The organism is [Mycobacterium] manitobense, assembly GCF_025821665.1.
Taxonomy (GTDB): domain Bacteria; phylum Actinomycetota; class Actinomycetes; order Mycobacteriales; family Mycobacteriaceae; genus Mycobacterium; species Mycobacterium arseniciresistens.
On the sequence record NZ_JACKSJ010000062.1, the window covers coordinates 1 to 227,085 of the forward strand.

A 227,085-nucleotide genomic window follows, 5' to 3' on the forward strand; every position below is an offset into this window, starting at 1 on the left:
CCGCCGCGTGGCGGGCCGAGCCCGGCGCCGAGCCGGTGGTGCTGCGGTGCGGGCTGGACCGCCCCGCCGAGTTCGTCGTCGGGGCACCGCTGCAGATGGTGGACGCCGTGGCATGGTTCCGGGTGGGCGAGGCGCGGGCGGGCGAAGCAGGGGTGGGCGAGGCAGACGCGGGCGGCGGACAGTCGGGCGACGGCACGCGCAGCACCTGGTACGCCGTCGACCGACCCGTCTACGTCGCGCTGACCCTGCCCGCCGGTTCGGGGCCGACGCCGATCCAGCTGATGTCGGCGACGATCACCGAGACCCTCCCCGCGCGCCCGGCCGATCCCGCGCCGGTCGGTTAGCGCAGGCCGGTACCCCTGGCCAGCGCGGTGTCCACCATCGCCGCCAGCAGCGTCGGATAGTCGACCCCGCTGGCCGCCCACATCCGCGGGTACATCGAGATGGTGGTGAAGCCGGGCATCGTGTTGATCTCGTTGACCACCGGGCCGTCGTCGGTGAGGAAGAAGTCGACGCGGGCCAGTCCCTGGCAGTCCACGGCGGTGAAGGCGCGGATCGCCAGCTGGCGTATCTCATCGGCGATCTCGTCGTCGACCTTGGCCGGCACGTCCAGTTCGGCGCCGTCCTCGAGGTACTTGGTGGCGAAGTCGTAGAACCCGTCCTCGCGGCCACGCACCCCGGCGACCCGGATCTCACCGACCGTGCTGGCCTCGACCCGCCCGTCGGGCAGTTCGAGCACACCGCACTCCAGTTCGCGGCCGGGCACCGCGGCCTCGACGATCACCTTCGGGTCGTGGCGGCGGGCGAGTTCGATCGCCGCGGGCAGGTCGTCCCAGGCCGCGACCCGGCTGACGCCGATCGACGATCCACCGCGGGCGGGTTTGACGAACACCGGCAGCCCGAGCCGCTCGCGCTCCTCGAGTTCGAGCGTCGACCGGCGTGCCCGCAGCACGACGTGGTCGCCGACCGGCAGGCCGTCGGCGATCAGCAGCTTCTTGGTGAACTCCTTGTCCATCCCCGCCGCACTGGCCAGCACGCCGGCCCCGACGTAGGGCACCCCGGCGAGTTCGAGCAGGCCCTGGATGGTGCCGTCCTCGCCGTAGGGCCCGTGCAGGACCGGGAACACCACATCGACCGAGGCCAGGATCTCGCCCGCGGCGCCCTGGCTCAGCGACACCAGCTGACCACTGCGCTCCGGTGCGGCGGGCAGCGCCAGCTCGATGCCCGACGCGCCGCTCACCTCGGGCAGCCGGCCGTCGGTGATCGCCAGCGTCTCCGGGCGGCCGTCGGTGAGGACCCACGAGCCCGCCGGGGTGATGCCGACGGCGACGACCTCGAACCGCTCCGGATCGAGGTTGCGCAGGATGCTGCCCGCGGAAACGCAGGAGATGGCGTGCTCGGAACTGCGGCCGCCGTAGACGACGGCGACGCGCGTGCGGCCGGCGGAGCCGGGCTGGTTGCGAGCAGTCACAACCTGCAGAGGCTACCGTCCCGCCCGCTCACCGCACGATCCGATTACCTGACCAGGGCTTTCACCGCAGCGCGCGGTCGATGTCCGCGATGAGGTCGTCGGTGTCCTCGATGCCGAGCGAGATCCGGGCGAACCCGTCGGCGACGGGGTCTCCCCAGCGGGCCCGCCGGTCCACCGAGGAGTGGATGCCGCCGAAACTGGTCGCGCCCACCAGCAGGTCGCTGCGCTGCACGAGGCGGTGGACGGCGGCGGCGTCGGCCAGTTCCGCCGACACCACACCGCCGAAGCGCCGCATCTGGCGTGCCGCGACCTCGTGCGACGGATCCTCGGGCAGCCCCGGGTAACGCACCATGCGCACCGCCGGATGGGTGCGCAGCAGCATGGCCAGCGCCTGGGCGTTCTGGCACTGCCGCTCGAAGCGCAGGCCGACGGTGCCGAGGCTGCGCAGCAGCAGCCACGCCTCGAACGCGCCGAGCACCGCGCCCGCGAGCAGGCGGTCGCGTTCGATGGCGGCCATCAGCTCCGGGTGGCTGCCTGCGACGTATCCCGCGAGCAGGTCGTGGTGGCCCGACAGCGCCTTGGTGGCGCTCGCCACCACCAGGTCGGCGCCCAGCGAGAGCGGTTGCTGGCCGAGCGGGGTGGCGGTGGTGTTGTCGACGACCAGGGTGGTCCCGCGGCGGCGGCACAGCGTCGCCAACCGGTGCAGATCGGCGACGTCGAGCGTCGGGTTGGCCGGTGTCTCGGCCAGCACGATGTCGGCGCCCGCGGCCGCCTCGCACATCTGCGCGCAGGTCGCCTCGATCACCGAGATACCGCGCGGCGCAAGATGTTCGGTGGCATACCGGCGCACCTGGTAGTAGCCGTCGGCGGGTACCACCAGCGTGCTGCCGGGCGTGGCCAGCACCCGGAGCGCGGTGGTGATCGCCGCCATCCCCGATGAGAATGCCAGCGCGCGGGTGGCGCCTTCGAGCGTGGCGAGCGCCGACTCCACGAGGCGCCACGTCGGATTCGACCGGCGGCCGTAGCTGTCCAGCGTGTCGTCTTCGTCAGCCGGGATGTGATAGGCCGCAGCGGGAATGGGCGGCGGCGCCACGGGTGCGCCCGGAACCGGTTCGGCGCCCGCGGCTTTCACGCTGCGGGTGGAGTCACCGTAGCCGCCGTCCATCGCCGTCACTCCGGCTTGGTGCTGCGGCCGAGCAGCAGCGCCACCGCTTCGTCGACGCTGAGCCCCCGGTGGCACACCCGGTGCACGGCGTCGGTGAGCGGCATCTCGACGTCGTAGCTCGAGGCCAGCGAGAGCACCGACTCGCACGAGGTGACGCCCTCGGCGACGTGACCGCCCGCCGCCTCCAGCGCGGACTCCATGGTGCCGCCCCGGCCCAGCCGCTCGCCGAACGTGCGGTTGCGCGAGTGCGGTGAGGTGCAGGTGGCGACGAGGTCGCCGACGCCGGCGAGCCCGGCCAGCGTGGCGGGCTGGGCGCCCAGCGCGATGCCCAGCCGCATGATCTCGGCCAGGCCGCGGGTGATGATCGCGGCCACGGTGTTCTCGCCGAGCCCCACACCGGCGGCCATCCCGGTGGCCAACGCGATGACGTTCTTGCAGGCCCCGCCGACTTCGGCGCCGATCACGTCGCTGTTGGTGTACGGACGGAAGTAGCCGGTGGCCAGCGCGCGCTGCAGCGTCACCGCCCGGCCGGAGTCGTTGCAGGCGACGACGGTGGCAGCGGGCTGCTCGGCGGCGATCTCGCTGGCCAGGTTCGGCCCGGTGACCACCGCCACCCGCCCGGCGTCGGCTCCGGTGACGGCGATGATCACCTGGCTCATCCGCATCAGGGTGTCGAGTTCGATGCCCTTGGCCAGGCTGACCAGCGTCGCGTCGTCGCCGATCAGCCCCTTCCACTGCTGCAGGTTCTCCCGCAGCCGCTGCGAGGGCACCGCCAGCAGCACGGTGCAGGCGCTGGCGAGCGCCTCCGCCGGGTCGGCGGTCGCCCGGATGGTGCCCGGCAACTCGGTCTCGCCGAGATAGGAGGTGTTGCGGTGGGTGGCGTTGATCTCGGCGGCGAGTTCGGGCCTGCGGGCCCACAGCGCGACGTCGTTGCCCGCGTCCGCCAGGACTCTCGCCAGGGCTGTTCCCCACGCACCGGCACCCATCACCGCCGCCTTCACCACCGCTTCACCCTAGCGCGGGCCGGTGGGCGTACCCGCTTTCGGCGTGGCCGGGCATCTGCGAACACGCCTGGCAGGATGGCGATCATGAGCGGCTCACGAACCGCGGCGGATGCCGACGTCGCGGTGGTGATCGCCGTGAAGCGGCTTGCGGCGGCGAAGACCCGGCTGGCCTCGGCGTTCCCGCCGGCCGGCCGGGAGAGCGTGGTGCTGGCGATGTTGACGGACACCATCGCGGCCGCGCTGCGGGTGGCAGCGGTCACCGTGGTCACCCCTGACACCGCCGCCGCCGATGCTGTGCGGTCGCTCGGCGCGAACGTGATCGACGACCCGACGCCCGCCGGGCACCCCGACCCGCTCAACAACGCGATCGCGGTCGCCGAAGCGGAGCTGCGCGCCGGCCATTCGAACATCGTTGTGCTGCAAGGCGATCTGCCGGCACTGCGATCGCAGGAGCTGGCCGAGGCGATCACCGCGGCGCGCGACCACCCCCGCAGCTTCGTGGGTGACCGGCACGGCACGGGCACCGCCGCCCTCTTCGGGTTCGGTGTCCCCCTCGATCCGCGACTGGGAGCCGATTCCGCTCGGCGCCATCGCGATTCCGGCGCGGTGGAGCTGACGGGCGGGTGGCCGGGCCTGCGGTGCGACATCGACACCCCCGACGATCTGGCGGCCGCACGGTTGCTCGGCGTCGGTCCGGCGACCACCCGCGTGCTGCCACCGACCAGGTGAACAGGCGGCGAGCAATGTAGGTCCGCGGTGGCCGCACGAACCGCGGATGAGGAATGATTGGCCAGATGACCGAAGCCGAGGCCCAGACACGAACGGAAGACGCCGAGCGGGTGCCGGTCGACACCGCCCCGGAGGCCCAGGCATCAGCCGCGGCGCCGGATGCGCCGCCCGCGGCGACGTCGCCCGTCGCCGACCCTGCCCAGCCTGCCGCCCTCCCCGAGGACCGCTATCTCAACCGTGAGCTGAGCTGGCTCGACTTCAACGCCAGGGTGCTGGCGCTGGCCGCGGACCCGTCGCTGCCGCTGCTGGAACGCGCCAAGTTCCTGGCGATCTTCGCCTCGAACCTCGACGAGTTCTACATGGTGCGCGTCGCCGGCCTCAAGCGTCGCGATGAGATGGGCCTGTCGGTTCGGTCGGCGGACGGCCTCTCCCCGCGTGAGCAGTTGCGGCGCATCGGCGAGCGCACGCAGCAGATCGCCAGCAGGCATTCGAAGGTCTTCATGGACGAGGTGCGCCCCGCTCTCGCCGAGCGGGGCATCGTCATCGTGACGTGGAGCGAACTCGACGACTACGAACGCGACAGGCTGTCGACCTACTTCCACGAGCAGGTGTTCCCGGTCCTCACGCCGCTCGCGGTCGACCCGGCACACCCGTTCCCCTTCGTGAGTGGGCTGAGCCTGAACCTGGCGATCACCGTCAAGCTTCCCGACGACGGGACCCAGCACTTCGCGCGAATCAAGGTGCCCGACAACGTAGACCGCTTCGTGGAGCTGCGGGCGCGCGACGATGACGGCGGCGGTGTCCGATTCCTTCCGATGGAGGAACTGATCTCGGCGTTCCTCGACGTCCTGTTCCCCGGCCTGGAGATCGTGGAGCACCACGCCTTCCGGATCACGCGCAACGCCGACTTCGAGGTCGAGGAGGACCGCGACGAGGATCTGCTGCAGGCCCTCGAACGCGAGTTGGCCCGCCGCCGGTTCGGGTCGCCCGTGCGTCTGGAGATAGCCGGCGACATGACCGAGAACATGCTCGAGTTGTTGCTGCGCGAACTCGACGTTCATCCCGGTGACGTCATCGAAGTGCCGGGTCTGCTCGACCTGTCCGCGCTGTGGCAGGTGTACGGCGTCGACAGGCCCGAGCTGAAGGATCCCCCATTCGTCCCCGCCACTCCGCCGGCGTTCGGCGAACGCGAGACTCCCAAGAGCATCTTCTCCACGCTGCGCGACGGCGACGTCCTGGTGCACCACCCGTACGACTCGTTCTCGACCACGGTGCAGCGCTTCATCGAGCAGGCCGCCGCCGACCCGAATGTGTTGGCGATCAAGCAGACCCTGTATCGGACCTCGGGCGACTCGCCGATCGTCAGCGCGCTCATCGACGCCGCAGAGGCCGGTAAGCAGGTCGTCGCGCTCGTCGAGATCAAGGCGCGCTTCGACGAGCAGGCCAACATCAAGTGGGCTCGCGCACTGGAACAGGCGGGCGTGCACGTCGTCTACGGGTTGATCGGGCTCAAGACGCACTGCAAAACGTGTCTGGTCGTGCGCCGCGAGGGGTCGACGATCCGGCGCTACTGCCACATCGGGACCGGCAACTACAACCCGAAGACCTCTCGCCTCTACGAGGACGTCGGCCTGCTCACGGCCGCTCCCGACATCGGTGCCGACCTCACCGACCTGTTCAACTCGCTGACCGGCTACTCCCGCAAGGTGTCCTACCGCAACCTGTTGGTGGCGCCCAACGGCGTGCGCCGCGGCATCATCGAGCGCATCGAGCGGGAGGTGGCCGCGGCCCGTGAGGGCGCCGACGCGCGAATCCGGCTGAAGGCCAACGCCCTGGTCGACGAACAGGTCATCGACGCGCTGTACCGGGCATCGCAGGCCGGCGTGCGGGTGGAAGTGGTGGTGCGCGGCATCTGCGCGCTGCGGCCGGGTGCGGCGGGATTCTCCGACAACATCGTGGTGCGTTCGATTCTCGGCCGGTTCCTCGAGCACTCCCGGATCATCCACTTCAAGGCCATCGACGAATTCTGGATCGGCAGCGCCGACATGATGCACCGCAACCTCGACCGCCGGGTGGAGGTGATGGCGCAGGTGAAGGATCCTCGATTGGCCGCACAGCTCAACGACACGTTCGAGTCGGCGATGGATCCGTCCACCCGGTGCTGGGAGTTGGGCACCGACGGGCGCTGGACGGCCTCGCCGCAGGAAGGCCGCACGGTACGCGACCATCAGGTGTCGCTGATGGAACGTCACCGGCACCCGTGATCCTCGCCCACCGTCTCGGCCGTACCTCCCCGAACCGACTGCAGGAGTTGAGGTGAGTACCAAGAGCCCCAAGGGCAAGGCGGTGCTGGCCGCCGGTGCGGTGTTGTGGCGCACCGAAGGCGACGACCCGCAGCCACTGGTCGCGGTCATCCACCGCCCGCGCTACGACGACTGGTCACTGCCGAAGGGCAAGGTCGACCCGGGTGAGACCGAACCGGTCACCGCGGTGCGGGAGATTCTGGAGGAGACGGGCTGCGGCGCGCACCTCGGCCGCCGGCTGACCACGGTGAGCTACCCGGTGGACCAGGGCGTCAAGAAGGTCAGGTACTGGGCCGCCCGCCGCATCGACGGCGAATTCGCCCCCAACGACGAAGTCGACCAGCTGATCTGGCTGCCGGTGGGCGACGCGATGAAACGGGTGGGCTATCCGCACGACCGGAAGGTCCTGCGGCGGTTCGCGAAACTGCCTGCCGACACCCAGACCGTGCTGGTCGTCCGGCACGGCTCGGCAGGCGACAAGAAGCGTTACCGGGGCGACGACGACAAGCGTCCACTGGACAAACGCGGGCGCGCACAGGCCGAGTCGCTCGTCGGCCAGTTGCTCGCATTCGGTGCGGACGAACTGTTCGCCGCGGCCCGCACCCGGTGCCTGCAGACGCTGGAGCCGCTGGCCCAGGAACTGGGCACCACGGTGACCAGTGAACCGGAGCTCACCGAAGAGGCCTACTCCGATGACAAGAAGGCGGCCCGCCGCCGGATCCTCGACATCGTCGCGAAGGCCGGGGAGAGCGGTGCCACTCCGGTGATCTGCTCGCAGGGCAAGGTCATCCCCCACCTCGTCGACTGGTGGTGCGAGCAGGACGGGGTGCGGCCGGACAAGTCACGCAACCGCAAGGGCAGCACGTGGGTGATGTCGCTGTCCGGTGGCCGGCTCGTGTCGGCGGACCACATCGGCAGCCCTCTGGCCGTCAGCGGCTGAGAACGCCCGCACGACGCTCCACAGCAGGAAACGCCGCGGGTCGGTTCGACCCGCGGCGCCTCCGTGTCGTTTCCGGCTGGAATCTACTTGCGGCCCTTCTTGGCCGGCGCCTTCTTGGCAGCCGACTTCTTGGCGGGCGCCTTGGTGGCGGCCTTCTTGGCGGCCGGTGCCTTCTTGGCCGGCGCCTTGGTGGCGGCCTTCTTGGCGGCGGGTGCCTTCTTGGCCGGGGTGGTCTTCTTCGCGGCCGTCGACTTCGCCGGCGCCTTCTTGGCAGCGGTGGTCTTCTTCGCCGCCGTCGACTTCGCCGGCGCCTTGGTGGCGGTGGTCTTCTTCGCCGCGGTGGACTTCGCGGGCGCCTTCTTGGCTGCGGTCTTGGTGGCGGCCTTGCGGGCCGGCGCCTTCTTGGCGGCCCCGCGCTTGGCGGGCGCTGCCGTCACGCCGCGCTTGACGGCAGGGCCGTCCGCCGGGAGACGCTGCGCGCCAGACACAACCGCCTTGAACTGAGCACCCGGGCGGAATGCCGGCACCGAGGTGGGCTTCACCTTCACCGTCTCGCCGGTGCGCGGGTTGCGCGCGACACGGGCGGCGCGGCGGCGCTGTTCGAACACGCCGAAGCCGGTGATGGTCACGCTGTCGCCCTTGTGCACTGCGCGCACGATGGTGTCGACGACGTTCTCGACCGCGGCGGTGGCCTGCCTACGGTCGGTGCCCATTTTGTTGGTCAGTACGTCGATGAGCTCCGCTTTGTTCATTCAAATCCTCCGAGACCAGTGGTCCTCCTTGGACCGACTAGTGGACACGGTAAACCCTTTGACCACTGATTTCCAAGAGCCACGCGCAATTTCAATCGTCGCTGGCAAATAATTCGGCAATCCGGTTGCCGCGCACGGGCTCCTGCCGGAGGCTCGGAGAACCCCTTCCAGGGCGGCGAATTCGGCCCGCCGCGGGGCCGCGATCAGGCCGGCAGGGTCTTCGGTTTCCAGTTCGGCCTGTGCTGCTCATAGGACTCGATCTCGTCGAGTTTCTGCAGCGTAAGGCCTATATCGTCGAGTCCGGAAAGCAGTCGCCAGGCGGTGTAGTCGTCAATTCTGAACGGCACCACAACCGTTCCGGCGGTCACCGTTCGATCTTGAAGGTCCACACCGATTTCCAGCCCGGGATTCTGCTCGATCAGCTTCCACAGCAGTTCCACATCGTCTTGCGCGACTTCGGCGGCCAGCAGTCCCGCCTTGCCCGCATTTCCGCGGAAGATATCGGCGAACCTAGACGAGATAACCACCCGGAACCCGTAGTCCATGAGCGCCCAGACCGCGTGCTCGCGCGATGACCCGGTGCCGAAATCCGGTCCCGCCACCAATACGGAACCCCGGTCGAACGGCACCAGATTGAGAACGAACGAGGGGTCGTTGCGCCAGGCGGCGAACAATCCGTCCTCGAATCCCGTTCGGGTGACCCGCTTCAAATACACCGCCGGGATGATCTGGTCGGTGTCGACGTTGGACCGGCGCAGCGGTACGCCGATCCCGGTATGGGCGGTGAAGGCTTCCATCAGTGGGCTCCTCGGTCGGTCAGATCGGCGGGAGAGGACAGCGTGCCGCGCACGGCGGTGGCCGCGGCGACGGCGGGTGAGACGAGGTGGGTCCGACCGCCCTTGCCCTGCCTGCCCTCGAAATTGCGGTTCGAGGTCGACGCGCAACGCTGCCCCGGTGAGAGTTGATCGGGGTTCATGCCAAGACACATCGAGCACCCGGCCTGCCGCCACTCCGCGCCGGCGGCGGTGAAGATCGCGTCCAGGCCCTCGGATTCGGCCTGCGCCTTCACCCGCATGGACCCGGGCACGATCAACATCCGCACCCCTTCGGCGACCGAGCGGCGGTTCAGCACGTCGGCGACCACCCGCAGATCCTCGATGCGGCCGTTGGTGCACGAGCCGACGAACACGGTGTCGACCGCGACGTCTCGCATCGCGGTGCCCGGGCGAAGGTCCATGTAGGTCAACGCCTTCTCCGCGGCCTGGCGCTCGCCCTCGTCGACGATCAGCTCGGGATCGGGCACCGCATCGGCCAGCGGGATGCCCTGCCCGGGGTTGGTGCCCCACGTCACGAACGGGCTCAGGGCCGCCGCGTCGATGTGCACCTCGGTGTCGAATTCGGCGCCGGGATCGGTGCGCAACTGGCTCCACGCCGCGACCGCGGCATCCCAGTCGGCGCCCTTGGGGGCGTGCGGCCGCCCACGCAGGAACTCGAAGGTGGTCTCGTCCGGCCCCACCATGCCGGCCCGGGCACCGGCCTCGATGCTCATGTTGCAGATGGTCATCCGGCCCTCCATCGACAACGCCTCGATGGCGCTGCCCCGGTATTCGATGACGTGACCCTGTCCGCCGCCGGTGCCGATCTTCGCGATCACCGCGAGGATGACGTCCTTCGCGCTCACTCCCGGCGGCAGTTCGCCGTCGACGTTCACCGCCATCGTCTTGAACGGGCGCAGGGGCAGCGTCTGGGTGGCCATCACGTGCTCGACCTCGGATGTGCCTATTCCCATGGCCAGCGCGCCGAACGCGCCGTGCGTCGAGGTGTGGCTGTCGCCGCAGACCACCGTCATCCCCGGCTGCGTCAGGCCGAGCTGCGGGCCGATGATGTGCACGATGCCCTGTTCGGCATCGCCCATCGGGTGCAGCCGGATGCCGAATTCCGCGCAGTTGCGCCGCAATGTCTCCACCTGGGTGCGTGACACCGGATCGGCGATCGGCTTGTCGATGTCGATCGTCGGGACGTTGTGGTCCTCGGTGGCGATGGTGAGATCGGGCCGGCGCACCGGGCGTCCGGCCAGCCGGAGGCCGTCGAACGCCTGCGGGCTGGTGACCTCGTGGACCAGGTGGAGGTCGATGTAGATCAGGTCGGGTTCCCCGTCGCCGCGGGCGACGACGTGGTCGGCCCAGACCTTCTCTGCCATGGTCCTGGGCTTCTGCGAGTTGGCCATCACATCTCGATTCGCGTCGTGACGCCCGCACCCTGATCGTGACACCGTGGGCTGGTTTCTCAACATGCGGGACGCTAGTATCTCTCTGTGAGACAGGATAGCGGTATCGGCGTGCTGGACAAAGCCGTGGGCGTACTCCATTCGGTGGCCGAGTCACCATGCGGGCTCGCGGAACTGTGCGACCGCACCGGGCTGCCGCGCGCGACGGCGCACCGCCTCGCGGCCGGTCTCGAGGTGCACCGGCTGCTCGCCCGCGACGCCGACGGCCGCTGGCGACTCGGCCCCGCGCTCACCGAACTGGCCGGGCACGTCAACGACCCGCTGTTGGCCGCCGGTGCGGTGGTGTTGCCGCGGCTGCGCGAGATCACCGGTGAGAGTGTGCAGTTGTACCGGCGGGAAGGCACCGCACGGATCTGCGTGGCGGCACTGGAGCCGCCTGCGGGCCTGCGTGACACGGTTCCGGTGGGCACCCGGCTGTCGATGACCGCGGGCTCGGGCGCCAAGGTGCTGCTGGCTTATGCCGACGCGGCGACCCAGCACGCCGTGCTGCCGGAGGCGAAGTTCACCGACCGCGCCCTGGCCGAGGTGCGCAGGCGGGGCTGGGCGCAGAGTGCGGCCGAGCGCGAACCGGGGGTGGCGAGCGTGTCCGCCCCGGTGCGCGATGGCCGCGGCGCAGTGGTGGCCGCGGTGTCGGTGTCGGGACCCATCGACCGGATGGGCCGCCGCCCCGGTGCACGCTGGGCCGCCGATCTGGTGGCGGCGGCGGAGGCCCTCACCCGCCGGCTGTGACGAGGGTCGCAGTCGCGCCCGGGAGAACGAGAAACGCCCGCCTCGAGCGAGGCGGGCGATCGATTTCTGGTACCCCCGATGGGATTCGAACCCACGCTACCGCCGTGAGAGGGCGGCGTCCTAGGCCGCTAGACGACGGGGGCTAGAACAAATTCCGGAGAGCCAGCATAGCTCAGGCGACATGCCTGACCTAATCTCCGGGTGCAGCTGGGGTACCAGGACTCGAACCTAGAATGGCGGTACCAGAAACCGCTGTGTTGCCAATTACACCATACCCCATGGGCTACTCGTCACCGCAGGTCACGAGCGCTTTTCGGCCCTACCGGCAGCGGCTCGTCGCCACCGCCCGTGTTTGTGGGCCGACAGGCAGACTACCAAAGATTTCGCGACGACTTTTCACGCCTGGGGTGTCTCGGCCGCCGCGCGCTGCCGGCCGGCGCGCAACCGCCGCAGGCTGCGGTCACGGCCGAGCAGTTCCAGCGACTCGAACAGCGGGGGGCTGATGGTCGCACCGGTGATCGCCACCCGGATCGGGCCGAACGCCTTACGCGGCTTGAGCTCGAGGCCGTCGATCAGCGCCGCCTTCAGCGCCTCTTCGATCGCCGTCGTCGTCCACTCCTCGACACCCTCCAGGGCGGTCGCCGCGGCGTCGAGCACGGCCACCGCCTCCGAGCGCAGTTCCTTGGCCGCGGACTTCTCGTCGAGCGCAAACGCAGAGTCGTCGAGGAACTTCAACAGCTCCCATGCGTCGCCGAGCACGACGATGCGCGTCTGGACCAGCCGGGCGGCCTCGGCGAACTGCCGCTCGTCGAGGCCGGTGTCGTGACCGTGGGTGGAGAAGAAGTCGCGCAGCCGGACGGTGAACTCGTCCTCGCTGAGCAACCGGAGGTGCTCGGCGTTGAGGGCGTCGGCCTTCTTCTGGTCGAAGCGCGCCGGATTGGAGTTGACGTCGGCGACGTCGAACGCGGCCACCATCTCGTCGAGGCTGAACACGTCGTGGTCGTCGGCGATCCCCCACCCCAGGAGCGCCAGGTAGTTGAGCAGGCCCTCCGGGATGAAGCCCCGCTCCCGGTGCAGGAACAGGTTCGACTGCGGATCCCGCTTGGACAGCTTCTTGTTGCCGTCACCGAGAACGCTCGGCAGATGTCCGAATTCGGGCACCCGCTCGGCCACGCCGATCCGGATCAGCGCCTCGTACAAGGCGATCTGGCGCGGCGTCGAGGACATGATGTCCTCGCCGCGCAGCACATGGGTGATCTTCATCAACGCGTCGTCGACCGGATTGACCAAGGTGTACAACGGATCGCCGCTGGCGCGGGTGAGCGCGAAATCCGGAACGGAGCCCGCAGGGAAGGTCGTCTCGCCGCGCACGAGATCGCGCCACGTGAGGTCGTGGTCGGGCATCTTGAGCCGGATCACCGGCCTGCGCCCGTCGGCGAGGTAGGCCGCCCGCTGCTCGTCGGTGAGTTCGCGATCGAAGTTGTCGTAGCCCAGCTTCGGATTGCGCCCGGCAGCTACGTGCCGGGCCTCGACCTCCTCGGGAGTCGAGAACGCCTCGTAGGCCTCGCCGGCCGCGAGCAGACGGTCCACCACGTCGCGGTGGATGTCGCGGCGCTGCGACTGCCGGTAGGGCGCGTACGGCCCGCCGATGTCGGGACCCTCGTCGTAGTCGAGCCCCAGCCAGGACAGCGCGTCCAGCAGGGCCAGATAGCTCTCCTCGCTGTCGCGTTCGGCGTCGGTGTCCTCGAGACGGAAGACGAATGCGCCCCCGGTGTGGCGGGCGTAGGCCCAGTTGAACAGGGCGGTGCGGATGAGGCCGACGTGCGGCGTTCCCGTCGGCGAGGGGCAGAACCGGACCCGGACCGTCATCACTTGCCCTTCCGCACAACGGGATTGGTCAGCGTGCCGATGCCCTCCACCGTGATGCTGACGGTGTCGCCGTCCTCCAGCGGGCCGACCCCCTCCGGCGTGCCGGTGAGGATGACGTCACCCGGCAGCAGGGTCATCACCGCCGACACCCACTCGATGATGGCCCCGATGTCGTGGATCATCAGCGACGTCCGGCTGTGCTGGCGCAACTGCCCGTTGACCTCGGTGCGCAGATCCAGGTCGGTGGGGTCGAGGTCGGTGACGATCCACGGCCCGAGCGGGCAGAAGGTGTCATGGCCCTTCGCGCGCGTCCACTGGCCATCCTGCTTCTGCTGATCCCGGGCTGACACGTCGTTGGCGATCGTGTAGCCGAGGATGTTCTCGGCGGCGCGGGCGGCCGGGACGTCCTTGCACGGCCGGCCGATCACCACCGCCAGTTCCCCTTCGTGATGTACCGGATTGGCGCCGGCCGGCAGCTGGATCGGGACGCGCGGACCGATGATCGACGTGTTCGGCTTGAGGAAGATGATCGGATCCGGGAAGTCGCCGCCGCCCATCTCCTCGATGTGGGCGGCGTAGTTCTTGCCCATGCATACCACCTTGCTGGCCAGGATCGGCGCCAGCAGGCGGACGTCGGCCAGCGGCCAGGACCGCCCGGTGAACGTCGGAGTGCCGAACGGATGTTCGGCGATCTCCTTGGCGACGGCCGTCGGATCGTCGGGAGGGCCTTCGACACTGACGAAGGCGACACCGTCTGGGCTGGCGATTCGACCGAGGCGCATCAGCACAGCCTAGTGGCCGCCGGGCGGCGACCGACGGCGGACTCCCCGCCGACGGCGTCCCATACTCTGAGACAGAAGTTCTGCAGCGTGAGACACGTGTGCCACCATGTCCGCATGGCCACGGCGGCGATCGGCACCCTGCGACGCTGGTCGATGCTGGCCATCGCGCTCACCGCTACGTTGTGCGCCAACGTGTTCATCAACGGGGCGGCGTTCCTCATCCCCACCCTGCACTCCGACCGCGGACTCGACCTGGCGGTGGCCGGCCTGCTCTCGTCCATGCCGAGCTTCGGGATGGTGGTCACGCTGATCGCCTGGGGCTATGTGGTCGACCGGGTCGGCGAGCGGTTCGTGCTCACCGTCGGTTCGGCGCTGACCGCGGCCGCCGCCTTCGCCGCGGCAGCCGCCGACTCCCTGATCCTGGTGGGCGCACTGCTGTTCCTCGGCGGCATGGCCGCTGCGAGCAGCAATTCGGCCAGCGGCCGGCTGGTGGTGGGCTGGTTCCCCCCGCAGCAGCGCGGGATGGTGATGGGCATCCGGCAGACCGCCACGCCACTGGGCGTCGGGCTCGGCGCGCTGGTCATCCCACGGCTGGCCGAGTCGCACGGTGTGGGGACCGCGCTGTTGTTCCCCGCGGTGGTGTGTGCGGTCGCAGCGGTGATCTGCGTGGCGGGCGTGCTGGATCCGCCGCGGCCGCCGCGCGCGGAGGCGCCGGCCGCGGATCTGGCCAACCCGTACCGGGGCGCGGCCGTGCTGTGGCGGATCCACGCCGTCTCGGTGCTGCTGGTGGTGCCACAGGCGGTGGTGTGGACCTTCACCCTGGTGTGGCTGATGACCGATCGCGGATGGTCGGCGGTGTCGGCCGGGACACTCGTGACCGTCGCCCAACTCCTCGGTGCGGGTGGACGTGTCGCCGCCGGCTACTGGTCCGACAGGGTGCGTCACCGGCTCCGGCCGATCCGGTCCATCGCACTGGCCGCCGCCGCCACCATGGCGCTGCTCGCGCTGACCGATGCGCTCGGCTCACCGATCAGCGTCGCGCTGATGGTGGCGGCGTCGGTGATCACCGTCTCCGACAACGGGCTGGCCTTCACCGCGATCGCCGAGATCGCAGGCCCCTTCTGGAGCGGCCGCGCCCTCGGCGCGCAGAACACCAGCCAGCACCTGGCGTCCGCGGCCGCTGCGCCGTTGTTCGGCGGGCTGATCGGAATCGCCGGCTATCCGGCGGCGTTCGCGGTGTGCGCCGTGCTGCCGCTCATCGCCCTGCCCCTGGTTCCCGTCGACATCGAGACCACGTCGGACACCTGATCGACGACCCAGCGTCGAATCCGTTGCGCCGCAACCCCCACCTTGACATCGTGAACGTTTCCGGCGGAACCGCATTCGCCGCCCTGATGCAGCGGCAGCAGCGCTAGAGGTTCGCCGCGATCCGGTCGCCGATCTGGGTGGTGGACAACTTCTCGTCACCACGGGTGGCGAGGTGCTGCTCGACCGCACGGTCGACGCGTGCCGCCGCGGCGTCCTCGCCGATGTGGGACAACAGCAGCGCCACCGACATGACGGCCGCCGTCGGGTCGGCGATGCCCTGCCCCGCGATGTCCGGCGCGCTGCCGTGCACCGGTTCGAACATCGACGGATTGGTGCGCGTGGCGTCGATGTTGCCGCTGGCCGCCAGGCCGATCCCACCGGAGACGGCGGCCGCGAGGTCGGTGATGATGTCGCCGAACAGGTTGTCGGTGACGATCACGTCGAACCGGCCCGGATCGGTCACCATGTGGATGGTGGCGGCGTCGATGTGCTGATAGGCGGTCTCGACATCGGGGAACTCGCGACCGACCTCGGCGACCGTGCGCGCCCACAGGGTGCCCGCATACGTCAGGACGTTCGTCTTGTGCACCAGCGTCAGGTGCTTGCGCCGCTTGGCCGCTCGCGCGAACGCGTCGCGCACCACTCGTTCGACACCGAACGCGGTGTTCAGGCTGACCTCGGTGGCGACCTCGTGCGGGGTCCCGACGCGGATCGCGCCGCCGGTGCCGGTGTACGGCCCCTCGGTTCCTTCGCGCACCACCACGAAGTCGATCGCCGGGTCGCCGGCCAGCGGGCTGGTGACGCCCGGCAGCAGCCGGGACGGCCGCAGGTTGACGTGGTGGTCGAGCTGGAAGCGCAGTGTCAGCAGTAGCCCGCGTTCCAGCACGCCGCTGGGCACCGACGGATCACCGATCGCACCGAGCAGGATCGCGTCGTGGCCGCGCAACTCGTCGACCACACCGTCGGGCAGCGTCTCCCCCGTGGCGTGATAGCGCCGCGCGCCGAGGTCGTACTCGGTGCGCTCGACGCCCGGCAGCACGACGTCGAGCACCTTGAGTGCCTCGGCGATGACCTCGGGTCCGATGCCGTCGCCGGCGATCACGGCGAGCTTCACGACAGGTCGACCAGTTCCAGCGTCGATGCGTTGACGTCGCGGCCGATGCCGGCCAGCACGTCGTCGGGAACCTGCCGGTCGAGCCGCAACATGATGGTCGCGCCGTCGCCGTCGGCGTCCTGGGAGAGCTGCGCGGCCAGGATGTTCACCGCGGCGCCGCCGAGCAGGGTGCCGATCTTGCCCAGTGCGCCCGGCTGGTCGTCGTAGTTGATGATCAGGTTCACGCCCTCGGCGCGCAGATCCAGGTTGCGGCCGTTGACCTGCACGACCTTCTCGACCAGCTGCGGTCCGGACAGCGTGCCCGAGACGTTGACGGTCGAGCCGTCAGCGGCCACGGCGCGCACGTCGACGACGCTGCGGTGATTGGGGCTCTCGCTCTCGGTGTCGATGCTCGCCTCGACGCCACGCTCGGCGGCCAGCGCGGGGGCGTTGACGAACGTCACCTGATCCTCGATCACCGCGGAGAACAGGCCGCGTAGCGCGGACAGCCGCAGCACCCCGACGTCCTCGGATGCCAGCTCACCGCGCACCTGGACGCACAGGTTGGTCGGCAGTTCCGCGGACAGCGCCCCGACCAGCACGCCCAGCTTGCGGACCAGGTCCAGCCACGGCGCCACCTCCTCGCCGACGGTGCCGCCCCCGACGTTCACGGCGTCCGGCACGAACTCGCCGGCCAGCGCGAGCCGCACGCTGGCCGCGACGTCGGTGCCTGCCCGGTCCTGCGCCTCGGCGGTCGATGCGCCGAGGTGCGGTGTGACGACGACCTGCGGCAGCTCGAACAGCGGGCTGTCGGTGCACGGTTCGGTCGCGAAGACGTCCAGGCCCGCACCGCGGATGTGTCCGCTGGTGATCGCGTCGGCGAGCGCCTGCTCGTCGATCAGCCCGCCGCGCGCTGCGTTGACGATGATGGCGCCCGGCTTGATCTTGGCCAGTGCGTCCTTGCCGAACAGGCCCGCGGTCTCCTTCGTCTTCGGCAGGTGCACCGAGATGAAGTCGGCCCGGCCGAGCAGTTCGTCGAGGGAGAGCAGTTCGATGCCCAGCTGCGCAGCCCGCGCGGACGACACGTAGGGGTCGTAGGCGGTGATGTGCGCACCGAACGCCGCGAGCCGCTGGGCCACCAGCTGCCCGATGCGGCCGAGTCCGACGACACCGACGGTCTTGCCGAAGATCTCGGTGCCCGAGAACGACGAGCGCTTCCACGTGTGCTGGCGCAGCGTGGCGTCGGCGGCGGGGATCTGCCGAGCCGTGGCGAGCAGCAGCGCCAGTGCGTGTTCTGCGGCGCTGTGGATGTTGGACGTCGGCGCGTTGACCACGAGCACGCCGCGCGCGGTGGCGGCGTCGACGTCGACGTTGTCCAGGCCGACACCGGCCCGGGCGACGATCTTGAGCTTGGGCGCGGCGGCCAGCACCTCGGCGTCGACGGTCGTCGCCGAACGCACCAGCAGCGCGTCGGCGTCCGGCACCGCGGCCAGCAGTTTCGGGCGGTCCGGGCCGTCCACCCAGCGGACTTCCACCTGGTCACCGAGGGCGGCGACGGTCGACTCGGCGAGTTTGTCGGCGATCAATACAACGGGCAGGCTCACGCGGACAGCGTAGTGGTCTGTAATGGGGGGGCGACGGGCAGGAGCGAAGCGACCGGGGAGGGACTATGAACATCACGGTGGTCGGCAGCGGACCCAACGGGCTCGCCGCGGCCGTGGTCTGCGCCCGCGCGGGGCTGTCCGTGCAGGTACTGGAGGCGCAGCCGACCTTCGGCGGCGGGGCGCGCAGCGCCGCCGACCCCGAGTTCGACGGCATCCTGCACGACGTGTGCTCGGCGGTGCACCCGCTGGCGCTCGGATCGCCGTTCTTCGCCGAGTTCGACCTGCGGGCGCGCGGCGTCCGGTTCGGCGTGCCCGAGATCTCCTACGCCAACCCGTTGGCGGGGCGGCCCGCGGCGATCGCCTACCGCGATCTCGATCGCACGTGCGACGAGTTGTCCGACGGTGCGTCGTGGCGGCGGTTGCTCGGTCCGCTGGTGGAGCACGAGGACACGGTGTTGGGGTTCATGTTGGGCGACAAGCGCTCCCTGCCCCGGGATCTCCTCAACGTGACGAGGCTCGGCCTGCGGATCCTCGAGCAGGGCACGCGGGCGTGGAACCTGCTGCTGCACGGCGACGATGCTCAGGCGTTGCTGACGGGCGTTGCCGCGCATGCCATCTCGCGGCCGCCCTCACTGGCGTCGTCCGGAGCCGGGATGATGCTCAGCATGCTGGCCCACACCGAGGGCTGGCCCATCCCGGTCGGCGGAACGCAGGCGATCACCGACGCCCTGATCGCCGACCTGCGCGCCCACGGCGGCGAGATCCACTCCGACAGTGCGGTGACCACTCCGCCGTCGGGAGTCGTGCTGTACGACACCGCCCCGACCGCCCTGATGCCGATCTACCGCGAACGCGTTCCGTCCCGATACGCCAGGCAGCTCATGCGCTACCGCTTCGGTCCCGGCGCGGCGAAAGTGGACTTCGTCCTGTCCGGTGACGTGCCGTGGTCCGACGAGCGTCTGGCCGATGCACCGACACTGCACCTGGGTGGCAGCCGCGGCGAGATGGCCCGAGCCGAGATCGAGGCCGCCGAGGGACGGCACGCCGCGCGACCGATGATCCTCGCCGCGCTCCCCCACCTCGTCGACCCCGCCCGCATGGACGACGCCGGGTGGCGGCCGATGTGGACCTACGCACACGTTCCCGCCGGGTCGACGGTGGACCAGACCGAGGCCGTCACCGCATCGATCGAACGGTTCGCGCCCGGCTTCCGGGACATCGTCGTCGCCGCGCGCAGCGTCCCCGCCGCCGAGATGCCGCGTCACAACGCGAATTACGTGGGCGGCGACATCACCGTCGGTGGCGCCGACGTGTTCAAGGCGGTGCTGGGGCCGACACCGCGGCTCGATCCGTGGGCGACACCCATCGACAAGGTCTACCTGTGCTCGTCGGCCACGCCGCCGGGCGCAGGCGTTCACGGGATGGCGGGGTACTACGCGGCACGCTCCGTGCTGCGCCGCGAGTTCGGCATTCGCGAGATGCCGAGCCTCGCCCCCGAGGGCTTGGTGACATCGGGCGGTCACGACCGGCCCTAGGGTCGCGCGCTGCTCGGACACGCCGTGGGCTGGGACGACTTCGGCGCGCCCACCTCGGGTGAGATGGACGCGCCGAAAGCGTGGTTCGTCAGGCGGTTTCGGTGATCGGGCGGTCGACCCAGCTCATCAGGTCACGCAGCTTCTTGCCGGTGACCTCGATCGGGTGCTCGGCGTTCTGCTTGCGCAGGCCCTCGAGCTCCTTGTTGCCGCCCTCGACGTTGGCGACGAGCTTCTTGACGAAGGTGCCGTCCTGGATCTCCGAGAGGATCTGCTCCATCCGCTTCTTGGTGTCGGCGTCGATGACCCGCGGTCCGGACAGGTAGCCGCCGAACTCGGCGGTGTCGGACACCGAGTAGTTCATCCGCGCGATGCCGCCCTCGTAGATCAGGTCGACGATCAGCTTCAGCTCGTGCAGCACCTCGAAGTAGGCCAGTTCCGGCGCGTACCCCGCCTCGACCATGACCTCGAAGCCGGTCTTGATGAGTTCCTCGGTGCCGCCGCACAGCACGGCCTGCTCACCGAACAGGTCGGTCTCGGTCTCGTCCTTGAACGTGGTCTTGATGACGCCGGCCCGGGTGCCGCCGATGCCCTTGGCGTAGGACAGCACGAGCGCCTCGCCCTCGCCCTTGGGATCCTGCTCCACGGCGACCAGGCACGGAACGCCCTTGCCGTCGACGAACTGACGGCGCACCAGGTGGCCGGGCCCCTTGGGCGCCACCATGCCGATGGTCACGTTGGCGGGCGGCTTGATCAGGTCGAAGTGGATGTTCAGGCCGTGCCCGAAGAACAGCGCATTGCCGTCCTCGAGGTTCGGCTCGATGTCGTTGGTGAAGATGTCGGCCTGCGCGGTGTCGGGCGCCAGCAGCATGATCACGTCAGCCCACTTGGCGACTTCGGCGGGGGTGTCGACCTCGAGCCCCTGCTCGGTCACCTTGTCGCGGGACTTCGAGCCCTCCTTGAGGCCGACCTTCACCTGCACGCCGGAGTCGCGGAGGCTCAGCGAGTGGGCATGGCCCTGGCTGCCGTAGCCGATGACGCCGACCTTGCGTCCCTGGATGACGGACAGATCCGCATCGCCGTCGTAGAACATCTCAACTGCCACTGGTGATATTTCCTTGTCTTCCGAGCGTTTTCGCTTGTTTCAGGGGTTACTTGGCGGTGCCGATGCCGCGGGGACCGCGGGACAACGACACCACACCGGACTGGACGATCTCGCGGATACCGTACGGCTCGAGCACCCGCAGCAGCGCCTCGAGCTTGCCCGGCGTGCCGGTGGCCTCGACGGTCAGCGACTCGTTGGAGACGTCGACGACCTTGGCGCGGAACAGGTTCACCGCCTCGATGACCTGACCGCGGGTGGTGGCGTCGGCGCGCACCTTGATCAGCGCCAGTTCCCGCGAGACCGAATTGTCGGCGTCCTGCTCGACGATCTTGATCACGTTGATCAGCTTGTTGAGCTGTTTGGTGATCTGCTCGAGCGGGAGCAGCTCCTCGACGCTGACCACGATCGTCATCCGGGACATGTCCTTCTGCTCCGTCGCGCCGACGGCCAGGGACTCGATGTTGTAGCCGCGCCGCGAGAACAGCGCCGCGACACGGGCGAGCACACCGGGCTTGTCCTCGACGAGCACCGACAGCGTGTGCGTGGTGGTCATCAGGCGTGCCCCTCTTCGTTGTCGTCGAACAGCGGACGGATGTTGTGGGCGGCCATGATCTGGTCATTGCTGGTGCCAGCGGCCACCATCGGCCACACCTGCGCGTCGGCGCCGACGGTGAAGTCGATGACCACCGGCCGGTCGTTGATCGCGCGGGCCTGGTTGATGACGTCCTCGACGTCTTCGGCACGCTCGCACCGCAACCCGACACAGCCGAGCGCGTCGGCCAGCTTCACGAAGTCCGGGATCCGGCGCGAGTGGGTGCCCAGATCCGTCTGGCTGTACCGCTCCTCGTAGAACAGCGTCTGCCACTGGCGCACCATGCCGAGGTTGCCGTTGTTGATCACCGCGACCTTGATCGGGATGCCCTCGACCGCACAGGTCGCCAGCTCCTGGTTGGTCATCTGGAAGCAGCCGTCACCGTCGATGGCCCACACCTCGGCCTCGGGCCGGCCCATCTTGGCGCCCATCGCCGCCGGGACGGCGAAGCCCATGGTGCCCAGGCCGCCCGAGTTGAGCCACGTCCGCGGGTTCTCGTAGGAGATGAACTGCGCGGCCCACATCTGGTGCTGCCCGACGCCGGCCACATAGATCGCATCGGGGCCGGCCAGCTTGCCCAGCGACTCGATCACGTACTCCGGCGACAGGCTGCCGTCGCTCTGCGGGCCGTAGCTCAGCGGATACGTCGACTGGACGCCGCGCAGGTACTCCCACCAGGTGTCGATCTGCTGCTCCTGCCCGCCGGTGTCGATCCCCCGGTCGCTTCGCTCCTGCCCGCCGGTGTCCCTTCGCAGCACCTCGAGCAGGTCGGCGATCACGGCCTTGACGTCACCCACGATCGGGACGTCGGCGTGCCGGTTCTTGCCGATCTCCGCCGGATCGATGTCGGCGTGGATGACCTTCGCCTCGGGCGCGAAGGAGTCCAGCTGCCCGGTCACCCGGTCGTCGAAGCGGGTGCCCAGCGCGATCAGCAGGTCGCTGCGCTGCAGCGCGGCCACCGCGGAGACGGTGCCGTGCATGCCCGGCATGCCGAGGTTCTGCGGGTGGCTGTCGGGGAACGCGCCACGGGCCATCAGCGTGGTGACCACCGGGATGCCGGTCAGCTCGGCCAGGTCCAGCAGTTCCTGGCTGGCGTTGCCGCGGATCACGCCGCCGCCGACGTACAGCACCGGCTTGCGCGCGGCCGCGATCAGCTTCGCCGCCTCCCGCACCTGACGGCTGTGCGGTTTGGTGTTCGGCTTGTAGCCGGGCAGGTCCATCTGCGGCGGCCAGGAGAAGGTGCACTTGCCCTGCAGGATGTCCTTGGGGATGTCGACCAGCACGGCGCCCGGCCGTCCGGACGACGCGATGTGGAACGCCTCGGCGATCACCCGCGGAATGTCGTCACCGTTGCGGACCAGGAAGTTGTGCTTGGTGATCGGCATCGTGATGCCGGAGATGTCGGCCTCCTGGAAGGCGTCGGTGCCGATCAGCGCACGGCCGACCTGACCGGTGATCGCCACCACCGGGATGGAGTCCATCTGCGCGTCGGCCAGCGGCGTCACCAGGTTGGTGGCTCCGGGACCCGACGTGGCCATGCACACGCCGACCCGTCCGGTGGCGTGGGCGTAGCCGCTGGCGGCGTGGCCTGCGCCCTGCTCGTGGCGCACCAGCACATGGCGAAGCTTCTGCGAGTCGAACAGCGGGTCGTAGACGGGCAGCACCGCCCCGCCAGGGATGCCGAAGATCGTGTCGACGTCGAGTTCCTCGAGCGACCGGATCACCGCCTGGGCACCGGTGACTTCGTGCGGCGCAATTCGCTTGGGCTGCACGGTCTTCGGGCTGGTGGACTTGACAGCGGACACTGCATCGCCGCTGGGCGGCGCGGTGGCGGCCCGTTCCGGTGGTCGCGTGGTCGGTGCGCTCACTTCGTCCTCTTGAATCTCGTTGTTGTCGGTTTCACGTCGGCGCCCTTGAAGCAACAAAAAACCCCCGTCAGCAGGGCTGCTGTACGAGGGTTGGCGCGTCGATGCTGGTGGCTATGCCCAAGTGAGGGCCAGCGCGGCATCAACGCGCCAACCAATTACTACGAGCAAGCCCTTTCGCATAACACATGACGGTAGCCTCCGCACAGGTCACAGGTCAAATTCCGGCGCCCCCGGTCCGGCCCGCCGCGGCCCCTTCGGCGCAGTGCCAGAATGGGAACGTGACCACGCCCTCCGCATCCACGCCGCCGGCTCCGGTCGTCATCCGGATCTCGCCGATGGCGCACCTTGCGGTCGGTTTCTTCGCGTTCGCACTGCTCGCGATCGTGATGAGCACCCCGCCGGTGTCCGCCGTTCTGTTCGTACTCCCGATCGCACTGTCGGCGTTGATCATTCGCTACCGCACCGTCGCCGACCAGGACAGCGTCACCGCCCGCCGGGCATTCGGCAGCACCACCGTCGCCTGGTCGGACATCGAGGGCCTGCAGTTCGGCAAGGGCGCCTGGGCGTCGGCGCGCCTGACCGACGGTTCTGAATTGCGGCTGCCGGCCGTCACATTCGCGACGCTGCCCCAGCTGACGGAGATCAGCGCGGGCCGGGTGCCCAACCCGTACGCGTAGCCCGTCAGGCCAGCGGGTTGGCGCCGTTGAGCAGCACCCACAGGCCGATACCCGCCCCGGCGCCCAGCAGCAGCGCGACGAACGAGCCGACGAACGGCCTGCGCGCCCAGGCGCGACCGGCGTCGAACCCGTACCGCCCCGGACCGGCCAGGATGACCGCGACGACCGCGGCGAGCACGAACACCCGGTACTCGTGGCCGTCGGTGAGGAACGCGGACAACCTGGCTTCCTCGTGGGCGACGACCGCCTCGGCGAGCACCCCGTTGATCAGATACGCCAGCGCGCCCGCGGCGGCCACCGGGGTGAACAGGCCGAGCACCAGCAGCACCCCGGCGGCGATCTGGCCGATGGTGGCCACATAGGTCAGCACGCCGGCGTGCTGGAAGCCCAGTTCGGTCAGCGTCGTCTCGAACCCGCCGAGGCCGGGACCGCCCCACCACCCGAACGCCTTCTGCAGACCGTGCGAGATCAGCAGCGCGCCGACCGCCACCCGGAGCACGAGCAGGCCGAGGTCCTGGGTGCCGCGCCGGCCCGCGGCCCGGACCCGGTCCTCGGCGATGGGGTCGGCGTCGATCTCGGCCGGCTCGGCGGAGTACGGCGCCATCGCATGGCGCCCGCTGGGCTGGACGTACGGCAGTGGTTCGGGGTCGGCGAGCAGGCCGAGCCCGGGCTCGCCGGTGGTGCCCTTGGTGGAGTCGTAGCGCGGGATCGCGGTGGTCTCGAAGTCCCCGCCGTAGGTCGAGGTCGGCAGATCGTCTTCCGGGTCGACCAGGCTCGCCGTCGCCGGGCGGGCCGAGCCGTCGGGCCGTTGCCAGGCGCGCGGGTCCTGAGAGTGACTGGTCACGCAGCCCAGGGTAAGTGCAAATCACCCCCGAACCGGGGATTTACCACGGCGCTGTGACCGCGTTTCGGCAGGTGGGCGAACACCGGCGTGGCGGGCACCGCCCGGCGATCCGTAATCTGGCTCGCATGAGGACGCGCCGGCCGGTCATGGGTGTGTTCGTGCTGTTGTGCGCCGTCGTGGTCGGGTCGGGTTGCGCCCGCTTCGACGAGGCGCAGTCGCAGCCGTTCACCACCGAGCCGGAGATGAAGCCGCCGCCGAGTTCGGCGCCGCCACCCCCACCGCCGCTGCCGCCCAATCCGTTTCCGAAGCAGTGCCCGGCGCCCGGAGTCATGCAGGGCTGCCTGGAGAGCACGAGCGGCCTGATCATGCTGCCCGACGGCCAGTCCGCGCTGGTCGCCGAGCGCACCACCGGCGCGGTCAAGGAGGTCGCGGTCCGCGCCGAGCCCAAGGTGAAGACCACCATCGGAGTCGACGGGTCCGGCGACGGTGGCCTGATGGACATCGTCATGTCGCCGACCTACGCACAGGACCGGCTGATGTACGCCTACGTCAGCACGCCGTCGGACAACCGCGTCGTGCGCATCGCCGACGGCGACATCCCCAAGCCCATCCTGACCGGCATCCCCAAGGGCGCCACCGGCAACTCGGGATCGCTGATCTTCACCAGCCCGACGACGCTGCTGGTGCAGACCGGCGACGCAGGCAACCCCGCGCAGGCCGCCGATCCCGGCTCACTGGCCGGCAAGGTGCTGCGCATCGAGCAGCCGACCACGGTCAACCAGGCGCCGACGACGACCGCGCTGAGCGGGCTCGGGGCGGGTGGCTCCATGTGCATCGACCCGTCCGACGGCGCCCTCTACGTCACCGACCGCACGCCCACCGCGGACCGGCTGCAGCGGGTCACCAAGGACTCGGCGGTCTCGACCGTGTGGACGTGGCCGGACCGGCCGGGCGCGGCCGGGTGCGCGGCACTCGACGGCACCGTGCTGGTGAACCTGGTGAACACCAAGCAGACGGTGGCGGTGCGAATGGCACCGGACACCGGAGCGGTCACCGGCGAGCCGGAGGTGCTGCGCCAGGACACCCACGGCCACGCCTGGGCGCTGCAGCTCTCCCCCGACGGCAACGTGTGGGGCGCCACGGTCAACAAGACCGCGGGTGACGCCGAGAAGCTCGACGACGTGGTCTTCCCGCTGTTCCCGCAGGGCGGCGGTTTCCCGCGCAGCAACGCCGACAACACCTGATCCGACGATCGCCGCGTGGGAGGGACTGGTCCCCGCGCGGGGGGACTAATCCCCCGCCGCCACCAGTGAGCGCAGTTGCAGGCCGGGGTTGTCCCGTTCGACGCTCTGCAGGCGCCACGGGGTGGAGAACACCGCGAGGATGACGCCGTCGGTCCGGGTGAAGACCTCGACGGACGCCTGCTTCTGCAGCAGCTCGACGTCGGCGGGGTCGGCGGCGCGCGCGACGGTGTACGGCAGCGGCTCGAGCGCGATCGGCGCGGCGAACTCGGCGGCCATCCGGTGGGTGGCCACCTCGAACTGCATCGGCCCCACCGCGGCGAAGACCGGCGCCTGGTCACCGCGCCGGTCCGAGCGCAGCACCTGCACGACGCCTTCCTGCTCGAGTTGCTCGATGCCCTTACGGAACTGCTTGTGCTTACTGGGATCCGTGCCCCGCGCGACCGCGAAATGCTCGGGCGAGAAGCTCGGTATCGGCGGGTACTGCACGGCGATGTCCCGGTAGAGGGTGTCGCCCGGACGCAGCGATGCGGCGTTGGCGAGCCCGATGACATCGCCCGGCCAGGCGGTGTCCAGAGTGGAACGGTTCTGACCGAAGACCGATTGCGCGTACTTGGTCACGAACGGCTTGCCGGTGGCGGCGTGGGTGAGCACCTCGCCGCGCTCGAACGTGCCCGAGACCACCCGGGCGTACGCGATCCGGTCACGGTGCGCGGAATCCATGCCCGCCTGGACCTTGAACACGAACGCGCTGAACGGCGACGAGGCGTCTCGCCGGTTGCCGTCGACATCGAGCTGACCGTTCGGCGACGGCGCCAGCTGCGCGAGGACGTCGAGCAGCTGGTTCACCCCGAAGTTGAGGATGGCCGAGGTGAAGAGGACCGGTGTCGAAGTACACCGCAGGAACGAGTCCCGGTCGAAGTCGGCGCCGTCGGCGGACAGCAGCTCCGACTCCTCGATCGCGTTGTCCCAGTCGATGCCCGCGATCTCGTGGGCGCGGGCGGCGTCGATGTGTTCTTCGGGCGCGGCGGTGGCACCGCCGGCTGTGCGGGTGTACTTGATGTATTCGCCGGTACGGCGGTCGAGGACGCCCTTGAAGTCGCCGGCGATACCGACCGGCCACGTCAACGGCGTGGTCTGCAGCTGAATGCGCTCGTGGATCTCGTCCATCAACTCCAGCGCGTGGCGACCCGGCCGGTCCCATTTGTTGACCACCGTGATGATCGGAATGCCCCGATGGCGGCAGACCTGAAACAGCTTCAGCGTCTGGGGTTCCAGGCCCTTGGCGGCGTCGATGAGCATCACCGCGCAGTCCACGGCCGTCAGCACCCGGTAGGTGTCCTCGGAGAAGTCGGCGTGGCCGGGAGTGTCGAGGAGATTGATGACGCAGGTGTCCCCGTGCTGCGTCCGGTACGGGAACTGCAGCGCCGTCGAGGTGATCGAGATCCCGCGGGCCTTCTCCATCTCCATCCAGTCCGAGACGGTGGCGCGACGGCCGGCCTTGCCGTGGATCGCGCCCGCCTCGGTGATCGCCTTGGCGTGCAGCACCAGCGCCTCGGTCAGCGTGGACTTACCGGCGTCGGGATGGCTGATCACCGCGAACGTTCTGCGACGTCGCGCTTCGGCGGAGATGCGGTCTGCCTTGGGCCCCGTGGCGGCCGTCGACACACCGGAGGCGGTATCGGTCATTGCACCGTCAATGGTATTGGCCGTGGCGGTGAAACCGATAATCGCGGCGGCCTAGGCCTGCAGTGCGAGATGCATCACGTGCAGGCCCACCAGACCGTGCGTGCGCGAACGGAAGGCGCCCGGGACGGTGCCCACGATCTCGAATCCCAGCGACTGCCACAGCCGCACCGCGCGGGTGTTGGTCTCGACCACAGCGTTGAACTGGATCGCCCGGTAGCCGTTGCGCCGGTGCCAGTCGATCACCCATTCGGCCATCGCCCGCCCCGTCCCGCGCACCTGCAGCCGGGGATCGACCATGAAACTGGCGGTGCCGACGTGATCACCACGGCCGGGGCGATTGGGGCCCATCTTCGCGGTGCCGACCACCCTGCCATCCGTCACGGCCACGATGGCGTGCGCAGGCGGCGGCTCGAGCCAGAGTCGCGCGATCTCGTCGTCGGTCAGCTTTTCGGGGTAGGCGTAGCTCTCGCCGTCGGCGACCACCGGGCGGAAGATCGCGGCGATCTCCCGGACGTCGTCGGCGGCAGCGGCCCGGATCTCCAGCACGGCCGATCAGCCGCAGGCGGCGAGGACCAGTTCGCGGACGCGGGCGGCGTCGGCCTGACCCCTGGTGGCCTTCATCACGGCGCCGACGATCGCGCCTGCGGCCTGGACCTTGCCGCCGCGGATCTTCTCCACGATGTCGGGGTTGGCGGCCAGCGCCTCGTCCACCGCCGCCTGGATCACGGAGTCGTCGCGCACGACCGCCAGACCGCGGTCGGCCATCACCTGCTCGGGGTCGCCCTCGCCGGCGAGCACTCCCTCGATCACCTGGCGGGCCAGCTTGTTCGACAGCTTGCCGTCGTCGACGAGCTTGATCACAGCGGCCACCTGTGCGGGCGTGATGGACAGCGCGTCGAGCTCGACGCCGGCCTCGTTGGCCTTCTGCACCAGGTAGTTCCCCCACCAGGCGCGGGCCTGGTCGCCGGATGCGCCGTGCGCGACCGTCGCGGTGATCAGGTCGAGTGCACCGATGTTGACCAGGTCGCGCATCACCTCGTCGGAGATGTCCCAGTCCTGTTGAATCCGCTTGCGCGACAACCACGGCAGCTCCGGGATGGTGCCGCGGAGCTGCTCGATGAGCTCCGCGCTGGGCGCCACCGCCTCGAGATCCGGCTCGGGGAAATACCGGTAGTCCTGTGCGGTCTCCTTGCTCCGGCCCGGCGAGGTGTAGCCGTCCTCGTGGAAGTGGCGGGTCTCCTGCACGATCCGGCCACCCGACTCGAGCACGGCGGCCTGCCTGCGCATCTCGTAGCGCACCGCGACCTCGACGCTCTTGAGCGAGTTGACGTTCTTGGTCTCGGTGCGGGTGCCGAACTCGGCCTGGCCGATCGGCTTCAGCGACAGGTTCGAATCGCACCGCATGGAGCCCTGATCCATCCGGACATCGGAGACACCCAAGGCCCGCAGCAGATCCCGCAGTGCCGTGACGTATGCCCTGGCGATCTCGGGAGCGCGGGCCCCTGCGCCTTCGATCGGCCTGCTGACGATCTCGATCAGCGGCACCCCGGCACGGTTGAAGTCGGCCAGCGAATGCGTCGCCCCCGCGATCCGGCCGGTGTCACTGCCCAGGTGGGTCAGCTTGCCGGTGTCCTCCTCCATGTGCGCGCGCTCGATCTCCACCCGCCAGGTGCTGCCGTCGTCCAGCGGCACGTCGAGGTGCCCGTTGATGGCGATCGGCTCGTCGTACTGCGAGATCTGGTAGTTCTTCGGCTGGTCCGGATAGAAGTAGTTCTTCCGGGCGAACCGGCACCACGGGACGATCTCGCAGTTGAGCGCCAGCCCGATCCGGATCGCCGACTCCACCGCCGACTGGTTGATCACCGGCAGCGACCCCGGCAGCCCCAGGCACACCGGGCACACCTGAGTGTTGGGCTCGGCGCCGAAGGCGTTGGCGCACCCGCAGAACATCTTGGTCGCCGTCGACAGCTCGACGTGCACCTCCATGCCCATCACGGGTTCGTAGCGCGCGATGACCTCGTCGTAGTCGAGCAACTCGGCGGTAGCGGCAGTCATACCAGCGATGTTAGTGGTCAGGACTCGGCCAGCTTCGGGTGCACGCCCGGCTTGAGCGCCAGTCCGGTGGACACCCGTTGCAGCAGGCGCAGGAACTCGGCGCGCTCGGCGGACGTCAGCGTCGCGGCGATCTCGTTCTCCTGTGCACGGCCCTGCGCGTCGAGTGCCGGAAGCAGGTCGCGCGCCTTGTCGGTGAGCGTGACGGCGAACGCCCGCCGGTCGCGGGGGTGCGGCTTGCGGGTCACCAGGCCCTCACGCTCGAGGGTGTCCACGACGCCGACCATCACGTTGCGGTGGATTCCCAGCCGCGACGACAGCTGACGCTGGGACTGTCCGTCGTCGGCGTGCAGTGCCATCAGCACCGCGTAGGTGCGCGGCCCCACCCCGAAGGGCTGCAGGCGCGCGACGAAGTCGTCGGCGACGAGCACGCCCAGCTGCGACAGCAGGAACGGGATGCGCTCATGGAGTTCGGCGATGCCCGGTGAATCCTCGGTCATGTCAGCACACTAGCCCTATCAGTGATTGTCACATACAGTGATAATCATTAATCGTGACAAGGAGCCGCCATGAACCTCGTCATCCTCGGCGCCAACGGGCAGACCGGCAGGCTGCTGACGCGCCGCGCGGTCGACCGCGGACTCTCCGCGGTCGCCGTCACCCGCCGCCCGCAGGACTTTCCGTTCGCCCACCCGAACCTGCGGGTCGCCCGTGCCGACGTGCGCGACGCCGCCTCGCTCGAAGACGTCATCGATGGCGCCGACGCGGTGGTGTCCACCCTCGGGGTGCCGATGAGCCGCCGCCCGATCGACACCTACTCCGCCGGCGCGACGAACGTGGTCGCGGCCATGCGACGGGCCGGCGCCGCACGCCTGGTCGTCGTGAGCTCGACCGCGGTCGCGAACTACCCGGGCCGCACCGGCGCACCGGTGGCGCTGCGCGTCGTCGAACCGATCCTGAAGAACACCCTCGGAAAGTCCACCTACGCCGACCAGCGCCGCATGGAGGCCATGGTGAGCAGCAGCGGCCTCGATTGGACGGTGGTGCGCCCGTCCGGTTTGTTCGACCTACCGCACGTCACCGAATATGTTGCCGGGCATCGTGATCCGATCGGAGCATTCACCTCGCGCGCCGATCTGGCGGACTACCTGCTGCACTCGGCGGTCACCGCGGACGGGGACCGTGGCGTGGTGACGATCTCCACGGTCACCGACACCCCGACGCTGTGGCAGATGGTGCGCCGCGAAGCGTTCGCCGGCGCCTGAGGTCAGCCGAAGAACTCGGCGGCGTCGTCGTAACGGCTCTGCGGCACCAGCTTCAGTTGGCGCACCGCATCGGCGAGCGGCACCCGGCCGATCTCCTGACCCCGCAGGGACACCATCATCCCGAACTCGCCGGCATGGGCGGCGTCCGCGGCGTTCACGCCGAAGCGGGTGGCCAGCACGCGGTCGAACGGCGTGGGCGTACCGCCGCGCTGGACATGGCCGAGGACCGTCACCCGGACCTCCTTATTGATCCGCTTCTCGACCTCCATCGCCAGCTGCTGCGCGACGCCCGTGAACCGCTCGTGCCCGAACTCGTCGATTCCGCCCTGGCGCAACTGCATCGAGCCCTCGGCCGGCTTGGCGCCCTCGGCCACCACGCAGATGAAGTGCGAGTCGCCCCGCACGAAGCGCGCCTTGACCAGCCGGCACACCTCCTCGATGTCGAACGGCTGCTCGGGGATCAGCGTCATGTGGGCTCCGGAAGCCATGCCGGCCCCCAACGCGATCCAGCCCGCATGGCGGCCCATCACCTCGACGAGCATCACCCGCTGATGGGATTCGGCCGTGCTGTGCAGACGGTCGATCGCCTCCGTCGCCACGTTCAGCGCGGTGTCGTGGCCGAAAGTCACGTCAGTGAAGTCGATGTCGTTGTCGATGGTCTTGGGCACGCCGACCACCGGGACGTTCTCCTCGGACAGCCAGTGCGCGGCAGTCAGCGTGCCCTCGCCGCCGATCGGGATCAGCACGTCGATGCCGTTGTCGTCGAGGGTCTGCTTGATCTGGTCCAGCCCGGCGCGCAGCTTGTCCGGATTGGTGCGCGCCGTGCCGAGGATGGTGCCGCCCTTGGCCAGCAGGCGGTCGTTGCGGTCGTCGTTCTTGAGCTGGATGCGGCGATCCTCCAGCAGGCCCCGCCACCCGTCGAGGAAGCCGACGACCGACGAGCCGTAACGGACGTCGCAGGTGCGGACCACCGCGCGGATCACCGCGTTCAGGCCAGGACAGTCACCGCCACCGGTGAGAACTCCGATCCGCATGATCTATACCGTTCCTCGCGTGCGCATGGACCCCGATCCTGCCAGCATCGTCGGTTCGCGGCTCGTCAGCGGCGGAACGGGCGAACGGGGACACCAGCCCTGATTCGTAGGCGATCACCACGGCCTGCGCGCGGTCGCGCAGCCCGAGCTTCGAGAAGATCCTGCCGACATGTGTTTTCACCGTCTCCTCCGAGACCACCAGACCCGCCGCGATCTCGGCATTCGACATCCCGCGGGCCAGCAGCTCCAGGACCTCGGTCTCCCGTGGTGTCAGACGCGCCAGCTCGTCGGTGCAGCGGTGCGGCGCGGCATGCCGGCTCATCAGGTCCGCGATCACGCGCCGGGTGACCGACGGCGCCAGCAGTGCGTCGCCCGCCGCGACGACGCGCACCGCACGAATCAGCTCGTCGGCTGGCGCGTCCTTGAGCAGGAAGCCGCTGGCTCCGGCTCGCAACGCCGCGTAGACGTAGTCGTCGACGTCGAAGGTGGTCAGCATGAGAACCTTCGACGTGGTCTGGGCCAGGACCTCCGTGGCGGCGTCCAACCCGTTCATCTCCGGCATCCGCACGTCCATCAACACCACGTCCGGCGCCGAGGTGAGCACACCGGCCACGGCGTCGCGCCCGTTGGCCGCGTCACCCACCACGTTGATGTCGGGCTGGGCCGCCAGCAGCGCGCCGAAGCCCTGCCGCACCATCGCCTGGTCGTCGGCGATGAAGGTGGTGATCATCGGCGAACCGGGCGCGGGGGGACCGTCAGACCGGACACCCCGACACGGTAGCCGGGACGCACGGCAGATAGGACCAGACGACGAACTCGCCCTCGGTGTCGTGGACGGCCACCATGCCGCCGACCGCAGCGGCCCGCTCCCGCATGCCGGCGATGCCCAGACCGGGCACCGGAGGCTCCCACGATTCGGTCATCAGCGGGTTGCGGATCTCGACGCCGACGCCGCCGACGGTGATGTTCACCTCCGCGGTCACCGTCGCCCCCGGCGCGTGCCGCGCGGCATTCGCCAGACACTCCTGCACGATCCGGTACGCGGCCGACCCGACCAGGTCTCCGACCAGCTCCGTCGGCCCGTCGATCCGCCACGTCAGGTGCACACCCGCGCGCTGGGTCGAGGTGAACAGCGCGGGCAGGTCGGCGATCGGCGGCGCGGGTGCGAGTTCGGCGGGCTCCACACCGCTGCGCAGCACACCCAGCAGACCGCGGATCTCGTTGAGCGCTTCACGGCCGGTCGCCGCGATCGTCTCGAACTCGGCCTGCAGGCTCGGTGGCACGTCGGGGTGGCGATACGGCGCGGTCTGAGCCGACACCACCACCATCGACATGTGGTGGGCGACGACGTCGTGCAGGTCGCGCGCGATCCTGGTGCGCTCCTGCAGCACCGTTCGCCTGGCCCGCTCCAGGTCGCCCACCTCCTCCAGTTCGGCGACCTGCCGTCGCGACAGCACCAGCCAGCGCACCAGCACCACGGCGAACACGATGGCGGTGACGCCGAATGTCCAGCCGCCGTCCACGTGATTCGGCATCGCGACGAGGAACAGCAGCGCGGTCGCCAGCCACACCCTGACGACGACCGGCAGCGGCCGGGTCCAGACCACGGCGACCGTCAACACCAGCAGCTCGATGAGGTGCACCACCTGCCACGGGTAGGTCCAGCCCGGTTGCCTGTCGAAGAACAGCGGGATCAGCACCGCCGACACCGCCGAGATCGACCATCCGAGAAGCGGATTGACCGACAGGAACAGGATCGGCAGGGCCGCGAGCGCGGCGACGATGGGCGCCAGTGCCGCAGGCACCTGGTGGGTGAGGAACAGCGTCGGCCACGCCACCGCGAACAGCACCCCGGCGGCGGCGATCACCAGCCAGTCCGTCCAGTGTCCGCGCCGCATCCACCCCGTCGAACCGCTTGGCCTGTTCACGGTCCGAATGCTAGGGCGCTTTGCGGCCCCGGCCATCCCCCTGCGGGGTGATTCCCGACTGGCTCGCCGGAGCCAGCGGCTACAGCGCGGTCGGCAGCGCTCCGCGGGCCGCCTCGTACGCCGCACCGACCCGGTAGAGCCGGTCGTCGGCCAGCGCAGGCGCCATGATCTGCAGGCCCACCGGCAGACCGTCGTCGGGGGACAACCCCGACGGCACCGACATGCCGCAGTGCCCCGCCAGGTTCAGCGGCAGCGTGCACAGGTCGAAGAGATACATCGCGAGTGGGTCGTCGACCTTCTCCCCCAGCGGGAACGCCGTGGTCGGCGTCGCCGGCGACACCAGCACGTCGACACTGCGGTACGCCTCGTCGAGGTCTCGGGCGATCAGCGTGCGGACTTTCTGCGCCTGGTTGTAGTAGGCGTCGTAGTAGCCCGCCGAGAGCGCATAGGTGCCGATCATGATGCGGCGCTTGACTTCTGGTCCGAAGCCCGCGGCCCGGGTCAGCGCCATCACCTCCTCGGCACTGTGCGTCCCGTCGTCGCCCACCCGCAATCCGTAACGCATCGCGTCGAAGCGGGCCAGGTTCGACGACACCTCCGAGGGCAGGATCAGGTAGTAGGCGGCCAGCGAGTGGTCGAAGTGCGGGCAGTCGACCTCGGTCACCTCGGCGCCGAGCGCGGTCAGCTGCTCCACCGCCGCGTTGAACGACGCCAGCACGCCCGGCTGGTAGCCGTCGCCGCGCAACTGGCGCACCACTCCCACGCGCACACCGGACAGGTCGCCGTCCGCGCCGGCCCGCGCCGCGGCGACCACGTCCGGCACGTCGGCCGTCACCGACGTCGAGTCCTTCGGGTCGTGCCCGGCGATCACCTCGTGCAGCAGGGCGGTGTCGAGCACCGTTCGGGCACACGGCCCGCCCTGGTCCAGCGATGACGCGCAGGCGATCAAGCCGTACCGCGACACCGTTCCGTAGGTCGGCTTGACCCCGACGGTCGCGGTCAGCGCGGCGGGCTGGCGGATGGAACCGCCGGTGTCGGTGCCGATGGCCAGCGGCGCCTGGAACGCCGCGAGCGCGGCGGCGCTGCCCCCGCCCGAACCACCGGGAACGCGATCGACGTCCCAGGGGTTGCGGGTGGGGCCGTACGCGGAGTTCTCCGTCGACGAGCCCATCGCGAACTCGTCCATGTTGGTCTTGCCGACGATCGGGATGCCCGCCGCGCGCAACCGTGTGGTGACCGTCGCGTCATAGGGCGAACGCCAGCCCTCGAGGATGCGCGAGCCGCAGGTGGTGGGCATGTCGGTGGTGGTGAACACGTCCTTGAGCGCCAGCGGCACCCCGGCCAGCGCCGACGGCAGCTTCTCCCCGGCCGCGACGGCCTCGTCGACCCGGGCGGCGGCCGCCAGCGCCGCGTCCTGCGCCACGTGCAGGAACGCGTGGTAGCGCTCGTCGGTCGCGGCGATCTGGTCCAGGCACGCCCTGGTGACCTCGGTGGAGGACACCTCCCCGGCGGCGATGCGCCCGGCCAGGGTGGCGGCGTCGAGGCGGGTCAGCTCGCTGCTCACTCCGGCTCCCCCAGGATCCGCGGGACGGCGAAGCGGCCGTCGACGGCGTGCGGGGCCGCGGAGAGCGCCTCGTCCTGCGTCAGGCACGGCTCGACCGTGTCGGGGCGCATGACGTTGACGTCGGTCAGCGGATTGCCGGTGGGCTCGACCCCGGTGACGTCCACCGCCTGGATCTTGCCGACGTGGCCGAGGATCGCGTCCAGCTGGCCGGCGAAACCGTCGAGTTCGTCATCGGTGAGCGCCAACCGGGCCAAACGGGCCAGGTGGGCAACCTCGTCTCTGGAGATCTGCGACACGACAGAACAGCCTAGTCACGGCGGGTCGGGCCGGTCCGGGGGGCAGGCACGCGGCGGGCGGGACGGCGCCCGCTGTGTCACAGTGTCAGCCGTGCCTTCGTATCTCCTGCGGGTCCAGTTGGCCGACCGGCCGGGCAGTCTCGGCTCGCTGGCGGTCGCACTGGGCTCGGTGGGCGCCGACATCCTGTCCCTCGACGTCGTCGAGCGCGCTTCCGGATACGCGATCGACGACCTGGTGGTCGACCTGCCCGCGGGGGCGATGCCGGACATGTTGATCACCGCCGCGGAGAACCTCAACGGCGTCTACGTCGACAGCATCCGCCCGCACACCGGCCTGCTGGAGGCGCACCGCGAATTGGAACTGATCGACCACATCGCCGCCGCACCGAGCCGCGACGGCAAGCTGCAGGTGCTGGCCGACGAGGCGCCGAAGGTGCTGCGGGTCGGGTGGTGCACCGTGGTGCGCTCGACCGCCGCCGGGATCGAGCGGATCGTCGGCAGCGCCTCGGCCCCGGAGACGCAGGCGGGGTCCGCGCCGTGGCTGCCGCTCGAGCGCGCCGCCGCGCTGGACGGCGCGGCCGACTGGGTGCCGCAGGTGTGGCGCGACATGGACACCACGCTGGCCGCGGCGCCGCTGAGCGAACCGCACTGCGCGGTCGTGCTCGGCCGCCCCGGCGGGCCGCTGTTCCGGCCGTCGGAGGTGGCCCGGCTGGGTTATCTGGCCGGCATCGTGGCAACCATCCTGCGCTGAGCGGGCGTCAGTCCCAGGTCGTCATCAACTGTTCGGTGTCGGCGCCCAGCTCCGCCACATCCACCCCCGAGTCGGCGTTGAACCGGACGTCGTCGATCCGCTCGAGAAGCGGTGCGGCATGGGCTAATTCACCACGCGCGATGTCACCGGTGTGCACGAACTGCGCCGCGATGCCGGTCCGCACGAACAGGAAATTCCGCACCACCCGGGCGAGTTCGGCGCCGGCCTCGGCCGCCGACAGCTCGCCACGTCGGTGCCGTTCGGTGATCGCGCGGGCCGACCGCACGAACCGGCGCTGGGTCAGGCGCCGATGCAGGTCTCGCACGACCGGGATGCGCCGCAGCCGGTCCGGCGGCAGCGTCCACAGCACCACTGCCGTCCACCAGAGCAGCACGGTGACCGCGAGGACGGCGGCCAGCAGCAGCCAGCCCGTCGAGTACGGCAGCGGGCCGCCGACGAATCGCAGCAGGTCCTCACCCGGCACGGCGGTACGCCTCGGTCACCGCGGTGAGCTTCGCGCGCACGTCGGCGCTGCCCGTGATCCGGGCGAACGGCACACCGCGCGTGGTTATCGTCTCGACCAGCGCGCCGAGTCGGCGGCGCTCGGCCTTGCGGTAGGCGGCAAGCACCCGGGGGCCCAGGCTGTGGCCGTCGAGCACCACCCGTCCGGTCGCCACGTCGACGCCCTCGTGCCCGCCGTCGGCGGGGCCACCCACGGCGGGCATGTCCGAGATCATCAGCCACAGCACGTCATGGCGGCCCGCGAGTCGGCGGACCACGTCGTCGAGGCGGGGACTGACCTCCGGCTCGTCGGAGATCACCACGATCAGCACCGGCCGCCGGAGGTGGCGCGCGACGTACTCCAGCTGGCAGATGATGTCGCTGGTGCCGACGTCGCCGCGGCTGTGCAGGTAGAACTGCTCGATCAGGCCCTCGATGTGCGGTTCGCCGCGGCCGCTGCGCATGTGCTGCGAGCCGCGGACATCGCCGTAGACCAGCCCCACCTCGTCGGTGCGGCGCAACGCGATCAGGCCGATCGCGCCCATCGCCACCGCCGCGACGTCGCGTTTGAGCTCACCGCCGGGGGCGAGCGCCGACATGTTTCGGCCCGCATCGGCCACCAGCAGGATCTTGTGGTGCTTCTCGGTGACGAATCGCTTGACCAGCACCGAGCCCGCCCTCGCGGTCGCCCGCCAGTCGATGTCGCGGATCTCGTCACCCGGGACGTACGGTCGCAGGTCGTCGAATTCCATTGTCCGGGTGTGCAACAAGGCGTAGTGACCGCCCTCGAGCATCCCCCGGGTGTCGGAGCCGAAGTACTGTTTGGCCCGATTGAGGTGCCTGCCCATGACGGACTCAGGGCACCCGGACGGACTGCATCACGGCGTCGACGACGGTCTCGGTGGTGACACCGGCGCTGACGGCCTCGAAGCCGAGGACCAGCCGGTGGCGCAGCACGCGGTGCGCGAGGTCGCGGATGTCGTCGGGCAGTACATGGTTGCGGCCGGCCAGCAACGCCAGTGCCCGCGCCGACCGGCAGAACGCGATCGTCGCTCGGGGACTCGCGCCGTACTCGACGAGCCGGGCGAGCTGCGGGGTGAGGAACTCGTCGGGGTTGCGGGTGGCGTACACCAGCTGGCTCACGTAGTGGACGAGCTTCGGGTCGAGATACACCCGGGCGGCGACCTGCTGGATCATCCGCATCTCGTCGAGGGTGATGACCGGCGGGGTGGTGTGCGCGCGGTCGTAGACCCCGGCGTCCATGCGGAACATCACCTCCGCCTCCTCCTGGGGCGTCGGGTAGCGCAGCACTTCTTTCAGCATGAACCGGTCGGTCTGGGCCTCCGAGAGCGGGTAGGTGCCCTCCTGGTCGACGGGGTTCTGGGTGGCGATCACCAGGAACGGCTCCGGAATCGGGTAGAGCTGTCCGGCGATGGTGGTCTGGCGCTCCTCCATCGCCTCGAGCATCGCGCTCTGCGTCTTGGCGCTCGACCGGTTGATCTCGTCGAGCACCACGATGTTGGTGTGCACCGGACCCAGCTGTGTCACAAAGGAACTGGTGGCCGAGTCGTAAATCTGGGTGCCGATGATGTCGCTGGGCAGCAGGTCCGGTGTGCACTGGATCCGCTGGAATCCTCCGGAGATGGACTCGGCGACGACACGCGCCGCGGTGGTCTTGGCCAGTCCGGGAACGCCTTCGAGCAGGATGTGGCCGCTGGTGAGCAGGCCGATCAGCAGGGTCTCACGCAGATTCTCCTGGCCGACGACCTTGGCCGAGAACGCCTCGGCGATACCGGCCACCACGCGGCGGGTCCGGTCCAGCTGCTCGACGTCGGACGGGCTGCTCGTGGTCATCGGGGTCAGAGTAGCCGTCCGCCGGTTCCCCAAACATCGCCCCGCAGCGGCAGCAAACGGCGATCGGGGCGGCGGCCCTGCTCAGACGGCGTCGGGGCCGCCCTCGAGCAGCCGGCTGAAGCCGTCCTCGTCGAGCACCGCCACCCCGAGTTCGACGGCCTTGTCGAATTTCGAACCGGGCGCGTCGCCGGCGACGACGTAGGCCGTCTTCTTCGACACCGAGCCGGCGGCCTTCCCACCGCGGGCGATGATCGCCTCCTTGGCCTCGTCGCGGGAGTACCCGGTGAGCGATCCGGTGACGACGATCGACAACCCCTCCAGCGTGCGCGCGATGCTGGCGTCGCGCTCGTCGGCCATCCGGACCCCGGCATCGCGCCACTTCTCGACGATGGCGCAGTGCCAGTCGACGGTGAACCACTCCTTGACCGCGGCGGCGATGGTCGGCCCGACCCCCTCGGTGGCGGCCAGCTCCTCCTCCGAGGCCTCGATGACGGCGTCCAGGCTGCCGAACTCGGTGGCCAGCGCCCGGGCGGCGGTGGGGCCGACGTGCCGGATCGACAGCGCGACCAGCACCCGCCACAACGGTTGACTCTTGGCTCTGTCCAAATTGGCCAGCAGCCGGCGGCCGTTGGCCGAAACCTCGCCGGCCTTGGTGGTGAACAGCTCGGTGCGCAGCAGGTCGTCGGCGGTGAGCGTGAAGAGGTCACCCTCGTCGGTGATGACCTCTGACTGCAGCAGCGCGATGCCCGCCTCGTACCCGAGGCCCTCGATGTCGAACGCGCCGCGGCCCGCGACGTGGAACACCCGCTCACGCAGCTGTGCCGGGCAGGTCCGCGCGTTCGGACAGCGGATGTCGGCGTCGCCTTCCTTGGCCGGCGCCAGTTCGGTGCCGCATTCCGGACAGTGCGTGGGCATCACGAACTCGCGTTCCGAGCCGTCGCGCAAGTCGACCACCGGGCCGAGCACCTCGGGGATCACGTCGCCGGCCTTTCGGATGACGACGGTGTCGCCGATCAGCACGCCCTTGCGTTTGACCTCCGAGGCGTTGTGCAGCGTGGCGAGGCCGACCGTCGAACCCGCCACCTTCACCGGCTCCATGTAGGCGAACGGCGTGACGCGGCCGGTGCGGCCCACATTGACGCGGATGTCGAGCAGCTTGGTCTGCGCCTCCTCGGGCGGGTACTTGTAGGCGATCGCCCAGCGCGGCGCCCGTGAGGTCGCCCCGAGCCGGCGCTGCAGCGACACCTCGTCGACCTTGACCACCAGGCCGTCGATCTCGTGCTCGACGTCGTGGCGGTGCTCGCCCCAGTACGCGACGCGCTCGGTCACCGCGTCGACACCCTGCACCCGGGTGGTGTGGTCGGACACCGGCAGCCCCCACGCCTGCAGCGCGCGGTAGGCGTCGTGCAGCGTCGTGGGTGTGAAGCCCTCGACCCGGCCGAGCCCGTGGCAGATCATCCGCAGCCGGCGCCGCGCCGTCACGGCCGGATTCTTCTGCCGCAGTGAGCCCGCCGCGCTGTTGCGGGGGTTGGCGAACGGCGGCTTGCCCTCGGCGACCAGGCCGGCGTTGAGGTCCTCGAAGTCGGCCAGCCGGAAGAACACCTCGCCGCGCACCTCGAGCACCGTGGGCAGCGGGAATTCCTCGGTGGCGGTGAGCCGCTCGGGCACGTCGTCAATGGTGCGGGCATTGAGTGTGACGTCCTCGCCGGTGCGGCCGTCGCCGCGGGTGGCGGCGCGTTCGAGCTTGCCGTCGCGGTAGACCAGGGCCAGTGCCACACCGTCGATCTTCAGCTCGCACAGGTAGTGCGCGTCCTCGCCGATCTCGCCCTTGAGGCGGGCGGCCCACGCCCCGAGCTCGTCGGGGGTGAACACGTTGTCGAGGCTCAGCATGCGCTCGAGGTGCTCGGCCGAGGTGAAGTCGGTGGCGAAGCCGGCCCCGCCGACCAGCTGCGTCGGCGAGTCGGGGGTTCTCAGTTCGGGATGGGTGTCCTCGAGTGCCTGCAGCCGGCGCAGCAGCGTGTCGAACTCCGCGTCGGTGATGATCGGGGCGTCTTTGACGTAGTAGCGGAACTGATGCGCGCGGACCTCGTCCGCGAGTTCCTGCCAGGCCCGTCGCACGTCGGCGGCCGGCGCCTCCTCGGCCTGTTCGGCCAGCGCCGACTCGGCGTCTTTCGAGCTCACCTACGCAGGCTATCGAAGCGCTGTGACAGAGACGCCGGAGCGCTTAGCCTGACGGGCATGCCGCACCCGATCATGTTCCATGAGGGCGATCCCGGACTGGCGGAAGTGCGTGAGATAGCGCTGGGTTACCCGGAGGCCTACGAGAAGGTGTCTCACGGCCGTCCCGGCTTCTTCGTGGCGAAGATGTTCGCGATGTACGGCGGCAGCACCAAGGAGAGCGGCTCGATGGAGACCGTTGCGCACTGCGTGATGGTCAAGGTCGACGAGTCCGACCACGAGGCGCTGCTGCAGGACGACCGGTTCTTCTTCCCGGCCTACATGGGCCCGTCGGGCTGGCTCGGACTGGATTTCAGCAGGGCCGACGTCGACTGGAACGAGGTGCGCGAACTCGTCGACGCGTCGTACCGGTTGGTGGCGGGCAGGAAGCAGATCAAGCTCCTCGACGGACTCTGACCGGCCGCGCCGCCGGGCGTGGTTCGATGGCAGGCACCATGAGTTTCGCGAGCCCTTACCCCGACGTCCACATCCCCACCACGAGCCTGTACGACTACCTGTTCGCCGACCTGTCCGAGGCTGATGCGCAGCGGGTCGCGCTCGTCGACGCCGCACCCGGCACCGAGATCAGCTACGGCGAGATGCTCACCCGCACCGACGCGTTCGCGGGCGCACTGGCCGATCGCGGCATCGGCGTCGGCGACGTGGTCGCGCTGCTCGCCCCGAACAGCTCGGCCTTCGCGATTGCATTCCACGGCATCCTGCGGGCCGGCGCGACGGCCACCACCGTCAACGCGCTCTTCACCGCGAAGGACATCGCCAAGCAGCTGACCGACTCGGGCGCGCGGCTGCTGGTCACCGTCGGCCTGCTGCTGCCCCAGGCGGCCGAGGCCGCCGAGGTGGTCGGTCTGCCCGCCGACCGGCTGGTGGTGCTCGACGGCCCCGGCCTGGCCGCCGACGGCCACCCCAACGCCGATGACCTGCTCGGCCCCGGCCACCCCGCTCCGGACGTCAGCTTCGACCCCGCCACCCACCTCGCGGTACTGCCCTACAGCTCCGGCACCACGGGAAACCCCAAGGGCGTCATGCTGACTCACCGCAACCTTGCCGCCAACGTCGCGCAGATCCGTCCGGTGCAGGGCATGACGGCCGACGACCGGATCCTGGCCGTGCTGCCGTTCTTCCACATCTACGGCATGACGGTGCTGCTCGACGCGGCGCTGCACGCCAGGGCGCGGCTGGTGATCATGCCGAAGTTCGACCTCGGCGACTTCCTGCGCAACATCGCCGAACATCGCTGCACGTTCGCGTTCATCGCGCCGCCGGTGGCCGTCGCGCTGGCCAAGCACCCGATGATCGACGACTACGACCTGTCGAGCCTGCGCGGGATCATGTCCGGCGCCGCGCCACTTGACGCCGACCTCGGCCGCGCGGTCGCCGAGCGACTGGACTGCGCGGTGGTGCAGGGCTACGGCATGAGTGAGCTCAGCCCGGTCAGCCACGTCACCCCGTTCGACGGCGGCACCGAACTGGTGGGCGCGTTCGCGCCGCTGAGTTCGAGCGGCTGGACCGTGCCCAATTCCGAGAGCAGGATCGTCGACGGCGAGACCGGGGACGAGATCGGCGTTCCCGCAGAGGGTCTGAGCGCAACCGGCGAGCTGTGGTTCCGCGGGCCGAACGTGATGGCGGGTTACCTGAACAACGAGAAGGCCACCGCCGAGACCATCGACGACGACGGCTTCCTGCACACCGGCGACCTGGCGCAGGTCGACTCGAACGGCTGCGTGTACATCGTCGACCGGCTCAAGGAGCTGATCAAGTACAAGGGCTACCAGGTGCCGCCCGCCGAACTCGAGGCGGTGCTGCTGAGCCATCCGTCGATCGCGGACGCGGCGGTGATCGGCGTCAACGACGCCGAGGGCGAAGAGGTGCCCAAGGCGTTCGTCGTCGCGCAGTCCGACGCCGAGCTGACCGAGGACGACGTGATGGAGTTCGTCGCCGGTCAGGTGGCACCGTACAAGAAGGTGCGGATGGTCGAGTTCATCGATGCGATACCGAAATCCGCGTCGGGCAAGATCCTGCGAAAGGACCTGCGCCGCTAGTCGTCCTCGACGTGGGCGCGCAACCGCTCGATCGCACGGTCCCACCTGCTCGACAGCGCGGTCAGGTAGTCGCTGGCCTCGGCGAGGGGCTCGGGCCGCATGCGCCAGATCCGCTCGCGGCCCTGCCGGTGACTGCTCACCAGACCCACCGCCTCCAGCTGCAGCAGATGCTTGGTGGCGGCCTGCCTGGTCACCGGGATCACCTGCGTCACTTCCGATGTCGAGCACGGGCCGCCGTCGCAGAGCCGGATGACGATCCGCAGCCGGTTCGCGTCGCCGAGCGCGTCGAACAGCGGTGCGGTCGCCTCGACGGTGGTACTCACACCTTTTCGTCCAGCGCCAGGTACTTGCCGATCAGCTCGGCCTGCAGTCCCCAGCCCTCGCTGTTGGCCTCGAAGGCCGAGGCCCGGCGCGCGGCCGGAACGGCGTCGAAGCCGGACTCGACGATACGCAGCAGCACACCGCCGTCGGCCTCGGTGAGGGTGAACTCCACCAGGGTCGTCGGTTCGGCGGAGTAGTCGGCGCCCGGCTCGACGGCATAGGGATGCCACCGGAATGCCAACCGGCGCTTCTGTTCCACCGCGACCACCTGCCAGCTGTCGGCCTGCCCGGCGTACGGCTCCTGCATGCCGGCCACCCGGTCGTCCACGGCCGTCGGCGTCATGACGCCGGTGACGGTCGCGCCCTCGACGAACGGCCCGTCGAAGCGCACCCCGAACCAGCGGCCGAACTCGTCGGCGTCGCTGATCGCGCGCCAGACCCGCTCCAGCGGCGCACGCAGCAGTACTTCCTTCTCGATACGATCGGTATTCATATGCAACCTCCTGGTTGCTCCTCACGCTAGCAATCATCGCCGGGAAAGGCAACCATCTGGTTGCGCCTTTGTGGTGTCAGACAGCTGCGGCGTCGACCGCCAGGACGTCGGCGGCCTTCTGCGCCAGTCCCACGGCCGTACGCGCCCACTCCGGCGTCGACCCGGCCAGACCGCATGCGGGGGTGATGCCGATCCGCTCGGCGATCACGGACCGTGCGAATCCGAGCCGGTCGGTCAGTGTCACCGCGGCCTTCGCGATGTCCTCGGCCGTCGTCGGCGCGCTCGGGGACGCCGACGGCACCACGCCCAGCAGCACGGCGCGGCCGCTGTCGACGAATTCACCGACACCGTCGAGGTCGCCGACGGTGAGTGTCGTGCTGTCGACCGAGATGGCATGAAGAGCGCTGCGCAGGAACAGTTTCCATGGCAGGTCGGTGGCGCAGCTGTGCAGCGCGACGTCACCGCCGACCGTGGCGACGCACTCGTCGAGCAGGGCGGCGGCCACCGGCTCGTCGACCGGGTGCACCGGGCTGAAACTGGTGACGCCGGTGAGGCGGCCCGCCAGCGCGGCGGGCAGCAGCGGTTCGTCGAACTGCACCACCACCGGGGTGCCGAGGCGCCGCTGCAGTTCCGCGCGATGGCCCGCCACCCCTTCCGCGAGTGAGGAGGTCAGATCGCGTACCGCACCCGGGTCGGTGATCGCGCGATGTCCGCCGGGCAGCTCGAGTTCCGCCGACAGGGTGATCGGCCCGGGCGCCTGCACCTTCACTGTCCGACCGGAGCCGGCCAATCCGGCTTTCTCCCAGGCCTCCTCGAGTGCGTCGACGTCCTCGGCGAGCAGGCTGACCGCGCGGCGTCGCGCCGTGCTGCGGCCATGGGCGATGCGGTATCCGCGCGGCACGATGTCGATGCCGATGTCGACCAGCAGTGCCCCCGCCCGGCCGATCATGTCGGCGCCGACCCCGCGCGACGGCAGCTCGACGAGGTGCGGCAGCGTGTGCAGCTCCCCCACCACCACCTCGGCGGCCTGACGCGGGTCGGCGCCGGGCCAGGATCCGATACCGGTCGCACCGGCGAAAACGCTCACCCGTTTGACGATATGCGACGGGGTTAACCTCGTGGCGACGGAAGGGGTCGCGATGAGCGCTCGCGCGAAGAGCGCTCTGGCCCGGTGGCTGGTGCTGTGCGGCGCGGCCGTGCTCGTGGCGGGGTGCGCCCACACCGTCGGCGGGACGGCGGTGCGGCCGGTGCCCGGCATCGACGACGATTCACGCTCACCCGTCGACGTCGACACGGTGCTGCTCGAACAGTCGCAGATGCGCGCCATCACGGGCGCCGGCGAGGACCTGACGATCATCCCGTCGATGGACGGCAAGTTCCCCGTCGACATCGAGGCGCTGATGCCGACGGTCCCACCGCAGTGCGGGTGGGTCTACGCCGAGACGCAGACGTTCGGACCCGACGTCGAGGAGTTCCACAAGACCACGTTCCAGAATCCGCCCGACGGTGGGCTCATCTCGCAGGGCGCCGCCGGCTACCGCGATCCGGTGACGGCCCGCCGCGCCTTCGACGGCCTCGTCGCGCACATCGACCGCTGCGACGGCACCGGCGCCGGGCCGTCGATCGTCGGCGACTGGACGGCGTCCGACGATGCGGCACAGACCCGGCCCGGCGGGTGCGGCCGCGACTACCGCCTCAAGTCGGTGGTGCTGGTCGAGGTGACGTTCTGCAGTTTCCCGGACTCGGTGCCCGACATCGTGATGGCCAGCATCCTGGCCAGGATCCGCGAGTAGCTCCGCCGGGCTGTCAGTCGCTTCCGGTGAACGACCTGACGAGCACGTCGAGGCGCTCCGCATCGTGGCCGGGGCGTAGCCGGCCGGCGCGGGTCAGGGTGACCAGGCCGTGCAGCCCGGCCCAGAACGCCTCGGTGAGCGCGTCCGCGTGCCGCCCGCCGGCGACCACGGCGAGCGCCTGCCGAAGCTCGGTGAAGGCGGCCGTCAGCTGCGGCGGGGTGTCCTGGGCGGCGAAGCGCAGGGTGGTCGCCCGGGTGAACATCACGTCGTAGAGGGCCGGGTTGTCGCGGGCGAAGCCGGCGTAGGCGCGGGAGATCCGGGAAAGGACCTCACCGGCCGCGCCGGGGCCGGTGCGTGCGGCGCGGAGCACCTCGACCAACTCGCCGAACCCGTCGAGGGCGACGGCCTCGGCAATCTGTTCCATGCCGCTGAAGTGCTTGTACAGCACCGGCTGGCTGTACTCGATCTCGGCCGACAGGCGACGCGTGGTGACGGCGTCCCAGCCCTCGGCCTCGGCCAGCCTGCGGGCCGTGGCGACGATCAGCTGTCGGCGGGCGGCCCGCTCGCGCTCGCGGCGATCTTCGATCGGCATACCACACGCTATCACCGCTAGCTCTACTAGCGCTGCTATTGACTCGCCGACGGCAGGGGGTTAGCGTTGCTAACACCTACTGGAGCAGGGAGTCCCCGACATGGCGTTGGACCTCATCACCAGTGCCGCCGCACTCATCGCGGTGCTCGGCACCGCGGTGGTCTACGGCACCGACGTGTTCTGCGCCATCGTGCTGCGGCCCGCCCTGGCCGCGGTCGACGACGGCGCCCTGGTCGCGGTGACCGGACACATGCACCGCTACGGCGACCGGCGGATGCCGGTGCCCGGAGTGCTCGGCATCCTCGGCGCCGCGGCCACCGCGGTGCTGGCCGCAGTGGCCGCACACTGGCCACAGGCGATCGCGGCGGCCCTCGCGCTGGTCCTGCTGTCGGTCTGGCTCGTGCTGTACCTCCGGGTGAGCGCACCCATCAACCGGCGACTGACGGCGGCCGCCGACGCCGGGCGGCCGCTACCGGACGGACGAATGCTGCAGGCACGGTGGGACCGGATCATCGGCGCCCGCGCCGCGCTGCAAGGTGTGGGCCTGGCCGCCCTGTGCATCGCGCTGATGACATGACACCCCTCGATGCCGTTCTCCCCCATTCCCTCTCAGCACCAGGAGTCTCCCTCATGACCGTCACCACCGTCGCCTACGTGCTCGCCGGACTCATTGCCGCGGCCATCATCGTGATCGGCGCGCGGTTCCTCGTCGCGCCGCGTGCCGCCGCCGCCGGCTACGGGGTCGAACCAGATCTCGATCAGCGTCACGCCGGCGCCTATCTGAGCGTCAAGGGCGTCCGTGACATCGCCTCAGGACTGTTCGTCGCCATCCTCATCGCCGCGGGTGCCACGCACCTGCTCGGCTGGGCGCTGTTGGCAGCCACCGTCATCCCGATCGCCGACACGGCCATCGTGCTCGCCAACGGCGGTCCGAAGTCGATCGCCTGGGGAGTCCACGGTGTCACCGCCGCCGTCATGGTGATGACGTCGGCGCTGCTGCTGATCTCCTAGGCAGCCACTCGCTAGCCGCGCAGCGTGGCGCTGCCGAGCACCTCGTCGCCGTCGGGATCGGGGCGGTAGAGCACCATCGTCTGCCCCGGCGCGACACCGCGCAGCGGGGCACGCAGATCGACCGTGAGCAGTCCGTCCACCAGCGCCGCGACACCGTCGGCGACGCCGCCGTGCGCCCGCACCTGCACCGCGCACTCCACCGGGCCGTCCGGCGCCGACCCGCTTGTGAACACCGGCCGCTCGCCGGTCAGCCGCCACACGTCCAGATCGGCCCTGTCGCCGACGCGGACCGTCCCGCTGGCGGCGTCGATCTCCGTCACGTAGCGCGGCCGCCCGTCCGGGCCGGGTCCGGCGATGCCGAGGCCCTTGCGCTGTCCGACGGTGAAGCCGTGCACACCTTCGTGTTCGGCCAGCACGGCGCCACCGGAGTCGACGACCGCTCCGCGCCGCACGCCGATGCGGGCGCCTAAGAACGCCCGGGTGTCGCCGGACGGGATGAAGCAGATGTCGTGGCTGTCGGGCTTGTCGGCGACGGCCAGGCCGCGGCGGGCGGCCTCCTCGCGGATCTGCGCCTTCGGGGTGTTACCGATCGGGAACAGCGCGTGTCGCAATTGACCGGCGGTCAGCACACCGAGCACGTAGGACTGATCCTTGTCGTGGTCGACGGCGCGCCGCAGCCTGCCCTCCGACAGCCGCGCATAGTGCCCGGTCGCGACGGCATCGAAGCCCAGCGCAAGGGCGCGGGCCGCCAGCGCGGAGAACTTGATCTTCTCGTTGCACCGCACACACGGGTTCGGTGTCTCACCGCGGGCGTAGGACGCCACGAAGTCGTCGATCACGTCCTCTTTGAAGCGGTCCGCGAAATCCCAGACGTAGAACGGGATGTCGAGGACGTCGGCGACCCGCCGGGCATCGCCGGCATCCTCTTTCGAGCAGCATCCGCGCGATCCGGTGCGCAGCGTGCCGGGCGCGGCCGACAGCGCCAGGTGCACACCCACGACGTCGTGCCCGGCGTCCACCATCCGGGCGGCGGCGACCGAAGAGTCGACACCGCCGCTCATCGCGACCAGGACCCGCATCTACTCCAGCACCCCTGAACTGGCCAGCGCCGCCTGGCGCGCGCGCTCCACCGCCGCGGGCAGGACCGCAAGCGCGGCGTCGACATCGGCGTCGGTGCTGGTGTGTCCCAGCGAGAGCCGCAGCGATCCGCGGGCATTCACCGGGTCGACACCCATCGCGACAAGCACATGCGAGGGCTGGGCCACCCCGGCGGTGCAGGCCGAGCCGGTAGAGCATTCGATTTCATTGGCGTCCAACAACATCAGCAGCGAGTCGCCTTCACATCCACGGAAGGTGAAGTGCGTGTTACCGGGCAGCCGGCCGCCGTGGCGGGCGCCGTTGAGGTAGACGTCGTCGATGCCGGAGAGCACACCGTCGATCAGCCGGTCGCGCAGCTGCTGCACGCGCGCGCTGGTGACGGCCATCCCCTCGATCGCGATCCGCGCCGCGGCTGCCATCGCCACCGCACCCGCGACATCCGGTGTGCCCGAACGCACGTCGCGCTCCTGGCCACCGCCGTGCAGCAGCGGCACGCAGGTGGTGTCGCGGCGCAGCAGCAGTGCGCCGACACCGGTGGGGCCGCCGAACTTGTGGGCCGCCACACTCATCGCCGACAGGCCGCTGGCGGCGAAGTCGACCGGGATCTGCCCGACGGCCTGGATCGCGTCGCTGTGCATCGGGACGTCGAACTCGGCGGCCACCGCGGCCAGTTCGGGCACCGGCAGGATGGTGCCGACCTCGTTGTTGGCCCACATCACCGACACCAGCGCGACGTCGCCGCCGCCCTGCAGCGCCGCCCGCAGCGCGGCGGGCGTCACCGAACCGTCCGGCTCCACCGGCAACCAGGTCACCTCGGCGCCTTCGTGCTCGGCGAGCCACTCCACCGCGTCGAGCACGGCGTGGTGCTCCACCGGGGTGGTGATGATGCGGCGGCGCCGCGGATCGGCGTCGCGGCGGGCCCAGTAGATGCCCTTGACCCCGAGGTTGTCGCTCTCGGTGCCGCCCGCGGTGAAGATCACCTCGGACGGGCGGGCGCCCAGCAGGTGGGCCAGCGCCTCTCGCGCCTCCTCCATCCGCCTGCGGGCCAGCCGGCCGGTGCCGTGCAGCGACGACGCGTTACCGACCGTCGCCAGCACAGCGGTCATCGCCTCGATGGCGGCGGGATGCATCGGGGTGGTGGCGGCGTGGTCGAGATAGACCGGCTCGGACATAACCGTTCAAGGATACCGGCCACCCCTGGGCCGCTCGCTTCGCCTGGTCAGGCAGCCAGGGCGTGCGCCGACGCCGGTGTGGCGGACAGCGCCTGCCGGTCCTGGCCGCGGACCAGAGCCTCGCAGCGTGCGGCGAGGTCGCGCCGGTCGGCGCCGGGCAGCTGCAGCGACGCGACCTCGATGTGACAGACCGTCAGGCGGGCGCCGGTGACCCGGCGCAGGGACGCCACCAGCGTGTCGTCACCGACGAAGGCGGGCACCGTCGACGGCCTGCCGTCACGGTGGTGGTAGTTCAGCCGCAACGGCTGCACCGGCCGGCCGGCGTCGACCGCGGCCTGGAACATCGCGGGGCGGAACCGGCCGTACCCCAGCCCACACCAGGTGGTGCCCTCGGGGAACGCCACGACGGTGTGGCCGGCCCGCAACCGGTCGGCGACCGCCGACACGACAGCGGGCAGGCGGCGCAGGCTCGCCCGGTCGATCGGGATGACCTTCACCATCCGCGCCAGGCGCCCGATGGCGGGCCACTCGATCAGGTCCGCCCGCGCGACGAACGACCCCGGCAGCACGGCGCCGATCGCGAAGATGTCGAGCCACGACACGTGCCCGCTCACCACGAGCACGCCGCGCAGATTGCGGATCGGGCCGCCGGACACGCTGATGCGCACGCCGAGGCAGCGCAGCATCAGCCTGCAGTAGGCGCGTTGGACGTGCGCGCGTCCGGGCAGCGGCACCGCGAGCAGCGGCAGCGCCGGCGCCAGCAGCAGGGCCATGGCCAGCCGGAGCACCGTGCGCAGCCGCACCAGGACCGGCCGGCTCGGCCGGCCGACGCCGGCGCTGACACAGCTGGAGTCGCAGGAGGCCCGGGGCAGCCAGGGGTGGTCGGCAACTACGGGAGCCGGCACTGCGGCGGATCCCGAACCGGGCGCCAGGCCGGTCATCGGGTCACCCCTTCGGCCATCGTCGACGCCGCCGAGACCGACCGGAGGCGTTTCAGGTAGCGGGTGTCGGCCTGCCGCTTGTCCAGCAGCGCGGGGAAGTCGCCCACGCCGAAGTCCGGATCGTGGGCGGGATCGCCGCAGATCCGGGCGCCGAGACGCAGGTAGCCGCGCATCAGTCCGGGAACGGCGACGCGGGCCGGCGGTTCGATGTCGTCGAGTCCGCGCCCGTCGAGCACCACCGGGCGGTACGGGCGCACGGTGAACTGCTCGGGGGCGGCGTGCCTGCGGCGGACGAAGTCGCGGACCCCGCGGATCTGGCTGCCCGGCGAATCGTCGGCGCCGTCCGTGTGCGTGGGCACCGAGACGCAGCCGGTGACGTAGTCGTAGCCGCAGCGGTCCAGGTAGGCCAGGATGCCCGCCCACATCAGCAGCACCACTCCGCCGTTGCGGTGGTCCTCGCGCACCACCGCACGCCCCATCTCCACCAGCGACGGCCGCAGCGAGTCGAGCGCGCTGACGTCGAATTCCGTTGCGGTGTAGAGACCACCGGCGGCGATGGCGCCAGGAGGTGGCAGCATCCGGTAGCAGCCGACCAGCTCACCGGACCCCTCCTCGCGGACCAGCAGGTGATCGCAGTACGCGTCGAAGCGGTCGGCGTCGCGGCCGTCGGTCGCGCCGGCCAGGGCGAAACCCGGCTCGGAGGTGAACACGTCGTGGCGCAGCCGCTGGGCGGCCTCGATCAGGTCGGAGTCGGTGGACAGCAGCAGCGAGTACCGCGGGGTGTGCGCAGAGGTGGTCTGTTCAGCGGCGATGAGTACAGCAGCAGTGCTCATGGTCAGCACGCTCGCCTAGCCGGGTCTCGGGACGGCGTCGTGTGCGTGACGTGTCCATGAGCGCTGGATGACGAAATGTGGTCGTCGGCGCTCTCAGGAGTCGATCATCGAGTCTCCCTCAGGCCGCTGCGCCGCCGCCGTCGGCGTGCAGCGTCGATCCGGTGATGAAGCTCGCCCTCGGCGAGGCGAGGAACAGCACCGCCTCGGCGATCTCCGCCGGACGGGCGGTCCGGCCCAGTGGCAGCGACCGGCCGAGTTCGTCGTTGGTGTCGCCCCATTCGGCGTAGACGCCCTCGGTCGCCGTAGGTCCCGGTGCGACGCTGTTCACCCGGACGCCCTGGGGCCCGAATTCCGCCGCCCAGGTTCGGGTCAGCGACTCCTGCGCGGCCTTCGAGGCGCTGTAGGTGGACGCTCCCGGCACGCCCTTGAACGCCACCATGGAGGTGACGTTGACGATGCTGCCGCCGCCGCGGGCGATCATGCCCGGCACCAGCGCGGCGACCAGGAAGTACGCGCCGCGCACATTGGTGTCGAACGTCGTCTCGAACGAGGCCACGTCCTGGTCGACGGTCAGCGCGCCGGGGAAACTGGCCGCGTTGTTGATCAGGATGTCCACGTCGCCGCAACGGCGGACCAGCGATTCGACCGACGCGAGGTCGGCGACGTCGGCCTCGATGAACCGCACGCCGAGTGTGGCAGCCGCCTGCTCGCCGCGGACGGCGTTGCGACCGGTGACGGTCACCGCCGCACCCTCACGGGCGAGCAGCCTGGCGACCTCCAGGCCGATGCCTGCGGTGCCGCCGGTGACCAGCGCGGACTGACCGGTGAGTTCCATGTCAGCGACCCGCCTGCTGTTCGTCATTTCAGAACCCTCCTCGGTTGACTGCCCTCAGCATCGCCGCACCGTGGCCGTGGTCGCCCCCTGGAGAATCCGTGGTCTTGCCCGCGCCCGGACAAGACGGAACCCCGGCGCCGCAGGGCGCCGGGGTTCTGCGTTGAGCGTGTGCGTCGACCGAGGGGTCAGCCCTTGCGGGCCTTCACCTTCTCGGTCAGCTGCGGGGTGACCTTGAACAGGTCGCCGACGATGCCGAGGTCGGCGATCTCGAAGATCGGCGCCTCCTCGTCCTTGTTCACCGCGATGATCGTCTTCGACGTCTGCATGCCGGCGCGGTGCTGGATCGCCCCGGAGATGCCGAGCGCGATGTACAGCTGCGGCGACACCGTCTTGCCGGTCTGGCCGACCTGGAACTGGCCCGGGTAGTAGCCGGAGTCGACCGCGGCACGCGACGCACCGACGGCGCCGCCGAGCGCGTCGGCCAGCTCCTCCACCACGTTGAAGTTCTCGGCGCTGCCGACACCGCGGCCACCGGACACCACGACCGTGGCCTCGGCGAGCTCGGGACGGTCACCGGCCACCGCGGGCTCTCGCGCGGTGATCCTGGTGGCGTTCTCCGCCTGCTCCGGCACCTCGACGTTGACGACCTCGCCTGCGCCGTCGGACGGCTCGGCGTCGAGCGAACCGGCGCGCAGCGTGATCACCGGCAGCTCGCCGGTGGACTCCGCCTCGACGGTGAAGGCGCCACCGAAGATCGAGTGGATGGCCACGCCACCCTCCTTGACCTCGACGACGTCGGTCAGCACACCGGACCCGATGCGGGCGGCGAGCCGGCCCGCGATCTCCTTGCCGTCGGCGTTCGACGACAGCAGCACGGCGGCCGGCGACGCCGACTCCACCAGCGATGCCAGCACGTCGACCTGCGGGGTGATCAGGTAGTTCTCCGCGTCGTCGGACTCGGCGACGTAGATCTTCGCGGCGCCGGCGGCCTTGAGGCCGTCGACGAGCGGCTCGGCGGTGCCGGGCTTGCCCACCACGACGGCGGAGGGCTCACCGAGCACGCGGGCGGCGGTGATCAGTTCGGAGGTGACCTTCTTCAGGGCACCTTCGGCGTGTTCGACGAACACGAGTACTTCAGCCATGGGTTTGTCTTTCGCCTCTTCTAGGAATGTCTGGTCGGGTCGCGGCTAGATGATCTTCTGGGCCACGAGGTACTCGGCGACCTTCGCGCCGCCCTCGCCCTCGTCGGTGACCTTCTCGCCTGCCGTCTTCGGCGGCTTGGGGGTCGACGACAGCACCTTGGAACCGGCATTGGCGACGCCGACCTCGTCGGCCTCGACACCGATCTCAGCCAGCGTGAGCTTGACCACTTCCTTCTTCTTCGCGGCCATGATGCCCTTGAAGGACGGGAAGCGCGGCTCGTTGATCTTCTCGTTCACGCTCACCACGGCGGGCAGCGAGGCCTCGAGGGTGAACACGCCGTCGTCGGTCTCCCGCTCGCCGGTGACCTTGCCGTCCTCGACGCTCAGCTTGCGCACGTGCGTCAGCTGCGGCAGGCCCAGGTACTCGGCGATGATCGCCGGCACGGCGCCGCCCGTGCCGTCGGTGGCCTCGTTGCCGGCGATGACCAGCTCGGCGCCCTCGATGGTCCCCAGCGCGCGGGCCAGCGCCCACCCGGTCTGGACCATGTCGGAGCCATGCAGCTGCTCGTCGACTAGGTGGACCGCCTTGTCGGCGCCCATCGACAGCGCCTTACGGATGGCCTCGGTGGCACGCTCCGGCCCGGCGGTCAGCACGGTGACGGTGCTGTCGTCGCCCTGGCGCTCCTTGATCAGCAGCGCCTCTTCGACCGCACGCTCGTTGATCTCGTCGAGCACGGCGTCGGCGGCTTCCCGGTCGAGCGTGTAGTCCCCGTCGGACAGCTTCCGCTCGGACCACGTGTCAGGGACCTGTTTGATCAGGACCACGATGTTCGTCATGACTCTGGTTCGTCCTCCTCGGTGAGGCCGATGGGCCGGCCTGCATTACCACGTTTCAAGCAACTGCCACCATGTTACCCGTCGGTAACTTGTGGTGGCCGTACTGACACCATAGCTGGTCGAAGTTTGCGCGCTGACCTCCCCTAAGCAGGGGCGGCGTGGAGGAACTGTTCGCGAATCGGCCATCGGCGCTTCGCCTGGGTTAGCCTGCCTTCCGATGAGCGCATTCCTGACGGGGGCGGTCGGGGACGGCCCTGGCCGGACACCCCCTGCCCTGCCGCTGACCGGCGAGCGGACCATCCCCGGCCTGGCGGAGGAGAACTACTGGTTCCGCAGGCACGAGGTCGTCTACCGGAGGCTGGCGGCCCGCTGCGCCGATCGCGACGTGCTCGAGGCCGGCTGCGGCGAGGGCTACGGCGCCGACCTGATCGCCGACGTGGCGCGCCGGGTGATCGGCCTCGACTACGACGAGGCGACCGTCGCCCACGTGCGCGCCCGCTACCCGCGCATCGAGATGCACCACGGCAACCTGGCCGCGCTCCCGCTGCCCGACGCCTCCGTCGACGTCGTGGTGAATTTCCAGGTGATCGAACACCTCTGGGACCAGCCGCAGTTCGTCGCCGAATGCCTGCGGGTGCTGCGGCCCTCCGGCGTCCTGCTGATGTCGACACCGAACAGGATCACGTTCACCCCCGGTAGCGACACCCCGGTCAACCCGTTCCACACCCGCGAACTCGATGCCGACGAGCTGACCGAACTGCTGACCGGTGCCGGCTTCGCCCTGGAGGGGATCCACGGCGTCTTCCACGGCCCCGGCCTGACCGCACTCGACGCCCGGCACGGCGGCTCGATCATCGACGCCCAGATCGCCCGCGCGGTGGCCGACGCCCCGTGGCCGGCCGACCTGCTGGCCGACGTCGCCGCGGTCACCGTCGACGACTTCGACCTGACGCCCGCGGCCGAGCGCCCGATCGACGACAGCCTCGATCTGGTGGCGATCGCGGTGCGGCCGTGACAGATCCGGCGCCCGCAGTACCTGGGCTCTTCACCCTGGTGCTGCACACGCACCTGCCGTGGCTGGCCCATCACGGCCGCTGGCCGGTCGGCGAGGAGTGGCTCTACCAGTCGTGGTCGGCGGCCTATCTCCCCCTGATGCGCGTGCTGCGCACGCTGGCCGCCGAAGGCCGGGGACACCTGCTCACCCTCGGGATGACGCCGGTGGTGACCGCGCAGCTCGACGACCCGTACTGCCTGACCGGTATGCACCACTGGCTGGCCAACTGGGAGCTACGGGCACTCGAGGCCGCGACACTGCGCACGTCGACCGCCACCGGCGCGGCCTCCGCCCCGGAGGCGTTACGCGCGTTCGGGGCGCACGAGCACCGGGTGGCGAACGAGGCGCTCGAGGACTTCACCACGCTGTGGCGCCACGGCGGCAGCCCGCTGCTGCGCGAGCTGATCGACGCCGACGCCATCGAACTGCTGGGCGGGCCGCTCTCGCACCCGTTCCAGCCACTGCTCAACCCGCGGCTGCGGGAGTTCGCGCTGCGCGAGGGCCTGGCCGACGCCGGCCAGCGGTTCGCCCATGTGCCCACCGGCATCTGGGCGCCGGAGTGCGCCTACGCGCCCGGCATGGAGACCGAGTACGCCGCCGCGGGCGTCGGGCACTTCATGGTCGACGGGCCGTCGCTGCACGGGGACACCGCGCTGGGCCGCCCGGTCGGCGCGTCGGATGTCGTCGCGTTCGGCCGTGACCTGCAGGTCAGCTACCGGGTGTGGTCACCGAAGTCCGGCTATCCGGGCCACGGCGCCTACCGCGACTTCCACACCCACGACCACGTCACCGGGCTCAAACCGGCCCGGGTCACCGGGCGCAACGTGGCGTCCGAGGACAAGGCGCCGTACGACCCGCAGCGTGCGAGCGCGGCTGTCGACGGACACGTCGCCGACTTCGTCGACACCGTGCGGCAGCGGCTGATCGCCGAGAGCGAGCGGATCGGCAGGCCCGCGCACGTCGTGGCCGCCTTCGACACCGAGCTGTTCGGACACTGGTGGTACGAGGGCCCGGAGTGGCTGGCGCGGGTGCTGCGGGCACTCCCCGAAGCCGGCGTCCGGGTCGGCACCCTCTCCGACGCCGTCGCCGGCGGATTCGTCGGCGCACCGGTCGAACTGCCGCCCAGCTCATGGGGTTCGGGCAAGGACTGGCAGGTGTGGGCGGGCGAGCAGGTCGCCGACCTGGTGCAGCTCAACAGCGAGGTCGCCGAGACGGCGCTCAGCACCGTCGACAAGGCGCTCGCCCAGACCTCGGCCGTCGGATCGCCATCGGCGCGTGACCACGTCGCCGACCAGATCCTGCGCGAGACACTGCTGACGGTGTCGAGCGACTGGCCGTTCATGGTCAGCAAGGACTCGGCCGCCGACTACGCGCGCTACCGCGCCCACCTGCACGCCCACGCCACCCGTGAGATCGCCGGGGCGCTGGCCTCCGGCCGCCGCGACACCGCGCAGCGACTCGCCGACGGCTGGAACCGCGCCGACGGACTGTTCGGCGCGCTCGACGCCCGACGGCTCCCGCGATGAGCCGGACCCGGTCACGCCCATGAAGGTGCTGATGGTGTCGTGGGAGTACCCGCCGGTGGTCATCGGCGGACTCGGCCGCCACGTCCACCACCTCGCGACCGCACTGGCAGAGGCCGGTCACGAGGTCGTCGTGCTCAGCCGCCGGCCAACCGGCACCGATCCCAGCACCCACCCGTCGACGGACGAGTACAGCGAGGGCGTGCGCGTCGTCGCCGCCGCGCAGGATCCGCACGACTTCGACTTCGGCACCGACATGATGGCCTGGGTCCTCGCGATGGGGCACTCCATGGTCCGGTCGGGCCTCACGCTGCGCCACACCGCCGACGGCGCGCCATGGCGGCCCGACGTCGTGCACGCACACGACTGGCTGGTGGCGCATCCGGCCATCGCTCTCGCCGAGTTCTTCGACGTGCCACTCGTCTCCACCATCCACGCCACCGAGGCGGGCAGGCACTCGGGCTGGGTGTCTGGCAAGATCAGTCGCCAGGTGCACGCGGTCGAATCGTGGCTGGTGCACGAATCCGATTCGCTCATCACGTGTTCGGCCTCCATGAGCGACGAGATCACCGAACTGTTCGGCCCCGGCCTCGCCGAGGTCCGGGTGATCCGCAACGGCATCGATGCCGGCCTCTGGCCGTTCGCCAGCCGGCGCGCCCGGAACGGCGCGCCACACCTGTTGTTCGTCGGCCGGCTGGAGTACGAGAAGGGCATCCACGACGCCATCGCCGCGCTTCCGCGGATCCGGCGCGCGCATCCCGGCACCACACTGACGATCGCCGGTGACGGCACCCAGGAGCAGTGGCTCGTCGAACAGGCACGGAAGCACAAGGTGCGCAAGGCGACACGATTCGTCGGGCGGCTCGGACACGATGACCTGGTGGCGATGCTGCACACCGCCGACGCGGCCGTGCTGCCGAGCCACTACGAGCCGTTCGGCATCGTCGCACTCGAGGCCGCCGCCACCGGCACCCCCCTGGTGACCACGAATGTGGGCGGACTCGGCGAGGCCGTCATCGACGGGGAGACCGGGATGTCATGCGCTCCGCGCGATGTCGCGGGGCTCGCGGCCGCCGTCGTCGCGGTGCTCGACGATCCGCAAGCGGCGCAGCGTCATGCCATCGCCGCCCGCGACCGGCTCACCTCCGACTTCGACTGGCACACCGTCGCCGCCGACACCGCACAGGTCTACCTGGCGGCCAAACGCGGTGAGCGTGAACCACATCCGCGTCGGCCCACGGTCGAACACGCCCTGCCCGGCCGGTAGCCGGTACATCAACCGCCCGACGTCCCCGTCCAATACTCGGCGATGCGCCCGTCGGCGATGCGCAGGATGTCATTGCCGGAGAACCGCGCCTCGCCCGAACTGTGCCGACCGTGCCCGATCCACCGTCCGGCCATCAGCTCCCCGTCGGTGAACGGGCCCAGCACGATCTGGAAGGTGAGCTCCTCGAAAGCGGAGCGGGTCTCGTCGATGATCGCCGCCAGTTCCACCGTGCCGCGGATGTCCCGGCCGGGCCAGTGGCCGACGAAGTCGTCGGCGACCAGGTCGGCGGGCACCCGCCCGCCGGACCACACCTCGTGCACCCACCTCTCGAACAGCGTTGCCGTTCCACCGGACTCGCTCATGTCCATCCTTTCTCCGGTTCAGACGAGGAAGCAGAAGACGCCGACGGCTAGGCAGATGACGAGCATGCCCGTCGCGTTGAGGAACAGATTCCGGCCGTAATCGCGGGCGCGGACATGGGCGGCGACGGCACACAGGAAGTACGCCACGAGCGCCGCGCAGGTCAACGCCGCCAGGTGAGGGATCCAGAGCCCGGCCACCAGCCCGGCCGCGGCGGCCAGTTTGATCGGCGGCATCAGCCACCAGAGGCGTTGCGGCCAGTTGACCCCCCGGAAGCAGTCTGCGATGAATGCGGCCGGCTTGATGCACAGAACCGCGTCCACGAGCTGAATGGCCGCCAGCACCACGACGGGCCACTGCGGGTCGGGTAGCGACGTCACGAATCAAACCATACCGTACCGTATGCTTTGGCTCAAGCGTCCGATCCGGGGACGAGCGGCAGCAACGTCTCGTAGACGCGCCCCAGTTCCTCGGGCTCGACGGGCGGAACCGACACCGCAGCGCCGAGGGCGACGAGATACGGCAGCAGTGCGGCCACCCGCGCATCGGCGTCGGTCTCGACATGGGGGCGCCAGATCCGCTGGAGAGCCGTCAGCCTGGCCCTGTCGATGCGACCCTGCACCCGGTTGACCTCGTCGTCCCAGGTCGCCCACGCACGGACCGCCAATTCGAGCTGGGGACGGTAAAGGCCATCTCCCCCAGCGGAAACGAGACCGGTGAGCCGGGTCAGCACGGCGCGGGCATCACCGGGCGCCCGGGCGGCGTCGATCTCGCGCTCCATGGCATCGACGGCCATCGCCTCGAAATGCGCGAGCAGTTCCCGCTTGTAGCCGTCGGCACCGCTGAAGTGATGGTGGAACGAGCCCTTCGACAACTTCAGCCTGGCCGCGATGCGGTCGATCCGCAAACCGCTCGCGCCGTCGGCGGCCAGCACCCGAAGGCCGGCATCCAGCCACTTCTCCCGCGTGTTGTTCCTGTTCACGAACGCCTCGACATGAGGTCATATCATACTGGACCGTATGGTTTGGTAAGACGAGCGACGCGTCGAGTTCCACAGTTCGGAACAGGGGTCAGCGGGCGGCTTTCTTGCGTTCGATGTCGGCCAGCGCCGCGGCGAGTTCGGCGCGCTGGGCGGCCGAGGTCTCCCAGGCGAGCTTGCGGTTCTTGACCACCTTCGCCGGGGCGCCGACGGCGATCGAGAAGTCCGGGACGTCGCCCCTGACCACCGCGTGCGAGCCCAGCACACAGCCGCGCCCGACGGTGGTGTTGCGCAGCACGGTGACCTTGACGCCGACCCAGGTGTCGGGCCCGATCCGCACCGGACCCTTGACGATGCCCTGGTCCTTGATCGGCAGGTCGATGTTGTCCATCCGGTGGTCGAAGTCGCAGATGTAGCACCAGTCGGCCATCAGCACCGAATCTCCCAGCTCGATGTCGAGGTAGGTGTTGATCACGTTGTCGCGGCCCAGCACCACCTTGTCGCCGATGCGCAGCGATCCCTCGTGGCAGCGGATCGTGTTCTTGTCTCCGATGTGCACCCAGCGGCCGATCTCCATCGTCGACAGCTCCGGGGTCGCCTCGATCTCCACGCCCTTGCCCAGGAACACCATGCCGCGGGTGATGATGTGCGGGTTGCGCAGCTTGAACTTCAGCAGCCGCCAGTAGCGCACCAGGTACCACGGCGTGTACGCCTTATTGGCCAGCACCCACTTCAGCGAGGCCACGGTGAGGAAATTCGCCTGACGCGGATCGCCCAGCCGCGAGCCGCGCCAGCGCTTGTGCAACGGCGCACCCCACATCGTCGTCATGGCCGCAAAGCCTACGCGAGCACCAGGTCTGGTTTCCCGGGTCGCCGCGTCACGCTTGCCGGGTGGCCGGGGCGCCGCCCCACCGGGTTACCCTCACGTGGGCCGCGCATCACGCCCGGACGAGAGGACTGACGGAGCACTGTGTACCGGCGACTGACCGTGCTGGTGATGACGGCGCTGCTCGCGGGCGTGCTCGCCGGTTGCGGGGACACCGACGGCTGGGTCGAGTCGAAGGCCGCCTCGGGGTGGTCCGCCCAGTACGGCGACGCCGCGAACAGCAGCTACACCGCCGACGCCGGGCCGGGAGCCCTCACGCTGGAGTGGACCCGGTCGGTCAAGGGTGACCTCGGCGCCGCCGTCGCGCTGGGTTCCGGCAACTTTCTGGCCGCCAATGCGCAGACGCCGGCGGGCTGCTCACTGATGGTGTGGGAGTTCGACAACCTCGCGCGACAGCGCTGGTGCACGCGGCTGGTGCAGGGCGGCGGCGGAGCCAGTCCCCTCTTCGACGGATTCGACAACCTCTACGTCGGCCAGCCCGGCGCCATCGTGTCCTTCCCGCCGACGCAATGGATCCGCTGGCGCCAGCCGGTCATCGGCATGCCCACCACCCCGCGCCTGCTCACCGACGGGCTGTTGCTGGTGGTGACGCACCTAGGCCAGGTGCTGACCTTCGACGGGCACCGTGGAACGGTGGAGGGCGCGCCGCTCGACCTGGTCGCGGGTGTCGATCCCACGGACTCCGTGCGCGGCCTCGCCGACTGCCGGACCGCCCGGCGCGGCTGCCCGGTGGCGGCGGCGCCGGCGTTCTCGGCGCAGACCGGCACCGTGGTGCTGACGCTGTGGGAGCCCGGCGCCGACGCGCCCGTCCTCGTCGGACTGCGCTACCGCGCCGGTCAGCGCCCACTGCTGACCCGCGAGTGGACCAGTGAGGCGGTAGGACGCGGGCCCTTGGCCAGCCCGGTGCTGTCCGCCGACGGCGCCACCGTCTACGTCAACGGCCGCGACTCGCGGCTGTGGGCATTGAACAGCGCCGACGGCACGCCGAAGTGGTCGGTGCCGCTGGAGTACCTCGCGCAGACCCCGCCGTCGGTGTCGCCCGACGGGCTGATCCTCACCGGCGGCGGCCCCGGCTCGCGCCTGCTCGCCGTCCGCGACGAGGGTGACCGCGGCGAAGTCGCCTGGACCCGCGACGACGTCGCGCCGCTGACCACCGCCAGCCGGGCCGGTGCGCTCGCCTACACGGTGGTCCCCGACGGCGAGCGCGGGCAGGCGCTGTTGGTCGTCGACGCAGGCGACGGCCGCACGGTGAACAGCTATCCGCTGCCGGAGGCCACCGGGTGGCCGGTAGGGGTGTCGATCGCGCACGACGGTCGCATCGTCACCGCCACCAGCGACGGTCAGGTGTACGGCTTCGCGCCGGCCTGATATATCGGCTCCTAGACCGCCAGCATCGGAGCGATCGCGGCCCGCGGGACCGACACCTGGTTCGCCCCCGCAGCGCCGGCCATCAGCTCGCCCTGGGCGAAGAAGAACACCACAGCGTCGTCGGAGATCGCGAAGTTCTGGTAGTTGTCGGCGTTCATTCCGTTTTCAGGGGCGATCGCCACGTCGGGGCCGAGCTGGCGCTGCACCTCGCGCTGGACGATCGGGTAGATCGTGTCCAGCGGCAGCGTGCCGGGCTTGAACAAGTTGTCGAACGTGACCGGCCGCTGTCCGTCGAGGTTGTAGTTGAACGCCTTGAACCAGGTGCTCGGGTGGGCGCCGCCGACGTTCTGGTACACCTCGAACACCAGGCTCTGCGTGCCCTTCGGGGCCATGCCCGAGTGGTAGGTGGTGCCCTTCGCGTCCAGCACGTAGGGCAGGTCGCGGTTGCCGGGCGTCTGCGATACGTTGACGAATCCGTCCCGGGTCTGGGTCAGGTAGGCCGCGACCGCCTGCTCGTCCGGATAGCCGGCCGGGAAGCTGTAGTCCAGCGTGTATGTCGAGGTGGCGGCGTGCACGCGACATGTCTGCTCGCCGTCGAGCGCGCCGCCCAGATCGGCGCACGCCGACTGCGCACCCGCGACGGCCATGCCCGGCCAGCCGACCAGGACACCGGCCGCCAGTACGGCGGCCATCTTGGCAATACCCATCGTCAGTCGTCCTCGCAGATGATGTCGGACACCGGTTCGAGTCACCGGCGCGTCCATGTCAGCGTACGTGTCCGCTCAGCGGTCCGGCCGGCAGATGAACGCCGTTGCCCGGCTTGCGGTCCCGGACCCGAGCCGGGTCAGCACCACCGCGACGTGCGCCGAACCGCGCAGCCGCAGCCGCCGCCGCAGCGCATCGGGGTCCACATCGAGGCCGCGCACCAGGATCTCGACCGCCCCGGCATCGTGGGCCGCCAGCGCATCGCGCAGCCGCCGTTCGCTGAAACCGACCTCGTCGAGCACCTCGAATCCGCGCACACCATCGGGCACCGAGTCACCCGACAGGTAGGCGATGTCCGGGTCGAGTTGCCACAGGCCGTGCCGGGCGGCCCAGTGCCGCACCAGCCCGGCGCGCACCACCGCGCCGTCGGGGTCGACGATCCACCGGCCTGCGGGTCCGACCGGGCAGTCGTCGGGTTCGGTGTCGGTGATCTCCTCGGCGCGGTCGAGCACGGTCGCGCGCCGGGTGACACCGCCGGCGGTCAGCCCCGCCGACCACAGGCATGCCTCCCGCACGCTTCCCGCCAACGACGTCACCTCGACCTCGCCGGCGAACCCGAGGTCCGGAAGCCGGCCGAAATCGATTCCGGGAGCGCACTTCACGACGAAGTCGCGGCCGCGGTACACGTCGAACAGCGTATCGAGGGCCGGGGTGTAGTCGCGTGGGTCGAACCGCCGTCGCCCGGCACTGCGGCGGGCGGGATCGAGCAGCACGACGGTGTCCCGGCTGACCGGGCGGAGCGCGTCGGCCCGGCACACCAGGACCTCGGCGCCGCCCTGCGCGAGGTTGTGCCGCGCCATCGACAACCTCACGGGATCGATGTCGCTGCCCATCACCACCGAAGCCGAATCACGAAGCGCGGCAAGCTCACTGCCGATCGAACAGGTGGCGTCGTGCACACGCGCGCCGCGAAGGCGACGCGCCCGGTGAGCGGCCACCGGGGCGGCCGTCGCCTGCTGCAGCGCCTCGTCGGTGAACAGCCAGCCCGACGGGTCGCCGACCTTGGCGACGGCGCGCCTGCGCAGCCGCACGGTCTCCACCAGGACGATCGCGCGCGTGCCGAATCGGTTTCGCACAGAAGCGATGTCGCGCACCAGCGTGCTGTCGCCCAGCTCCAGGTCCGCGACGTCGCGCAGCGCGCTCGCGCCGGCCTCGCCCTGCAGGTACTCGACGTCGTCGAGCGTGAACGCTACGACGGCTTGACCCCGGTGACCATCACGTTGTAGAACCAGCCCTTCGGCACGACGCGGCGCCAGACGTTGGCGTCCACCCAGCTCAGCGTGGTCCAGCCGTTGAACGCGAACTTCGCCCAGCCCCATCCGAGCTTGCCCGGCGGCACCGTCGACTCGAAGGTGCGCACCGGCCAGCCCAGCATCGCCGCGGTGAACTCCTCGCTGGCCGTCTGCACCGAGACCGCACCGGCGTTGGTCGCCATCTTCTCGAGGTCGGCCGGGTCGAAGGTGTGCAGGTCGACGATCCACTCCAGCGCGGCCGCCCGCGAGTTCTCGTCGAGTTCCTCCTGCGGCCGGCGCCAGCTGCTCAGGCCGGGCAGCTTCATCGCCGCGACGGTGGTCTTCCAGGTCAGGTCGGCCAGCGTGCGGGCATAGGTGTTGCCGACGGTCGTCGGCTCGCCGGCGAAGACGAACCGGCCGCCGGGTTTGAGCACCCGCACGACCTCGCGCAGCGACAGTTCCACGTCGGGGATGTGGTGCAGCACCGCGTGGCCGACCACCAGGTCGAAGGTGTCGTCCTCGTACGGGATGCCCTCGGCGTCGGCCACCCGGCCGTCGACGTCCAGCCCGAGCGACTGGCCGTTACGGGTGGCGACCTTCACCATGCCGGGCGACAGGTCGGTCACCGATCCGCGCCGTGCCACGCCCGACTGGATGAGGTTGAGCAGGAAGAACCCGGTGCCGCAGCCCAGTTCCAGAGCCCGGTCGTAGGGCAGTTCACGCTGTTCCTCGGCGGGCACGATGGCGTCGAACCGGCCGCGGGCGTAGTCGATGCAACGCTGGTCGTACGAGATCGACCACTTGTCGTCGTAGCTCTCGGCCTCCCAGTCGTGGTACAGCACCTGGGCGAGTTTGGAGTCGTGGCGGGCGGCCTCGACCTGCTCTGCCGTGGCGTGCGGGTTCGGGACCGGAGCCGAATCGGTACTCGTCATGCAGGGCAGCCTAACCGGCGGCCCCGAAGCTGGCTTTCGCGGCGGCCAGCAGCTGCGGCGGATAGTCGGCGAAGCGCAGGGCCCAGGCCAGCGCGGCGTCGTAGACGTGGTCGGGCGCGACCAGCTCGTCGACCAGCCCGAGTGCATGCGCTTCGGGGGCGCCGACGAACCGGCCGCTGAACACCAGGTCCTTGGCCCTACTCTCACCCACCGCGCGGGTCAGCCGGGCTGCGGCCGAGGCGTCGGGTGACCGGCCGCCGAGGATCTCGGTGGACCCGAACTTCGCGTTGTCCCCGCTGACCCGCCAATCCGCGGCCAGCGCCAGCGTCAGCCCGCTGCCCAGCGCGTAGCCGGTGATCGCGGCGACGGTCGGCTTCGGCAGAGCGGCCAGCGCGGCGATCGCCTCACGGGCCGTGCGGGCGGCCGCGTCGGCTTCCTCGGGATCCAGGGTGCGCAGTTCCGGGACGTCGTCCCCGGCGCAGAAGATCTCGTGGCCGCCGAAGACGATGACCGCCAGGACGTCGTCGCGGTCGCCGGCCTCGGCAGCCGCGGCGGCCACCTCCCGGTACATCTGCCGGGTCAGCGCATTGGTCGGCGGCCGCGACAGCAGCAGCGTCGCGATCCCCGGCCGGTCATCGACCGGGCCGTTCCCCGGCCCACCCAGGACGACGTCGACGAACTCCCCCATGTTCAGTCGCCGCTGTATCCCTGCGGGGCGCGGTGGTCCCGGGCGGCGTTGTAGCGGTCGCTGTCGAAGAACTCGATCTCCCAGTTGCCGTCGCGTGCGGCCAGGTGGGGTTCGACGGCCTCGATCCTGCGCTCCACCGCCAGCACCTCGGCGACGGTGTGGCCGGCCAGCGAGTCGAGCTGGGTCCACGTCGGCGGCAGCAGGAAGGTGCGCCCGGCGGCGAAGTCGTCGAGCGCCTCGGTCGGGGTGATCCAGCCGGCCTGATCGGTCTCGGTGTTGTCGCCGTCGGCGCGCTGGCCCTGCGGGATCGCGCCCACGAAGAAGTAGGTGTCGTAGCGGCGGGTGCGCTCCTCCTTCGGGGTCACCCAGTTCGCCCACGGGCGCAGCAGGTCGGCCCGCAGCACCAGCTTCTCCGTCTTCAGGAATTCGGCGAAGGACAGCGACCTGTCGACCAGCGCCTGCCGCTGCGCCCGGTACACCGAGGCGTCGTCGACCAGCACGTCGGGATCGTCGGCGGCGCCCGCGAACAGCACGCCGGACTCCTCGAACGTCTCGCGGGCGGCGGCGCACACCAGCGCGCCGGCCAGGTCCGTGTCCACGCCGAGCCGTCCGGCCCACCATGCCGGCTCCGGGCCGGCCCAGGCGATGTCGGCGTTGCGGTCGCGCTTGTCGACGCCGCCGCCGGGGAACACCATCACCCCGGCCACGAAGTCCATCGCCGAGTGCCTGCGCATCAGGAAGACCTCGATGGGTGCGCCCTGACGCCCGTCGCGGATCAGCATCACCGTCGCCGCGGGCCGGGGCACCAGAGGATCGGGGGATGCCCCGGTGTCATCCTGGCCGGTCATGCACGCCTCCTGTGTGCCGCGCGGCTGCGGGTGCGCCGCGCGAAGTAGCGGCCGTCGACGTTCTCCAGGGCGATCGACTGGCCGAATGCCGTGGACAGGTTCTCGGCGGTGAGCACGTCGGTCAACAGACCCGAGGCGACCACGTGGCCCTCCGACAGGATCAGGCCGTGGCTGAACCCGCGGGGCACCTCCTCGACGTGGTGGGTGACCAGCACCATGGCCGGCGCGTCGGGGTCTGCGGCGAGATCCTCCAACCGCGCCACCAGTTCCTCGCGCCCGCCGAGGTCCAGGCCGGCCGCCGGCTCGTCGAGCAGCAGCAGTTCGGGGTCGGTCATCATCGACCGAGCGATGAGCACCCGCTTGCGTTCCCCCTCGGACAGCGTGCCGTACAGACGTTCGGCGAGGTGCTCGGCGCCGACGCTCTCCAGCATGTCGACCGCCTGCGCGTAGTCGACGTCCTCATAGGACTCCCGCCAGCGCCCCAGCACCGCGTATCCGGCGGACACCACCAGGTCGCGGACCACCTCGTCGTCCGGAACCCGTTGCGACAGTGCAGAACTGCTCAGCCCGACCCGCGAGCGCAGCTCGGCCATGTCGGCCCGGCCGAGCCGTTCGCCCAGCACGAACGCGGTGCCGCTCGAGGGATGCTCCATGGCGGCCGCGATCCGCAGCAGCGACGTCTTGCCTGCACCGTTCGGCCCGATGACCACCCAGCGTTCGTCGAGTTCCACCGCCCAGGTGACGGGTCCGACGAGCGTCCGGCCGCCGCGGCGCAGCGTGACCCGGGCGAAATCGATCAGCAGGTCGGGGTCGGCCGTGTCAGCTGCGGTGTCTTCTTCCGGCACTCGCCCATCGTAGTGTTGCGCCGCCGTCGCGACGCCGGCCGCCTCGCGGCGATTCGCCCGCCGGAATCGTCCGCGCCGACCACCGGCGCCCAGCCGCTGACGGCGAGGAGCCGTTTCGGCGTCAGCCACACGAACATCTGCACGAGCGGCCCGATCCCGAACGCGTAGACCAGCGTGCCGACGCCGACGGTGCCGCCGAGCAGCCAGCCGACCGTCAGCACCGTGACCTCGATCGTGGTCCGCACCAGCCGCACGGACCGGCCGGTGCGTGCGACCAGCCCGGTCATCAGGCCGTCCCGCGGTCCCGGTCCTAGGCCTGCGCCGACATAGAGGACCGTGCTGAACGCGTTGAGCAGGACGGCGGTCACCATCCAGCCGATCCTCACCGGCATCGACACCGGCGCAGGCAGGACGGCGAGGGTGGCGTCGACGGTGACCGCGATGACGATCACGTTGGCCACGGTGCCCACGCCCGGGCGGTTGCGCAGCGGGATCCAGGCCAGCAGCACGGCGACGCCGACCAACGCGGTGGCGAGGCCGAACGACATCCCGGTGTGGCCGGCCAGGCCCTGGTGGAACACGTCCCAGGGGTCGAGGCCGAGGCCGGCCCGCACCATCAGGGCCATCGAGAATCCGTAACCGATCAGGCCGGCGAGGAGTGCGGCGCCGCGCAGCGACGCCCTTCGGGTCCGCGTCACGCGTGATCGGGGAACCGGACGCGGATGGCGTCCAGTTCGCTGCGTATCCGGCGCAGATCAGAGTCCAGTTCGCCTGAGGTGGACCCCACTGGGCGGTAAGAGAACAGGTTTGCGAGGCGCTCACCCAATTTTAGTATCCAGTTCGAAGCCATATGACGATTCTGGCCTTGACTGGCTTGCGGTCCAATAGCCAGTTGGCTCATACTGGCTGCAAATGAGCATCGACACGATGGCCCGCGCGCTCGACGAGGATCTACTGGCCCGCGATCTGGGCAACTGGCGCACGTCGAGCCGGAGCGGCCCGGCGTACCAGGGCCTGGCCGACGGCATCCGGATGCTCATCATCGACGGCCGGCTGCCGGTCGGCGCCCGGCTGCCGAGCGAGCGGGCGCTGGCCGACGCGCTGCGGGTGTCGCGCACCACCGTCACCGCCGCCTACGCGCAGCTGCGCGACGACGGCTACCTGGTGGCCCGCCGCGGCGCCCGCAGCACCACCGCGCTCCCGGTCACGGCCACGGCGTCCACCACGGTCGAGGCGTTCACGACACCCGGGATCTCGGTCAACTTCGCCAACGCCGCACTTGCGGCTCCCGCGACGGCGGTGCTCGACGCCTTCACCACCGCAACCCGGCAGATCACGCCCTATCTGCAGGACATCGGCATCGAACTGACCGGTGTGCTGCCGCTGCGCGAGGCGATCGCCGAACGCTACTGCGCCCGGGGGCTGCCCACCGAGCCCGACGAGATCATGGTCACGACGGGAACGCTGCACGCGTTCGGGCTGATCCTGGCGACCTACACCCAGCCGGGCGACCGGGTGCTGGTCGATCAGCCGACGTACCACGGCGCGATCGCGGCCATCACCACCGCGGGCGGTCGCCCGGTGCCGGTGCCGCTCACCGAGGACGGCTGGGATCTCGGCGCGATGCACGCCGCGATCCGGCAGCTGGCGCCGAACCTGGCGTATCTGGTGCCCGACAACCACAACCCGACCGGGCTCACCATGCCGGCCGCCCACCGCCGGGAACTGGCCGACCTGATCGCCGACACCCGTACCCGCACCATCATCGACGAGACGATGACCGAGGTGTGGATCGACGAGCCCGTCCCCGCACCCGTCGCGAGTTTCCTGAACCGGCGGCGCGACCTGGTGATGACACTCGGTTCGATGTCGAAGTCGTTCTGGGGCGGCCTGCGCATCGGCTGGATCCGCGCCGAGCGCAGCACCCTGGCCACCGTCGCGGCGCTGCGGCCGTCGATCGACATGGGCACGCCGATCTTCGAGCAGCTGGCCGCCGCCGAACTGCTGCGGGTCGCCGAGGACGTACTGCCCGAGCGGCGTGAGCTGCTGCGCACCCGGCGGGCGCTGATGTTGTCGCTGCTCGACGAGCACCTGCCCGACTGGCGGCCGTGCCCGGGCGGTGGCGGCCTTGCGCTGTGGGTGCGGCTGCCCGCCCCGATGAGTTCGGCGCTGTCGGCGGCCGCGTCGCGGATGGGGCTCGACGTGCCGCCGGGACCGCGGTTCGGTGTCGACGGCACCCTCGAGCGGTTCGTCCGGATCCCGTACACCCTGCCGCCGGATCAGATGGCCGACGCGGTGCGGCTGCTCGCGCGGGCCTGGCGCAGCGTCACCGGCTCCACCGGACCCGAACCCCAGGCCCTGGTGGTCTAGTCGTCGAGGATCTCCACGCGGCGGACCATGCCGTCGACCGCGTCGGCAGCCTCGATCTCCCCGCGGGTCACACCCAGAATGAACAGCACGGTGTCCAGGTACGGATGGCTCAGCGACGCGTCGGCGACCTCACGCAGCGCGGGTTTGGCGTTGAACGCCACGCCCAGCCCGGCCGCCGCAAGCATGTCGATGTCGTTGGCGCCGTCGCCGACGGCCACCGTCTGCTCCATCGGGACCCCGGCCTGCTGCGCAAAATCCCTTAGCGCCCTTGCCTTTCCGGGGCGGTCGACCACCTGGCCGACGACCCGGCCGGTCAACTTCCCGTCGACGATCTCCAGCTCGTTGGCCGCGACGTAGTCGAGCATCAGTTCGTGGGCCAGCGGTTCGATCACCTGGCGGAACCCGCCCGACACCACGCCGCAGTGGTAGCCCAGCCGGCGCAGTGTCCGGATCGTGGTGCGGGCGCCCGGCGTGAGCTCCAGCTGTTCGGCGACCTCGTCGAGCACCTCGGCGGGCAGCCCGGCCAGCGTGGCCACCCGGCGGTGCAGCGACTCCGCGAAGTCCAGTTCGCCGCGCATGGCCGCCTCGGTGACCTCGGCGACGGCGGCCAGCGCGCCGGCCCGGTCGGCGAGCATCTCGATGACCTCACCCTGGATCAGCGTCGAGTCCACGTCGAACACGATCAGCCGCTTGGCACGCCGCGAGATGCTGTAGTCCTCCAGCGCGAGATCGACCTGTTCGTCGGCGGACACCCGCGCGAGCGCCGACTGCACGTGCTTGGCGAGCACCGTGGTCGGCACGGACACCCCCAGCTCGAGCCCGGTGACCGGATAGTCCGAGATGCCGCGGATGAAGTCGATGTTCACTCCGAGGAACGCCAGCTCGCGAGCCAGCGCATTGAACGCACCGGCGGTGAACGGCCGCCCGAGGGCGACGATGGTGTGCGTCGACAGGTGCCGCATCACCGGCGAGTTGCCGCTGGGTTCGACGCTCACCTCGAGGCCCAGCCGGTGGATCACCTCGGTCACCTCGGCGCTCAGCGCATCGCCGTCGGCGACGGCCGGGGGCGCCGACAGCAGCACACCGAGGGTGAGCCGGCCGCGGATGACCACCTGTTCGACGTTGAGCAGTTCGACGTTGTGCCGCGAGAGCACCTCGAACAATGCCGACGTGACGCCCGGCTGATCCACCCCGGTGACGGTGATCAGCACCGACACCTTGTCTGCTGCGTTCATCCCCTGATGTCGCAGCAGTCCATCAACTGGACGCGTCGATGGGCTTGGGCTCGTCCGCATGGTGGTCGCGACCGACGTGCGCCTCGGCGCGCATCCGCTCCACCATGTGCGGATAGTGCAGCTCGAACGCCGGGCGCTCGGACCGGATCCGCGGCAGCTCGGTGAAGTTGTGCCGCGGCGGCGGGCAGCTGGTCGCCCACTCCAGCGAGTTGCCGTAGCCCCAAGGATCGTCGACGGTCACCGGTTCGCCGTAGCGCCAGCTCTTGAAGACGTTCCAGACGAACGGCAGCGTCGAGATGCCGAGGATGAACGCACCGATGGTCGACACGATATTGAGCGTGGTGAAGCCGTCCGACGGCAGGTAGTCGGCGTAGCGGCGCGGCATGCCCTCGTCGCCCACCCAGTGCTGCACCAGGAAGGTGGCGTGGAAGCCGATAAAGGTGAGCCAGAAGTGCAGCTTGCCCAGCCGTTCGTCGAGCAGCCTGCCGGTCATCTTCGGGAACCAGAAGTAGATGCCGGCGTACGTGGCGAACACGATGGTGCCGAACAGCACGTAGTGGAAGTGCGCGATGACGAAGTAGCTGTCGGTCACGTGGAAGTCGATGGGCGGGCTGGCCAGCAGCACACCGGACAGGCCACCGAGCAGGAAGGTCACCAGGAAGCCGACCGAGAACAACATCGGTGTCTCGAACGTCAACTGGCCTTTCCACATCGTGCCTATCCAGTTGAAGAACTTGATCCCGGTGGGCACGGCTATGAGGAACGTCATGAACGAGAAGAACGGCAGCAGCACCGCGCCGGTGGCGTACATGTGGTGCGCCCACACCGCGACCGACAGCGCGGCGATGGCCAGCGTCGCGTAGATCAGGGTGGTGTAGCCGAAGATCGGCTTGCGCGAGAACACCGGGAAGATCTCGGTCACGATCCCGAAGAAGGGCAGGGCGATGATGTACACCTCGGGATGGCCGAAGAACCAGAAGAGGTGTTGCCAGAGCAGCACGCCGCCGTTGGCCGGGTCGTAGACGTGGGCGCCGAGATGGCGGTCGGCGGCGAGGCCGAACAGCGCCGCGGTGAGCAGCGGGAAGGCCAGCAGCACCAGGATCGACGTCACCAGGATGTTCCAGGTGAAGATCGGCATCCGGAACATGGTCATACCGGGCGCACGCATGCAGACCACCGTGGTGATCATGTTGACGCCACCGAGGATGGTGCCGAGACCGCCGACGGCCAGGCCCATGATCCACAGGTCGCCGCCGGCACCCGGTGAGTGGATGGCGTCGGTCAGCGGCGAGTAGGCGGTCCAGCCGAAGTCGGCCGCGCCGCCGGGGGTGATGAAGCCGGCGATCGCGATCAGCGCGCCGAACAGGAAGAGCCAGAACGAGAAGGCGTTGAGCCGCGGGAACGCCACGTCGGGCGCGCCGATCTGCAGCGGAAGCACCAGGTTGGCGAAGCCGAACACGATGGGCGTGGCGTAGAACAGCAGCATCACCGTGCCGTGCATGGTGAACAGCTGGTTGTACTGCTCGTTGGACAGGAACTGCAGGCCCGGCACCGCGAGTTCGGTGCGCATGAACAGCGCCATCAACCCGCCGATGAAGAAGAACACGAAGCAGGCGACGCAGTACATGATGCCGATCAGCTTGTGATCGGTGGTGGTGATCAGTTTGTAGATCAGGTTGCCCTTGGGGCCGAGCCTCTCCGGAAAGGGGCGCCGTGCCTCGAGTTCTCCGATTGGGGGCGCTTCGGCTACCAAGAGATCCTCCAAAGGTCCTGTGCGGGGCGGGCCCCGCGTGTTTCGTACTGAATCTTATCGCTCTGCGGGGGCCGGGTCAGCCTGGGTCCTACAAATTGTCGTAATTCGGCTCGGATCGGCGGTCCGACCGCTGGACCGGTGGTCACCGCGATGGATGTTACCGTCGGCCACGTGCTGATCAGCGGACCGCGGATGCGGCTGTGCGCAGCGGCATCGGCCGTGGTCGTGGCGGTCGCCGTGACCTCCTGCGGATCGTCGGGCGAGCCGGCAGGCGCCCCGCCCGCGGCGTCGACCTTGGTGACCAGTACGACGAGCATCGCCGGTGCGGGTGTGCTGGGCAACGACCGCAGGCCCGACGAGTCCTGTGCGCCCGAGCCGGCGCGGGTCGACCCGGGTGCGCGTGAGCGCCCCGTCCGCCATGCCGTCGGCGAGACGCAGGTGCCTGCGGACCCGCAGCGCATCGTGGTGCTCTCCGGTGACCAGCTCGACGCGCTGTGTGCGCTCGGGCTGCAGGGCCGCATCGTCGCCGCGGCGCTGCCCGACGGCGCGGCCGACCAGCCCTCCTACCTGGGCCGCGTGGTGCACGACGTGCCGGGCGCGGGCAGCCGCAGCGATCCCGACCTCGCGGCGATCGACGCCGCCGACCCCGACCTCATCCTGGGCTCGCAGGCCCTGACACCACAGGCCTACCCCGCGTTGTCGGCGATCGCCCCGACCGTGTTCACCGGCCCGCCCGGAGTGGACTGGAAAGCCAATCTGCGCACGGTCGGTGCTGCCACCGGCCGGTTCGATGCCGCGGGCGACCTGATCGACGGCTTTGACGAGGCCGCCCGCAGGACCGGAGCCGAGAACGACGCCGCGCACTTCCAGGCCTCGGTGGCGCAGCTCACCGACACCACGCTGCGGGTCTACGGCGTGGACGACTTCGCGGGCAGCGTGCTCGCGGAGGTCGGGCTCGATCGCCCCGCCGCGCAGCGCTTCACCGACAAGCCCTACGTCGAGGTCGCCACGGCCGACTCCCCCGACTACGCCATCGCCGACGGCGACATCGTCTACCTGTCCTTCGCGTCGGCCGCCGCACGTGAGCGTGCCGCCGAGGTGTTCGACAGCGACGCCTGGCGCGCATTGTCGGCCACCCGGGACCACCGGGTGTTCACGGTCAACAACGAGATCTGGCACACCGGCCAGGGCATCGTCGCGGCGCGCGGCATCCTTGCCGACCTGCGGCAGGTCAACGCCCCGATCAACTGACCCCGCTCGCGATCAAGCGCTCGAGTTCGGTTGCTGCGGAACGATTCTCGGCGTCGACGCGGTCGCGGTTGCGCCGGATGTCGGCATCGAGGGCGGCGGCCCGGTCCTGCAACGCCACCAGCTGATCGACGGTGCGGGCGCGCACCTCGCCCTCCGGGCCCGCGTCACGGAGCACCTCGAGCTGTTCGGCGATACGGGCCTGGCCGGCGAACGCCTCGTCGCGCTCCTCGACCATCCGGTCGCGCTCGGCTTCCATCCGGCGGGCCGCCTCCCAGTGCTCCAGCACCCCGCGCAGCTCCCGGAAGGTCGACTCGTCGAGCAGCCTGCGCGACAGCCAGTCGCCGAGCTGGTCGGGCGACAACCGGTCGTAGCCGGCGGTGATCTGCGTCCGGTAGGACTCGAGCACCGTCAGTTCCGCATGCCCGTGCGCGGGCACGTCGATCCGGAACCGGTGGTGCGTGGCGGTCTGCTCGACCGGTGCGACCGCGCCGTCCAGCTGGTACCCGGTACGACGGCGCAGCTCGACCCAGAGCTCGACGGCGGTGTCGCCGTCGTTGTCGGCACGCCACAGGTGCTGCTCGTCACGACGCTGCTCCTCGATCAGCCCCTCCCGGCCGAGCCGCACCTTCGTGGTCACCGTCCGGTGGCCGGTTGACTTGGCGCAGCGCACCGCGAGGTCCTTGGCGAACGTCAGCCGCAGCTGGGCACCGCGGGCGGTGTACGGCAGCATCGCCTCCCCGGCATAACTGCCGTCGTCGTACACCACGGCGGCACCCTCCTCGAGCACCACGCCGGTGGAGTTGGTGAACACCAGCACGATGTCGGGCGCCGAGCCCGACCCGTCGCGCCAGACCCGCTCCCGGCGGGCGTCTTCGAGCCGGGTGGTCACCATCGGAACCATCGCCGACCCGCCGCGCGCCAACGTGACGGGTGCGGTCAGCCGGTACTCGAAATGCTCACCGCGGTCACCGGTTTCGGAGTAATCGGCGTCAGCCGCGCCTGGGTCGGCATAGGCCGTCTCCCGTGCCATCATGGCCCTCACGGGCATCGGAGCACCGCTCGGCGCGGGCGCCGAGGCCACGCGCTCCTCCTCCTCCACCACCGTCCGCCGCACCCACTTGCCGTGGTAGAGGTCGATGTCGAACGACACCGGCTGCCCGGTGGTGAGGGTCAGTGCCACGTCGGCCAATTCCTCGTCGACGGGGTTGTGCACGATGGCCAGCCCGAGCAGCGTGACCGCCGTGCCGTCGCACACCAGCCGGTAGGACACCCGCCACACCGGTGCGGGCACGACGTAGGAGACCCGCACGTCGTCGGCGGCGCCGTCGAGGCGGACCGCCACGGTGCGCTGCTCTCCGGCCGTCGCCGCGCGGGACCGCTCCACCAGATAACCCAGGTCGTCCCGGGACGGCTCCTCGACCAGATCGACGCCGCGGACACCGGCGAGATCCACCAGGCGCAGTGCCCCCTCCCCCGTCCGCAGCACGAGCAGCCGCCGCGGCGCCGCGGTACCGCCATCCGCCTCGTCCACGCCGATCACCTCGCCACGGTGGACACCGTCGTCGGCGGCCAGCTCGACGGTGCGCCCGCGCACGGCGTCGAGCAGGCCGGTGAGCGCCGCACCCGGCGTGAGCAGCAGCTTGCGGGCCGCCAGCAGCGCATCGGAGTCGCTGGGGGTCTCGAATCCGACCCCGCCGAAGGCGGCCGTCCCGCGGATGACGCCGACCGCCAACGACTTCAGCACGTCGTTCATGTCGCCCTGCCGGAAGGACAGCTCGAAGGACCCGTCGGCGGGACCGCTGCGCTCCAGGTAGGCCACGCCGTGCTTGTACATCACCAGGCGGGTGACCCGCGGTCGCTGATTCACCACCCGATCTTAGCGAAATACGTTGGCTGACATGGCTTTATCGTGAAGTGGCGAGATCGAGTAGTGTCGTCGGCGTGTTTCACGTCCTCACGCTGACCTACCAGCAGCCCCTCGACGTCATCGACAAGACCCGGACCGCGCATCTCGCATGGCTCGAAGAGGAGATCGCGGCGGGCCGCCTCCTGCTCGCCGGCCGGCAGGAGTCCCAGGCCGGCGGCGTCCTGGTCACCGGTGACATCGGTGTCGAGGACGCCGAGGCGGTGATCGCCGCCGACCCCTACCAGCAGGCCGGCGTGGTGTCGTATACGCGGCTGTCGTTCAACGGCGCCTTCCGCGCGCCGGGCCTGTAGGGGATATCTCACAGCCCGGTCGGGAGTAATCGGTCCGCCGGCCTTCGTTGTTCCCGGTTGCATTCAAAAATCGACGAGCACGAAGAGGACTGCATGACCACCGTCTCCGCCTACGCCGCGACCTCGGCCACCGAGCCGCTGACCAGGACCACCGTCACCCGCCGGCCGGTCGGACCGCACGACGTCGCGTTCGACATTCATTTCGCCGGCATCTGTCACTCCGACATCCACACCGTCCGCGCCGAATGGGGCAGCGTGAAGTACCCGATCGTGCCCGGCCACGAGATCGCCGGGGTGGTCACCGAGGTCGGCTCCGAGGTCACCAAGTACCAGGTGGGCGACCGGGTGGGCGTCGGCTGCTTCGTCGACTCCTGCCGCGAATGCCCCGAATGCCGCGCCGGCAACGAGCAGTACTGCACGGGCGGCGGCATGGTCGGCACGTACAACGGTGTGGGCCGCGACGGCGAGCCGACGCAGGGCGGCTACAGCGGGGCGATCGTCGTGGACGAGAGCTACGTGCTGCGCATCCCCGAGAACATCGGGCTCGACGAGGCGGCGCCGCTGCTGTGCGCGGGGATCACCACCTACTCCCCGCTGCGGCACTGGGGCGCCGGGCCGGGCACCTCGGTAGCGGTCATCGGCCTCGGCGGGCTGGGCCACCTGGCCGTCAAGCTGGCCGTCGCGATGGGTGCCGAGGTCACGGTGCTGAGCCAGTCGCTCAAGAAGATGGAGGACGGGCTGCGTCTCGGCGCGCGGGACTACCGCGCGACCAGCGACCGGAACACCTTCAGGGAGCTGGCGGGATCCTTCGACCTGATCATCAACACCGTGTCGGCGAACCTGAACCTGGCCGACTACCTCAAACTGCTGAAGTTGGACGGCACCCTCGTCGAGCTCGGCATGCCGGAGAACCCGATGGCGGTGCCTGCGGGTGCGCTGATCTTCGGCCGGCGCAGCATCGCCGGTTCGCTGATCGGCGGGATCCGCGAGACCCAGGAGATGCTCGACTTCTGCGCCGAGCACGATGTGCGGCCCGAGATCGAGGTGGTGGCGCCGGAGTACGTCAACGAGGCCTACGAGCGGGTGCTGGCGAGCGACGTGCGGTACCGGTTCGTCATCGACACCTCGTCACTGCGCTAGGACGACCGACGACAACGGCCGGAGCGGATGTCCGCTCCGGCCGTTGCCTTCGAAACCTCAGGCGCCCAGCGTGCGCTGGATGTCGCCCTTCATGGCGTTGAGCTGCGAACCCCAGTAGCCCCAGCCGTGCGTGCCGTTGGCCGGGAAGTTGAACGTCGCGTTGCTGCCACCGTCAGCCGTGTAGGCCTCTTGGAACGCCCGGTTGCTGTCCTGGGTGATGCTCTCCAGCAGCTGACCGGGGATGTCACCGCCGCCACCGAGGTCCCCCGGCCTGCCGTTGCCGGTGTACACCCAGATCCGGGTGCCGTTGGCCGCCAGCCGGCCCGCCTGCAGCGTCGGGTCGTTGCGCTGCCAGGCCGGACCGCCGCCGGGTCCCCACATGGCGGTCGCGTCGAAGCCGCCGGCGTCGCGCATCGAGAAGCCGACCAGCGTGGGCCAGATGCCCTGGGACAGGTTGAGGAATCCCGAGAGCGATCCCGCGTAGGAGAACTGGCCCGGGTGGTAGGCGGCGAGGATCAGCGCCGAGCTACCCGACATCGACAGCCCGACCACGGCGTTTCCGCTGGGCGAGATGCCCTTGTTGGCCGAGAGGTAAGCGGGCAGTTCGGAGGTCAGGAACGTCTCCCACTGGTAGCTCTGCGTCCTGCCGTTGCCGACGGCCGGGCTCTGCCAGTTGGTGTAGAAGCTGGACATGCCGCCGACGGGCATGACGACCGACAGGCCCGACTGGTAGTAGTTCTCGAAGGCGGCGGTCTCGATGTCCCACCCGCTGTTGTCGTCGCGGGCACGCAGCCCGTCGAGCAGGTAGACCGCCTTCGATCCGCCACCCTGGAACTTCACCGGGATGTCGCGGCCCATCGCCGCCGACGGCACCATCAGCGTCTCGACCGGCAGGCCCGGCCTCGAGTACGCCGCCGCGGAGGCCGACCCACCGGCGACCGCGACGAGCGCCGGCAGCATGAGCGCCGCCAGCGCGCCCGCCGCGAAGCGGCGGACCGATCGGGATATTGATGTCATCTCTCACGCTCCATCTGAAGGGGTGCCGCGGCGCGGCACATCGCAGGACGCGGCCCGGCTCACGGATCACCCGGCTCGGGATGCCGCTGCTTGGCATCCGCCGCGACGAAAGCCCAACGACCGACTGTTTCGGTGTTGACATGGACTTTGTCGCCCACCGGTACCCCGCCGTTACGCCGTCAACCTTCACGTCACCAACACGTCATGGCCGACAGACCCGTGCGATGGAGCTACTTCTTGCGCTGACTCTCGGCGTACTCCTGCGGCCTGTTCTTCTTCATCCACGCCCGCATCGGCCAGAACAGCAGCCACAGCACGGGATAGACCGTGACGTAGAAGAGGCCGTAACACGCCAGCCCGAACAGCACGCCGGCCACCCAAGCCGGGTAGACGATCACCAGACAGAACTGCACGAATTGCTTGACCACCACCGGGTAGCCGTCGGCCCAGCTCCACACCGTCCTCGGGCTCATGGCGCCGACCAGTTGCCGCCATGTCGACTGCTTGCCCTCGGCGACCTCGGCCTGCACCGTCTGATCGGGCCCGTGGGGCGTGGCGTCCGGGATGGTCATGATCACCGTCTTCCTGTGATGTCCCTGCTGAGCCGATACGTCTGCGGTGGGCAAACTAGTCTTGCGACGTTGGAGTTCGATTGGACGACTCGCGGGAGGCCTCACCGGCCTCCCCGGCCGCGGACGGACGGTGTCGCTTGGACTTCCTGATGCTCGGGCCGCTGACCGTGCTGCGTGACGGCGAACCGCGGCCACTCGGAGGCCTGCGCCAACGGGCGGTCCTGGCCGCGTTGCTCCTCAACGCCGGCCGCGACGTCGAGATCGACCGGCTGATCGACGATGTCTGGCACGACGCTGCCCCGCGCAAACCCGTGCTGTCACTGCGCGCCTATGTCGCCAATCTGCGCCGGATACTCGGCGCCGACCTCGGCCTGACCACCGGGACCAGCTCCTACTGCCTCGACGTCGGGAACCACCGGGTCGATGCCAGGGACTTCGAGGACCTGATCGAGCGGGGTCGGCGTCAGCTCGACAGCGGCGACGCCGAGGGTTCGTCGCGGACCCTGCAGCGGGCACTCGGGCTCTGGCGTGGCACGCCCCTGTCGGACCTGCGCAATGAGGTGTTCGTCCAACAGGAGGTGCACCGGCTCGAGACACTACGGGCCGACGCCGTGGAGGCGCGGTTCGAGGCGGAGCTCCGGCTCGGACGCGCCGAGGCCTCGATCGCGGGCCTCGCGCTCGAGGTGGCCGCCAATCCGATGCGGGAACCGCTGTCGGCCCAGCTGATGGTGGCGCTCTACCGCGCCGGTCGCCGCTCGGAGGCGCTGCGCGCCTATGCGCAGCTGGCCGCCGTGCTCGACGAGGAGCTCGGGGTGCGGCCCGGCCTGCCGCTGCAGCGCCTCGCCGAGCAGATCCGGGACGAGTCTCCCGACCTCGACTGGCGGCCCGCCCGCGGCGGCCGGCAGCAGGCACCGAGAGACATCAGCGAGAGCGCGTTGCACGGACGGTCCGCGGAGCTCCATCGGCTTCGCGCCGCACTGACCGCTGCGGCGGCAGGCCGGGGCAGCATCGCCGTCCTCACCGGCGACAGCGGCGTCGGCAAGACGGCGTTGGCGACCGAAACAGCCCGTGCCGCGGATGGTCTCGGCATGTCGGTGACCTGGGCCGGACATGCGGGCGACGTGGTGCGGCCGCCGATGTGGGCTTGGAACGAGGTGATCGGGCAGGCGAGCGCGGACCCGGACGAGTCCGGCGCCCACGCCGAGTACGACCTCGCCCAGTCCACCGCACGGGCCGTCGCGGCACAGTCGAAGAAGACACCCACCGTCGTGGTGCTCGACGACCTTCACCGCGCTGACGGTCTCACCTGCGACGTCCTCGAGCTGCTGTCCGACGCCGTACATCGGGTGCCGCTGCTGATTCTCGCCACGTGGCAGGCCGGCGGCGACGAGCGCCCGCTGCGCGAGGACGCCTTCGACCGCCTCCTGAGCCGCGCCCACATCACACTGATCTCGCTACGGGGCATCGACGCCGAGGCGACCGCCGTGCTGATCAGAGAACTGACGGGAATCGAACCGACTCCAGAGTTCACAGCAGCGGTGCGGACCCGTACCGGCGGGAACCCCTTTTACATCGGCGAATTGGTGCGTCTGCTCCACGACAGCGAACGCCTCGACGCCACCACCAGGGTGATCGAGGGTGACGACGTCCCCGACGCCGTGTCGGGCATCGTCCGCCGCCGGATGGCCGATCTGCCCGACGCCACGCGCAGGGTGCTCACCGCGGCGGCCGTCACCGGGATGGAGTTCCCCATCGCCCGGCTGGCCACGGCGTTGCAAATGAGCGCGCATGCCGCGGCCGCCGACCTCGAGCCCGCCCTGGCCGCCGGTCTGCTGCGGGACTCGACCGACCAGTTCGGGGCCTACCGCTTCAGCCACGGCCTGGTACGCGACGCGATCGCGTCGCAGATCGCCGGCGTGGCCCGCGCCGAACTCCATGCCGAACTCGCGCGCGCCCATGCGGCGGCGTCGGCCGGCCGCACACCGCAGGAGACGGCCGACGGCGCGCTGCACGCCTGGCGTGCGGGTGGCGCCCTCGACCCGCACACCGCGCTCGCGCTCATCGACGGGGCGCGTCGCGATGCGTGGACAAGGTCGATGTACGCCGAAGTGGCCGAATTGGACCGCCGCGCACTGGAGGTCTGCGCCCGGCTGCCCGCCGACCCCGGACGCACCGCACGCGAGACCGATCTGCGGATGCAGCTGGCGTCGGTCGAAGCGGTGGTGAACGGCCAGAGTTCGATGGGAGTGCTCGAGGACCTACGGCGCTCCTCGGAGGGGGACGCCGACGCGGAGCCGTTCACCGTGGCGGTGGCCATGGGCTGCCTCGAGGCCTGTGGATCGGGGCGCTACCACGAGGCGCGGGTGCTCTCCGACGGGTTGATCGCCTACCACGAATCGACCGGCGACGGCCTCGCCGGATCGGCCGGGCATTACATCCGGGCACTCGCACAGTTCATGCGCGGGCAGCTCGACCCGTGCGTCAGCACCCTCGAACGACTCTGGGAGCATCCGGCCGACTGGGAACGGTACGGCGCGCTGGCCTCGTTCGACGTCATCGCCTACGGCGTCGGATGCCATGCCTATGCGCTGCGCGGTGACCTGGATGCGGCCGAGTCGGCGATCGCGCGCGGGGTCGCACTGGGCGGCGCGCGCAACGACGGCTTCGGCACAGCGGTCGTCCGGACCGCGGCCGTGCAGCTGTCCGCGATGCTCGGCAACGTCGACGGGCTCGCGCAGCGGGCTGACCAGGTGCTCGGCGAGCTCACCGAACTCGGTGTCGAGCAATTCATTCCGGGCGCTCAGCTCATCCGCGGCTGGGCGCTCGCGACGGGTCCGGACGGCATCGACACCACCGAGGACATGCACGACGCGATCGCCGCGCATGCCAGGGGCGGACGACGGATCTTCTCGCCGCTGTACTACGCGCTGCTCTCCGACGTCGAGTCCGCCCATCGGGATCGGGCGCAGGCAGTGGCCGCGCTGGATGCGGCGGAACGCATCTCGGCGGCCACCGGTGAGCGGGTGTGGGACGCGATGCTGTCCGCGCGCCGGCTCGCGTTGCGCGCCTCGGTCTAGCGCGAGCTCCGCCCGTCCGGTCCCCCGCGGGAAGTCGACCCCCCTTGACTCCGCGGGCCGTCACTGCCAGAGTCCTGATCGATCGATCAGTTCTCTCTCGCCCGCCCGAGTGCGGCGCCAACCGGAGGTGTAGAGCATGGGTGACCGCGTAGCGGGCAAGGTCGCATTCGTCACGGGAGCGGCCCGGGGCCAGGGCCGGAGCCACGCCCTGAGACTCGCGCAGGAGGGCGCCGACATCATCGCGGTGGACGTCTGCGCGCCGGTCAGCAGCAACAGCGTGATCCCGCCGTCCACACCCGACGACTTGGCCGAGACCGCCGACTTGATCAAGGGACAGAACCGCCGCATCGTCACCGTCGAGGTCGACGTCCGCGACTACGACGCCCTCAAGGCCGCCGTGGACAGCGGTGTCGAACAGCTCGGGCGACTGGACATCATCGTCGCCAACGCAGGCATCGGCAACGGCGGACAGACGTTGGACAAGACCAGCGAGCAGGATTGGCAGGACATGATCGACGTCAACCTGTCCGGGGTGTGGAAGACGGTCAAGGCCGGTGTGCCGCACATTCTCTCGGGTGGGCGCGGCGGCTCGATCGTGCTCACCAGTTCGGTCGGTGGGCTCAAGGCCTATCCACACACCGGCCACTACATCGCCGCGAAACATGGTGTGGTCGGGCTGATGCGGACGTTCGCGGTCGAACTGGGCGAGCATTCCATCCGGGTCAACTCCGTGCACCCGACCAACGTCAACACCCCGATGTTCATGAACGAAGGGACCATGCGCCTCTTCCGGCCCGACCTGGACGCGCCCGGACCTGACGACATGGCGGTCGTCGCCAGGATGATGCACGTGCTGCCCGTCGGATGGGTCGAACCCGAGGACATCAGCAATGCCGTGCTGTTCCTCGCCTCCGACGAGGCGCGTTACGTGACCGGTCTTCCCGTTACCGTGGACGCCGGCAGCATGCTGAAGTGACCCGGGGACGGTGTCACGGCTTCCGGGCCGACGGCGCGTCGCCGTCGTACCGGACCAAAAAGCGTTCGAGGAACGCGCGCATCTGATCGTGCCCGTCGGTGACACCGATGGCGATCTCGTTGCAGAGGCTGCGTGCCATCTGCGCCACCAGCATCGAGACGACGACCGGCGGGTAGTCCTCGAGGTCCACGCCGTGGGTGCGCAGCGCGACGGTCACCGCGGCCGTCTCGATGTCGCGCACCCGCTCGGCGTATGCCTTCAGTTCGGCGCCGATCACCTTGCGGTGATTGGCCATCGCCATGAACTCGGTGTTCAGACCGGTGCGGCGGGGGTCGGAGTTGATCACCCACAGCGCCCGCAGCGGGTTGTCCTCGGTGAGCGCCTTGCGCATCTCTGCCAGGGAGACCTCGGCTCCGGCCCGCAGCACCGCCAGGAACAGGTCGTCCATCGTGTCGAAGTAGTAGTAGACCAGCGCCGGCTTCACGCCGGCCACGGCGGCGACCCGCCGCGAGGTGGCCGCGGCATAGCCCTCGTCCCGCATGATTTGAGCGGTGGCCTCGATCAGGCGAAGCCGTGCGCCGGCGTCCTTCGCCTTCGGCTTTCCGGGGGCAGCCATCTCAGCAGTCTCCACGATCCGTTGTCGCATCGGGCGATTCGCCGTCGGCGGCCCGCGTCTTGACCACCGTAATCGACGCGTGGTATCCATGACCAGTCACGAAATTTGATCGATCGATCAGTTTTTTGGAGGGCGTCGCCGATGTCTGCGTCAGCTCGACGTGTCCACGTCGACACACATCTGTGCGGCGCGATCAGCGTTGTATCCGAGCAGCATTCACCAGACCGGACCGGAAGGACGGCGACGGCATGACCGATCTGGCTTCAGTGGACTACTTCACCGACGCGGCGACCGCCCAGGATCCCTACGGCTATCTCGAGTGGCTCCGCAGCCATGGCCCGGTGTACCGGGAGCCACACCACGGGGTGGTGGCCGTGACGGGTTACGGGGAGGTCATGGCGGCGTTCAAGGACTTCGATTCCTTCTCCGCGGTCAATGCGATCGGCGGCCCGTTCCCTCCGCTGCCGTTCGAACCCGAGGGTGACGACATCACCGAACAGATCGAGGCGCACCGGCACGAGTTTCCGATCTTCGAACACATGGTGGTCATGGATCCGCCCGCGCACGAACGGGCCCGGTCGCTGCTGAGCAGGCTGCTGACACCGCGACGGCTCCAGGAGAACGAGGAGTTCATGTGGCGACTGGTCGACGACCAGCTCGACGAGTTCATCGCCAACGGCAGATGCGAGTTCCTCTCCGAGTACGCCCGCCCCTTCGCGACGCTCGCGATCACCGACCTGCTGGGCGTGCCGGCCGAGGACCGCGCCGAGTTCCGCCGCGCACTTGGCGCCGAGAAGCCGGCGGGTAACCGGGTGGGCGCGCTCGACGGTGAACCGGTGGGCCTGAATCCGCTGGAGTACCTCGATGACAAGTTCTGCGGGTACATCTCCGAGCGCCGGCGCGAACCTCGCGAGGACGTGCTGAGCGGCATGGCGTGTGCGACCTATCCCGACGGTTCGGTGCCCGAAGTGCTCGAGGTCGCCAAGCCCGCCACCTTCCTGTTCGCGGCCGGCCAGGAAACCGTCACCAAGTTGTTGAGCGCGGCCGTGCAGACCCTCGGGGACCGCCCGGAGTTCCAGCAGATCCTGCGCGAACGCCGGGAGTTGATACCGGCGTTCATCGAGGAGTCCCTTCGCCTCGAGAGCCCCACCAAGGTCGACTTCCGGCTCGCCCGCAAGACGACGACGCTGGCGGGGGTGCACATCCCGGCCGGCACCGTGCTGATGCTCTGCCTCGGCGCGGCGAACCGGGACCCGCGAAAGTTCGACGAGCCAAAGGAGTTCCGGCTGGATCGCAAGAACGTCCGCGAACACATCGCGTTCGGCCGGGGAATCCACACCTGCGCAGGCGCTCCCCTGGCCCGCGTCGAGGGACGCATCACCGTGCACCGGCTCCTCGACCGGATGCGGGACATCACCATCAGCGAATCCGATCACGGTCCCGCCGGCAGCCGTCGCTACGGCTACGAGCCGACGTTCCTGCTCCGCGGGCTGACCGAACTGCACATCGAGTTCAGCCAGGCAGGGTGAGCTCAGCCCATGCCGATGCGGATGTTCTTCACCTGCATGAACTCGTGGAGGCCGTCGACGCCACCCGTGCGGCCGAACCCGCTTCTCTTGTAACCGCCGTAGGGTCCCTGCGGCGAGATGATGCTCAGCTGATTGATCCACACCGAACCCGCCTCCAGCCGCCGGGCGACGCGATGGGCGCGGGTGAGGTCGCGGGTGTGGACGAATGCGTTCAGCCCGTAGGGGGTGTCGTTGGCGAGGCGCAGCGCCTCGGCTTCGTCGCGGAAGCGGATGACGGAGACCACCGGGCCGAACGTCTCGGTCTGTGCGAGCGCGGAGGCATTGTCGACGTCGCCGAAGACGGTCGGTTCGATGTAGTAGCCCGGCGCGAGGCCGCCGCCGATCCGGGTGCCGCCGAGCAGCAGCTCACCCGACTTCTGCGCCACCGCATCCCCGATGACGCCGAGGATGCGGTCAGCCGCGGTGGCGCTGATGACCGGGCCGAAGAACACCGTCGGGTCCAGCGGGTCACCGATCTTGGCCGCGGCTACCGCTGCGAGGAACTTGTCGAGGAACACGTCGTACACCGCATCGTGGACCAGCACGCGGCTGGCGCACGCACAGCTCTGGCCGGACTGCATCAGCGGTCCCTGATGGGCCGCCAACGCTGCGGCCTGATCGAGGTCGGCGTCGGAGAAGACGACGTTCGCGGACTTGCCGCCCAGTTCGGCGACCACGGGCGTCAGGTTCGCCGCGGCGGCGACGAGCACCCGCCGTGCCGTGGCGTCGCCACCGGTGAAATGGACCTTGCGGATGCCGGGGTGGCGGACCAGCGCCTCCCCGCCCTCGGCGCCGGCCGGGACGACGTTGACCAGACCCGGCGGCAGGCCCGCCTCGATGCAGAGTTCGCCGAACCGCAGCGCAGCCATCGGCGCGAGCTCGGAGGGCTTGAGCACCACGGCGTTCCCCGCGGCAAGCGCCGGCGCGACACACGACGCGGCGACCGCCAGCGCACCGTTCCACGGAGTGATCACCGCGACCACGCCGTAGGGTTCCCGCTCGATGAGGTTGACGTCGAACGACCCGTTGACCGGCGAACTGGTGCCGTGCGGCTTGTCGGCGTAGCCCGCGAAGTGACGGATGAACCACTCGAGCATCCGCGCAGTGCCTGCGAACGACACCGGCACCGCGTAGTCGTGCACGTTGAGCAGGGCGAGTTCGTCGAGGTGGTCGCGCACGACGTCGGCGAGGTCGACCATGAGGTCGCGACGCCGGTCCACGGTCAGCGACATCCAGGCGCGGTGCGCCTCCCAGGCGGAGGCGACGGCGCGGTCCATCTCGGCCGCACCCGCGAGGGTCACGGTGGCATTGGGCTCACCGGTGGCGGGGTAGATGTGCTCGTGGCGGCCGCCGGAGGACTGGGTGACGGGTTCGCCGTCGATCAGCAGACCGCTGGGCAGCGAGAGGGCGGTGCTCACTGCGGCACGCCCCCTTCGGTCCGCCACTCCTCGAGCACCCGCTCCTTCTGCCGTCCGATCTCGTCGTTGAGCTGCGAGGCCTTCGCCCAGCCGTAGTAGGCGGCGAATTGCAGTGCCAGCTCATCCATTTCGGTGAACGTGATGTCCCGGCTCTTCAAGGCAGCGTAGACGTGGCTCAGGATCGGATACGGCGCGTCCTGAAACGCCACACATGCGACGGTGACGAAGCGACGTTCCCTCATGCCCAGTCCCGGGCGCTGCCACATCTCACCGAAGACGAAGTTGAGGATGCCCGCACCGGAGTAGGGGTTGTCACGCGTGGGCACATACGGCACGCAGTTGACGTCGCGGAAGGCCTGTTCGCCGCTCGCGAGGCGGTCCAGCGGATCGCTCGGTGTCACCAGTGGGAGCAGCGGGTCCGGTTGCGGGGTCTGCGATCCGCGCTCGCGGTGGATGCGTTCCCACTGCTCGTCGACGACCATGTTGAACCGCGAGGCCTTCGGCCAGCCGCTGTAGACAGCGAAATGCAATACGGTCTCCCGCATCTCGGTGATCGTCAGATCACCGCTGTTGAGTGCGGCGTAGACGTGGTCGCGCAACGGGCCCTCGGCGTCGGCGGCTGCGACGCAGGGCAGCGTGACGAACCGCCGGTTCCGGCGGCTGAGTCCCGGCCGGTCCCAGACCTCGCCGAAGACGAAGTCGACCAGGCCGATGGATGCGGGGGTCATGTCGTCGGGGGCGGTGAAGGTCATCACGTCGGAGAACGCGTGCCTGCCGCGGGTCGAGCGTTCGGTGCCCGTCGTCGTCATCTGATGTCTCCACTCATCGCAGGGTGACGCCCGCGTCGACCTTGAACTCGAGGCCGGTCACGTAGCGGGATTCGTCGGAAGCCAGGAACAGCACCGCGTTGCTGATGTCGATCGCCTCGGCCATCACGATCGGCATGGCGTTGAGGAAGATCGGCACGAGATCGGGCCTCGCCTCGGCGAGCAGGCCGTGCAGCGACGCCGGCTGCATGCCCGTCTCGACCCCGGTCGGGTGCACGGTGTTCACCCGGATGTTCTGTGCTGCAAGCTCGTTGGCGAGTGCCCGGCTCAGCCCCACCACGCCGTGCTTGGACGCGGTGTACGGCGTGTGCAGCGGCGTGCCCTTCAGCCCGGCCGCCGAGCTTATGTTGATCAGGCTGCCGCCGTGGTCGACCAGGTGTGGCAGCGCGGCAGCACACGTGTTCCATGTTCCGATCAGGTTCACGTCGACGACGGTGCGCCACTGCTCGGGCGTGGTGGTGTCCCAGGTGCCCACGGTCAGCACGCCCGCGTTGGCTACCGATGCGTCCAGCCCGCCGAGTTCCGCGACGCCGTCGGCCACGGCGGCCGCCAGCGCAGCGGCGTCGCGCACGTCGACCACGTGGGTCACCGCGCGCCTGCCGTGCTTCTCGACCAGGCGCGCGGTCTCCTCGAGGTCGTGGCGGGTCGCCAGCGGATACTCGACTTCGGGCAGCGACGCGCAGATGTCGACGAGGATGAGATCGGCGCCTTCTTCGGCCAGCCGCACCGCGTGGCTGCGGCCCATGCCGCGGGCCGCGCCGGCGATCAGGACCCGCTTGCCCGCGACCCGCCCGGGTGTTGACGTCATCGCGGCCTACAACTTGTTGCAGAAGCCGGCGTCCACCGGGAACGTGACCCCGGTGACGTACTTGGCCGCGTCGGACACCAGATAGGCGATCGCCGCGCTGATGTCCTCGGGTTCGAGCAGTCCGACCGGCATCGGGTTCTGCAGGTGCGGGCCGCCGCCCGGATAGTTCTCCAAGAACGACGTCATCGCCGGGTTCACCGCCATCATCGTGTTCACCGCGGTCGGGTGCACTGTGTTGACCCGGATGCTCTCGGAGGCAAGCGCATTGGACAGCGTTCGCATGAGCCCGACGATGCCGTGCTTTGACGCGGCGTACGCGAGGCCACCGCCCTGCAGGCCGCCGAACCCGCGAAGGCCCGCGGTGGAACTGGTGAAGACGATCGACCCGCCCCGGCCGCCGGCGATCAGGTGCGGAATCGCGGCCTTCGCGGTGTGGAACGCGCCCACCAGGTTGACGTCGAGCACGTCGGTCCACTGCTCGAGTTCTTCCTCGATGGTCAGTTCGCGGAACGCCATGATCGCGATACCCGCGTTGGCGCAGACGATGTCGAGGCGGCCGAAGTGCTGCACGCCCGCGGTGAGCGCCGCGTCGACGGCGGCGTAGTCGCGGACGTCGGCGACCGACCCGAGCATCTTGCCCCCGGCTCGCTCGACGAGCGCGATCGTCTCGTCGAGTTCTTCGCGGCTGGCCATCGGGTAGCCGTTGGACGCGATGTCGGCGCAGATGTCGACACCGATGATGTCGGCGCCGTCTGCCGCGAGGCGCACGGCGTGACTGCGCCCTTGGCCGCGGGCGACGCCCGTGATGAATGCGACCTTGCCGTCCAGAGAACCCATGTATCCGCTCCATTGCGCTGGTCACACACCGAAGGCGGTGTGACGTGAGTAACCGTGTTACACCGGGTACAGTAACCGCGTTACCCGCCGACGGCAAGGGAGGTGTTCATCAGGTGGCCAGCACGGAAAGCAGTGACGGCCGACGCGCCGAGAACCGGGACGCCATCCTGGACACCGTCGCCGAACTGCTCGAGACCGAAGGCTATGACGCGGTTCAGTTGCGCGAGGTCGCCCGTCGCAGCCGGACGTCACTCGCCACCATCTACAAGCGCTACCCGAACCGCGACGAACTGATCATCGCGGCGCTGCACTCATGGATGGACGAGCATCGGTACTCGGGCCTGGTGCATCAGAGTCCCGCACCCGGCGAGTCGGTCTACGACGGGATGATGCGGGTGTTGCGCACCATCTTCGAGCCGTGGGAGCACCACCCGGCGATGCTGACGGCGTTCTTCCGGGCTCGCGCCGCGCCGCGCGGACAGCAGATCTTCCGGCGCGGTCTCGACATCACCGTTCCGTCGTTCATGCAGGTGCTCGCCGGCGTCGACGACGCCTTCGTCCGCGATCTCGAGACCATTCTGTCCACCGTGATCTACGGACTGCTCGGCCGGTTCGCGGCGGGCGAGATCGCGATCACCGACATCCTCCCCAGCCTCGACCGCACCGTGTACTGGCTCACGGCCGGCTACCAGGCGGCCGGGACGGCGTCGGTCAGATCTGACGCATCTCCGTCTCGTTGATCGTCATCCCGTGCTCGTAGAAGTCGTTGACGATGTACGCCTTGAAGGGGTCGTTGCGGATCGTCCAGCCGTTCACGCGGTAGGTCTCACGGGGACCCAGCACGACGTCGCCGTCTGCGGGAGGAAGCGTCCCGCTGAACCAGAATCTCTCGCCGGTGCCGCGGACCACGGCGAGGCTTTGCTGCGGAATATAGGGGGCGACCGCCGGTGACGTGCCGAACGGCCGGCCGTTCGTCAACCCGCACACCGCCATCGGCCCGCCGCCCCGCGGGACGTCATCGGTGCTGATGAGGCATCTGAGCTTGCCGTCCTGGACGCGAACCACCTGGTCACCGTCGGCGGCGCCCGCGTGCGCGGCGAGGGGATACGCGGTCACGGCGATCACTGCCGCCGACGCCGCGAGGAATGCTCCAACCATGGTCATCCCGATTCGAGTCGACATCCTTGTCGGGACGTGATGCTTCCACGACCCGTAGCTCCAGATGGCCGATTTCGGGCGTTTCGTCGTTTGCCGGCGGAACGCCGTCGTGCGCGCTATAAAGCCTGCGCTAGAAGTCCCAGTCCTCGTCGGTGGTGACGACGGCTTTACCGATGACGTAGCTGGAGCCGGACCCGGAGAAGAAGTCGTGGTTCTCGTCGGCGTTGGGGCTCAGCGCCGACAGGATCGCCGGGTTCACGTCGGTCTCGTCCCGCGGGAACAGCGCCTCGTAGCCGAGATTCATCAACGCCTTGTTGGCGTTGTAGCGAAGGAACTTCTTGACGTCCTCGGTCAGCCCCACCTCGTCGTAGAGGTCCTGGGTGTACTCGACCTCGTTGTCGTAGAGCTCGAACAGCAGCTCGTAGGTGTAGTCCTTGAGTTCGGCCTTGGTCGCCTCGTCGTGCAGGGCCAGACCGCGCTGGAACTTGTAGCCGATGTAGTAGCCGTGCACGGCCTCGTCGCGGATGATCAGCCGGATCATGTCGGCGGTGTTGGTCAGCTTGGCCCGGCTCGACCAGTACATCGGCAGATAGAAGCCGGAGTAGAAGAGGAAGCTCTCGAGCAGCGTGGAGGCCACCTTGCGCTTGAGCGGCTCGTCGCCCTTGTAGTACTGCATGACGATCTCGGCTTTGCGCTGCAGGTTCGCGTTCTCCTCCGACCACCGGAACGCGTCGTCGATGTCGGCGGTCGAGCACAGCGTCGAGAAGATGTTGCTGTAGCTGCGCGCGTGCACCGACTCCATGAACGCGATGTTGGTGTACACCGCCTCCTCGTGCGGGGTGAGCGCATCGGGGATCAGGCTGACCGCGCCGACGGTGCCCTGGATGGTGTCAAGCAGGGTCAGGCCGGTGAAGACCCGCATCGTCAACTGCTTCTCGTGGGCGTTGAGCGTGTTCCAGGACGGGATGTCATTGGACACCGGGACCTTCTCCGGCAGCCAGAAGTTACCGGTCAGCCGGTCCCAGACCTCGGCGTCCTTCTCGTCCTGCACCCGGTTCCAGTTGATCGCCGAGACGCGGTCGATCAACTTCATGCCATCGCTCACCAGAACCCCACTTCACCAGGCTTTTCGCACGTCCGCTATAGCCGCTCTATAGCCACTAGCGACACTACTCGTAGTGGCCGACACCTCGAGGGAACCCAAGATATTGGGTTTGCGGCGTGTCGTTCAGGCGACGTTCTCGCGGCGCCGGACGCCCTCGTGCAGCGGCAGATCAGGGTCGAGTTTGATGCCGAGCAGGTCGCAGGTGCCGCCGATCGCGCCGACCATGATCGTGGTCAGATGCGCCACGAAGTCGTCGGTCGACATCCGACGCGGGGTGTCGACGCCGAGGCCGAGCCACCAGTCGGTGGCCGAGGCGATCGAGCCGAAGGCGGCGTAGGCGGCCAGTTCCAGCGCGTCGGCGTCCAGCTCGATCTCGCGCAGTTCCTTGTCGAACATGCTGGCCATCGCCACGGTGATCTCGCGGCTCTCGTTGAGCGCGCGCATGGTCGATTCGCTCTGCTCGGCGAAGCGGCCCTGGATCAGGAAGCGGATGACGTTGGGGTGCTCGTCGACCAGTCGCACGTATTGCTCGACGCTGCGCCGGATGATCTCGCGACCCGGGTCGGAGTTCAGGTCGATCGACGGGAAGATCGCCGTCCACAGCATGTCCCGCAGCCGCTGGCCGATCGCCTGGAACAGGTCGGACTTGTCGGCGAAGTGGCGGTAGATCTTGGGCTTGGCCGTGCCGGCCTCCTCGGCGATCTCACGCAGGCTCAGATCGGGGCCCAACCGGTCGATCGCCCGGAACGCGGCGTCGACGATCTCCGACCGCACTTTCTTGCGGTGTTCGCGCCAGCGTTCGCTACGAGCGTCCACCTTGGCGCCCGTTTCGTCACCGGTGCGTGACCTCGACCCTCGTCGCACGGGCTCACTGTACCCGCCTCGTAGCCGCTGACCTGCTCATAGGCGACGTGTGACGCATTCCTTACCGCCGCTGGCCTGCGGTTCGCCCGGGGAGAACGGTTCCACCGACTTGGGTACTATCTCTGCGACAGCTCAATCGACGAGACGAGAAGTATGACGCAGCGATACGACCTGGTGATCGCCGGCGGTGGACCGTCGGGTTCGGCCGCCGCCTGGCAGGCCGCCCAGACCGGTGCGAAGGTCGTGGTCCTGGACAAGGCCGAGTTCCCGCGCGACAAGCCGTGCGGCGACGGCCTGACCGCCCGCGCGGTCAGCTACCTGCAGAAGATGGGCCTGGCCGACGAGGTGGCCACCTACCACCGGGTCAACCGGGTCACGGTGTTCAGCCCCAGCCAATGGGAACTGTCCTTCCCGACGCGGCCCGGCATGCCCGACCACGGCCACACTGTGAGCCGCACCCACCTCGACACGGTGCTGCTCAAGCACGCGGAGTCCGCGGGCGCCGAGGTCCGGCAGGGCGCCGAGGTCACCGGACCCGAGGTCGACGCCAACGGCCGGGTCATCGGCGTGGTGCTCAAGGGCGGCGAGAAGGTCTACGGCGACGCGGTGATCGCGGCCGACGGTGCCTACTCCCCCATCAAGCGGGCGCTGAAGATCGACTCGCAGTACAACGGGTACCAGGCCATCGCGATCCGGTCGGAGATGCACGCCAACCGGCCGGACTCCGATTCGCTCGACATCTACCTCAAGCTGGCCTTCCAAGGCGACCAGTTGCCGGGCTACGGCTGGGTGTTCCCGATGGGCGACGGCATCTTCAACATCGGCTTGGGCTACGTCAACAGCTACAAGAACTGGCAGTCGATCAACGCCACCCAGTTCCTCGGCGAGTTCCTCCGCACGCTGCCGCGCGAGTGGGACCTGCCGCCGATCGAGGAGCTCAAGAAGAACAAGAGCGTCCGGGCGTGGCGACTGCCGATGGGCTTCACCGCGTGGCCGCCGTGGCGGCCGGGCGTGCTGTTCACCGGCGACTCGCTGGGTGCGGGCAAGCCGGCGTCCGGCGCTGGCATCTCCAAGGCGCTGGAGTCCGGGCTCGCCGCGGGCGAATGCGCCATCGCCGCGCTGACCAACGGCGGCCCCGACGACTTCACCAACTACGCCAACAGGATGGAAGCCGCGTGGGGCCGGGAGTACAAGCGCGGCCGCTACTTCCACAAGCTGGCCGGCATTCCCGCCGTCGCGAACAACGGCATCAAGCTGATCGACAACGCGCTCTTCCGCGATCGCATGCTGAAGTCGCTGTACAAGAAGGCGCAGGGCCCGCAGCACAAGTACTGACCCCGAAGTTTCCGCCCCGCCGATTCATCGGCGCCGCCGAGTGTGGACCCAGGCACGTTCTCCGTGCATGGTCCACACTCGGCGTTCTTCGTGTCGGACTCTTTCGGTAGACCTTTTCTGTGACCGCAGCGCAGTTGACCGCCTTCATCTGTTACCGCGACCCGGACGCGATGGTCGACTGGGTGACCAAGGTTCTCGGGTTCGACGTCGTGCGCAGCTTCCGCGACGCCGGCCACGTCGCCCATGCCGAGCTCAGACGCGGCGACGCGGTGGTGTGCATCCAGCGCGACGACCGCGGATACGACGTCCCGGCCGTCAAGGGCGACTGTGTCGGCTCCGGGCTGTACGTGGTGGTCGACGCCGCCGACGTCGACGCGATCCACGACCGCGCAAGGGCCGCCGGAACCACGGTGCTCATCCCGCCGGAGACCACGCCATGGGGCAATCACCGCGTCGAACTCCTCGACCCGGAGGGCCGGCAGTGGTCGATCGGCTCCTACCTACCGGGGCAGCCCGGCGACGACTGGTGAGCGGCTAACGTGCCGGGCATGCGACTCACCAACGACTGCTATCTCGTGACGCTGCGCTTCGATTCCGGTGTGGAGCACTACTTCCGCGACGGCGAGCGGTGGGCCAAGGTGACCGCACGCGGACGCCGGATGCCCGCGACCGCCGAACAGGTGATGAACCATCTGCTGCCTGCGCTCGCCGGCGTCAAGCCGGGCATCGCGGTCGATGTCCGGCACCGCGACCTCAACGACGATGCCGGACGATTGCTGGACGAACTGCGCGGTGAAGCCTCAGCAGACGGTCAGTGCGGTGTGAGCCCGTAGACGTAGTAGCACGGCCAGTTCTGCTCCCCAGGAGCGCTGACCAATGCAGGCGACCACATGGTCGGCACACCGCGGACGACCCAACAGTTCTTGTCGGCGAGATCGACGCCGTTGGGATTGTCCGGCGGCGCCGCTTGCGGCGCCTGCTGCGGTTGGTTCTGCGGCAGGTCGGGAACTTCGGGGAGGCCGGGCTGTTGCTGCTTCTGCTGGCGCTCGTCGCAGATCTGCTGATGCGAGGGGGTCCGCGGCGACTCGTCCGGCTCCAGCGGGCCACAATCGATGGCAGGCTCGAAGGGTTGCGCACTCGCCATCGGCGCGCCGCCCAGGATCGCGGCCGCAGCGGCCGCCACCATGAGACCTCGTACAGCAAATCCCCGGCACGATGGCATGGGCTCCCCTCCCTGTGGAAAGAACAGTAGACACCGGCGGGAGCCAAGATCGATACCGCTCAGCGCGAGCGGCGCGAATGCAATTTCCGTTTGCAAGCGCTTTTCCTCGTCGCGGGTGCGGCAAGCGCCCACAGCGAGGGCGTCACATTGGCGTCCCACCGTGCTCTCGAACGCCTTTAGTGTTCTGTACATGGCCATCGCATTCGACGACCTGCGCGCGCTTCACGACTCCGGGGCGTTGTACGCGCTGCTGTCGCAAATGTTGATGAACGAGGGCGTAAAGCAGCGGCTGGATGGTGAATTCGACTGGTCGGCGGACCTGGACGCGGATGCTCTTGTCTTCACCGGCCGCGCCTCGGGCGCGACGATCTCCACTTCGGTCGAGTTGATGGCCACTGTTGCGCCCGGCCCCCAGAGCATGATGTGGGGGCGTGCGCAGCCGCGCGGGGGTGGTGTCGGCGCACAGAGGATCCTCGATCACGGACGCGCGGAGAATCTGCCGAGCCTGCTGAACGACGAGGTGCCGCTTCCCGACGGCTGGGATCCCTACGACACCGCTGAAGATGTCGCACAGGAGATCAGCGCCGTGGTGTCAGCGGTCACCGGCGGTGGGCTCACCTCAGTCGTCCCTGTCGATGGCGGCACGCTCGCCGTGCTCCTGCTCGGTGACCTCGACTTCGCCAGACCCCGCATCGATCACCGCTTCCTGGCCCGCGCACCGATGGCGCTGGGGACCGGTTTGATCGACGACCACCGCAACGCTGTACACGGTCTCGCCGTGATGTCCGGCTGGGCGATCGATTGGAGCGAGAACTGGGACCGCGCTGATCTCAGCGATCCGGTGACCGGCAATTCTTCTGCCGCCGAGTTCGACGAGCACGGCAGGCTGGTCAAACTCGAAGGTGCACTGAGTTGACCGCGGCGGCTCGACTGGCCGCCGCCGGTGTGGTGACCGTCGAACAGGGCCTGACAGACGGCGAGCTCGCGGATGTCGAGCAGGCGTTGGGCTTCACGTTCGCCGACGACCACCGGGCGTTCCTCGCCGCGGGGCTACCGGTGGGCCCGACGTGGCCGGACTGGCGCAGCGAAGGTCGCCGGAGTCTGCACAAGCGGCTGCGACTGCCGCTCGACGGGATCCTGTTCGCGGTGGAGTGGAGTGCATTCTGGCCGCCCGCGTGGGGGCAGCGGCCCGCCAGCATGAAACATGCGCTGCGAACGGCGAATTACGAGTTGGCGCGCGCGCCCCGGCTGCTGCCGCTGCATGGGAACCACTACCTGCCTGCCGGTGCCGGCTCGTCGGGCGCGCCCGTGTTGTCGGTGGTCCAGGCCGATGTCACCGTTGTGGGCCGGGACGTCGCGGAGTACATCGAGTCCCTCGTCGACCCCGACGCTGCGCAGTCCCCGGTCGCCGCACCCCATGTCGAGTTCTGGTCGGACCTGATCGACTGAAGCGGGCACGGGGTTATCAGCGGCGCCCGCGCGCGGCCCGGCCCGGCTTGCGGGCGACTTTTCCGGCGGCGGCGCGGGCCGCCTGTTTGGCGAGAGTCTTCTCCCGTGCGGTGCGTTTCGGTGCCGGCTGGTCCTGCGTCCGCGACGAACCGGGTTTGCGGCCCCGCACGATCCCGATGAACTCCTGGACCAGCACCGGCTGCGGGCCCTCCCGGACGGCGAGCGCCACCGGACACGTCGGCGCGTCGGTGATCGAGCGGTATGTGAGGTCCTTGCGGTGGTGGAGCCGCGCCAGCGACTGCGGAACCAGGAGTGCGCCGATCCCGGCGGCGACGAGTTCGATTGCCTCCCCAGTGGTCTCGGGCCGGTGATCAACCGGGGCGCCGGGTGCGTCCGCCCAGCCCAGGACGTCGTCGCGTGGGACCAACGTGGGCTCACCGTCGAGATCCGCGGCGGTGATCTCGTCGGCGGCCGTGAGTATGTGATCGGTCGGCACCACGGCGACCGTGGTCTCTTCGTAGAGCGGGATGACGGCAAGCCCGGACGTCTCGGCCGGCAGCCGGAGCACCGCCACGTCGAGGGCGCCCTGCCTGACTTCGGCGGCCGCGTCCGCCGCGGCGACGATGCGCAACTGCAGCGGGACGTCGGGGTGGCGCTCCGCCCAGATCCGGGCCCACTTCGCGGGCGTCCCACCGGGGACGTAACCGAGGGTGAGCGAGGCCGGATCCACCGCATCAGGCTACCGATAGGCTTGCACCATGAGCAGGGCGAACGCACAGTCCATGAAACCCGCCACGGCGGCGAGGAAGCTGGACGTGTACCTCCCCGCGACGCCCGCGGAATTCCAGGCGAACCCGATCACCCGCGCCGAAATCGCCGCGCTGCAGGCGGACCCGCCACAGTGGCTCAAGGACCTCCGCAAGAACGGGCCGCACCCGAAGAACCTGGTGGCAGCCAAGCTCGGCGTCTCGATCGCGGGCCTCGCGCGCGGCGGCGTCACCGAGGCGCTGACCACCGAGCAGATCAATGCGCTGCTCGAGGAGAAGCCCGAGTGGCTGGTCGCCGAGCGCGAGAGCTACCAGAGCGTGCTGCGCGAGGAGCGACGCATCAAGGCGCTGCACGAGGATCAGGCTCGCGAGAGCTGAGCGACGCCGTCGCCGATAACACGCTTCGAATGTTCGACAGGAGGGCCACATCTGCATCGGGTGGCAGACCTTCCCTTAGGGCTGCGACGCAGGACAGGTGACGGGCTGATCTGCACCGCGACCGGACCGGATTACCGGAGTTTACGGTGTCGGCGTCGCGCTAAATGACTGTTGGGGCGCCCCGCGACTGAGCGGGATGTCGCGCAGTGGACATCTTACAAATGCATGTTCACCCGTCAGTGGCGGAACAATCGTGATCAATTGCCAAGCAGGTATGAACTACTTGAGCCCGTAGAGCTTAAGTCCGACGTGGTCAACTATGAATCTGCGCTCCTCGCTGTCTAGAGCGAAGTAGACACGTCCTACTTGGTTCGGCGTTGTGTGATCGTCCACCTTCAGATGCGGGACTCGGCTGTACTTTTTGCCTTCGTACAGGAACTCGTCCTCGCCGCGCTTCTCCAATTCTTCGTCTATGACCGACACAACTAGCGAGTGTTCGTGTTGAAACCAATCCTTAATTCGGCCGCCAATCACCGCATCCTTCTCGCGCCAATCGACAGCCGCGCGGGCGAGGCTCACGAGCTGATCTCGCATCTTCGGTGGGTGCGGATAGCTACTTGTCTTCCATGATCGAAAACTGCCGTCGGTGAATACGATCGCGCCCTCCGAGATGTCGGTCAAGAACTCCGCGAGAGTCTGCAACTCTCCATCAAGTAAGTCGGGCGCCAATGCCCAATCCTTTTGATGGCCTTCCTGAGCAATCGATACCGTCGGAAGCCTTCTGTACTGGTCGCCAAGCGCAGCGGTGAACGCCTGTTGCTGGTCGGCCATTGCTTTTTCGTAACGAGCTTCTGTCTCGGCCAGATACTCGTACAGGTCATCATTCTGTTGCTTCTGGTCACGGAGGGCCTCTTGCAATTGCGCAATCTGCTCGGTGTGCGTAGCCGCCGCGCTTGCCCTCCGAATACTCTCGCGCAGCTGATCTTCTCGCTGAAGACGGCGCGATTCTGTGACGGCCCGGCTTGCGCGCTGTTGGAGAAGATTCGGGCCTGCTGCGGCGACCGACAGCGAGCCCAGCATTCGCATCAAGGTGCCGACTAATCTGTTCACACCGTGGCGAAACTCTTCGGCGCCCTGCCAGCCGTCATCGATCTCCGAAGTCGTGAAGATCGGGTGACGCTTGACCGTGGCAACGTCAGGCCACACGAGAGCGGCCCCGCGAAGTGGGATTTGGACGCCGTAGTCTTCGACTTTGTCATTGAGAGCCGGAATCGCTTCACCGCCCACCAGCACGACTTGCAGCAGTCCGGCAAGTTCGCGTGCCGCTTGTTGTGCGAACTTGTAGGCACCAGTTCCGCGCGCGTCGACCAGAAGTACCGGGAGCCGGTAGAGCTCGCTCAACGCTCCATGCACCGCGTCGACTTCTTGTCTCAGACCAATCTTGACAGGCCTGCCTGTGACAACCTGACCCCGCCGACGAAGAGTTATTTCGTCATCGAACAGAAGAGCTTTGACAATGCCCGGCCGTCGCACTTCGTCCACCGTCGCCGGACGCAAAATACCTTGTGTGTCGCGACCCATCTCGACCCGCACGACCGCACGGCTGTCATCAGCGAAGGCGATCAGCTCAACGACGAAGGTTGCGATCTCCGACCCTTGGATCGGTTGCTGAAGGCGACATTGGACGCATCGTATATCGCCGACTATGAGCGGACGCCATGAAATTGACCTGACGTACCGACGAACGTCATCGACGTACTCTGCTTCGGCGGCGCCCTCTGACGAAAGCAGCGCAGCCGCGTCGATTCCTTGTGCTCCGCGGCCAACCCACTCGGCCACATGCTCCATCACTCGGTCGAATACCGCCTGCGGTGACGAACCGCTTGTCGCGGCGGACCAGAGGCAGTCAAATTCGACTACGTACTGGAGATCCAAGATGAATTTACTTTCGATCTAGGTCATTCTCGCGAGCATTAGTCGGCCGACGGCCAGTTACTGCACGCATATTTGCAATTTGCGTGCCATAACTGGCCGGAGACCCTGCGTCACAACATGCAGCTGACGCAATTTTCCACCTCAGTGCCCGCCAGCGCCATCTGGCGTAGGCGGATGTAGTACAGCGTCTTGATGCCCTTGCGCCAGGCGTAGATCTGCGCCTTGTTCACGTCGCGGGTGGTGGCCGTGTCCTTGAAGAAAAGCGTCAGGCTCAAGCCCTGATCCACGTGCTGGGTGGCCGCGGCGTAGGTGTCGATGATCTTCTCGTAACCGATCTCGTACGCATCCTGGTAGTACTCCAGGTTGTCGTTGGTCAGGTACGGCGCCGGGTAGTAGGCGCGACCGATCTTGCCTTCCTTGCGGATCTCGATCTTCGACGCGACCGGGTGGATCGACGACGTCGAGTGGTTGATGTAGGAGATCGACCCCGTCGGTGGGACGGCCTGCAGGTTCTGGTTGTAGATGCCGTGCGTCTGCACCGACTCCTTCAGCCGCTTCCAGTCGTCCTGGTTGGGGATGCGGATGTCGGCGTCGGCGAACAGCTGACGCACCCGCTCGGTGGCCGGCTCCCACACCTGGTCGGTGTACTTGTCGAAGAACTCCCCCGACGCGTACTTCGACTTCTCGAACCCGCCGAACTTCGTACCGCGTTCGATCGCAATGCGATTCGACGCCCGCAGCGCGTGGTAGAGCACCGTGTAGAAGTACATGTTGGTGAAGTCGACGCCCTCTTCGGAGCCGTAGTGGATCCGCTCACGGGCGAGGTAGCCGTGCAGGTTCATCTGCCCGAGGCCGATCGCATGGGACTCCTTGTTGCCCTGCTCGATCGACGGCACCGACGTGATCGACGTCTGGTCGGACACGGCGGTGAGCCCGCGGATCGCCACCTCGATGGTCTGCGCGAAGTCCGGGGAGTCCATCGCCTTGGCGATGTTCAGCGACCCGAGGTTGCACGAGATGTCCTTGCCGATCCTCTTGTACGACAGGTCATCGTTGAATTCCGACGGCGTGGACACCTGCAGGATCTCCGAGCACAGGTTGCTGTGCGTGATCTTGCCCTCGATCGGGTTGGCCCGGTTCACGGTGTCCTCGTACATGATGTACGGGTAGCCGGACTCGAACTGCAGCTCGGCCAGGGTCTGGAAGAACTCGCGGGCCTTGATCTTGGTCTTGCGGATCCGCGCGTCGTCGACCATCTCGTAGTACTTCTCGGTGATCGAGATGTCGGCGAACGGCACGCCGTAGACGCGTTCCACGTCGTACGGCGAGAACAGGTACATGTCCTCGTTCTTCTTGGCCAGCTCGAACGTGATGTCCGGGATCACCACGCCGAGTGACAGCGTCTTGATCCGGATCTTCTCGTCGGCGTTCTCGCGCTTGGTGTCCAGGAAGCGGTAGATGTCGGGGTGGTGGGCCTGCAGGTACACCGCGCCCGCACCCTGGCGCGCGCCGAGCTGGTTGGCGTAGGAGAACGAGTCCTCGAGCAGCTTCATGATCGGGATGACGCCCGAGCTCTGGTTCTCGATGTTCTTGATCGGGGCGCCGTGCTCGCGGATGTTGGACAGCAGCAGCGCCACCCCGCCACCGCGCTTGGACAGCTGCAGTGCCGAGTTGATGGAGCGCCCGATGGACTCCATGTTGTCCTCGATGCGCAGCAGGAAGCAGGACACCGGCTCGCCGCGCTGCTTCTTGCCCGAGTTGAGGAACGTCGGGGTGGCCGGCTGGAAACGGCCGTCGATGATCTCGTCGACGAGCTTCTCGGCCAGCGCCGTGTCACCGGCGGCCAGCGTCAGGGACACCATCACCACGCGGTCCTCGAACCGCTCCAGGTAGCGCTTCCCGTCGAAGGTCTTCAGCGTGTAGGAGGTGTAGTACTTGAACGCGCCGAGGAACGTCGGGAAGCGGAACTTCTTGGCGTAGGCCCGATCCAGCAGCGTCTTGACGAAGTTGCGCGAGTACTGGTCGAGCACCTCGCGCTCGTAGTACTCCTTCTGGACCAGATAGTCGAGCTTCTCGTCCTGATTGTGGAAGAAGACCGTGTTCTGGTTGACGTGCTGCAGGAAGTACTGGTTCGCGGCTTCCCGATCCTTGTCGAACTGGATCTTGCCGTCCTTGTCGTACAGGTTCAGCATCGCGTTGAGCGCGTGGTAGTCCGTCTCGCCCGGAAGCGCGTGCACGCCGGTGGTTACAGGTTCTGCAGTGACGGTTGGTGACACGTCTGGTCCTTCCAGAAGTCTTCCAGGCCCGCGCGGACGGCGAAGACGTCGTCCGTGGTGCCCATGAGCTCGAAACGGTAGAGGTACGGGACGGCGCACTTGCGGGAGACGACGACCCCCGCGTAGCCGAACTCGGCGCCGAAGTTGGTGTTGCCCGCGGCGATGACGCCGCGGATCAACGACCGGTTGTGTTCGTTGTTGAGGAAGGCGATCACCTGTTTGGGGACGTAGCCCCCGTGATCGGGATCCGGACCGTTGGCGTGCCCGCCACCGTAGGTCGGCAGCACCAGGACGTAGGGCTCGTCGACCTGGATGCGCTCACGCAGCGGGATCCGCGTGGCGGGCAGGCCGAGCTTCTCGACGAACCGGTGCGTGTTCTCCGAGACGCTGGAGAAGTACACGATGTTGCCGGTCATGATCGAGTCGCCCTCCTTCCTGCCTCGCGGATAGCCCCGTCAGGCCGTCGCCGCGACCGCTCCGCCGAGCGCCTTGATGCGATCGGGGCGGAAGCCCGACCAGTGGTCGTTGCCGACCACCACGACGGGCGCCTGCAGGTAGCCCAGGGCCATGACGTAGTCGCGGGCCTCGCTGTCGAGGCTGATGTCGACCGTCTCGTACGCGATGCCCTGCTTGTCCAACGCCTTGTAGGTGGCGTTGCACTGCACGCAAGCCGGCTTGGTGTAAACGGTGACGGTCATTGACGGCTCCTCGGGCGTGTGACGGGTGGTGAGGCGAACGGACTGGCAACGGAACGGAGACTGCATATCGCTCTAGTTCAGCGACCCGCAGACTCACAAAATTCCTGGACGCCCGGGGTGCTCGACCGGTGGTGCCGAAATGCTCTGACCACTGGATTCTGCGCTCCGGCCGACCTGGAGAACCGTGGGGTCTGTCGGTGTGCAAGACACTACACCTGGTGTCCGACAAAGCCAGGGGATACCAGATGTTCTGAATAACATTTCTGGAATTCCCAGGTCGTAAGCCCACGCACAGCCGCAGTCTCGGCGTGTCGCGCCCGATGACGCGCCGCGTGTCGCAAGATGGGAGATGTCTACCACCGGGCACCGACAACGGCCCGGCACCGGGGCAACGTCCGAGGCGCTCCAGCAAACGCCGACGGGCGCGCCGGTTTGGTGATCGGCCACGTCCGCCGACCCGTTTAGGTTGGAACCATGAGTTGGGACGTGTTCGTCATGAGGTTCCCGAAGCACGTCACCACGCCGGCGGAGATACCGGCGGACTGGCATCCAGAGGACATCGGGACGGCCGGGGAGGTCCGTGCCGCGATCGACGCCCTGGTCGCCGACATGGCCTGGGGTTCCGACGGCTGGGGCCAGGGCACCGGGGACGGCTTCTCGGTAGAGACGTCGCTACGAGAGCCCGACGACGCACCCGTCAACGGCTTCACCCTGATGTTCCGCGGCGGGGGCGACGCGGCGAACCTCGCCATGGCGTTGGCGGCACGGTTCGACGCCCGCGCACTCGGCAGCGGCGTGTTCCTCGAACCCGATTCGGCCGGCGACGCGTTCGACAGCTGGCAGCGCTACCGCGACCACGCGCTGCGGCCGCGCCCCCGGCAGTAGCGGCCTCAGCCGACCTCGGCGACCAGCTTGCCGACGATGTCGCGCAGGCTCGCCGCGACCTCGGCGTTCTCCCGCGGGTGCCTGCCGTCGAGGGACTTCGCCGGAATCGAGAGCTTGAGGTCCTCCACCACCCGCGGCCCGGCGATGCCGAAGCTCTTGCGGGTCTCGTCGTGCGCCCACACGCCGCCGTACTGCCCGAGCGCAGCGCCGACCACGGCCAGCGGCTTGCCCTTGAGTGCGCTGTCACCGAACGGCCGCGACAGCCAGTCGATCGCGTTCTTGAGCACTCCCGGGATGCTCCCGTTGTATTCGGGCGTGACGACGAGCGCCGCGTCGGCCTCGGCGGCCGCGCGCCGCAGCGCCACTACGGGTTCGACCACGTCGTCGTTGTCGATGTCCTCGTTGTAGAACGGCAGCTCACCCAGCCGGTCGAACAACTCCAGCGTCACGCCCTGCGGAGCCGCCTCCACGGCGAGCTCGGCGATCTGACGGTTGATCGACGCCGCGCGCAGACTCCCCACCAGAACGATCACCTTGATATCCGACATGTGCACCCCTTCATTCGTCCAGACGGATCTTCACACAGTTGAACCGGACTGCAGTCCGATTTCATCCCGCTGATTTAAAGTGAGGGCATGCCCGCGACGCAACCCCCGCCGCCGCTGCCGCAGCAGGCGCCGCAGGAGCGAGGCGATGCCGCCCGCAATCGTGCCCTGCTGCTCGACGCCGCGCGCGACCTCATCGCCGAACGGGGCGCGGACGCGGTGAGCATGGACGACGTGGCGGCCGCCGCAGGCGTGGGCAAGGGCACGCTGTTCCGCCGGTTCGGCAGCCGGGCCGGCCTGATGATCGTGCTGCTCGACGAGGACGAGAAGACCGAACAGCAGGCTTTCCTGTTCGGCCCGCCGCCGCTGGGCCCCGGGGCGCCGCCGCTCGAGCGGTTGCTCGCCTACGGACGCAGCCGGTTGCGGTTCGTCCACACCCACCACGCGCTGCTGTCCGACGCGGCGCGGGACCCGCAGACCCGCTTCAACGCGCCGGCCACCCTGCACCGCACGCACGTGCGCATGCTGCTCGACGCGGCGGGCACCACCGGCGACCTCAACGCCCAGGCCGATGCCCTGCTCGGCCTCCTCGACGCCGACTACGTGGAACACCAGCTCGCCGACCTCGGCCACACGCTCGACACGCTCGGCGATGCGTGGGAGGCCGTGGCGCGCAAGCTGTGCGGCACCTGATGCACTGGGTGCTGCACGTCGACCTCGACCAGTTCCAGGCTGCCGTCGAGATCCGCCGCAACCCCGGCCTCGCCGGCCTGCCGCTGGTCGTCGGCGGCAACGGTGACCCGACCGAGGCGCGCAAGGTCGTCACGTGTGCGTCCTATCCCGCCCGCGCGTTCGGGATCCGCGCCGGTATGCCGCTGCGCGCAGCGGCCCGCAAGTGCCCGGAGGCGGTGTTCGTGCCGCTCGACACCGACGCCTACGACGCGGCGTCCGACGAGGTGATGAGCCTGCTGCGGGACTTCGGCCACCCGGTCGAGGTGTGGGGCTGGGACGAGGCCTACGTCGGCGTCGAGGACCCGGACGGCACGCTCGACCCGCATGAGCTGGCGCAGCGGATCCGCGCCGGCATCGCGGCCCACACCGGACTGGCCTGTTCGGTGGGCATCAGCGACAACAAGCAGCGCGCGAAGGTGGCCACCGGCTTCGGCAAGCCCGGCGGGGTGTTCACCCTCACCGACGCCAACTGGATGGCGGTGATGGGTGACCGGGCGGTCGACGCACTGTGGGGCGTCGGCCCGAAGACCGCCAAGAAGCTGCTCGGGATGGGCATCGAGACCGTCGCGGACCTGGCCGCCACCGACGCCACCGTGCTCACCGCCGCGTTCGGACCGACCACCGGACTGTGGATCCTGTTGCTGGCCAAGGGTGGCGGGGACACCACCGTGACCGCCGAACCGTGGGTGGCGCGCTCGCGCAGCCATGTCGTCACCTTCGCCGACGACCTCACCGACCGCGCCGAGATCGACTCGGCCGTGGCCGATCTCGCCCGCCGCACCCTCGACGAGGTGACCGCGCAGGGCCGGGTGGTGACCCGGGTGGCGGTCACGGTGCGCACCAGCACCTTCTACACCCGAACCAAGATCCGCAAACTCGCCGCGCCGGGCAACGACCCGGCCCAGATCACGCAGACGGCGCTGGGGCTGCTCGGGCAGTTCGAGCTGGACCGGCCCGTGCGGTTGCTCGGCGTGCGGCTGGAGCTGGCGATGCCGTCGGCCGCGGCGGCACCCGGCGTGCCTGTCGGTGGCGGCCCATAGCGTGCACACCATGCTGACGACGGTCGCTGTGCGCGGATACCGGTCGCTGCGCGATGTCGTCCTCCCGCTGTCCGCGCTGACCGTCGTCACCGGCGCGAACGGCACCGGCAAGTCGTCGCTCTATCGGGCGCTGCGCCTGCTCGCCGACTGCGGCCGTGGCGAGGTGATCGGCTCGCTGGCCCGCGAGGGCGGGCTCCAGTCGGCGCTCTGGGCCGGGCCCGAGCAACTCGGTGGCGCCCGCCGGACCGGCCGGACGGAAGGAACCGTGCGAACCGGGCCGGTTTCCCTCGAACTCGGCTATGCGGCAGATGATTTCGGCTATCTGGTGGACCTCGGGCTGCCCCAGGACCCCGGCCACAGGTCGCAGTTCGGGCGCGACCCCGAGATCAAACGCGAGGCCGTATTCGCCGGCCCCGTCGCACGGGATGCCTCAACGCTGGTCCGACGCACCCGCGACTACGCCGAGGCCGCATCGGAGTCGGGCCGCGGCTTCGACGAACTGTCCCGGTCGCTGCCGCCCTACCGCAGCCTGCTGGCCGAATACGCCCACCCCGGCGCCCACCCGGAACTCGCCGCCGTCCGGGACCGGTTGCGCGGCTGGCGGTTCTACGATGGGTTCCGGGTCGACGCCGGCTCCGCCGCCCGCCGCCCGCAGGTCGGCACGCGCACCCCGGTGCTGTCCGACGACGGCAGCGATGTCGCCGCGGCGGTGCAGACGATCATCGAGGCGGGGCTCGACGACCTGCAGCGGGCGGTCGGCGATGCGTTCGACGGCTCGACGGTCTCGGTGGCGGTCTCCGACGGGTTGTTCGACCTGCAACTCCACCAGCGCGGCATGCTGCGGCCGCTGCGCTCTGCCGAATTGTCGGACGGCACACTGCGATTCCTGTTGTGGGCCGCCGCTCTGCTCAGCCCCCAGCCGCCGTCGCTGATGGTGCTCAACGAACCGGAGACCTCGCTGCACCCGGACCTGGTTCGCCCGCTGGCCCGGCTGATCCGCACTGCCGCCGACAAGACCCAGGTCGTGGTTGTCACCCACTCGGGGGGCGTGCTCGACGTGCTGGAGGCGGTGCCCGTCGCCGACGCCGATGCCGGCGCCCCCGCGACGGAGATCCGCCTGCACAAGGATTTCGGGGAGACCCGCGTCGAGAGCCTCGGCATGCTCGACACGCCGCCGTGGCACTGGGGCGGTCGCTAGTCCCGCGGCAGCAGGCCCGGCCGCAACGCCCGGCTGAAGAGCACGTTCACCTGACGCATCGCCACGCTGTACGGCCACCACATGGTGCGCTTGAACATGTAGAGCGCCCGGATGTCCGGTGAGGTGTAGATCAGATACCGGTTGCGCCGCACGCCACGCAGGATCCGGTCGGCGACGTGTTCGGGCGAGACCGCATGTCCGGCGAACCGGCCGGTCCAGCGGGCCACGTTCGGATGGTCGCGGTCGACGCCGGCGATCTGCACCGTCTGCACCAGCGGCGTCTTCACCGCACCCGGCACCACCACCGACACCCCGATGCGGTGCCGGGCGAGATCGAAGCGCAGCACCTCCGACAGCCCGCGCAGGCCGTACTTGCTGGCGCTGTAGGCGGCGTGCCACGGCAGCGCGACCAGTCCGGCGGCCGACGAGACGTTGACCAGGTGCCCGCCGCGCCGGGCCGCCACCATGGGCGGGACGAAGGTCTCGATGACGTGGATGGGCCCCATCAGGTTGATGTCGACCATCGACTTCCAGTGCTGGTGGGTGAGCCGGTCGACGGTGCCCCACGCCGACACCCCCGCGATGTTCATCACCACGTCCATCGGCGGGTGATCGGCATGGACGTCGCGGGCGAACGCGGCGACCGCGTCGTAGTCGGAGATGTCGAGTGCCCGGTGCGCGGGCACCCTGGCGCCGAGCGCTCTGGCGTCGGCGACCGTGGTCTCCAGGCCGGACTCGTCGCGGTCGGTGAGGAAGAGTTCGGCGCCTTCGGCCGCCAGCCGCAGTGCGGTGGCCCGGCCGATGCCGCTTGCGGCCCCGGTGATCAGACAACGCCTGCCGTCGAAACCACTGCTTCGCGCCATGGCGGTGACCCTACCGTCAGCCCAGATCGGCGGTTCCGCCCCAGAGCGCGTTGAGCCACAACCGGATCACGACGTCGACCCCTCGCGCGGGGTCGGTACCGCGACCGACGAAGCCGCTGTCGTGCGACAACGTCAGCGCCGTCGTGGCGGTCAGTGTGCGGACGAGGGCCGGCAGGTCGTCGGTGATGGGGCGGGCACCGCCGTCCGACCGGACGAGGCCGACGATCTTGTCGATCACGCCGTCCTCGAAGTCGTTCATGATCTCGCGGATCTGTGCGTCGGTGTTCCGCGCCAGCGTGCAGGCCCGCATGATCGGATCGTTGCTGGCGAACACCGCGGCCGCGTAACCGACCATGCGCTTGGCGAACTCCGATGGTGACTCCCCGGCCTCCCTTGGCGCGAAGTCGTGGGTGAGCTTGTCGAGTTCGGCCATCGCGTCGGCGACGATCACCGCCAGCACGGCGTACTTCGAGTCGAAGTAGAAGTAGAAGCCCGACCGGGCGACACCGGCCCGCTCGCTGATGGTGCTGACGGACAGATCGGCGAACGATCTCTCCTCGAGCAGTTCCCGGACGGCGACGACGATCGCGTCGCGCTGCCGGTCGCCACGGCTGCGCCGCGGCGCCGGTTCCGTTTCGGCGGTCATGTCTCTAGACCTTTGCACGCAGCAGGCCAGAACCAAACTTGACAGGCGTCAACTGCGCCCAGCAGGATGATGATCGGGAGTGACAGCGGCCACAGTTTCTGTGCGTGAGGAGCATGACATGACGGCGACGATCAACACGACGGATTACCTGCTCGACCAGGCGAAGCGTCGATTGACACCGTCGATCAACAACTTCCCCGGCCTCGGCGCGCTCGAGCGCAGGTTGCTGCAGACCGAGTTCCCACAGAAGCCGATGTCCACGCCGCCTGCGGGCAGCGACCTCAAGCCGGTGATCGGCGACGCCGGCCTGCCGGTGCTGGGCCACATGGTCGAGATGTTCCGCGGCGGCCCCGACTATCTGCTGCACATCTACCGCAAGTACGGCCCGCTGTACTACGCCGACTCCCCCGCGCTGCCCGCGGTCACCGCGCTGGGACCCGACGCCGCGCAGGCGGTCTACTCCAACCGCAACAAGGACTTCTCCCAGCAGGGCTGGGTGCCGGTGATCGGGCCGTTCTTCCACCGCGGCCTGATGCTGCTCGACTTCGAGGAGCACATGTTCCACCGCCGGATCATGCAGGAGGCGTTCGTACGCACCCGCCTGGTCGGCTACACCGAGCAGGTCGACCGGGTCGTGTCGCAGGTGATCGCCAAGGACTGGGTGGCCAACGACGCGCGCTTCCTGATGTATCCGGCCATGAAGGAACTGACCCTCGACATCGCCTCGATGGTGTTCATGGGCCACGAGCCGGGCACCGACAAAGAGTTGGTGACCAAGGTCAACAAGGCGTTCACCACCACGACGCGGGCCGGCAACGCCATCATCCGCAAGCCGGTCGCGCCGTTCACCTGGTGGCGCGGCATGCAGGCCCGCAAGCTGCTGGAGAACTACTTCGAGGAGCGGGTCCGCGAGCGGCGCGGCCATGAGGGCTCCGACCTGCTGACCGTGCTGTGTCAGACCGAGGACGAGGACGGCAACAAGTTCTCCGACGCCGACATCGTCAACCACATGATCTTCCTGATGATGGCCGCGCACGACACGTCCACCTCGACCGCCACTACGATGATCTACCACCTGGCCAAGAACCCCGAGTGGCAGGAGCGCTGCCGCGACGAGTCCGACCGGCTCGGCGACGGCCCCGTCGACATCGAGTCGCTGGACAAGCTCGAGTCGCTCGACCTGGTGATGAACGAGTCGATCCGCCTGGTCACGCCCGTCCAGTGGGCGATGCGCCAGACCGTGCGCGACACCGAGTTGCTCGGCTACTACCTGCCGAAGGGCACCAACGTCATCGCCTACCCCGGCATGAACCACCGGCTCGAAGAGCTCTACCCCGAACCGATGAAGTTCGATCCGCTGCGGTTCACCGAGCCGCGCAACGAGCACAAGAAGCACCGCTACGCGTTCAGCCCGTTCGGCGGCGGCGCGCACAAGTGCATCGGCATGACGTTCGGCCAGCTCGAGGTCAAGACGATCCTGCACCGGCTGCTGCGCAAGTACCGGCTGGAACTGCCGCACCCCGAGTACACGACGGAATGGGACTACGGCGGTATGCCGGTGCCCAAGGACGGCATGCGCATCGTCCTGCGGCCGCTGCACTGACGCCGTTGAGCACCCGCCGCGCACGCATCGCCGACACCGGCATCGTCTCGCTCGCCGCGATGCGGATCGGCATCGGCGCGCTGGCCTGGGCACGTCCGGATCTGGCGGCTCGGCTGTTCGGTCTGGAGTCACCCGGCGGGCAGGCGCGCTACCTGTGGCGCCTGTTCGGTGTGCGCGACGTGCTCGTCGGACTCGGCACGGTGTCGGGGAAGGGCACGCGCCGGCACGTCTGGGCCCGTGTCGGGCTGGCCTGCGATGTCGCCGACGGCGCCGCAGGCGCATTGAGCCGCAAAGACGTGCCGCGCGCCGGTGCCGCCGCGATGGTGGGCGTGCCCGCGGCGGCGGTGGCGTTCGGCGCGTGGGCGCTCAACCGTCCCTAGCCCCTCACGCCGCCAGCAGCCGGTTCGCGCACGCGATCACCGCGCGCAACGCCGACTGGGTGGCGTCGTCGGAGAGGCCCATCGCCCACTCCGTGCGCGTGCCGTCGGAGCCGCGCAGAAATGTCGCGATGCCCTCGTCGGCCGGCATCTGGTGGAAGGCCACCAGTTCCACCGGGAAACCGCGGTCGTGCAGCATCACGGTCAGTGCGGCCACCGGTCCGGACGCGGCGGCGGACGACGTGTCGATCCGGTCCCCGACGGCCAGGGTGGCCTGGTAGTTGCGGGCCTGCGGGCCCAGTCGCGTGGCGGGCCGGTCGGCATCGGTGCAGGCCCAGTGGCCCAGCCGCAACGGGCCGGAGTGCGGGGCGTACTCGGCGAGGAATTCGTTCCAGGACAACGCGTCGGCCTCCTTGCGCAGGCCACGGGGAACCGGGGCGTGGACGCCGGCCGCGAACGGCGCAGCAGTGGTGGGCGCCCAGTTCTGTGGCGCGGCGCTGATTGCGGTGTGTATCGCGGATGAACTCGACGATGTGGTGATCATGTGTGCCGGCCATCTCTGGTAAGAGGAAGTGACCGACGGTGTAGCAACGACCCACAGCGAGGGGTCGGTCTGGATCAGACCCCGCTGCGGGTTGCTACTACGAGTCGCCTTGGCACGTCCGCGACTGTAGACGTCCCCGCGTCGCGACGCAAACACTTTCGGGCCCGGTGCCGACGGCCCCGTCGAGGTGCCGAAGACCACACCGGCGGTGGCAGTCCGTGCGCGCTGCGGACCCTAGTGTGGTGCCGGTGACCTGGCACGAGGGCGTTTTCCTGGTCGTGGCGGGTGTCGCCGGCGGGCTGACGGGCAGCATCGCCGGGCTGGCGTCGGTGGCGACCTATCCGGCGCTGCTCCTGGTGGGCCTGCCGCCGGTGACCGCCAACGTCACCAACACCGTCGCCGTGGTGTTCAACGGGGTCGGGTCGATATGGGGCTCGCGTCCGGAGCTGAAGGGCCGCGGCGACGCCATCAAACGCATCGTGCCCGGCGCCGTCCTCGGCGGTGCGGTGGGCGCGGTGCTCCTGCTGTCCACACCGGCGGAGGGCTTCGAGAAGGTGGTGCCGGTGTTGCTCGGCCTCGCCGCCGTGGCGATCCTCATCCCGCGCCGCCGGGGCCGCGCAGGCGGCGAGGACGAGCCGCGCAGCCGCGCGGCGACGATCGCCCAGGCCGTGACGATCTTCCTGATCTGCATCTACGGCGGGTACTTCGGCGCGGCCGCCGGCGTGCTGTTGCTGGCGCTGATGCTCGCCGCCGGCGAGACGATGCCGCACGCCAGCGCGGACAAGAACGTCATCCTCGGCGCATCGAACGCCACCGCGGCAGTCCTGTTCGTCTTCCTCGCGCCGGTGCACTGGCCCGCGGTGGTGACGCTGGGCTTCGGTTGCCTGGTGGGATCGCGACTGGGCCCGATCGTCGTCCGCCACGCACCCGCCGGTCCATTGCGGGCGGCGGTCGGGCTCGGCGGTATCGCCCTGGCCGTGAAGCTCGGCGTCGACGCCTACACCTGAGACAGGTCGAACGGGTTGTCGCCGCCCGCGACCCGGCTACCGAGGTCGACGAGATTCTGCGCCGACGCGTGCAGCCGCTCCCCCGCCTCCGGACTGGCCTGCCCGGCCAGGTAGCGCGACCACGTGCCCTCGATGACGATGCCGAGCTTGAAACACGCCATCGCCAGATACCAGTCCAGCCGCGATGTCTCGCGACCGCCGGCGCCCAGGTACGCCTCGAGCAGTTCGCGCCGGCTCGCGATGCCGCCGAGCGCGGCGAGCTGCGAACCGGCGTCGATGGGATTGGGATCGAGGGGCCAACAGATCAGCATCCACCCGAGGTCGAGCAGCGGGTCGCCGACGGTGCACATCTCCCAGTCGATGAACGCGGCGAGTTCGGGGCGGTCGCGCCGCAGCAGCACGTTGTTCAGATGCGCGTCGCCGTGCATGATCCCGGGTTCGCGGTCCGGGGGCCGGTTGTCGGTCAGCCACTTCGCCAGGGACGTGACGGCCGGGAACGACTCGGGTGCGTAGCCGTCGTGCCGGTAGCTCTCCAGCAGCCGCAGGAACTGCGGAACCTGGCGTTCCAGAAACGATCCCGGGCGTTTGATGGCGGCCAGCGGGCTGCCCTCCCAGGCGACGTTGCCCAGCCGGGCCAGGCTCGCGGCATACGACAGCCCGACCTGGTGGCGCATGCCGGCGTCGCGGACGTAGGCGTCGGTCATCTCGTTGCCCGGGTTGAAGCCGTCGACCTCTTCCATCAGGTAGAACACCACCCCCAGGACGTCGAGATCCTCACAGCCGGCGATGAATCCGGGATGCGGCACCGTCGTCCCGGCCAATGTGCGCAGCACTGCGATCTCACGCAGCATCGTCTTGTCGCTGGTCGGTCGGGGATGAAGGGGTGGGCGGCGCAGCACCATGGCTCGTCCGTCCACCCGCAGCCGCACCACGATGTTCTGCGAACCACCGGTCAGCGGTTCGACGTCGGTGACGGTCGAGCCGAGGCCCTCGCGGGCCAGCCACCGCGCGAGCGCGACCTGCGCCTCGTCGCTCAGCGTGGGCAGGGACAGCGCGTCGTCGGGCATGGGAGACATCGTCTCAGCCGCGCGACACGGCGTCGCCGGCTCCCCCGACGATCAGGCCTGGTACTCCAGACAGGGCGCGACGCCGTTGATCACGCCCTCCCGGAACGCCCGGACCCGGGCGAAGCCCGCCCCCTGACGCTCCACGTCGGCGTCGCCGCGGAACACCAGCAGGGCCTTGATCGCCTCGTCGAGGTCACCGGGTGAGATGCGGTAGGTGCTGGTGTCCGCGCGGTTGTAGAGGATCACACTCGCGGTGTACGCCCCGGCCAGACAGTCGGCGCGCAAAGTCGAGGTCTTCTCGTCGGACTGGTCGCCCAGCCGCGTCAGCGCCGCGAGTCCGTACTGGGTGGCCAGCAGCGAGGCCACCGCGTAGTCGCCACCCTGCTGGTAGATCCGCGGCATGAAGGCCTCGTTGTCCCAGCCCACGTAATCGTCTGGCACACAGTAGAACAGCGCGAAACCTTCGGCCGACTGGTCGCCACACATCGGCGGGCTGTCCGGACTGAACGGTTCCAGGCCGGCCAACGGCGACCACGGCTCGCCGGTCACCTCGGGGTACGCCCGGCTCCAGAAGTCCTCCAGGTCGTAGGGCACGCCGTTGACGATCGAGTCGTACGGGGCGTCCCCGCCGCTCGCCTCGTCGAGGACGTCGTTGAACGGCAACTCCAGCACCATGGGATCGTCGTCGCGGTACACCTTGCAGCGGGACAGCCCGTTGTCGAACCCGTCCTGGAACGCGCCGACCCGGTCGAACCCGCTGCCGTGGGCATTCGGGTCGATCTTCGACGTGCCCGGGGTGTCACGCAGTTCGAGGATGCCGGCGAGCGCGGTGTCGAGGTCGGCGCTCGACACGTCGAACACGCCGTCGTCCTTGGCATGTCGGGCCCATGCTCCTGCCATGCAGTCGGCCTGCAGTTCGCGGGTCACCGTGCGCGCGGTGAAGTTCGACCGCGCCTGGATGGCATGCCCCCATTCGTGCGCCATCACCACCGGGATGACGAAGTCGCCGAACTTCTCCCTCAGTTCCGGCAGCAGCCCCTCGGCGTCCCACGCCACCACATCCTCACTGGGGCAGTAGAACGCGTTGCCTGCCACCTCCTCGGCGCTGGCCGTGCAGGGCGGCGCGTCGTCGCTGGAGGGGTTGATCGCATAGAGCCCGCCCGCCACCGGCTCGTACTGCGCGCCGTAGAGGTCGGGGTACTGCTTGCCCCAGTAGTCCTGCAGATCGGCGATCGACTGCATGGCGATCTTGTTCACCGGGTCGGACGGGTCGCCGACGATCTCGACGTCGCTGGCGTCGGGCGCCGCCGCCTTCGACGAACCCGGGACCTTCGGATCTGGACCGGCACAGCCCGCGAGGAGCACCACTACGGCCGCCGCCGTCGACCACACTTTGATGCGCATGGGCAAACGGTAGCGGCGCCGATTGGAATTCAGTTGGAAAGCACGAATCGGGTGGTCCTCAGTCGAGGATGCGCCTGGCGACGTTTGTCGACACCAGATCGAGCAACTCGTCGGCGCGACCGGCGAGGATGGTGCGGATCGCGTACAGTGAGAAGCCCTTGGCCTGTTCGACGGTGATGGCCGGCGGAATCGACAGCTCCTGGCGGGCGGTGACAACGTCGATCACCGCCGGGCCGTCGTAGGCGAACGCGTCGGTCAGAGCCTGCTCGAGGTCGCGCGCCGCCTCCACCCGCCTGCCGAACACCCCCATCGCCGTCGCGACCGCGGCGAAGTCGGGATTGACCAGATCGGTGCCGAAGTTGACGATGCCCGCGGCCTTCATCTCCAGCTCGACGAAGTTCAGCGAAGAGTTGTTGAAGACGATCACCTTGACCGGCAACCGATTCTGGATCAGGGTGACCAGTTCGCCGAACAACATGGTCAGCCCGCCGTCGCCGGCCAACGCCACCACCTGCCGGTCGCGGAACGTGGTCTGGGCGCCGATCGCGTGCGGCAGCGCGCAGGCCATCGTGCCGTGGTTGAAGGAGCCGATGAGCCGCCGGCGGCCGTTCATCGTGAGATAGCGCGCCGCCCACACCACCGGCGAGCCGACGTCGACGGTGAACACCGCGTCATCGGTGGCCAGTCGATTCGCCAGTGCGGCAACGTATTCCGGCCTGATGGGGCTGCGATCGCGGTCGTTGACGGCCAGCTCGTCGAGATTCTTGCGGGTGCGGCGGTAGTGGCGCAGCGAACGGTCGAGGTGCTCGCGGTCCGATCGGCGCTTCAGGTGCGGCGCCAGTGCCGCCACGGTGTCGCGCACGGTGCCCACAAGGCCGAGTTCCACCGGGGTGCGCCTGCCTAGGTGCCTGCCGCGGATGTCGACCTGGATCACCTTCGCGTGCTCGGGATAGAACTGCTGGTACGGGAAGTCGGTGCCGAGCATCAGCAGTACGTCGGCTTCCTTGATCGCCTTGTAGCCCGAGGCGAAGCCGAGCAGGCCGGTCATGCCGACGTCGTACGGGTTGTCGTACTCGATGAACTCCTTGCCGCGCAACGCATGCACCACCGGCGCGTTGAGGGTGGCGGCCAGGTCCACGACGGCGTCGTGGGCGTCCTGCACACCGGCGCCGGCGAGGATCGTCACCCGCGGTGAGGCGTTGAGGATGGCGGCGGCGCGCAGCAGCGACTCGTCGTCGGGCCGCACCACGGATCGGGTCGCCACCACCGGGCGGGCCGTCCAGCCCGACGCGTCTGCCCGCTGGTTGAAGATCTCGCCGGGGACGACGACGACCGCCACCCCGTTCTCCTCCACCGCGGCCCGCATCGCCATCTCGAGGATGCGCGGCGCCATCTCCGGTGTGCTCACCAGCTCGCAGTAGACGCTGCACTCACGGAAGAGGTCCTGCGGGTGGGTCTCCTGGAAGTAGTCCGAGCCGATCTCGCTGCGCGGGATGTGGGCGGCGATCGCCAGCACGGGCATCCGGCTGCGGTGCGCGTCGAACAGGCCGTTGATCAGGTGCAGGTTGCCGGGCCCGCAACTGCCCGCGCACACCGCGAGACCACCGGTGAGCGCCGCGTCGGCGGCCGCGGCGAACGCGGCGGTCTCCTCGTGCCGGACGTGCTCCCAGGAGACGGCCCCTGACCGCCGGATGGCGTCGGTGAAGCCGTTGAGGCTGTCGCCGGGCAGGCCGTAGACGCGGCGCACGCCGCTGATCGACAGGGCCGAGATCACGTGATCAGCAATGGTCGCCACGCGCGCAGCCTAGTGCGTTTCGGTGTCGCCGGTTGCCTCGAGCGCAACCGACGACACCGAGATCACGAGGTCACTTGGGGGCGAAGCGCTGACCGGCGTCCAGTCGTAGGCACTGGCCGTTGAGCATCGCGTTCTCCACGATCGCCGCGGCGAGCTTGGCGTACTCGTCGGGCCGGCCGAGGCGCTTGGGGAAGGCGGCGTCTTTGGTCAGCTGACTGGCGAACTCGTCCGGGATTCCCTCGGTCAGCCCGGTGGCGAACAGGCTGGGGGCGATGGCGAGCACCCGGATGCCCAGGCTGCCCAGATCGCGGGCCATGGTGAGGCACATGCCGGCGATCGCGGCCTTCGACGCGGTGTAGGCGACCTGCCCGATCTGTCCCTCGAACGCGGCGATCGAGGCGGTGTTGATGATGACGCCGCGCTCTTCCTTCTCGTCGTCGACGGGCTCGTTCTTGCTCATGTGCCACGCCGAGAGCCGGCTGATGTTGAAGGTGCCGATGAGGTTGAGGTCGACGCTGGCGCGGAAGGAGTCCAGGCTGTGCGGGCCGTCCTTCTTGATGGTGCGCTCGCCGATGCCGCCGCCCGCGGTGGTCACCGCGATGTGCAGTCCGCCGAGGTCGGCGACCACCTGCTCGAGCACCTTCTCGGTGCCGTCGAAGTCGGTGACGTCCACCTCGTGGAACGAACCGCCGATCGAGTCGGCCACTTCCTTGCCCTTGGACTGCGGACGGTCCAGCACGGCAACGCGCGCGCCGCGCTTGGCCAACAGCTCGGCGGTCGCCCGGCCGAAGCCGGAGGCCCCGCCGACCACGATGGCCTTCTTGCCCTCGATCTCCATCTAGCTTCCTTTCCACATCGGGGTTGAACTGTAAAGCAACCTAGCCGACGTCACCCTTCGGTAAGCGTTTCGGGTCCGACCTGGGGTTTCCCCGGCAGTACCTTGACAGACATGGCCGTATCGCCGCGAGGCCCATGGGCGCTGTGCGGGATCGCCGCCGCCGCGGTGGCGCTCGGCGTCGCCGAGCTCGTCGCCGTGCCGTTCGGTCCGGCTGCCGACTCACGCACCGCGGTCGGGTCGGCCGTCATCGACCGGACGCCGGGGCCGGTCAAGGAATGGGCCATCGCCACGTTCGGCACCGCGGACAAACTCGTGCTGACCGTTCTCGTGGTCGCGGTCATCCTGGTGATCGCCGCGATCAGCGCGCGCTTCGAGTCGCGGCGCATGCCGGTCGGCAGTTTGGCGATCGCCGCGGCCGGTGTGCTCGGCGCTGCGGCGGTGCTCTCGCGGCCGGGATCGTCGGCAATCGACGTGCTGCCGACGGTGATCGGTGCGGTGTGCGGAATCGCAGTGCTGCGGCTGCTCACGTCGGGGCGCATCAAGGACGCGCCCGACGACGGCGCCGAAACAGAAAGCGCCGAAGGCGACCACACCGACCGGGGCCGCAGGCTCACCCTCTTCGGCGTCGGCTTCCTGGCGGTGGGCGCCGCCAGCGGCGTGGCGGGCGCCGTGCTGTCCCGGCTGACCTCGTCGGTGTCCGGCGACCGGCAGAACTTCGCGCTGCCCCGGGTCGGGCGGACCGCCCCCGAGGTGCCGGCGGCGGTGCAGCCGGCGAACGTCGACCTGCCGCCGTTCGTCACCTCGAACGCCGACTTCTACCGCATCGACACCGCCCTTTCGGTGCCGCAGCTGAGCCGGGCCGACTGGAAGTTGCGCATCCACGGCATGGTCGACCGCGAGATCACCTACACCTTCGAGGATCTGGACCGGTTCGAGGCCGTCGAGGACATCATCACGCTGGCGTGTGTGTCCAATCCGGTGGGCGGGGACCTCATCTCCACCGCCAAGTGGACCGGCTACCGGGTGCGCGACCTGCTGGCCGAGGCGGGCGTGCATCCCGACGCCGACATGGTGCTGTCCACCTCCGTCGACGGGTTCACCGCGGGCACGCCCGTTGAGGCGTTCACCGACGACCGCGACGCGCTGCTTGCGGTCGGGATGAACGGCGAGCCGCTGCCCACCGAGCACGGCTACCCGGCGCGCCTCGTGGTGCCCGGGCTGTACGGCTATGTGTCCGCGACCAAGTGGGTGGTCGACCTCGAGCTGACCCGCTTCGACCGCGCCGAGGCCTACTGGACGAAGCTGGGCTGGTCGGCGCGCGGGCCGATCAAGACGCAGTCGCGCATCGACGTGCCGCGCACCGGGCAGGACGTCGCGCTGGGACCGGCGACGTTCGGCGGTGTGGCATGGGCGCAGAACCGCGGGGTCCGCGCCGTCGAGGTGCGCATCGACCCGCCCGGCGGCAAGGGTGACTGGCGCCCCGCGACGCTGGGTGCGAGCTACTCCAACGAGACCTGGCGGCTCTGGAGCATCGACTGGCGGGCCGAGCAGACCGGCCTGCACACGATCTCCGTGCGCGCCACCGACAACACCGGGGCGGTGCAGACCGAGCAGCGCGCCGATCCGGTTCCCGACGGCGCGTCGGGCTGGCAGTCGATCATCTTCGCGGTGCGCTGACCCGCGGCGAGCGGCCGTGTCTGTACGCCGACACGCCGCATCCCGGCGTACCGGAGCGGTCGCTCGCGGCAGACGGGTGCCCGCCGCGTGTCCGACCCGCGTGCCACGCTGGACCCGTGCACCTGGTCGACGTCGCCACCGCCTCCGCCGATGTGGGCTCCACGTCGGCGCGGCTGGCCAAGATCGCGCGGATCGCCGAACTGCTCGCCCGCGCCGCAGAGGAGCGCGACGCCCGGCTCGTCGCGGTGGTGGTGTCGTGGCTGTCCGGCGAGCTGCCGCAACGCCAGATCGGGGTGGGCTGGGCGGCGTTGCGCTCGCTGCCCGCGCCTGCCGAGGAGCCGTCGCTGACCGTCGGCGGCGTCGACGCGACGCTGTCGGAGATCGGCGCGGTGGCCGGCAAGGGATCACAGCAGCGCCGGGCCGCACTGCTCTCCGCCCTGTTCGCCGCCGCCACAGACGTCGAGCAGACCTTCCTGCGCCGGCTGCTGTCAGGCGAACTGCGCCAGGGCGCCCTGGCCGGCGTGATGGCCGACGCCGTCGCCAAGGCGTCGGGAATCGCGGCGCCTGCCGTGCGGCGGGCCGCCATGCTCGCAGGCGACCTGCCCGCGGTGGCGGCCGCGGCGCTGACCGGCGACGACGCGGCCCTCGACCAGTTCACGCTCACGGTGGGCCGGCCGGTGGGGCCGATGCTCGCGCAGACCGCGACCGGCGTGGCCGATGCCCTCGACCGGCTCGGCGGCGAGGCGGTGCTCGAAGCCAAGCTCGACGGCGCCCGGGTGCAGATCCACCGCGACGGCGACGACGTGTCGATCTACACCCGCAGCCTCGACGACGTCACCGACCGGCTGCCCGAGGTGGTGGCGGCCGCCCGGGCGCTGCCGGTTCGAACGCTGATCGCCGACGGCGAGGCGATCGCCCTGCGACCCGACGGGCGGCCGGACCGCTTCCAGGTGACGGCGTCGCGGTTCGGGCGCCGCGGCGGTCGCGACGCCGAGGGCCAACCGCTGTCTGTCTTCTTCTTCGACCTGCTGCACGTCGACGGTGACGACCTGCTGGACCTGCCGACCGCCGAGCGGCTGGCCCGGCTCGACGTGCTGGTGCCCGCCGCGCAGCGCGTCGACCGGCTGCACACGACCGACTCCGCGGCGGCGCAGCGGTTCCTCGACGCGACGCTGGCGGCGGGGCACGAGGGTGTGATGGCGAAATCGCCGACGGCGCCGTACGAGGCGGGCAGGCGCGGCGCGGGCTGGCTCAAGGTCAAGCCGGTGCACACCCTGGATCTGGTGGTGCTCGCCGTGGAGTGGGGGTCGGGACGGCGCACCGGCAAGCTCTCCAACATCCATCTCGGCGCCCGCGATCCGGCCACCGGTGCATTCGTCATGCTGGGCAAGACATTCAAGGGCATGACCGACGCGATGCTCGACTGGCAGACCGCGCGCTTCCTCGACCTGGCGGACGGACCGACCGACGGCTACGTGGTCAGGGTGCGGCCCGAACAGGTGGTCGAGATCGCGTTCGACGGGGTTCAGGGGTCGAGCCGCTACCCCGGCGGGATGGCGCTGCGCTTCGCCCGGGTGCTGCGCTACCGGGACGACAAGGCTCCGGCCGAGGCCGACACCGTCGACACGGTGCGGGCTTACTACGAGCGCTGACGAGCGCTCGCGCGAGGAACCGACGACGCTGACGAGCCGACCGAACGAATCCACCCAATCGGCCGGGCACCGGTGGAAAGATCGGCCCATGGCTTCAACCCCCGCGCCCGCGGCTCCTTTTGCGGAGCAGACGACCGACGGCCACATCACCTACGTCCGGACGGACAAGGACCTACCGCCGGTGGCGGTCGTCGACCGCTCCCCCATCACCGCCAAGCACCGCATCATCTTCGGCGTCATCGCCGTGATCGGGGCGGTCGCCTGGGCGGTCATCGCCTTCTTCCGGGGTGAGACGGTCAACGCCGTCTGGTTCGTCATCGCCGCGATCTGCACCTACGTCATCGGTTTCCGGTTCTACGCCCGGCTGATCGAGATGAAGATCGTCAAGCCCAAGGACGAGAACGCAACGCCTGCCGAGGTTTTCGAGAACGGCACCGACTACATGCCGACCGACCGGCGGGTGCTGTTCGGGCACCACTTCGCCGCGATCGCCGGCGCGGGCCCGCTGGTGGGGCCGGTGCTGGCGATGCAGATGGGATACCTGCCGGGCACCATCTGGATCATCATCGGCGCCGTCTTCGCCGGCTGTGTGCAGGACTATCTGGTGCTGTCGATCTCGGTGCGTCGCCGGGGCCGCTCGCTGGGCCAGATGGCCCGTGACGAACTCGGCACCGTGGGCGGCGTCGCCGCGATCGTCGGCGTGCTGGTCATCATGGTCATCCTGCTGGCGGTGCTGGCGCTGGTGGTGGTCGGCGCGCTGGCGGAGAGCCCCTGGGGCGTGTTCTCCATCGCGATGACGATTCCGATCGCGCTGTTCATGGGTGTCTATCTGCGGTATCTGCGACCCGGCCGGGTGTCGGAGGTGTCGCTGATCGGCGTCGCACTGCTGCTGCTTGCGGTGGCGTCCGGCGGCTGGGTGGCCGAGACCTCCTGGGGCACCGACTGGTTCACGCTGTCGAAGGTGACGCTGTCGTGGTGCATCATCATCTACGGGCTGGCCGCATCGGTGCTGCCGGTCTGGCTGCTGCTGGCCCCGCGCGACTACCTCTCGACGTTCATGAAGGTCGGCACCATCGTCCTGCTGGCGATCGGCATCCTGCTGGCGCGGCCGATCATGGAGGCCCCCGCGATCTCGTCGTTCGCCGCCAGCGGCACCGGGCCCGTGTTCGCCGGGTCACTGTTCCCGTTCCTGTTCATCACGATCGCCTGCGGCGCGCTGTCGGGCTTCCACTCGCTGATCTCCTCCGGCACCACACCGAAGCTGCTGGAGAAGGAAAGCCAGATGCGGCTGATCGGCTACGGCGGCATGCTGACCGAGTCGTTCGTCGCGATCATGGCGCTGATCACCGCGGCGATCCTCAACCAGCACCTGTACTTCGCGATGAACGCGCCTGCGGCGTCCACCGGTGGCACCGCCCAGACCGCGGCGGACTACGTCAACAGCCTCGGACTGTCGGACGCTCCCATCACCGGCGTCGAACTCGACGCCGCCGCCAAGGGCGTCGGCGAGGAGTCGATCGTGTCGCGCACCGGTGGCGCGCCGACGCTGGCGTTCGGCATGTCCGAAGTGCTCCAGGTTTTCGGTGGCGAGAGCCTCAAGGCCTTCTGGTACCACTTCGCGATCATGTTCGAGGCGCTGTTCATCCTCACCACGGTCGACGCGGGCACCCGGGTGGCGCGGTTCATGTTGTCGGACGCCCTGGGCAATCTCGGCGGGCCGCTGAAGAGGCTGCAGAACCCGAGTTGGCGCGTCGGGGCATGGATCTGCAGCATCATCGTCGTCGCCGCGTGGGGCAGCATCCTGCTGATGGGCGTCACCGATCCGCTCGGCGGCATCAACACCCTGTTCCCGCTGTTCGGCATCGCGAACCAGTTGCTCGCCGCCATCGCGCTGACGGTGGTCACCGTGGTGGTCATCAAGCGCGGGCTGCTGAAATGGGCGTGGATACCCGGTGTTCCGCTGCTGTGGGACCTGGTGGTGACCATGACGGCGTCCTGGCAGAAGATCTTCTCCGGTGATCCGAAGGTGGGGTACTGGACACAGCACTTCCAGTACCGCGAGGCCAAGGAGGCGGGCAAGACGGCGTTCAATGCGGCGAAGGACGCGGGTCAGCTCGACGCCGTCATCCGCAACACGTTCATCCAGGGCACCCTGTCGATCGTTTTCGCGGTGCTGGTGGTCATCGTGTTCGCCGCGGGCGTGGTGATGGCGCTGCGTGCCGTCAGGGGCACCGGCAGCCCGCTGACGGAGGACGACCCGGTGCCGTCGCGACTGTTCGCCCCGTCGGGCATGGTTGCGACCAGGGCCGAGAAGGAGGTGGCCAAGCAATGGGACGAGCTGCCAGAAGATCTGCAGAAGTTGCGCGTCAGATCCGTTGGTACTGCGCCACACTGATGGGCGACAACCACTACCGGCGGTACGTCGAACACCGCAGGCGGCTCCACCCGGGCGAACCGGTGCCCTCGGAACGGGAGTACTGGCGCCTGCGGCACGCCGCCGCGGATGCGAATCCGGGCGCCCGCTGCTGCTGACAGGCGCTAAACTGTAAGCCGTACGGTAAGGCCACCTAGTCGAAGGAGCGTCCTCGTGGACAAGGACGACATGATCCTGATCAGCGTCGACGACCACATCGTGGAACCGCCGGACATGTTCGCCAACCATCTGCCGAAGAAGTACGCCGACGAGGCGCCGCGACTGGTGCACAACGCCGACGGCTCGGACACCTGGCAGTTCCGCGACATCGTCATCCCCAACGTCGCCCTCAACGCGGTCGCGGGCAGGCCGAAGGAGGAGTACGGCCTCGAACCGCAGGGCCTCGACGAGATCCGGCCGGGCTGCTGGCAGGTCGACGAACGCGTCAAGGACATGAACGCCGGCGGCATCCTCGGCTCGATCTGCTTCCCGTCGTTCCCGGGATTCGCCGGCCGGCTGTTCGCCACCGAGGACTCCGAGTTCTCGCTGGCGCTGGTGCAGGCCTACAACGACTGGCACATCGACGAGTGGTGCGGCGCCTACCCGGCGCGCTTCATCCCGATGGCGATCCCGGTGATCTGGGACGCCGAACTGTGCGCCCAGGAGGTGCGCCGCGTCAGCGAGAAGGGCGTGCACGCCCTGACCTTCACCGAGAACCCCGCCGCGATGGGCTACCCCAGCTTCCACAACGAGTACTGGAATCCGCTGTGGAAAGCGCTGTGCGACACCGACACGGTGCTCAACGTGCACATCGGCTCGTCGGGCAAACTGGCCATCACCGCGCCCGACGCGCCGATGGACGTGATGATCACCCTGCAGCCGATGAACATCGTGCAGGCCGCCGCCGACCTGCTGTGGTCACGGCCGGTCAAGGAGTACCCCGACCTGAAAATCGCGCTGTCCGAGGGCGGAACCGGGTGGATCCCCTACTTCCTCGAACGGGTGGACCGCACCTACGAGATGCACTCCACCTGGACCAAGCAGGACTTCGGTGGCAAGGTGCCCAGCGAGGTGTTCCGCGACCACTTCCTCACCTGCTTCATCAGCGACCCCGTCGGCGTGCAACTCCGCCACCGGATCGGCATCGACAACATCTGCTGGGAGGCCGACTATCCGCACAGCGACTCCATGTGGCCGGGTGCCCCGGAGGAACTGTGGGAGGTGCTCACCGAGCACAGCGTGTCCGACGGCGACATCAACAAGATGACCCACGAGAACGCGATGCGCTGGTACTCCTTCGACCCGTTCGCCCACATCCCGCGCGAACAGGCCACCGTCGGGGCGCTGCGCCGGGCGGCCGAGGGCCACGACGTGTCGATCCAGGCGCTGAGCCATCACGAGAAGGGCAGTCGCGCAGACGCTCTGCACGCGGCGGCGCGCGGCAACTCCGGCGAGTAGGGCGCGGGCTCAGCGCAGCGTGTACCGGATCGGCAGGTGCTTGAGGCCGCCGACGAACACCGTCGCGACGTGCTGGGCCTTCCCCGCCGGTTCGATCGACTCGAGCCGCGGGATCAGCTGGGAGAAGAAGCTGTTGACCTCCATCCGGGCCAGCGCGGCGCCCAGGCAGAAGTGCACGCCGTAGCCGAAGGCCACGTGCTTGTTCGGGTCGCGCCCGACGTCGAAGCGGAACGGGTCGGCGAAGGCGTCCTCGTCGCGGTTGGCCGACGGGTAGGACAGCAGCAGTGACTCCCCCGCCGCGATCGGCACGCCGCGCACCTGCGTGTCCTCCTGCGCGGTCCGCATGAAGGCCTTCACCGGCGTGACCCAGCGGATCATCTCCTCGGTGGCCGTCGGCATCAGGCCGGGATCGGCCCGCAACCGGTCGCACTGCTCGGGATTCTCCAGCAGGGCCAGCATGCCGCCCGAGATGGTGGCGCTGGTGGTGTCGTGGCCGGCGGCGGCGATGATCGCGTAGTAGGACACGGTGTCGATGTCGGACAGCGGTTCACCGTCGACACGGGCGTTGGCGATCGCCGAGGCGAGGTCGTCGGTCGGGTGCTCGCGGCGCGCGGCGGTGAGTGCGGTGAAGTACTGGAACATCTCCAGCAGTGCCGACATCTGCTCCTGCTGGTCGGCGCCGCGCTTGAACTCGTCGTCGTCGCTGCCGAACAGTTCCTGGGTGAGCTTGAGCATCAGCGGGAAGTCTGACTCCGGCACCCCGAGCAGCGACATGATGACGTAGAGCGGGTAGTTCACCGCCACCTGCTGCACGAAGTCGCATTCGGGGCCGATGGCGGCCATCTTGTCGACGTAGGTCTTCGCCAGTTCGTCGACCCGGATCTTCAGCGCGCGCATGGCTTTCGGCCGGAACCAGTCGGCGCCGATCGCCCGCACCACCCGGTGCCGGGGATCGTCCATGTGGATCAGGGTGCTGACCCCGACGCCGGCCTGCAGTTCGTCGGACTCCGCGGTCATCAGCACCGGCCGCGGTGCGTTGGTGAAGACGGTGTTGGCGCGCTCGACGGCCATCACGTCGGCGTGCTTGGTGATCGCCCAGAACGGCCGGTAGCCTGGCACGTCGACCCACGACACCGGCGCGTTCGCCCGCAGATGGGCAAGCGCGGCATGGAGTGTCGACTCGTCGGTGTAGGACTTCGGGTCGGCGAAGACCCTGGCGGCCTCGTCCATGATCGGTGTGCTCATCGGGCTCCTTCGTGACGCAGTTCCTCGAGTACGGCGGCGACGGTGTCGTCCGGCACCGTCGACGGGAAGCCCGGCAGCACACGGTCGATCGCCCCCGAACACCGGCGCCGAAGCGCCGCGGCGACCTCGTCGAGCGGCGCCACGACGGCGAACGCGCCGAGCACGTCGTCGTCGATCAGCGCGGCCATTGCGTCCCACTCGCCCTGTTTGGACAGCCGGTGCAGGTCGGTCTGCAGCTCACCCCAGCCGTGCAGATCGAGCACATTGCGGTACGCCGGCGTGGAGGCGTAGAAGGCGATCTGCTTGCGGGTGGCGGCGGCCGCGGCGGCGAAGCCTTCCTCGGTCTCTCCGGTCACGACGAACACCGGGCACGAGACCGCGACATCGGCGCGGGTGCGCCCGGCCGTGGCGAGCCCACGCTCCAGGGCGGGCAGCGTGACGTCGTCGAGGTAGCGCTTGGTGGTGAACGCATGCGCCAGCAGGCCGTCGGCCACCTCTCCGCACATCTCGGTCATCGCCTCGCCGACCGCAGCGACGAACACCGGTGGCGTGCCGTGCGGATGCGGCTCAGGGGTGAACATCGGCGTCATCAGCCGGTGGGTGTAGAACTCGCCGTCGAACGCCAGCCGGGTGCCGTCGTGCCAGCAGGCCCAGATCGCCCGCAACGCCTGCACGAACTCCCGCATGCGGGCCACCGGCCGGCTCCACGGCATGCTGAACCGCTTCTCGATGTGCGGTCTGATCTGCGTGCCGAGCCCGAGGATGAACCGACCGCGGGAGTACGCCTGCAGATCCCACGCCACGTTGGCGACGGTCATCGGGCTGCGCGCGAAGGCCACCGCGATGCTGGTGCCGATCTGCAGCCGCGTGGTGTGTTCGGCGGCGAGCAGCAGTGGCAGGAACGGGTCGTGGGAGATCTCACCGGTCCAGCACCCGTCGAAGCCCTGCCGCTCCAACCCCTCGGCGACTCCCCGGACCCGCGTCAGGTCGCTGGGGATGCCCCGGTCGATCGCGAGACGGCCGATCGGGGGGCCGGCAGCACCGCCTCCACCCATACCCGCAGAAGCTACAGTAAGCAATTCAGTATGGTCAACGTGACCACGCCGGTGCGACGATGCCCTTCGACGTCAGGAGCTTCTCGAATGGACCACGCGCAGGACTGGAAGGAAACGCTCGCCGACCTCGACCGTCGCCGCGAGCGCGCGTTCGGCATGGGTGGACCCGAGCGGGTGGCCAGACACCACGCCAAGGGCAAGCTCGACGCCAGGGCCCGGCTCGACCGCCTCCTCGATGATGGCTCGTTCCAGGAGTTCGGCACGCTGGTCGGCGGCGACGTCGCCGCGGACGGGCTGATCGCGGGCGCGGGCCGCATCGACGGCGTTCCGGTGATGGTCGGCGCCGAGGACTTCACCACACTGGCGGGCAGCATCGGACCGGGCGGCAACTCCAAGCGCTACCGGCTGGCGGAACTGGCGCTGCGCAACAAGATCCCACTGGTCATGCTGCTCGAGGGCGCCGGCTTCCGGCCCAGCGGTGAGCACTACGGCCGCACGCCCACCGATCTCATCGCCCAGGCGAAGTGCTCGGGCAAGGTCCCCACCGTCTCGGCGGTGCTGGGTCCCTCTGCCGGCCACGGCGCACTGGTGGCCCCGGTGTGTGACTTCACCATCATGAGCAGCCACGGCGCGATCTTCACCGCGGGTCCGCCGGTGGTGAAAGAGTCAACCGGCGAGGACATCCCGAAGGAGGACCTCGGCGGGCCGGGCGTCGCACTCGCCAGCGGGGTGATCCACAACCACGCCGAGGACGACGAGACGGTGCTCGACGACATCCGCCGCTACCTGTCCTACTTCCCCTCCAGCGCATGGTCGTATCCGCCGACCCGGCTCGCCGACGACACCGCGGGCCCGCGCCCGACGCCGGAGATCTGCGACATCGTCTCGCGGGACAACCGGCACATCTACGACATGCGCTCGGTGCTCGACGTGATCTTCGACCGGCCCGACTGGTTCGAGGTACAGCCGACGTTCGGCCGCGCCGTCATCTGCGCGCTGGCCCATCTCGGCGGGTATCCGGTCGCGGTCGTTGCGAACCAGCCGGAGGTGCTGGCCGGCTCGATCGACGCGGACGCCGCGGACAAGGCCGCGCACTTCATCGCGGTCGCCGACGCGTTCCACCTGCCGATCGTGTTCCTCGCCGACAACCCGGGGATGCTGCCGGGCAGCCGGTCCGAGCGCAGGGGCGTGCTGCGCAGCGGTGCGCGGATGTTCGCCGCGCAGACCTCCGCCACCACGCTGAAACTTCATGTGACGCTGCGCAAGGCGTTCGGCTTCGGCTCGATGGTGATGTCACTGCTCGGTTTCGACGACCAGGTGGCGACGTTCGCCTACCCGGGCGCCACGATGGGCGCGATGGGCGCCGCCGCGCTGAGCAAGGCGACGAACGCCGGCGAGGACTACACCGAGGTGCTCAAGCAGATGGAACTCGAGGCGTCCTACCGGTCGGCGGGCCACCTCGGCTTCGACGAACTCATCTCACCGGAGGAGACCCGAGACGCCTTGCTGGCGACGCTGCAGCGCGGCATCTTCAGCAGGCAGGCCGTCGCGGAACCGGTGAGCCGCACCGTCATCACCCCCTGACTCCAGGCGATTTCGGCGCGCTTTCGTTCGGTCAGCGAACGTCACCGCGCCGAAATCACCGGGTGGCGCGGTACTCGGCGACGATCGGCTCCAGTTCGTCGGGCGTTGCGCCGTGCAGGATCACCGCGTCGGCGCCGTACTCGAACTCCTTACGCACCCGGGCGACGCACTGCTGCGCCGACCCGGTGGCCGACGGTTCGAGCCACTCGTCGGGGATCAGGCCGGCGATGTGCTCGATCTGCTCGGCGGTCGCCTTGTGGTCGATGCCGCCGGGAATCGACTGCACCACCGCATCGTCGCGGAAGCGTTGCAGCACGGCGGGATCCCAGTTGTTCGTCTTCACCAGCAGGTCGCCGTAGCCCTGCAGGTAGGTGGCCAGCCGGGCGACGGTCTTCTTCAGTCGCAGTTCCTCGGGCAGGTGATCGCCGACGGTGGCGAAGCACGACCACACGCGCACACTGTTCGGGTCGCGGCCCGCTTGCTCGGCCGCCTCCTTGACCGTCCTGACGGCCCGCTGCAGCGTCTCGGGGGTGAAGTAGGTGTGCAGGATGACGTCGTCGAACTCGCGGCCGCCGAGTGCCAGGGTCTGCGGGCCGAACGCCACGATCGCCAGCCGGATGTCCTCCTTGAAGTCCGGGTCGAGGAACAGCACCTGGTACTTGCCGATGGGCCCGTCGTGGTTGAACACCACCTCGCCGTGCCACAGCTTGCGCATCACCTGCGCGAAGTCCTCCATCTGCGCGGTGGTCACCGCGGGCACGCCGAACGCGTTGTACATCGCCGCGATCCCCCTGCCGAGGCCGAGGGTGAACCGCCCGCCGGACAGCCGGTGCATGGTCGTCGCCCACGATCCGGTGATCAGCGGGTGGCGGGTGTTGTGATTGGTTGCCGCGGTGGCGATCTGCATCCGCTCGGTGACTGCGAGCGCGGCGCCGGTCAGCGACGACGCCTCCTTGACGTTCCACCGCTCGGAGATGAAGCCCGTGCCGAAGCCCAGCTGCTCGCCCCGGCGGGCCTCGTCCATCAGCGTGGCCGGCCCCTCACCCCCGGCGCCGGCCAGCAGGTAGTAGCCCAGCTCGTCCAACGTAGGTTGTGTCATGCCCAAACCCCTTGCTTGTAGCCGCAGTTCCACACCTCGGTGATCCGGCCGTCGACCACCCGGAAGATCTCCATGCTGCCGACGGTGGTCTCGGTGCCGTCCTTCAACCTCATCGGCGACTGGTACACGATCGCCACGTGCTCGCCGTCGTCTCCGGCGACCACCAGGTCGAGCTCGAACCGGATGGTGTCGAACATCGCCCAGTGGTCGACGATGCGCGCGACGGCCTGCTCGTGAGTGAGCACCGTCGCCTCGCCCACTTCGTGCCGCGTCACGGTGTCCCCCATCAGTTCCTCCGCGAGGGCGAAGTCGCGCTCGTTCCACACCACCAGGTTGTAGAGCTCGACGACCTCACGCGCGGTGCGGGTCACCCGAACGCCTCCAGCGCGTCGATGTCGCGGATCGCCGCGACCGCCCGGTCGGTGAGCGTGAGGCACAGGCGGCGGGACCGCTCGGGCAGCGCGTCCCAACCGTTGAGGGTGATGACGGGCAGCAGCATCAGGTAGACCGCAGCCATCCGGTAGTGCCGCCAGGCCTCGTCGAAGCCGTAGCCGCCGACGCCGTGGCCGTCGAGACGCTCGAGGTACTCGCGCAGCAGCGCCTCGTCGCGTCCTTCCCGCACGCCGGCGGGCAGACCCTGGGTGACGAGGTAGGCGATGTCTGCGGCGCCGCAGCCCCGCGACGCGAACTGGAAGTCGACCACCTTCATCAGGTCCCCGTCGAAGAACAGGTTGTCGGCCCTGATGTCGCCGTGCAGCAGCGTGTCCCGCTCGGTCAGTGCCGGCAACGCCGCGACTGCGCGCTCGGCGAAACGTTCGGCGAACACCGCCACCGCTGCGGGCACCGTCGCCTCGGTGTGGGCACGGTAGATCTGCCAGCCCGGCGCGAAGGCGGGCAGCAGCAGGTCGCGGGCGATCGGGGTGTCCAGGCTCGGAAACGGCTGCAACGCCGCGGCATTGGCCGGATCGGCCGACCAGGCGTGCAGCCCGGCGAGCTGAGCGACGCACAGTCGGGCCCGGTGCATCGACAGCCCGGCCAGGTGGTCGGCGTTGCCCCAGTCGGCGAGATCCTCGAGCAGCAGCACGAAGTCGACTCCGTTGTCGGCGATCCGGGCCGCGTACACGTGCGGTGTCGCCATCGGTGCACGGCCGGCCACTGCGCGGTAGAACGCGAGCTCGCGCCGGTAACCGCCGAGCAGTTCCATCGCGCCGCGGGCCTCCGACTGCGCGGGCAGCTTCGCGATCACGGTGGCCGGCACGGCATCGCCCGTCAGGTGCAGCCGGTAGAGCAGCGAAGAGAAGCCGCTGTCGAGGGCGATCTGCTCGCTGCGGACACCGTCGACCTGCGCGCCGAGCGCATCACTCAGCCAGCCAGGGCTCACGTCTTCAATGCCCGACGGGATGGCCGGGGTCGCTGATGTCACGCGGGCCTCCCCGGCGAGGTAGTTGACGATAAACAACTAAGTTAGTTGTCGAGCGTCTAATATGCAAGAGTGCCCACCCCCGCCCGCGGGTTGACCCAGCCGCAGCGTGTCGAGCTGTCGAATCGCCGCCTGATCACTGCGGCGGCCGAACTCATCACCGAGAAGGGCTGGGAGGCAACGTCCGCGGCCGAGATCGGCCGGCGCGCCGGATACAGCAGGGCGATGGTGCACGCCCGCTACGGCAGCAAGGACGCCATCCTCGAGGCGATCCTGGCCCACGCGCAGGCACAGAACATCATGCCCGCCGCCGAGCCGGACTCCACCGGCCTGCAGAACGCCGTCGCCCATTTCGGCCGGATTCGCCGGCTGTACGACGAGGACCGGGACTTCCTACGGGCGACGTTCGTGATGACCTTCGAGGCGGTCAAGACCACATCGCCGATACGGGGGCGGCTCGACGACTGGTTCCGGCGCGGCGTCGACGAGGTGGCGGCCGGCTTGCGCAACGGGATCATCGACGGGTCCGTACGGCCCGACATCGACATGGACCGCGCCGTCAACGCCATCAGCGCCGCCGCCTTCGGAGCGGCGTTCCAGTGGATCGTGCTCGCCGACGACTACGACCTGCCGCGCGAACTCGACTACCTGGAGTCGCGGATCGTCGCCGAGTACGGCACGGGCGACTGAGCCGCCGAATCCCGCACCTCGCGCAGGAACTCCTCGGTCACCCGCTGGACGCGGCCCGAGAACAGGTGCCCGACGTGGCCGCCGTCATGCCAGTGCACCCGGCCGCCCCACCGCTCGTGCAGCGCCAGCGCGGGACCCCGCATCGCCATCCGGTCCTGCCAGGCCGCCACGATCAGCCGGCGCTCCGGCGGCGCGGCGGGCAGCACGGACAGCGGGTCGATTACCTTGGTCAGTTCGGCGACGACGTCGGAGCCCAGCGCGGCCGCCAACTCGTCACCGCTGCGGCCCCACCGCGAGATGTGCTGCCCGATCATCGCATTGAGCCCGAGGATCGGGGTGTAGAGCGCGACCGCCGCTGCCGCGTCCTCCAGGTGCGACACCAGGGCGGCCACCGCGCTGCCGAGTGACAGACCGGACACCGCGATGACGGTGCTCTGCGGCTCCAGCCACCGCACCACCGCGCGCACCTCCGAGACCGCGCGCATCATCCCGGCCACGTTGGTCAGCGGATCCATGTCGGGATACGGCGGCCACACGTCACGGCGCACACCGTGGCCCGGCTGCACCGGCATCGCGAGGTTGAACCCGAGCCGCTGGTGCAGCCGGCGCGCCCGGGCGAACAGGAAGTCCGACGCCCCACCCTGTCCGGCGCCGTGCACCCACACCAGCCACGGCCGCGGTCCGTCGCGGTGCCGGCACAGGTGCGCCACCGCTGTCGCCGGCCCGCCGAGACCGTCGGCGGCCAAGGCGGACGGCAGCATCGGATCGTGGTCGTAGGTGATCCGCTCGTAGGCCAGGCCCGCCACCCACTGCCGCTGTATACGCTTGACCTGCAACGGGTTCGGCGGCGCATGCAGTTCTGCCGGTGTATGGCCGGCGAACTCCTCGGCCGCCGCGGCGCAGGAGCTGACCGGCCTGCGCAGCCGTGGGCCAGGGCCGCTCAGCGTCATCGCGGTCAACACCAGCTCGTCGAGGGCGACCTCGCCGAACTGGCGTACCCCGGCGACGGACAAGCCGTCCCACGCCGCCGAGCCCGTCAGCGCGTCCGCGGAGCGCGGCAGGACACCGGCGAGCTGACGGACTACCTGCCCGGTGTGCATCATCGTGTCACCCTACGAGAGCTTGAATCCGGTGTATCCCCCGGCGGCGATCTCCTCGCAGCGACGGCGGTACTCCGGGAGCCCCGCCGTGTAGCCCATGTACATGCGCTTCTTGCCCGGCACGTTGCCGCCGTTGTACCAGGAGTTGCACGTGGGGTGGACCAGCACCGTCGGCGCCACCAGCGACGTGGTGTGCTCTATCCACTCCTCCTGGGCCGAGGGCAGCGCCTCGATCGTCCGATAACCCTGTGCGCGCAGCGAACTCACGCAGTCGCCGATCCACTCGACGTGATGCTCGAGGGCGGCGATGAAGTTCGTCGCAGCCGCCGGACTGCCCGGCCCCTGCACGGTGAAAAGGTTGGGGAAACCGGCCACCTGCAGCCCGAGGTAGGACACCGGACCCTCGTCGGCCCAGACGTCGCGCAGTGCCACGCCGTCGCGGCCGCGGATGTCGATGCGGCTGAGCGCGCCGGTCATCGCGTCGAATCCGGTGGCGTAGACGATCACGTCGACCTCGAACGCGCCCTGTTCGGTGTCGATGCCCGTCGGCGTCACCGCCTCGATGCCGCCCCGGCGCAGGTCCACCAGGGTGACGTTGTCGCGGTTGAACGTCTCGTAGTAGCCCTGATCGATGATCGGTCGCTTGCACGCGAACGGGTGACTGGGCACCAGCGCCGCGGCGGTGTCCGGATCGTCGACGATGCGGGCGATCGCCTCGCCATACAGTTCGGTCGCCATCCGGTTGGCCTCGATGTCGAAGAAGACGTCGCCCCAGTTCAGTGCGCCGAGGACGCCGTGTTCTTCGACGGCGCGGCTGCGCTCCTGCGGAGTGGCCGCCTTGATCGGCGGCCGCGCGAGCATCTCGAGCAGCACGGAGAAGGCGCTCAGCCGTGCCGCACCGACCGGGTGGGCGCGCTGGGCGGCCCGGATATCGGCGTACCCGGCCTTGAGTCCGTCGAGCTCGCCGGGTTCGAAGGGCCGCACCCGCCACGGCAGCGTGAAGGCCGGTGACCGCTGGAATACCACCAGCTCGGCCGCGTCCCGTGCCACCACGGGAATGAGTTGCACACCGGTGGAGCCGGTGCCGATCACCGCGACGCGCTGCCCGCCGAGGTCGACACCGTCGCGGGGCCACCGCCCGGTGAACAGCGACGTGCCGGCGAAGGTGCCCATGCCGGCGATGTCGGGTTCCAGCGGCACCGAGAGGATCCCGGACGCGGCGACGACGAACGGCGCCACGAACGTCTGCCCGCAGCGGGTCCGCACCCGCCACTGCGAACTGGGCTCGTCGAACGTCATCGCAACCACCTCGGTGTGCAGCACGATGTCGCCGCGCAGGTCGAGGCGGTCGGCCACGAAGTTCGCGTAGGCCTCGATCTCGGGCTGTGCCGGCATCGTCTCGGTCCACACCCACTCCTGCTGGATCTCCTCGGAGAAGCTGTAGGAGTACTCGATGCTCTCGATGTCGCAGCGGGCACCGGGATACCGGTTGACCGCCCAGGTGCCGCCCACTTCCCCGGCCTTCTCCAGGACGAGGGTGCGCAGGCCGAGGCCGCGCAACCGGTGCAGTGCGTACAGCCCGGAGAACCCGGCGCCGATCACGAGCACGTCGTAGTGCCCCGAGCCGTCGGCGCTCACAGCTTCACCACGTCCTCGTCGCGGCCGCGGCGCTCCACGTAGAAGCGCGCGGCCCGGCGGATGGCGTCCTCGGTGGGGCCCGGTCGCCAGCCCAGTTCGCGGGTGGCTTTGTCGTGGCCTGCCGGCGACGTCTCGACCATCAACCGGACGCTGGGGAGGTTGAGCGGGTAGTCGCGGCCGAGCCACCGGTTGGCGGCGCCGGCCAGCACCCCGGCGAGATACACCGCAGCCTGCGGGAGACCGAACCGAGGCGGCCGCACCCCGACCGCGTCGGCGGCGATGCGCAGCATCTCCCGCTGCGTCATGAATCGTTCGGAGATGATGTACCGCTCGCCGTTGCGGCCCCGGTCGGCGGCCAGCAGCAGTGCCGCGGCGGCGTCGTCGATGTCGACCACCTCAGCACCGACGCCGCGGACGAAACACGGCATCTTGCCGAAGGCGGCGAGTGCGACCAGTGATCCCTGCCTGGGCTGCCAGTCGGGCGGGCCGTACGGATTGGACACGCACATCGCGACGGCGGGCAGGCCGCGCTCACGCGCATACCGCAGCACCAGTTCCTCAGCACGGCAGCGAGACTCGATGTAGGGACCGCCGCGTCCCGCCATGTTGAAGGGGGTGTCCTCGTCGACCGCCGCCCCACCGCTGCCGACGGCGACCGTGCCGATCGTGCTCAGGAACACGAAGCGCTGCAGGTCGGCGTGCACGGCGACGTCGAGGACGCCGCGCAGCCCCTCGACGTTCGTCCGGAACAACGGCGCCGGGTCGGCGAGGTGGGCGCGGGTGTCGACGACGCAGTAGTACACGACGTCCCGGTCGACCATGGCCGCGGTGACCGCCGGGATGTCGAAGATGTCGCCGTAGTGCCGTTCGATGTCGAGGCCGTCGATCCCCCTCGTCGAACTGCTCCGGCGCAGCAGCACCCGAACGTCGTCGCCGCGGGCCACGAGGTGGCGGGTGACCGCGGCGCCGACGTTGCCGCTCGCGCCCATGACGAGCGCCCTGCGCGGCGCCGGAGGTGATTCGTGCATCGATGTCCCATCAGCCGGGGCAGCTCGGCCCGCCGGTCGGTATCCTAGAAGTTACTGTAACCATTACAGTATTTCGACGGAATCGCTGGCGGATCGGCGCGGGGGCTGAGGACACCGGGGAAGACGAACACGATGAGCACACCGCGCCACGCGAACGCCGGCTGACATGCCGTCCGACGTGTCGAACGACGGTGAGGGAGCCACCGGGTCAGCGCCGCCTTCCCGGACCACGTGGTCCGAAGACCGCTTCCGCAACGTGCTGGACCTCCTGCAGGAGGGCGTCGTCATCATGGACAGCGACGGGCACTTCGAGCTCACCAATGCCGCGGCCCGGCGCATCCTCGGCGCCGACGCGCGCGATCTCGTCGGCGTGCACCACAGCGACCAGGGTGTCGACCTCCCCCTCTACGACGGCAACGGCCGCGAGATGACGTCCGACCAGCACCCCATTCACTGGATCCAGCGCACCGGGATGACGCTCAGCGGTGAGGTGGTGGGCGTCGACCGCATCGACGGCACCCGGATCTGGGTGACCGGACACGGCTGCCTGCTCGACCCCGACGATCCGCAGCACTCGTCGGTGCTGTTCTCGTTCACCGACATCACCGAGCACTACGACACCCGGAACCGGCTGCGCCACGATGCCACCCACGACTGGCTGACCGGCCTGCCGAACCGCGGATTCGTGTTGGAGCGCGCCGAAGTGGCGTTGTCGGCGCGCGACGACGGCCGCCTGGTGGCCGCGCTGTTCATCGACCTCGACAAGCTCAAGTCCGTCAACGACCAGCACGGTCACTCGGCCGGTGACGAGGTGCTGCGCATCGCGGCCCAGCGGATGCGGTCGGTCGCCAGGCCGCAGGACCTGCTGGCCAGGCTGGGCGGCGACGAGTTCGTCGCGCTGCTGCTGCATCCCGTCGGCCCCGGCGAGGTCGACGAGGTGGCCCGGGGACTGCACCGGGTGCTGCTCGACGAGATCACCGTCGGCCCCTTGCGGGTGCGGATCGGCGCGAGCATCGGCATCACCACCGTGGCACCCGGCGACGCCCGCACTTCCGCCGAACTGCTGCGCGACGCGGACGTGGCGATGTACCAGGCCAAGGCGAAGGGCCCGGGCAACACGAGCCACTTCCGGTCCGCCCCGCCGTGACCCGGCGGGCTACCTCGCCCGGCGCGCCAGTCGCTCGGTGTCGGTGATCCACACCGTCTTGCCCCGCATCCGGAGCCAGCCGCGCTCGGTGAAATCGGTCAGCGCCTTGTTCACCGACTCCCGCGAAGAACCCACCAGGCGCGCGATCTCCTCCTGGGTCAGGTCGTGGGTGACCCGCAGCTCGCCGTTGTCCGACACCCCGAAGCGCTGTGCCAGCATCAGCAGTTGCTTGGCCACCCGGCCGGGAACGTCGGTGAAGATGAGGTCGGACAGGTTGTCGTTGGTCCGCCGCAGCCGCCGGGCCAGCACCCGCAACAACTGTTCGGCGACCTCCGGCCGTTCGGTGAGCCAAGTGCGCAGCAGGTCGCGATCCATGCAGACGGTGCGCACCTCGGTCAGCGTCGTGACGCTCGACGTGCGCGGACCCGGGTCGAAGATGGCCAGCTCGCCGAACATGTCCGCCGGACCCAGCACGGCGAGCAGGTTCTCCCGCCCGTCGGTGGCGCGGCTGCCGATCTTGACCTTGCCCGACACGATGACGTACAGCCGGTCACCCAACTCGCCCTGGACGAACACGGTGTGCCCGCGGGGGAAGTCGATGGTCGGCAAGCGCTCGCCGAGCGCCGCGACAGCGTCGGGCTCGACACCCTGGAAGATTCCAGCCTTGGCCAAAATCTCGTACACCGTGTTTCCCAGTCCTCTCGGCCGCAGCTGAACCCCACTCTGGCAATGAACCTACCCGCCCGCCGGATCGCGACCACCTGCCGAAAACAATACTGTAATCTCCTCCGTAGTCAGTGGACGGACCCGCATCAGGAGGTCGCTTCGGCGTGAAAGTCCCATTCACCTGGAAAGTCACCGGCTGGTTCATGATCGGCTGGTCGCCGGAGTTCCCCGCGGGCGAGGTCCGCCCAATCCAGTATTTCGGTGAGGAACTGGTCGCCTACCGCGACGATTCCGGCGTCCTGCACGTGCTCGAGGGCCATTGCAAGCACCTCGGCGCCCACCTCGGACACGGCGGGAAGGTGGTCGGCGACTGTGTCGAGTGCCCATTCCACGGCTGGCGCTGGGGGCCCGACGGCACCAACCGCTACATCCCCTACCAGCCGGACCGGCCGAACCGCGGACTGACGCTGCGCACCTACCCGGTGCGCGAGCAGTACGACTGCGTGTTCATGTGGCACCATCCCGACGGCAAGGAGCCGCAGTGGCCACTTCCCGACATCTTTCACAAGTTCCCCCAGTTCGAGACGGACGCCGGCGCCTACTACCGGCCCTATCCCGAGTTCTCCCGGCGGGCCGACGGCGAACCGGTGCATCCGCAGATCGTCGCCGAGAACGGTCCGGACAGTTCACATTTCCACTACGTGCACGGCGCCACGGTCACGCCGGTGTGTCTGGAGTGGGAGGCCGTCGCCGAGGAATGGCGGTTCCTGACCGGCTGGCCGGACGCGCGCAGCGACGGCCCGGACTCGATGGCGCTGCGCATCCACAGTCACTTCTCCGGACTCGGCTTCGCGATGAGCGCCTTCGAGGGCTCGTCGAATCATCGCCTGATCTTCGCCTGCACACCGGTCGACGACGAGGTGTCGAACCTCTTCTACTCGATCTGGTGGCCGAAGCTGCCAGGTGAGACCTCGGATGTGCCCCCCGAACAGGTGCGCAACCACGTGGAGAAGCGGTTCCTGCGCACGGTGTGGGAGGACCTCGACATCTGGCGCTACCAGCGCTATGTCGAGCACCCGCCGCTGGCCAGGATCGACGCCGCACCGTACATGGCCATGCGCAAGTGGGCCACACAGTTCTACGATCTGCCTCCCACCACCCCACCCGACGTCGCCGCCGCCCCGGTATGAGGACGCCGCTGCCCGAGCTCGTCGCCCCGGCGCACACCGCCGTCGTCACCCAGGAACTGCAGGGCGCGGTCGTCGGGCCGCACGCCGGTCTGGCGGTGCTCGCCCAGGAGGCCGCCCGGGTGGCGCTGCCCAACATCGCACGCCTGCTGCCCGCGGCCCGCACCGCGGGTACCCAGGTGGTGCACTGCCTGGTGCACCGCCGCGCGGATGGCCGCGGGTCGAACCACAACGCTCGGCTGTTCGCGGCCGGCGCCCGCCAGGTCGACATCACACCGGGTGGCCCCGGCGCCACCCTGCTGCCCGAATTCGGCCCCGAGGACGACGATCTGACACTCACCCGGTGGCACGGCGTCGGTCCGATGGGCGGCACCGACCTCGACGCGGTGCTGCGCAACCTCGGGGTGACGACGATCGTGGCGGTCGGCGTCTCGCTGAACATCGCGATCCCGAACCTGGTGATGGACGCGGTGAATGCCGGCTACCGGGTGGTGCTGCCGCGCGACGCCGTCGCCGGGGTGCCGGCCGAGTACGGGGCCGCCGTCATCGACAACAGCCTGTCGCTGCTGGCGACGATCACCACCACCGACGACCTCATCGCCACGTGGGCGCCGTGACCGGCCCCGAGACCCGCGGCTTCCCGGAGATCACGCCGGTCGACGCGCCGCCCGAGCTGGAGCGGTTCGCCGCGGCCGTGCGGCGGTTGCAGGACCTGGCGGTGTCCACCAGTCCGCCCGGCGCGGCGTGGACCGCCGCCTCCGAGCAGATCGAGCGCGTGTGCGCGGCTCTGGAACCGCACGCGGTGCCCGACGGGCAGGCACCCGCCGGGCGCGCCACGACGCTGCCCGGTCTCGGCCATCCGCTCATGCCGCCGTGGACGTTCACGGCCGCCGACCGCGACGGCAACGTGACGATGGAAGGCCACTTCACCAGGTTCCACGTCGGCGGCAACATGGCCGTGCACGGCGGTGTCATCCCGCTGTTCTACGACTGGCATTTCGGCATGATCGTGTCGGCTGCTGGCCGGCCCATCAGCCGCACCGCCTATCTGCACGTCGACTACCGTGCCGTCACACCGATCGACGCGCCGCTGATCAGCAGGGGCCGTATCGAACGACTCGACGGCCGGAAGGCCTTCCTCACCGCCACCATGACCGACGCCGACGGCACAGTGCTGTCCGAGGCGAACGGCCTGATGATCAAGCTCCTCCCCCACCAGCCCTGACGAGGAGTCCGCTCATGGAGTTCACCGTGCCCGCCGTGCTCGACGCGATCGCCGTCGCGCTGCCCGACCGGGTCCTGCTGTGCCAGAGCGGGCGCAGCTACACCTACACCGATGTCGCCGACCGGTCCAACCGGCTGGCGTCCTATCTGCACGCACGCGGACTCGGCTGTCACACAGCGCGTTCCGGGCTGGCGGGTCACGAGGTCGGCCAGGACCTGCTCGGCATCTACGCCTACAACGGCCACGAATACGTCGAGGCGCTGCTCGGCTCGTTCCGGGCCCGCGTCGCGCCGTTCAACGTCAACTACCGCTACGTCGCCGACGAACTGCAGTACCTGCTCGCCGACGCAGGCGCGTCGGCCCTGGTGTACCACGCGGCGTTCGCGCCACGCGTGGCCGAGGTCCTGCCCGGCCTGCCCGACCTGAAGGTGCTCATCCAGATCGCCGACGAATCGGGCAACGAGCTGCTCGACGGCGCCGTCGACTACGAGGCGGCATTGGCCGCAACCGCGCCGCGGCCACCGGACGTACAGCACTCGCCCGACGATCTCTACGTGCTCTACACCGGCGGCACCACAGGAATGCCCAAGGGCGTGCTGTGGCGCCAGCACGACATCTTCGTCACGTCGTTCGGCGGCCGTGATCTGTTCGCCGGCACGGTGTTCGACTCCTACGCGGCGCTCGTCGAGCGTGCCGCGGCGAATCCCGGCACGAAGCTGATGGTGCTCCCGCCGCTGATGCACGGCGCCGCACAGTGGGCGGTGATGACGGCGCTGACCACGGGTCAGACCGTCGTGTTCTCGTCGGTGGTCGACCGGTTCGACGCCGACGAGATCGTCGCCACGATCGAGCGCGAGCAGGTCATGGTGGCGACGGTGGTCGGTGACGCGATGGCGCGTCCGCTCGCCGCGGCCATCGAGCGGGCGGGCGACACACCGCTGGCCGTGGTCGCCAACGGCGGTGCGCTGTTGACGCCGACCACCAAACAGCGCCTGATCGACGCCAAACCCGGGATGGTGGTCGTCGACGGCGTCGGCTCATCGGAGACGGGCGCCCAACTCACCCACATGTCCGCACCGGGCGCCGTGTCGACGGGCCGGTTCAAGCCCGGACCCGACACCGTCGTGGTGTCCGAGGACCTGACCGAGGTGCTGGCGCCCGGCCACGACGGCATCGGCTGGCTCGCCCAGCGCGGCTACGTGCCACTGGGTTACAAGGGCGACGCCGCCAAGACGGCGGCCACGTTCCCGGTCGTGGCGGGGGTGCGCTACGCCGTGCCCGGTGACCGCGCCCGCCATCTGGACGCCGACGTCGTCGAACTGCTCGGCCGTGACTCGGTGACCATCAACTCCGGCGGCGAGAAGATCTTCGCCGAAGAGGTGGAGACGGCCATCGCGTCGCATCCCGCGGTCGCCGACGTGGTGGTCGCGGGCAGGCCCAGTGAGCGGTGGGGTCAGGAGGTGGTTGCCGTGGTCGCCCTCGCCGACGGCGCGGCAGCCGATGCCGACGAGTTGATCGCCCATGCCGCAACGTCGTTGGCGCGCTACAAGCTGCCCAAGGCGGTGGTGTTCCGGCCCGTCGTCGTGCGTTCACCCGCGGGCAAGGCCGACTACCGGTGGGCGCGCGAGCAGGCGGTCAGCGGCTCGCCCTGAGCCGACGCCGGGTCCTGCTTCGCGCCCGGCGCAGCGCGAGGCCGGCGACGAGCCCCATCGACCTCGTGAACGGAAGTGCCGCGCGGCCGGTGATGCTGAACGGGAGGTCGCTGCCCACCACGGTCCGGTGATGGCTGAACGTGTCGAAGCCGGCCTTGCCGTGGTAGGCCCCCATGCCGCTGCGGCCCACCCCGCCGAACGGCGCTGCCGACGGGATCATCTGCGCGGCGAAGTCGTTGCGCGCCACACCGCCGCTGCGGGTGTGACGGACGAAGTGCCGGAAGTCGTCGTCGTCGGCCCCGAACCAGTACGCCACCAGCGGCGCGGGCCGTCGGTTGATGTAGTCGACCGTTTCGGCCAGGTCGCCGTAGCCGCGCACCACCAGCACCGGCCCGAAGACCTCCTCCTCGGCGATGAGCATCCGATCGTCGACGTCGCGAATGAGGGTGGGAGCGATCTTGCGCGAGGCGGGATCTGGCAGCGTCTCCCCGGGCGGCGCGACGGAGTCGATCCGCGCGCCGCGCTCCCGTGCATCCTCGATCAAGCGCACCACCCGGTCGAAATTCGCCTGGTTGACCGACGAGCAGTAGTCGGCGTTGGCGATGACTGTCGGGTACGTGTCGCGCAGTGTCCGGCGGGCGGTGTCGACGAACCGCTGCACAGCTCCGTCGGGGACGAAGACGTAGTCGGGGCAGACACACACCTGACCGCCGTTGACCATCCGCGCGTGCGCGATCCGGGTCGCTGCCCGGTCGATGTCGGCGTCCGGCGCCACCACGACGGGATTCTTGCCACCCAGTTCAGAGTGACCGGGACGAGGTGACGGGCGGCCGCCTGCTGCACGAGTGCGCCGACAGCGGGTGAGCCCGTGAAGAACAGGTGGTCGAACGGCAGCCCGGCGAATGCCGCGGCGACATCGGTCCCGCCGGTGACGATCGCGAGTTCTGTGGCGTCGAAGTAGCACGGCGCGATAGCGCGCATGAGTTCGGCTGTGTGCGGCGTGATCTCGGACATCTTGACCATCACGCGGTTGCCCGCGGCGAAGGCTGCGGATGCGGGCAGCACGGTGAGATTGACCGGGAAGTTCCACGGCCCGATGACGCCGACGACACCCAGCGGCGACGGCAGCACCTCGGCGCGCAGGCCGAACGCACCCGCGCCCCGCATCAACCGGTTCGGCCGCATCCACGCCCCGAGATGGGCCCTGGTGTGTTCGATCACCGAGATCATGCCGAGGATCTCCGCGAACAGCGCGGCCGAGCGGGACCGTGACCCGTAGTCGGTGGCGGTCGCGTCGACGAAGTCCTCGGTGTTGTCCAGCACCATCGCCAGCAGCCGGTCGATGCGGTTGCGCCGCAACGCGGCATCGGGCCGCCCGTCGGCGAGGAACGACTTCCGCTGCGCGTCGAGCACCGACAGCAGGTCTGAATCCACGGGACTCCCTTCCCCCAGCCGTCCGCGCCATCGGCCCTCCGGTGAGCATCAACCTAACACCGTCGCGGCAGGGTCGACCCGCCTTGTCGAGCTGTTTACAGTCGTGCTTACAGTTCGATACTCGACGAAGGTGGGCGAATGGACGCAGCGCAACGGAAGATCGTGGTCGTCGGTGCAGGATCGGGTATCGGCGCGGCGACGGCGGCCCACTTCTTCGAACGCGGCGACCACGTGCTCGCGGTCGATCTGCGCGCATCCGAGACTCCCGCGTCGCAACACCTGAGGTGCGACCTGCGCGACGCCGGGGAGATCGCCGCGCTGCTCGACCGGATCGGCGGCGGCTGGGATGCACTCGCGCACGTGGCCGGGGTGCCCGGCACCGCATCCACCGAGGACGTGCTGGGGGTGAACTACCTCGGCATGCGGCTGATGACCGAGGGCATGCTGCCGCGGCTGAGGCGCGGCGGATCGGTGGTCGCGGTCGCATCGACCGCCGCCGTCGGCTGGCAGCTGCGCACCGACGTCCTCGACGGCCTGCTCGCCGCCAGGGACGCCGCCGCGGTGCAGACGTGGCAGGCGGTACAGGATCCGGCCTATCCGGTGTACAGCACGTCCAAGCAGGCCGTCATCCTCTACGCCAAGCGGCTCTCCGGCCCGGCGTGGAGCAGGTACGGGGTGCGGGTCAACACCGTCAGCCCCGGCCCCGTGCAGACGCCGATCCTGGCCGACTTCGAACAGTCGATGGGCGCCGACGTCCTCGACGCGGTGCGCTCGGCGGTCGGCAGGCACGGCACCGTCGACGACGTGGTGCCACTGATCTCGTTCCTCGCCTCGCCGGAGGCACGCTGGATCAACGGGCAGGACATCCAGGCCGACGCCGGCTACCTCGCCGGACTGCTGGCCGGCGTGCCGATCCAGGTGTGGTCACACAGCCTGCGCAAACTCGGTGCGACGCTCTACTGTAAGAATTACAGTAAAGTCGTGCAGCGAAGGCGTCCCCCCAACCCATGCTGGAGTCAGCCGTGAGCCAAGTCCCCGACACCGACCACCCGGTCGACCTGTTGCGCGACCCGTATCCGCTGTTCGCCCGGCACCGCAGGCAGGCCGGGGTGTTCGAGGGATCGGTGATGGACTGGTCGAAGACGCCCGAGGGACTGCGCCCCGACAAGCTCTACGCCGCTGTGTCTTTCGACGCCGTCAACAAGGTGTTCCGCGACGGCAAGCTGTTCAACTCGTCGATCTACGACAACACCATCGGCCTGTTCATCGGTCCCACGATCCTGGCAATGGAGGGCAGACCGCACCGCGAGCACCGCAATCTCGTGTCGGCGGCCTTCAAGTCGAAATCGCTGGCGCGGTGGGAACCGGAGATCGTCCGGCCCATCTGCGACGCGCTGATCGACGAGTTCGCCGAGCGCGGCACCGCCGATCTGGTGCGCGACTTCACCTTCGAGTTCCCCACCAGGGTGATCTCGACCCTGCTCGGACTGCCCGAGCAGGACCTGCCGTGGTTCCGCGCCCGAGCCGTCGAACTGATCAGCTACACGATCAAGTACAAGCGGGCCTTCGAGGCATCCGCCGCGCTCAAGGACTACTTCCTCACCCAGATCGACCGGCGTCGCTCTCAGCCGACCGAGGACATCATCGGCGACCTGGTCACCGCTGAGATCGACGGCGAGAAGCTCAGCGACGAGGCCATCTACTCGTTCCTGCGGTTGCTGCTGCCCGCCGGCCTCGAGACCACCTACCGGTCCTCGGGGAATCTGCTGTACCTGCTGCTGAGCCATCCCGACCAGTTCGCGGCGGTACGCGCCGACAGCGGGCTGATCGCGGCCGCCATCGAGGAGGGCCTGCGATACGAGACACCGTTGACCACCGTGCAGCGGTTCTCCACCGAGGACACAGAACTCGAGGGCGTGCCGATCCCGGCCGGATCGGTGATCGACGTCTGCATCGGCTCGGCCAACCGGGACGAATCCCGCTGGGAGCGACCGGAGGAGTTCGACATCTTCCGCAAGCGGATCCCGCACATCACCTTCGCGGCCGGCGAGCACACCTGCATGGGACTGCATCTCGCCCGCATGGAGACCCGCGTCGCCCTGGAGTGCCTGCTGGCGCGGTTGGACGACATCACGTTGGTCACCGATGAAGATCCGCACATCTGGGGGCAGCCGTTCCGGTCACCCAAGCGGCTGCCGGTGACGTTCACGTCGAAGGGCTAGGCCGTCACGCCCGCCGGGGAGTCCGGTGGGCGATGGTCTTGGTCTCCAGGTGCTGCTCGAATCCCTCCAGTCCGCACTGGCGGCCGACCCCGGAGTTCTTGTATCCGCCGAACGGGGCGTCGGCGCCGTAGTACATCCCGCCGTTGACACCGAGTGCGCCACTGCGGATCCGCCGCGCGATGGCGAGGCCACGGTCAGTGGATCCCGACATCACCGCCCCGGCCAGGCCGAACGGGCTGTCGTTGGCGATCCGCACCGCGTCATCGTCGTCGTCGAACGGCAGCACCACCAGCACCGGGCCGAAGATCTCGTCGCGGGCGATGGCCGCCGAGTTGTCGACCCCGACCACGACGGTCGGCGCCACGAAGTGCCCGCCGCGGAGTTCGTCGGGCAGGTCGTCGAAGGATGTTCCGCCGGTGGTGATCTCGGCGCCCTCGCGGCGCGCCTGCTCGCAGGCCTCGAGCACCCGCCGCTTCTGCCTGGCGCTGATCAACGGTCCCACCAGTGTCTGCGGCAGCGCCGGGTCCCCCACCGGTAGCATGCCGAACGCCGCGGTGACACCGGCGACGACCTCGTCATAGCGCGACCGGTGCACCAGCAGCCGGGTCGTCGACGCGCAGGCCTGGCCGGCGTGCACGCAGACACCCGCCGCGGCGGGGATCACCCTCGCCGGGTCGACGTCCTCCGTGACGACCAGCGCCGACTTGCCGCCCAGCTCCAGGAACGTCCGCTTCATCGTCTCGGCGCCGAGCCGGGTGAGCAGCTTGCCGACGGCCGTCGACCCGGTGAAGGAGATCATGTCGACCCGCGGATCGGTCGCCAGCAGTTCGGCGACCTCGTTGTACGGCGTCGGCACGACGTTGAGGACGCCGGCGGGGATGTCGGTGCGTTCGGCGACGAGCCTGCCGAGCCGGGTGGCGTTCCACGGGGTGTGCGGGTCGGGCTTTAGCACCACGGTGTTGCCCGCCGCCAGCGCCGGGCCGAGCTTGTTGAGGATCACCTCGACCGGAAAGTTCGACGGCGTGATCGCCGCGACGACACCCACCGGTTCCTTGACCACCGTGCGCACGTTGCGGTCCCCGAACAGGCCGCCGCCGTCGAGCACCCGCTGCCATTCGAAGTCGTCGATCAGCCCGCCGGGGTAGCGCAGCGCCTCGGCAAGTGGCCAGTCGAGTTGCGCTGTGGCCACCGTCATCTCGGGGCAGCCCACCTCGGCGATCAGTTCCTCGCGCAACTGATCGCGTTCGGACGCCAGCGCCTCCTGCAACTGGGTGAGGCAACGCTTGCGCAGCGCGCGATTCGTCGACCAGTCGGTGTCGTCGAACGCGCGGCGGGCCGCGGCGACGGCGCGCAGCATGTCCGGGGTACCGGCGGCCGCCACGGTGCCCAACACCGAACCCGTCGAGGGAGACTCGTTGCCGAACTCGTCGCCGGACTGCGCGCCCACCAGTTCGCCGTCGATGAGCATGCGGGACTCGGCACGCTGCGCAGCCCGTCTGCCGATGGCGACGCTGGGGGCCGACTCCCGCCCTGCGACCTCGGCCATGTCCGTCTCGGTCTCCATTTCGACTAAGATACTGTAAGAGTTACAGTTGCGATACGCTCGGCTTCTGATCATGGAGGTTCGCATGAACGACGTCGCCATCATCGGGGTCGGCCTGCACCCCTTCGGCCGCTTCGAGGGCAAGTCCGCGATGCAGATGGGTGTCGACGCGATCTTCGCGGCGGTCGCCGACGCGGGCGTCGAATGGCGCGACATCGGCGCCGCGTCCGGTGGCAGCTGGACCATAGCCAACCCCGACGCGATCGTCGGCATGGTCGGTCTGTCCGGCATCCCGTTCACCAACGTGTTCAACGCCTGCGCCACGGCGGCGAGTGCCGCGAAGGTCTGCGCCGACGGAATCCGGCTCGGCGACTACGACATCGGTATCGCCGTCGGCCTGGACAAGCATCCGCGCGGCGCGTTCACCGAGGATCCCGCACTCGTCGGTATGCCGGCCTGGTACGCCGAGAACGGGCAGTACCTGACCACGCAGTTCTTCGGCATGAAGGCCAATCGCTACCTGCACGACCACGACATCTCGCACCAGAGCCTGGCGAAAGTGGCGGCCAAGAACTTCCGCAACGGCGCGTTGAACCCCAACGCGTTCCGGCGCAAACCGATGTCGGAGGAGCAGATCCTCAACTCCACCATGCTCAACTACCCCCTGACGCAGTACATGTTCTGCGCTCCCGACGAAGGCGCCGCCGCGGTGGTGATGTGCCGCGCCGACATCGCGCACCGCTACACGTCGAAACCGGTGTACCTGCGCGCCGTCGAGGTTCGCACCCGCAGCTACGGCGCCTACGAGGTGAACACCACCTTCGCACCGGTCGAGGAGGGCGTCTCCCCCACCGTCCACGCCGCGCGGGCGGCGTTCGAGAAGGCCGGGGTGGCGCCCGCGGAAGTCGACGTCGTCCAGCTGCAGGACACCGATGCCGGCGCGGAGATCATCCACATGGCCGAGTGCGGGTTCTGCGCCGACGGCGAGCAGGAGAAGCTGTTGGCCGACGGGGCCACCGAGATCACCGGCACGCTCCCCGTCAACACCGACGGCGGGCTGATCGCCAACGGCGAGCCGATCGGTGCGTCGGGTCTGCGCCAGATCCACGAGCTGGTGCGCCAACTGCGCGGCGAGGCCGGCGACCGTCAGGTGCCGGGCGAGCCGAAGGTCGGCTTCGCCCAGCTCTACGGCGCCCCCGGCACGGCAGGCGCCACCGTCCTGACCACCTGACCATCCGGGAGAAGGGGACCACACCGTGACGCAGTTCCGTGACGCGCCGATCTTCGACGCCGACCAGCACATGTACGAGACCGCCGACGCCCTGACGAAACACCTGCCCGAGAAGTACCGGCGGGCGGTGCAGTACGCGCAGATCGGCAGGCAGACCCGCATCGTCATCAACAACCGCGTCACCGACTTCATCCCCAACCCGACGTTCGAGCGCGTCGCCGCGCCGGGGGCGCACGAGAGGTTCTTCGCCGGCGAGAACACCGAGGGTCTGACACTGCGGGAGATGCAGGGCCCGGCCATCGAGGCGCCCGCGGCCACCCGCAATCCGCAGGACCGGATCGCCGAACTCGACCGCCAGGGCGTCACCGAGGCGCTCAACTACCCGACGCTGGCCAGCCTGGTCGAGCACTCCAGCGCCGACGATCCGCAGCTGACCCTGGCCATCATCCACGCACTCAACCAGTGGATGGCCGAACACTGGACCTATGCCTACGCCGACCGGATCTTCTCCACGCCCATCATCAACCTGTCCGAAGTCGACACCGCCCAGCGGGAACTCGAGTACATCCTCGACCACGGCGCCCGGGTCGCCCTGATCAAGCCGGGACCGGTCAACGGCCTGCACGGCTGGCGCTCACCGGCGCTGCCGGAGTTCGACCCGTTCTGGCGCGATGTCGAGGCCGCAAACCTGCCGATCGTGCTGCACGCCAGCTACCCGCCGCTCGACGAGTACGTCGCCCGCTGGGAACCGCCCCACACGCAGAACTTCATGGCGCAGAGCTCGTTCCGCTGGATGGTGCTGGGCCATCGCGAGATCTCCGACATGATCGCCAGCCTGATCTGCCACGGCACACTGACCCGCTTCCCGAAGCTGCGCATCGCCAGCGTGGAGAACGGCAGCAGCTGGATCTACCCGCTGTTCCACGACTTCGAAGACCTGCAGAAGAAGATGCCGCAGAACTTCCCCGAGCATCCGCACGAGGTTTTCCGGCGCAACATCTGGGTCAGCCCGTTCTGGGAGGGTTGCGTCGCCGACGTCATCGACACCGTGGGCTGGGACCGGGTGCTGTTCGGATCGGACTACCCGCACCCCGAGGGACTCGCCGAGCCGAAGGGCTTCTGGCGCTACGCCGAAGGCATGGACGTCCGCCGCACCTATGACTTCATGGGTGACAACGCCCGGCGGTTCATGGGCCTGCCGCTGGCCAACCCGGACCCCGCCGCCGTCCGCCCGCCGGCACTCGCCGACGCCTGACGCCGCGCTGCGCTGTCACCCCCCGAACTAGAGCGAGACCAGGCCGCGGGGCAGCGGGAGGATGTCGGCGTAGGTGACGATGCCCGGCGCCGCCGCGACCACCTTCGGGATGGCATTGACCGCCGGCATCGCGGTGAGGATCATCGGCAGCCGCATGAAGTCGCTCATGGTGGTGCCCGCGAAGTCCGGCGGCGGTGAGATGTCCACTCGCAGGTCGATGTTCGGGCAGCCCTCGACCTTGATGCGGTGCCCGGTGTCGATCGGCCAATCGGGCTGGAGCGTCTGACCCTTGCGCCACACGAACTTCAGCTCGACGATGCTGCGGCCGGCGACCTTGCCGTGCCAGCTGAATGCGATACCCGCGACACACCCGGCGGCGATGGTCCAGGAGCCGAGGTCGACGTCGGCGGTGGTCTCGGCGTACTCGGCCTCGCAGACCACCTCGTCGAACTCGACACCCAAGACGTCACCGAGCAGGTGTACGGCGTCGATGAACACGTCGGTGGCCTTGGCCGTCATCGCCTGCAGGCCCGGGTGGTCGATGGGATGAGAGAAGCCGACCGGGATCTCCGTCGCCGGGGAGTCGTAGCCGCTGATGTCGGCCTCCTCGATGACGGTGACCTTGTCGATCCGTTCGCTGCCACCCGCAGCCACCACCGCCAGCAGGTCCACGAACCCCGGGTTGATCCCCGACCCGAAGATCGACGAGCCGCCCTGGGCGCAGGCCTCCACGATGCGGTCTCGGCGGTCGCCCAGCGAGTGGCCGGTGATGAACGCCGCGGTGGTCACGACGTTGCAGCCGGCCCCCAGGATCCGCGCCAGCTCGTCGACATCGATCCACATCGGGTTGTAGACCACGCAGTCCGGTTTCAGCGACAGCAGCGCGTCGATGTCGTTCGTCGCGGCGACACCGACGTCGGCGAGCCCGCAGAGCTCACCGGCGTCCCGGCCGACCTTGTCCTGCGACCACGCGAAGCAGCCGACGAGGTCGAGATCGGGGTGTGCGGCGATCGCCGCGACGGACTGTCTGCCGACGTTGCCGGTGGTCCACTGGACGACGCGGTGCCTCATGACGCCTTCTTCACCGGCGCGGCGTAGTTCGGCTTGCCGAGGCCGAGCACGTACTGGCCGATCATGTTGCGGAACACCTCGAGGGTGCCGCCGTAGATCCCGACCAGCGGCGCGAAGCGGTAGACGTACTCCGCCGCGCCGTCATCCGGCGCGCCGTCGGTGCCGACCGGCAGCGCCGACGCGGTGCCCAGGATGTCCATCAGGTCGGGCGACACGTCGCGCATGCTCTGCGCGAGGGCGACCCGGCCGAAGATGTTCGGCGTGCTGATCGCGGTCTCCATGCGGGCGATGCTGCGGCCCAACCGGTAGGCGACCGAGTCGTCGTCGATGGCGCGGCGCCCGTCGGGACCCGGTGTCCCGACCACAGCGGCGGCCCGGTCGCAGGCGGTGACCATGAAACCGCCCTGATGCATCATGATCGAGACGTCCTGCAGCCCATCGGCGCTCGCCTCCACCGCACCGTGTTCGGCGTTGAGCGGCTCGCGCAGCACCGTCCAACCGCCGTTGACCTCGCCGAGGCGGTACCGGTCGTCGACCCGGACGTCGCTGTAGTACACGATGTTGGTGCGGTCGCCGTCGACGGTGCGGATGCCCTGGATCTCGATTCCCGGGGTGTCGAGCGGCACCAGGAACATGGTGAGGCTCTTGTGTTTCGGAGCGGCGGGATCGGTGTTGGTGATCAGGAAGACGTACTGGCAGTTGTGCGCGCCGGTGGTGAACATCTTCGAGCCGTTGACAACCCAGCTGGACCCATCCGCCTCGCGCACCGCACGGGTCTTGCATGTCGCGATGTCGGAGCCGCCCTCGGGCTCGGTGTAGCCCAGGCACAGCCGCACGTGTCCGCTGAACACCCTCGGCAGGACGTCGGCCACGAGTTCGGGGGATCCGAACCTGGCCACCGACCGCGCCACCATCGACGTCGTGCCCCAGGTCACCCACGGAACGTGCGACCTGCGCTTCTCGAGTTCCCAGATCCGCCGCCGCACCCGGCTGAAGCCGCCCTCGTGTGCCGGCTTCCACTCGCCTTCGAGGTAGCCGGCCGCCCCGAGTGCGAGATGCACGCCCTCGTCGAAGTTGTCGCCGGTCTCCCGGTCGCGCCGCAGCACCTCCTCGGTGACCTGCTCGGCGAGGAACGCGCGTGCCTCGTCGCGGAAACGCCGGTCGTCATCGGACAGTTCGACGCGTGAGAAATCCATGTCCGTTGCTCCTACCCTCGCCCTGCCGATGCGGTCTCCCGGGCGGCGACGATGCGCGCGATGCGCTTGGCGCTTGCGCCGGGGTCACCGCCCGCCAGCGCCCAGCCCCGGGCCCGCACCAGATACGCCGTCGCGGCCGCCTCCGCCGACACCCCGAGCCCGCCCTGCACGTGCACCGCCATGGTGGCGGCCCGCGGCGCCTCTTCCGCCATGAACACGAAGGCCGACGGCGCCAGCTCCGGCCGCTCGTCGGGTTCGTTGTCGCCGAACCAGGCCGCCCGCCGCGCGAGGCCGCGGCCGCCCTGCACGGCGATGGCCATGTTGGCCAGCGGATGCGAGATGCCCTGCAGCGTCGAGATCGGGACTCCGAGGGTGTAGCGGGTCTTGGCGAACTCCACGGCGATCGTCATGGTCTCCTCGACCAGACCCACCAGTGCGGCGGCCGTCAGCACCCGCCACTCGTCGAGCGCGCGCTGATACGCCGCGAGTGCGTCCGGACCCTCGGCGAGCACCGTGCGGCTGTCCGCGGCGGCGGGATCCACCCACGCCATCGGCAACTTGCCGATGTTGTCGACCCGGGCCGGCCGGGTGTCGAACGTGAGCCGCACGACCGCGTCCCCGTCCCGCAGCACGATGTGGTCGGCGATCGAACCCGACGGGATGAGCCGGACACCGGGTCCGTCCTCCTCCCGCGCGTCGAGTCCGACGATGCGGGTGCCGCTGACGATCTCGGCGGAGCCGAGCGCGCCCAACCGGGCGAGCAGCCGGGTGGCGCAGACGTGATCGATCCACGGCACCGGCGCGAGCGCGCGGCCGATCTCCTCGGCGACCAGCGTGAGGTCGACGAGCGTCGCGCCGTCGCCGCCGGCGTCCTCGGGCACGGCCATCGTGGTGGCGCCCGTCGCGCACAGCCGCTCCCACAGGCTCTTGTCGAAGCCCGACGCCTCGGCCGCCCGCACGGTGTCGATCGAGCAGTGCGTCGTGAAGAAGCCTCGATACGCCTCCTGGACCGCCTGGTGGTCCTCGGACAGGCTGTAGTCCTGTCTGCGCAGTTCGTACCGGTCCATCGGTCAGATCTCCTCGCGTCGCCTGCCGAAGAAGAACTCTGCGGCGTTGTGGTGGAGGTAGTTGTCGAGCACGTCGGGCGGCAGGTCCAGCGCCAGCGCCTCGGGAACCACGCGGTTCTGGCGCAGCACCGGCCAGTCGGAGGCGAAGATGACCTTGTCGCGGCCGCGGGTGCGCATGTAGTGCAACAGGCTGTCGGGCAATCGCTTCGGCGACCAGGCCGACGTCATCAACCGGAGGTTGCGGTATTTGATGAGCAGCCGGATGGCGACGTCCCACCACGGATCGGCGCCGTGGATCATGCAGAGCTTCAGTTCGGGGAACCGCACGCACACCCGGTCGAGGTGGATCGGGTGCTGCGCCTCCCCGGGGATGGGCGGGCCGGGGATGCCGGTGTTGACGCACAGCGGCAGTTCGAGCTCCGCGCACTTGGCGTACAGCGGGTAGTACACGGCGTCGCTGGGCGGGTACCTCCCGTCGCCCCAGAAGCTCGGTCCGACAACGGCGTACGCCACCGGTAGGTCACGCGCCACGGCGGACAACTCGCGCAGAGCGGGGACCGGGCGCAGCAGGTCGATTCCCCCGATCGCCAGCGCGAACCTGTCCGGCCGCTCCGCCACGAACTTGCGGGCCGTCACCGACGGCGTGCGCAGGTTGTCCATCAGGATCGCCTTGACGACGCCGTGGGCGTCCATCTCGTCGAGCAGCTGCGGCAGCTCGACCGGATCGTAGAGCGACGACGGCCCCTTGAAGTAGTCGTCGCGGACCTTGAGCATGAAGTCGGGCTGCTTGGCCGTCTCGCCGAAGTGCACGTTGACCAGGCAGTCGATCACCTCACGCCTGGCGTCTCCGGTCATGACGGGCTCGCAACGGCGGCGCGCTGCGCCACTTCGGTTCTGGCCCAGCGGTAGTCGGCCTTGCCGTTGCCGAGCCGGCGCACCCGCTCGACGGCGAGGAACTCCTTGGGCGCCTTGAACCGGGCCAGCTGCTCGACGCAGGCGGCGTGCAGCGCCGACGCGTCGACGGTGATTCCGGGATGGGCCTGGACGAGGGCGACGATCTCCTGACCCCAGCGCTCGCTGTCCCGGCCGACCACGACCGCGTCGGCGACACCGGGCTGGATCCGCAGCACCGCCTCCACCTCCTCGACGAACACCTTCTCCCCTCCGGTGTTCACGACGAGCGAGTCGCGGCCGAACAGCCGCATGGTGCCGTCGGGTTCGAGTGCGGCGCGATCCCCCGACACCACCACCCGCTGCCCCTCGACCACCGGGAACGTCCGCCGGGTCGCCTCCGGGTCATCGAAGTAGCCCAGCGGGATCCGGCCGGTGCGCACCACCCAGCCGACAGTGTCCTCGCCGGGTGACACGAACCGGGTGAGGTCGTCGGAGGCGATCGTGCCACCGACGCGCAGGTCGAACGTGTCCCGGCTGCTGCCCTGGCTGCTGTGGCCGAACGCGACGTTGCCCGTCTCCGAGGAGCCGTAGCCGTTGATCAGGGTGAGCTGCGGCAACAGGTCCAGCAGCGCAGCACGGTGTTTCGGGTTGGTCGCGGCGCCGCCCGTGCCGATCGCGTACAGCGCCGACAGGTCGTAGTGACGCCGCTTCAGCTCCTCGATCAGCGGGGCGGCGTAGGCGTCGCCGACCATCGTCATCAGGCCGACCTTCTCCCGCTCGGCGGTCTCCCAGACCGTCTTCGGATCGAATCTGGTCCGGTCGTCGTAGACGACGACGGTCTGACCGGCCAGCGCCCCCGAGAAGACGGTCCACAGCCCGGCGGCGTGCATCAGCGGGGATACGGCGAACCAGGGTGCCCCGGGGCTACCGCTCACCCGCTCGTGGATCTCGGCGACCGATCCGTGGTCGGCCCCCACCATCGACGACACGTAGGAGTCGCTCTGCCGCCACAGCACGCCTTTCGGCCTGCCCGTCGTCCCACCCGTGCAGTACATGATCAGGTCGTCCGGCGACCCGGCGATCAGGCGCTCCGGATCGCCCTGCGCCAACGCCTGTTCGAGCGGCACCGCGCCGGCGAGGTCGGACACGTCGCTGCCGTCGTCCACCGCGACGAGCAGGTCGGCGCCTGCCGGGGGCAGCGCGTCGGCGAACTTGGCGCCCAGCGATCGGTGGTAGACAACGGCCCTGGGCTTGACGTAGTCGAGCAGTTCGGCCACTTCGCGCGGTGAGTAGTTGTGGTTGACGTTCACCGGGACGCAGCGTGCCTTGAGTGCGCCCACCACCAACTCGGGGTACCGGTCGTTGTACATGATCAGCGCGACGCGATCCTGGCCGCACTCCCAGTTGTCCAGTGCGTCCCGCTCACAGTGGGCGCCGAATCCCCTGTCGGCGAGGAAGTTCGCGAATCGCCGGCTGTTGTCCGCCATCTCGCGGTAGGTGGTGCGGCGGTCACCGCATACCGTCATGGTGCGGTCACCGACGGCGTCGGCGACGGCGTCGACGACGTCGCCTATCGTCCACTCGGCCATGACGGCGGTCAGGCGTTCGCTGTGACGTCGGCGCCGAGAAGGGTGAGCGCGTTGTCGCGCATCACCTTCCGGGTGTCCTCGGCGCTGAACTCGGGGAACTGCGGGATGTCGGCGGTGAAGGTCATCGGATCGGCAAGGCCCTCGCCGTGCGGCCAGTCCGATCCGAACAGGATCTTGTCCACACCGATGGTCTCGGCGAGCAGCTTCACGTCGTCCTCGTAGTAGGGGGCGATCCAGACGTTGTTGCGCAGCTGCTCCACCGGGTCCTCCCTGAAATGGTGGGGCGCGGTGTTGGCGGCCTTCTTCAGTCGCTTGATCAGCCGGTAGACGAAGTACGAGCCGTTCTCGATGCTGGCGACCCGCAGGGTGGGATGCCGGGTGAAGACCTGGTGGACGATCATCGAGGCCATCGAGTCGTGGATGGCGCGGTCGTCGAGCAGTACCTGGTCGAGGGGGTCCTTCTTGCCGAAGCCCTCGAACGTCGCCTTGCCACCCCAGAGCGCCGCGATCGCCAGATAGCCGCTGTCGGACAGGTGGAAGACCACCGGCACACCGGCTTCGGCCAGCCGCGCCCACACCGGATCGTGCGCCGGGTCGCCGAGCGAGCGCGGCTTGACCACACCGGGCACCGGGGCGGGCCGCACGCAGACGATCTTGGCGCCACGGCCGAGGACGAAGTCCACCTCCTCGACCGCCTTCTGCGGGTCGGCCAGCGAGATGATCGGCGCCGACAGGAAGCGGTGGTCGGGACGGTCGAAGCCCCAGTCCTCGTCGAGCCACAGGTTGAACGCGTGCACCGACGCCGTGGTGGCCTCGATGTCGTGCTTGAGCGCCTCTTCGACTCCGCACGCGAACGTCGGCAGCATGAACACCGTCTCGAGGTTCTGCCGGTCGAGCACCGCGAGCCGCGCATCGCGGTTCTGGTACTCGGGGTGATCGGCGAGGCGGTCCACCTTCATCAGCGACGCCGGTTCGACGCCTTCGGGGATCTCGCCGCGGAACAGCAGATCCAGACACCCCGGCTCGATGATCGGGTCGAAGGTGGGGTTCGGGATGAAGTGGTTGACGACGCCACCCATGACGGCGAAGGTGCGCTTGCCCTCGGTGAGCATCTGGACGCCCCTGCGCTTGAACTCCTTGGGCAGGTGCCGGGTGAAGGAGTCGATCGGCTCGTAGTAGTGGTTGTCCACGTCGATGGCGCGGTAGTCCAACGTCATTCGGCTGAGTCCTTTCCGGTGGCTGTCGCCTCGCCCATGGGCGGGAAATTCGGGGGCCGCTTCTCGAAGAACGCCGTGATGCCCTCGATGAAGTCGGGCCGCAGCATCGACTCGTGCATGAGCCGCTCGGCCCTCGCGCTGGTCTCCACGACTCCGCTCATGGCATCGCCGTAGAGCTGCTGCTTGATCACCGCCAGCGCGCTCGGCGCACAGTTCGCGGCGATGTCCTCGGCGTAGGCCATCGCGGTCGGCATCAGCTCGTCGGCGGGCACGACGGCCTTGACCAGTCCCAGTTCGGCGGCCTCTTCGGCGTGGAACACCCGGCCGCTCAGCAGCAGGTCCATGGCCGCGCCCCAGCCCACCACGCGCGGCAGGATCCACGAGATCCCGTACTCGGCAATGAGTCCGCGCCTGGCGAACGACGTGGTGAACTTCGCGCCCGCGGCGGCGAACCGCACGTCGCACATCAGCGCCTGGGTGAGCCCGATCCCGGCGCAGGCGCCGTTGACCGCGGCGATGATCGGGGTGCGCAGCGACGTGACGAAGTGTGGGTGGCGTTCACCGACCATCTTCGTGACGTCGGTGTCACCGCCGGTGGAGGCGCCCTCGATCGACGACAGATCGCCCATGTCGGCGCCCGCGCAGAAGGCCCGCCCGCTGCCCGTCAGCACCACCACCCGTACGGCGGGGTCGGCTTCGGCGGCGTCGAGCGCGGAGTAGAAGCCGGCCGCGAGGCCGCCGCCCCAGGCGTTCATCCGCTCCGGCCGGTTGAAGGTCACCACCGCCACGCCGGTGTCGTGGACCTCGTAGCGGACGGCGTCGTTGCCGCCGCGTGCGCGATCGGCCACGGCTTCCGCGATGCCCTCGGACGCACCGGCCAAGTCGACCTCCTCGGACGTGTCACCAGCCGGACTAATGGACATACTGTACACCTATCGGTAGCGCCTTCTGCAAGCGCGCGGAGGCCCGCCGACGGTCCTGCGACCGACCTGTCGGAGCCGCACGCGAGCCGCCCGGACAACTCGTCCCACGTCGACCTCCCTCGTCGATCGGATCCGTCTAGGTGAAGTCGCTGCCGCCGTCGACGTTGACGTTCGCGCCGGTCATGTAGGAGTTGCGACGCGACGCCAGAAACGCTGCCACCGGGCCGACTTCGTCCGGCAGCCCCGCACGCGGCAGGTGGGCGGGGTGGCCGAAGTGCTCGTCGATCGCGGACATAAGGGCGTACGGGTCGTGACCGTCGACACCGACCGTCGACGCCCAGCCGCGCAGCGCCTCGGTCGCGATGCTGCCCGGCGAGACCACGTTGACCATGATCTCGTCCCTGGCCAGCAGCAGGGACAGATTCTTCGAAATGCTCGTCACCATCGCCTTCGCGGCGGTGTAGGCGGGCAGGATGACGGTCTGCCGTTGCGTCGAGTGCGCGGAGAAGTTGACGATCCTGGCCCACTCGGCGCGGCGCAACAACGGCAGCGCCGCCCGGACGCAGTGCACCATGCCCATCGCGCCCTGGTCGACGGCCTCCCGCCACTGCGCGTCGGTCAACTCCTCGAACGTGCCCCGCACGGTCGGCCCGACCGCGTTGATCAGCACGTTGAGGCCGCCGCCCCAGCGCTGCGCCACCGCGTCGAAGATGCGGCCGACAGCGTCGGTGTCTCCGACGTCGCCGGCGAGGGCGACCGCATCGGGGCTGCCCAGTTCGGTCAGCTGCGCCACGGCGCGGTCGAGTGCGGCGGCCGTGCGGCCCACCACCGCGACTCTCGCCCCGTCGGCGGCCATGCACCGGGCGGTCGCCAGGCCCATGCCGCTGCCGCCGCCGACCACCACCGCCGTCGCATCGGCGAAGCCGAGATCCACCGCCGCTCACCGCCTCCAGTCGCTGCGCCGCCCGCGACCCGGTCGCGGCGGCCGGTCCCGGCGCAGGCGCCGGTCACTGTGTCAAAAACCTTACTAGAGCGCTTACGGTAGCGAGATTGGAACAGGTTCACCCGCGCCGCCCGGGAGGCACGCACCGGCTGCGCGGCAACGGGCCGGCGCGCGACGGGAAGGCGACCGGTAAGGTCGACGGTTACGCTTGGACGGCGACACGCAGGCGTACTCGCAGCTCAGGCGGTGGGGACGGGTAGATTCACGTCGACCGACCCGGTGCCGAGGGCTGCAGGCGCAGCATCGATGTGTGATGGAGGTGCCCCTCGTGGCAAAGCAGGCGACGGCCGAGAAGCGTCAGCGACGTGAACGGGGTTCGATCAATCCCGAGGACATCATCAGCGGTGCGTTCGAACTCGCCGAACAGGTGTCGATCGACAACCTGAGCATGCCGCTGCTCGGCAAGCATCTGGGTGTCGGTGTCACGAGCATCTACTGGTACTTCCGCAAGAAGGACGACCTGCTCAACGCGATGACCGACCGCGCGCTGCGCCAGATCGTGTTCGAGTCGCCCTATGTCGAGGCGACCAACTGGCGTGAGTCGCTGCACAACCACGCCCACAACATGCGCAAGACGTTTCTGGCCAGTCCCATCCTCTGCGACCTCGTGCTGATCCGCGGCGCGCTGAGTCCCAAGGTGCGCAGGCTCGGCGTTCAGCAGATGGAGAAGGCCATCGCCGAACTCGTCGAGGTCGGCCTGTCCGCGCAGGACGCGTTCGACACCTACTCGGCGGTGTCGGTGCACGTCCGGGGATCGGTGGTGCTCGAGCGGCTCTCGCAGAAGACCCGCGAGCTGCACGAGGGCAGCGGCAGCTTCGACGAACCGTCGGCCATCGACCCGGAGACCACTCCGCTGATCGCCGAGCTGACGGCCAAGGGCCACCGGATCGGTGTGGCCGACGAGACCAACTTCGAGTACGGCCTGAACTGCATCCTCGACAATGCCGGCCGCCTAATCGCCGACGGCCGCCGGCCCGCGCGCAAGGCGGCCAAGTCCACCGCCAAGGCGGCCACACCGCGCCGTAAGGCCCCGACGCGACGCGCCTGAGCGACGGCCCGGCGCGGCCTCAGACCTCGATGACGACCGCGCCGCCCTGACCGCCGCCGGCGCACATCGCCGCCACGCCGATACCGCCGCCGCGCCGCTGCAGTTCGTAGATGAGGGTGGTGACCATGCGCGCGCCCGACGCGGCGATGGGATGGCCGAGGCTGCAACCGCTTCCGGAGAAGTTCACCCTCTCCTCGTCCAGTCCGTACTCGCGGCATGCCGCGATCGGAACCGAAGCGAACGCCTCGTTGATCTCCCACAGCGCCACGTCGCCCGGCGACAATCCGGCCCGCTGCAACACCTTTCCGATAACCTTCACGGCGCCGAGGCCGGTGTCGCGCGGCGCGACGCCCGCAGCGGCCCACGCCCGCACCGTCGCCAGCACGGCGAGATTCTCCGCGGCGGCGTAGTCAGCGTCGACCAGGGCCACCGCGGCGGCCGCGTCGTTGGTGCCACTGCTGTTGCCCGCGGTGATCGAGAAGCCCTCGATCTCCGGGTGCAGCACCTTGAGCCCGGCGAGTTTCTCGACGGTGGTGTCACGGCGCGGGTGCTCGTCGACACTGAAATCGACGAACGAGCCGTCGGCCTGGGTGACCTTCAGCGAGACGATCTCGTCGAGGAACTTCCCGGCGTCCATCGCGGCGATGGCCCGTTGGTGGGACCGCGCGGCCCACGCATCCATCTCCTCGCGGGTGATGCCGACCGCCTGTGCGGTGTTCCAGCCGACCGTGATCGACATGTCCTTGGCCGGCGCGTCGGGGGTCTCGACGTGCGTCGGCGGCATCGACCGCTCCTCGAACTTCAGCTCGGGACCGGGGATGCGCCAGTTGGTCAGCGGTGTCATCGACAGCGACTGCACGCCGCCGGCGACCAGCGCCCGCTCCATGCCGGAACCGATCTGGGCCGATGCGTTGCCGATCGCGGTGAGGCTGCCCGCGCAGTGCCGGTTCACCGACTGGCCCGGCACCTGCTCCATTCCGGTGGCCGTCGCGGCATACCGGGCGAGATCGCCTCCGCCGTAATGCGATTCGGCGAAGATGATGTCGTCGAACGCCGCCGGATCCACGCCGGAACGCCGCACCACCTCGGGCAGCACCGTGGTGATGAGGGTTTCGGGCGGCGTGTTGACCAGCGTGCCCTTGAACGATCGGCCGATGGCCGTGCGGGTCGCGCCGACGATGACGGGTGTGCCCATGGTGTCGAACCTCGGTGTGTCGGGCCGCCGCAGCGGCGATACTTGACACAAAAGGTATCAGGTGTAACGGGAGCCGTTCTAGTCCGTGTCCGGTTCCGGGACGTGGAAGTGCTCGTCACGCAGCCGGAACGCCTCCTTCGTGCCGTGCTCGGCACGGGTCTTGACGAAGTTGAACTCGCCGGGTGCGAACTGCAGGTTCGTGCCGTAGGCGTGGAAGAGGTAGCTCGCCACCTCCTCGCCCTGGTAGGCCTGGCTCTGCTCGACCAGCCGGAACGCCTCCTTGGCGATGACCACGCCGTCGGCGGGCATCTTGGCCGCCTTCTCCGCCCAGTACCGTGCCCGCGCGGTGACGGCGGTCGCCGCGCAGGTCTCGGTGAACACGCCGAGGTGCTCGATCGCACCCGCCTCGATGATGTCGCCGGTCAGCAACATCCGGCGGGCCAGCACCGGGCCGAGGCGGTGGAAGAACATGTGCAGGCTGCCCAGCGCCGGTCCGAGGAAGCGGGTGGCGGGCATCCCGATCCTGGTGTCGCGGGCGATCACCGAGATGTCGGCCATCAACGCCATCTCGAACCCGCCGCCGAGCGCGTACCCGCTGATCTCACCGACGGTGACCTTCGGGAAGCCCATCAGGTTGTGGTAGAAGCCGAACGATTTGCGGTCGACGGTCAGCCGCCGGCGCTGACTCGGCCTGCGTTTGGAGCGCTCGTCCGCCGGTGGGCTCGCGCCGTACCACCCGTAGGCGTTGTTCATGTCCGCGCCGGTGGAGAACACTCCCTCCGCTCCGCGCAGCAGTACGACCGTGAGGTCGTCGTCCTCGGCCACCCGGTCCAGGCAGCGGGCGAGCGCGTCGCGCATCGTCGCGTCGTAGGAGTTCCGCTGCGCGGGATTGTTCAGCGTGATGGTGGCGATCCGCTTCTCCGGGTCGGCCTCGAAAAGCACCCGGTCGTCTCCTGCATCCGAAGTCGTCATCGACCGGACTCCTCTCGTCGGTGTGTGGCCGGTCGATGGCGATACTCGCCGCCGGCGTAGAGCCCGAAGTGCTCGTCGGCGATCAATCTCGCCTCGATGGTCCTGTCCCTGCCGTACTCCAGCGTGTTCCGCCGGGCGGCGGCCAGGTGATTGCCTGCGAGGCGCTCCGCCCGCACGGCATCGCCCTCGACGATGGCGTCGAGCAGCCGCTGGTGATCGCGCAGCGCCGCGCGCATGGTCCGCCGCGCCACCGGTCCTTCACCGTCGTCGCTCCACACCGCCGACTCGTGCGCCGACCAGATGAGTTCGAGCGATCCGATCAGCAGGATCATCGGCTCGTTGCCGCACCGTGCGACGAGGGCTTCGTGAAACCGCCGCGCGTTGGGCACGTAGCGCGACACGTCGTCGAACTGCGCACTCTGCCTGTCGATCTCGGCTTGCAGATAGGGCACCACCTCGGTCAGCCGGTCGTCACGGGTGGCGCACATCCCGGCACAGATCGGCTCGAGATGCGTGAGCGCGCCGCTGACGTCGGCGGGCGTCGCGGCCCGTGACTGCAGCACCATGCTGATCATGTGCGCGGTCCGCTCCGCAGACGGCAGATGCACCACCGCGCCGCCGACGTTGCCCCGGCGCACCGAGATCAGGCCGTCGGCCTCCAGCATGTGGATCGCCTCGCGCAGCGCGGGTGGGCTCACCCCGAACTCGCCGAAGAGTTGCTCCTGGCTCGGCAGCACGTCGCCCTCCCGCAGCCGTCCGGACAGGATGTCGTCGCGCAGCCGGGAAGCCACGATCTCGGCCACCCGCGGCTGGCGTATGCGCGGCACGACCACCTGCCCACATCCCGTCCGTCGTCGGTTCCGTCGAAGCGCTTTCCTTGCTAACTTGTACAAGATAGTAACGGTATTGGCTACTGTAGGGCTAACCGTAATTCGGAGAGGCGGGCGCGGTGAGTCCAGAAGGTGGCACCCCGGCCGAGGGCACGGTCCGCGTGGAACACTCCGGCGCCGTCCTGCGCATCGCCATCGAGCGGCCGTCCCGGCGGAATTCGCTCAGCCACACGATGGTCGACACCCTGGTCGACACCCTGACCCGCGCCGCGACCGACGACGCCCTGCGCGCGATACACCTCACCGGCGCGGGCGCGGACTTCTGCACCGGCGCGGACTGGGTCGCATCCAACGAGTCCTCGACGCGGCCGCGCACCGGCGACCTGGTCCGGCGGATCCCGCACACCGCGAACCGGGTGGTCGAACTCCTGCACGGCATTCATCTGCCGGTCGTGTGCGGCGTGCGGGGATGGGCCGTCGGCCTCGGATGCAATCTGGCGCTGGCGGCCGATTTCACCGTCGCCGCCGAGGACGCCACGTTCTGGGAACCCTTCGTCACCCGCGGGTTCTCCCCCGACTCCGGTGCCACCTGGCTGCTCCCCCGCCTGGTCGGACTGGCCAGGGCCAGGCGCATGCTGCTGCTCGGCGAGAAGGTCGGCGGCGCCGACGCGGCGCAGTGGGGCATGATCCACCAGGCCGTCCCGCCCGCGGATCTGGACGACGTCGTCGCGGACCTCCTGGCGAGGCTCACCGCGGGGCCGACGGTCGCGATCGGGCTGGCCAAGCAGGCACTGGGCGCCGCCGGATCCACCGGACTCGCCGAGGCCATGACCCGGGAGCTCCACCACCTCGAACTCTCATGCCGCACAAATGACTTCAAGGAGGGGCTGGCGGCGTTCCGGGAGCGCCGTGACCCGGAGTTCCGCGGCCGATGACCATCACCCAGGAAGGGACACCCATGTCCGGCAGGTCCTACGACGACATCAGATACGAGGTCGACGGACACACGGCGACGATCACCCTCGACCGCCCCAAGGCCCTCAACGCGTTGAGCCCGCACATGATCGCCGAACTCCGCTCGGCATACCAGGAGGCGGAGAACGACGACGAGGTGTGGTTGCTCATCGTTACGGGCACCGGACGGGGTTTCTGCACCGGCGCCGACGTCACCGAGATCCCGGAGGACGGCCGGGTGATCTACGAGCGGCCCTATCTGTCCACCTACGACCAGTGGGAGGCGCCGCAGGAGGGCACGCCGCCGTTTCGCACCATGGCCAAACCAGTGCTCGCCGCCATCAACGGATTGTGTTGCGGCGCAGGGCTAGATTGGGTCACCACCGGCGACATCGTGATCGCCTCCGACCAGGCCACCTTCTTCGACCCCCACGTCAGCATCGGCCTGGTCGCCGGGCGCGAGATGGTGCGGCTGGCCCGGGTGCTGCCGCGGAACATCGCACTGCGCACCGCGCTGATGGGCAAGCACGAGCGGATGAGTGCCCAGCGGGCCTACGAACTCGGCATGATCAGCGAGGTCGTCGAGCACGACCGGCTACTCGAACGCGCCCACGAGATCGCCGACATCGTGAACTCCAACGCGCCGCTGGCGGTGCGCGGCACCAGGTTGGCGATCCACAAGACGCTCGATCTGCCGCTGCACGAGGCGGAGATCCTCGCCGAGACCTTCCGTGAACGCGTGGTGCGCACCGAGGACGCCGCCGAGGGGCCGAAGGCGTTCACGGAGAAGCGGAAACCGAATTGGCAGTGCCGATGACGGGGTCGCCGGACTTCGAGACGATCCTGCTCGACGTAGATGCGGGCGACCACGTCGCCACCATCACGCTGAACCGGCCGGAGCGGCTCAACGCCTTCGATCGCACGATGTGCGAGGAGATGGCGCGTGCCTGGCGGACGGTCAAGCTCGACGATTCGGTGCACGCGGTTGTGCTGCGCGCCGCAGGCGAGCGTGCGTTCTCCGCCGGCCTCGACGTCAAGAGCTCCTACGGCCAACCCGACAACGTGTGGAACCACGAGGATCCCGGCGAACTGCTCAGCCCCAAGTGGCAGAAGATGTGGAAGCCGGTGGTCTGCGCGGTGCAGGGAATGTGCACCGCAGGCGCGTTCTACTTCGTCAACGAGGCCGACGTGGTGATCTGCTCGACCGAGGCCACGTTCTTCGACTCGCACGTCACCGCTGGTCTGGTGTGCGCGCTCGAGCCGATCGGCCTGATGCGCAAGGTGGGCCTCGGCGAGACGCTTCGCATCGCGCTGATGGGCAACGACGAACGGGTTGGCGCGCAGACCGCCCTGCGGATCGGACTCGTGACCGAGGTGGTCGACACCGCCGACCTCTGGTCGCGCGCACACGACATCGCCGCCACCATCGCCGCCAAGCCGCCGTCGGCGACCCAGGGCACCGTCAAGGCAATCTGGGAATCACTCGACCGGCCCTACCGGGCGGCGATGGAGCAGGGCCTGATCTACACCCGCCTCGGAAATCCGCTCGGGACCGCCGAACTGGCCGCCCGCGGCACCGTACCCGCTCGTCCGCCCCGAGTGCGCTAGATGCCGCATCCGCTCAGCAGACGGATCGACGACGTTCTCGGCCTGCAGGCCGAGTCCGGCGCCGTGGAGTTCGACCGGCAGTGGGTCAGCCGGGGACACCTGCGCGTCCTCGCCCGCGACATCGGAACCCTCGTCACCGAACACACCGCGGAGCGCCCCGCACAGGTCGGGGTGCTGTTGCGCAACCGCCCCGCGCACGTCGCCGCGCTGCTCGGCGTCCTCATGTGCGAGGCGACCGTCGTGGTGATCAACCCGTCCCGCGGCGACGAACGCACCCGCTCCGACATCGCCGCGCTCGCCCTGCCCGTCGTCATCGGCGAACCCGCCGACCTGTCGGCACTGGTGGCGCCCTCGCCGCACACCACGCTCGTCAAGCTGACCGGCATGGATACCGCGCCGAGGGTCACCGCGGCGGAGAGGGCAGGCGCCTCCTGCGAAACCCGGCCAGGCGTCGCGGTGCGGATGCTCACCAGCGGCACCACCGGCCCGCCGAAGCGCGTCGACCTCGGCTACGACATGCTGGCGCACAGTGTGATCGGCGCGGACTTCGACACGGCGGATGCGCCCACCGCACCGCGCAGCGGCGTCGCGATCGTCAACTCCCCTCTGGTGCACATCGGCGGCGTCTTCCGGGTGTTGTCATGCATCGCCGAGGCCCGCCCGTTCGTGCTGCTCGAGCGCTTCGACCTGGACCGCTGGGCCGACGCCGTGCGGCGCCACCGGCCCAGGGCCGCCTCGCTGGTGCCCGCCGCGCTGCGCATGGTGCTGCACTCCGATCTGCACCGCGACGACCTCAGCAGCCTGCAGGTGGTCACCTCGGGCACCGCGCCGCTGTCGGCCGACGACGCCGACGCCTTCACCGCGCGATTCGGTGTCCCGGTGCTGACGTCCTATGCCGCCACCGAATTCGGTGGCGGCGTGGCCGGCTGGACCCTGGCCGACCACCGGCGATTCTGGGCCGCCAAGCGCGGCAGCGTCGGCCGCGCGAACCCGGGTGCGCAGCTGCGTGTCGTCGGCGACGACGGCACCCCGCTGCCGCCCGGCGATCCCGGGGTCCTCGAGGTCAGGCCGGCACAGCTCGGTCCCGAAGCCGGCTGGGTCCGCACCACCGACCTCGCCCGCATCGACGCCGACGGGTTCCTGTGGATACTCGGACGGGCCGATCAGGCGATCATCCGGGGCGGCTTCAAGATCATGCCCGACGACGTGCGGACCGCACTGGAGAGCCATCCCGACGTCGCAGGCGCGACCGTGGTCGGCAGGCCCGACGACCGGCTCGGCGAGACCCCGGTCGCGATGGTCGAGCTGCGCGATCCGCGCAGCACCGACGCCGCCGCACTCACGCGGTATCTGTCGGACAGGCTGGCGCGTTACGAGATTCCCACCGAGATCGCGGTGGTGGACTCGATCCCGCGCACGCCGTCGGGCAAGGCCGACCTCGCCGCCGTCCGCCGCTTCTTCGGCTCCCCCGCCGGCACCGGGCACGACGATGCCCGTTGACCCGCAGACGATCCCCGCGCTGCTGCGCCGACAGGCACGGCTGCGCGGGACACACCCGCTGCTGGTCTGTGACGACGACCGGCTGACGTACGCCGAGGCCGCTGACCGGTCGGCACGGCTGAGCCGCGGCCTCATCGCGCTCGGCGCCGGCAAGGGCACCCATGTCGGCGTGCTGTATCCGAACGGCCCCTCCTTCGTCGTCGCCGCGCTGGCCGCCGCCCGCATCGGCGCGACGGTGGTGCCGTTCTCCACCTTCGTCACGGCCCGCGAACTCGGTGACCAACTGCGTCACAGCGACGTCTCGATCCTGCTGTCAGCAACGGCGTACCGGTCGCACGACTACCGCGAACGGCTCGCCGCGGTGTTGACCGGCGAACCCGCAGGCCGGACAACCGAACTGTTCGACCCCGCGGTGCCCAACCTGCGGCACGTGGTCTTCGGCCTGCAGTCGCTGGACACGTCCGTCGATGCGGTGGACGACACGCTGCTCGCGGCGATGGAGGACGACGTCGACGGAAGCGATCCGCTGGCGATCGTGTACACCTCGGGGTCGACCGGCGCCCCCAAGGGCGCCGTGCACACCCATGCCGCGCTGCTCGGCCACCAGCACAACCTCAACGCGGTCCGCCGCTACACCGCCGACGACACGCTGTTCTGCAACTCGCCGTTCTTCTGGATCGGCGGCTTCGCCTTCGCCCTGCTGGCCACCATGGCCGCAGGCGCCACCCTGGTGTGCTCCAACGCCGAGGACGCCGGCGTCACCCTCGACCTGCTCGAACGCGAATCACCCACGCTGACCAACGGTTTCGCCGCCGGAATCGCCCACCTGGCGCGGCATCCGAGCTTCGCCGGCCGCAATCTGTCGGCGCTGCGCCGGGGCAACCTCTACCCGATCATGGCACCCGAGGTGCGGCCCGCCGACCCAGAACTGCGCCACAACATGCTCGGGATGACCGAGGCCGGCGGCGTGGTGCTGCTCAGCGACGACGACACCGACCAACCGGAACACCGCCGCGGTTCGTTCGGCAGGCCGGCGCCCGGATTCGACATCCAGGTGGTCGATCCCGGCACCGCCGCTGCCGTCGGGACCGGCGAACCCGGCGAGCTGTGGATCCGCGGGCCCTACCTGATGCAGCACTACCATCGCCGCAGCCGGGAGGACAGTTTCGAACCCGACGGCTGGTTCCGCACCGGCGACCTGGTGCGCACCGACGCCGACGGATTCGTCTACTACCTCGGCCGGCTCGGGTCGATGATCAAGACCGCGGGTGCCAACGTCGCTCCCGCCGAGGTCGAGCGGGCCATCGCCAGGGTCACCGGTGTGCCCGCGCACGTGATCGGCATCCCCGATGCCGACCGTGGCCAGCTCGTCGCCGCCGTGCTCACCCCCGACCCCGGTGTCGAGGTCGACGAGACCGGCCTCGCGCGCCGCCTGACCGCCGAACTCTCCAGCTACAAGATCCCGCGCCGGGTCGTGGTGCTGCCCCGCGGTGAGGTGCCGCTGCTGCCGAGCGGCAAGGTCGACGTCGGCGGCCTTGCGGAGTTCTTCCGATGACACGGACGACCGACCGCGTGCTGCGCGGCCACGCAACCGACCACCCCGACAGGCCTGCGGTGATCGACCCGACCAGCCGCCTCACCTACGCCGAACTCGATTCTGAGACAGCTGAACTCGCGGCGGAGCTGATTCTCGCCGGTGTCACCAAGGGCACCCGGGTCGGGCTGATCATGCCCAACAGTGCCCGGTGGGTCGTCGTCGCGACGGCACTCACCCGGGTGGGAGCTGTCCTCGTACCGTTGAGCACGCTGCTGAGCGCTACTGAACTCCTCGCCCAGCTGCGCACCGCAGCCGTTCGGTTCCTCCTCACGGTCGAAGAGTTCCGCGGCCATCGCTACCTGGACGGGCTGCGCGCGGCGGCCGGGCTGCCGGACGACGTCGGCGGGCCACTGCGATCACCGGAACTGCCCGCGCTGCGCAGGATCTGGATCATCGACCGGCTCCGCGACGCGGTCGGCGACGCAACGGGGCGCACGCAGAGCATGGTGGCGGCGATGGCCGATGCCGTCGAGCCGAGCGACCCGCTGGTGATCCTGTTCACCTCCGGCAGCAGCGGCGCGCCGAAGGCGGTGATCCACTCGCACGGCAACGCGCTTGCCGCCGCGCGCTCCGGGCTGACCGCCAGGTGCATCGGCGCCGACACCCGGCTCTACCTGCCGATGCCGTTCTTCTGGGTGGGCGGATTCGGCAGCGGCGTCATCTCGGCGCTGGTCGCCGGCGCCACCCTGGTGACCGAGCAGATCCCCCGCCCCGAAACGACGGTGGCGCTGTTGGAGCGCGAGCGCGTCACACTCTTTCGCGGTTGGCCCGAGCAGGCGGAGGCACTGGCGCGGGCGTCGGCGGCGGGACAGGCGGACCTCTCGGCGCTGCGGCCGGGCAGCCTGGAGGCGCTGCTGGCGCCGGAGCTTCGTGCCGAGCCGGGTGCCCGTGCCCGGCTGTTCGGCATGACCGAATCCTTCGGCCCCTACAGCGGATATCCGGCCGACACGGACATGCCCCGTCCGCAATGGGGCAGCTGCGGACGGCCGTTCGACGGGATGACGGTGCGCATCGCCGACCCGTCGACCGGTGCGGCGGTCCCGGACGGGACAACGGGCGTGATCCAGATCCGCGGGCCGCACATCATGCGGGGCATGTGCCGGCGCAGCCGCGAAGAGCTGTTCACCTCCGACGGCTGGTATTCCACCGGCGATCTCGGCCACCTCGACGACGCCGGCTTCCTCTTCTACCACGGTCGCGTCGACGACATGTTCAAGGTCAGCGGCGCCATCGTCTACCCCGCAGAGGTCGAACGGGCCCTGCGCGCCGTCGACGGCGTGCAGCTCGCGGTGGTCACCAACGTGCTCGACGACCGCGTCGGGGCCGCCGTGGTGTGCGACCCCGCAACGATGACCGTCGGGCGACTCACCGCGGCGGTCCGGAAGTCGTTGAGTGCGTTCAAGATGCCGACGGTGTGGGTGTTGCTGGACTCCGACGACGCGGTCCCGCGACTGGCCTCGGGCAAGGTCGACGTGCGCGGACTACGAACGCTCCTGGAAAGTGAGGCGGACACATGAGAACCAAGGGCGCACTGCTGTGGGACTTCCACCAGCCCTGGTCGGTCGAGGAGATCGACATCGGTGACCCCCGTGCGGGTGAGGTGAAGGTCCGGCTGGAGACCGCCGGCCTGTGCCACTCCGATCACCACCTCGTCACCGGCGACATCCCGGCGGCGGGCTTTCCGATCCTCGGCGGGCACGAAGGCGCCGGCGTGGTCATCGAAATCGGACCGGGGGTGCACGATCTCGACGTAGGCGACCACGTGGTGATGTCATTCATCCCGTCTTGCGGCACGTGTCCGCCGTGCCGGAGCGGACTGCGCAACCTGTGCGATCTCGGGGCCGGCCTGCTGTCGGGGGCCTCGGTGTCCGACGGCACCTTCCGCATCCAGGCGGGCGGGACGGACGTGACCGCGATGTCGCTGCTCGGCACCTTCGCGCCCTACGTCGTGGTGCACCGGAGCTCGGTGGTTCCCATCGATCCCGCGATACCGTTCGAGGTGGCCTGCCTGGTCGGCTGCGGCGTGACGACGGGCTACGGCTCGGCGGTCCACACCGCCGAGGTGCGGCCGGGCGAGGACGTGGCGATCGTCGGTGTCGGTGGTGTGGGAACGGCGGCGCTGCAGGCCACGGCCCTGTCGGGTGCACGCAGGATCTTCGCGGTGGACCCGGTGGAGTGGAAGCGGGACCAGGCGCGGCGCTTCGGCGCCACGCACACCTATCCGGACCTGGTGTCCGCGGCCACCGGCATCGCCGAGGCGACCGAAGGGGTGATGTGCCGCAAGGTGATCGTCACCGTCGGACGCGCCGAGGGCGCAGACGTCGGCTCGTGGCTCGCGCTCACGGCGAAGGCAGGCACCTGCGTGGTCACCGCGATGGGCAACGTGCTGGCGAACGACGTCACGATGAACGTCGCACTCCTCACCCTGCTGCAGAAGAGCCTGCGCGGCAGCATCTTCGGCGGGGCCAACCCGCAGCACGACATCCCGGAGGTGCTCGCCCTCTACCGCGCGGGCCGCCTGGACCTCGACGGGATGGTCACCCGCGAGTACGCGCTCGAACAGATCAACGAGGGCTACCGCGACATGCTCGAGGGCCGCAACATCCGCGGCGTCATCCGGTTCACCGATGCGGACTGGTGACGCGCAGCTTCAGGGAGCGGCGTGCGGCACCGGCCCGAGGACGCCCGGCGGGCACGGCGAGGGAAGGAACAGGCCGTAGCACCAGCCGGGCGGGATGGGCGGCGGCGGCTTGAATCCCATGCCGGGAGGCGGCCCGGGCGGATTCGGTCCGTCCCAGATGTTCTTCGCGACGTTGCCCTGTCCGCTGTAGACGAACCAGTACTCGTGGCAGATGCTCTCGTCCCAGCGCACCGGGTTGTACTTCTTGTTGCCGGTCTCCACCGGCGGGTCCCCCGGGCACCACTGGTGCGGGCCGCCGGGAGGCGTCTGCGCCTGCGCGACACCGGCGGACAGTCCGAGACCGGTGGCGGCAAGGGAGGCGGACATCAGTGCGCCGGCGATGAGCCGCTTCCGGTGATGAGTCGTCATGTCGCTTCTCTCTCGTCGTGCGCCGGCTACCGATCCCCACCGCTGATCTGAGAGTGTTGCACTGCCCGCGTGAGTCCGTCAGCGGTTTGCGAGACCCGCGCTCACCGGCGCAGAGCCGTCACACGATCTCTCGGCGCCGCAGGTCGGTGATGTCCGCAGCGCTGTAACCGATCTCGCCGAGTACCTCGTCGGTGTGCTCTCCGAGCAGCGGGGCCCGCCTGCGGATCGTGCCGGGCGTCGCGGACATCCGGAACGGTGTGTCGAGGATCGGCACGTCGCGCGCTGCGCCGGGGAACGGGATGTGCTGCAGGTAGCCCATCGCTTCGACGTGCGGGTCGTCGAGCACGTCCTGAGTCGAGTGCAGGGGCGCTGCGGGGAGTTTCGCGGATTCCAATAACGAAAGCACCTCGGCCTTCGTCTTGTCCGCGCACCACGCCGACATCAGGTCGTTGAGGACGTCGCCGTGTTTCCACCGCTTGTCGTCGTCGGCGAACCGCGGATCGTCGAACAGGTCCTCCCGGCCCATCAGCCGGCACCACCGCTTGAACATCGGCTGCCCGGCCACCTGCAGCAGCACCCAGCCGTCGTCGGCGGTCCGGTACAGGTCGCACGGCGCCACCGACGCCCCCTGGTTGCCCATCCGGGGCTTGTCGGTGCCCAGCAGTTCACGTTCGATCAGGAACGCGTTGGACAGCATCATGGCGGTCGGCAGCAGCGCGCCCTCCACGTGTTGGCCCTGCCCCGTGCGCTCGCGGTGGTACAGCGCCATCATCACGCCGATGGTCAGGGTCAGCGCCGTGCCGAAGTCGGCGTAGGGCACGACGGTCCGGATGGGCATGTCGGGCAGTCCCTGCCGGAACACCGCTCCCGACATCACCTGTCCGGCGCCGTCGAAACCGATGCGGTCGCTGTAGGGACCGCCCTCGCCGTAGGCGGTGGCGCTGGCCAGGATGATGTCGGGCCGGACGGCGCGCAGCGTCTCGTAGTCCAGCCCGTTGGCCCGCATGCCCGCCGCGGGCATGTTCGCGACCACGATGTCGGCGTCCGCCACCAGCGTGCGGGTGATCTGCGCGCCGGCGTCGGTGGTGGTGTCCAGCGTCAGCGAGCGTTTGTTGCGGTTGCACTGCAGGAAGGTGCCACCCTCACCGCTCTCGGTGACCGCCTGCACCCAACGGTCCTCACCGCCTTCGCGTTTCTCGATACGGATGACGTCGGCGCCCATGTCGGCCAGCAGTGCGCTGCACCACGGCGCGGCGATGAACCGGCCGAAGTCGAGCACCCGCACACCGTCGAGGACACCCATCACGCGCCCTTCACCGGACCACGCCGCGGGTGAGCAGGTGAGCGATCAGCGGCTCCGCGCCTGCCGCGAGATGTTCCGACATCACCTCGCGCGCCATCGATTCGTCGTGCGCCGCCAGCGCGGCCAACAGCCTGCGGTGGTGGTCGGTGGACTGGGCGGGCCAACCGGCGATCGTCGGGAACACCGACTCCGGTGCGTATCTGGTGATCAGCGACATCAGCTGCGCCAGCTTAGGCGAGTCCGCGGCGACATTGATGGCCCGGTGGAAATCGTGGTTCAGCCGCGTCGCGGCCTCGTCGTCGTCGCGGGCGTAGGCGGCCTCCAGCGCCTCCTGGATGGCGGCCAGCTCGCGGACCTGTTCGTCGGTGACGGCGCCGGCCGCCCGCGCGGCGAGTTCACCTCCGACGTGGGCCTGCAGGTTGGCCACGTCGGCGATGTCGCGGCTGGTGACCGGCAGCACCACGAACCCCCGGCGCGGCTGCTGGTCGAGCAGGCCCTCGGCGCGCAGCGCGAACAGTGCCTCGCGGACCGGAGTGACACTGATGCCGAGTTCGACGGCGAGCTGGTCGAGCCGGATGTACTCCCCCGCCGGGTAACTGCCGTCGAAGATCCGCCTGCGCACCAGCCGGGCGACATCCTCCGAGAGTTGAGGCCGCGCAGCGAAATCCGGGACGGTCATCGGTCAGACCCGGTAATCGGCCAGCAGGCGCTTGCTGATGATGTTCTTCTGGATCTCGCTGGTGCCCTCGCCGATGAGCAGGAACGGCGCATCGCGCATCAGCCGTTCGATCTCGTACTCCTTGGAGTAGCCGTAGCCGCCGTGGATCCGGAAACTCTGCTGGGTGACCTCCGAGCACACCTCGCTGGCGAAGTACTTGGCCATCCCCGCCGCGACGTCGTTGCGCTCGCCGGAGTCCTTGAGCCGGGCGGCGTTGACCATCATCAGATGCGCGGCTTCCACCTTCGTGGCCATCTCGGCGAGCTGGAAGGCGATCGCCTGGTGCTCGGCGATCGGCTTGCCGAACGTCTGGCGCTGCTGTGCGTACCGGACGGCCAGCTCGAAGGCCCGCACACCCACACCGCACGCCCTGGCCGACACGTTCACCCGGCCGACCTCGACGCCGTCCATCATCTGGAAGAAACCCTGCCCGGGCGCCTCCCCCAGCACGGTGTCCGCGGCAGCCTGGTAGCCGTCGAAGATCATCTCGGTGGTGTCGATTCCCTTGTACCCGAGCTTGTCGAGCTTGCCGGGGATCAGCAGCCCCGGTGCGACCTCGCCGAAGCCGGCCGGCTTCTCGACCAGGAACGCGGTCAGGTTGCGGTGCGGCTTGTCGGCGCCCTCGTCGGTGCGCACCAGGGCGGCCACCAGGGTCGAGCTCCCGCCGTTGGTGAGCCACATCTTCTGCCCGTCGATCGTGTATCCGCCGTCGCCGTTGCGCCGGGCACGGGTGCGGATGGCGGCGACGTCGGAGCCGAGTTCGGGCTCGGACATCGAGAACGCGCCGCGCGTCTCGCCGGTGGCCATCCGCGGCAGGAAGTGCCGCTTCTGGTCGTCGGTGCCGTGCTGGCGGATCATGTACGCCACGATGAAGTGGGTGTTGATCACCCCCGACACGCTCATCCACCCGCGCGCCAGCTCCTCCACGCACAACGCGTAGGTGAGCAGCGACTCGCCAAGGCCGCCGTACTCCTCCGGGATCATCAGCCCGAACAGACCCATCTCCCGCATGGCGTCGACGATCGCCTGCGGGTAGGTGTCGGCGTGTTCGAGTTCCTGTGCGGTCGGGATCACCTCTTTGTCCACGAATTGCCGCACGGTGGCGAGGATCTCGGTCTGGAACTCGCTGAGCCCCAGCGTCTGCGCGAGTCTGGTCATGCGCCCACCCTCTCGAACACGGCCGCGAGCCCCTGGCCGCCGCCGATACACATGGTCTCCAGGCCGTAGCGCCCGCCCCGGCGGTGCAGTTCGCGCGCCAGTGTCGCCAGCATCCGTCCCCCGGTCGCTCCCACCGGGTGGCCGAGCGAGATCCCCGAGCCGTGCACGTTCGTGCGCTCCAGATCGGCGGATGAGAATCCCCACTCGCGGGTGCAGGCCAGCGCCTGCGCAGCGAACGCCTCGTTCAGTTCGACGAGATCCATGTCGGCGAGGCCGAGTCCGGCCCTGGCCAGTGCGGCCTCGGTGGCGGGAACCGGGCCGATGCCCATCTCCTCGGGCGGCACGCCGGCGACGGCCCAGGACACCATCCGGACCAGCGGCGTGAGCCCGAGGTCGGCCGCCCGCTCCGCCGTGGTCACCAGGCACATCGCCGCGGCGTCGTTCTGCCCGCTCGAATTCCCGGCCGTCACAGTGGCTTCCGGGTCGGTCCTGCCGAGCACGGGCTTGAGTTTCGACAGCGACTCCATCGAGGTGTCGGCGCGCGGGTGCTCGTCGGTGTCGACCACCTCCGTCCCACTGCGCGTCGACACCGTGACCGGGACGATCGTCTCGGCCAGCAGCCCGTCGGTCTGCGCCCCGACGGCACGCCGGTGCGACAACACGGCCAGTTCGTCCTGCTCCTCGCGCGGTATCGAGTACCGGCGGCGCAGGTTCTCGGCGGTCTCCAGCATGCCGCCGGGCACGGGATGGTTCCTGCCGCCTGCGGTCGTCCTGCCGCGCGCGAGCGCATCGTGGACCGTGATGCCGCCGCGGGCGCCACCCCATCGCATGTCGGTGGAGTGGAACACCACGTTGCTCATGGACTCGGCGCCACCGGCGACGACGAGATCGTTGTGGCCGCCCGCCACCTGCATGCACGCCTGGATCACCGCCTGCAAACCGGATCCGCAGCGGCGGTCGATCTGCATACCGGGCACCGACACCGGCAGTCCCGCGTCCAGCGCGATCACCCGCCCGATCGCCGGGGCCTCCATGCTCGGATAGCAGTGCCCCACGATCACGTCCTCGACCGCGTCGGGAGCCACACCGGTCCGCTGGAGCAGTCCCTGAAGTGCGGCGACGCCGAGGTCGACCGCGGTGAGCGACGTCAGCGATCCGTGATAGCGCCCGATCGGCGTGCGCACGGGTTCGCAGATGACCGCCTCACGCATCACAGATGCCGTCCCCCGGTGACCTCGAGGACCGTGCCCGTCATGTACGAGGACAGGTCAGAGGCAAGGAAGAGGGCCACCTTGGCGACCTCCTCGGGCTCGCCGGCCCGGCCCATCGGGACCTCGGCCACCTTGGAATCCCAGATGCGTTGCGGCATCGCCTCGGTCATCGCCGACCGGATCAGTCCCGGCTGGATCGCGTTGACCCGCACTCCGAGATGGGCGAGCTCCTTGGAGGCGGCCTTGGTCATCCCGACGATGCCCGCTTTGGCTGCCGAGTAGTTGGTCTGCCCGACCATGCCGACCTTGCCCGAGATCGACGACATGTTGACGATGGCGCCGCGCTTGTTCTCGCGCATCACCGCGGCGGCTGCCCGCAGGCCGTTCCAGGTGCCCTTCAGGTGGACGGCGATCACCTGGTCGAACTGGTCCTCGGTCATCTTGCGCAGGGTCGCGTCGCGGGTGATGCCGGCGTTGTTCACCATGATGTCGAACCGGCCGAACCGCTCGGTCGCCGCGGCGACCAGGGCGTCGACGTCGGCGCCCGAGGTCACGTCGCACCGCACTGCGACCGCCGTGTCGTCCCCTCCCAGCCGCTCGGCGGCGGCCTGCGTGGCCTCCAGGTTCAGGTCGCCGAGTACGACGCGTGCCCCTTCGGCGACGAACCGCTCGGCGATGGCCAGGCCGAGACCCTGCGCACCGCCGGTGACGACCGCCGTCTGACCACTGAGCAACGACACTGCCTACCCCTCTCCTCGACCCCGGACCGCCCGGTTCGGGTGATCATATTTCATATACGATGCACGAGAACCCTGGCCCGCGGAAGGAGAATCTCCATGAGTGAAGTCGGCGACGAAGATTTCCGCGAGATCCTCGACCAGACCCGGCACTTCGTGCGCACCGCCGTGGTGCCGCGCGAGCAGGAGATCCTGGCCGCCGACCGCGTCCCCGACGACCTGCGTGAGCAGGCCAAGAAGATGGGTCTGTTCGGCTACGCGATCCCCCAGGAGTGGGGCGGCCTCGGCCTCGACCTGGCCCAGGACGTGGAACTGGCGATGGAGTTCGGCTACACCTCGCTGGCGCTGCGGTCGATGTTCGGCACCAACAACGGCATCGCCGGACAGGTGCTCGTGGGCTTCGGCACCGATGAACAGAAAACCCGCTGGCTCGAGGACATCGCGTCCGGCGCCGTGGTCGCGTCGTTCGCGCTCACCGAACCCGGCGCCGGTTCGAACCCCGCGGGGCTGCGCACCAAGGCGGTTCGCGACGGCTCGCAAGACGACGACGACTGGGTGATCACCGGGAGCAAGCAGTACATCACCAACGCCCCGACGGCCGACCTCTTCGTCACCTTCGCGCGGACCCGGCCGGCGGATTCCGACGGGCCGGGCATCGCGGTGTTCCTGGTTCCCGCCGACGCCGACGGCGTCACGGTCGGCGCCAAGGACGCGAAGATGGGCCAGGAGGGCGCCTGGACCGCGGACGTCAACTTCGACGACGTCCGGGTCGAAGCCTCGGCGCTGATCGGCGGCGCCGAGGACATCGGCTATCGCGCCGCGATGACGTCACTCGCCCGAGGACGGATCCACATCGCCGCGCTGTCGGTCGGGGCGGCCCAGCGTGCGCTGGACGAGTCGGTCGCCTACGCCGCCAACGCCACCCAGGGCGGTACGCCGATCGGCAGCTTCCAGCTCGTCCAGGCGATGCTCGCCGACATGCAGGCGGGCGTGATGGCAGGCCGTGCGCTGGTGCGCGACGCGGCCAGGATGTGGGTCACCGGTGAGGACCGCCGGATCGCCCCGTCCACCGCGAAACTGTTCTGCACCGAGATGGTCGGCAAGGTCGCCGACCTGGCGGTGCAGGTCCACGGCGGCAGCGGCTACATGCGCGACGTGCCCGTCGAGCGGATCTACCGCGATGTCCGGCTGCTGCGCCTCTACGAGGGCACCAGCGAGATCCAGCGGTTGATCATCGGCGGCGGGCTGGTACGGGCGGCACAGCGCCGAAGCTGAGCCACCTCGACACACATGACCGAGACGACATAGGAGTACGGATTTGAGCGAGAGACTCAGTGGCAGAGTGGCGTTCGTGACCGGGGCCGCGCGCGGACAGGGGCGGGCCCACGCCGTCCGGCTGGCCTCCGAGGGTGCCGACATCATCGCGGTGGACGTCGCGGGCAAGTTGCCGTCGTGCGTCCCCTACGATTCCGCCACTCCGGAGGACCTCGCCGAGACCGTCGAGCTGGTGGAGGCGACCGGACGCCGGATCCTGTCCACGGTGGTCGACACCCGCGACCACGACGGACTCCGCGAGGCGGTCGACGCGGGGGTCGCCGAGCTGGGCCGGCTCGACGTCGTCGTCGCCAACGCCGGGATCACCGCACCGCAGGCGTGGAACACCATCACGCCCGAGGACTTCCGCGACGTGACCGACGTCAACATCACCGGCACCTGGAACACGGTGATGGCAGCCGCACAGCACCTCATCGACGGTGGCCGCGGCGGGTCGGTGATCCTGATCAGTTCGGCCGCAGGGTTGAAGATGCAGCCGTTCATGGTGCACTACACGGCCAGCAAGCACGCCGTCACGGGCATGGCGCGGGCGTTCGCCGCCGAACTGGGCAAGCACCGGATCCGGGTCAACAGTGTGCATCCCGGAGCGGTCAACACGCCGATGGGCACCGGCGACATGGTGGAAGGACTGGTTCGCGCCGACGCGACGAACCCGGGTCTGATGAACATGGTCACCCCGTTCATCCCCGACATCGCCCAGCCCGAGGACATCGCCGACGCGGTGGCCTGGCTGGCCAGCGACGAGTCACGCTTCGTGACCGCGGCCGCGATCGCCGTCGACTGCGGCTCTACCCAGTTCTGACCGGCGGGGCCTGCTGCGCGAGCGCGCGCCGCAGGAAGCCGACCTGGTGTCCGGCGGCGGTCATGAACCAGTCGTGCCCCGGCCACACGTCGAAGTGGTCGCACGGGTAGTGGTGCACCTGCGCGCGGGCCTGCACGGCAGTGCGCGCGACCGAGTCCGCAGGCACGAACCGGTCGAAGTCGGCGATCTGCACCAGGACGTGGGCGCGAATCTGCTTGGCGGCCTTCGCAGTACGGATCTTGGCCAGCTCGAAGCCAATTCCGGCGTCGATCTCGTTGCGCCACGTCGGTCCGGCGATGCGGCGGTAACTCTCGTAGGCGCCGTCGAGGGCGAGCGCACCCGACTCCCCCGGCGGCGCCGCCAACGGCATCAGAGACGGACGCCGCCCCCGCGCCACCTGCACGCGGCTCTTCACGCCCACCAGGGTCCACCGCAGCGCGGCGAGGAGGTCTCGGTGCGCCACCGCCGCACGGCTCGCGGCCAGTCCACTGGTCAATGGGGTCATGGCGATCACCGCGGCGACCTCCTGGCATTCGGCGGCCACCCGCAGCACGTGACTGCCCGAGAACGACGAGCCCCAAAGCACGACGCGACGACGGTCCACGCCGGGTAGGCGCTGCGCGGTCGCCAATGCGGCGCGGTAGTCCGCCAGCTGCCGGGCGACGGAGACGCTCTGGCGCGGTTCACCTTCCGAGGAGCCGAAGCCGCGGTAGTCGAACGCCAGAACATCGAGGCCTGCGGCGCTGAACTGCTCGGCGAACGGCGCCAGTCCCGAATCCTTGGTACCGCCGAATCCGTGCGCCACCACCACCACCGGACGCCCGCCCGGTGAGTCGAAGTCCGCAGTCCGCGCCGGGAAATGCCAGGCGCTGCACGTGACGCCGTCCGATTCGAAGGAGATCTCGTTGCGGGTCATGCCAGCTCCTGCGATCGGTCCAGCGTCGTGTTGATTCCGTAGATCGTGCCCAGCCAGACCGCGGCGGCGCCGTCCAGCAGCTGCTGCGGGGTCAGCGTCCCGCCCAGGGTCAGCCGTTCCAGCAGACGGTCGTTGAATTCCAGCAGCACCGTCGCCAGCACCTCCGCATCGGCACCCTCGGGTGCGACGCCCGCAGCGCGGTCGGCACGGATCATCGCCGCGATCGAGTCGACGAAAGCCTCACGCGCGCGGTCCCAGATCTCGCGCACCGACGCGCTGGACCCCCGCGCTTCCAGCATCGCCTGGAACAGGTGCCGGTGGCGCTCCCAGGTGCCGAAGAGCCCGTCGAGCATCGCCCGCACACGGGCCGGGGGCGGCTGAGGCGTCGCGGTGAACGCATCGTTGACGACGAAGGTCTCGTCGACGATCCGCTCCATCAGCGCCGCGACCGCCGCCGCCTTGTTCTCGAAATAGAAGTAGAACGCCGAGCGCGTCACTCCGGCCTGCTGCGCGATGTGTGCGATGTTGACGTCGTCGAGGCTGGTCTCGCGCAACCACTGGTCGAGTGCGGACAGGATCGCCTCGCGGCGCACATCGCTGCGGTTCGGCGGTCGGCGGTCGGTCGCCGATCTCACGACGCCGCCTGCACCAGTGGCGATGTGGCGGCGGCTCTCCTGGCGCCCGCGGGAAGCTCGCGGGTCCGGATGTCGTGCTCGTAGTAGAAGTAGTCGACCTGCTGCGTGTGCCGTGGCCGATCCGTGCAGTGCCCGACGTAACGCTGCTGGTCGGCGTCGATCACCCGGTCCATCTCCCCGGCCGGCGGCAGCGCGTAGCGCCCGATCGCGTAGGCGGCCAGCAGGCGGGACTGGCACTCGACGAACGGGAAGAGCGTCGGGACGGCCTGGGCGAATCCGATGAACGCCAGATCGGCGATGCCGGGCATGAACATCCGCTTGTAGAGCCGAATGGTGTTGTCGGGTGCGCTGATGAAGTCCGGATCGAAGAACGGGAACGTGATGTTGTAGCCGGTGGCATAGACGATCACGTCGAACTCGTCGCTTGTGCCGTCCTCGAAGTGCACCGCCGCGCCGTCCAGCCTCGCGACATTCGGCTTGGGGATCACGTCACCCGATCCGAGTCGCAGTGGCAGCTCGACCGATTGCGTCGGATGCGCCTCGAACAGTTTGTGATTCGCCGGCGGCAGGCCGTACCGGATCGGGTCGGTGCCCATCGCCGGCGCCACCATCTGCAGCGCCTTGCGCTGCCACGAAAGCGGGAGGTACGGGGTGGTGCGCCACATGGTGTCCCCGGGCCGGCCCGCGATGTACTTCGGCACGATCCAGGCGCTCGACCGGGTGGAGAGCGTGACCCGGTTCTGCAGCGCCTTGGACGACAGTTCGACGGTGATGTCGGCGGCGCTGTTGCCCAGACCGACCACGAGAATCCGCTTCCCGGTGAGCGCGAGCGGCGCCGTCGGGTCGACGTAATGGTGCGAGTGGATCGACTGACCGGTGAAGGTGCCCGGGAATTCCGGGAACCGGGGGTCCCAGTGGTGGCCGTTGGCCACCACCAGCAGGTCGAACCGGCGCCGCTCCCCACCCTGGTCGAGGATCTCCCAGCCGCCCCCGTCGAGGCGATCCGCGCGGACCACGCCGTTGCCGAACTCGATGTGGTCGAGCAGTCCGAACGTGTCGGCGTAGGCGTCCAGATACTCCTTCACATCCGAATGGTGCGGAAAGGTCGGGAAGTGTTCCGGCATCGGGAAGTCCTTGAACGACAGGCGTTGTCTGGACGTGTCGATGTGCAGCGAACGGTAGGCGCTGCTGTGGCCGTTGGGATTGCCGAACGCCCAGTTGCCGCCGATGCGGTCCGAGCTCTCGAACGTGGTGTACGGCACCCCGTAGTCGTTGAGCATCTTGCCTGCCGTGAGGCCACTGATGCCCGCACCGATGACTGCGACCCGCGGATGCTGCGTGGCCATGCCCACCTCCTGCTGTGAACCAGGACACTAACAGCGCTTTTGACACACGTCAATGAACGTTGACGTGTGTCAGATACTGCGCGACCGCCCGCTCCGCGGAGTCGACCTCGGCGACGAGTTCGAGCGTCCGCAGGTCGCGGACGGCCACGCAGGCGCGGTGCAGCATCGCGAGCAACGGGTCCGCCGCATGCCCGCCGGATGTCGCCACGGTGAGCGCCGACACGCAGCTCAGCACGGCCTGCAACATGGCGTAACGATAGTCGTGCCAGCAGGTTTCGAGGTCGTATCCGGTCACTCCGCGTTCGACCAGTGCGGAGTGGTAGGCCGTCACGAGATCATGGTCTCCCGTCGACCTGAGCTCGGGCTCCATGCCGGTTCCGGCCAGGCAGGCGACATCTCGGGCCGGTAGTCCGACCGTGAGTGTCTGCCAGCCGGTCACCCGGACCGCCACACCGTCGGGGGCGAACAGCAGATGCTCGAGGCGGAAGTCGCCGTGCAGCAGGCTGTATCGGCCCTGTGCGGCAGACACCCACGAGCTGACCGCGGCCATGGCCTCGGCAAGGGTCGCGGTGTCCTCGACGGTGAGCCGCCCACCGAACCGCTCGACGATCCGCTCCCCGCCTGCGCGGGCGGCGTCGCCGAGCGCCCTGGCCGCGGCACTGTCCGGCAGCGGTGCGGCGAGGCCGGGAAACCGCAACCACTCGGGCGCACACCAGGTCGGCGCGTGCAGCCCGGCGATTGCCGAGGCGGCCACCCGTGCGCGCTCCTCGTCGCAGCCGTCGAGCGGGTCCACCACGACCACCGGCGCCGGATCGGCCAGCAGCAACACGGATTCACCAGTCTCGGCGTCGATCTCACAGAGCACGCACTCGGGCGCCGGCACCTCCACCCGACCGCGGACCGATGCGTAGAACCCGCACTCGCTGCGGTGTCCGAAGCCCCCGGGTGTCTCGAGGGTGAAACTGCGAGGCAGGTCCGGCTGCGCAGCCGCATACGTCGGTGTCAGCCGGAACGCTCCGCCGTCACCTGACCCGATCGGCGTCACCTCGACGGCGTCCACACCGACGTCGCGACCACCTGCGCTGAGCACCGCCCCCAGCCAGGCACCGGTGATCTCGGGCGGACGCGGAGTCGGCAGGCTCACGTCGCGGTCTCCGGTGCCGCCGCGGCGCGCTGACGAGCGACGAAGCGGATCGCCATCCGCTGCATGAGCCCCGGTGCGAACCGGGCGAACATCCAGCCCGCGTACGCCTGGCGGGGCGTGACCAGCAGCGCGCGGTTGCGCCGCACGGCGCGCAGGGTATCGCGTGCCAGTTTGTCGGGGTCGTGGAAGTGCTTGCTGCCCTGGCCCCGTCGATAGAATTCGCGGCCGTCGAAGGGGCCCACCGCGCCCTTGTCCAGGATGGGCGTCTCGACTGCCGTCGGGCACACGGCGAGCACCCCCACCCCGTGCGCGGCCGCCTCGCTGCGCAGCGCCAGAGACAGCCCGACCACCGCGTGCTTGGTCATCACGTAGCTCGTGATCTGGCCGGCTGCAGCCAGTCCGGCCATCGACGCGGTGTTGAAGATGTGGCCGCCGCCCCGGCGGATCATCTGCGGGTAGGCCGCCGCGACGCCGTGCACGACTCCCCGGATGTTGACGTCGATGATCGCGTTCCAGTGGTCCAGGGTCAGCAGCTCCGTGTCGCCGGCCCACGTGATGCCCGCGTTGTTGAACATCAGGTCGAGCCGGCCGGCACGTGCGACGACGCCGTCGACCGCGGCTTGCACGGCGGCGGCGTCGGTGACGTCGAGACGCGCCGATCGCGCCGCAGCGCCCAGTCTGGCGGCCGTGCCCGCCGCGGCGACCTCGTCGATGTCGGTGCACAGCACCTCGGCTCCCGCCGCCACGAGTGCGCGGCACAGCGCCGCCCCGATACCCGATCCGGCACCGGTGACGATGGCCTGCCTGCCTGAGAAGTCGGACACCCTGCCTCCAGTCCAGCCACCTGCGAACTGCCGTGACGATACGTCGACTGTAAGCAATACGGTAGGGACTCGGGCAGGCCCCGTGGGGGTCAGCCGATGAAGCGGACGATCGACTCCGCGACCGCGGCCGGCTTGTCCGACCCGTCGACCTCCACGGTCACGGTCATGGTCGCCTGCACGGCGCCGTCGAGCTGCTTGACCTCGGCGATCTCAGCGCGCGCCCGCAGTTTCGCACCGACCGGCACGGGCGTGATGAACCGAACCTTGTTGTAGCCGTAGTTGATGGCCATCGCCACGTTCTCGACGCGGTAGAGCTGATGGGTGAAGTGCGGAAGCAGCGAGAGGGTCAGCAGACCGTGCGCGATGGTGCCGCCGAACGGACCCTCCGCCGCACGCGCCGGGTCGATGTGGATCCACTGATGGTCGTCGGTCGCGTCGGCGAACAGGTTGACGCGGTCCTGGCTGACCTCCAGCCATTCGGTCGGACCGAGCTGAACGCCCTCCGCGGCGACGAGCTCGTCGAGACCGGCGAACACCTTCATGACTTCTCCTCTCGACGCCGTCCTCGCGGCGGCGGCACTCAGCCACAAGATAACCGCTCGAGGGCCGCGTGGATCCACCCGGCACGGCGGATCCGCAGTACCGTGCACCACGGCACGTTCACCGTTCGCGGTCACGAACGGGCCAGAAGGCCCGTGAGCCGCCGGCCGACGTCCGCCCCGCCCGCCCCTCGAGTCGTGTGCTGCCGCGTCTGCCAGCGTCGTACTCGAACAGTCGCGGCGTCAGCCGGCTCACTGCCCGACGGATCGACCGCTTGTCGTTTTCGAACATCGATCGACGATTTACGGCCGCGCCATTTTTTTCATTGCGTCAATTGTCAATTCCGCCCCGCAGCGACCCGATGTGTGGTTTGACGCAGCAGACAATTGGACGGCTGTAACAGTTATTGGTCCGGTGTGAGCAACGACACTGCGATTGGTGCCCCCACCGGGCGCGTGATCTGCGCTTTCACTACGGTGGCGAACGATATTGCCGTCGCTGCGACGGCAAAACACGAAGCCTGTCAACGTACCGGGCCGGCCCCGTTTCCTGCACGCCGGCGTTTCTGATCATGAATGGTCGACCGCCGGAAGGCGGCAGCCGTCACCGCACCGGACGACGACCACGGCGAGCGGCGCGTGTATCGGCGCGTGCGCCGGAAGGCATGGCCGGTGCGGCCGGCTCCGCGGCCGCACCGCATCGTTCTACGCCGGACCACACCGGCGAAACCGGCGCGGTGGCCTGGAATTTCCCTGCAGCGACGGGATCGGCCCCGTTTTCTGTGAACCGCGTGAACGTTCAAGGATCGACGACCGGCGGGCAAACACCGCGACGCCGGCCGTCCTGCCGGTCCGGCGGCCGGCGAGACGAGCGAGCCGGGTCATCCCGTGGTGCCGCTCACCTGGGCGCCCGGCGTCCGACCTGCGGCCGGGGAGGCCATCGGGGGTGACGGAATGCGGGCGGCCGCCGTTCCCGACGAATCCCGCCGGACGCGCGGGGACGCTCTACGCCACTGTCCAATGGCGAGGAAATCGACTTCCCGGCTCACCTCTGCGGCAAACACGAAAAATTGCGATGCGGCCTCTCGCGACGGCCTTTCGGTCCGCCGAAACTATTGCAAAGTTCGCCAGCGCACGACGATGACGCAATACGACCAGCGGTGACCATGATTAGCCGAGATTGCCATCTTTCGCGGGCCGGGTGCGAACTCCGATGCACAGTCGTAACCATTAAGCGCAATGCTGGACAAGTCTCTCTCGCTAGCTGGAATTGAAGTCGCCGTGAGCGGGATACTCATCAACGCGTATTCGTAACCCTGCGTGATGCGCGCCAGAATCAGCCGCTTCGACCCCGGTGGTCGGCTGCCCGAAGGATGGACTCACATGACCGCTCCCCAGCTAGACACCTCCGGCTCGGTGGACCTGCGCCTGGAGACGAGCCCCAGCTGGTGGGACCCCGACAGCGAATGCACCATTGTGGTGGCACAACCGGCGGCCGAACCCGAGCTGTGGTCCGAGTATGTTCGCGGCGCCGAACTCAGCTATCGAAAGCACGGCGTGGAAGCAGCCCTCGATGTGCCGGCATTGCGTAGCGGAAATGACACGGCTTTGTTTTGCGCGGGAATCAATACCGACGGCCGCGTCGTCGGCGGAGTGCGGGCAAAGGGTCCATACCTGAATGTCGACGATTGCCATGCCGTTGTTGAATGGAGCGGTCAACCGGGATTGGACGCGGTGCGAAAAATGGTCAGTGATCGACTACCGTTCGGCGTCGTGGAGATCAAATCGGCGTGGGTGTCCGATGACCCCGAACAGAGCCGAAAGCTGACAAATGTGTTGGCACGTATGCCCCTGCATTCGATGGTATTGCTCGATATCCAGTTCGCCGTCGCGACCGCAGCGGCCTACGTCCTCAACCGCTGGCTATCATCGGGTGGTGTGCTGGCGGCCAGGATCCCGGCGACGCCATATCCCGACGAGCGCTATCAGACCAAGATGATGTGGTGGGACCGGCGCACCTTCGCCAACCGCGCGGACGCCCACCAGGTGTCCACCTTCTTCTCAGAGCTGCAGAAGATCGCTGCGCTGACCGGATCCGGAGAGCCGGCGGCGGCCGCCGTGACCACCTGATGGCCGCCGGCGCCGACCGGGGCAGCCTCGACGATCTCGTCGCGGCGGTCGCGACCGAGTTGATGGCCGTCGATGCCGCGACATCGGCGCAGGCCAGCGAGCGGGTGCTGGCCCTCGTGGGCACGTACTTCGCGGTCGACACCGGATTCCTGCGGCACAACGACCACAGCAGCCGCGAATCCGTCCTGATCGCCGAATGGCCGCCCCGCGACGCCGCCGACCCGTACAGCGTCCAGCCGTTCGACACGGACGCGGACTTCGGCCGCGTCGAGCACCTCAAGGAGCCTCTGGTCCTCGAGAAGCGGCTCGACAGCGCGTCCCCTTCGGCCGAGCAGCGATCGATCGAGACGGCATTGGTGCCGTTGCTGTCCGGCGACGTGACCACCGGCGTCCTCGGCTTCGCGACGTCGGGTCACCACGAATGGCAGGCGGCGGAGTTCAATGCGCTCAAGGCGATCGCGTCACTGTTCGCGCAGGTGCAGGCGCGCATCACCGCCGAAGACAGGTTGCGCTACCTCGCCGACCACGACGACCTCACCGGCCTGTACAACCGCCGGGCGCTCTGGTCGCACCTCGACGCCAGACTGGCGCCGGGCCGGCCCGGGCCGGTGTCGGTGCTGTTCATCGACCTCGACCGGCTCAAGGCCATCAACGACTACCTCGGCCACACCGCCGGCGACTGGTTCATCCGGATACTGGCCGAGCGCCTCCGACAGGACGACGGGGACCACAAGCTGATCGCGCGACTCGGCGGCGACGAATTCGTGGTCGTGCCCGCCTCGCCACTTTCGCCCGAGGAAGCCGAACGGCTGGCCTACCGACTGCAGGCGGTGCTGCGCGAGCGCGTCTCGATCGACGGCGAGATGCTGACCCGCACGGTCAGCATCGGCGTGGCCGTCGGTGTGCCGGGACATGACACCACGTCGAACCTTCTCAGCCGCGCCGATCAGGCTGTGCTGACCGCGAAGTCGCACGGCGGCAATCAGGTGGCGGTCTACTCGGCGGAGATGTCGCTGGACAGCGAATTCCGCAACGACATCGAACTGCACCTGCAGAACGTCATCGAGAGCGGGTCTCTGGTGCTGCACTACCTGCCGGAGGTGGACATGCGCACCGGCGAGATCCTCGCTGTCGAGGCACTCGTGCGGTGGCAGCACCCGACCCGCGGCCTGTTGTCGCCGGACGCGTTCATCGGCGTGGCCGAGTCGATCAACCTCGCCGGTGAGCTCGGCCGGTGGGTGATGCGCAACGCGTGCGCGGAGTTCGCAGGGTGGCGTGCAGCCGGCGTCGGACACGGGATCGTACTGCGCATCAACGTCTCTCCGGTGCAGCTGGTCACCGACGGCTTCATCGACTCGGTGGCCGAAATCGTCGAGGAGTTCGGCCTCGAGCGCGGTTCGGTGTGCCTGGAGATCACCGAGAGCGTGGTCGTCCAGGACATCGAGACGACCAGGGTGACGATCGGCGGCCTGAAGGACGTCGGCGTGCAGGTGGCGATCGACGACTTCGGGACGGGTTACAGCGTGCTGTCGCTGCTGAAGTCACTGCCGGTGGACGCCCTCAAGATCGACAAGGGCTTCGTCGCGGATCTCGGCTCCAATCCCGGTGACCTGGCCATCGTGCGCGCGATCATCGCCCTTGCCGAGGCGTTCGGCCTCGAGCTGGTGGCCGAGGGCGTGGAGACCGAGGCCGCAGCCGTCGCGCTGCTGCGACACGGCTGCCATCGGGCGCAGGGCTTCCTGCTGTCCCGACCGCTGCCCAGCGACGCGATGGAGGCGCTACTGGCCGGCGGGCGGGTACCGGTGCAGTTTTCGCCCACGCCCAGCTTCTGAACGCAGTGCCCGCCCATCGCGGGGCGGCTGATGGAGCTGCCGGCTCATCGAGTGGCAGCTCAGCGCGCGTTCCGGGATCGTCGACCCCATGTTCAGCAGCTCGAGGCGGGCGAACCGGCTGGCGGACTCGCTGACCAGGCACAGCTGCCGGTATCCCTCGTAGCCCTGCAGGGGCCGCCGGCCGATGGCCACCGCGTGACTGTCGGCAGGCGCGATCGTCACCCCGTGCCGGGCCCGGACCGCATGCGGACCGTCCACGCCGTCGACGACCACGCCGGCGACCTCCCCGTCCTCGAACACGACCCGCTGCAGCGCGACACCGGTGTGGATGCTGATCTGCCGATCACGCGCCTGTCCCCCGAGCCAGTCGGCCAGCGAGAGCACTGTCCCAGCCGTTCCCACCGGGCCCAGCGGCTTGACCTCGATCGCCCGCCCGGCCGGTGTCCGCATCGTGGTGGTCTGCCAGTCCGCCACTCGTGAGTGCAGTAGACCGTAGGGCGACCGCAGGCACTGAGTGGCCCACTTCCTGAGACGACCGCCGTAGAAGGGTTCGACCCATCGGCCGTCGCGTTCGTCGCGGGTCTGAGCCCGCACGACGCGGGTCGGCAGTTCCATGTCGCCCGCGACGGGGTCGAGCGTGGCTAGGTCCTCGGAGAGCTCCGCGAAGTACTCGCGCGTCTCGTCGTCCTCGGGCGCGTGGGTGAGCCAGCCCCGCTCGAGATACGAGGGTGGTGGCGGCACGACGTCGTCGTCCACCGGTGGCGGCGCCGTGGCGACGAACACCTCGGCGCCGGCGTCCACCGCGATCATGGCGCTCGCCAGGCCTCCGACGGCTCCTCCGACACAGACGACGTCAACTTCTTCGTCCCACATTGTTAATTACCTCAACGTTGCTGATGGACGCGGACTCGAGTCCACGGTCGACGGGCTCCGATGCAAGACAGCCGAGCCGCTTCGGCCGAACACTGCTGCTACGACGAAAATTAACGCATCTGCCGACTGCTTCTTCACGCAGACACGACCGCGTACGAATTGAGTGATATGGGTCACCACAGCCCGCACTGAACTTCGAGGGGTTTGCCAGGGCGGGCGGTGGCAACAACACCAAACGTAGCACCCGACCGACCTGCACAAAGAGTCCGGTCGCTGGTACGCCGACCCGGAACCGGGCGCGGCGACGTCACCGGCCGCTCCGCCGGTCGCGAACCAGAAGTCATCACGATCGGGCACTTTACATACTTTAGGCATGCTTTGCACCCTCTGGCATGACTTAGAGTATTGACGTGTCGTTAAATCACCAGCGACCGGCTGTCCCTCGAGGGTTCGGCGGGCGATCAACCAACCAGCGGGTGCCGTGCCCGTCCGTCACATCCCAGGAAGAATCGTCTGTCAGTCCAGTTTCCGAGGTGACCCCGTGAGCGATCAGGTCGACCGGAAAGCAGACGCCACGCGCCTGCTGATCCTGCAGGCCGCAGCGCGGCAGTTCTCCCGGCGCGCCTACAGCATGGTCAGCCTCGACGACATCCTGGCCGACGCGGCGGTGACCAAGGGCGCGATGTACTTCCACTTCCGGTCCAAGTACGCGCTCGCGGTCGCGATCGTCGACCACCGGGCCGAACAGAGCCGCGCCGTGGTTGCCGAGGTGCTGGCCCGGCGACTGCCCGCCACGGAGACGCTCATCGACGTGATGTTCGTGATCGCCGTGGAGGACATCGGTGACCACCTCGCCAGGGCCGGGCTCAACCTTCTCGAATCCATCGGGCGCACAGACGGACTGGCCATCCGCGTGCACGGCTCGTGGGTCACCGGCTTCGCAGGCATCGCGCAGCGCGCCATCGACGAGGGCGACCTGCTCGAGGGCCGCGACGCCGATGACATCGCCGTGTTACTGGTCGCGATGTACGTGGGCATCCGGCAGACGACCGACCTCGACGAGCCGCACGCGTTCCTGACGCGGCTCGTCGACGCCTGGGACGTCGTACTGCCGGGCATCGCACGGCCCGAGCGGTTGAGCTACCTCACCCAGTTCGCCCGGCGGCGCGGAGCGCAGGCACTCAAGCGGGCCACCCCGCTGCCCGCCGATGACTTATGATCGCCCTCCGGGCTGCAGTCCGGAGAACTCGAGGCCATCGCCGGAGGTGATCGCGTATGCCGCGGCAGGCCCGCTCTGAGGCGACGCGGCGCCGGATCGTCGACGCAGCGGTCGATCTCATCGGCGAGATCGGTTATCCGGCAGTCGGTCTGGGAGACATCATCGAGCGCGCCGAGCTGACCAAGGGCGCGCTCTACTACCACTTCGACTCCAAGGAGTCACTGGCGGTCGCCATCATCGCCGAGGGCGGGGCCAACCTGCTGGCGACGTTCCGCAGCATCAGCGCATCCACGTCGCCGGCTCTGGAGAACATCATTCACGGGTTGTTCATGGTGGTCGACCGGGTCGCCACCGACCCGCTCACCCGCACGGCCGCGCAACTGCTGCGGGTGTTCGGCGGATTCAGCGAAGTGTCGCGACTGGTCTATGCGGGCTGGCTCGACGAGATGGCAGACGAGGTCCGGCGGGCCGCTACCGAGGGGGATCTGCGGGCCGGGCTTGAACCGGGCGCAGTGGCCGAGATCATCGTCGGCGCGATGCTCGGCGCCGAACTGCTCTCGGGTGTCGACGACGATCTCCGCAACCGGTTGACCCGGATGTGGCAGGTGCTGTTGCCTGCCGTCGTCGCCGACGAGTCACTCGGGTACTTCCGCGAGTTCCTCGCCCGCGAGGCATTGCGAGCGCCGTCCGGCGGCTGAACCGGCCGGTCTTTAGAGTTCCTCGACCCACAGCCGCTCGGTGAGGTCCTGGAACGTGGCCAACGCGACCGGGTCATCGCCGCGTAACAACGCCGAACGACTCATCTGCGCACGGACTGTCGACCCCTCGCGGTCCACGAGCTCGACGATCATGTCGGCGTGCTCGTGCACGACCGACAACACCGGTCCGTCGGTGGGAACCGTTGTGCAGATGTCTGCGAACTGCATTCGCTGGATGTCCTCGGCGTTGCGCCCGAGCATCGCGGCGAACGCACCGTTGGCGAACAGGATGGCGCCGCCCTCGGCAACCGCGAGCACAGGCACCGGGAACCGCTCGAGCAGCACCAGCGCCGGCATCTGCTCGAGCAGCGCCATGGGTGACCGATTGGCCTGACTACTACGTCGCCGATCCACGTTGTGGGTCCCGTCCTCGTGTGGTGTCGGTTCGGGGTGACTCCCGGCCCGACGCTGCGCCTCGTGCAGCAAAGCCTAGTCGGCCGTCATCATCACCGATCGAGCCCGCTGCGGCGGGCGATTGGCGAACTTGCGCCGACCGCCCGTCCCTGGGCCCTTCACCTCCACCTGACTAACTAGGTTTACTCTGTGCGTAACCACATCGACAGACGGGAGGTCCGATGGACCTGGACTGGTCACCGGAGGACCTGACTTTCCGTGAGGAGGTGCGCGCCTTCCTCGACGACCGGCTCACTCCCGAACTGCGGCAGGCGGGGCGGCTGATGACGAGCGTGTACGCCGACCACGACGCCAGCATGGAGTGGCAACGCATCCTGCACGAGCAGGGCTGGGCGGCGCCCGCATGGCCTGTCGAGTACGGCGGCTGCGACTGGACTTTGACGCAGCACTACATCTTCAGCCGCGAGGCCACCCTGGCCGGCGCCCCGTCGCTGTCGCCGATGGGCATCCGGATGGTCGCCCACGCGATCGTGAAGTTCGGCACCGACGCGCAGAAGGAGTACTTCCTGCCGCGGATCCTGACCGGCGAGGTGTTCTTCTGTCAGGGCTACTCCGAACCCGAGGCCGGCTCCGACCTCGCCGCGCTGTCGATGGCGGCCGTCGATGACGGCGAACACTTGGTGTGCACCGGAAGCAAGATCTGGACCACCCACGCACAGGAGGCGAACTGGATGTTCGCCCTGGTGCGGACCACCCGCGCGGCGAAGAAGCAGCAGGGCATCACGTTCGTGCTGATCGACATGACCAGCCCCGGGATCGAGATCCGCCCACTGGTGATGACCTCCGGTGAGGAAGTCCAGAACCAGGTGTTCTTCGACGACGTCCGGGTGCCCAAGGCCAACGTGATCGGCCGGATCGACGACGGCTGGACGGTGGCGAAGTACCTGCTGGAATTCGAACGCGGCGGCGGGGCTTCGTCGCCCGCGCTCCAGGTGCTCGCCGAGGAGATCGCCACCGTCGCGGCGGGCCGGCCCGGTCCGGACGGCGGCCTACTGATCGACGACGCCGCCTTCGCCCTGCGGCTCGCCGACGCGAGGATCCGGACCGAGGTGCTCGAGATCCTGGAGTACCGGGTGCTGGCGGCCGTCGCGGCGGGCAGGAACCCCGGATCGGCGTCGTCGATGCTCAAGGTGCTCGGCACCGAGCTGAGCCAGACGCTCACCGAACTCTCGATGGAGGCCGCGGGGCCGCGGGCGCGGGTCTACCAGCCGCATGCCACCAAACCCGGCGGACCGATCGCCGAATACGAGCCGCCTCCGGATGGCTACGTCAGCGGCGAACCATGGCAAGCCGTGGCGCCACTGCGGTACTTCAACGACCGGGCCGGCTCGATCTACGCCGGCAGCAACGAAATCCAGCGCAACATCCTGGCCAAAGCCGCATTGGGGCTCTAGATGGACTTCACACTCACCAACGAACAGGAACTCCTGCGCGACGGGCTGTCGAAATACCTCTCGACACGCTACGACCTGGAGAAGAGCCGATCGGCGGCCAAGACCGGCGCCGGCTGGCAGCCCGAGATCTGGCGCGGGTTCGCCGAAGAGCTCGGCATCCTCGGCGCGGGCCTGCCCGAGGACGTCGGCGGCATCGGCGGTGGACCTGTCGAGTCGATGGTGATCGCCGAGGCGCTCGGCCATGCCCTAGTGATCGAGCCCTACATCGACACCGCGGTGGTGGCCGCCGGACTGCTTCTCCGGGCGGGCGGACCGGCTGCCACGGCGCTGCTGGAGAAGATCGCCGACGGCTCGGCGATCGTCGCGCTCGCCGCCACCGAGGCGGAATCGGGCGATGACTGGCAGCGGGTGACGACCGAGGCCCGACGCGACGGGTCCGGCTGGGTGCTCCACGGCGAGAAGATCGTCGTCATGAACGCGCCGCTGGCCACGCATCTGCTCGTCACCGCGCGCACCCCGGACGACGGCGTGTCGCTGTTCCTGCTCGAACCCGATCGGCCGGGTGTGCACGCGCACGTCTACCGCACGATCGACGATCGTCGCGCGGCCGACCTGGTTCTCGACGGCGTGCAGGTGTCCGCGGACGCAGTGCTCGGCGCCGCGGGACGGGCCGGGCCGTCACTGGCCCAGGCACGCGATGAGGGCGCGGCCGCGGTCTGCTCGGAGGCGGTGGGTGGCATGCGGAAGGTGGTGGCCGACACCGTCGAGTACTGCAGGCAACGGCAGCAGTTCGGACAACCCATCGGCTCCTTTCAGGCGCTGCAACACCGCATGGTGGACATGCACATGGAGCTCGAGCAGTCGGTCGCCGCCACGTATCTCGCGGTGCTCAAGCTGGGCGCCGAACCGGCGGAGCGGGCCCGCGCGGTGTCGGCGGCCAAGGTCACGGTCGGGCGCGCAGCGCGGTTCGTGGGGCAGAACGCCGTCCAGTTGCACGGCGGAATGGGCATGACCGAGGAACTCGCGATCGGCCACTACTTCAAGCGGCTCACGGCCGTCCAGTACGAGTTCGGGTCGACCGACCACCACCTGAAGCGGTACGCACGGCTGACCCGGTCCTGAGTCGCAGCGGGCTGGACACATGTCCGATCTGATCGGTTCATGAAACGAGGCCGCCCCCGCCGAAGTCCCGCATCGCCCACGGCTCGCGCGAAAACAGCCATCTACGCGAGTCATCCGGCGTTGATTGCGATGCACTGTCGGACCGACTAACCTGGACACATGTCCAGTGCAGTTGTGGTGCACGTCACTTCACTGCGCGACTCACATCACCGGCGCAGGCGTACCTGCCAACGGGTCTTCACCGCGGCAGCCCAACTGCTCGACGAGTCGAGCGACGCGCCCGGGGTCGTCGATGTCTCGCTGCCGGCCCTGGCCGCGCGGGCGCGGGTCGCCCCGACCGCACTGCGCGCACATTTCGATTCCCTCGACGCGATGTTCGCCGAGCTCTATCTGCACCGGATCTGTGCCCTACCGCTGAACGTCGATCCCGGGCTCGGCGCCGCGGCCCGGGTGAGCGCCCAACTCCGGGCCATCACGATGGTGCTGGCCGACGAACCGCGACTGTCCGAGGCGTGCAGCCGCGCCCTGCTCCGCAACGACGACGACGTGGTGGCCGATGTCCGCACGCGGATCGGCGCAGAAGTGCAGCGGCGCATCGCCGCGGCACTCGGCGCCGGAGCATGGCCTGAGGTGCAGGCCACCCTCGAGACCGTGTTCTGGGGCGCGCTGCTGCAGGTGCGGTCCCGCTCCGTCAGTTGTCACCGGATGGCCGACAGGCTCGACACGATGCTGGCGCTGATCCTGTCCGATGCCGACCACTGACCACTACCCGTCCTCGATCAGCAGCACCCGGTCGCACGACGCGCTTGTCGCGGCGATCAGCCGAGCGTTCGGTTCGTCGACGGTGTCGACCCAGTGCTGCGCGTCGACCGCGCCGAGGCCGGCTGTCACATGCCGGTCGATCAGCCGCCGGCGCCGCACCTCCGCATCGGCGTCGATGTAGTACAGCCGCTCGAGCAGTGGACGCACCGCAGCCCAGCCGTCGGCGACCAGCGCCAGATAGTTGCCCTCGGTGACCACGACGCGCGCCTGCGCGGGCACCACCCGTGCCGCGGCGACCGGATCGTCGAGCGCCCGGTCGAAGTCGGGGACGAAGACATCGGCGACGCCGTGACTGTCCGCGATTCGGGTCAGGGTGGCGCAGTAACCGCCGACGTCGAAGGTGTCCGGAGCTCCTCTGCGCCGGCGCAGACCCAGACGGTCGAGCTGGGCCTTGGCGAGGTGGAAGCCGTCCATCGGCAGGTATGCCGCCGGCGTCGACCACCGCTCGTTGAGCTCTTCGACGACGGCGAGGGCGAAGGTCGACTTCCCGACGCCCGGCGGCCCGGTCACACCCGCAAGCACCCGCCGGGCGGGGCGCGCGACCGCACCGGCCAGTTCGGCGGCCACAGCACGCCGCGCTTCCTCGCTGGTCAGGATCGCGGGGGCCATCGGCTTCACGGTACGTCGCCGTATTCCCAGGTGAGAGGCCACCCGGCGGATCGGTTCGTGACGAGTTCGCCGGAGCGGTTTACCTCCGTCGCACACGGGGGAACCTCAACCGCATGACGGGTCGACATCGAATGCAAGAAGCACCGGTCCGAATACCTGCGGCGACCGGTCGTAATGTCACGCGGACCTCTTCTCGGTCCAACGTGGTGATCGGCGCCATCTCCGCCTCAGTGGCCGGTGCCGGAGTGGTGGCCGCCGCGGCCGTCCAGTTGCTGGCGCCCGCCGAGTCCCCCGCCCCGCCTGCGGCGTCCACGGCGCCCGTGACCGCCGGCGCGCCCGCGCTCAACCACGAGGGCCGCCTGATCGCCGTCACCCCGGATTCGGTGACCGCGCGCAGTGCAGACGGTGTCACGCAGACCTACCGCATCACCCCCGAGACCACGGCACTCACCGAGCGGGGCAACCACACCGTGAGTCCCGCGACGACCTTCGACGTCGACGACGAGGTGGCGATCGTCGCGATCGTCCAGAACGGCACCCCGGTCGCGACCACCGTCGCCGAACGCCGCGTCAGCGGCCTGAACGGGCCGCCGATGGATGCGGTGACCGTGCAGCCCGCGAGCCACTCCAGCCCGACCGCCGCCACCGGCTGAGCCCGCGCCGAATCCCTTCGCTGAAGCCGTCCGGGTCGTCCGCAGTCCCATAGACTCGGCCCGCATGAGGCCGTTACTCGCGATAGTGCTGCTGGCCGGACTGCTCACCGGGTGCAGTACCGCGATCCAGGGCCGTGCTGTCGCCGGCGCCGAACTGACCGCTCCCGTCCCCGTGACCGAAGCCTGGAAGCGGGATGTCACCTCGGCGGTCGCCGCCATCGGCAGGGCGCTGGGCACCGCGGGAGAAGCGATGGTCAACAGCGAGTACTCGACCGTCCGCAGCGGCTGCCGCGATCTCGAGGAGGCCACGGACCTGCTCGAGGATCAACTGCCCAGCGAGGAGGAAGACGTCAACGAGGCGCTGCAGAACGCCGTGGACGAATACCGATCGTTCGCCGGCATCTGCGTCACCCTGACGCCGAACAGCAGTGGCGCCGAGATCGACCGCCTCGAAGCGACACTCGACCGGGCGGACGCCAGCATCCGGGACGCGATGGCACTGCTCGACATCGACATGCCCGGGGGCTGAAAATCCCGTGGCGGAACGCGTCGCCGTCATCGGGGCAGGCCCGGGAGGCCTGGTCGCCGCGCGCTGGCTGGCATCGTGCGGCTTCGAACCGACGATCTTCGAACGGAATCCGGTTCTCGGCGGACAGTGGTCCGGACTGCCGGGCCGCAGCGGCGTGTGGCCGTCGATGCACACCAACACCAGCCGCATCCTGACCGCCTTCAGCGACCTGCCCTTCGGCGGTCACCTCGTGCACCCGCCGTACGCCGACGTGCTGCGCTATCTGCACCGCTACGCCGAATCATTCGGATTGACCGCCCGGATCAGATTCGGCACGGCGGTCGACTCGGTGAACCTGGACGACACCGGATGGCTGGTCGGGCACTCCGACGGCACCGAGGTCTTCGACCGGGTGGTGGTGGCATCCGGTCGATTTCATTCACCGGTGATCCCGGCCGTTCCGGGGCTCGAGTCGTTCTCCGGCGACCCCGGCATCGGTTCCACGTATGACTTCCGCGACCACGACCGGTATCTGGGAAGGCGGGTGCTCGTCGCCGGCGGCGCCATCAGTGCGCTCGAGATCGCGGCCGAACTGGCCCAACTCGGAGCGTCCCGTGTCGTCGTCACACAGCGGCGGCAGCGTTATGTGCTGCCCAAGTTCGCCGCCGGTGTGCCGTCCGACCATCGGATCTTCACCCGATACGGCACGCTGTCGAACGAGGTCCTGCCCGCGGCCGAGATCGACCGCCAGCTGCGGGAGATCGTCACCGAGGCCGGCGGCAGCCCGGACCAGTACGGCGCACCGGCACCCGATCCGTCACTGTTCGCCGCCGGTGTCACCCTCGGCCAGAGCTACCTTCCCCTCGTGGCGGAGGGCCGGATCACGGTGCGCCCGTGGATCGATTCGGTCGCAGGGGACACCGTCACGTTCGCCGACGGGCAGGCCGAGACATTCGACGCCATTCTGTTCGGCACCGGATTCGAGCTGAGCCTGCCGTTCCTCGGTCGAAACGTCCACGCGACACTCGACCTCGACGGGGCACACCTCGACGCCGACCGTCACACGTTCCATCCCGACCTCCCCGGCCTGGCCTTCGTGGGGATGTGGGACCAGTCCGGCGGGTACTTCGTGCCGCTGGAACTGCAGGCGAGATGGATCGCCTACCTGTGGGGCGGCATCCTGCCGGCGGTGACCGAAGCGGAGCAGCGCGCGTCGGTCGCGGCATATCGGTCACGTCGCGGTGCGTCGCAGAAGACCCGGATGAATCTGGCGGCACTGACCTTTGCGCGGGCCGCCGGTGTCGAACCGGAACTGTCGCGATGGCCCGAACTCCGCCGGGCACTGCTGTTCGGTCCGCTGGCGCCGAGCTGTTTCCGGCTCGAGGGTCCCGACGCGCTACCCGACGCGGCAACGATGTTCGCGCAGGACGCTGCGGAATTCGGCGCGATCACCGGCAACGATCTCACCGAACGCGAACGCCGGTACTGGTCGATGGTCGAGGCTCAGCCGCTGTAGGTCAGACAACAGCGCTCCAGCGCCCCGAGCGATTCGGCGATGAAGTCCTCGGAAAACGGTGGCATGCCGCCGATCTCATCGCGGAAGCTCTGCGGCGTCGCCGTCCAGTCGTAGGTCAGCGTGACCGCCGTTCCGTCACCGTCGGGGGCGAGGTCGTAACGCCAGGACCAGCCACCGGGAACGTGGGCGCCGGACTCGTCGCGTTGTCCTGGTAGCCAGGCGATCACCCGGTCCGGCTCGAAGTCGGTGACCAGGTTGTCCATCACGTAGTGTCCGCCCGCGGCCTCCAGGTACATGTTCACCGCGAAGATCTGTCCGGTGCCGCTGATCGGCGTCGGGTCCACCGCGTCGCGCACCCAGTCCCCCGGCTCGGTGTCCTTGTGCCGCGCCGGGTCGGCGAGGGCGGCGAACACCGCCGACGGCGGCGCCGCGATCTTCCGGCTGGCGACGAATCGTTCCGCACTCACCTGCCGGCCTTTCCGTAGAACCGGGCGATATCCGGCGAGTCCAGCCAGCCCGAGTAGGTCGGTCTGCTCGGCCAGCCCTCCGGCGAATCGAGCCACTCCTCCTGACGGCCGTACGGGAGGATGTCGATCAACGGGAAGCTGTGGCTGAGCTGCTCGGTGCCACGGCCGTTGGTGTGCCAGGTGCGGTAGACGGTGTCGCCGTCGCGCAGGAAGACGTTGACGGCGAAGCCGCCTCCCGGCGGTGCGTCGACGTCGACGCCGAACGAGCTCTCCGACGACGAGTACCAGTCCATCCTGTTGCCCACCTTGTCCCGGTAGGCCAGCGCCTCCTCGATCGGGCCGTTGGTGACGACGACGAATCGGGCGTCGTAGCTGTCCAGGAACTCCAGCCTGGTGAACTGGCTGGTGTAACCGGTGCAGCCGCCGCACTGCCAGTCCGCGCCGTCGCTCCACATGTGGTGATAGGTGATCAGCTGCGAGCGGCCGCCGAAGACGTCGGCCAGCCGGACGGGGCCCTCGGCGCCGATCAGCGTGTACTCGGGCAGTTCGACCATCGGCAGCCGCCTGCGCTGCGCGGCGATCGCGTCGAGCTCGCGGGTCGCCGCCTTCTCCCTTCGCCGCAGGTCGTCGAGTGCGGCGCGCCACGTGCCGTGGTCGGCCACCGGCGGCTTCGCGGCCGATGTGGTGGTCTGGTTCCCTGTCATCACAGGCTCCCTTCCGAGCAGTCGGAATCCTCTTACGACTATCAGACTCGACGGCGACCCGAGACTCATCGCTCACGTCGGTACCGTCGGAGGAATGAAGCATCTCGACGTCGAAGGAATCGGACCGGTGAGCCGCATCGGCCTCGGCACGTGGCAGTTCGGTTCGCGGGAATGGGGGTACGGCGACCAGTACGCATCGGGCCCCGCTCGCGACATCGTGCAGCGCGCCCGCGCACTGGGGGTGACCTTGTTCGACACCGCCGAGATCTACGGATTCGGCAAAAGCGAACGGATCCTCGGTGAAGCACTCGGCGACGAGCGCGCCGACGTGGTGGTGGCCAGCAAGATCATGCCGATCGCGCCGTTCCCCGCCGTGGTCAGGCAGCGCGCGCGGGCCAGTGCGCAGCGGCTCGGGGTGGACCGCATCCCGCTGTACCAGATCCACCAGTCCAATCCGCTGGTGCCCGACTCGGTGATCATGCCCGGGATGCGGGATCTGCTGGACCGCGGCGAGATCGGTGCGGCAGGGGTGTCGAACTACTCGCTCGAGCGGTGGCGTAAAGCCGACGCCGCCCTGGGCCGGCCGGTGGTCAGCAACCAGGTGCACTTCTCGCTCGCCCATCCGCAGGCACTCGACGACCTGGTGCCGTTCGCCGAACGGGAGAATCGCATGGTGATGGCGTACAGCCCGCTGGCGCAGGGCCTGCTGGGCGGCAAGTACGGGCCGGACAACCGGCCCGGCGGTGTGCGCGCGATGAATCCGTTGTTCGGTACCGAGAACCTGCGTCGCATCCAGCCGCTCCTGAACACCCTGCGCGACGTCGGGGCCGAGGTCGGCGCCAAGCCCGCGCAGGTGGCATTGGCATGGCTGATCAGCCTGCCCGGCGTGGTGGCGATTCCCGGCGCGTCGAGCGTCGAGCAGCTGGAGTTCAACGTCGCCGCCGCAGACATCGAGCTGAGCACGGAGTCAAGGGATGCGCTCACCGCGGCGGCGCGGGCGTTCCGTCCGGCGTCCGCGGGCCGGTTCTTCACCGACCTGCTGCGCGAGAAGGTCGGCCGCTAGGCGATCCTCAGCCGCTGACGTAGTCGGCGAGGTGCTCGCCGGTGAGGGTGGCGCGGCCCGCGACCAGGTCGGCCGGCGTCCCCTCGAAGACGATCCGTCCGCCGTCGTGTCCGGCTCCCGGGCCGAGGTCGATGATCCAGTCGGCGTGCGCCATGACGGCCTGGTGGTGCTCGATGACGATCGCCGACTTGCCCGACTCCACGAGCCCGTCGAGCAGGGCCAGCAGCTGCTCCACATCGGCGAGGTGCAGGCCGGAGGTCGGTTCGTCGAGGACGTAGACCTCTCCGCTCTCCGCGCCCTTGTCACTCATCCGGGTCGCCAGCTTGAGCCGTTGCCGCTCACCGCCGGACAACGTGGTCAGCGGCTGGCCGACGGTGAGATAGCCCAGTCCCACCGCCTCCAGGTTGTTCAGGATGCGCTGGGCTGCGGGCAGTTTGGCGTCACCGTCGGTGAAGAACGCCAGCGCGTCGGACACCGGGAGGCCGAGCACCTCACTGATGTCCTTGCCGCCGAACGTGTAATCGAGCACCGACGCGTCGAAACGCCTGCCCTCGCAGACCTCGCAGGTGGCGGCCACACCGGCCATCATTCCCAGATCGGTGTACACCACACCCGCGCCGTTGCAGTTCGGGCATGCGCCTTCGGAATTGGCGCTGAACAGCGCAGGCTTGACGCCGTTGGCCTTGGCGAAAGCCTTGCGGATCGGTTCGAGCAGTCCGGTGTAGGTCGCCGGGTTGCTGCGCCGGGAGCCACGGATCGGGGTCTGGTCGACGACGACGACGCCGTCGCGGCGCGCCACCGAACCGTGGATGAGCGAACTCTTCCCCGAGCCCGCGACGCCGGTGATCACCACCAGCACACCGAGGGGGATGTCGACGTCGACGGCGGCCAGGTTGTGGGTGTCGGCGCCGCGGACCTCCAGGACGCCGGAACGCTCACGCACCGCGTCCTTGAGAGAGGCCCGGTCGTCGAGGTGGCGACCGGTCAGCGTGTCACTTCCGCGCAGCCCGGCCACCGTCCCCTCGAAGACGATCTCGCCGCCCGCGGCGCCCGCGCCGGGGCCGAGGTCGACCACGTGGTCGGCGATGGCGATCACCTCGGGCTTGTGCTCGACGACGAGCACGGTGTTGCCTTTGTCGCGCAGCCGCAGCAACAGCGCGTTCATCCGGGCGATGTCGTGGGGATGCAGCCCGACCGTCGGCTCGTCGAACACGTAGGTGACGTCGGTGAGGGCCGAGCCGAGATGCCGGATCATCTTGACGCGCTGCGCCTCACCACCCGACAACGTGCCCGACGACCGGTCCAGTGAGAGGTAGCCAAGCCCGATCTCGACGAACGCGTCCAGACCCTGGCGCAGCGCCGCGACGAGCGGCCCCACCTTCGCTGCGCCGTCACCCAGGTCCCGCACCCACTCGGCGAGGTCGCTGATCTGCATCGCGGACAGCTCGGCGATGTTGCGGCCGTTGATCTTCGACGACCGGGCGGTCTCGGAAAGCCGGGTTCCGTCGCAGTCGGGACACGTGGTGAACGTGACGGCGCGCTCGACGAAAGCACGGATGTGCGGTTGCATCGCCCCGACGTCCTTGGCCAGGTAGGACTTCTGGATCTGCGGGATCAGTCCCAGGTAGGTCAGGTTGACGCCGTCGATCTTGAGCTTGGTGGCCTCCTTGTACAGCAGGGCGTCGAGTTCCTTGGCCGTGAAGTCCCGGATCGGCTTGTCCGGGTCGAAGAAGCCGCAGCCGTTGAAGATCCGGCCGTACCAGCCCTCCATGCTGAACCCGGGGATGGTGAGCGCACCGCCGTTGAGCGACTTGCTGTCGTCGTACAGCGCGGTCAGGTCGATGTCGTTGACCGCACCGCGGCCCTCACACCGCGGGCACATTCCGCCGACGACGGCGAAGTCGCGGCGCTCCTTGACCGTTCGTCCGCCGCGCTCGATGGTGACCGCACCGGCTCCGCTGATCGAGGCGACGTTGAACGAGAACGCCTGCGGCGATCCGATGTGCGGTTCGCCCAGGCGGCTGAACAGGATGCGCAGCATCGCGCCCGTGTCGGTGGCCGTGCCGACGGTGGAGCGCGGGTCGCTGCCCATCCGCTGCTGGTCGACGATGATCGCGGTGGTCAGGCCCTCGAGCACATCCACCTCGGGCCGGCCCAGTGTCGGCATGAAGCCTTGGACGAAGGCGCTGTAGGTCTCGTTGATCAGCCGCTGCGACTCGGCGGCGATGGTGCCGAACACCAGCGAACTCTTGCCGGAGCCGGAGACACCGGTGAACACGGTGAGTCGGCGTTTGGGCAGTTCGATGTCGATGCCCTTGAGGTTGTTCTCGCGTGCCCCGTGCACGCGGATGACGTCATGGGTGTCGGCGGCGGGAAGTCCTCTGCTCATCGGGTCAGATCGTGCCACGGGGGTGCCCGCGGCCGGAACCCTGGCGGCGGCCGCCGATTCAGTTCCCTACAGCCACCGGGGTGCCGAATTCCACCGGCAGGCTGGTCGGGCCGCTCATGCCGAGCATCGGCTTCCACGGGGCCGGACCGGCCCGGCGCAGATTCGGCAGCCGTCCCGCCAGTATCCGCAGCGCTTCGGCGAGCTCGAGGCGCGCCAGGTTCGCCCCGAGACAGTAGTGCACCCCGCCACCGAACGTGAGGATCGCCGGCGGGTCCTCGCGGGTGATGTCGAATCGGTCCGGATCGCGGTAGACGGCCGGATCGCAGTTGGCGGCGAACGTGTTCACGAGGACGAACGTGCCGGCGGGAAACATGTAGCCGCCGACGGTGACGTCGGCGTTCACCGTCCGCAGGGTGCTGCACACCGCGGGCGAGTGACGCATGCTCTCCTCGACCGCACGCATCGCCAGGCCGGGCTCGGTCCGCAGCATCGCCCACTGTTCGGGGTGGTCGCACAACACCTGAACAGAGGCGGACAACTGGTTCCGGGTGGTGTCGGTCCCGGCCACCAACAGGCTGGCGACAGTCATGCGCAGTTCGTCGGCGCTCAGCCGGTCGCCGTCGTCCTCGGCGCGGATGAGTTCGGAGAGGAGATCGTCGGTGAGATCGCGGCGACGCTGCGCGATCATCGTGTCGACGTAGGCGTCGAGCTCGGCCCATGCGCCCAAGACGGCGGGGATCTCGGCGATGAGATCGACGTCGAAGCTGACCATCTTGAAGATCTCCTCCGCCCAGCGCGAGAACATCTGCCAGTCCTCACGTGGCGCGCCGACCAGGGCGCAGATCACCGGGATCGGGTAGTGCCGGGCGATGTCGGTGACGACATCGCAGCGCTTCGTCTCGGCGACACCGTCGGCCAGCTCGTTGACCACCGCGACGATGGTGCCGTGCAGGCGGGCGGTTGCGCGCGGCGTGAACGCCTTCGACACCAGGCTGCGCAGCCGATGGTGATGTGCGCCCTCTGCGCACATGATGCTGCCGACCACCCGGTCCCAGAGCGGCCCCGAGGTCACGCCCTGCGCCGTCAGATGTATGCCGGGCGGAATCACGAACCGGCTGTCACGCAGGATCGTCCGGGAGAGTTCGTAGGACAGCACCTCCGGGCCGAGCGGACCGATGGCGACCGGCGCCTGCGCCTGGGCTTCCCGAATTCTCGGCAGCACCTCGCGCGGCGTCTCCGTGGCCTCGTAGTGCAACACCGGGAGATTCGATTCGAACACGCTCCGCGCCGCGGTCTCGACGTTCATGGCGCCTCCTTGGCGGCGAGGAATCTGACGGGCAGTCGCTGCAGGGTGCAGGTGGCGGCGGGCCAGGCGATCTCCGGTGTGTGGTGGGGGGCGAGCTCGAAATCGGGTATGCGGCCCAGCCATTCGGCGATCACCAGATTCAGCTCCATGCGCGCCAGATGCGAGCCCAGGCAGCGGTGCGCACCGCCGCCGAAACCCCAGTGTCTGTGCAGCTTGCCGTCGAGGACGATGTCGTCACCGGAGGTCGGATCGCTGCCGTCGCGGTTGATCGCACCCAGGCAGAGCCGGACCTGCGCTCCGGCGGGAATCGTGTGGCCCGACACGGTCACCGGCCGCGTCGTCACCCGTCCGACGACCGGGGCCGGAGGTTCGAGCCGGAGGATCTCCTCGACGAATCCCGGTATCGCAGCGGCGTTGTCGCACAGCTCGCGACGCAGGCCGGGACGCCTGGCCAACTCGAGCATCGCCGCGCCGATCGCCGAGGTGACGGTGTCCAAACCGGCGAGGACGAGGACGAAGGCCAGTCCGAGCGCCTCCTGATCGGTGAGTGCGTCGGCGCCGGTGAGGAGTCGCGACAGGATGTCGTCACCAGGGTCGTCCCGATGGGAGGTGACCGCCTGGCTGAGGTACTGGAACAACTCGACGGCGGGCACCAGAGCGGCGGGGTCGGGGTCACTGTCGAGGCTGATGCCGATGACGCCGTCCTTCCAGGCGATCAGCCGCTGCCGGTCGGTGAGCGGCAGACCGAGGAGGGTGAGGAACACCTGCGAGGGGTACGGGGTGGCGAGATCGGCCATCACCTCACACCCGTCACCGCCGCCCGCGATCCGTTCGATGATCTCGGCGGCCTGCGCCTGCATCGAAGGGAGCATGCGTCCGAGCGTCTGCGGACTGAAGAAGGAATGCAGCAACCGACGGTAGCGGGTGTGGTCCGGGGGATCGCAGGCGAGCGGAATGAGCGGCACGGGGCTGACCATGGTGTCGAACGCCCTCGATGACGAGAAGGCCTCGGAGTCGCGCAGTGCGGCGAGCACATCCTCACGCCGGGTGAGGTAGTACCACCCGTCTCCGGTCACCACGGGTCCGAGGTCGCGCAACGCCGCCCACCCGGCGCCGCGGTCGCCTGCCATGGGTAGACCGTCGTACAGGATGTGCGGCAGTGCGGTCCGCTCGCCGGGCGTGGCCATGTCATCCGCCCTGTCGGTGTCGCCGGTGACCGTCATGGCACATTGGTCGCGAGGAAGGTCAGCGGCAGGCCGAGCACCGAGAGGTCGACCTCGTCGAGATAGGTTCCGTCCCCGTCGAAGTGCTGCCGGAAACGCGTCGTCCCGCCGTAACGCCCGGCGACGGATTCGGCCGCCTCGGCCCCGGGGACCCGGATGACGACGGTGTACACCCCGTCGCCGTGCCCGGCGAGAAAGTCCCGAACCGACGCGGCGACCGTGGCCGTGGCTCCGGCCAGCGGACTGATCAGTTCGATCCCCCGTTCCCAGTCGAGGTGGACCTGCAGGCCGAGCTCGGTCAGCTGCAGGTCCTGCAGTGCGAACCCGATCTCGGTGAACATCCGCGCCGCCTCGGCGTGGCGTTCGGGCGCGACGGCGAACACGACGTGGTGCAGCTGGGTCGCCGTCGGTCCCTCGGTCACGGCCGCACCAGTCCGCGAGGCCGGACGAGACCGAGGTCCAGATGGGTGATCCAGCCGGGCGCGGAGTCGCACACGTCGGGGATCGCGTTGATCGCACCCATCGCAGTCCACGCGTAACCGGGGTGGGAGAAGGCGCCGTCCGGCTGCTCGACGCCCTGCAGTGTCAGCTCCGTCGGCGGGTCACCGTCGATCACGATGCGGTACCGCGTTTTTCCCCAGTCCCATGCGGGGTCGAGACCGTCCGGCCCTGTGGTCAGGTAGATCGCGTGGAACACGATCAGGGGCCGGCCGTCGACCCACGCCGTCCACTCGTGGTGCTGGGCGGCGACCGTGCCGCGCGCGATCGTGCCCTCGTCGTGCGGGATGTCCTGCGTGGCGGTGGCGGCCCGCAGGTCCGCGGTCACCTCGGCTATCTCGACGCCGAGCCCGTCGGCGATCATGTGCATCGACTGCGCGAAGAACGGCACCCCGAGGCCGAGAATCGTCGGTGTGGAGAGGAACTCCTTCTTCGGCTTGCCGAAGCCCAGCCAGTCGATGTGGTCGACCGGCGCATCGGTGAGCACGTTCACCACCTCGTAGACCTCGATGCGCTCGATCCTGTCGACCACCCGGGCGAGGGTGAGGGGCAGGATGTCGCCGGCGTAGCCCGGGTGTATCCCGCCGCCGTGGAACGACACACCGCCGTCGGCGCACGCGGCGCGGATCTGATCGCCGTATTCGGCGAAATCGGCGCTCGGGTAGAAGAAGCCACTCGTGGTGACGACGTTCTTGCCCGATCGCAGCAGACGGCAGACGGTGTCGACGTCCATGATGACCGGCGTGTAGAAAACGCAGTCGGCGTCCAGTGCGACCATCGCGTCGATGTCGTCGGTCGCCAGGACGCCGTTGGGTGCGGTGCCGGCGATCTCTCCGGCGTCCTTGCCGACCTTCTCGGGCGTGTGCACCAGCACACCGACCAGTTCGAAGGTCGGATTGCCGGTGAAGTGCCGGACCCCGACCTGCCCGACGTCGCCCGTCATCCACTGGATGACCCGATATGTTCTCGAAGGGTTGTCAGACATCGAGCTTCGACCTTTCACCGGGCGGCCAGAACGCCGCGGGGCAGCATCAGCGGGAGAGTGGTGTACGTGGCGATGCCGGGCGGCGCCGCGACCACGGCAGGGATGGCGGTGATCGCCGGCATGGCCGTGATGGTGAGGCCGAGCATCACGAAGTCGTCGAGTGTCTCGGCCCGGAAGTCCGGCGGCGGCTCGAAACTCAGCGTGGTCCTGATCGTCGGCCGGCCCTGGACCTCGACGGTGTAGCCGAAGTCCATCGGCCAATCCGGGTCCAGTGACTGGCCCTTGCGCCAGCGGCCGCGCACCTCGATCACCTCGCGTCCGCCGATGACGCCCTGCCAGCGCACATCGACCCCCGCGACGCAGCCCTTGCCGATGGTCCAGCCGCCGGGGAGTTCGAGATCCTCAGTGGTCTGGGCGTAGTCGACGCTGCACCGCACCTCGTCGAGGCGGGCGCCGAGGGCGTCGGCGACCAGGAGCACGGCCTCCCGGAAGATCCACGACCCGTTTTCGGTGATCGCGGGGAGATCCGGCTGATCGATGGGATAGCCGAAGCCCATGGGCTTCTCGGTCGCAGGCGAGTTGTAGATGGTGGTGTCGAAGGACTCCAGGATCGAGATGCGGTCCACCCGGTCCGACAGCCCGGCCGTGACGATCGACAGCATCTGCATGAATCCGGGGTTGATGCCACTGCCGAAGATCGTCGCGTCCCCGCGCACACACGCCTCGACGATCCGCTCCCTGTCCGCGCCCAGTCCGTCGCCGGTGATGAACTCCGACGTCGTCACCACGTTGACCCCCGATTCGAGGATCCGGATGAGTTCCTCGACGTCGGCGAACATCGGGTTGTAGACGACGCAGTCCGGCCGCAGTGCGAGCAGGGCGTCGACGTCGTCGGTGGCCGTTATGCCCAGGGCGGGGATCCCGGCGAGCTCACCGGCGTCGCGGCCGACCTTGTCCGCCGACCAGGCGTAGCAGCCCACCAGTTCCAGCAGCGGGTTCGCCGCGATCGCCTGCACGGACTTCGTGCCGACGTTGCCGGTGGTCCACTGGACGACGCGGTGGGTCACCCGCCGGCAGGCTTCCTCGACAGCACGCCACGGCCCACGATCGTCGGCAGATCGAGGAATGTGCGGATTCCCGGTTCCGCCGCGCAGACGGGGGCGATCGCATGCACCGCGTGCATGGCGGTGCCCAGGCAACCCTGGTCGGTGTCGTCCTCGCCATGGGTGGCGATCCGGGATTCGAGGACCATCGACGGCAGACCCTCGACGGTGACTTTCCAGCCCCGGCCGTTCGGCCAGTCCGGCGCCTGCTCGGCGCCGAGGCGGGTGATGTGCTCGACGGTGAGCGCCCGGCGCCCCTCGATGATGGCGGTGTAGCTGAAGCGCTGCGCGGCAACGGTTCCCGCCTCGATCCGGCCGGCCTTGACCTCGATCGGCTTGTCGGTGACGGCGACCTGCCGTTCCCAGACGTAATCGTCGATCGTCGCGCCGAGACCGTCGGCCAGCAACATCAGCGGGGCCTTGAACGACAACCCGCCGACGGCCTCCTCGTCCATCGGCACCTTCTCGTCGGGTGGCTTGCCGAAGCCCATGACGTCGAACAGCACGAACGGAACGCCGTAGGTGCTGTAGTCCATGAGTTCCTGCACCAGCAGCGAGTCGACCCGGCGGAACAGTCCGGACATGGTCAGCGGCAGCACCTCGGCGGCCCAGCCGGGTTGGATACCGGTGCCGTGGAACGACGTTCCCCCTTCATCGCATGCCGCCTGCAGCCGTGCGACCACCTCGTCACCGACGCTGTGCGGGTAGATCCAGGCGGTCACCGCCGTCGAGACCACGTTCTTGCCCGAGGCCAGCAGCCGGCAGACGTCGTCGAGAGCGACCGGCGGGTTCCACTCCCCCTCGGCCATGTACAGCACGCAGTCGGCGTCCAGGGCGATGATCTCGTCGGCGTCGTCGGTGGCCGTGACTCCGATCGGGCCGATGCCGCAGATGGAGCCGACGTCGCGCCCTGCCTTTTCCGCGTTGTAGACCCGGGCACCGACCAGTTCGAGATCGGGGTGTTCGTGTACCGCCGCGACGGCATGGCTGCCGACGTTGCCGGTGGCCCACTGGATCACCCGCAGCTTCTTCGTCACGGTTGTTGTCCGGGAGTCTGTCCGGCCGCCTCGCGGGCCTGGCGCGCCTCGTAGCGGTCGACGAGCTCGCGGAAGCCGAGCCTGTCGTATTTCGGGATCGGTTGGATCCCCCACTCGTCCTTCGCGGTGTCCTTGCCCTCTGCGCCTTCCGGCGGGCCCAGTGGCGGATAAGGGTACTTGCACTCGAGGGTGTCGTCGGAGTAGCGGACCTTGAGCAGCTCACTGCAGATCTGGGTGAGGCTCAAGGTGGGGTAGCCGTAGTAGACGGCCATGAACGGCAGGGTGAAGGCGCCCTCGATCACCAGCGCGACCAGGCACACCAGCACCGCACGTTTGATCCATTTGTGCATGCGCGCGTAGTAGGGCGTGGTGCCGGGCGGCAGGTCCTCGGCGGTGGTCTGTTCCTCGGTGGGTGACGGTGTGGTCACAGTCGTTGCTCCTTGCGCTCAGTCGGAGAAGATCTCGCGGTTCACGGTGTGCAGGTACGGGATCGCGAGGAACGGAGTGATGTAGAAGATGTCGTACAGCCACCAGCCGATCACCGGGAAGACCACGCCGGCGTACCGGACGTCGGCGAACATCGTCATGTTGAAGACATAGACGGTCCAGATGACCACGCCCATCCAAGACCACGCCGGCGTACCGGACGTCGGCGAACATCGTCATGTTGAAGACATAGACGGTCCAGATGACCACGCCCATCCAGCAGGTGATGATCATCCACTGATGGCCCCAGCGCTTCATCTGCAGGAACCCGATCGCCGCAGCGCACCGCATCGCAAAGACGGTGATGATCATGCCCATCACCATCGCCTTCTCGCCGGGTCCCGCGGCACCGCCGACCCACAGTTCGTTGTAGTGCCAGAAGTATCCGGCGTCGAACATGTGGCCCCACCCGACCATCAGCACCCGGTTGATCAGGGTGTGATTGGCGACGAGATCCAGTGCCCAGCCCAGACTGTTGAGCATTCCGTCGATGAGGACGAGGTAGCCGATCAGGGTGACGATCATCGGGCGCACCGACAGCCCGGCCCGTAACGCCTGGCGCTGCAGCCATACTCCGCGCATGAAGATCGGGAATCCGATCAGGCCGGGCGCCCACATTCCCATCAGTGCGGCACCGACGATCATCCACTTGTCGGCCCGCCGTTGCGCGAGGCGCGATTCGTCGTGGTGCTCATCGAACGACACCGACCCGCCCGGCGGCGCGCCCGCCACCGCCGCCCCAGCCGCCGAACGCCGGCCGAGCAGTGGCAGGTTCACAGATCCCACCACCCGCGGCTGAACGACATGTACAGCTGGATCAGGAACATCACCAACAGGTAGCCGTAGATCGCGATCTGGAAGACGATGAGTGCCCGCTTCCGCTTCTTCTCTCTCTGGTCGACCATCGGAAATCCCTTTCTAGAGTGGTTGCGCGCTGGAGGTATCGCTCATCAGGCTGGCGGCCGCGACCTCCCGCAGGCCGTCGTTGATCGCGCCGTCGGTGCTCAGCGGTGCCAGGATGCTGGCTTCGGCCGCTTCGAGTTCGCCTGCGCCCGCGGCGATCAGCTGCCCGGCGGTGACCAGCACCCGGGTGGACGGCGGCTCGAAGTGGAAGGCCTGATCGGCGGTGCGGATGGCGGTCGCGCAGTGCACCAGCCGCCGCGCCACCGCAGAGTCGATTCCGGTCTCCGCGACGATCACCTCGGCTTCGCGTTCCGCGGGCAGATAGTTCATCGGCAGGGTGACGAACCGCTGCCGGAACGAGGGTTTGAGCTCCTTGAGTGAGCTGCGGTAGGCCGGGTTGTATGAACAGACCAACATGAACTCCTCAGGGGCGTGCACCACCTCACCGGCCCGGTCGAGGTACAGCGCGCGGCGGTGATCGGTCAGCGAGTGCAGGATCGCCAGCGAGTCGTGGCGGGCCTCCACCACCTCGTCGAGGTAGCAGATGGCGCCGGTCTTCACCGCCCGGGTCAGGGGCCCGTCGGTCCAGACGACGTCGCCGCCGGTCACCATGAACCGTCCGACGAGATCGGAGCTCGTCAGGTCGTCGTGGCAACTGATGGTGACCACGGGCCGGTTGAGCAGCGACCCCATGTGTTCGACGAATCGGGTCTTGCCGCACCCGGTCGGTCCGGTGAGCATGACCGGGATCCTGCGCGTGTAGGCCTGCTCGAACAGCTGGACCTCGTTGCCGTTCGCGTAGTAGGTGACTGGCGTCATCTCTCCCTCGGATCGTCGGCGGTCATGCGCTGACCAGTTCGCGGTGGACGTGTGCCAGCACCCTCGGCAACTCCTCCACGCGCCGGATGCGTTGCGAGCGGCGTGGTCCGAAGACCTCGGGTAGCGGATCGACCCGGGTGGGCCCGACGCCGACGTAGTACACCGAGACGCCCGCGTCGTTGGCCTCCTCGACCGCGTGCGCGGCGTCGGCCCAGGCGTAGCGGCCCTCGTAGCCCTCGTCGGAGATGAGCCCGTCGCCGATGACGATCAGCAGTCTCCGCTCGGACGGCTGCGCCAGCAGGCGGTTGGTGAGGTGGCGCAACGGGGCTCCGAGCCGGGTGTATCCGCCGGTGGTCAACCCGAGGCTGCCGGGCGGGACGAAGCGGGCCTCCTCGAACTCCTTGAGGCAGCGCACTTCCACCCGGTGCCGGGTGTTGCCGGTGAAGACGAAGATGCCATGCCGCTCACGGGCGTTGGTCATGGCTCGCGACAGCGCGTCGGCGCAGGCCAGTTCCAGCCGGAAGATGCGGCCACCGTGCACACCGAGTGACGAACTGCCGTCCAAAAGCAGCGCGGTGCTGACGTCGCGGTGACGCGGCAGCAGTTCGCGGAACACCCGCGGTTCTCCCGCTTCCCCTGTCCTGCGGTCCATGTAGTGCCGGACGTACTGGTCGACGTCGAGATCCGAACCGTCCTCCAGACGACCGGTCATGGCGCGGTGGGTGTGCTCCTCGAACCACTTCCGCAGGTCGGCCGACTCGATTCTCGACTCGCCGACGTGTGCGTCGCGCGCCCGCTCCAGTACGGCGACATGATCCGGCAGGAAGCTCTTCGTCCAGGCGTTCCACTCGGGATACGGGATCCCCGGGCGGTGTTCCGGGGTGACGTCGAGGTCGCTCTCGTCGGGCCGGCTCGGCGGTGGCAGGTTCGGGTTGCGGACACCGCCGTCGCCGCCCACCGGCACCGAGTGCGGCTGGGGCATCCGCTTCTGCGTCGTGGTCCACGGCAGTCTGCCGAACTGCCTGCGGAATTTGTCGATCAGTCCGTCGGGCGCCGTGTACACCGACGGGAGCCGCCCCAGCAGCGGATCGTCGATGAGTTCGGTTCGCCGCTGCGCCATCTCGACGGCGCGCTCGATCATGGAGCGGGCGTCCATGTCGGCATCACCCGCATCCAGCGCGGGCACGATACGGCGGAACTCCGGAATCAGGCCCGGCCACCGGGACGTGACCCAGCCGAGTGCGACTCCCGCCTCGACGAGCGTCAGCGCGTGCAGTTCCCGTGCGGACAGTTCGTTGAGTCGGTAGGCCGCCAGCCGATCCTTCGACGGCGCACACTGCAGCGCGACACCGCAGGTCAGGGTTCGCCGGGACCAGTTCAGCACCGTCGGCGGATACGGGACGTGCACGAAGGTCCGGCCCGCGTTCAAGCTGAAGGCGCGGTGCGTGCCCGTCACGAGTCGCGCGCCTTCGCGGCGCTCGTCGCTCAGTGCCACCGCCGTGAGCGAGCAGCTCCGCTCCATCTCCATGGCCGCCATGTCGGCGAGTTCGGTCACCGCCGGCCACCTCCGACGGCCGGCGCCGAGCGGGACACGGTCAGAAGGTGCCGATGTTGGAGAACATCCAATACCAGAACCAGATGATGAGTCCCGTTCCGCCCCAAGCGGCGACGTAGCGGAGAATCTCCCAGATGTAACCCATTGTGCGGCTCCCTCGTTGTGGTTTCGGAGGTCGATGGCGGGTCGCAGGGGCGGGAAGGTCTCACCGGACCTCCAGACCTCGCACCGCGGAGGCGACCAGCCCGGTCAGCACGGTGTCCCTGGTCGCGCGGTCGTTCGCCGCGGTGAGCACCCCGTAGATCCCGAGCAGGTAGAACACGGCACTGTAGAAGGCGTCGACCTGCGGGTGCAGCGCGCCCTCGCCCCGCGCCCGTTCGATCTCCCGGACCAGCAGCACGATGACGGGATGGTCGGTCCAGCCGTCCGCAAGCGGTCGTGACGGCGAGAAGTGAGACGCCAGAATGTCTTTGAAGAGGCTCTCACCGAGCCGTTGCTGAAGACCGGTGACCAGCCGGGCGACCTCCGTCAGCGTGGCCGACAGATCGTGGGGAGTGTCCAGGAACCGGGTGAGTTCGGCGGCGACACGCGACTCCTCGCGGCGTTCCAGTTCGAGCAGCACGTGTTCCTTGGTCGGGAAGTGGAAGTAGAACGTCCCGTGTGCGACGCCCGCCGCGGCCACGATGGTGGACACCTCGGCGCCGGCCATGCCCGACCGCTTGAACTCGGCGACCGCCGCACCCAGGATCCGCTCCCGCGTCTGCCGCCTGCGCGTCTCGCGCGTGGTCGGCTTGAGGTGTGGCGTCATGGTGGGCTCAGTTCTATCGCTGTTACTGAGTCAAGTCAATGACTTATCGATATCTCTGCCTCCGGACTTGCCAGAAGCGGCTGCAAGACAGGAGTCTCACCTGCACTGCGTCGATATTTCAGATCAGTTCGCCGATATCGGTCACTGACTGGTTTCAACGAAAGAAGTCCGACGTTCGGCCACCCGGCTGCGCGCTCAGTCGGAGAAGATCTCGCGGTTCACGGTGTGCAGGTACGGGATCGCGAGGAACGGAGTGATGTAGAAGATGTCGTAGAGCCACCAGCCGATCACCGGGAAGACCACGCCGGCGTACCGGACGTCGGCGAACATCGTCATGTTGAAGACATAGACGGTCCAGATGACCACGCCCATCCAAGACCACGCCGGCGTACCGGACGTCGGCGAACATCGTCATGTTGAAGACATAGACGGTCCAGATGACCACGCCCATCCAGCAGGTGATGATCATCCACTGGTGGCCCCAGCGCTTCATCTGCAGGAACCCGATCGCCGCAGCGATCCGCATCGTGAAGACAGTGAGGATCATCCCCACTTCCATCGCCTTCTCCCCCGGCCCTGCCGCGCCCCCGACCAACAGTTCGTTGTAGTGCCAGAAGTAGCCGGCGTCGAACATGTTGCCCCAGCCGTTGAGCAGCACGCGCGCCAGCAGCGTGTGGTTCGCCACCAGGTCGAGCGCCCAGCCGACCGTGTTGATCGCGGCGTCGATGATCACCAGGTAGCCGATCAGGGTGACGATCATCGGGCGCACCGAGAGTCCGTCGCGCGCCGCCTTGCGCAGCAGCCAGACCCCGCGCAGGAACAGCGGAAGGCCGAAGACGCCGAGGGCCGCGGTGCCGATCAGCAGAGAACCCGAGATCAGCCACTTGTCGGCCTGGCGCTGCGCCTGCTGCGACCGTTCGTGGTGGTCCTCGAACGTCAGCCCGCCCTTCGGCGTCGCCGCGATCTCAGACGACTTGCCCCTGCGCCCGCCGCCCCGCAGGTTCACCGTTGGCAGATTCACGAACCCCTCCTACCGATTGCCGACGGGCTCCTCGCACCCGGCGAACAGGCACCGGCCGTCGGACTCGTGGCTGACTATAGTCATCGAAGGGCGCACGGCGAAAGGCTCGCGTCCTCGTAAGTACGGTCAGAGCCGAGCGATCAGCGCGGAGGTGCCGCCCGCAGGCTGCGCAGGGTGCGGGTCATGAAGTCGTCGAGCAGCGCCCGGCGTGTCGGCCAGTCGTTGGTGGTGACCAGCAGCGCATACAGGCCGAGGAGGAAGAACACCGCACTGTTCATCGAGTTCACGTCGGAATCGATGTCGCCCCGCTCGCGGGCCTTCTCGATCTGCTCGGCGACGAGGACGATGATGGGGTGGTCGTCGCCGTCCTCGGCGGGCGGACGGGTCTGCGAGAAGTGCAGCGCCAAGAAGTCTTTGAACAGCGACCCGCCCAGGCGCCGCTCCAGTCCGATGATCAGCCGGGCCGCTTCGTCCAACGCCGAAGGCAGGTCGGACTTCGACTTGAGGAACTGGCCGAGCTGTTTGGCGATGCGGTCCTCCTCTCGCCGTTCGAGTTCGAGGAGAACGTGTTCCTTGGTCGGGAAGTGAAAGAAGAAGGTGCCGTGGGCGACGCCTGCGGCGGCAACGATCGCGCCGACGTCGGCGTCGGCCATGCCCGACCGCTTGAACTCGGCGATGGCAGCACCCATCAGTCGTTCCCTCGTCTGCAACCGCTTCGCTTCGCGCGTGGATAGACCGTTCGCCACCGCCCTACCGTTCTGCCGTGTTCCGACCTGCTCAGCCGGGTTCGCACCTGCTGTGAACCCTCGACATTAGCGTCTCCGCGCTCCGGCCCGGGCGGCTGCGAGGCAAGTGGACGGCCGTGTCATTCGTGCACACGCCCGCACGACCGATCGAAGACGGTTCCGGCATTCCTCTGACTGACTCGAGTCATCGACTGTAGGGTGTCCACATTCCCGTCGGACGTCCCAGGAGCAGCGAACATGGCACTCGAGCAGTTCAATCTGGATGGTCAGGTGGCGATCGTCACCGGCGCCGGACGCGGCGTCGGCGCGGGAATCGCGAAGGTGCTCGCCGAGGCCGGGTGCACGGTGGTGGGCACCGCGCGCACGGAGTCTGAGATCGTCGGCACGATCGGTGAGATCGAGGCCGAGGGCGGAACCGGCCTGGCCCTGGTGGCGGATGCGATCAGCCGGGAGGACGGCGAACGTGTCGTCGGCACCGCGATGGAGACGTTCGGCCGGGTGGACATCCTGGTCAACAATGTCGGCGGCTCCACCTACGGGCGATTCCTCGACATCACCGACGAGGACTTCCGGCACACCTTCGACTGGTGTGTCACCTCGGCATTCATCATGAGTCAGTTGGTCGCCCCGCACATGCTCGAGGCCGGCCACGGCTCCATCGTCAACATCTCCTCGGGCTCAGCGCGTTTCGGGATCCGCGCGCTGGCCGCCTACTGCGTGGCCAAGGGCGGCCTCGAGGCACTGACCCGCGCGATGGCGCAGGAACTCGCCCCGAAGATCCGGGTGAACGCCATCGCTCTGGGATCGTTCGCCACCGCGGGGTTGCAGGGCAGCCTGGACATGATGCCCGGCTCATTGGAGCGGATGCAGGAGCTCACTCCGCTGCACCGGCTGGGCGATGTCGCCGACCTCGGCAGGCTGACCGTCTACCTGTGCACCAAGGACTGCTACGCCACGAACGCGACGTTCCACGTCGACGGCGGCATCGACTCGAACAACTCGCCGCTGCCCATCCCGGACTACTGAGCCGTCCGTCAGTCCCCGAGGTAGGGGTCGGCCCACGCGCCGATGATGCGGCCGGCACGGTGGGCCTGCCCGGGGCCGGTGAGCAGATGCTCGGCACCCTCGAGTGAGACGAAGCTGCGCGGGTGTCGCGCAGTGCGGAAGATCTCGCTGGCGTTCGCGATGCCGACGGTGTTGTCGGTCGGCGAGTGCAGGATCAGCAGCGGCATCCGGAGCTCGCGGATCTTGTCGCGCAGGTCCGCCGCCCGGACGTCCTCGACGAACGCCCGCTTGAGCGTCAGCGACCGGCGCCCTGCCATCCACTCGGCGCTGCCCTCGGCCAGCACCCGCTCCACCACGGCGTCGTACTGTTTCTCGGCGTGGGCGGGGTCGAACGGTGCGCAGACGGTGACCACGGCCCGCACGCCGGGGCACTGCCTGGCCGCGGCGATCACTGCCGCCCCGCCGAAGGAGTGTCCGATCAGGATGTCGGCCGGAGTGCCGCTGTCGGCCATGAATTCGCAGGCACGCACGATGTCGGCGACCTTGTGGGTGAACGACCCGTCGCCCCAGTCCCCCTCGGAGTCGCCGAGGCCGAGCGCGTCGAACCGCAGCATGCCGATGCCATCCTTCGCCAGCTGCTTGCAGATGCGCGCCGCCGCCGGCGAGTCCTTGCCGAGCGTGAACCCGTGCGAGAAGACGCCCCAGCCGCGCGGCTCTCCCGCAGGCCGCTCGATGATGCCCGCGAGTGTCGGCCCGGTGGAACTGGAGAAGGTGACGCGTTCGGCCATGCCGGTGGTCTATCACGACTCGCGCGATGAACACCTGTCAACGCCCGTCAGCGGGTGTACCGCAGGAACAGGAGGTTGCGACCGAGCGTGCGGTTCTCGACCAGTTGCAGGGGTGTCCTGCCGCCCGTCGCGCTGAAGAGGCGCCGGCCCGCGCCGAGCACGACGGGGTACACGGTGAGCCTGAGTTCGTCGACGAGTTCGCTGTCCATCAGTGCGTGCACCAGTCGGGCGCTGCCGTAGACGACGATGTCGCCGTCGACCGTCCGCTTGAGCTCGGCCACCGTGGTCGCGACCTCGCCGTCGAGGACCGTCGCGTTGTTCCACTTCGGCTGCCGGTGGCCGGCGGAGACGACGGATTTCGGCATGCTGTTCAATCTGTCCGCCCACTCGCCGCTGCGGGAGGGCCAGCGCGCCGCGAACCACTCGTCGCTTCGCCGGCCGAGCAGCAGGGCCTGCGCCGCGCGCGCCTCGTCGAGCATGAGTGCCGCCCACGCGGCGCGGTCCTCGTCACCGGCCGCCGAGATCCAGCCGCCGCGCTCGGAGCTCTCCTCGCCGGTGGGGTCTTCGACGACTCCGTCGAGCGTGATGTTCTCGCTGACGACGATTCGTCCCATGAATGCTCCTCGATCGGTGTTGGCTGTCCCGTGTACTGACACCGCGGCGTCGGCGAAGGTGGCGTCCGGCCGGGCGCCCCTTCTGCCCGGCGGCCGGTGTCCGTACAGAGGTGCGGGAGGAAGAGACGCAGGTGGTGGCCGACGACCTGGCGGCGCGGGCGCGGACCGGGGACGGTGAGGCGTTCCGCGCGCTGACCGAGCCGTATCAGCGCGAACTCCTGGTGCACTGCTACCGGATGCTCGGGTCGTTCCAGGACGCGGAGGACACCCTGCAGGAGACGCTGCTGGCGGCCTGGCGGGGATTCGCGTCGTTCGAGGGGCGGGCCTCGCTGCGCACCTGGCTCTACCGGATCGCCACCAACCGGTGCCTCAACGCGCGGCGGGCGACCGGTCGGCGCCCGGCGTCGGGCTGGGACGTGCCGGGCGTCGAACCGCGGGAACCGAGCCGGCTCGGTGAGGTGGTCTGGCTCCAGCCGTTTCCCGACGCCCTGCTCGAGGGTGTCGCGGACGCGCAGCCGGGTCCGGAGGCCCGCTATGCGCAGACCGAGGCCATCTCGCTGGCGTTCGTCACGGCGCTCCAGCTCCTGCCGCCCCGCCAGGTCGCGGTGCTCGTCCTGCGCGACGTGCTCGGGTTCCGCGCCGACGAGGTGGCCGGCATGCTCGACTCGACCGTCGACTCGGTGAAGAGCGCACTCAAACGGGCGCGGGCCGGCGTCGAGCAGCGCCGGCCGGTGAACGCCGGTCCGCCGTCCGCCTCCACCGGCACGGTGGTGGCCCGGTTCGTCGCGGCCTGGGAGTCCGCCGACGTCGGCGCTCTGGTGACACTGCTGACCGACGACGTCTTCGTGTCGATGCCGCCGATGCCGTTCGAGTACGTCGGGCGCGATCTCGTGGCCGGATTCTGTGCCGACATCTTCGGCGCCGGACGCCGCTTCGACCTGGTGCCGACACGGGCCAACGGGCAGCCGGCGTTCGGCGCCTACCTGCGCGCACCCGGCGGTGTGCGGCACGGCACCGGTGTGTACGTCCTCACGCTCGCCGGCGACCGCATCAGCGCGATGACGCGGTTCGACAACTCCGTCCTCCCGTCGTTCGGCCTGCCGCGGTCGCTCCCCTAGTCGCGTGCCCTTGTATCCGGGTCGGCGGGACGTGACGATATGGCGATGCCGGACACCGCACGCGTCCTCGTTCTCGGGTCGGGGTTCGCCGGGCTGTGGGCGGCACTGGGCGCCGCCCGGCGGCTCGACGAACTCGGCGCGCCCCGCGACGCGGTCGACGTCACGGTGGTGAGTTCGCAGCCGTTTCACGACATCCGTGTCCGCAACTACGAGGCGGACCTCACCCCGTGCCGAATCCCGTTGCCGCAGTTGCTCGATCCGGTCGGTGTCGGGCATGTCACCGCCGATGTGGCCGGTGTCGACCCGTCGGCGCGAACCGTCCGCACCACCGACGGCGCCACGCTGGGCTACGACCGCCTGGTGCTCGCGGTGGGCAGCCGGGTGGTGCGGCCGGAGCTTCCCGGACTCGCGGAGTTCGGGTTCGACGTCGACACCTACGACGGGGCGATGCGACTGCAGGCCCATATCCGTTCGCTGGACCCGGGCGATCCGGCGTCTGCGACCGCGGTGGTCGTCGGAGCGGGTCTCACCGGCATCGAGATCGCCTGCGAGCTACCGCAGATGCTCGCGGGCGCGCTCGGTGTCACGCCGCGGGTGGTCCTCGTCGACCACAATCCGCACGTCGGTTCGGACATGGGCGAATCGGCGCGGCCCGTCATCGAGGAGGCGCTGGCCGGGAACGGGGTCGACACGGTCACCGGCGTTCGGGTGACCGGTGTCGGCGAGCGGAGCGTGACGCTGTCGTCCGCTGAGGACGTGCCCGCCGCGACCGTGGTGTGGTGTGCCGGGATGCGGGCCAATCCGTTGACAGCGCAGTTCGGCGTGCCGTGCGACCGGCTGGGCCGGCTGCCCGTCGACGACTTCCTGAGGGTGCAGGGTGTGAGCGGAGTGTTCGCCGCGGGCGATGTGGCGGCGGCGCGGATGGACGACGAGCACCTCTCGGTGATGTCGTGTCAGCATGGTCGGCCGATGGGCCGCTATGCCGGTTACAACGTGGTCGGCGATCTGCTCGGCGCCCCGATGCTGACATTGCGGATCCCCTGGTATGTCACCGTTCTCGATCTCGGGCCGGCCGGGGCGGTGTACACCGAGGGCTGGGACCGGCGGGTCGTCAAGCGCGGCGCCGAGGCGAAGGCCACCAAGCGGGTGATCAACGGCGAACGGATCTACCCACCGCTCGATGGTGACCGCGCCGCGCTGCTGGCCGCCGCCGCTCCGGAGTTGCAGGGCGCACCGAAGTAGCGGTGCGAGAGGCTGTCTCATCCCGGCGCCGGGTAATCCACAACAGCGCGAGGGCGTGCATCGGCGGGCCATGGCGGCGTGCCGGCGCCCGACTCAGGCCGCGGCCGGTGGTGGCTGCGGTTGAAACGGCTCGTACCACCACCAGTCAGCCCGTTCGCCGGCGGGCCCGGGACAGGGTGGTACATCGGGTAGTGGTGTGGTCGGCGGGCGGGCCAGCGACGCCGAACTCAGTTGCTCCCCTTCGCTGTCGGCGACGATGAGGTGCTGCGCGGGGCCGGTGATGGTGATGCCGCCCCGATGGTGCATCCGGTGGTGGTACGGACAGACCAGAACGAGGTTGTCGAGTTCGGTGAGCCCGCCGTCCTCCCAGTGCTGGATGTGGTGGGCGTGCAAACCCCGGGTGGCCCCGCACCCGGGGACCACGCAGCAGCGGTCCCGGTGCTCCAACGCCCGCCGCAGCCGGCGGCTGATCTGGCGGGTGTCGCGCCCGGACCCGATGGGCTGCCCGTGGCGTTCGAACCACACCTCGAAGGTGGCGTCGCACAGCAGGAATCGGCGGTCGGCGTCGGTCAGCAACGGACCCAGATGCAACGACGCCACCTGTTCCTTGACGTCCACATGGGCCACCACCGTGGTGCGCTGCCCATGCGGGCGGCGGGCCACCTCGGTGTCCCAGCCTGCCTCGACGACGCTCATGAACGCATCGACAGTCTTGGGCATCGGCGGCGACTGCTCGTCGGCATCGGCATCCGCGTCGCCATGGTCGTGTTTCCAGTCGGCGACCATCCCGTCGAGATGCGACGCCACCGCGGCGTCGAGCTTCGCCGCCTCCGGATGCGGCAGGAAAATCCGGTAGAAGCTGCCCTTCTCATCGGTGGTCTTGCTGTATGACGGCGCGGGGTCGGGTTGCGGCCGGGCCTCGGATTCTGCTTCCGTTTCGGGTTCGGGTTCGGGCTTGGAGTCGGGTTCGTGTTTCGGTTCGAGCTTGATCGCGGTGCGCAACTGGTTCACCGTCGCGGCGGTGACCAACTGGGCGTAGTGCGCATCAGAGCCCGGCCCGGCCTTCTCCGCGATCACCCCGACCTGATCGAGTGACACCCGACCGTCGCGCAAGAGTTCGGTGCAGCGCGGCAATTCCTCCCACCGCTGCGCGACGGCGGTAACGATTTCAGCGTTCCTCGGCGACGACCCGGTCTTCCACGCCACCATCGCCGCCACCGACCGCGCGCCCGTCATACCCCACAACCCGTCGCGGTCGATCTCGGCGACGATCTCCACCAGCCACCGACCGCGCGCCCGTCATACCCCACAACCCGTCGCGGTCGATCTCGGCGACGATCTCCACCAGCCGCCCGTCGATCGCATTGCGCTGACCGCACAGCTCCGCGATCTCGTCGAACAACACATCGAGACGGTCCTTCGGCCTCACCGAAGGAGCGAAAGACGTTGCGCTCGACGACATGAACCCATCATCGCAGAGGGGTCCGACAAGTTTGGACTACTCGGAACGGGTCTACGTGCTCGAGCCATTGCGCGCACCGCCACAGCTCATTTCGGCTTCTTGTTGCCGTTCCCGTTGCCTCGGCCGTTGCCATTACCCTTGGGGCGCTTCTGTTCTTGCGTCGCCTGTTCGATCACCGGGGCCGGTGCCGGCTCGGGTACGACGATCGGCGCCTGCTCGATCACCGGCGCCTGCTCGACCACGGGGATCTGCTCGGCCACCGGGGCCGGCTGGATCACCGGGGACGGTGCGACTGTCGCGCTGATCGGGGCGATGTTCGGCGTGCTGATGCTCACCGGATCAGGCTGGGCCGGCACCGGCGTGGACGGCGAATCCAAGATGAAGGCCACCACCGCGATGGCCAGTGCCCCCATCGCGGCTGCAGCACCGACCGCCTGACGAGAGCGGTTGCGGGAACGGCGATGTCCGGTCGACGCCAGGACCACGGTGTCCAGCGAGGAGTCTGGACGGGCGACCGGCGGTTCGATGGGCGGGATCACGCGCGGTCGCTGCGAGATGGTGGTGACGGGCAGCGAGACCGCCCTGCCGCTCAACGCGTCCAGCATCGCGTCCGCGCTGGCGAAGCGCTGCCCGGGGTCCCGAGACATCGCGCGCTCGACCACCTGAGCCAGCCCCGGATCGAGATCGGCGCGCAGGTGCGCCAGAGGCGTCGGCTGCTCCTCGACGATCGCGCGCGCCAACGGCGCGATGTCCTCCTGGTCGAAGGGCTTGCGACCGGCCAACGCCTCGTAGCCGACCACCCCGGCCGCATAGAGGTCGTCGGCGACGGACGCGGGCTCGCCGGCCAGCCGTTCGGGGCTGAGGTAGGCCAGCGTCCCGACCAACTGACCCGTCGTCGTGTGTGCGGCGCCCGGTGTCTTCGCAATCCCGAAGTCCGCGACCTTCACCGCGCCCGACTCGGTCAGCAGGATGTTGCTCGGCTTGATGTCCCGATGCAGCACGCCCTCGCCGTGGGCGGCCGCCAGCGCGGAGAGCACACTGCGCATCACCGTCGACACCTGACTCTGAGGCAGCGGACCGCGCTCGATCTGGTCACCGAGGGTGTCCCCGGGCAGTCGCTCCATCACGATGAACGGCGTCTCGTCCCCGTCGCCGAAGTCGTACACCCCGACGATGTGAGGATGGTTGAGTGCCGCAGCGGCGCACGCTTCGATCTTGAATCGCTCGCGGATCTCCGCCTGCGAGCTCAGGTACGAGTGGAGGATCTTGACCGCGACCGGTCGGTTCAGGCGGGTATCCCACCCGTCACGCACTTCGGCCATCCCGCCGTATCCGAGGACGCCTCTCAGTTCGTAGCGGTCGCCCAGAAGCCCACGACCCTCCATGCCGAGCGGATTTCCCGCGCTGACGCCTGAGTAAACCCTCAGAGAAAACTTAGAAGTTGGCCATCGGCGTCAGTGCCGTCGCCCGGCCGATCAGCCCCCGGCCGCCGGCCGTTCGGCGACCCAGATTGCTGAGTCGTGGGTCACGGGGCGCATCCCCGCGTTAGTCTCTGCCGATGATCGCGGGCGAGAAGGCGCCTGACTTCACTCTCTATGACCACACCGGCCGGCCGCGGTCACTGTCCGCGTTCCTTCAGGACGGCCCGGTCGTCCTGTTCTTCTTCCCGATCGCGTCCTCGCCGATCTGCACTGCTCAGGCCTGTCACTTTCGCGATCTGAGCGACGAGTTCGCCGCGGTCGGGGCCCAGCGGGTGGGCATCAGCACCGACACCGTCGACCGGCAGGCTCACTTCGCCCAGCAGCGCTCGTTCGACTACCCGCTGCTCTCGGACGTGGACGGCGTGGTGTCCGAGCTGTTCGGGGTGCGTCGCGGCAGGCTCGCCAGGCTGCGTGGCTCCGTCATGCCGCATCAGACGGTGTGGCGTGGCCGCCACACCCGGCGTCGTGGCCTACTGGGCAGATTCATGCCGGTCAGACGCACCACGTTCGTCATCGACACCGATCGCACCGTGCTCAAGGTCATTTCCAACGAGGTGCGCGCATCGGTGCACGCCGACCACACCTTGCGTTTCCTGCAGGACCACAACGTGCTCCAGCGGCGCGAGGTCCCGCCGTCCACGCTCACGGCAGGCTTTGACGACGCTGGTCTCGAACTGCCGCTCGAGGCTTTCGTCGAAGCGGCCACCACCACGGAGCCGCCGGGCTGGCCAAGACATGACGTGCGGGGGCAGGTCTTGACGTGTTGCGGGCAGAGCCGCTCGGTCGCAGAGATCGCCGCGCATCTGTCCCTACCGCTCGGCGCGACGCGGTACCTGGTGGGTGAGCTGGTGACGCAGGGTTATCTGCGGGTTCAGGCCGTCCCTGGTGACTCGATGACGATCGCTGAACGACGTGAACTGATCGAGAGGACGCTGCAGGGCCTGCGGGCGCTCTGAGGGCCATGTCCGCCACGCTGATGTGTTCCCGGGCAGGTTGTCGCCCGCCGCAGAAGGGCAGTGATGGCGGCGGCTTGGGCGCTGCGTCGCCGGTCGTCAGCTGAGACTCCCTAGTGCATCAACTGCCGGCGTATCCCAGCGCCTGTCGGACGCGCCGAATGTGGTCGACGCTCGGCTGCTCGGGTGTTCCCGGGACCCGGATGTAATGGCCGCCGTCGGCCGCGGCGACGTCGATCTCGTCGCCGAGGGCACTCGTGTTCAACGGCGTGCCGCCCCGAATATAGGTAAGACGCCCAACCACGACCTCAGGCGGCCGATGCCCTTGCTCCCTCTTCACGCGGCGGCTGACGGCACCAAGGTGGTCGGGGTTCCACGCTTGCACGAGCGCGCTCATGTAACCCATCAGCGTTCTCTCGTCAGTCTCACTTCGGAGGTCCGCGAAGATGTGATTGTAGGGCCGCGGCATGTCGGTGAAACCAGCGCGAACCGTGTACTTGAACGTTGTCGCGCTTTCCTCGGAAGCCGGCGACACACTGTCTCGCACCAGATCGATGTAGTGACCGGGGCCCGTTCGCGGTCCGGCACTGCCTGCTTCCGTGGTCGACACGATGATCCGCTCGAGAGCATCGACGTCATCGACGTCAATGGGAACGATTCTGAGATCTTCGCCGGTTCGGGAGTCGGGTTGTTGCGGCTGCAGCACTCCCCATTGCCCGTAGAGGTCCGGCTCTGAGGGGGCCAGCCGAATCGATCGTTGCAAGCGCAAAGCGCACGACTGCAGCTCGTCCTGGCGGTTGCCCCAGCCACCCATCATCCAGATCACCGGCGTCCTCTCTCAAGCAGGCGGAACCACCGTAACGGTGATCATGTCGTCGTAGCTGTTCTGCTCGATGATCGCTTCGATTGCGCTTGCGGTCTTCGCGTCAGCGACCCGCCACTCGACGGGGACACCCGTGGACAGGGCCGCCTCGTAGTGGCCCCTGAGTTCGTTAGAAATTTGTTGAGCAGCACCAAATTTCGGGTTGAACTCTCCGTTTGGACCGATCATCCACTCATAGCCCGTGCCCTTCGCCTCAACCAACAGCCCGTCCGATCCGGCGTCGGGCTCGAAACCGTCGAAATCGACCGGATCGGCGCGGCCCGGCACGTCGACTTCGTACTCCATCCCGGCGGGATATCCGGTGACTTGCTGCTCGTACTCCCGCCACTGCCCCGATCCCCGGACGATCTCCGCCCACTTTCCGGGCCCTTTGACGAGTTCTCCTGGAATCGCTGCACGCTTTGCGATCAGAGGTGCAGCGTCCGGTGGTTTGCCGACACTCCTTACTGCCCCGTCGACGGCGGTGTAATAGTTGGCGGCCGCCTCGATGGCCTTGCTCTTCATGGTCTCGTATACGGCGAAGGCGACGAGGGCGGCTGGACCCGCGAGTACGCCCGCCATGGTGGCGTACTTCGCGGCAGCGAGCTCACCTGGAGTAGGAGTGTTCGCCTTGGCTGTGTCGAAAGCCGAGGCGAAATTGTCGGCTGCCTCCCGGAGCTTCTTCGCCCACTCTGCCCCGTCGTGAAGCCAGATGCCGTGCTTCTCTATGTTGGGGGCGGCGTTGCTGTCGGAGTCCTGCCAGTGAGCCTGGATGCTCTGACTGATGAACTTGGCTTCGTCGCCTAGGAAGTCGAGTTCTCGGCCCTCCTCGAGCCAGTGCATATAAAAATCTCGAACCACATCAGATCCTTGACCCGAGTGCACCGCTTCCGAGAACGCTTCAGCGCCCATCGCGGTCGATGAGTTGACATTCGGGATCCGCGGGGTGCCCTGGTGACTCTGAGGTTGCTTCGGCACTGTGATCTGTGGCGGGCCGGCCGACGGCGGCTTGGGATCGCCGATTACGTCCACCCGAGAAATCTCTAGGGAGCCCTGTTCATCGGCGACCTCGAACATGGTTGCCGACGCCTGCACGATCTCTCCGCCGTGCTCGCGAACGTCTTTGGCCTCTCTCAAGCGCTGAACCATGCCGCGATCGAGTTCTGTCAGGGCGAGTGCCCCGTCCGAGGACGTCACATCGGATGCAGGCGGCCGGCAGTTCTCTTCGTCGACGTCACCGCCGAGTGACGCCAAGTCACGACCGTCGTGTCTGAGCCCGTCGGTATCGACTCGGAGTACCTCCGACAAGCCCCACCCCCTCACGTGACCCGAATCGGCGGAACGCGCGCTCCTTCGAAGTCAAACGTTAGTGGCAGGTCAAGGGTGGTCAGCGCGTCAATCTGTCCGTCCAGCCGAGCCCTCGATCGCGTCATTGGGCGCCGCGCCGGTCGAGGTGGCCGTCGACGCCGACGGCGTCTGGACGGGCTGAGGCGCTGCTCGACGACGGACACCGGGCGTCGGCCGTGACCAGGCAGGAGACCGCCAGACAATGCCGTAGAAGGCGTGGCCGACGGCGGCGGACGCGGACCGATATGGCGGCGACGAATGCGAACCGCTCGAAGTGACGGGGTCGAACGCCGGACACCTAGGTCCGCGACCTACTCGATATGAGTGGAGCTAAGGGGATTCGAACCCCTGACCCCCACACTGCCAGTGTGGTGCGCTACCAACTGCGCCATAGCCCCTGAAGTTGTGCCCACCGAAGTTACACCACCCGCATATGCGCGACAAAACCGCCGGTAGACGGTTCGCGCGTCAGTTGTAGAAGCGGCGCAACTGCGGCCAGGCCGTCGACCAGCGCACCGGGTCACAGACCGCGATCTCCGTGCCGTTCTCCTCATTGCCCAGCGCCGCCCGATGTGTCACCACCACGTTGCAACCCGTGAACACCGGCGACCGGTTGCCCACGACGACCACCCGACCGACGGCCGAGTCGGGCGGCGGGCCCCAGTCCCAGTACGACATGTGTCCCGAGTAGGGCGCCGGCAGGCCGAACTCCGGCCCGTAGCGTTCGATCGCACCGGCCTGCCCGTAGTTGCGGGTGACGATGGTTGCCGACGGCCCGGCCTGTGCATGCGCCGCGGCCACGGACGCGGTGAAGTCCCGCCACCCGACCTGTTCCCCCTGCTCGGCGTTGACCGCCAACACCGGCCCGAGGGCTTGCACGGGCAGCACCGGTAACGCCAGGACCACCGACAGTGCGGCACCCGCCACGGCCCCCGTCGCCGCCCAGGCGCGGTGTCGCCGAGCCCACTGCCATGCCGGTTCGGCGCCGGCCGCCACCAGCACCACCAGTAACGGAATCGCGTAGTACGGCTTGCCGCCGGCCACCAGCGTCAGTCCGCACAGCACCGGATACGCCAGCGCCACCGACCGAAACCGGCGGTCACGCCACAGGGCGATGAAGCCGACCACCGCCACCGGCACGAGGACCGGCGACAGGTACACCAACTGAACGGGCACGAACATCAGCCGGTTCTCGACGCCGTCCGACGCACTGATCCCGCCGGCGACGGTCAGCAACGGGAATCCATGGCTCGCCTGCCACACGAGCACCGGAGCGGCGACCACCGCTGTCACCACGACGCCCGCCGGCAGCCACCACGTGCGGATCAGCGACCGTGGCCCGACGGCCAGCAGGCTCAGGCCCAACGCGGCCGGCAGCAGGAGAATCAGCCATTTGTTGGTCAGGGCCACTCCGACAGCCACGCCAACCGCAGGCCACCATCGCGGATCGCCGGTGCGCAGCAGACGCAGCACGAAGAAGACGGTCACCAGCCACAGCAGCAGGTCCGCGGTCGCCGTCGACAGCATGTGCGTCACCGCCAGCACGAACAACGACGACGCGGTAGCGGCCGCGGCCACCGTCTGTCCGCCCGTGCCCGCACCGACCTCCCGCGCGATGAGCGCCGCCACGACCACAATTGCCGCACCGAGCAGCGTCGCGGCGATCCGCATGCCGACCGGCGAATCTTCGAAGGTGAAGAGGCGCGCCAGCAGCGGCGTCAACGGCGGCTGGTCGACGTACCCCCAGTCCAGGCGCTGACCGGCCGCGCGGAAATACAGCTCGTCGCGGTGGAACCCGTAACGTCCCGACAGCGCGGTCAACACGATGGCCTGGATGACGACCACGATCCCGACTTCTCGTCGGGCGAATGCGGTCACGGCACCTCGCCGCCGGCTTCCGGGCCGAGCGGCCTTGCCGGTCCGTGTTCCCTCGCCGGCCGCGGCCGGGTCTCCGGGGCGAACGTCCAACTCACCGCCGCCACCACCAGGATCGCGCCCGAAACCACGAATGCCCAGCCGAACGAGAAGTACTGCGCGATCAGTCCCACCAGCAGCGATCCGCCGATCGAACCCACGTCGGCCATCATCTGGAACGTCGCCACCGCCGTCCCGCCACGCGCTTTGTTGCCGATGATGTCGGCCACCGCGGCCTGCTGCGGCGACGTGAAGATGCCGGTGGCGAAGCCCGCCACGATCGCGCTGACCAGGAACAGCGGCAGCCCGTCGGTGAAACCGACGAGCGCGGTCGCCACCCCGGCCGCCGCAAGGCCGACGATCAGCAGCATCTTGCGGCCCACCCGGTCGGACAGGTAGCCGCTCGGGATCACGGCAGCGACGTTGCCGATCGCGAAGGTCGCGAGCGCCAGCCCGGCGACACCTGCCCCGCGGTGCAGCACGTCGGTGACGAACAGCGGCACCAGCGCGATGCGCAACCCGAACGCCGACCACCCGGTGGCGAAGTTGGACAGCAGCGCGGCGCGGTAGGCGCGGTTGCGCCAGGCGATCCGGACCGTCACCCTCTCCGTGGCCTCGGCTTCGGGCGCGGCCAGCGAGGAGTTGCGCAGGCTGATGAATACCACCGCCGCGGCAACCAACAAAGCGCCGCCGTAGATGAGGAACGGTGCGCTCAACCCCAGGCCCGCGGTGAGGCTGCCCAGCACCGGCCCGCCGACCGAACCGACGAGGAACGCCGAGGAGAACATGCCCGCCACCCGGCCGCGGGCGTTCTCCGGGCTGATCCGGATCATCAGGCCCAGCGCGGAGACGAAGAACATGGTGGAGCCGATGCCGCCGAGCGACCGGAAGATCAACAGCTGCCAGTACGTCTGGGCGAACGCGCACGCAGCGGTGGTGAGCGCGACGATGACCAGGCCGCTGGTGTAGATCCGCCGCTCCCCCAGCCGCTGGATCAGCA

The 227,085-nt window shown here is 69.2% G+C and carries 214 protein-coding genes, 3 tRNA genes and 7 pseudogenes (1 of these 224 only partly in view); 83 read left to right on the forward strand and 141 right to left on the reverse strand.

The features are described 5' to 3' along the window. The coding region (locus tag H7I41_RS07405) for a DUF3515 domain-containing protein (protein WP_264011931.1) at nt 1–344 on the forward strand (344 nt) is incomplete at its 5' end. On the opposite strand, the gene H7I41_RS07410 is transcribed toward H7I41_RS07405, so the two are convergent. The 3 genes from H7I41_RS07410 to H7I41_RS07420 all read right to left on the reverse strand — a co-directional run bounded on the left by H7I41_RS07410 (nt 341) and on the right by H7I41_RS07420 (nt 3,640). Further along, nucleotides 341–1,471: a D-alanine--D-alanine ligase family protein gene (locus tag H7I41_RS07410; RefSeq protein ID WP_264011932.1), complete on the reverse strand. Its 1,131-nt coding sequence runs from the start codon at nt 1,469–1,471 to the stop codon at nt 341–343. The two genes, H7I41_RS07405 and H7I41_RS07410, sit on opposite strands and share 4 nt — an antisense overlap. Nucleotides 1,472–1,532: 61 nt before the next feature. Then, entirely contained in the window at nt 1,533–2,636 is a 1,104-nt protein-coding gene (locus H7I41_RS07415; RefSeq protein WP_264012243.1) for a cystathionine gamma-lyase, read from the reverse strand. 5 nt (nt 2,637–2,641) lie between these two features. Further along, complete coding sequence (locus H7I41_RS07420; RefSeq protein WP_308214592.1) at nt 2,642–3,640, reverse strand: NAD(P)H-dependent glycerol-3-phosphate dehydrogenase; 999 nt, start codon at nt 3,638–3,640, stop codon at nt 2,642–2,644. A gap of 84 nt (nt 3,641–3,724) precedes the next feature. Between H7I41_RS07420 and cofC the strand changes: the two genes are divergently transcribed. The 3 genes from cofC (at nt 3,725) to mutT1 (ending at nt 7,612) form a co-directional block, all read left to right on the forward strand. Beyond that, nucleotides 3,725–4,369 (forward strand): 2-phospho-L-lactate guanylyltransferase, encoded by a 645-nt coding sequence (gene cofC / locus H7I41_RS07425; RefSeq protein WP_264011933.1) that lies wholly within the window; start codon nt 3,725–3,727, stop codon nt 4,367–4,369. Nucleotides 4,370–4,434: 65 nt separating this feature from the next. Further along, entirely contained in the window at nt 4,435–6,633 is a 2,199-nt protein-coding gene (locus H7I41_RS07430; RefSeq protein ID WP_264011934.1) for an RNA degradosome polyphosphate kinase, read from the forward strand. Between the two features lie 52 nt (nt 6,634–6,685). Then, nucleotides 6,686–7,612, forward strand: a complete 927-nt coding sequence (gene mutT1 / locus H7I41_RS07435) for an 8-oxo-(d)GTP phosphatase MutT1 (RefSeq protein ID WP_308214593.1) — start codon at nt 6,686–6,688, stop codon at nt 7,610–7,612. An 83-nt stretch (nt 7,613–7,695) separates the two neighbouring features. Here mutT1 and H7I41_RS07440 read toward each other — a convergent pair whose 3' ends face one another. From H7I41_RS07440 to leuC, 3 genes are all read right to left on the reverse strand, one after another. Then, complete coding sequence (locus H7I41_RS07440; protein WP_264011935.1) at nt 7,696–8,364, reverse strand: HU family DNA-binding protein; 669 nt, start codon at nt 8,362–8,364, stop codon at nt 7,696–7,698. A gap of 203 nt (nt 8,365–8,567) precedes the next feature. Beyond that, a complete protein-coding gene (gene leuD, locus H7I41_RS07445) occupies nt 8,568–9,161 on the reverse strand; it encodes a 3-isopropylmalate dehydratase small subunit (RefSeq protein ID WP_264011936.1) in 594 nt (197 codons plus the stop codon). Further along, entirely contained in the window at nt 9,161–10,591 is a 1,431-nt protein-coding gene (gene leuC, locus H7I41_RS07450; protein WP_276008460.1) for a 3-isopropylmalate dehydratase large subunit, read from the reverse strand. The genes leuD and leuC overlap by 1 nt, the downstream gene beginning before the upstream one ends. An 87-nt stretch (nt 10,592–10,678) precedes the next feature. Between leuC and H7I41_RS07455 the strand changes: the two genes are divergently transcribed. Continuing rightward, nucleotides 10,679–11,380, forward strand: a complete 702-nt coding sequence (locus H7I41_RS07455; protein ID WP_264011938.1) for an IclR family transcriptional regulator — start codon at nt 10,679–10,681, stop codon at nt 11,378–11,380. 67 nt (nt 11,381–11,447) lie between these two features. Here H7I41_RS07455 and H7I41_RS07460 read toward each other — a convergent pair. The 4 genes from H7I41_RS07460 to H7I41_RS07475 form a co-directional block, all read right to left on the reverse strand. Continuing rightward, a tRNA-Glu gene (locus H7I41_RS07460) sits at nt 11,448–11,523 on the reverse strand. Nucleotides 11,524–11,587: 64 nt separating this feature from the next. After that, nucleotides 11,588–11,659 (reverse strand) — tRNA-Gln (locus tag H7I41_RS07465). A gap of 117 nt (nt 11,660–11,776) precedes the next feature. After that, nucleotides 11,777–13,249: a glutamate--tRNA ligase gene (gltX, locus tag H7I41_RS07470; RefSeq protein WP_264011939.1), complete on the reverse strand. Its 1,473-nt coding sequence runs from the start codon at nt 13,247–13,249 to the stop codon at nt 11,777–11,779. Then, complete coding sequence (locus H7I41_RS07475) at nt 13,249–14,031, reverse strand: fumarylacetoacetate hydrolase family protein (protein WP_264011940.1); 783 nt, start codon at nt 14,029–14,031, stop codon at nt 13,249–13,251. Before H7I41_RS07475 ends, gltX begins: the two co-directional genes overlap by 1 nt. Before the next feature lie 114 nt (nt 14,032–14,145). Between H7I41_RS07475 and H7I41_RS07480 the strand changes: the two genes are divergently transcribed. Beyond that, nucleotides 14,146–15,339 (forward strand): MFS transporter, encoded by a 1,194-nt coding sequence (locus tag H7I41_RS07480; RefSeq protein ID WP_264011941.1) that lies wholly within the window; start codon nt 14,146–14,148, stop codon nt 15,337–15,339. A gap of 103 nt (nt 15,340–15,442) precedes the next feature. On the opposite strand, the gene H7I41_RS07485 is transcribed toward H7I41_RS07480, so the two are convergent. Together H7I41_RS07485 and serA are read right to left on the reverse strand one after the other, a co-directional pair. After that, nucleotides 15,443–16,453 (reverse strand): 3-isopropylmalate dehydrogenase, encoded by a 1,011-nt coding sequence (locus H7I41_RS07485; RefSeq protein ID WP_264011942.1) that lies wholly within the window; start codon nt 16,451–16,453, stop codon nt 15,443–15,445. Next, nucleotides 16,450–18,036 carry a phosphoglycerate dehydrogenase gene (gene serA, locus H7I41_RS07490; RefSeq protein ID WP_264011943.1) on the reverse strand — a complete coding sequence of 529 codons (1,587 nt, stop codon included), beginning with the start codon at nt 18,034–18,036 and terminating at the stop codon, nt 16,450–16,452. Before serA ends, H7I41_RS07485 begins: the two co-directional genes overlap by 4 nt. Nucleotides 18,037–18,101: 65 nt before the next feature. On the opposite strand from serA, the gene H7I41_RS07495 reads away from it, so the two are divergent. Further along, on the forward strand, nt 18,102–19,571 hold the full coding sequence (locus tag H7I41_RS07495) for a phytoene desaturase family protein (protein WP_264011944.1): 1,470 nt from the start codon (nt 18,102–18,104) through the stop codon (nt 19,569–19,571). Nucleotides 19,572–19,659: 88 nt separating this feature from the next. Here the strand turns inward: H7I41_RS07495 and ilvC are convergent, their stop codons facing one another. From ilvC to H7I41_RS07510, 3 genes are read right to left on the reverse strand one after another with little or no spacing between them, the layout of a single operon-like run. Further along, nucleotides 19,660–20,661 (reverse strand): ketol-acid reductoisomerase, encoded by a 1,002-nt coding sequence (gene ilvC, locus H7I41_RS07500; protein WP_264012246.1) that lies wholly within the window; start codon nt 20,659–20,661, stop codon nt 19,660–19,662. A 58-nt stretch (nt 20,662–20,719) separates the two neighbouring features. Further along, nucleotides 20,720–21,226, reverse strand: coding sequence for an acetolactate synthase small subunit (gene ilvN, locus H7I41_RS07505; protein WP_302471747.1), 507 nt, complete (start codon nt 21,224–21,226; stop codon nt 20,720–20,722). Next, nucleotides 21,226–23,133, reverse strand: coding sequence for an acetolactate synthase large subunit (locus H7I41_RS07510; RefSeq protein WP_264011945.1), 1,908 nt, complete (start codon nt 23,131–23,133; stop codon nt 21,226–21,228). The genes ilvN and H7I41_RS07510 overlap by 1 nt, the downstream gene beginning before the upstream one ends. Nucleotides 23,134–23,468: 335 nt before the next feature. Between H7I41_RS07510 and H7I41_RS07515 the strand changes: the two genes are divergently transcribed. Further along, entirely contained in the window at nt 23,469–23,810 is a 342-nt protein-coding gene (locus H7I41_RS07515; protein ID WP_264012248.1) for a PH domain-containing protein, read from the forward strand. 4 nt (nt 23,811–23,814) lie between these two features. Here the strand turns inward: H7I41_RS07515 and H7I41_RS07520 are convergent, their stop codons facing one another. Further along, on the reverse strand, nt 23,815–24,654 hold the full coding sequence (locus H7I41_RS07520; protein ID WP_264011946.1) for a DoxX family protein: 840 nt from the start codon (nt 24,652–24,654) through the stop codon (nt 23,815–23,817). A gap of 125 nt (nt 24,655–24,779) precedes the next feature. Here H7I41_RS07520 and H7I41_RS07525 point away from each other — a divergent pair, with 125 nt between their 5' ends. Then, nucleotides 24,780–25,898 carry a PQQ-dependent sugar dehydrogenase gene (locus tag H7I41_RS07525; RefSeq protein WP_264011947.1) on the forward strand — a complete coding sequence of 373 codons (1,119 nt, stop codon included), beginning with the start codon at nt 24,780–24,782 and terminating at the stop codon, nt 25,896–25,898. A gap of 45 nt (nt 25,899–25,943) precedes the next feature. Here the strand turns inward: H7I41_RS07525 and H7I41_RS07530 are convergent, their stop codons facing one another. From H7I41_RS07530 to H7I41_RS07545, 4 genes are read right to left on the reverse strand one after another with little or no spacing between them, the layout of a single operon-like run. Next, nucleotides 25,944–27,584: a peptide chain release factor 3 gene (locus H7I41_RS07530; RefSeq protein WP_264011948.1), complete on the reverse strand. Its 1,641-nt coding sequence runs from the start codon at nt 27,582–27,584 to the stop codon at nt 25,944–25,946. Nucleotides 27,585–27,635: 51 nt separating this feature from the next. After that, nucleotides 27,636–28,130 (reverse strand): GNAT family N-acetyltransferase, encoded by a 495-nt coding sequence (locus H7I41_RS07535; protein ID WP_264011949.1) that lies wholly within the window; start codon nt 28,128–28,130, stop codon nt 27,636–27,638. A 6-nt stretch (nt 28,131–28,136) separates the two neighbouring features. Then, the gene (gene gatB, locus H7I41_RS07540; protein ID WP_264011950.1) at nt 28,137–29,639 is read right to left on the reverse strand and encodes an Asp-tRNA(Asn)/Glu-tRNA(Gln) amidotransferase subunit GatB; all 1,503 of its coding nucleotides are present in this window, start codon (nt 29,637–29,639) and stop codon (nt 28,137–28,139) included. Nucleotides 29,640–29,656: 17 nt separating this feature from the next. Next, the gene (locus tag H7I41_RS07545; RefSeq protein ID WP_264011951.1) at nt 29,657–30,136 is read right to left on the reverse strand and encodes a MarR family winged helix-turn-helix transcriptional regulator; all 480 of its coding nucleotides are present in this window, start codon (nt 30,134–30,136) and stop codon (nt 29,657–29,659) included. 69 nt (nt 30,137–30,205) lie between these two features. On the opposite strand from H7I41_RS07545, the gene H7I41_RS07550 reads away from it, so the two are divergent. Then, a complete protein-coding gene (locus tag H7I41_RS07550) occupies nt 30,206–30,901 on the forward strand; it encodes an NAD(P)-dependent oxidoreductase (protein ID WP_264011952.1) in 696 nt (231 codons plus the stop codon). Between the two features lie 2 nt (nt 30,902–30,903). Here the strand turns inward: H7I41_RS07550 and H7I41_RS07555 are convergent, their stop codons facing one another. From H7I41_RS07555 to gatC, 5 genes and pseudogenes are all read right to left on the reverse strand, one after another. After that, nucleotides 30,904–31,935, reverse strand: coding sequence for an ATP-dependent 6-phosphofructokinase (locus H7I41_RS07555; protein ID WP_264011953.1), 1,032 nt, complete (start codon nt 31,933–31,935; stop codon nt 30,904–30,906). Nucleotides 31,936–32,020: 85 nt separating this feature from the next. Continuing rightward, nucleotides 32,021–32,665 (reverse strand): annotated as a pseudogene (locus H7I41_RS07560) (response regulator); the annotation flags it as partial. Between the two features lie 25 nt (nt 32,666–32,690). Beyond that, on the reverse strand, nt 32,691–33,863 hold the full coding sequence (locus H7I41_RS07565) for a sensor histidine kinase (protein WP_264011954.1): 1,173 nt from the start codon (nt 33,861–33,863) through the stop codon (nt 32,691–32,693). A gap of 79 nt (nt 33,864–33,942) precedes the next feature. Next, nucleotides 33,943–35,427 (reverse strand): Asp-tRNA(Asn)/Glu-tRNA(Gln) amidotransferase subunit GatA, encoded by a 1,485-nt coding sequence (gene gatA / locus H7I41_RS07570; protein ID WP_264011955.1) that lies wholly within the window; start codon nt 35,425–35,427, stop codon nt 33,943–33,945. Continuing rightward, a complete protein-coding gene (gatC, locus tag H7I41_RS07575) occupies nt 35,424–35,723 on the reverse strand; it encodes an Asp-tRNA(Asn)/Glu-tRNA(Gln) amidotransferase subunit GatC (protein ID WP_264011956.1) in 300 nt (99 codons plus the stop codon). Before gatC ends, gatA begins: the two co-directional genes overlap by 4 nt. A gap of 82 nt (nt 35,724–35,805) precedes the next feature. On the opposite strand from gatC, the gene H7I41_RS07580 reads away from it, so the two are divergent. Continuing rightward, the gene (locus tag H7I41_RS07580; protein WP_308214594.1) at nt 35,806–36,474 is read left to right on the forward strand and encodes an ACT domain-containing protein; all 669 of its coding nucleotides are present in this window, start codon (nt 35,806–35,808) and stop codon (nt 36,472–36,474) included. A gap of 7 nt (nt 36,475–36,481) precedes the next feature. Here H7I41_RS07580 and H7I41_RS07585 read toward each other — a convergent pair whose 3' ends face one another. The 4 genes from H7I41_RS07585 to ligA form a co-directional block, all read right to left on the reverse strand. Beyond that, nucleotides 36,482–36,958 carry a hypothetical protein gene (locus H7I41_RS07585; RefSeq protein WP_264011958.1) on the reverse strand — a complete coding sequence of 159 codons (477 nt, stop codon included), beginning with the start codon at nt 36,956–36,958 and terminating at the stop codon, nt 36,482–36,484. Further along, nucleotides 36,948–37,823, reverse strand: a complete 876-nt coding sequence (locus tag H7I41_RS07590) for a DUF58 domain-containing protein (RefSeq protein ID WP_264011959.1) — start codon at nt 37,821–37,823, stop codon at nt 36,948–36,950. The genes H7I41_RS07585 and H7I41_RS07590 overlap by 11 nt, the downstream gene beginning before the upstream one ends. A 7-nt stretch (nt 37,824–37,830) precedes the next feature. Next, nucleotides 37,831–38,829 carry an AAA family ATPase gene (locus tag H7I41_RS07595; RefSeq protein ID WP_264011960.1) on the reverse strand — a complete coding sequence of 333 codons (999 nt, stop codon included), beginning with the start codon at nt 38,827–38,829 and terminating at the stop codon, nt 37,831–37,833. Nucleotides 38,830–38,910: 81 nt separating this feature from the next. Next, nucleotides 38,911–41,010, reverse strand: a complete 2,100-nt coding sequence (gene ligA / locus H7I41_RS07600; protein WP_264011961.1) for an NAD-dependent DNA ligase LigA — start codon at nt 41,008–41,010, stop codon at nt 38,911–38,913. Nucleotides 41,011–41,067: 57 nt separating this feature from the next. On the opposite strand from ligA, the gene H7I41_RS07605 reads away from it, so the two are divergent. Both H7I41_RS07605 and H7I41_RS07610 read left to right on the forward strand, forming a co-directional pair. Beyond that, nucleotides 41,068–41,463 (forward strand): MmcQ/YjbR family DNA-binding protein, encoded by a 396-nt coding sequence (locus tag H7I41_RS07605; RefSeq protein ID WP_264011962.1) that lies wholly within the window; start codon nt 41,068–41,070, stop codon nt 41,461–41,463. Nucleotides 41,464–41,501: 38 nt separating this feature from the next. Further along, complete coding sequence (locus tag H7I41_RS07610) at nt 41,502–43,106, forward strand: 4-coumarate--CoA ligase family protein (protein WP_264011963.1); 1,605 nt, start codon at nt 41,502–41,504, stop codon at nt 43,104–43,106. Here H7I41_RS07610 and H7I41_RS07615 read toward each other — a convergent pair. The 3 genes from H7I41_RS07615 to H7I41_RS07625 all read right to left on the reverse strand — a co-directional run bounded on the left by H7I41_RS07615 (nt 43,103) and on the right by H7I41_RS07625 (nt 45,007). After that, nucleotides 43,103–43,429 (reverse strand): ArsR/SmtB family transcription factor, encoded by a 327-nt coding sequence (locus H7I41_RS07615; RefSeq protein ID WP_264011964.1) that lies wholly within the window; start codon nt 43,427–43,429, stop codon nt 43,103–43,105. The genes H7I41_RS07610 and H7I41_RS07615 overlap by 4 nt on opposite strands. After that, nucleotides 43,426–43,920: an SRPBCC family protein gene (locus H7I41_RS07620; protein WP_264011965.1), complete on the reverse strand. Its 495-nt coding sequence runs from the start codon at nt 43,918–43,920 to the stop codon at nt 43,426–43,428. The genes H7I41_RS07615 and H7I41_RS07620 overlap by 4 nt, the downstream gene beginning before the upstream one ends. 76 nt (nt 43,921–43,996) lie before the next feature. Further along, entirely contained in the window at nt 43,997–45,007 is a 1,011-nt protein-coding gene (locus tag H7I41_RS07625; protein ID WP_264011966.1) for a uroporphyrinogen decarboxylase/cobalamine-independent methonine synthase family protein, read from the reverse strand. Nucleotides 45,008–45,059: 52 nt separating this feature from the next. Here H7I41_RS07625 and H7I41_RS07630 point away from each other — a divergent pair, with 52 nt between their 5' ends. Continuing rightward, a complete protein-coding gene (locus H7I41_RS07630; protein WP_264011967.1) occupies nt 45,060–45,713 on the forward strand; it encodes a sensor domain-containing protein in 654 nt (217 codons plus the stop codon). A 13-nt stretch (nt 45,714–45,726) separates the two neighbouring features. Here H7I41_RS07630 and H7I41_RS07635 read toward each other — a convergent pair whose 3' ends face one another. Beyond that, nucleotides 45,727–46,305, reverse strand: coding sequence for a TetR/AcrR family transcriptional regulator (locus tag H7I41_RS07635; protein ID WP_264011968.1), 579 nt, complete (start codon nt 46,303–46,305; stop codon nt 45,727–45,729). 100 nt (nt 46,306–46,405) lie between these two features. On the opposite strand from H7I41_RS07635, the gene H7I41_RS07640 reads away from it, so the two are divergent. Both H7I41_RS07640 and H7I41_RS07645 read left to right on the forward strand, forming a co-directional pair. Beyond that, nucleotides 46,406–46,882 (forward strand): DUF1772 domain-containing protein, encoded by a 477-nt coding sequence (locus H7I41_RS07640; RefSeq protein WP_264011969.1) that lies wholly within the window; start codon nt 46,406–46,408, stop codon nt 46,880–46,882. 53 nt (nt 46,883–46,935) lie between these two features. Next, the gene (locus H7I41_RS07645) at nt 46,936–47,316 is read left to right on the forward strand and encodes a DUF4267 domain-containing protein (protein WP_264011970.1); all 381 of its coding nucleotides are present in this window, start codon (nt 46,936–46,938) and stop codon (nt 47,314–47,316) included. An 11-nt stretch (nt 47,317–47,327) separates the two neighbouring features. Here H7I41_RS07645 and mnmA read toward each other — a convergent pair whose 3' ends face one another. The 7 genes from mnmA to H7I41_RS07680 form a co-directional block, all read right to left on the reverse strand. Further along, nucleotides 47,328–48,395 (reverse strand): tRNA 2-thiouridine(34) synthase MnmA, encoded by a 1,068-nt coding sequence (gene mnmA / locus H7I41_RS07650; RefSeq protein ID WP_264011971.1) that lies wholly within the window; start codon nt 48,393–48,395, stop codon nt 47,328–47,330. After that, complete coding sequence (locus H7I41_RS07655; RefSeq protein ID WP_264011972.1) at nt 48,396–49,586, reverse strand: cysteine desulfurase family protein; 1,191 nt, start codon at nt 49,584–49,586, stop codon at nt 48,396–48,398. 47 nt (nt 49,587–49,633) lie between these two features. Further along, nucleotides 49,634–50,527, reverse strand: a complete 894-nt coding sequence (locus H7I41_RS07660) for a lysophospholipid acyltransferase family protein (RefSeq protein ID WP_264011973.1) — start codon at nt 50,525–50,527, stop codon at nt 49,634–49,636. After that, a complete protein-coding gene (locus tag H7I41_RS07665; RefSeq protein WP_264011974.1) occupies nt 50,524–51,360 on the reverse strand; it encodes a GNAT family N-acetyltransferase in 837 nt (278 codons plus the stop codon). The genes H7I41_RS07660 and H7I41_RS07665 overlap by 4 nt, the downstream gene beginning before the upstream one ends. Nucleotides 51,361–51,478: 118 nt before the next feature. Then, entirely contained in the window at nt 51,479–52,195 is a 717-nt protein-coding gene (locus H7I41_RS07670) for an SDR family NAD(P)-dependent oxidoreductase (RefSeq protein ID WP_264012249.1), read from the reverse strand. Nucleotides 52,196–52,380: 185 nt separating this feature from the next. Then, complete coding sequence (locus H7I41_RS07675; protein WP_264011975.1) at nt 52,381–53,337, reverse strand: electron transfer flavoprotein subunit alpha/FixB family protein; 957 nt, start codon at nt 53,335–53,337, stop codon at nt 52,381–52,383. A gap of 45 nt (nt 53,338–53,382) precedes the next feature. Next, nucleotides 53,383–54,174 (reverse strand): electron transfer flavoprotein subunit beta/FixA family protein, encoded by a 792-nt coding sequence (locus H7I41_RS07680; protein WP_264011976.1) that lies wholly within the window; start codon nt 54,172–54,174, stop codon nt 53,383–53,385. A 217-nt stretch (nt 54,175–54,391) separates the two neighbouring features. Here H7I41_RS07680 and H7I41_RS07685 point away from each other — a divergent pair, with 217 nt between their 5' ends. Genes H7I41_RS07685 through H7I41_RS07695 form a run of 3 tightly spaced genes read left to right on the forward strand, consistent with a single transcriptional unit; the run spans nt 54,392 to nt 58,018 of the window. Further along, nucleotides 54,392–55,189 carry a class I SAM-dependent methyltransferase gene (locus H7I41_RS07685; protein WP_264011977.1) on the forward strand — a complete coding sequence of 266 codons (798 nt, stop codon included), beginning with the start codon at nt 54,392–54,394 and terminating at the stop codon, nt 55,187–55,189. Then, on the forward strand, nt 55,186–56,754 hold the full coding sequence (locus tag H7I41_RS07690; RefSeq protein WP_264011978.1) for a 1,4-alpha-glucan branching protein domain-containing protein: 1,569 nt from the start codon (nt 55,186–55,188) through the stop codon (nt 56,752–56,754). Before H7I41_RS07685 ends, H7I41_RS07690 begins: the two co-directional genes overlap by 4 nt. Before the next feature lie 19 nt (nt 56,755–56,773). Next, nucleotides 56,774–58,018: a glycosyltransferase family 4 protein gene (locus H7I41_RS07695; protein WP_264011979.1), complete on the forward strand. Its 1,245-nt coding sequence runs from the start codon at nt 56,774–56,776 to the stop codon at nt 58,016–58,018. A gap of 8 nt (nt 58,019–58,026) precedes the next feature. Here the strand turns inward: H7I41_RS07695 and H7I41_RS07700 are convergent, their stop codons facing one another. The 4 genes from H7I41_RS07700 to H7I41_RS07715 all read right to left on the reverse strand — a co-directional run bounded on the left by H7I41_RS07700 (nt 58,027) and on the right by H7I41_RS07715 (nt 60,186). Next, nucleotides 58,027–58,380 (reverse strand): ester cyclase, encoded by a 354-nt coding sequence (locus tag H7I41_RS07700; protein WP_264011980.1) that lies wholly within the window; start codon nt 58,378–58,380, stop codon nt 58,027–58,029. An 18-nt stretch (nt 58,381–58,398) separates the two neighbouring features. Continuing rightward, on the reverse strand, nt 58,399–58,758 hold the full coding sequence (locus H7I41_RS07705) for a DoxX family protein (RefSeq protein WP_264011981.1): 360 nt from the start codon (nt 58,756–58,758) through the stop codon (nt 58,399–58,401). Between the two features lie 32 nt (nt 58,759–58,790). Continuing rightward, the gene (locus tag H7I41_RS07710; protein ID WP_264011983.1) at nt 58,791–59,360 is read right to left on the reverse strand and encodes a TetR/AcrR family transcriptional regulator; all 570 of its coding nucleotides are present in this window, start codon (nt 59,358–59,360) and stop codon (nt 58,791–58,793) included. A gap of 88 nt (nt 59,361–59,448) precedes the next feature. Beyond that, a complete protein-coding gene (locus tag H7I41_RS07715) occupies nt 59,449–60,186 on the reverse strand; it encodes an acyltransferase (protein ID WP_264011984.1) in 738 nt (245 codons plus the stop codon). Between the two features lie 141 nt (nt 60,187–60,327). On the opposite strand from H7I41_RS07715, the gene H7I41_RS07720 reads away from it, so the two are divergent. Next, nucleotides 60,328–61,611 (forward strand): BamB-related PQQ repeat family beta-propellar protein, encoded by a 1,284-nt coding sequence (locus H7I41_RS07720; RefSeq protein WP_264011985.1) that lies wholly within the window; start codon nt 60,328–60,330, stop codon nt 61,609–61,611. 11 nt (nt 61,612–61,622) lie between these two features. On the opposite strand, the gene H7I41_RS07725 is transcribed toward H7I41_RS07720, so the two are convergent. The 7 genes from H7I41_RS07725 to yczE form a co-directional block, all read right to left on the reverse strand. Then, nucleotides 61,623–62,318 carry an esterase gene (locus tag H7I41_RS07725; protein WP_264011986.1) on the reverse strand — a complete coding sequence of 232 codons (696 nt, stop codon included), beginning with the start codon at nt 62,316–62,318 and terminating at the stop codon, nt 61,623–61,625. Nucleotides 62,319–62,393: 75 nt separating this feature from the next. Next, the gene (locus tag H7I41_RS07730) at nt 62,394–63,632 is read right to left on the reverse strand and encodes a THUMP-like domain-containing protein (protein ID WP_264012250.1); all 1,239 of its coding nucleotides are present in this window, start codon (nt 63,630–63,632) and stop codon (nt 62,394–62,396) included. Continuing rightward, nucleotides 63,566–64,540, reverse strand: a complete 975-nt coding sequence (locus H7I41_RS07735) for a class I SAM-dependent methyltransferase (protein WP_264011987.1) — start codon at nt 64,538–64,540, stop codon at nt 63,566–63,568. The genes H7I41_RS07730 and H7I41_RS07735 overlap by 67 nt, the downstream gene beginning before the upstream one ends. A 10-nt stretch (nt 64,541–64,550) precedes the next feature. Beyond that, nucleotides 64,551–65,228 carry an enoyl-CoA hydratase gene (locus H7I41_RS07740; RefSeq protein ID WP_264011988.1) on the reverse strand — a complete coding sequence of 226 codons (678 nt, stop codon included), beginning with the start codon at nt 65,226–65,228 and terminating at the stop codon, nt 64,551–64,553. 2 nt (nt 65,229–65,230) lie between these two features. After that, nucleotides 65,231–66,076 carry an NUDIX hydrolase gene (locus H7I41_RS07745; protein ID WP_264011989.1) on the reverse strand — a complete coding sequence of 282 codons (846 nt, stop codon included), beginning with the start codon at nt 66,074–66,076 and terminating at the stop codon, nt 65,231–65,233. After that, on the reverse strand, nt 66,073–66,921 hold the full coding sequence (locus H7I41_RS07750) for an ABC transporter ATP-binding protein (protein WP_264011990.1): 849 nt from the start codon (nt 66,919–66,921) through the stop codon (nt 66,073–66,075). Before H7I41_RS07750 ends, H7I41_RS07745 begins: the two co-directional genes overlap by 4 nt. Next, a complete protein-coding gene (yczE, locus tag H7I41_RS07755) occupies nt 66,873–67,547 on the reverse strand; it encodes a membrane protein YczE (RefSeq protein ID WP_264012251.1) in 675 nt (224 codons plus the stop codon). The genes H7I41_RS07750 and yczE overlap by 49 nt, the downstream gene beginning before the upstream one ends. Nucleotides 67,548–67,833: 286 nt before the next feature. Here yczE and yczR point away from each other — a divergent pair, with 286 nt between their 5' ends. Continuing rightward, complete coding sequence (gene yczR, locus H7I41_RS07760; RefSeq protein ID WP_264011991.1) at nt 67,834–69,291, forward strand: MocR-like transcription factor YczR; 1,458 nt, start codon at nt 67,834–67,836, stop codon at nt 69,289–69,291. Here the strand turns inward: yczR and serB are convergent. After that, complete coding sequence (gene serB, locus H7I41_RS07765) at nt 69,288–70,526, reverse strand: phosphoserine phosphatase SerB (protein ID WP_264011992.1); 1,239 nt, start codon at nt 70,524–70,526, stop codon at nt 69,288–69,290. The two genes, yczR and serB, sit on opposite strands and share 4 nt — an antisense overlap. Before the next feature lie 22 nt (nt 70,527–70,548). After that, nucleotides 70,549–72,279, reverse strand: coding sequence for an aa3-type cytochrome oxidase subunit I (ctaD, locus tag H7I41_RS07770; RefSeq protein WP_264011993.1), 1,731 nt, complete (start codon nt 72,277–72,279; stop codon nt 70,549–70,551). A gap of 171 nt (nt 72,280–72,450) precedes the next feature. Between ctaD and H7I41_RS07775 the strand changes: the two genes are divergently transcribed. Next, a complete protein-coding gene (locus H7I41_RS07775; protein ID WP_372503712.1) occupies nt 72,451–73,530 on the forward strand; it encodes an ABC transporter substrate-binding protein in 1,080 nt (359 codons plus the stop codon). Here the strand turns inward: H7I41_RS07775 and H7I41_RS07780 are convergent. After that, nucleotides 73,523–75,397 carry a DUF4139 domain-containing protein gene (locus H7I41_RS07780; protein WP_264011994.1) on the reverse strand — a complete coding sequence of 625 codons (1,875 nt, stop codon included), beginning with the start codon at nt 75,395–75,397 and terminating at the stop codon, nt 73,523–73,525. The two genes, H7I41_RS07775 and H7I41_RS07780, sit on opposite strands and share 8 nt — an antisense overlap. Nucleotides 75,398–75,471: 74 nt before the next feature. Here H7I41_RS07780 and H7I41_RS07785 point away from each other — a divergent pair, with 74 nt between their 5' ends. Both H7I41_RS07785 and H7I41_RS07790 read left to right on the forward strand, forming a co-directional pair. Further along, nucleotides 75,472–75,747 (forward strand): YciI family protein, encoded by a 276-nt coding sequence (locus H7I41_RS07785; protein WP_264011995.1) that lies wholly within the window; start codon nt 75,472–75,474, stop codon nt 75,745–75,747. 93 nt (nt 75,748–75,840) lie between these two features. Beyond that, nucleotides 75,841–76,887, forward strand: coding sequence for an NAD(P)-dependent alcohol dehydrogenase (locus H7I41_RS07790; RefSeq protein ID WP_264011996.1), 1,047 nt, complete (start codon nt 75,841–75,843; stop codon nt 76,885–76,887). Between the two features lie 57 nt (nt 76,888–76,944). Here the strand turns inward: H7I41_RS07790 and H7I41_RS07795 are convergent, their stop codons facing one another. Both H7I41_RS07795 and H7I41_RS07800 read right to left on the reverse strand, forming a co-directional pair. Then, complete coding sequence (locus H7I41_RS07795; RefSeq protein ID WP_264011997.1) at nt 76,945–77,904, reverse strand: alpha/beta hydrolase; 960 nt, start codon at nt 77,902–77,904, stop codon at nt 76,945–76,947. 230 nt (nt 77,905–78,134) lie between these two features. Then, nucleotides 78,135–78,476 carry a hypothetical protein gene (locus tag H7I41_RS07800; protein ID WP_264011998.1) on the reverse strand — a complete coding sequence of 114 codons (342 nt, stop codon included), beginning with the start codon at nt 78,474–78,476 and terminating at the stop codon, nt 78,135–78,137. 137 nt (nt 78,477–78,613) lie between these two features. Between H7I41_RS07800 and H7I41_RS07805 the strand changes: the two genes are divergently transcribed. After that, nucleotides 78,614–81,553: an ATP-binding protein gene (locus tag H7I41_RS07805; protein ID WP_264011999.1), complete on the forward strand. Its 2,940-nt coding sequence runs from the start codon at nt 78,614–78,616 to the stop codon at nt 81,551–81,553. Nucleotides 81,554–81,689: 136 nt separating this feature from the next. Further along, a complete protein-coding gene (locus tag H7I41_RS07810; protein WP_264012000.1) occupies nt 81,690–82,529 on the forward strand; it encodes a mycofactocin-coupled SDR family oxidoreductase in 840 nt (279 codons plus the stop codon). A gap of 13 nt (nt 82,530–82,542) precedes the next feature. Here the strand turns inward: H7I41_RS07810 and H7I41_RS07815 are convergent, their stop codons facing one another. Continuing rightward, nucleotides 82,543–83,145, reverse strand: a complete 603-nt coding sequence (locus H7I41_RS07815) for a TetR/AcrR family transcriptional regulator (RefSeq protein WP_264012001.1) — start codon at nt 83,143–83,145, stop codon at nt 82,543–82,545. A gap of 248 nt (nt 83,146–83,393) precedes the next feature. Between H7I41_RS07815 and H7I41_RS07820 the strand changes: the two genes are divergently transcribed. Next, entirely contained in the window at nt 83,394–84,674 is a 1,281-nt protein-coding gene (locus H7I41_RS07820; RefSeq protein ID WP_264012002.1) for a cytochrome P450, read from the forward strand. Between the two features lie 2 nt (nt 84,675–84,676). On the opposite strand, the gene H7I41_RS07825 is transcribed toward H7I41_RS07820, so the two are convergent. The 4 genes from H7I41_RS07825 to H7I41_RS07840 are packed head-to-tail and all read right to left on the reverse strand — an operon-like array spanning nt 84,677 to nt 88,603. Further along, on the reverse strand, nt 84,677–86,131 hold the full coding sequence (locus H7I41_RS07825) for an aldehyde dehydrogenase family protein (RefSeq protein WP_264012003.1): 1,455 nt from the start codon (nt 86,129–86,131) through the stop codon (nt 84,677–84,679). After that, complete coding sequence (locus H7I41_RS07830) at nt 86,128–86,940, reverse strand: carboxymuconolactone decarboxylase family protein (protein ID WP_264012004.1); 813 nt, start codon at nt 86,938–86,940, stop codon at nt 86,128–86,130. Before H7I41_RS07830 ends, H7I41_RS07825 begins: the two co-directional genes overlap by 4 nt. Before the next feature lie 13 nt (nt 86,941–86,953). Next, a complete protein-coding gene (locus H7I41_RS07835) occupies nt 86,954–87,766 on the reverse strand; it encodes a mycofactocin-coupled SDR family oxidoreductase (protein WP_264012005.1) in 813 nt (270 codons plus the stop codon). A gap of 6 nt (nt 87,767–87,772) precedes the next feature. Next, complete coding sequence (locus H7I41_RS07840) at nt 87,773–88,603, reverse strand: mycofactocin-coupled SDR family oxidoreductase (RefSeq protein WP_264012006.1); 831 nt, start codon at nt 88,601–88,603, stop codon at nt 87,773–87,775. Between the two features lie 113 nt (nt 88,604–88,716). On the opposite strand from H7I41_RS07840, the gene H7I41_RS07845 reads away from it, so the two are divergent. Next, complete coding sequence (locus H7I41_RS07845; protein WP_264012007.1) at nt 88,717–89,343, forward strand: TetR/AcrR family transcriptional regulator; 627 nt, start codon at nt 88,717–88,719, stop codon at nt 89,341–89,343. On the opposite strand, the gene H7I41_RS07850 is transcribed toward H7I41_RS07845, so the two are convergent. From H7I41_RS07850 to H7I41_RS07860, 3 genes are all read right to left on the reverse strand, one after another. Continuing rightward, nucleotides 89,315–89,767 (reverse strand): hypothetical protein, encoded by a 453-nt coding sequence (locus tag H7I41_RS07850; protein WP_264012008.1) that lies wholly within the window; start codon nt 89,765–89,767, stop codon nt 89,315–89,317. The two genes, H7I41_RS07845 and H7I41_RS07850, sit on opposite strands and share 29 nt — an antisense overlap. A gap of 124 nt (nt 89,768–89,891) precedes the next feature. Continuing rightward, entirely contained in the window at nt 89,892–90,854 is a 963-nt protein-coding gene (gene nrdF / locus H7I41_RS07855; protein ID WP_276008485.1) for a class 1b ribonucleoside-diphosphate reductase subunit beta, read from the reverse strand. Between the two features lie 135 nt (nt 90,855–90,989). Continuing rightward, nucleotides 90,990–91,730: a TetR/AcrR family transcriptional regulator gene (locus H7I41_RS07860; protein WP_264012010.1), complete on the reverse strand. Its 741-nt coding sequence runs from the start codon at nt 91,728–91,730 to the stop codon at nt 90,990–90,992. A gap of 153 nt (nt 91,731–91,883) precedes the next feature. On the opposite strand from H7I41_RS07860, the gene H7I41_RS07865 reads away from it, so the two are divergent. From H7I41_RS07865 to H7I41_RS07875, 3 genes are all read left to right on the forward strand, one after another. Continuing rightward, nucleotides 91,884–93,065, forward strand: coding sequence for an NAD(P)/FAD-dependent oxidoreductase (locus H7I41_RS07865; protein WP_264012011.1), 1,182 nt, complete (start codon nt 91,884–91,886; stop codon nt 93,063–93,065). 119 nt (nt 93,066–93,184) lie between these two features. Continuing rightward, nucleotides 93,185–93,595, forward strand: a complete 411-nt coding sequence (locus H7I41_RS07870; RefSeq protein ID WP_264012012.1) for a VOC family protein — start codon at nt 93,185–93,187, stop codon at nt 93,593–93,595. Nucleotides 93,596–93,613: 18 nt separating this feature from the next. Then, the gene (locus H7I41_RS07875) at nt 93,614–93,898 is read left to right on the forward strand and encodes a hypothetical protein (protein ID WP_264012013.1); all 285 of its coding nucleotides are present in this window, start codon (nt 93,614–93,616) and stop codon (nt 93,896–93,898) included. Here H7I41_RS07875 and H7I41_RS07880 read toward each other — a convergent pair. After that, entirely contained in the window at nt 93,877–94,248 is a 372-nt protein-coding gene (locus H7I41_RS07880; RefSeq protein ID WP_372503701.1) for a hypothetical protein, read from the reverse strand. The two genes, H7I41_RS07875 and H7I41_RS07880, sit on opposite strands and share 22 nt — an antisense overlap. Before the next feature lie 229 nt (nt 94,249–94,477). Here H7I41_RS07880 and H7I41_RS07885 point away from each other — a divergent pair, with 229 nt between their 5' ends. Then, nucleotides 94,478–95,203: a DUF6882 domain-containing protein gene (locus tag H7I41_RS07885; RefSeq protein ID WP_264012015.1), complete on the forward strand. Its 726-nt coding sequence runs from the start codon at nt 94,478–94,480 to the stop codon at nt 95,201–95,203. Continuing rightward, the gene (locus tag H7I41_RS07890) at nt 95,200–95,736 is read left to right on the forward strand and encodes an SMI1/KNR4 family protein (RefSeq protein ID WP_264012016.1); all 537 of its coding nucleotides are present in this window, start codon (nt 95,200–95,202) and stop codon (nt 95,734–95,736) included. Before H7I41_RS07885 ends, H7I41_RS07890 begins: the two co-directional genes overlap by 4 nt. A gap of 16 nt (nt 95,737–95,752) precedes the next feature. Here the strand turns inward: H7I41_RS07890 and H7I41_RS07895 are convergent, their stop codons facing one another. Beyond that, nucleotides 95,753–96,466 carry a LysR family substrate-binding domain-containing protein gene (locus H7I41_RS07895; RefSeq protein ID WP_264012017.1) on the reverse strand — a complete coding sequence of 238 codons (714 nt, stop codon included), beginning with the start codon at nt 96,464–96,466 and terminating at the stop codon, nt 95,753–95,755. Nucleotides 96,467–96,494: 28 nt separating this feature from the next. Between H7I41_RS07895 and H7I41_RS07900 the strand changes: the two genes are divergently transcribed. Next, nucleotides 96,495–96,881: a DUF5997 family protein gene (locus tag H7I41_RS07900; RefSeq protein ID WP_264012018.1), complete on the forward strand. Its 387-nt coding sequence runs from the start codon at nt 96,495–96,497 to the stop codon at nt 96,879–96,881. Between the two features lie 279 nt (nt 96,882–97,160). Here H7I41_RS07900 and H7I41_RS07905 read toward each other — a convergent pair whose 3' ends face one another. The 4 genes from H7I41_RS07905 to H7I41_RS07920 form a co-directional block, all read right to left on the reverse strand. Then, nucleotides 97,161–98,816, reverse strand: a complete 1,656-nt coding sequence (locus H7I41_RS07905) for a hypothetical protein (protein WP_264012019.1) — start codon at nt 98,814–98,816, stop codon at nt 97,161–97,163. 110 nt (nt 98,817–98,926) lie between these two features. Further along, on the reverse strand, nt 98,927–101,092 hold the full coding sequence (nrdE, locus tag H7I41_RS07910) for a class 1b ribonucleoside-diphosphate reductase subunit alpha (RefSeq protein ID WP_264012020.1): 2,166 nt from the start codon (nt 101,090–101,092) through the stop codon (nt 98,927–98,929). Continuing rightward, complete coding sequence (gene nrdI / locus H7I41_RS07915) at nt 101,062–101,508, reverse strand: class Ib ribonucleoside-diphosphate reductase assembly flavoprotein NrdI (RefSeq protein WP_264012021.1); 447 nt, start codon at nt 101,506–101,508, stop codon at nt 101,062–101,064. The genes nrdE and nrdI overlap by 31 nt, the downstream gene beginning before the upstream one ends. Before the next feature lie 39 nt (nt 101,509–101,547). Then, nucleotides 101,548–101,790: a redoxin NrdH gene (locus H7I41_RS07920; RefSeq protein WP_264012022.1), complete on the reverse strand. Its 243-nt coding sequence runs from the start codon at nt 101,788–101,790 to the stop codon at nt 101,548–101,550. Between the two features lie 474 nt (nt 101,791–102,264). On the opposite strand from H7I41_RS07920, the gene H7I41_RS07925 reads away from it, so the two are divergent. Then, the gene (locus H7I41_RS07925) at nt 102,265–102,675 is read left to right on the forward strand and encodes a hypothetical protein (RefSeq protein ID WP_264012023.1); all 411 of its coding nucleotides are present in this window, start codon (nt 102,265–102,267) and stop codon (nt 102,673–102,675) included. A 5-nt stretch (nt 102,676–102,680) separates the two neighbouring features. On the opposite strand, the gene H7I41_RS07930 is transcribed toward H7I41_RS07925, so the two are convergent. After that, nucleotides 102,681–103,223 (reverse strand): NADPH-dependent FMN reductase, encoded by a 543-nt coding sequence (locus H7I41_RS07930; RefSeq protein ID WP_264012024.1) that lies wholly within the window; start codon nt 103,221–103,223, stop codon nt 102,681–102,683. A gap of 87 nt (nt 103,224–103,310) precedes the next feature. On the opposite strand from H7I41_RS07930, the gene H7I41_RS07935 reads away from it, so the two are divergent. The 3 genes from H7I41_RS07935 to H7I41_RS07945 are packed head-to-tail and all read left to right on the forward strand — an operon-like array spanning nt 103,311 to nt 106,190. Beyond that, nucleotides 103,311–103,913 (forward strand): TetR/AcrR family transcriptional regulator, encoded by a 603-nt coding sequence (locus tag H7I41_RS07935; protein WP_264012025.1) that lies wholly within the window; start codon nt 103,311–103,313, stop codon nt 103,911–103,913. Then, nucleotides 103,913–104,992: a DNA polymerase IV gene (locus tag H7I41_RS07940; RefSeq protein WP_264012026.1), complete on the forward strand. Its 1,080-nt coding sequence runs from the start codon at nt 103,913–103,915 to the stop codon at nt 104,990–104,992. The genes H7I41_RS07935 and H7I41_RS07940 overlap by 1 nt, the downstream gene beginning before the upstream one ends. A gap of 10 nt (nt 104,993–105,002) precedes the next feature. Next, the gene (locus tag H7I41_RS07945; RefSeq protein ID WP_264012027.1) at nt 105,003–106,190 is read left to right on the forward strand and encodes an AAA family ATPase; all 1,188 of its coding nucleotides are present in this window, start codon (nt 105,003–105,005) and stop codon (nt 106,188–106,190) included. Here H7I41_RS07945 and H7I41_RS07950 read toward each other — a convergent pair. Together H7I41_RS07950 and H7I41_RS07955 are read right to left on the reverse strand one after the other, a co-directional pair. Next, entirely contained in the window at nt 106,187–107,053 is an 867-nt protein-coding gene (locus H7I41_RS07950; protein WP_264012029.1) for an SDR family oxidoreductase, read from the reverse strand. The genes H7I41_RS07945 and H7I41_RS07950 overlap by 4 nt on opposite strands. Before the next feature lie 16 nt (nt 107,054–107,069). Next, nucleotides 107,070–107,699 carry a TetR/AcrR family transcriptional regulator gene (locus H7I41_RS07955; RefSeq protein ID WP_264012030.1) on the reverse strand — a complete coding sequence of 210 codons (630 nt, stop codon included), beginning with the start codon at nt 107,697–107,699 and terminating at the stop codon, nt 107,070–107,072. Between the two features lie 118 nt (nt 107,700–107,817). Here H7I41_RS07955 and H7I41_RS07960 point away from each other — a divergent pair, with 118 nt between their 5' ends. Together H7I41_RS07960 and H7I41_RS07965 are read left to right on the forward strand one after the other, a co-directional pair. After that, a complete protein-coding gene (locus H7I41_RS07960; RefSeq protein WP_264012031.1) occupies nt 107,818–109,302 on the forward strand; it encodes a cytochrome P450 in 1,485 nt (494 codons plus the stop codon). Nucleotides 109,303–109,307: 5 nt separating this feature from the next. Continuing rightward, nucleotides 109,308–109,682 (forward strand): hypothetical protein, encoded by a 375-nt coding sequence (locus H7I41_RS07965; protein WP_264012032.1) that lies wholly within the window; start codon nt 109,308–109,310, stop codon nt 109,680–109,682. A 4-nt stretch (nt 109,683–109,686) separates the two neighbouring features. Here H7I41_RS07965 and H7I41_RS07970 read toward each other — a convergent pair whose 3' ends face one another. Further along, nucleotides 109,687–110,223: a 2-isopropylmalate synthase gene (locus H7I41_RS07970; protein WP_264012033.1), complete on the reverse strand. Its 537-nt coding sequence runs from the start codon at nt 110,221–110,223 to the stop codon at nt 109,687–109,689. Nucleotides 110,224–110,471: 248 nt separating this feature from the next. Between H7I41_RS07970 and H7I41_RS07975 the strand changes: the two genes are divergently transcribed. Continuing rightward, on the forward strand, nt 110,472–111,230 hold the full coding sequence (locus tag H7I41_RS07975; protein ID WP_264012034.1) for a sulfite exporter TauE/SafE family protein: 759 nt from the start codon (nt 110,472–110,474) through the stop codon (nt 111,228–111,230). On the opposite strand, the gene H7I41_RS07980 is transcribed toward H7I41_RS07975, so the two are convergent. The 4 genes from H7I41_RS07980 to H7I41_RS07995 all read right to left on the reverse strand — a co-directional run bounded on the left by H7I41_RS07980 (nt 111,221) and on the right by H7I41_RS07995 (nt 116,334). Further along, a complete protein-coding gene (locus H7I41_RS07980) occupies nt 111,221–112,297 on the reverse strand; it encodes a phosphotransferase family protein (RefSeq protein ID WP_264012035.1) in 1,077 nt (358 codons plus the stop codon). The two genes, H7I41_RS07975 and H7I41_RS07980, sit on opposite strands and share 10 nt — an antisense overlap. Nucleotides 112,298–112,348: 51 nt before the next feature. Further along, a complete protein-coding gene (locus tag H7I41_RS07985; RefSeq protein WP_264012036.1) occupies nt 112,349–113,701 on the reverse strand; it encodes a neutral zinc metallopeptidase in 1,353 nt (450 codons plus the stop codon). Nucleotides 113,702–113,759: 58 nt separating this feature from the next. Next, on the reverse strand, nt 113,760–115,496 hold the full coding sequence (poxB, locus tag H7I41_RS07990; protein ID WP_264012038.1) for a ubiquinone-dependent pyruvate dehydrogenase: 1,737 nt from the start codon (nt 115,494–115,496) through the stop codon (nt 113,760–113,762). 70 nt (nt 115,497–115,566) lie between these two features. Further along, nucleotides 115,567–116,334: an SDR family NAD(P)-dependent oxidoreductase gene (locus tag H7I41_RS07995; protein ID WP_264012039.1), complete on the reverse strand. Its 768-nt coding sequence runs from the start codon at nt 116,332–116,334 to the stop codon at nt 115,567–115,569. Nucleotides 116,335–116,445: 111 nt separating this feature from the next. On the opposite strand from H7I41_RS07995, the gene H7I41_RS08000 reads away from it, so the two are divergent. From H7I41_RS08000 to H7I41_RS08020, 5 genes are all read left to right on the forward strand, one after another. Then, nucleotides 116,446–118,011, forward strand: a complete 1,566-nt coding sequence (locus H7I41_RS08000; protein WP_264012040.1) for a molybdopterin-dependent oxidoreductase — start codon at nt 116,446–116,448, stop codon at nt 118,009–118,011. 116 nt (nt 118,012–118,127) lie between these two features. After that, entirely contained in the window at nt 118,128–119,663 is a 1,536-nt protein-coding gene (locus H7I41_RS08005; protein WP_264012041.1) for an ATP-dependent DNA ligase, read from the forward strand. An 88-nt stretch (nt 119,664–119,751) separates the two neighbouring features. Continuing rightward, nucleotides 119,752–122,058, forward strand: coding sequence for a carbon starvation CstA family protein (locus H7I41_RS08010; RefSeq protein WP_264012042.1), 2,307 nt, complete (start codon nt 119,752–119,754; stop codon nt 122,056–122,058). Next, a complete protein-coding gene (locus H7I41_RS08015; RefSeq protein ID WP_264012043.1) occupies nt 121,992–122,195 on the forward strand; it encodes a YbdD/YjiX family protein in 204 nt (67 codons plus the stop codon). Before H7I41_RS08010 ends, H7I41_RS08015 begins: the two co-directional genes overlap by 67 nt. Nucleotides 122,196–122,250: 55 nt before the next feature. Next, nucleotides 122,251–123,534, forward strand: a complete 1,284-nt coding sequence (locus tag H7I41_RS08020; protein ID WP_264012044.1) for an amidohydrolase family protein — start codon at nt 122,251–122,253, stop codon at nt 123,532–123,534. 9 nt (nt 123,535–123,543) lie between these two features. Here the strand turns inward: H7I41_RS08020 and H7I41_RS08025 are convergent, their stop codons facing one another. Further along, a complete protein-coding gene (locus H7I41_RS08025) occupies nt 123,544–124,779 on the reverse strand; it encodes a cytochrome P450 (protein ID WP_264012045.1) in 1,236 nt (411 codons plus the stop codon). Next, on the reverse strand, nt 124,776–125,834 hold the full coding sequence (locus tag H7I41_RS08030) for an LLM class F420-dependent oxidoreductase (RefSeq protein WP_264012046.1): 1,059 nt from the start codon (nt 125,832–125,834) through the stop codon (nt 124,776–124,778). Before H7I41_RS08030 ends, H7I41_RS08025 begins: the two co-directional genes overlap by 4 nt. A gap of 87 nt (nt 125,835–125,921) precedes the next feature. Here H7I41_RS08030 and H7I41_RS08035 point away from each other — a divergent pair, with 87 nt between their 5' ends. Next, nucleotides 125,922–127,418, forward strand: a complete 1,497-nt coding sequence (locus H7I41_RS08035; protein WP_264012047.1) for an acyl-CoA carboxylase subunit beta — start codon at nt 125,922–125,924, stop codon at nt 127,416–127,418. 55 nt (nt 127,419–127,473) lie between these two features. On the opposite strand, the gene H7I41_RS08040 is transcribed toward H7I41_RS08035, so the two are convergent. Genes H7I41_RS08040 through H7I41_RS08050 form a run of 3 tightly spaced genes read right to left on the reverse strand, consistent with a single transcriptional unit; the run spans nt 127,474 to nt 129,940 of the window. After that, the gene (locus H7I41_RS08040; protein ID WP_264012048.1) at nt 127,474–128,517 is read right to left on the reverse strand and encodes a TIGR03857 family LLM class F420-dependent oxidoreductase; all 1,044 of its coding nucleotides are present in this window, start codon (nt 128,515–128,517) and stop codon (nt 127,474–127,476) included. Continuing rightward, complete coding sequence (locus H7I41_RS08045) at nt 128,514–128,888, reverse strand: nuclear transport factor 2 family protein (RefSeq protein WP_264012049.1); 375 nt, start codon at nt 128,886–128,888, stop codon at nt 128,514–128,516. Before H7I41_RS08045 ends, H7I41_RS08040 begins: the two co-directional genes overlap by 4 nt. Beyond that, nucleotides 128,885–129,940: a phosphotransferase gene (locus tag H7I41_RS08050; protein ID WP_264012050.1), complete on the reverse strand. Its 1,056-nt coding sequence runs from the start codon at nt 129,938–129,940 to the stop codon at nt 128,885–128,887. Before H7I41_RS08050 ends, H7I41_RS08045 begins: the two co-directional genes overlap by 4 nt. A gap of 69 nt (nt 129,941–130,009) precedes the next feature. Here H7I41_RS08050 and H7I41_RS08055 point away from each other — a divergent pair, with 69 nt between their 5' ends. After that, nucleotides 130,010–130,627 (forward strand): TetR/AcrR family transcriptional regulator, encoded by a 618-nt coding sequence (locus tag H7I41_RS08055; RefSeq protein ID WP_264012051.1) that lies wholly within the window; start codon nt 130,010–130,012, stop codon nt 130,625–130,627. Here H7I41_RS08055 and H7I41_RS08060 read toward each other — a convergent pair. The 3 genes from H7I41_RS08060 to H7I41_RS08070 are packed head-to-tail and all read right to left on the reverse strand — an operon-like array spanning nt 130,582 to nt 134,393. Beyond that, nucleotides 130,582–131,730, reverse strand: a complete 1,149-nt coding sequence (locus H7I41_RS08060; protein ID WP_264012052.1) for an alpha/beta hydrolase family protein — start codon at nt 131,728–131,730, stop codon at nt 130,582–130,584. The two genes, H7I41_RS08055 and H7I41_RS08060, sit on opposite strands and share 46 nt — an antisense overlap. A 9-nt stretch (nt 131,731–131,739) precedes the next feature. After that, complete coding sequence (locus tag H7I41_RS08065) at nt 131,740–133,365, reverse strand: flavin-containing monooxygenase (protein ID WP_264012053.1); 1,626 nt, start codon at nt 133,363–133,365, stop codon at nt 131,740–131,742. Beyond that, on the reverse strand, nt 133,362–134,393 hold the full coding sequence (locus H7I41_RS08070) for an NAD-dependent epimerase/dehydratase family protein (protein ID WP_264012054.1): 1,032 nt from the start codon (nt 134,391–134,393) through the stop codon (nt 133,362–133,364). The genes H7I41_RS08065 and H7I41_RS08070 overlap by 4 nt, the downstream gene beginning before the upstream one ends. 166 nt (nt 134,394–134,559) lie before the next feature. Between H7I41_RS08070 and H7I41_RS08075 the strand changes: the two genes are divergently transcribed. Further along, nucleotides 134,560–135,540, forward strand: coding sequence for a sensor domain-containing diguanylate cyclase (locus H7I41_RS08075; RefSeq protein ID WP_264012055.1), 981 nt, complete (start codon nt 134,560–134,562; stop codon nt 135,538–135,540). 9 nt (nt 135,541–135,549) lie between these two features. Here H7I41_RS08075 and H7I41_RS08080 read toward each other — a convergent pair whose 3' ends face one another. Further along, complete coding sequence (locus tag H7I41_RS08080) at nt 135,550–136,224, reverse strand: Crp/Fnr family transcriptional regulator (protein ID WP_264012056.1); 675 nt, start codon at nt 136,222–136,224, stop codon at nt 135,550–135,552. A 146-nt stretch (nt 136,225–136,370) separates the two neighbouring features. Between H7I41_RS08080 and H7I41_RS08085 the strand changes: the two genes are divergently transcribed. From H7I41_RS08085 to H7I41_RS08100, 4 genes are read left to right on the forward strand one after another with little or no spacing between them, the layout of a single operon-like run. Then, a complete protein-coding gene (locus tag H7I41_RS08085; RefSeq protein WP_264012057.1) occupies nt 136,371–137,396 on the forward strand; it encodes an aromatic ring-hydroxylating oxygenase subunit alpha in 1,026 nt (341 codons plus the stop codon). Beyond that, entirely contained in the window at nt 137,393–138,010 is a 618-nt protein-coding gene (locus H7I41_RS08090) for a cysteine hydrolase family protein (protein ID WP_264012058.1), read from the forward strand. The genes H7I41_RS08085 and H7I41_RS08090 overlap by 4 nt, the downstream gene beginning before the upstream one ends. After that, nucleotides 138,007–138,618, forward strand: a complete 612-nt coding sequence (locus H7I41_RS08095) for a PaaI family thioesterase (protein ID WP_264012059.1) — start codon at nt 138,007–138,009, stop codon at nt 138,616–138,618. Before H7I41_RS08090 ends, H7I41_RS08095 begins: the two co-directional genes overlap by 4 nt. Nucleotides 138,619–138,632: 14 nt before the next feature. Continuing rightward, a complete protein-coding gene (locus H7I41_RS08100; protein WP_264012060.1) occupies nt 138,633–140,270 on the forward strand; it encodes a medium-chain acyl-CoA ligase Mig in 1,638 nt (545 codons plus the stop codon). Here the strand turns inward: H7I41_RS08100 and H7I41_RS08105 are convergent. After that, nucleotides 140,254–141,683: pseudogene (locus H7I41_RS08105) on the reverse strand (aldehyde dehydrogenase family protein). The gene H7I41_RS08100 and the pseudogene H7I41_RS08105 overlap by 17 nt on opposite strands. Before the next feature lie 159 nt (nt 141,684–141,842). Here H7I41_RS08105 and H7I41_RS08110 point away from each other — a divergent pair. After that, nucleotides 141,843–142,730, forward strand: coding sequence for an SDR family oxidoreductase (locus H7I41_RS08110; protein WP_264012061.1), 888 nt, complete (start codon nt 141,843–141,845; stop codon nt 142,728–142,730). Next, nucleotides 142,727–143,926, forward strand: a complete 1,200-nt coding sequence (locus tag H7I41_RS08115; RefSeq protein ID WP_264012062.1) for a cytochrome P450 — start codon at nt 142,727–142,729, stop codon at nt 143,924–143,926. Before H7I41_RS08110 ends, H7I41_RS08115 begins: the two co-directional genes overlap by 4 nt. Nucleotides 143,927–143,930: 4 nt before the next feature. On the opposite strand, the gene H7I41_RS08120 is transcribed toward H7I41_RS08115, so the two are convergent. Then, entirely contained in the window at nt 143,931–145,490 is a 1,560-nt protein-coding gene (locus tag H7I41_RS08120; protein ID WP_372503703.1) for an aldehyde dehydrogenase family protein, read from the reverse strand. Between the two features lie 64 nt (nt 145,491–145,554). On the opposite strand from H7I41_RS08120, the gene H7I41_RS08125 reads away from it, so the two are divergent. Together H7I41_RS08125 and H7I41_RS08130 are read left to right on the forward strand one after the other, a co-directional pair. Beyond that, nucleotides 145,555–146,700 (forward strand): thiolase family protein, encoded by a 1,146-nt coding sequence (locus tag H7I41_RS08125; protein ID WP_264012063.1) that lies wholly within the window; start codon nt 145,555–145,557, stop codon nt 146,698–146,700. A gap of 70 nt (nt 146,701–146,770) precedes the next feature. Next, nucleotides 146,771–147,955, forward strand: a complete 1,185-nt coding sequence (locus H7I41_RS08130; protein ID WP_264012254.1) for an amidohydrolase family protein — start codon at nt 146,771–146,773, stop codon at nt 147,953–147,955. A 27-nt stretch (nt 147,956–147,982) separates the two neighbouring features. Here H7I41_RS08130 and H7I41_RS08135 read toward each other — a convergent pair whose 3' ends face one another. The 8 genes from H7I41_RS08135 to H7I41_RS08170 all read right to left on the reverse strand — a co-directional run bounded on the left by H7I41_RS08135 (nt 147,983) and on the right by H7I41_RS08170 (nt 156,846). After that, nucleotides 147,983–149,026, reverse strand: a complete 1,044-nt coding sequence (locus H7I41_RS08135; protein ID WP_264012064.1) for an NAD(P)H-dependent amine dehydrogenase family protein — start codon at nt 149,024–149,026, stop codon at nt 147,983–147,985. Further along, nucleotides 149,023–150,222 carry an acyl-CoA dehydrogenase family protein gene (locus tag H7I41_RS08140; protein WP_264012065.1) on the reverse strand — a complete coding sequence of 400 codons (1,200 nt, stop codon included), beginning with the start codon at nt 150,220–150,222 and terminating at the stop codon, nt 149,023–149,025. The genes H7I41_RS08135 and H7I41_RS08140 overlap by 4 nt, the downstream gene beginning before the upstream one ends. An 11-nt stretch (nt 150,223–150,233) precedes the next feature. Further along, complete coding sequence (locus tag H7I41_RS08145; protein ID WP_264012066.1) at nt 150,234–151,289, reverse strand: acyl-CoA dehydrogenase family protein; 1,056 nt, start codon at nt 151,287–151,289, stop codon at nt 150,234–150,236. Nucleotides 151,290–151,292: 3 nt separating this feature from the next. Next, nucleotides 151,293–152,144 carry an amidohydrolase family protein gene (locus tag H7I41_RS08150; RefSeq protein WP_264012067.1) on the reverse strand — a complete coding sequence of 284 codons (852 nt, stop codon included), beginning with the start codon at nt 152,142–152,144 and terminating at the stop codon, nt 151,293–151,295. Further along, the gene (locus H7I41_RS08155; protein ID WP_264012068.1) at nt 152,141–153,772 is read right to left on the reverse strand and encodes an AMP-binding protein; all 1,632 of its coding nucleotides are present in this window, start codon (nt 153,770–153,772) and stop codon (nt 152,141–152,143) included. Before H7I41_RS08155 ends, H7I41_RS08150 begins: the two co-directional genes overlap by 4 nt. Before the next feature lie 8 nt (nt 153,773–153,780). Beyond that, complete coding sequence (locus H7I41_RS08160) at nt 153,781–154,989, reverse strand: amidohydrolase family protein (protein ID WP_264012069.1); 1,209 nt, start codon at nt 154,987–154,989, stop codon at nt 153,781–153,783. Continuing rightward, the gene (locus tag H7I41_RS08165; RefSeq protein WP_372503713.1) at nt 154,986–155,837 is read right to left on the reverse strand and encodes an enoyl-CoA hydratase; all 852 of its coding nucleotides are present in this window, start codon (nt 155,835–155,837) and stop codon (nt 154,986–154,988) included. Before H7I41_RS08165 ends, H7I41_RS08160 begins: the two co-directional genes overlap by 4 nt. Before the next feature lie 211 nt (nt 155,838–156,048). Further along, entirely contained in the window at nt 156,049–156,846 is a 798-nt protein-coding gene (locus H7I41_RS08170) for an SDR family NAD(P)-dependent oxidoreductase (RefSeq protein WP_264012071.1), read from the reverse strand. A 322-nt stretch (nt 156,847–157,168) separates the two neighbouring features. On the opposite strand from H7I41_RS08170, the gene H7I41_RS08175 reads away from it, so the two are divergent. After that, the gene (locus H7I41_RS08175) at nt 157,169–157,963 is read left to right on the forward strand and encodes a TetR/AcrR family transcriptional regulator (RefSeq protein WP_264012072.1); all 795 of its coding nucleotides are present in this window, start codon (nt 157,169–157,171) and stop codon (nt 157,961–157,963) included. Between the two features lie 19 nt (nt 157,964–157,982). Here the strand turns inward: H7I41_RS08175 and H7I41_RS08180 are convergent, their stop codons facing one another. The 3 genes from H7I41_RS08180 to H7I41_RS08190 all read right to left on the reverse strand — a co-directional run bounded on the left by H7I41_RS08180 (nt 157,983) and on the right by H7I41_RS08190 (nt 160,963). Next, nucleotides 157,983–159,158, reverse strand: coding sequence for a thiolase family protein (locus tag H7I41_RS08180; RefSeq protein ID WP_264012073.1), 1,176 nt, complete (start codon nt 159,156–159,158; stop codon nt 157,983–157,985). 78 nt (nt 159,159–159,236) lie between these two features. Further along, nucleotides 159,237–160,130 carry an enoyl-CoA hydratase/isomerase family protein gene (locus tag H7I41_RS08185; protein ID WP_264012074.1) on the reverse strand — a complete coding sequence of 298 codons (894 nt, stop codon included), beginning with the start codon at nt 160,128–160,130 and terminating at the stop codon, nt 159,237–159,239. Further along, complete coding sequence (locus H7I41_RS08190; protein WP_264012075.1) at nt 160,127–160,963, reverse strand: FadR/GntR family transcriptional regulator; 837 nt, start codon at nt 160,961–160,963, stop codon at nt 160,127–160,129. Before H7I41_RS08190 ends, H7I41_RS08185 begins: the two co-directional genes overlap by 4 nt. 116 nt (nt 160,964–161,079) lie before the next feature. On the opposite strand from H7I41_RS08190, the gene H7I41_RS08195 reads away from it, so the two are divergent. Genes H7I41_RS08195 through H7I41_RS08225 form a run of 7 tightly spaced genes read left to right on the forward strand, consistent with a single transcriptional unit; the run spans nt 161,080 to nt 169,260 of the window. Next, nucleotides 161,080–161,895, forward strand: coding sequence for an enoyl-CoA hydratase-related protein (locus tag H7I41_RS08195; protein ID WP_264012076.1), 816 nt, complete (start codon nt 161,080–161,082; stop codon nt 161,893–161,895). A gap of 23 nt (nt 161,896–161,918) precedes the next feature. After that, nucleotides 161,919–162,731, forward strand: a complete 813-nt coding sequence (locus H7I41_RS08200) for an enoyl-CoA hydratase/isomerase family protein (RefSeq protein ID WP_264012255.1) — start codon at nt 161,919–161,921, stop codon at nt 162,729–162,731. Beyond that, nucleotides 162,728–163,522, forward strand: a complete 795-nt coding sequence (locus H7I41_RS08205; protein ID WP_264012077.1) for an enoyl-CoA hydratase/isomerase family protein — start codon at nt 162,728–162,730, stop codon at nt 163,520–163,522. Before H7I41_RS08200 ends, H7I41_RS08205 begins: the two co-directional genes overlap by 4 nt. Further along, nucleotides 163,523–165,022, forward strand: coding sequence for a class I adenylate-forming enzyme family protein (locus H7I41_RS08210; protein ID WP_264012078.1), 1,500 nt, complete (start codon nt 163,523–163,525; stop codon nt 165,020–165,022). Further along, nucleotides 165,012–166,577, forward strand: coding sequence for a class I adenylate-forming enzyme family protein (locus tag H7I41_RS08215; RefSeq protein WP_264012079.1), 1,566 nt, complete (start codon nt 165,012–165,014; stop codon nt 166,575–166,577). Before H7I41_RS08210 ends, H7I41_RS08215 begins: the two co-directional genes overlap by 11 nt. After that, the gene (locus H7I41_RS08220; RefSeq protein WP_264012080.1) at nt 166,574–168,136 is read left to right on the forward strand and encodes a class I adenylate-forming enzyme family protein; all 1,563 of its coding nucleotides are present in this window, start codon (nt 166,574–166,576) and stop codon (nt 168,134–168,136) included. The genes H7I41_RS08215 and H7I41_RS08220 overlap by 4 nt, the downstream gene beginning before the upstream one ends. Then, entirely contained in the window at nt 168,133–169,260 is a 1,128-nt protein-coding gene (locus H7I41_RS08225; RefSeq protein WP_264012081.1) for an NDMA-dependent alcohol dehydrogenase, read from the forward strand. The genes H7I41_RS08220 and H7I41_RS08225 overlap by 4 nt, the downstream gene beginning before the upstream one ends. A 9-nt stretch (nt 169,261–169,269) precedes the next feature. Here H7I41_RS08225 and H7I41_RS08230 read toward each other — a convergent pair whose 3' ends face one another. The 6 genes from H7I41_RS08230 to fabG all read right to left on the reverse strand — a co-directional run bounded on the left by H7I41_RS08230 (nt 169,270) and on the right by fabG (nt 174,798). Next, nucleotides 169,270–169,668: a hypothetical protein gene (locus H7I41_RS08230; RefSeq protein ID WP_264012082.1), complete on the reverse strand. Its 399-nt coding sequence runs from the start codon at nt 169,666–169,668 to the stop codon at nt 169,270–169,272. A gap of 118 nt (nt 169,669–169,786) precedes the next feature. Continuing rightward, the gene (locus H7I41_RS08235) at nt 169,787–170,971 is read right to left on the reverse strand and encodes a CaiB/BaiF CoA transferase family protein (protein WP_264012083.1); all 1,185 of its coding nucleotides are present in this window, start codon (nt 170,969–170,971) and stop codon (nt 169,787–169,789) included. A gap of 10 nt (nt 170,972–170,981) precedes the next feature. Then, nucleotides 170,982–171,650, reverse strand: coding sequence for a GntR family transcriptional regulator (locus H7I41_RS08240; RefSeq protein WP_264012084.1), 669 nt, complete (start codon nt 171,648–171,650; stop codon nt 170,982–170,984). A gap of 3 nt (nt 171,651–171,653) precedes the next feature. After that, nucleotides 171,654–172,847 carry an acyl-CoA dehydrogenase family protein gene (locus tag H7I41_RS08245; protein ID WP_264012085.1) on the reverse strand — a complete coding sequence of 398 codons (1,194 nt, stop codon included), beginning with the start codon at nt 172,845–172,847 and terminating at the stop codon, nt 171,654–171,656. Beyond that, on the reverse strand, nt 172,844–174,058 hold the full coding sequence (locus H7I41_RS08250) for an acetyl-CoA C-acetyltransferase (RefSeq protein WP_264012086.1): 1,215 nt from the start codon (nt 174,056–174,058) through the stop codon (nt 172,844–172,846). The genes H7I41_RS08245 and H7I41_RS08250 overlap by 4 nt, the downstream gene beginning before the upstream one ends. Further along, a complete protein-coding gene (fabG, locus tag H7I41_RS08255; protein ID WP_264012087.1) occupies nt 174,058–174,798 on the reverse strand; it encodes a 3-oxoacyl-ACP reductase FabG in 741 nt (246 codons plus the stop codon). Before fabG ends, H7I41_RS08250 begins: the two co-directional genes overlap by 1 nt. Nucleotides 174,799–174,894: 96 nt before the next feature. Between fabG and H7I41_RS08260 the strand changes: the two genes are divergently transcribed. After that, nucleotides 174,895–176,070 carry an acyl-CoA dehydrogenase family protein gene (locus H7I41_RS08260; protein ID WP_264012088.1) on the forward strand — a complete coding sequence of 392 codons (1,176 nt, stop codon included), beginning with the start codon at nt 174,895–174,897 and terminating at the stop codon, nt 176,068–176,070. Nucleotides 176,071–176,113: 43 nt separating this feature from the next. Further along, nucleotides 176,114–176,932: a mycofactocin-coupled SDR family oxidoreductase gene (locus tag H7I41_RS08265; RefSeq protein WP_264012089.1), complete on the forward strand. Its 819-nt coding sequence runs from the start codon at nt 176,114–176,116 to the stop codon at nt 176,930–176,932. Here H7I41_RS08265 and H7I41_RS08270 read toward each other — a convergent pair. The 6 genes from H7I41_RS08270 to H7I41_RS08295 all read right to left on the reverse strand — a co-directional run bounded on the left by H7I41_RS08270 (nt 176,919) and on the right by H7I41_RS08295 (nt 182,339). Further along, nucleotides 176,919–177,848, reverse strand: coding sequence for an alpha/beta hydrolase (locus tag H7I41_RS08270; RefSeq protein ID WP_264012090.1), 930 nt, complete (start codon nt 177,846–177,848; stop codon nt 176,919–176,921). The genes H7I41_RS08265 and H7I41_RS08270 overlap by 14 nt on opposite strands. Then, nucleotides 177,845–178,483, reverse strand: a complete 639-nt coding sequence (locus tag H7I41_RS08275; RefSeq protein WP_264012091.1) for a TetR/AcrR family transcriptional regulator — start codon at nt 178,481–178,483, stop codon at nt 177,845–177,847. Before H7I41_RS08275 ends, H7I41_RS08270 begins: the two co-directional genes overlap by 4 nt. Beyond that, the gene (locus tag H7I41_RS08280; RefSeq protein ID WP_264012092.1) at nt 178,480–179,829 is read right to left on the reverse strand and encodes a flavin-containing monooxygenase; all 1,350 of its coding nucleotides are present in this window, start codon (nt 179,827–179,829) and stop codon (nt 178,480–178,482) included. Before H7I41_RS08280 ends, H7I41_RS08275 begins: the two co-directional genes overlap by 4 nt. 49 nt (nt 179,830–179,878) lie before the next feature. Next, complete coding sequence (locus H7I41_RS08285) at nt 179,879–180,973, reverse strand: phosphotransferase family protein (protein ID WP_264012093.1); 1,095 nt, start codon at nt 180,971–180,973, stop codon at nt 179,879–179,881. Continuing rightward, nucleotides 180,970–181,797 (reverse strand): SDR family oxidoreductase, encoded by an 828-nt coding sequence (locus H7I41_RS08290; protein ID WP_264012094.1) that lies wholly within the window; start codon nt 181,795–181,797, stop codon nt 180,970–180,972. Before H7I41_RS08290 ends, H7I41_RS08285 begins: the two co-directional genes overlap by 4 nt. Before the next feature lie 89 nt (nt 181,798–181,886). Then, nucleotides 181,887–182,339: a MaoC family dehydratase gene (locus H7I41_RS08295; RefSeq protein WP_264012095.1), complete on the reverse strand. Its 453-nt coding sequence runs from the start codon at nt 182,337–182,339 to the stop codon at nt 181,887–181,889. 1,380 nt (nt 182,340–183,719) lie between these two features. Between H7I41_RS08295 and H7I41_RS08300 the strand changes: the two genes are divergently transcribed. Further along, nucleotides 183,720–184,466, forward strand: a complete 747-nt coding sequence (locus tag H7I41_RS08300; RefSeq protein WP_264012096.1) for a hypothetical protein — start codon at nt 183,720–183,722, stop codon at nt 184,464–184,466. Continuing rightward, a complete protein-coding gene (locus tag H7I41_RS08305) occupies nt 184,466–186,298 on the forward strand; it encodes a putative bifunctional diguanylate cyclase/phosphodiesterase (RefSeq protein ID WP_264012097.1) in 1,833 nt (610 codons plus the stop codon). The genes H7I41_RS08300 and H7I41_RS08305 overlap by 1 nt, the downstream gene beginning before the upstream one ends. Here the strand turns inward: H7I41_RS08305 and H7I41_RS08310 are convergent. Further along, a complete protein-coding gene (locus H7I41_RS08310) occupies nt 186,245–187,171 on the reverse strand; it encodes a hypothetical protein (protein WP_264012098.1) in 927 nt (308 codons plus the stop codon). The genes H7I41_RS08305 and H7I41_RS08310 overlap by 54 nt on opposite strands. 541 nt (nt 187,172–187,712) lie before the next feature. Here H7I41_RS08310 and H7I41_RS08315 point away from each other — a divergent pair. Together H7I41_RS08315 and H7I41_RS08320 are read left to right on the forward strand one after the other, a co-directional pair. After that, nucleotides 187,713–188,390 carry a TetR family transcriptional regulator gene (locus tag H7I41_RS08315; protein ID WP_264012099.1) on the forward strand — a complete coding sequence of 226 codons (678 nt, stop codon included), beginning with the start codon at nt 187,713–187,715 and terminating at the stop codon, nt 188,388–188,390. A gap of 56 nt (nt 188,391–188,446) precedes the next feature. Beyond that, nucleotides 188,447–189,088, forward strand: a complete 642-nt coding sequence (locus H7I41_RS08320; protein ID WP_264012100.1) for a TetR family transcriptional regulator — start codon at nt 188,447–188,449, stop codon at nt 189,086–189,088. 12 nt (nt 189,089–189,100) lie between these two features. Here the strand turns inward: H7I41_RS08320 and H7I41_RS08325 are convergent, their stop codons facing one another. Beyond that, nucleotides 189,101–189,463 carry a PAS domain S-box protein gene (locus H7I41_RS08325; protein ID WP_264012101.1) on the reverse strand — a complete coding sequence of 121 codons (363 nt, stop codon included), beginning with the start codon at nt 189,461–189,463 and terminating at the stop codon, nt 189,101–189,103. A 260-nt stretch (nt 189,464–189,723) separates the two neighbouring features. On the opposite strand from H7I41_RS08325, the gene H7I41_RS08330 reads away from it, so the two are divergent. From H7I41_RS08330 to H7I41_RS08340, 3 genes are all read left to right on the forward strand, one after another. Next, on the forward strand, nt 189,724–190,956 hold the full coding sequence (locus H7I41_RS08330) for an acyl-CoA dehydrogenase family protein (RefSeq protein WP_264012102.1): 1,233 nt from the start codon (nt 189,724–189,726) through the stop codon (nt 190,954–190,956). Continuing rightward, the gene (locus H7I41_RS08335) at nt 190,957–192,078 is read left to right on the forward strand and encodes an acyl-CoA dehydrogenase family protein (protein WP_264012103.1); all 1,122 of its coding nucleotides are present in this window, start codon (nt 190,957–190,959) and stop codon (nt 192,076–192,078) included. A 159-nt stretch (nt 192,079–192,237) separates the two neighbouring features. Further along, nucleotides 192,238–192,840, forward strand: coding sequence for a TetR/AcrR family transcriptional regulator (locus H7I41_RS08340; RefSeq protein ID WP_264012104.1), 603 nt, complete (start codon nt 192,238–192,240; stop codon nt 192,838–192,840). A 3-nt stretch (nt 192,841–192,843) separates the two neighbouring features. On the opposite strand, the gene H7I41_RS08345 is transcribed toward H7I41_RS08340, so the two are convergent. Continuing rightward, complete coding sequence (locus H7I41_RS08345; protein ID WP_264012105.1) at nt 192,844–193,509, reverse strand: nucleoside/nucleotide kinase family protein; 666 nt, start codon at nt 193,507–193,509, stop codon at nt 192,844–192,846. 203 nt (nt 193,510–193,712) lie between these two features. Between H7I41_RS08345 and H7I41_RS08350 the strand changes: the two genes are divergently transcribed. The 3 genes from H7I41_RS08350 to H7I41_RS08360 all read left to right on the forward strand — a co-directional run bounded on the left by H7I41_RS08350 (nt 193,713) and on the right by H7I41_RS08360 (nt 196,186). After that, entirely contained in the window at nt 193,713–194,162 is a 450-nt protein-coding gene (locus tag H7I41_RS08350) for a hypothetical protein (RefSeq protein ID WP_264012106.1), read from the forward strand. Between the two features lie 64 nt (nt 194,163–194,226). Beyond that, the gene (locus tag H7I41_RS08355; protein ID WP_264012107.1) at nt 194,227–194,691 is read left to right on the forward strand and encodes a hypothetical protein; all 465 of its coding nucleotides are present in this window, start codon (nt 194,227–194,229) and stop codon (nt 194,689–194,691) included. A gap of 7 nt (nt 194,692–194,698) precedes the next feature. Continuing rightward, on the forward strand, nt 194,699–196,186 hold the full coding sequence (locus H7I41_RS08360) for a flavin-containing monooxygenase (RefSeq protein WP_264012108.1): 1,488 nt from the start codon (nt 194,699–194,701) through the stop codon (nt 196,184–196,186). Here H7I41_RS08360 and H7I41_RS08365 read toward each other — a convergent pair. Then, nucleotides 196,174–196,653: an SRPBCC family protein gene (locus tag H7I41_RS08365; protein ID WP_264012109.1), complete on the reverse strand. Its 480-nt coding sequence runs from the start codon at nt 196,651–196,653 to the stop codon at nt 196,174–196,176. The two genes, H7I41_RS08360 and H7I41_RS08365, sit on opposite strands and share 13 nt — an antisense overlap. Beyond that, nucleotides 196,650–197,357, reverse strand: coding sequence for a DUF899 domain-containing protein (locus tag H7I41_RS08370; protein ID WP_264012110.1), 708 nt, complete (start codon nt 197,355–197,357; stop codon nt 196,650–196,652). The genes H7I41_RS08365 and H7I41_RS08370 overlap by 4 nt, the downstream gene beginning before the upstream one ends. A gap of 94 nt (nt 197,358–197,451) precedes the next feature. On the opposite strand from H7I41_RS08370, the gene H7I41_RS08375 reads away from it, so the two are divergent. Next, entirely contained in the window at nt 197,452–198,420 is a 969-nt protein-coding gene (locus H7I41_RS08375) for an aldo/keto reductase (RefSeq protein ID WP_264012111.1), read from the forward strand. 7 nt (nt 198,421–198,427) lie between these two features. Here the strand turns inward: H7I41_RS08375 and H7I41_RS08380 are convergent, their stop codons facing one another. The 15 genes and pseudogenes from H7I41_RS08380 to H7I41_RS08455 all read right to left on the reverse strand — a co-directional run bounded on the left by H7I41_RS08380 (nt 198,428) and on the right by H7I41_RS08455 (nt 213,242). After that, entirely contained in the window at nt 198,428–200,809 is a 2,382-nt protein-coding gene (locus tag H7I41_RS08380) for an ATP-binding cassette domain-containing protein (RefSeq protein ID WP_264012112.1), read from the reverse strand. A gap of 58 nt (nt 200,810–200,867) precedes the next feature. Beyond that, nucleotides 200,868–202,115 carry a cytochrome P450 gene (locus H7I41_RS08385; protein WP_264012113.1) on the reverse strand — a complete coding sequence of 416 codons (1,248 nt, stop codon included), beginning with the start codon at nt 202,113–202,115 and terminating at the stop codon, nt 200,868–200,870. Beyond that, the gene (locus H7I41_RS08390) at nt 202,112–203,302 is read right to left on the reverse strand and encodes a cytochrome P450 (protein ID WP_264012256.1); all 1,191 of its coding nucleotides are present in this window, start codon (nt 203,300–203,302) and stop codon (nt 202,112–202,114) included. Before H7I41_RS08390 ends, H7I41_RS08385 begins: the two co-directional genes overlap by 4 nt. 32 nt (nt 203,303–203,334) lie before the next feature. Then, entirely contained in the window at nt 203,335–203,721 is a 387-nt protein-coding gene (locus tag H7I41_RS08395) for a hypothetical protein (RefSeq protein WP_372503714.1), read from the reverse strand. Nucleotides 203,722–203,756: 35 nt separating this feature from the next. Next, nucleotides 203,757–204,821, reverse strand: a complete 1,065-nt coding sequence (locus tag H7I41_RS08400; RefSeq protein WP_264012114.1) for an NAD(P)H-dependent amine dehydrogenase family protein — start codon at nt 204,819–204,821, stop codon at nt 203,757–203,759. A gap of 14 nt (nt 204,822–204,835) precedes the next feature. Then, on the reverse strand, nt 204,836–205,888 hold the full coding sequence (locus H7I41_RS08405) for an NAD(P)H-dependent amine dehydrogenase family protein (protein WP_264012115.1): 1,053 nt from the start codon (nt 205,886–205,888) through the stop codon (nt 204,836–204,838). Continuing rightward, nucleotides 205,885–206,961 (reverse strand): NAD(P)H-dependent amine dehydrogenase family protein, encoded by a 1,077-nt coding sequence (locus H7I41_RS08410; RefSeq protein ID WP_264012116.1) that lies wholly within the window; start codon nt 206,959–206,961, stop codon nt 205,885–205,887. Before H7I41_RS08410 ends, H7I41_RS08405 begins: the two co-directional genes overlap by 4 nt. Continuing rightward, nucleotides 206,958–207,311: a hypothetical protein gene (locus tag H7I41_RS08415; protein WP_264012117.1), complete on the reverse strand. Its 354-nt coding sequence runs from the start codon at nt 207,309–207,311 to the stop codon at nt 206,958–206,960. The genes H7I41_RS08410 and H7I41_RS08415 overlap by 4 nt, the downstream gene beginning before the upstream one ends. Before the next feature lie 96 nt (nt 207,312–207,407). Then, nucleotides 207,408–208,224: pseudogene (locus H7I41_RS30405) on the reverse strand (hypothetical protein). Then, the gene (locus H7I41_RS08430) at nt 208,221–208,352 is read right to left on the reverse strand and encodes a hypothetical protein (RefSeq protein ID WP_264012118.1); all 132 of its coding nucleotides are present in this window, start codon (nt 208,350–208,352) and stop codon (nt 208,221–208,223) included. Before H7I41_RS08430 ends, H7I41_RS30405 begins: the two are co-directional and overlap by 4 nt. Before the next feature lie 13 nt (nt 208,353–208,365). Continuing rightward, the gene (locus H7I41_RS08435) at nt 208,366–209,169 is read right to left on the reverse strand and encodes a CbbQ/NirQ/NorQ/GpvN family protein (RefSeq protein WP_264012119.1); all 804 of its coding nucleotides are present in this window, start codon (nt 209,167–209,169) and stop codon (nt 208,366–208,368) included. A gap of 22 nt (nt 209,170–209,191) precedes the next feature. After that, nucleotides 209,192–210,706, reverse strand: a complete 1,515-nt coding sequence (locus H7I41_RS08440) for a nitric oxide reductase activation protein NorD (RefSeq protein ID WP_276008503.1) — start codon at nt 210,704–210,706, stop codon at nt 209,192–209,194. A 223-nt stretch (nt 210,707–210,929) separates the two neighbouring features. Next, nucleotides 210,930–211,532 carry a TetR/AcrR family transcriptional regulator gene (locus tag H7I41_RS08445; RefSeq protein ID WP_264012121.1) on the reverse strand — a complete coding sequence of 201 codons (603 nt, stop codon included), beginning with the start codon at nt 211,530–211,532 and terminating at the stop codon, nt 210,930–210,932. A gap of 195 nt (nt 211,533–211,727) precedes the next feature. Next, nucleotides 211,728–212,496: pseudogene (locus tag H7I41_RS08450) on the reverse strand (hypothetical protein). 197 nt (nt 212,497–212,693) lie between these two features. Beyond that, nucleotides 212,694–213,242: a TetR family transcriptional regulator gene (locus H7I41_RS08455; protein WP_264012122.1), complete on the reverse strand. Its 549-nt coding sequence runs from the start codon at nt 213,240–213,242 to the stop codon at nt 212,694–212,696. Between the two features lie 294 nt (nt 213,243–213,536). Between H7I41_RS08455 and H7I41_RS08460 the strand changes: the two genes are divergently transcribed. Continuing rightward, on the forward strand, nt 213,537–214,325 hold the full coding sequence (locus H7I41_RS08460) for an SDR family NAD(P)-dependent oxidoreductase (RefSeq protein ID WP_264012123.1): 789 nt from the start codon (nt 213,537–213,539) through the stop codon (nt 214,323–214,325). Between the two features lie 8 nt (nt 214,326–214,333). On the opposite strand, the gene H7I41_RS08465 is transcribed toward H7I41_RS08460, so the two are convergent. Together H7I41_RS08465 and H7I41_RS08470 are read right to left on the reverse strand one after the other, a co-directional pair. Further along, nucleotides 214,334–215,092, reverse strand: coding sequence for an alpha/beta hydrolase family protein (locus tag H7I41_RS08465; protein WP_264012124.1), 759 nt, complete (start codon nt 215,090–215,092; stop codon nt 214,334–214,336). A gap of 47 nt (nt 215,093–215,139) precedes the next feature. Further along, on the reverse strand, nt 215,140–215,706 hold the full coding sequence (locus H7I41_RS08470) for a dihydrofolate reductase family protein (protein ID WP_264012125.1): 567 nt from the start codon (nt 215,704–215,706) through the stop codon (nt 215,140–215,142). Between the two features lie 131 nt (nt 215,707–215,837). On the opposite strand from H7I41_RS08470, the gene H7I41_RS08475 reads away from it, so the two are divergent. Next, a complete protein-coding gene (locus H7I41_RS08475; protein ID WP_264012258.1) occupies nt 215,838–216,824 on the forward strand; it encodes a sigma-70 family RNA polymerase sigma factor in 987 nt (328 codons plus the stop codon). Between the two features lie 45 nt (nt 216,825–216,869). Next, entirely contained in the window at nt 216,870–218,066 is a 1,197-nt protein-coding gene (locus H7I41_RS08480; RefSeq protein WP_264012126.1) for an NAD(P)/FAD-dependent oxidoreductase, read from the forward strand. A 93-nt stretch (nt 218,067–218,159) separates the two neighbouring features. Here H7I41_RS08480 and H7I41_RS08485 read toward each other — a convergent pair. Both H7I41_RS08485 and H7I41_RS08490 read right to left on the reverse strand, forming a co-directional pair. Further along, nucleotides 218,160–219,528, reverse strand: a pseudogene (locus H7I41_RS08485) (HNH endonuclease signature motif containing protein). 86 nt (nt 219,529–219,614) lie between these two features. Continuing rightward, a complete protein-coding gene (locus H7I41_RS08490; RefSeq protein WP_264012127.1) occupies nt 219,615–220,913 on the reverse strand; it encodes a serine/threonine-protein kinase in 1,299 nt (432 codons plus the stop codon). A gap of 173 nt (nt 220,914–221,086) precedes the next feature. Between H7I41_RS08490 and H7I41_RS30285 the strand changes: the two are divergent. After that, nucleotides 221,087–221,608, forward strand: a pseudogene (locus tag H7I41_RS30285) (peroxiredoxin); the annotation flags it as partial. A gap of 36 nt (nt 221,609–221,644) precedes the next feature. Next, nucleotides 221,645–221,965: pseudogene (locus tag H7I41_RS30290) on the forward strand (DUF742 domain-containing protein); the annotation flags it as partial. A 118-nt stretch (nt 221,966–222,083) separates the two neighbouring features. Here H7I41_RS30290 and H7I41_RS08505 read toward each other — a convergent pair. The 5 genes from H7I41_RS08505 to H7I41_RS08525 form a co-directional block, all read right to left on the reverse strand. Continuing rightward, nucleotides 222,084–222,779, reverse strand: coding sequence for a hypothetical protein (locus H7I41_RS08505; protein WP_264012260.1), 696 nt, complete (start codon nt 222,777–222,779; stop codon nt 222,084–222,086). A gap of 21 nt (nt 222,780–222,800) precedes the next feature. Beyond that, entirely contained in the window at nt 222,801–224,078 is a 1,278-nt protein-coding gene (locus H7I41_RS08510; RefSeq protein ID WP_264012128.1) for a Tox-REase-5 domain-containing protein, read from the reverse strand. A 418-nt stretch (nt 224,079–224,496) separates the two neighbouring features. Then, nucleotides 224,497–224,569, reverse strand: a tRNA-Ala gene (locus H7I41_RS08515). A 70-nt stretch (nt 224,570–224,639) separates the two neighbouring features. Continuing rightward, nucleotides 224,640–226,049, reverse strand: a complete 1,410-nt coding sequence (locus H7I41_RS08520; RefSeq protein WP_264012129.1) for a glycosyltransferase family 39 protein — start codon at nt 226,047–226,049, stop codon at nt 224,640–224,642. Next, nucleotides 226,046–227,085, reverse strand: partial view of an MFS transporter gene (locus tag H7I41_RS08525; protein ID WP_264012130.1) — the 3' portion only. 229 nt of this gene lie beyond the right edge of the window; only the last 1,040 of its 1,269 coding nucleotides appear in the window; the start codon falls outside the window, past its right edge; it ends in the stop codon at nt 226,046–226,048. Before H7I41_RS08525 ends, H7I41_RS08520 begins: the two co-directional genes overlap by 4 nt.

Excerpts from the sequence above, each read along its gene's own strand:
- H7I41_RS08380 (WP_264012112.1), bottom strand. The coding sequence starts at position 200,809 with ATGAGCAGAGGACTTCCCGCCGCCGACACCCATGACGTCATCCGCGTG.
- H7I41_RS07515 (WP_264012248.1), top strand. The coding sequence starts at position 23,469 with ATGGCGCACCTTGCGGTCGGTTTCTTCGCGTTCGCACTGCTCGCGATC.
- H7I41_RS07885 (WP_264012015.1), top strand. The coding sequence starts at position 94,478 with ATGGCCATCGCATTCGACGACCTGCGCGCGCTTCACGACTCCGGGGCG.
- H7I41_RS08400 (WP_264012114.1), bottom strand. The coding sequence starts at position 204,821 with ATGTCTGACAACCCTTCGAGAACATATCGGGTCATCCAGTGGATGACG.
- nrdI (WP_264012021.1), bottom strand. The coding sequence starts at position 101,508 with ATGACCGGCAACATCGTGTACTTCTCCAGCGTCTCGGAGAACACGCAC.
- H7I41_RS08415 (WP_264012117.1), bottom strand. The coding sequence starts at position 207,311 with ATGCACAAATGGATCAAACGTGCGGTGCTGGTGTGCCTGGTCGCGCTG.
- H7I41_RS08250 (WP_264012086.1), bottom strand. The coding sequence starts at position 174,058 with ATGCGTGAGGCGGTCATCTGCGAACCCGTGCGCACGCCGATCGGGCGC.
- H7I41_RS07415 (WP_264012243.1), bottom strand. The coding sequence starts at position 2,636 with ATGGACGGCGGCTACGGTGACTCCACCCGCAGCGTGAAAGCCGCGGGC.
- H7I41_RS08490 (WP_264012127.1), bottom strand. The coding sequence starts at position 220,913 with ATGGAGGGTCGTGGGCTTCTGGGCGACCGCTACGAACTGAGAGGCGTC.
- H7I41_RS08160 (WP_264012069.1), bottom strand. The coding sequence starts at position 154,989 with ATGACGTTGGACTACCGCGCCATCGACGTGGACAACCACTACTACGAG.
- H7I41_RS07900 (WP_264012018.1), top strand. The coding sequence starts at position 96,495 with ATGAGCAGGGCGAACGCACAGTCCATGAAACCCGCCACGGCGGCGAGG.
- H7I41_RS08075 (WP_264012055.1), top strand. The coding sequence starts at position 134,560 with ATGCCGTCCGACGTGTCGAACGACGGTGAGGGAGCCACCGGGTCAGCG.
- H7I41_RS08000 (WP_264012040.1), top strand. The coding sequence starts at position 116,446 with ATGGCCGTATCGCCGCGAGGCCCATGGGCGCTGTGCGGGATCGCCGCC.
- H7I41_RS07675 (WP_264011975.1), bottom strand. The coding sequence starts at position 53,337 with ATGGCTGAAGTACTCGTGTTCGTCGAACACGCCGAAGGTGCCCTGAAG.
- H7I41_RS08015 (WP_264012043.1), top strand. The coding sequence starts at position 121,992 with ATGGGACGAGCTGCCAGAAGATCTGCAGAAGTTGCGCGTCAGATCCGT.
- H7I41_RS08340 (WP_264012104.1), top strand. The coding sequence starts at position 192,238 with ATGTCCAGTGCAGTTGTGGTGCACGTCACTTCACTGCGCGACTCACAT.
- nrdF (WP_276008485.1), bottom strand. The coding sequence starts at position 90,854 with ATGAAGTTGATCGACCGCGTCTCGGCGATCAACTGGAACCGGGTGCAG.
- H7I41_RS08430 (WP_264012118.1), bottom strand. The coding sequence starts at position 208,352 with ATGGTCGACCAGAGAGAGAAGAAGCGGAAGCGGGCACTCATCGTCTTC.
- H7I41_RS08140 (WP_264012065.1), bottom strand. The coding sequence starts at position 150,222 with ATGGATTTCTCACGCGTCGAACTGTCCGATGACGACCGGCGTTTCCGC.
- H7I41_RS08030 (WP_264012046.1), bottom strand. The coding sequence starts at position 125,834 with ATGGGTGGAGGCGGTGCTGCCGGCCCCCCGATCGGCCGTCTCGCGATC.
- H7I41_RS07795 (WP_264011997.1), bottom strand. The coding sequence starts at position 77,904 with ATGACATCAATATCCCGATCGGTCCGCCGCTTCGCGGCGGGCGCGCTG.
- H7I41_RS08205 (WP_264012077.1), top strand. The coding sequence starts at position 162,728 with ATGACGGGGTCGCCGGACTTCGAGACGATCCTGCTCGACGTAGATGCG.
- H7I41_RS07830 (WP_264012004.1), bottom strand. The coding sequence starts at position 86,940 with ATGACGACGACGGGCACCGAACGCTCGACCCGCGGCAGGCACGCGTTC.
- H7I41_RS08040 (WP_264012048.1), bottom strand. The coding sequence starts at position 128,517 with ATGACACAACCTACGTTGGACGAGCTGGGCTACTACCTGCTGGCCGGC.
- H7I41_RS08335 (WP_264012103.1), top strand. The coding sequence starts at position 190,957 with ATGGACTTCACACTCACCAACGAACAGGAACTCCTGCGCGACGGGCTG.
- H7I41_RS07605 (WP_264011962.1), top strand. The coding sequence starts at position 41,068 with ATGCCGCACCCGATCATGTTCCATGAGGGCGATCCCGGACTGGCGGAA.
- H7I41_RS07670 (WP_264012249.1), bottom strand. The coding sequence starts at position 52,195 with ATGGAACTCACCGGTCAGTCCGCGCTGGTCACCGGCGGCACCGCAGGC.
- leuC (WP_276008460.1), bottom strand. The coding sequence starts at position 10,591 with ATGGCCAACTCGCAGAAGCCCAGGACCATGGCAGAGAAGGTCTGGGCC.
- H7I41_RS07865 (WP_264012011.1), top strand. The coding sequence starts at position 91,884 with ATGACGCAGCGATACGACCTGGTGATCGCCGGCGGTGGACCGTCGGGT.
- H7I41_RS07735 (WP_264011987.1), bottom strand. The coding sequence starts at position 64,540 with ATGACGAGTACCGATTCGGCTCCGGTCCCGAACCCGCACGCCACGGCA.
- H7I41_RS08220 (WP_264012080.1), top strand. The coding sequence starts at position 166,574 with ATGACACGGACGACCGACCGCGTGCTGCGCGGCCACGCAACCGACCAC.
- serB (WP_264011992.1), bottom strand. The coding sequence starts at position 70,526 with ATGAACGCAGCAGACAAGGTGTCGGTGCTGATCACCGTCACCGGGGTG.
- H7I41_RS07875 (WP_264012013.1), top strand. The coding sequence starts at position 93,614 with ATGCGACTCACCAACGACTGCTATCTCGTGACGCTGCGCTTCGATTCC.
- gatB (WP_264011950.1), bottom strand. The coding sequence starts at position 29,639 with ATGACTGCCGCTACCGCCGAGTTGCTCGACTACGACGAGGTCATCGCG.
- H7I41_RS08465 (WP_264012124.1), bottom strand. The coding sequence starts at position 215,092 with ATGGCCGAACGCGTCACCTTCTCCAGTTCCACCGGGCCGACACTCGCG.
- H7I41_RS07935 (WP_264012025.1), top strand. The coding sequence starts at position 103,311 with ATGCCCGCGACGCAACCCCCGCCGCCGCTGCCGCAGCAGGCGCCGCAG.
- H7I41_RS07610 (WP_264011963.1), top strand. The coding sequence starts at position 41,502 with ATGAGTTTCGCGAGCCCTTACCCCGACGTCCACATCCCCACCACGAGC.
- H7I41_RS07545 (WP_264011951.1), bottom strand. The coding sequence starts at position 30,136 with ATGACCGAGGATTCACCGGGCATCGCCGAACTCCATGAGCGCATCCCG.
- leuD (WP_264011936.1), bottom strand. The coding sequence starts at position 9,161 with ATGGAAGCCTTCACCGCCCATACCGGGATCGGCGTACCGCTGCGCCGG.
- H7I41_RS08230 (WP_264012082.1), bottom strand. The coding sequence starts at position 169,668 with ATGACGACTCATCACCGGAAGCGGCTCATCGCCGGCGCACTGATGTCC.
- H7I41_RS08125 (WP_264012063.1), top strand. The coding sequence starts at position 145,555 with ATGAACGACGTCGCCATCATCGGGGTCGGCCTGCACCCCTTCGGCCGC.
- H7I41_RS07740 (WP_264011988.1), bottom strand. The coding sequence starts at position 65,228 with ATGGGGGAGTTCGTCGACGTCGTCCTGGGTGGGCCGGGGAACGGCCCG.
- H7I41_RS08025 (WP_264012045.1), bottom strand. The coding sequence starts at position 124,779 with ATGAGCACACCGATCATGGACGAGGCCGCCAGGGTCTTCGCCGACCCG.
- H7I41_RS08110 (WP_264012061.1), top strand. The coding sequence starts at position 141,843 with ATGGACGCAGCGCAACGGAAGATCGTGGTCGTCGGTGCAGGATCGGGT.
- H7I41_RS07480 (WP_264011941.1), top strand. The coding sequence starts at position 14,146 with ATGGCCACGGCGGCGATCGGCACCCTGCGACGCTGGTCGATGCTGGCC.
- H7I41_RS08310 (WP_264012098.1), bottom strand. The coding sequence starts at position 187,171 with ATGTGGGACGAAGAAGTTGACGTCGTCTGTGTCGGAGGAGCCGTCGGA.
- H7I41_RS07840 (WP_264012006.1), bottom strand. The coding sequence starts at position 88,603 with ATGGGTTCTCTGGACGGCAAGGTCGCATTCATCACGGGCGTCGCCCGC.
- gltX (WP_264011939.1), bottom strand. The coding sequence starts at position 13,249 with ATGACGGTCCGGGTCCGGTTCTGCCCCTCGCCGACGGGAACGCCGCAC.
- H7I41_RS07430 (WP_264011934.1), top strand. The coding sequence starts at position 4,435 with ATGACCGAAGCCGAGGCCCAGACACGAACGGAAGACGCCGAGCGGGTG.
- H7I41_RS07475 (WP_264011940.1), bottom strand. The coding sequence starts at position 14,031 with ATGCGCCTCGGTCGAATCGCCAGCCCAGACGGTGTCGCCTTCGTCAGT.
- H7I41_RS08345 (WP_264012105.1), bottom strand. The coding sequence starts at position 193,509 with ATGGCCCCCGCGATCCTGACCAGCGAGGAAGCGCGGCGTGCTGTGGCC.
- H7I41_RS08325 (WP_264012101.1), bottom strand. The coding sequence starts at position 189,463 with ATGGCGCTGCTCGAGCAGATGCCGGCGCTGGTGCTGCTCGAGCGGTTC.
- H7I41_RS07715 (WP_264011984.1), bottom strand. The coding sequence starts at position 60,186 with ATGACGACGATGTGGGGTGCGCCGTTGCACAAGCGCTGGCGCGGCTCG.
- H7I41_RS07945 (WP_264012027.1), top strand. The coding sequence starts at position 105,003 with ATGCTGACGACGGTCGCTGTGCGCGGATACCGGTCGCTGCGCGATGTC.
- H7I41_RS08460 (WP_264012123.1), top strand. The coding sequence starts at position 213,537 with ATGGCACTCGAGCAGTTCAATCTGGATGGTCAGGTGGCGATCGTCACC.
- H7I41_RS08180 (WP_264012073.1), bottom strand. The coding sequence starts at position 159,158 with ATGGGCACACCCGTCATCGTCGGCGCGACCCGCACGGCCATCGGCCGA.
- H7I41_RS07695 (WP_264011979.1), top strand. The coding sequence starts at position 56,774 with ATGAAGGTGCTGATGGTGTCGTGGGAGTACCCGCCGGTGGTCATCGGC.
- H7I41_RS08280 (WP_264012092.1), bottom strand. The coding sequence starts at position 179,829 with ATGGCCACGCAGCATCCGCGGGTCGCAGTCATCGGTGCGGGCATCAGT.
- H7I41_RS07930 (WP_264012024.1), bottom strand. The coding sequence starts at position 103,223 with ATGTCGGATATCAAGGTGATCGTTCTGGTGGGGAGTCTGCGCGCGGCG.
- H7I41_RS07925 (WP_264012023.1), top strand. The coding sequence starts at position 102,265 with ATGAGTTGGGACGTGTTCGTCATGAGGTTCCCGAAGCACGTCACCACG.
- H7I41_RS08225 (WP_264012081.1), top strand. The coding sequence starts at position 168,133 with ATGAGAACCAAGGGCGCACTGCTGTGGGACTTCCACCAGCCCTGGTCG.
- H7I41_RS08435 (WP_264012119.1), bottom strand. The coding sequence starts at position 209,169 with ATGACGCCAGTCACCTACTACGCGAACGGCAACGAGGTCCAGCTGTTC.
- H7I41_RS08270 (WP_264012090.1), bottom strand. The coding sequence starts at position 177,848 with ATGACCCGCAACGAGATCTCCTTCGAATCGGACGGCGTCACGTGCAGC.
- H7I41_RS07985 (WP_264012036.1), bottom strand. The coding sequence starts at position 113,701 with ATGCGCATCAAAGTGTGGTCGACGGCGGCGGCCGTAGTGGTGCTCCTC.
- mnmA (WP_264011971.1), bottom strand. The coding sequence starts at position 48,395 with ATGCGGGTCCTGGTCGCGATGAGCGGCGGTGTCGACTCTTCGGTCGCC.
- H7I41_RS08385 (WP_264012113.1), bottom strand. The coding sequence starts at position 202,115 with ATGAACGTCGAGACCGCGGCGCGGAGCGTGTTCGAATCGAATCTCCCG.
- H7I41_RS07680 (WP_264011976.1), bottom strand. The coding sequence starts at position 54,174 with ATGACGAACATCGTGGTCCTGATCAAACAGGTCCCTGACACGTGGTCC.
- H7I41_RS07810 (WP_264012000.1), top strand. The coding sequence starts at position 81,690 with ATGGGTGACCGCGTAGCGGGCAAGGTCGCATTCGTCACGGGAGCGGCC.
- ilvN (WP_302471747.1), bottom strand. The coding sequence starts at position 21,226 with ATGACCACCACGCACACGCTGTCGGTGCTCGTCGAGGACAAGCCCGGT.
- H7I41_RS07530 (WP_264011948.1), bottom strand. The coding sequence starts at position 27,584 with ATGACCGATACCGCCTCCGGTGTGTCGACGGCCGCCACGGGGCCCAAG.
- H7I41_RS08440 (WP_276008503.1), bottom strand. The coding sequence starts at position 210,706 with ATGGCGGCCATGGAGATGGAGCGGAGCTGCTCGCTCACGGCGGTGGCA.
- H7I41_RS07495 (WP_264011944.1), top strand. The coding sequence starts at position 18,102 with ATGAACATCACGGTGGTCGGCAGCGGACCCAACGGGCTCGCCGCGGCC.
- H7I41_RS08375 (WP_264012111.1), top strand. The coding sequence starts at position 197,452 with ATGAAGCATCTCGACGTCGAAGGAATCGGACCGGTGAGCCGCATCGGC.
- H7I41_RS08370 (WP_264012110.1), bottom strand. The coding sequence starts at position 197,357 with ATGACAGGGAACCAGACCACCACATCGGCCGCGAAGCCGCCGGTGGCC.
- H7I41_RS07685 (WP_264011977.1), top strand. The coding sequence starts at position 54,392 with ATGAGCGCATTCCTGACGGGGGCGGTCGGGGACGGCCCTGGCCGGACA.
- H7I41_RS07920 (WP_264012022.1), bottom strand. The coding sequence starts at position 101,790 with ATGACCGTCACCGTTTACACCAAGCCGGCTTGCGTGCAGTGCAACGCC.
- H7I41_RS07440 (WP_264011935.1), bottom strand. The coding sequence starts at position 8,364 with ATGAACAAAGCGGAGCTCATCGACGTACTGACCAACAAAATGGGCACC.
- H7I41_RS07835 (WP_264012005.1), bottom strand. The coding sequence starts at position 87,766 with ATGACGTCAACACCCGGGCGGGTCGCGGGCAAGCGGGTCCTGATCGCC.
- H7I41_RS07620 (WP_264011965.1), bottom strand. The coding sequence starts at position 43,920 with ATGAATACCGATCGTATCGAGAAGGAAGTACTGCTGCGTGCGCCGCTG.
- H7I41_RS08470 (WP_264012125.1), bottom strand. The coding sequence starts at position 215,706 with ATGGGACGAATCGTCGTCAGCGAGAACATCACGCTCGACGGAGTCGTC.
- H7I41_RS08505 (WP_264012260.1), bottom strand. The coding sequence starts at position 222,779 with ATGATGGGTGGCTGGGGCAACCGCCAGGACGAGCTGCAGTCGTGCGCT.
- H7I41_RS07700 (WP_264011980.1), bottom strand. The coding sequence starts at position 58,380 with ATGAGCGAGTCCGGTGGAACGGCAACGCTGTTCGAGAGGTGGGTGCAC.
- H7I41_RS07595 (WP_264011960.1), bottom strand. The coding sequence starts at position 38,829 with ATGACCACGAGCAGCCCGTCCGACGTCGAGCAGCTGGACCGGACCCGC.
- H7I41_RS07555 (WP_264011953.1), bottom strand. The coding sequence starts at position 31,935 with ATGCGGATCGGAGTTCTCACCGGTGGCGGTGACTGTCCTGGCCTGAAC.
- H7I41_RS08215 (WP_264012079.1), top strand. The coding sequence starts at position 165,012 with ATGCCCGTTGACCCGCAGACGATCCCCGCGCTGCTGCGCCGACAGGCA.
- H7I41_RS08210 (WP_264012078.1), top strand. The coding sequence starts at position 163,523 with ATGCCGCATCCGCTCAGCAGACGGATCGACGACGTTCTCGGCCTGCAG.
- H7I41_RS07665 (WP_264011974.1), bottom strand. The coding sequence starts at position 51,360 with ATGAGCACTGCTGCTGTACTCATCGCCGCTGAACAGACCACCTCTGCG.
- H7I41_RS08150 (WP_264012067.1), bottom strand. The coding sequence starts at position 152,144 with ATGACCGGAGACGCCAGGCGTGAGGTGATCGACTGCCTGGTCAACGTG.
- H7I41_RS07640 (WP_264011969.1), top strand. The coding sequence starts at position 46,406 with ATGGCGTTGGACCTCATCACCAGTGCCGCCGCACTCATCGCGGTGCTC.
- H7I41_RS07790 (WP_264011996.1), top strand. The coding sequence starts at position 75,841 with ATGACCACCGTCTCCGCCTACGCCGCGACCTCGGCCACCGAGCCGCTG.
- H7I41_RS08330 (WP_264012102.1), top strand. The coding sequence starts at position 189,724 with ATGGACCTGGACTGGTCACCGGAGGACCTGACTTTCCGTGAGGAGGTG.
- H7I41_RS08455 (WP_264012122.1), bottom strand. The coding sequence starts at position 213,242 with ATGGGTGCTGCCATCGCCGAGTTCAAGCGGTCGGGCATGGCCGACGCC.
- H7I41_RS07815 (WP_264012001.1), bottom strand. The coding sequence starts at position 83,145 with ATGGCTGCCCCCGGAAAGCCGAAGGCGAAGGACGCCGGCGCACGGCTT.
- H7I41_RS07745 (WP_264011989.1), bottom strand. The coding sequence starts at position 66,076 with ATGACCGGCCAGGATGACACCGGGGCATCCCCCGATCCTCTGGTGCCC.
- H7I41_RS07820 (WP_264012002.1), top strand. The coding sequence starts at position 83,394 with ATGACCGATCTGGCTTCAGTGGACTACTTCACCGACGCGGCGACCGCC.
- yczE (WP_264012251.1), bottom strand. The coding sequence starts at position 67,547 with ATGGCCCTGATGGTGCGGGCCGGCCTCGGCCTCGACCCCTGGGACGTG.
- H7I41_RS07655 (WP_264011972.1), bottom strand. The coding sequence starts at position 49,586 with ATGTCCGAGCCGGTCTATCTCGACCACGCCGCCACCACCCCGATGCAT.
- H7I41_RS08090 (WP_264012058.1), top strand. The coding sequence starts at position 137,393 with ATGAGGACGCCGCTGCCCGAGCTCGTCGCCCCGGCGCACACCGCCGTC.
- H7I41_RS08245 (WP_264012085.1), bottom strand. The coding sequence starts at position 172,847 with ATGACCAGACTCGCGCAGACGCTGGGGCTCAGCGAGTTCCAGACCGAG.
- H7I41_RS07725 (WP_264011986.1), bottom strand. The coding sequence starts at position 62,318 with ATGGGTATTGCCAAGATGGCCGCCGTACTGGCGGCCGGTGTCCTGGTC.
- yczR (WP_264011991.1), top strand. The coding sequence starts at position 67,834 with ATGAGCATCGACACGATGGCCCGCGCGCTCGACGAGGATCTACTGGCC.
- H7I41_RS08035 (WP_264012047.1), top strand. The coding sequence starts at position 125,922 with ATGGACCACGCGCAGGACTGGAAGGAAACGCTCGCCGACCTCGACCGT.
- H7I41_RS08200 (WP_264012255.1), top strand. The coding sequence starts at position 161,919 with ATGTCCGGCAGGTCCTACGACGACATCAGATACGAGGTCGACGGACAC.
- H7I41_RS08185 (WP_264012074.1), bottom strand. The coding sequence starts at position 160,130 with ATGACGACTTCGGATGCAGGAGACGACCGGGTGCTTTTCGAGGCCGAC.
- H7I41_RS07800 (WP_264011998.1), bottom strand. The coding sequence starts at position 78,476 with ATGACCATCCCGGACGCCACGCCCCACGGGCCCGATCAGACGGTGCAG.
- H7I41_RS08260 (WP_264012088.1), top strand. The coding sequence starts at position 174,895 with ATGAGTGAAGTCGGCGACGAAGATTTCCGCGAGATCCTCGACCAGACC.
- H7I41_RS08300 (WP_264012096.1), top strand. The coding sequence starts at position 183,720 with ATGACCGCTCCCCAGCTAGACACCTCCGGCTCGGTGGACCTGCGCCTG.
- H7I41_RS08155 (WP_264012068.1), bottom strand. The coding sequence starts at position 153,772 with ATGGCCGAGTGGACGATAGGCGACGTCGTCGACGCCGTCGCCGACGCC.
- H7I41_RS08235 (WP_264012083.1), bottom strand. The coding sequence starts at position 170,971 with ATGGGTGTCCTCGACGGTGTGCGGGTGCTCGACTTCGGCCGGTTCATC.
- H7I41_RS07955 (WP_264012030.1), bottom strand. The coding sequence starts at position 107,699 with ATGACCGCCGAAACGGAACCGGCGCCGCGGCGCAGCCGTGGCGACCGG.
- H7I41_RS08130 (WP_264012254.1), top strand. The coding sequence starts at position 146,771 with ATGTACGAGACCGCCGACGCCCTGACGAAACACCTGCCCGAGAAGTAC.
- H7I41_RS08445 (WP_264012121.1), bottom strand. The coding sequence starts at position 211,532 with ATGACGCCACACCTCAAGCCGACCACGCGCGAGACGCGCAGGCGGCAG.
- H7I41_RS08480 (WP_264012126.1), top strand. The coding sequence starts at position 216,870 with ATGCCGGACACCGCACGCGTCCTCGTTCTCGGGTCGGGGTTCGCCGGG.
- H7I41_RS07950 (WP_264012029.1), bottom strand. The coding sequence starts at position 107,053 with ATGGCGCGAAGCAGTGGTTTCGACGGCAGGCGTTGTCTGATCACCGGG.
- H7I41_RS08010 (WP_264012042.1), top strand. The coding sequence starts at position 119,752 with ATGGCTTCAACCCCCGCGCCCGCGGCTCCTTTTGCGGAGCAGACGACC.
- H7I41_RS07995 (WP_264012039.1), bottom strand. The coding sequence starts at position 116,334 with ATGGAGATCGAGGGCAAGAAGGCCATCGTGGTCGGCGGGGCCTCCGGC.
- H7I41_RS07525 (WP_264011947.1), top strand. The coding sequence starts at position 24,780 with ATGAGGACGCGCCGGCCGGTCATGGGTGTGTTCGTGCTGTTGTGCGCC.
- H7I41_RS08320 (WP_264012100.1), top strand. The coding sequence starts at position 188,447 with ATGCCGCGGCAGGCCCGCTCTGAGGCGACGCGGCGCCGGATCGTCGAC.
- H7I41_RS08120 (WP_372503703.1), bottom strand. The coding sequence starts at position 145,490 with ATGGAGACCGAGACGGACATGGCCGAGGTCGCAGGGCGGGAGTCGGCC.
- H7I41_RS08390 (WP_264012256.1), bottom strand. The coding sequence starts at position 203,302 with ATGGCCACGCCCGGCGAGCGGACCGCACTGCCGCACATCCTGTACGAC.
- cofC (WP_264011933.1), top strand. The coding sequence starts at position 3,725 with ATGAGCGGCTCACGAACCGCGGCGGATGCCGACGTCGCGGTGGTGATC.
- ilvC (WP_264012246.1), bottom strand. The coding sequence starts at position 20,661 with ATGTTCTACGACGGCGATGCGGATCTGTCCGTCATCCAGGGACGCAAG.
- H7I41_RS08070 (WP_264012054.1), bottom strand. The coding sequence starts at position 134,393 with ATGCACGAATCACCTCCGGCGCCGCGCAGGGCGCTCGTCATGGGCGCG.
- H7I41_RS08240 (WP_264012084.1), bottom strand. The coding sequence starts at position 171,650 with ATGACCGTCCCGGATTTCGCTGCGCGGCCTCAACTCTCGGAGGATGTC.
- H7I41_RS08305 (WP_264012097.1), top strand. The coding sequence starts at position 184,466 with ATGGCCGCCGGCGCCGACCGGGGCAGCCTCGACGATCTCGTCGCGGCG.
- H7I41_RS07590 (WP_264011959.1), bottom strand. The coding sequence starts at position 37,823 with ATGGGCAGGCACCTCAATCGGGCCAAACAGTACTTCGGCTCCGACACC.
- H7I41_RS07850 (WP_264012008.1), bottom strand. The coding sequence starts at position 89,767 with ATGACCATGGTTGGAGCATTCCTCGCGGCGTCGGCGGCAGTGATCGCC.
- H7I41_RS07660 (WP_264011973.1), bottom strand. The coding sequence starts at position 50,527 with ATGACCGGCCTGGCGCCCGGTTCGGGATCCGCCGCAGTGCCGGCTCCC.
- H7I41_RS07550 (WP_264011952.1), top strand. The coding sequence starts at position 30,206 with ATGAACCTCGTCATCCTCGGCGCCAACGGGCAGACCGGCAGGCTGCTG.
- H7I41_RS08355 (WP_264012107.1), top strand. The coding sequence starts at position 194,227 with ATGAGGCCGTTACTCGCGATAGTGCTGCTGGCCGGACTGCTCACCGGG.
- H7I41_RS07980 (WP_264012035.1), bottom strand. The coding sequence starts at position 112,297 with ATGCCCGACGACGCGCTGTCCCTGCCCACGCTGAGCGACGAGGCGCAG.
- H7I41_RS08100 (WP_264012060.1), top strand. The coding sequence starts at position 138,633 with ATGGAGTTCACCGTGCCCGCCGTGCTCGACGCGATCGCCGTCGCGCTG.
- H7I41_RS08295 (WP_264012095.1), bottom strand. The coding sequence starts at position 182,339 with ATGAAGGTGTTCGCCGGTCTCGACGAGCTCGTCGCCGCGGAGGGCGTT.
- H7I41_RS07630 (WP_264011967.1), top strand. The coding sequence starts at position 45,060 with ATGAGCGCTCGCGCGAAGAGCGCTCTGGCCCGGTGGCTGGTGCTGTGC.
- H7I41_RS08135 (WP_264012064.1), bottom strand. The coding sequence starts at position 149,026 with ATGAGGCACCGCGTCGTCCAGTGGACCACCGGCAACGTCGGCAGACAG.
- H7I41_RS07970 (WP_264012033.1), bottom strand. The coding sequence starts at position 110,223 with ATGATCACCACATCGTCGAGTTCATCCGCGATACACACCGCAATCAGC.
- H7I41_RS07645 (WP_264011970.1), top strand. The coding sequence starts at position 46,936 with ATGACCGTCACCACCGTCGCCTACGTGCTCGCCGGACTCATTGCCGCG.
- H7I41_RS08060 (WP_264012052.1), bottom strand. The coding sequence starts at position 131,730 with ATGATGCACACCGGGCAGGTAGTCCGTCAGCTCGCCGGTGTCCTGCCG.
- H7I41_RS07940 (WP_264012026.1), top strand. The coding sequence starts at position 103,913 with ATGCACTGGGTGCTGCACGTCGACCTCGACCAGTTCCAGGCTGCCGTC.
- H7I41_RS07960 (WP_264012031.1), top strand. The coding sequence starts at position 107,818 with ATGACGGCGACGATCAACACGACGGATTACCTGCTCGACCAGGCGAAG.
- H7I41_RS08145 (WP_264012066.1), bottom strand. The coding sequence starts at position 151,289 with ATGGACCGGTACGAACTGCGCAGACAGGACTACAGCCTGTCCGAGGAC.
- H7I41_RS07635 (WP_264011968.1), bottom strand. The coding sequence starts at position 46,305 with ATGCCGATCGAAGATCGCCGCGAGCGCGAGCGGGCCGCCCGCCGACAG.
- H7I41_RS08175 (WP_264012072.1), top strand. The coding sequence starts at position 157,169 with ATGGAGGTGCCCCTCGTGGCAAAGCAGGCGACGGCCGAGAAGCGTCAG.